This is a genomic window from Photobacterium sp. AWH4_225 (assembly GCF_056158405.1).
The window spans coordinates 748,288-978,973 of the sequence record NZ_JBSWTF010000001.1 but is presented as its reverse complement, the minus strand read 5'-3'; the positions used below and the strand labels follow the sequence as shown (position 1 = coordinate 978,973).

General features: G+C 49.5%; 205 protein-coding genes, 8 tRNA genes and 1 other RNA gene (1 of these 214 cut by a window edge). 97 read left to right on the top strand and 117 right to left on the bottom strand.

Annotated features, from left to right (window positions below; genetic code table 11):
* Positions 1 to 208: 208 nt before the first annotated feature.
* Together ACXAD4_RS04965 and ACXAD4_RS04960 are read right to left on the bottom strand one after the other, a co-directional pair.
* Positions 209 to 1,177 carry a lytic murein transglycosylase gene (locus tag ACXAD4_RS04965; RefSeq protein WP_475239195.1) on the bottom strand — a complete coding sequence of 323 codons (969 nt, stop codon included), beginning with the start codon at positions 1,175 to 1,177 and terminating at the stop codon, positions 209 to 211.
* Between the two features lie 3 nt (positions 1,178 to 1,180).
* Positions 1,181 to 1,465 (bottom strand): YcgL domain-containing protein, encoded by a 285-nt coding sequence (locus tag ACXAD4_RS04960; RefSeq protein WP_475239193.1) that lies wholly within the window; start codon positions 1,463 to 1,465, stop codon positions 1,181 to 1,183.
* A 222-nt stretch (positions 1,466 to 1,687) separates the two neighbouring features.
* Here ACXAD4_RS04960 and minC point away from each other — a divergent pair, with 222 nt between their 5' ends.
* The 3 genes from minC to minE are packed head-to-tail and all read left to right on the top strand — an operon-like array spanning position 1,688 to position 3,455.
* Positions 1,688 to 2,350, top strand: coding sequence for a septum site-determining protein MinC (gene minC, locus ACXAD4_RS04955; protein WP_317523420.1), 663 nt, complete (start codon positions 1,688 to 1,690; stop codon positions 2,348 to 2,350).
* Positions 2,351 to 2,372: 22 nt separating this feature from the next.
* Positions 2,373 to 3,185 carry a septum site-determining protein MinD gene (gene minD / locus ACXAD4_RS04950; protein ID WP_107298537.1) on the top strand — a complete coding sequence of 271 codons (813 nt, stop codon included), beginning with the start codon at positions 2,373 to 2,375 and terminating at the stop codon, positions 3,183 to 3,185.
* 6 nt (positions 3,186 to 3,191) lie between these two features.
* Positions 3,192 to 3,455 carry a cell division topological specificity factor MinE gene (gene minE / locus ACXAD4_RS04945; RefSeq protein WP_039463265.1) on the top strand — a complete coding sequence of 88 codons (264 nt, stop codon included), beginning with the start codon at positions 3,192 to 3,194 and terminating at the stop codon, positions 3,453 to 3,455.
* Positions 3,456 to 3,524: 69 nt separating this feature from the next.
* Here minE and rnd read toward each other — a convergent pair whose 3' ends face one another.
* The 7 genes from rnd to ACXAD4_RS04910 all read right to left on the bottom strand — a co-directional run bounded on the left by rnd (position 3,525) and on the right by ACXAD4_RS04910 (position 11,122).
* A complete protein-coding gene (gene rnd / locus ACXAD4_RS04940) occupies positions 3,525 to 4,649 on the bottom strand; it encodes a ribonuclease D (RefSeq protein ID WP_475239191.1) in 1,125 nt (374 codons plus the stop codon).
* 116 nt (positions 4,650 to 4,765) lie between these two features.
* Entirely contained in the window at positions 4,766 to 6,451 is a 1,686-nt protein-coding gene (fadD, locus tag ACXAD4_RS04935) for a long-chain-fatty-acid--CoA ligase FadD (RefSeq protein ID WP_317523422.1), read from the bottom strand.
* 110 nt (positions 6,452 to 6,561) lie between these two features.
* A complete protein-coding gene (locus tag ACXAD4_RS04930; protein WP_475239189.1) occupies positions 6,562 to 7,476 on the bottom strand; it encodes an alpha/beta fold hydrolase in 915 nt (304 codons plus the stop codon).
* A 6-nt stretch (positions 7,477 to 7,482) separates the two neighbouring features.
* On the bottom strand, positions 7,483 to 8,037 hold the full coding sequence (locus tag ACXAD4_RS04925; RefSeq protein WP_475239187.1) for a Slp family lipoprotein: 555 nt from the start codon (positions 8,035 to 8,037) through the stop codon (positions 7,483 to 7,485).
* 65 nt (positions 8,038 to 8,102) lie between these two features.
* Positions 8,103 to 8,384 carry a hypothetical protein gene (locus ACXAD4_RS04920; protein WP_475239185.1) on the bottom strand — a complete coding sequence of 94 codons (282 nt, stop codon included), beginning with the start codon at positions 8,382 to 8,384 and terminating at the stop codon, positions 8,103 to 8,105.
* 77 nt (positions 8,385 to 8,461) lie between these two features.
* Complete coding sequence (gene tsaB / locus ACXAD4_RS04915) at positions 8,462 to 9,163, bottom strand: tRNA (adenosine(37)-N6)-threonylcarbamoyltransferase complex dimerization subunit type 1 TsaB (protein ID WP_475239183.1); 702 nt, start codon at positions 9,161 to 9,163, stop codon at positions 8,462 to 8,464.
* Entirely contained in the window at positions 9,164 to 11,122 is a 1,959-nt protein-coding gene (locus tag ACXAD4_RS04910) for an ATP-dependent DNA helicase (protein WP_475239181.1), read from the bottom strand.
* A gap of 249 nt (positions 11,123 to 11,371) precedes the next feature.
* Here ACXAD4_RS04910 and purU point away from each other — a divergent pair, with 249 nt between their 5' ends.
* Complete coding sequence (gene purU / locus ACXAD4_RS04905) at positions 11,372 to 12,205, top strand: formyltetrahydrofolate deformylase (RefSeq protein ID WP_475239178.1); 834 nt, start codon at positions 11,372 to 11,374, stop codon at positions 12,203 to 12,205.
* Between the two features lie 152 nt (positions 12,206 to 12,357).
* Here purU and ACXAD4_RS04900 read toward each other — a convergent pair whose 3' ends face one another.
* Positions 12,358 to 12,948 (bottom strand): VOC family protein, encoded by a 591-nt coding sequence (locus tag ACXAD4_RS04900; protein ID WP_475239176.1) that lies wholly within the window; start codon positions 12,946 to 12,948, stop codon positions 12,358 to 12,360.
* A 422-nt stretch (positions 12,949 to 13,370) separates the two neighbouring features.
* Between ACXAD4_RS04900 and argS the strand changes: the two genes are divergently transcribed.
* Both argS and ACXAD4_RS04890 read left to right on the top strand, forming a co-directional pair.
* Positions 13,371 to 15,101 carry an arginine--tRNA ligase gene (gene argS / locus ACXAD4_RS04895; RefSeq protein WP_475239174.1) on the top strand — a complete coding sequence of 577 codons (1,731 nt, stop codon included), beginning with the start codon at positions 13,371 to 13,373 and terminating at the stop codon, positions 15,099 to 15,101.
* Positions 15,102 to 15,263: 162 nt separating this feature from the next.
* Entirely contained in the window at positions 15,264 to 16,283 is a 1,020-nt protein-coding gene (locus ACXAD4_RS04890) for a GGDEF domain-containing protein (RefSeq protein ID WP_475239173.1), read from the top strand.
* A 42-nt stretch (positions 16,284 to 16,325) separates the two neighbouring features.
* On the opposite strand, the gene ACXAD4_RS04885 is transcribed toward ACXAD4_RS04890, so the two are convergent.
* Positions 16,326 to 16,931: a DUF924 family protein gene (locus tag ACXAD4_RS04885; RefSeq protein WP_475239172.1), complete on the bottom strand. Its 606-nt coding sequence runs from the start codon at positions 16,929 to 16,931 to the stop codon at positions 16,326 to 16,328.
* Positions 16,932 to 17,201: 270 nt separating this feature from the next.
* Between ACXAD4_RS04885 and ACXAD4_RS04880 the strand changes: the two genes are divergently transcribed.
* Positions 17,202 to 17,633, top strand: a complete 432-nt coding sequence (locus ACXAD4_RS04880) for an HIT domain-containing protein (protein WP_475239171.1) — start codon at positions 17,202 to 17,204, stop codon at positions 17,631 to 17,633.
* A 49-nt stretch (positions 17,634 to 17,682) separates the two neighbouring features.
* On the opposite strand, the gene ACXAD4_RS04875 is transcribed toward ACXAD4_RS04880, so the two are convergent.
* The 5 genes from ACXAD4_RS04875 to ACXAD4_RS04855 all read right to left on the bottom strand — a co-directional run bounded on the left by ACXAD4_RS04875 (position 17,683) and on the right by ACXAD4_RS04855 (position 25,803).
* Positions 17,683 to 17,928: a FeoC-like transcriptional regulator gene (locus ACXAD4_RS04875; RefSeq protein ID WP_222548789.1), complete on the bottom strand. Its 246-nt coding sequence runs from the start codon at positions 17,926 to 17,928 to the stop codon at positions 17,683 to 17,685.
* Positions 17,925 to 20,204, bottom strand: a complete 2,280-nt coding sequence (gene feoB, locus ACXAD4_RS04870; protein ID WP_475239169.1) for a Fe(2+) transporter permease subunit FeoB — start codon at positions 20,202 to 20,204, stop codon at positions 17,925 to 17,927. The genes ACXAD4_RS04875 and feoB overlap by 4 nt, the downstream gene beginning before the upstream one ends.
* Positions 20,204 to 20,431 (bottom strand): FeoA family protein, encoded by a 228-nt coding sequence (locus tag ACXAD4_RS04865; protein WP_475239168.1) that lies wholly within the window; start codon positions 20,429 to 20,431, stop codon positions 20,204 to 20,206. Before ACXAD4_RS04865 ends, feoB begins: the two co-directional genes overlap by 1 nt.
* Before the next feature lie 338 nt (positions 20,432 to 20,769).
* Positions 20,770 to 24,453 carry an ATP-binding protein gene (locus ACXAD4_RS04860; RefSeq protein ID WP_475239166.1) on the bottom strand — a complete coding sequence of 1,228 codons (3,684 nt, stop codon included), beginning with the start codon at positions 24,451 to 24,453 and terminating at the stop codon, positions 20,770 to 20,772.
* 291 nt (positions 24,454 to 24,744) lie between these two features.
* A complete protein-coding gene (locus tag ACXAD4_RS04855) occupies positions 24,745 to 25,803 on the bottom strand; it encodes a zinc ABC transporter substrate-binding protein (protein WP_475239164.1) in 1,059 nt (352 codons plus the stop codon).
* 93 nt (positions 25,804 to 25,896) lie between these two features.
* Between ACXAD4_RS04855 and znuC the strand changes: the two genes are divergently transcribed.
* On the top strand, positions 25,897 to 26,682 hold the full coding sequence (gene znuC, locus ACXAD4_RS04850; RefSeq protein ID WP_475239161.1) for a zinc ABC transporter ATP-binding protein ZnuC: 786 nt from the start codon (positions 25,897 to 25,899) through the stop codon (positions 26,680 to 26,682).
* Positions 26,675 to 27,460, top strand: a complete 786-nt coding sequence (znuB, locus tag ACXAD4_RS04845) for a zinc ABC transporter permease subunit ZnuB (RefSeq protein ID WP_475239160.1) — start codon at positions 26,675 to 26,677, stop codon at positions 27,458 to 27,460. The genes znuC and znuB overlap by 8 nt, the downstream gene beginning before the upstream one ends.
* Before the next feature lie 150 nt (positions 27,461 to 27,610).
* Here the strand turns inward: znuB and ACXAD4_RS04840 are convergent, their stop codons facing one another.
* The 9 genes from ACXAD4_RS04840 to sdhC all read right to left on the bottom strand — a co-directional run bounded on the left by ACXAD4_RS04840 (position 27,611) and on the right by sdhC (position 37,604).
* Positions 27,611 to 27,913 carry a VF_A0006 family four-cysteine protein gene (locus tag ACXAD4_RS04840; protein ID WP_475239158.1) on the bottom strand — a complete coding sequence of 101 codons (303 nt, stop codon included), beginning with the start codon at positions 27,911 to 27,913 and terminating at the stop codon, positions 27,611 to 27,613.
* Positions 27,914 to 28,050: 137 nt separating this feature from the next.
* The gene (gene sucD / locus ACXAD4_RS04835; protein ID WP_475239157.1) at positions 28,051 to 28,923 is read right to left on the bottom strand and encodes a succinate--CoA ligase subunit alpha; all 873 of its coding nucleotides are present in this window, start codon (positions 28,921 to 28,923) and stop codon (positions 28,051 to 28,053) included.
* Positions 28,923 to 30,089, bottom strand: a complete 1,167-nt coding sequence (gene sucC, locus ACXAD4_RS04830; RefSeq protein WP_187461775.1) for an ADP-forming succinate--CoA ligase subunit beta — start codon at positions 30,087 to 30,089, stop codon at positions 28,923 to 28,925. The genes sucD and sucC overlap by 1 nt, the downstream gene beginning before the upstream one ends.
* Before the next feature lie 129 nt (positions 30,090 to 30,218).
* Positions 30,219 to 31,436, bottom strand: a complete 1,218-nt coding sequence (odhB, locus tag ACXAD4_RS04825; protein ID WP_222548782.1) for a 2-oxoglutarate dehydrogenase complex dihydrolipoyllysine-residue succinyltransferase — start codon at positions 31,434 to 31,436, stop codon at positions 30,219 to 30,221.
* Between the two features lie 31 nt (positions 31,437 to 31,467).
* Positions 31,468 to 34,278 carry a 2-oxoglutarate dehydrogenase E1 component gene (sucA, locus tag ACXAD4_RS04820; RefSeq protein WP_475239154.1) on the bottom strand — a complete coding sequence of 937 codons (2,811 nt, stop codon included), beginning with the start codon at positions 34,276 to 34,278 and terminating at the stop codon, positions 31,468 to 31,470.
* A gap of 108 nt (positions 34,279 to 34,386) precedes the next feature.
* Positions 34,387 to 35,100: a succinate dehydrogenase iron-sulfur subunit gene (locus tag ACXAD4_RS04815; protein ID WP_475239152.1), complete on the bottom strand. Its 714-nt coding sequence runs from the start codon at positions 35,098 to 35,100 to the stop codon at positions 34,387 to 34,389.
* A gap of 15 nt (positions 35,101 to 35,115) precedes the next feature.
* A complete protein-coding gene (gene sdhA, locus ACXAD4_RS04810; protein ID WP_317523445.1) occupies positions 35,116 to 36,882 on the bottom strand; it encodes a succinate dehydrogenase flavoprotein subunit in 1,767 nt (588 codons plus the stop codon).
* A complete protein-coding gene (gene sdhD / locus ACXAD4_RS04805) occupies positions 36,883 to 37,230 on the bottom strand; it encodes a succinate dehydrogenase, hydrophobic membrane anchor protein (protein WP_317523446.1) in 348 nt (115 codons plus the stop codon).
* Positions 37,224 to 37,604, bottom strand: a complete 381-nt coding sequence (sdhC, locus tag ACXAD4_RS04800; RefSeq protein ID WP_475239150.1) for a succinate dehydrogenase cytochrome b556 subunit — start codon at positions 37,602 to 37,604, stop codon at positions 37,224 to 37,226. Before sdhC ends, sdhD begins: the two co-directional genes overlap by 7 nt.
* A 408-nt stretch (positions 37,605 to 38,012) precedes the next feature.
* Between sdhC and ACXAD4_RS04795 the strand changes: the two genes are divergently transcribed.
* Positions 38,013 to 39,302: a citrate synthase gene (locus ACXAD4_RS04795; protein WP_107298507.1), complete on the top strand. Its 1,290-nt coding sequence runs from the start codon at positions 38,013 to 38,015 to the stop codon at positions 39,300 to 39,302.
* 40 nt (positions 39,303 to 39,342) lie between these two features.
* Positions 39,343 to 39,519, top strand: a complete 177-nt coding sequence (locus ACXAD4_RS04790) for a hypothetical protein (protein ID WP_475239148.1) — start codon at positions 39,343 to 39,345, stop codon at positions 39,517 to 39,519.
* A gap of 196 nt (positions 39,520 to 39,715) precedes the next feature.
* Here ACXAD4_RS04790 and ACXAD4_RS04785 read toward each other — a convergent pair whose 3' ends face one another.
* From ACXAD4_RS04785 to ACXAD4_RS04775, 3 genes are all read right to left on the bottom strand, one after another.
* A complete protein-coding gene (locus ACXAD4_RS04785; RefSeq protein WP_475239147.1) occupies positions 39,716 to 42,469 on the bottom strand; it encodes a cation-translocating P-type ATPase in 2,754 nt (917 codons plus the stop codon).
* A 449-nt stretch (positions 42,470 to 42,918) separates the two neighbouring features.
* Complete coding sequence (locus tag ACXAD4_RS04780) at positions 42,919 to 43,677, bottom strand: Nif3-like dinuclear metal center hexameric protein (protein WP_475239146.1); 759 nt, start codon at positions 43,675 to 43,677, stop codon at positions 42,919 to 42,921.
* A gap of 157 nt (positions 43,678 to 43,834) precedes the next feature.
* Complete coding sequence (locus ACXAD4_RS04775) at positions 43,835 to 44,041, bottom strand: DUF2517 family protein (RefSeq protein ID WP_317523450.1); 207 nt, start codon at positions 44,039 to 44,041, stop codon at positions 43,835 to 43,837.
* A gap of 133 nt (positions 44,042 to 44,174) precedes the next feature.
* Here ACXAD4_RS04775 and ACXAD4_RS04770 point away from each other — a divergent pair, with 133 nt between their 5' ends.
* A complete protein-coding gene (locus ACXAD4_RS04770) occupies positions 44,175 to 44,978 on the top strand; it encodes a DUF1853 family protein (protein ID WP_475239144.1) in 804 nt (267 codons plus the stop codon).
* 75 nt (positions 44,979 to 45,053) lie between these two features.
* Here ACXAD4_RS04770 and pgm read toward each other — a convergent pair whose 3' ends face one another.
* Together pgm and seqA are read right to left on the bottom strand one after the other, a co-directional pair.
* Positions 45,054 to 46,700 (bottom strand): phosphoglucomutase (alpha-D-glucose-1,6-bisphosphate-dependent), encoded by a 1,647-nt coding sequence (gene pgm / locus ACXAD4_RS04765; protein WP_475239142.1) that lies wholly within the window; start codon positions 46,698 to 46,700, stop codon positions 45,054 to 45,056.
* Between the two features lie 39 nt (positions 46,701 to 46,739).
* Positions 46,740 to 47,291 carry a replication initiation negative regulator SeqA gene (seqA, locus tag ACXAD4_RS04760; protein ID WP_317523475.1) on the bottom strand — a complete coding sequence of 184 codons (552 nt, stop codon included), beginning with the start codon at positions 47,289 to 47,291 and terminating at the stop codon, positions 46,740 to 46,742.
* A 102-nt stretch (positions 47,292 to 47,393) separates the two neighbouring features.
* On the opposite strand from seqA, the gene ACXAD4_RS04755 reads away from it, so the two are divergent.
* The 3 genes from ACXAD4_RS04755 to fldA all read left to right on the top strand — a co-directional run bounded on the left by ACXAD4_RS04755 (position 47,394) and on the right by fldA (position 49,141).
* A complete protein-coding gene (locus tag ACXAD4_RS04755; RefSeq protein ID WP_475239140.1) occupies positions 47,394 to 48,161 on the top strand; it encodes an alpha/beta fold hydrolase in 768 nt (255 codons plus the stop codon).
* A 77-nt stretch (positions 48,162 to 48,238) separates the two neighbouring features.
* Positions 48,239 to 48,460 carry a DUF2788 domain-containing protein gene (locus ACXAD4_RS04750; protein WP_107298499.1) on the top strand — a complete coding sequence of 74 codons (222 nt, stop codon included), beginning with the start codon at positions 48,239 to 48,241 and terminating at the stop codon, positions 48,458 to 48,460.
* Between the two features lie 153 nt (positions 48,461 to 48,613).
* Positions 48,614 to 49,141, top strand: coding sequence for a flavodoxin FldA (gene fldA / locus ACXAD4_RS04745; RefSeq protein ID WP_107298498.1), 528 nt, complete (start codon positions 48,614 to 48,616; stop codon positions 49,139 to 49,141).
* Between the two features lie 62 nt (positions 49,142 to 49,203).
* On the opposite strand, the gene ACXAD4_RS04740 is transcribed toward fldA, so the two are convergent.
* Positions 49,204 to 49,722 (bottom strand): DUF4442 domain-containing protein, encoded by a 519-nt coding sequence (locus tag ACXAD4_RS04740; RefSeq protein WP_475239137.1) that lies wholly within the window; start codon positions 49,720 to 49,722, stop codon positions 49,204 to 49,206.
* A gap of 208 nt (positions 49,723 to 49,930) precedes the next feature.
* Here ACXAD4_RS04740 and fur point away from each other — a divergent pair, with 208 nt between their 5' ends.
* On the top strand, positions 49,931 to 50,377 hold the full coding sequence (fur, locus tag ACXAD4_RS04735; protein WP_107298496.1) for a ferric iron uptake transcriptional regulator: 447 nt from the start codon (positions 49,931 to 49,933) through the stop codon (positions 50,375 to 50,377).
* 139 nt (positions 50,378 to 50,516) lie between these two features.
* Here fur and glnS read toward each other — a convergent pair whose 3' ends face one another.
* The 3 genes from glnS to nagE all read right to left on the bottom strand — a co-directional run bounded on the left by glnS (position 50,517) and on the right by nagE (position 56,785).
* Positions 50,517 to 52,181, bottom strand: a complete 1,665-nt coding sequence (glnS, locus tag ACXAD4_RS04730) for a glutamine--tRNA ligase (protein WP_475239136.1) — start codon at positions 52,179 to 52,181, stop codon at positions 50,517 to 50,519.
* Between the two features lie 189 nt (positions 52,182 to 52,370).
* Entirely contained in the window at positions 52,371 to 55,010 is a 2,640-nt protein-coding gene (locus ACXAD4_RS04725; protein ID WP_475242709.1) for a beta-N-acetylhexosaminidase, read from the bottom strand.
* A gap of 284 nt (positions 55,011 to 55,294) precedes the next feature.
* Entirely contained in the window at positions 55,295 to 56,785 is a 1,491-nt protein-coding gene (gene nagE / locus ACXAD4_RS04720) for an N-acetylglucosamine-specific PTS transporter subunit IIBC (protein WP_475239133.1), read from the bottom strand.
* Positions 56,786 to 57,041: 256 nt separating this feature from the next.
* On the opposite strand from nagE, the gene nagB reads away from it, so the two are divergent.
* From nagB to asnB, 5 genes are all read left to right on the top strand, one after another.
* Positions 57,042 to 57,842 carry a glucosamine-6-phosphate deaminase gene (gene nagB, locus ACXAD4_RS04715; RefSeq protein WP_475239132.1) on the top strand — a complete coding sequence of 267 codons (801 nt, stop codon included), beginning with the start codon at positions 57,042 to 57,044 and terminating at the stop codon, positions 57,840 to 57,842.
* Positions 57,843 to 57,856: 14 nt separating this feature from the next.
* Positions 57,857 to 58,993 carry an N-acetylglucosamine-6-phosphate deacetylase gene (nagA, locus tag ACXAD4_RS04710; protein ID WP_475239130.1) on the top strand — a complete coding sequence of 379 codons (1,137 nt, stop codon included), beginning with the start codon at positions 57,857 to 57,859 and terminating at the stop codon, positions 58,991 to 58,993.
* Between the two features lie 2 nt (positions 58,994 to 58,995).
* On the top strand, positions 58,996 to 60,210 hold the full coding sequence (gene nagC / locus ACXAD4_RS04705) for a DNA-binding transcriptional regulator NagC (protein WP_475239129.1): 1,215 nt from the start codon (positions 58,996 to 58,998) through the stop codon (positions 60,208 to 60,210).
* Between the two features lie 229 nt (positions 60,211 to 60,439).
* Positions 60,440 to 62,026, top strand: coding sequence for a cation:proton antiporter domain-containing protein (locus ACXAD4_RS04700; protein ID WP_475239127.1), 1,587 nt, complete (start codon positions 60,440 to 60,442; stop codon positions 62,024 to 62,026).
* 348 nt (positions 62,027 to 62,374) lie between these two features.
* The gene (asnB, locus tag ACXAD4_RS04695; protein WP_475239125.1) at positions 62,375 to 64,057 is read left to right on the top strand and encodes an asparagine synthase B; all 1,683 of its coding nucleotides are present in this window, start codon (positions 62,375 to 62,377) and stop codon (positions 64,055 to 64,057) included.
* Positions 64,058 to 64,153: 96 nt separating this feature from the next.
* Here asnB and ACXAD4_RS04690 read toward each other — a convergent pair whose 3' ends face one another.
* The 4 genes from ACXAD4_RS04690 to htpG form a co-directional block, all read right to left on the bottom strand.
* Positions 64,154 to 65,458, bottom strand: a complete 1,305-nt coding sequence (locus ACXAD4_RS04690; protein ID WP_475239122.1) for an inosine/guanosine kinase — start codon at positions 65,456 to 65,458, stop codon at positions 64,154 to 64,156.
* A gap of 162 nt (positions 65,459 to 65,620) precedes the next feature.
* Complete coding sequence (gene hemH / locus ACXAD4_RS04685) at positions 65,621 to 66,616, bottom strand: ferrochelatase (protein WP_475239120.1); 996 nt, start codon at positions 66,614 to 66,616, stop codon at positions 65,621 to 65,623.
* 184 nt (positions 66,617 to 66,800) lie between these two features.
* A complete protein-coding gene (adk, locus tag ACXAD4_RS04680; RefSeq protein WP_107298486.1) occupies positions 66,801 to 67,445 on the bottom strand; it encodes an adenylate kinase in 645 nt (214 codons plus the stop codon).
* A 183-nt stretch (positions 67,446 to 67,628) separates the two neighbouring features.
* Positions 67,629 to 69,527: a molecular chaperone HtpG gene (htpG, locus tag ACXAD4_RS04675; protein WP_475239117.1), complete on the bottom strand. Its 1,899-nt coding sequence runs from the start codon at positions 69,525 to 69,527 to the stop codon at positions 67,629 to 67,631.
* A 225-nt stretch (positions 69,528 to 69,752) separates the two neighbouring features.
* Here htpG and ACXAD4_RS04670 point away from each other — a divergent pair, with 225 nt between their 5' ends.
* Positions 69,753 to 70,619 (top strand): winged helix-turn-helix domain-containing protein, encoded by an 867-nt coding sequence (locus tag ACXAD4_RS04670; RefSeq protein ID WP_475239116.1) that lies wholly within the window; start codon positions 69,753 to 69,755, stop codon positions 70,617 to 70,619.
* A complete protein-coding gene (locus ACXAD4_RS04665) occupies positions 70,610 to 71,158 on the top strand; it encodes a regulatory protein ToxS (protein ID WP_475239114.1) in 549 nt (182 codons plus the stop codon). Before ACXAD4_RS04670 ends, ACXAD4_RS04665 begins: the two co-directional genes overlap by 10 nt.
* Positions 71,159 to 71,191: 33 nt before the next feature.
* Here ACXAD4_RS04665 and ACXAD4_RS04660 read toward each other — a convergent pair whose 3' ends face one another.
* From ACXAD4_RS04660 to ACXAD4_RS04630, 7 genes are all read right to left on the bottom strand, one after another.
* Entirely contained in the window at positions 71,192 to 71,347 is a 156-nt protein-coding gene (locus tag ACXAD4_RS04660) for a hypothetical protein (protein WP_475239112.1), read from the bottom strand.
* A gap of 967 nt (positions 71,348 to 72,314) precedes the next feature.
* Positions 72,315 to 73,313: a porin gene (locus ACXAD4_RS04655; RefSeq protein WP_475239109.1), complete on the bottom strand. Its 999-nt coding sequence runs from the start codon at positions 73,311 to 73,313 to the stop codon at positions 72,315 to 72,317.
* A gap of 366 nt (positions 73,314 to 73,679) precedes the next feature.
* On the bottom strand, positions 73,680 to 74,282 hold the full coding sequence (gene recR, locus ACXAD4_RS04650) for a recombination mediator RecR (RefSeq protein WP_107300774.1): 603 nt from the start codon (positions 74,280 to 74,282) through the stop codon (positions 73,680 to 73,682).
* Between the two features lie 3 nt (positions 74,283 to 74,285).
* On the bottom strand, positions 74,286 to 74,615 hold the full coding sequence (locus tag ACXAD4_RS04645; protein WP_107300773.1) for a YbaB/EbfC family nucleoid-associated protein: 330 nt from the start codon (positions 74,613 to 74,615) through the stop codon (positions 74,286 to 74,288).
* 27 nt (positions 74,616 to 74,642) lie between these two features.
* Complete coding sequence (gene dnaX, locus ACXAD4_RS04640) at positions 74,643 to 76,964, bottom strand: DNA polymerase III subunit gamma/tau (protein WP_475239106.1); 2,322 nt, start codon at positions 76,962 to 76,964, stop codon at positions 74,643 to 74,645.
* Between the two features lie 153 nt (positions 76,965 to 77,117).
* Complete coding sequence (gene apt / locus ACXAD4_RS04635) at positions 77,118 to 77,663, bottom strand: adenine phosphoribosyltransferase (protein WP_475239104.1); 546 nt, start codon at positions 77,661 to 77,663, stop codon at positions 77,118 to 77,120.
* 148 nt (positions 77,664 to 77,811) lie between these two features.
* On the bottom strand, positions 77,812 to 78,201 hold the full coding sequence (locus ACXAD4_RS04630; protein WP_475239102.1) for a YbaN family protein: 390 nt from the start codon (positions 78,199 to 78,201) through the stop codon (positions 77,812 to 77,814).
* Between the two features lie 495 nt (positions 78,202 to 78,696).
* Here ACXAD4_RS04630 and ACXAD4_RS04625 point away from each other — a divergent pair, with 495 nt between their 5' ends.
* Positions 78,697 to 79,062 (top strand): conjugal transfer protein TraR, encoded by a 366-nt coding sequence (locus ACXAD4_RS04625; protein ID WP_475239100.1) that lies wholly within the window; start codon positions 78,697 to 78,699, stop codon positions 79,060 to 79,062.
* Between the two features lie 61 nt (positions 79,063 to 79,123).
* Here the strand turns inward: ACXAD4_RS04625 and ACXAD4_RS04620 are convergent, their stop codons facing one another.
* Together ACXAD4_RS04620 and ACXAD4_RS04615 are read right to left on the bottom strand one after the other, a co-directional pair.
* The gene (locus tag ACXAD4_RS04620; protein ID WP_475239098.1) at positions 79,124 to 79,765 is read right to left on the bottom strand and encodes a YccT family protein; all 642 of its coding nucleotides are present in this window, start codon (positions 79,763 to 79,765) and stop codon (positions 79,124 to 79,126) included.
* A gap of 108 nt (positions 79,766 to 79,873) precedes the next feature.
* Positions 79,874 to 80,833: a porin gene (locus ACXAD4_RS04615; RefSeq protein ID WP_475239096.1), complete on the bottom strand. Its 960-nt coding sequence runs from the start codon at positions 80,831 to 80,833 to the stop codon at positions 79,874 to 79,876.
* Positions 80,834 to 81,371: 538 nt separating this feature from the next.
* Here ACXAD4_RS04615 and dinG point away from each other — a divergent pair.
* From dinG to lpxM, 15 genes are all read left to right on the top strand, one after another.
* The gene (gene dinG / locus ACXAD4_RS04610) at positions 81,372 to 83,450 is read left to right on the top strand and encodes an ATP-dependent DNA helicase DinG (RefSeq protein ID WP_475239093.1); all 2,079 of its coding nucleotides are present in this window, start codon (positions 81,372 to 81,374) and stop codon (positions 83,448 to 83,450) included.
* A 16-nt stretch (positions 83,451 to 83,466) separates the two neighbouring features.
* The gene (locus ACXAD4_RS04605) at positions 83,467 to 84,240 is read left to right on the top strand and encodes a sulfite exporter TauE/SafE family protein (RefSeq protein ID WP_475239090.1); all 774 of its coding nucleotides are present in this window, start codon (positions 83,467 to 83,469) and stop codon (positions 84,238 to 84,240) included.
* 26 nt (positions 84,241 to 84,266) lie between these two features.
* Positions 84,267 to 84,818, top strand: a complete 552-nt coding sequence (priC, locus tag ACXAD4_RS04600) for a primosomal replication protein PriC (protein ID WP_475239088.1) — start codon at positions 84,267 to 84,269, stop codon at positions 84,816 to 84,818.
* Complete coding sequence (locus ACXAD4_RS04595) at positions 84,818 to 85,741, top strand: histone deacetylase family protein (RefSeq protein WP_475239086.1); 924 nt, start codon at positions 84,818 to 84,820, stop codon at positions 85,739 to 85,741. Before priC ends, ACXAD4_RS04595 begins: the two co-directional genes overlap by 1 nt.
* A gap of 28 nt (positions 85,742 to 85,769) precedes the next feature.
* Positions 85,770 to 85,943 carry a pleiotropic regulatory protein RsmS gene (rsmS, locus tag ACXAD4_RS04590; protein ID WP_317523487.1) on the top strand — a complete coding sequence of 58 codons (174 nt, stop codon included), beginning with the start codon at positions 85,770 to 85,772 and terminating at the stop codon, positions 85,941 to 85,943.
* Positions 85,944 to 86,330: 387 nt separating this feature from the next.
* Positions 86,331 to 87,554, top strand: coding sequence for a hypothetical protein (locus ACXAD4_RS04585; RefSeq protein WP_475239083.1), 1,224 nt, complete (start codon positions 86,331 to 86,333; stop codon positions 87,552 to 87,554).
* 118 nt (positions 87,555 to 87,672) lie between these two features.
* Complete coding sequence (locus tag ACXAD4_RS04580; protein ID WP_475239082.1) at positions 87,673 to 88,152, top strand: hypothetical protein; 480 nt, start codon at positions 87,673 to 87,675, stop codon at positions 88,150 to 88,152.
* A 103-nt stretch (positions 88,153 to 88,255) separates the two neighbouring features.
* Positions 88,256 to 89,572 carry a TolC family protein gene (locus ACXAD4_RS04575; RefSeq protein WP_475239080.1) on the top strand — a complete coding sequence of 439 codons (1,317 nt, stop codon included), beginning with the start codon at positions 88,256 to 88,258 and terminating at the stop codon, positions 89,570 to 89,572.
* An 8-nt stretch (positions 89,573 to 89,580) separates the two neighbouring features.
* Complete coding sequence (locus ACXAD4_RS04570; protein ID WP_475239077.1) at positions 89,581 to 91,167, top strand: efflux RND transporter periplasmic adaptor subunit; 1,587 nt, start codon at positions 89,581 to 89,583, stop codon at positions 91,165 to 91,167.
* A complete protein-coding gene (locus ACXAD4_RS04565) occupies positions 91,164 to 94,292 on the top strand; it encodes an efflux RND transporter permease subunit (RefSeq protein ID WP_475239074.1) in 3,129 nt (1,042 codons plus the stop codon). The genes ACXAD4_RS04570 and ACXAD4_RS04565 overlap by 4 nt, the downstream gene beginning before the upstream one ends.
* Positions 94,293 to 94,337: 45 nt before the next feature.
* Positions 94,338 to 94,865 carry a cupredoxin domain-containing protein gene (locus tag ACXAD4_RS04560; RefSeq protein ID WP_475239071.1) on the top strand — a complete coding sequence of 176 codons (528 nt, stop codon included), beginning with the start codon at positions 94,338 to 94,340 and terminating at the stop codon, positions 94,863 to 94,865.
* 16 nt (positions 94,866 to 94,881) lie between these two features.
* Positions 94,882 to 95,406 (top strand): CueP family metal-binding protein, encoded by a 525-nt coding sequence (locus tag ACXAD4_RS04555; RefSeq protein ID WP_475239069.1) that lies wholly within the window; start codon positions 94,882 to 94,884, stop codon positions 95,404 to 95,406.
* A gap of 165 nt (positions 95,407 to 95,571) precedes the next feature.
* Positions 95,572 to 96,543, top strand: a complete 972-nt coding sequence (gene dmeF / locus ACXAD4_RS04550; protein ID WP_475239068.1) for a CDF family Co(II)/Ni(II) efflux transporter DmeF — start codon at positions 95,572 to 95,574, stop codon at positions 96,541 to 96,543.
* A 13-nt stretch (positions 96,544 to 96,556) separates the two neighbouring features.
* Positions 96,557 to 96,973, top strand: coding sequence for a MarR family winged helix-turn-helix transcriptional regulator (locus ACXAD4_RS04545; protein ID WP_475239065.1), 417 nt, complete (start codon positions 96,557 to 96,559; stop codon positions 96,971 to 96,973).
* A gap of 317 nt (positions 96,974 to 97,290) precedes the next feature.
* Positions 97,291 to 98,229: a lauroyl-Kdo(2)-lipid IV(A) myristoyltransferase gene (lpxM, locus tag ACXAD4_RS04540; protein ID WP_475239063.1), complete on the top strand. Its 939-nt coding sequence runs from the start codon at positions 97,291 to 97,293 to the stop codon at positions 98,227 to 98,229.
* A gap of 120 nt (positions 98,230 to 98,349) precedes the next feature.
* Here the strand turns inward: lpxM and ACXAD4_RS04535 are convergent, their stop codons facing one another.
* The 7 genes from ACXAD4_RS04535 to ACXAD4_RS04505 form a co-directional block, all read right to left on the bottom strand.
* Complete coding sequence (locus tag ACXAD4_RS04535; protein ID WP_475239061.1) at positions 98,350 to 98,859, bottom strand: glycine cleavage system transcriptional repressor; 510 nt, start codon at positions 98,857 to 98,859, stop codon at positions 98,350 to 98,352.
* Between the two features lie 199 nt (positions 98,860 to 99,058).
* Complete coding sequence (locus tag ACXAD4_RS04530; protein WP_475239058.1) at positions 99,059 to 100,495, bottom strand: methyl-accepting chemotaxis protein; 1,437 nt, start codon at positions 100,493 to 100,495, stop codon at positions 99,059 to 99,061.
* Between the two features lie 243 nt (positions 100,496 to 100,738).
* Entirely contained in the window at positions 100,739 to 101,227 is a 489-nt protein-coding gene (locus tag ACXAD4_RS04525) for a hypothetical protein (protein WP_317523502.1), read from the bottom strand.
* Positions 101,228 to 101,616: 389 nt separating this feature from the next.
* Positions 101,617 to 102,054 (bottom strand): excinuclease, encoded by a 438-nt coding sequence (locus ACXAD4_RS04520; protein WP_475239055.1) that lies wholly within the window; start codon positions 102,052 to 102,054, stop codon positions 101,617 to 101,619.
* A 227-nt stretch (positions 102,055 to 102,281) separates the two neighbouring features.
* On the bottom strand, positions 102,282 to 102,734 hold the full coding sequence (locus tag ACXAD4_RS04515; protein WP_475239052.1) for a GNAT family N-acetyltransferase: 453 nt from the start codon (positions 102,732 to 102,734) through the stop codon (positions 102,282 to 102,284).
* Between the two features lie 433 nt (positions 102,735 to 103,167).
* Positions 103,168 to 103,264, bottom strand: an RNA gene (ffs, locus tag ACXAD4_RS04510) — signal recognition particle sRNA small type.
* Positions 103,265 to 103,410: 146 nt separating this feature from the next.
* The gene (locus ACXAD4_RS04505; protein WP_475239050.1) at positions 103,411 to 104,145 is read right to left on the bottom strand and encodes a VP0952 family biofilm-associated protein; all 735 of its coding nucleotides are present in this window, start codon (positions 104,143 to 104,145) and stop codon (positions 103,411 to 103,413) included.
* Positions 104,146 to 104,222: 77 nt separating this feature from the next.
* On the opposite strand from ACXAD4_RS04505, the gene ACXAD4_RS04500 reads away from it, so the two are divergent.
* Complete coding sequence (locus ACXAD4_RS04500; protein WP_475239048.1) at positions 104,223 to 104,528, top strand: MGMT family protein; 306 nt, start codon at positions 104,223 to 104,225, stop codon at positions 104,526 to 104,528.
* A 66-nt stretch (positions 104,529 to 104,594) separates the two neighbouring features.
* On the opposite strand, the gene ACXAD4_RS04495 is transcribed toward ACXAD4_RS04500, so the two are convergent.
* Positions 104,595 to 105,014: a YbaY family lipoprotein gene (locus ACXAD4_RS04495; protein ID WP_475239045.1), complete on the bottom strand. Its 420-nt coding sequence runs from the start codon at positions 105,012 to 105,014 to the stop codon at positions 104,595 to 104,597.
* A gap of 140 nt (positions 105,015 to 105,154) precedes the next feature.
* On the opposite strand from ACXAD4_RS04495, the gene tesB reads away from it, so the two are divergent.
* Complete coding sequence (tesB, locus tag ACXAD4_RS04490) at positions 105,155 to 106,021, top strand: acyl-CoA thioesterase II (protein ID WP_475239043.1); 867 nt, start codon at positions 105,155 to 105,157, stop codon at positions 106,019 to 106,021.
* 44 nt (positions 106,022 to 106,065) lie between these two features.
* Here the strand turns inward: tesB and ACXAD4_RS04485 are convergent, their stop codons facing one another.
* The 3 genes from ACXAD4_RS04485 to ACXAD4_RS04475 all read right to left on the bottom strand — a co-directional run bounded on the left by ACXAD4_RS04485 (position 106,066) and on the right by ACXAD4_RS04475 (position 110,306).
* Entirely contained in the window at positions 106,066 to 107,922 is a 1,857-nt protein-coding gene (locus tag ACXAD4_RS04485) for an ABC transporter transmembrane domain-containing protein (RefSeq protein ID WP_475239040.1), read from the bottom strand.
* A complete protein-coding gene (locus ACXAD4_RS04480; RefSeq protein WP_475239038.1) occupies positions 107,922 to 109,661 on the bottom strand; it encodes an ABC transporter transmembrane domain-containing protein in 1,740 nt (579 codons plus the stop codon). Before ACXAD4_RS04480 ends, ACXAD4_RS04485 begins: the two co-directional genes overlap by 1 nt.
* Positions 109,662 to 109,844: 183 nt before the next feature.
* Positions 109,845 to 110,306, bottom strand: coding sequence for an Lrp/AsnC family transcriptional regulator (locus tag ACXAD4_RS04475; RefSeq protein ID WP_475239035.1), 462 nt, complete (start codon positions 110,304 to 110,306; stop codon positions 109,845 to 109,847).
* Positions 110,307 to 110,458: 152 nt separating this feature from the next.
* On the opposite strand from ACXAD4_RS04475, the gene ACXAD4_RS04470 reads away from it, so the two are divergent.
* Positions 110,459 to 111,526, top strand: coding sequence for a PLP-dependent cysteine synthase family protein (locus tag ACXAD4_RS04470; protein ID WP_475239033.1), 1,068 nt, complete (start codon positions 110,459 to 110,461; stop codon positions 111,524 to 111,526).
* Positions 111,527 to 111,782: 256 nt separating this feature from the next.
* Positions 111,783 to 112,481, top strand: coding sequence for a 7-cyano-7-deazaguanine synthase QueC (queC, locus tag ACXAD4_RS04465; protein WP_475239032.1), 699 nt, complete (start codon positions 111,783 to 111,785; stop codon positions 112,479 to 112,481).
* Positions 112,482 to 112,552: 71 nt separating this feature from the next.
* On the opposite strand, the gene prmB is transcribed toward queC, so the two are convergent.
* Entirely contained in the window at positions 112,553 to 113,485 is a 933-nt protein-coding gene (gene prmB, locus ACXAD4_RS04460) for a 50S ribosomal protein L3 N(5)-glutamine methyltransferase (RefSeq protein WP_475239030.1), read from the bottom strand.
* Positions 113,486 to 113,538: 53 nt separating this feature from the next.
* Between prmB and smrB the strand changes: the two genes are divergently transcribed.
* Positions 113,539 to 114,069 (top strand): endonuclease SmrB, encoded by a 531-nt coding sequence (smrB, locus tag ACXAD4_RS04455; protein ID WP_475239028.1) that lies wholly within the window; start codon positions 113,539 to 113,541, stop codon positions 114,067 to 114,069.
* 55 nt (positions 114,070 to 114,124) lie between these two features.
* Here the strand turns inward: smrB and ACXAD4_RS04450 are convergent, their stop codons facing one another.
* Both ACXAD4_RS04450 and sixA read right to left on the bottom strand, forming a co-directional pair.
* On the bottom strand, positions 114,125 to 114,484 hold the full coding sequence (locus ACXAD4_RS04450; protein WP_475239026.1) for a hypothetical protein: 360 nt from the start codon (positions 114,482 to 114,484) through the stop codon (positions 114,125 to 114,127).
* Between the two features lie 147 nt (positions 114,485 to 114,631).
* The gene (gene sixA, locus ACXAD4_RS04445) at positions 114,632 to 115,105 is read right to left on the bottom strand and encodes a phosphohistidine phosphatase SixA (protein ID WP_475239023.1); all 474 of its coding nucleotides are present in this window, start codon (positions 115,103 to 115,105) and stop codon (positions 114,632 to 114,634) included.
* 317 nt (positions 115,106 to 115,422) lie between these two features.
* Between sixA and ACXAD4_RS04440 the strand changes: the two genes are divergently transcribed.
* Complete coding sequence (locus tag ACXAD4_RS04440; RefSeq protein ID WP_475239021.1) at positions 115,423 to 118,188, top strand: insulinase family protein; 2,766 nt, start codon at positions 115,423 to 115,425, stop codon at positions 118,186 to 118,188.
* 284 nt (positions 118,189 to 118,472) lie between these two features.
* Positions 118,473 to 118,766 (top strand): hypothetical protein, encoded by a 294-nt coding sequence (locus tag ACXAD4_RS04435; RefSeq protein ID WP_475239020.1) that lies wholly within the window; start codon positions 118,473 to 118,475, stop codon positions 118,764 to 118,766.
* 116 nt (positions 118,767 to 118,882) lie between these two features.
* On the opposite strand, the gene fadJ is transcribed toward ACXAD4_RS04435, so the two are convergent.
* Complete coding sequence (gene fadJ, locus ACXAD4_RS04430) at positions 118,883 to 120,997, bottom strand: fatty acid oxidation complex subunit alpha FadJ (RefSeq protein WP_475239018.1); 2,115 nt, start codon at positions 120,995 to 120,997, stop codon at positions 118,883 to 118,885.
* Positions 120,997 to 122,307, bottom strand: a complete 1,311-nt coding sequence (fadI, locus tag ACXAD4_RS04425; protein WP_475239016.1) for an acetyl-CoA C-acyltransferase FadI — start codon at positions 122,305 to 122,307, stop codon at positions 120,997 to 120,999. Before fadI ends, fadJ begins: the two co-directional genes overlap by 1 nt.
* A 620-nt stretch (positions 122,308 to 122,927) precedes the next feature.
* Here fadI and ACXAD4_RS04420 point away from each other — a divergent pair.
* The 4 genes from ACXAD4_RS04420 to ACXAD4_RS04405 all read left to right on the top strand — a co-directional run bounded on the left by ACXAD4_RS04420 (position 122,928) and on the right by ACXAD4_RS04405 (position 127,438).
* Positions 122,928 to 123,494 carry a sigma-70 family RNA polymerase sigma factor gene (locus ACXAD4_RS04420; RefSeq protein ID WP_107300734.1) on the top strand — a complete coding sequence of 189 codons (567 nt, stop codon included), beginning with the start codon at positions 122,928 to 122,930 and terminating at the stop codon, positions 123,492 to 123,494.
* Positions 123,487 to 124,200, top strand: coding sequence for a DUF3379 domain-containing protein (locus tag ACXAD4_RS04415; protein ID WP_475239014.1), 714 nt, complete (start codon positions 123,487 to 123,489; stop codon positions 124,198 to 124,200). Before ACXAD4_RS04420 ends, ACXAD4_RS04415 begins: the two co-directional genes overlap by 8 nt.
* A 307-nt stretch (positions 124,201 to 124,507) precedes the next feature.
* Positions 124,508 to 125,764, top strand: a complete 1,257-nt coding sequence (locus ACXAD4_RS04410) for an outer membrane protein transport protein (protein WP_475239013.1) — start codon at positions 124,508 to 124,510, stop codon at positions 125,762 to 125,764.
* A 354-nt stretch (positions 125,765 to 126,118) separates the two neighbouring features.
* Entirely contained in the window at positions 126,119 to 127,438 is a 1,320-nt protein-coding gene (locus ACXAD4_RS04405) for an outer membrane protein transport protein (protein WP_475239010.1), read from the top strand.
* A 50-nt stretch (positions 127,439 to 127,488) separates the two neighbouring features.
* On the opposite strand, the gene ACXAD4_RS04400 is transcribed toward ACXAD4_RS04405, so the two are convergent.
* The gene (locus ACXAD4_RS04400) at positions 127,489 to 127,644 is read right to left on the bottom strand and encodes a hypothetical protein (protein WP_475239008.1); all 156 of its coding nucleotides are present in this window, start codon (positions 127,642 to 127,644) and stop codon (positions 127,489 to 127,491) included.
* A gap of 76 nt (positions 127,645 to 127,720) precedes the next feature.
* On the opposite strand from ACXAD4_RS04400, the gene ACXAD4_RS04395 reads away from it, so the two are divergent.
* A complete protein-coding gene (locus ACXAD4_RS04395; RefSeq protein WP_475239006.1) occupies positions 127,721 to 128,368 on the top strand; it encodes a trimeric intracellular cation channel family protein in 648 nt (215 codons plus the stop codon).
* Between the two features lie 81 nt (positions 128,369 to 128,449).
* Here ACXAD4_RS04395 and aroC read toward each other — a convergent pair whose 3' ends face one another.
* From aroC to ACXAD4_RS04350, 9 genes are all read right to left on the bottom strand, one after another.
* The gene (aroC, locus tag ACXAD4_RS04390) at positions 128,450 to 129,535 is read right to left on the bottom strand and encodes a chorismate synthase (RefSeq protein WP_475239004.1); all 1,086 of its coding nucleotides are present in this window, start codon (positions 129,533 to 129,535) and stop codon (positions 128,450 to 128,452) included.
* A 350-nt stretch (positions 129,536 to 129,885) separates the two neighbouring features.
* The gene (rluF, locus tag ACXAD4_RS04385) at positions 129,886 to 131,034 is read right to left on the bottom strand and encodes a 23S rRNA pseudouridine(2604) synthase RluF (RefSeq protein ID WP_475239001.1); all 1,149 of its coding nucleotides are present in this window, start codon (positions 131,032 to 131,034) and stop codon (positions 129,886 to 129,888) included.
* A gap of 159 nt (positions 131,035 to 131,193) precedes the next feature.
* Positions 131,194 to 132,525, bottom strand: a complete 1,332-nt coding sequence (locus ACXAD4_RS04380) for a transglycosylase SLT domain-containing protein (RefSeq protein WP_475238998.1) — start codon at positions 132,523 to 132,525, stop codon at positions 131,194 to 131,196.
* Between the two features lie 73 nt (positions 132,526 to 132,598).
* Positions 132,599 to 133,189: an LPP20 family lipoprotein gene (locus ACXAD4_RS04375; RefSeq protein ID WP_475238995.1), complete on the bottom strand. Its 591-nt coding sequence runs from the start codon at positions 133,187 to 133,189 to the stop codon at positions 132,599 to 132,601.
* A gap of 6 nt (positions 133,190 to 133,195) precedes the next feature.
* Positions 133,196 to 134,242 (bottom strand): hypothetical protein, encoded by a 1,047-nt coding sequence (locus ACXAD4_RS04370; RefSeq protein ID WP_475238993.1) that lies wholly within the window; start codon positions 134,240 to 134,242, stop codon positions 133,196 to 133,198.
* Between the two features lie 32 nt (positions 134,243 to 134,274).
* A complete protein-coding gene (locus ACXAD4_RS04365) occupies positions 134,275 to 135,270 on the bottom strand; it encodes a hypothetical protein (RefSeq protein WP_475238992.1) in 996 nt (331 codons plus the stop codon).
* Entirely contained in the window at positions 135,270 to 136,019 is a 750-nt protein-coding gene (locus tag ACXAD4_RS04360; protein ID WP_475238989.1) for an ETEC_3214 domain-containing protein, read from the bottom strand. The genes ACXAD4_RS04365 and ACXAD4_RS04360 overlap by 1 nt, the downstream gene beginning before the upstream one ends.
* Before the next feature lie 459 nt (positions 136,020 to 136,478).
* Positions 136,479 to 139,616 (bottom strand): multidrug efflux RND transporter permease subunit, encoded by a 3,138-nt coding sequence (locus tag ACXAD4_RS04355; protein WP_475238987.1) that lies wholly within the window; start codon positions 139,614 to 139,616, stop codon positions 136,479 to 136,481.
* The gene (locus ACXAD4_RS04350) at positions 139,616 to 140,719 is read right to left on the bottom strand and encodes an efflux RND transporter periplasmic adaptor subunit (RefSeq protein ID WP_475238985.1); all 1,104 of its coding nucleotides are present in this window, start codon (positions 140,717 to 140,719) and stop codon (positions 139,616 to 139,618) included. Before ACXAD4_RS04350 ends, ACXAD4_RS04355 begins: the two co-directional genes overlap by 1 nt.
* A 236-nt stretch (positions 140,720 to 140,955) precedes the next feature.
* Here ACXAD4_RS04350 and ACXAD4_RS04345 point away from each other — a divergent pair.
* The 9 genes from ACXAD4_RS04345 to ACXAD4_RS04305 all read left to right on the top strand — a co-directional run bounded on the left by ACXAD4_RS04345 (position 140,956) and on the right by ACXAD4_RS04305 (position 144,011).
* Positions 140,956 to 141,040, top strand: a tRNA-Tyr gene (locus ACXAD4_RS04345).
* Positions 141,041 to 141,121: 81 nt separating this feature from the next.
* Positions 141,122 to 141,206 (top strand) — tRNA-Tyr (locus ACXAD4_RS04340).
* Positions 141,207 to 141,272: 66 nt separating this feature from the next.
* A tRNA-Tyr gene (locus ACXAD4_RS04335) sits at positions 141,273 to 141,357 on the top strand.
* A gap of 66 nt (positions 141,358 to 141,423) precedes the next feature.
* Positions 141,424 to 141,508: transfer RNA gene (locus tag ACXAD4_RS04330), tRNA-Tyr, on the top strand.
* A 66-nt stretch (positions 141,509 to 141,574) separates the two neighbouring features.
* Positions 141,575 to 141,659, top strand: a tRNA-Tyr gene (locus ACXAD4_RS04325).
* 66 nt (positions 141,660 to 141,725) lie between these two features.
* A tRNA-Tyr gene (locus tag ACXAD4_RS04320) sits at positions 141,726 to 141,810 on the top strand.
* A 66-nt stretch (positions 141,811 to 141,876) separates the two neighbouring features.
* Positions 141,877 to 141,961 (top strand) — tRNA-Tyr (locus ACXAD4_RS04315).
* 66 nt (positions 141,962 to 142,027) lie between these two features.
* Positions 142,028 to 142,112 (top strand) — tRNA-Tyr (locus ACXAD4_RS04310).
* A gap of 186 nt (positions 142,113 to 142,298) precedes the next feature.
* Positions 142,299 to 144,011 (top strand): response regulator, encoded by a 1,713-nt coding sequence (locus ACXAD4_RS04305; RefSeq protein WP_475238983.1) that lies wholly within the window; start codon positions 142,299 to 142,301, stop codon positions 144,009 to 144,011.
* A 31-nt stretch (positions 144,012 to 144,042) separates the two neighbouring features.
* Here the strand turns inward: ACXAD4_RS04305 and ACXAD4_RS04300 are convergent, their stop codons facing one another.
* Both ACXAD4_RS04300 and ACXAD4_RS04295 read right to left on the bottom strand, forming a co-directional pair.
* Positions 144,043 to 145,008: a glutathione S-transferase family protein gene (locus tag ACXAD4_RS04300; protein WP_475238981.1), complete on the bottom strand. Its 966-nt coding sequence runs from the start codon at positions 145,006 to 145,008 to the stop codon at positions 144,043 to 144,045.
* Between the two features lie 148 nt (positions 145,009 to 145,156).
* On the bottom strand, positions 145,157 to 145,408 hold the full coding sequence (locus ACXAD4_RS04295; protein ID WP_317523557.1) for a GlsB/YeaQ/YmgE family stress response membrane protein: 252 nt from the start codon (positions 145,406 to 145,408) through the stop codon (positions 145,157 to 145,159).
* 183 nt (positions 145,409 to 145,591) lie between these two features.
* On the opposite strand from ACXAD4_RS04295, the gene ACXAD4_RS04290 reads away from it, so the two are divergent.
* The 3 genes from ACXAD4_RS04290 (at position 145,592) to grxB (ending at position 147,596) form a co-directional block, all read left to right on the top strand.
* The gene (locus ACXAD4_RS04290) at positions 145,592 to 145,837 is read left to right on the top strand and encodes a hypothetical protein (protein ID WP_475238979.1); all 246 of its coding nucleotides are present in this window, start codon (positions 145,592 to 145,594) and stop codon (positions 145,835 to 145,837) included.
* A gap of 214 nt (positions 145,838 to 146,051) precedes the next feature.
* Positions 146,052 to 146,858 carry an exodeoxyribonuclease III gene (gene xthA / locus ACXAD4_RS04285; protein ID WP_475238977.1) on the top strand — a complete coding sequence of 269 codons (807 nt, stop codon included), beginning with the start codon at positions 146,052 to 146,054 and terminating at the stop codon, positions 146,856 to 146,858.
* A gap of 87 nt (positions 146,859 to 146,945) precedes the next feature.
* The gene (grxB, locus tag ACXAD4_RS04280) at positions 146,946 to 147,596 is read left to right on the top strand and encodes a glutaredoxin 2 (protein ID WP_475238975.1); all 651 of its coding nucleotides are present in this window, start codon (positions 146,946 to 146,948) and stop codon (positions 147,594 to 147,596) included.
* A gap of 99 nt (positions 147,597 to 147,695) precedes the next feature.
* On the opposite strand, the gene ACXAD4_RS04275 is transcribed toward grxB, so the two are convergent.
* The 4 genes from ACXAD4_RS04275 to ACXAD4_RS04260 form a co-directional block, all read right to left on the bottom strand.
* Positions 147,696 to 148,373 (bottom strand): ABC transporter permease, encoded by a 678-nt coding sequence (locus tag ACXAD4_RS04275; RefSeq protein ID WP_317523562.1) that lies wholly within the window; start codon positions 148,371 to 148,373, stop codon positions 147,696 to 147,698.
* A gap of 2 nt (positions 148,374 to 148,375) precedes the next feature.
* Positions 148,376 to 149,116 (bottom strand): ABC transporter permease, encoded by a 741-nt coding sequence (locus tag ACXAD4_RS04270; RefSeq protein ID WP_475238972.1) that lies wholly within the window; start codon positions 149,114 to 149,116, stop codon positions 148,376 to 148,378.
* 78 nt (positions 149,117 to 149,194) lie between these two features.
* On the bottom strand, positions 149,195 to 149,971 hold the full coding sequence (locus tag ACXAD4_RS04265) for an ABC transporter substrate-binding protein (protein ID WP_475238969.1): 777 nt from the start codon (positions 149,969 to 149,971) through the stop codon (positions 149,195 to 149,197).
* Between the two features lie 117 nt (positions 149,972 to 150,088).
* A complete protein-coding gene (locus tag ACXAD4_RS04260; protein ID WP_107301326.1) occupies positions 150,089 to 150,859 on the bottom strand; it encodes an ABC transporter ATP-binding protein in 771 nt (256 codons plus the stop codon).
* Positions 150,860 to 151,346: 487 nt separating this feature from the next.
* Between ACXAD4_RS04260 and ACXAD4_RS04255 the strand changes: the two genes are divergently transcribed.
* Complete coding sequence (locus ACXAD4_RS04255) at positions 151,347 to 152,876, top strand: ABC transporter substrate-binding protein (protein ID WP_475238967.1); 1,530 nt, start codon at positions 151,347 to 151,349, stop codon at positions 152,874 to 152,876.
* Positions 152,877 to 152,974: 98 nt separating this feature from the next.
* On the opposite strand, the gene ACXAD4_RS04250 is transcribed toward ACXAD4_RS04255, so the two are convergent.
* Both ACXAD4_RS04250 and ACXAD4_RS04245 read right to left on the bottom strand, forming a co-directional pair.
* Positions 152,975 to 154,456, bottom strand: coding sequence for a YfcC family protein (locus ACXAD4_RS04250; protein ID WP_475238965.1), 1,482 nt, complete (start codon positions 154,454 to 154,456; stop codon positions 152,975 to 152,977).
* Positions 154,453 to 155,808 (bottom strand): M20 family metallopeptidase, encoded by a 1,356-nt coding sequence (locus ACXAD4_RS04245; protein WP_475238964.1) that lies wholly within the window; start codon positions 155,806 to 155,808, stop codon positions 154,453 to 154,455. The genes ACXAD4_RS04250 and ACXAD4_RS04245 overlap by 4 nt, the downstream gene beginning before the upstream one ends.
* A gap of 314 nt (positions 155,809 to 156,122) precedes the next feature.
* Between ACXAD4_RS04245 and ycaO the strand changes: the two genes are divergently transcribed.
* The 5 genes from ycaO (at position 156,123) to pflA (ending at position 164,748) form a co-directional block, all read left to right on the top strand.
* Complete coding sequence (gene ycaO, locus ACXAD4_RS04240) at positions 156,123 to 157,886, top strand: 30S ribosomal protein S12 methylthiotransferase accessory factor YcaO (protein ID WP_475238962.1); 1,764 nt, start codon at positions 156,123 to 156,125, stop codon at positions 157,884 to 157,886.
* Between the two features lie 522 nt (positions 157,887 to 158,408).
* Positions 158,409 to 159,923, top strand: a complete 1,515-nt coding sequence (locus ACXAD4_RS04235; RefSeq protein ID WP_187463145.1) for a DUF3360 family protein — start codon at positions 158,409 to 158,411, stop codon at positions 159,921 to 159,923.
* A 201-nt stretch (positions 159,924 to 160,124) separates the two neighbouring features.
* Positions 160,125 to 162,401 (top strand): formate C-acetyltransferase, encoded by a 2,277-nt coding sequence (pflB, locus tag ACXAD4_RS04230; protein ID WP_475238960.1) that lies wholly within the window; start codon positions 160,125 to 160,127, stop codon positions 162,399 to 162,401.
* Positions 162,402 to 162,706: 305 nt separating this feature from the next.
* Positions 162,707 to 163,897: an EAL domain-containing response regulator gene (locus tag ACXAD4_RS04225; protein WP_475238957.1), complete on the top strand. Its 1,191-nt coding sequence runs from the start codon at positions 162,707 to 162,709 to the stop codon at positions 163,895 to 163,897.
* A 107-nt stretch (positions 163,898 to 164,004) separates the two neighbouring features.
* A complete protein-coding gene (gene pflA, locus ACXAD4_RS04220) occupies positions 164,005 to 164,748 on the top strand; it encodes a pyruvate formate lyase 1-activating protein (protein WP_475238954.1) in 744 nt (247 codons plus the stop codon).
* Positions 164,749 to 165,158: 410 nt separating this feature from the next.
* On the opposite strand, the gene ACXAD4_RS04215 is transcribed toward pflA, so the two are convergent.
* Positions 165,159 to 166,067: a LysR substrate-binding domain-containing protein gene (locus ACXAD4_RS04215; RefSeq protein WP_475238953.1), complete on the bottom strand. Its 909-nt coding sequence runs from the start codon at positions 166,065 to 166,067 to the stop codon at positions 165,159 to 165,161.
* Positions 166,068 to 166,685: 618 nt separating this feature from the next.
* On the opposite strand from ACXAD4_RS04215, the gene ACXAD4_RS04210 reads away from it, so the two are divergent.
* A complete protein-coding gene (locus ACXAD4_RS04210) occupies positions 166,686 to 167,231 on the top strand; it encodes a CBS domain-containing protein (RefSeq protein ID WP_475238951.1) in 546 nt (181 codons plus the stop codon).
* 114 nt (positions 167,232 to 167,345) lie between these two features.
* Positions 167,346 to 168,878, top strand: coding sequence for a hypothetical protein (locus tag ACXAD4_RS04205; protein WP_475238949.1), 1,533 nt, complete (start codon positions 167,346 to 167,348; stop codon positions 168,876 to 168,878).
* A gap of 197 nt (positions 168,879 to 169,075) precedes the next feature.
* Here the strand turns inward: ACXAD4_RS04205 and ACXAD4_RS04200 are convergent, their stop codons facing one another.
* The 9 genes from ACXAD4_RS04200 to lafA form a co-directional block, all read right to left on the bottom strand.
* Positions 169,076 to 170,047 carry a flagellar motor protein MotB gene (locus ACXAD4_RS04200; protein ID WP_475238947.1) on the bottom strand — a complete coding sequence of 324 codons (972 nt, stop codon included), beginning with the start codon at positions 170,045 to 170,047 and terminating at the stop codon, positions 169,076 to 169,078.
* On the bottom strand, positions 170,044 to 170,901 hold the full coding sequence (gene motA, locus ACXAD4_RS04195; protein WP_475238945.1) for a flagellar motor stator protein MotA: 858 nt from the start codon (positions 170,899 to 170,901) through the stop codon (positions 170,044 to 170,046). The genes ACXAD4_RS04200 and motA overlap by 4 nt, the downstream gene beginning before the upstream one ends.
* Before the next feature lie 9 nt (positions 170,902 to 170,910).
* On the bottom strand, positions 170,911 to 171,645 hold the full coding sequence (gene fliA / locus ACXAD4_RS04190; RefSeq protein WP_317523576.1) for a FliA/WhiG family RNA polymerase sigma factor: 735 nt from the start codon (positions 171,643 to 171,645) through the stop codon (positions 170,911 to 170,913).
* Positions 171,646 to 171,657: 12 nt separating this feature from the next.
* Entirely contained in the window at positions 171,658 to 172,125 is a 468-nt protein-coding gene (locus ACXAD4_RS04185; RefSeq protein ID WP_475238942.1) for a flagellar basal body-associated FliL family protein, read from the bottom strand.
* Positions 172,126 to 172,137: 12 nt separating this feature from the next.
* Positions 172,138 to 173,229: a flagellar hook-length control protein FliK gene (locus ACXAD4_RS04180; RefSeq protein ID WP_475238940.1), complete on the bottom strand. Its 1,092-nt coding sequence runs from the start codon at positions 173,227 to 173,229 to the stop codon at positions 172,138 to 172,140.
* Positions 173,226 to 173,540, bottom strand: a complete 315-nt coding sequence (locus ACXAD4_RS04175) for a hypothetical protein (RefSeq protein ID WP_475238938.1) — start codon at positions 173,538 to 173,540, stop codon at positions 173,226 to 173,228. Before ACXAD4_RS04175 ends, ACXAD4_RS04180 begins: the two co-directional genes overlap by 4 nt.
* Positions 173,527 to 173,928: a flagellar export chaperone FliS gene (gene fliS, locus ACXAD4_RS04170; protein ID WP_475238935.1), complete on the bottom strand. Its 402-nt coding sequence runs from the start codon at positions 173,926 to 173,928 to the stop codon at positions 173,527 to 173,529. The genes ACXAD4_RS04175 and fliS overlap by 14 nt, the downstream gene beginning before the upstream one ends.
* Before the next feature lie 8 nt (positions 173,929 to 173,936).
* A complete protein-coding gene (fliD, locus tag ACXAD4_RS04165) occupies positions 173,937 to 175,313 on the bottom strand; it encodes a flagellar filament capping protein FliD (protein WP_475238932.1) in 1,377 nt (458 codons plus the stop codon).
* A gap of 419 nt (positions 175,314 to 175,732) precedes the next feature.
* Positions 175,733 to 176,584: a lateral flagellin LafA gene (gene lafA / locus ACXAD4_RS04160; protein ID WP_475238929.1), complete on the bottom strand. Its 852-nt coding sequence runs from the start codon at positions 176,582 to 176,584 to the stop codon at positions 175,733 to 175,735.
* A 154-nt stretch (positions 176,585 to 176,738) separates the two neighbouring features.
* Here lafA and ACXAD4_RS04155 point away from each other — a divergent pair, with 154 nt between their 5' ends.
* A complete protein-coding gene (locus ACXAD4_RS04155; RefSeq protein ID WP_475238927.1) occupies positions 176,739 to 176,921 on the top strand; it encodes a hypothetical protein in 183 nt (60 codons plus the stop codon).
* A 130-nt stretch (positions 176,922 to 177,051) separates the two neighbouring features.
* Here the strand turns inward: ACXAD4_RS04155 and ACXAD4_RS04150 are convergent, their stop codons facing one another.
* From ACXAD4_RS04150 to flgB, 13 genes are read right to left on the bottom strand one after another with little or no spacing between them, the layout of a single operon-like run.
* Positions 177,052 to 177,651, bottom strand: a complete 600-nt coding sequence (locus ACXAD4_RS04150; RefSeq protein WP_475238925.1) for a hypothetical protein — start codon at positions 177,649 to 177,651, stop codon at positions 177,052 to 177,054.
* 57 nt (positions 177,652 to 177,708) lie between these two features.
* Complete coding sequence (locus ACXAD4_RS04145) at positions 177,709 to 178,764, bottom strand: hypothetical protein (RefSeq protein ID WP_475238924.1); 1,056 nt, start codon at positions 178,762 to 178,764, stop codon at positions 177,709 to 177,711.
* Positions 178,765 to 178,817: 53 nt separating this feature from the next.
* The gene (gene flgL, locus ACXAD4_RS04140; RefSeq protein WP_475238922.1) at positions 178,818 to 179,723 is read right to left on the bottom strand and encodes a flagellar hook-associated protein FlgL; all 906 of its coding nucleotides are present in this window, start codon (positions 179,721 to 179,723) and stop codon (positions 178,818 to 178,820) included.
* 10 nt (positions 179,724 to 179,733) lie between these two features.
* Entirely contained in the window at positions 179,734 to 181,110 is a 1,377-nt protein-coding gene (flgK, locus tag ACXAD4_RS04135; protein WP_475238919.1) for a flagellar hook-associated protein FlgK, read from the bottom strand.
* The gene (locus ACXAD4_RS04130) at positions 181,107 to 181,604 is read right to left on the bottom strand and encodes a rod-binding protein (protein ID WP_317523586.1); all 498 of its coding nucleotides are present in this window, start codon (positions 181,602 to 181,604) and stop codon (positions 181,107 to 181,109) included. The genes flgK and ACXAD4_RS04130 overlap by 4 nt, the downstream gene beginning before the upstream one ends.
* A 9-nt stretch (positions 181,605 to 181,613) precedes the next feature.
* Positions 181,614 to 182,735 (bottom strand): flagellar basal body P-ring protein FlgI, encoded by a 1,122-nt coding sequence (locus ACXAD4_RS04125; RefSeq protein WP_475238916.1) that lies wholly within the window; start codon positions 182,733 to 182,735, stop codon positions 181,614 to 181,616.
* 8 nt (positions 182,736 to 182,743) lie between these two features.
* Complete coding sequence (gene flgH, locus ACXAD4_RS04120; protein ID WP_475238913.1) at positions 182,744 to 183,442, bottom strand: flagellar basal body L-ring protein FlgH; 699 nt, start codon at positions 183,440 to 183,442, stop codon at positions 182,744 to 182,746.
* A 3-nt stretch (positions 183,443 to 183,445) separates the two neighbouring features.
* The gene (flgG, locus tag ACXAD4_RS04115; protein WP_475238911.1) at positions 183,446 to 184,231 is read right to left on the bottom strand and encodes a flagellar basal-body rod protein FlgG; all 786 of its coding nucleotides are present in this window, start codon (positions 184,229 to 184,231) and stop codon (positions 183,446 to 183,448) included.
* Positions 184,232 to 184,241: 10 nt separating this feature from the next.
* Positions 184,242 to 184,973 carry a flagellar basal body rod protein FlgF gene (locus tag ACXAD4_RS04110; protein ID WP_475238908.1) on the bottom strand — a complete coding sequence of 244 codons (732 nt, stop codon included), beginning with the start codon at positions 184,971 to 184,973 and terminating at the stop codon, positions 184,242 to 184,244.
* Between the two features lie 10 nt (positions 184,974 to 184,983).
* Complete coding sequence (gene flgE / locus ACXAD4_RS04105) at positions 184,984 to 186,186, bottom strand: flagellar hook protein FlgE (protein ID WP_475238907.1); 1,203 nt, start codon at positions 186,184 to 186,186, stop codon at positions 184,984 to 184,986.
* A 36-nt stretch (positions 186,187 to 186,222) separates the two neighbouring features.
* Positions 186,223 to 186,939: a flagellar hook capping FlgD N-terminal domain-containing protein gene (locus ACXAD4_RS04100; RefSeq protein WP_475238905.1), complete on the bottom strand. Its 717-nt coding sequence runs from the start codon at positions 186,937 to 186,939 to the stop codon at positions 186,223 to 186,225.
* A gap of 9 nt (positions 186,940 to 186,948) precedes the next feature.
* A complete protein-coding gene (flgC, locus tag ACXAD4_RS04095) occupies positions 186,949 to 187,383 on the bottom strand; it encodes a flagellar basal body rod protein FlgC (protein ID WP_475238903.1) in 435 nt (144 codons plus the stop codon).
* Between the two features lie 6 nt (positions 187,384 to 187,389).
* Positions 187,390 to 187,755, bottom strand: coding sequence for a flagellar basal body rod protein FlgB (gene flgB / locus ACXAD4_RS04090; RefSeq protein ID WP_475238901.1), 366 nt, complete (start codon positions 187,753 to 187,755; stop codon positions 187,390 to 187,392).
* Positions 187,756 to 187,939: 184 nt separating this feature from the next.
* Between flgB and flgA the strand changes: the two genes are divergently transcribed.
* The 3 genes from flgA to flgN all read left to right on the top strand — a co-directional run bounded on the left by flgA (position 187,940) and on the right by flgN (position 189,604).
* Complete coding sequence (flgA, locus tag ACXAD4_RS04085) at positions 187,940 to 188,746, top strand: flagellar basal body P-ring formation chaperone FlgA (protein ID WP_475238899.1); 807 nt, start codon at positions 187,940 to 187,942, stop codon at positions 188,744 to 188,746.
* Positions 188,747 to 188,814: 68 nt separating this feature from the next.
* The gene (gene flgM / locus ACXAD4_RS04080) at positions 188,815 to 189,132 is read left to right on the top strand and encodes a flagellar biosynthesis anti-sigma factor FlgM (protein WP_475238897.1); all 318 of its coding nucleotides are present in this window, start codon (positions 188,815 to 188,817) and stop codon (positions 189,130 to 189,132) included.
* 37 nt (positions 189,133 to 189,169) lie between these two features.
* A complete protein-coding gene (flgN, locus tag ACXAD4_RS04075) occupies positions 189,170 to 189,604 on the top strand; it encodes a flagellar export chaperone FlgN (protein WP_475238895.1) in 435 nt (144 codons plus the stop codon).
* A gap of 93 nt (positions 189,605 to 189,697) precedes the next feature.
* On the opposite strand, the gene fliJ is transcribed toward flgN, so the two are convergent.
* Genes fliJ through ACXAD4_RS04035 form a run of 8 tightly spaced genes read right to left on the bottom strand, consistent with a single transcriptional unit; the run spans position 189,698 to position 197,859 of the window.
* Complete coding sequence (gene fliJ / locus ACXAD4_RS04070; RefSeq protein ID WP_475238893.1) at positions 189,698 to 190,126, bottom strand: flagellar export protein FliJ; 429 nt, start codon at positions 190,124 to 190,126, stop codon at positions 189,698 to 189,700.
* Positions 190,119 to 191,459, bottom strand: coding sequence for a flagellar protein export ATPase FliI (gene fliI / locus ACXAD4_RS04065; RefSeq protein ID WP_475238891.1), 1,341 nt, complete (start codon positions 191,457 to 191,459; stop codon positions 190,119 to 190,121). The genes fliJ and fliI overlap by 8 nt, the downstream gene beginning before the upstream one ends.
* The gene (gene fliH, locus ACXAD4_RS04060; protein WP_475238890.1) at positions 191,456 to 192,499 is read right to left on the bottom strand and encodes a flagellar assembly protein FliH; all 1,044 of its coding nucleotides are present in this window, start codon (positions 192,497 to 192,499) and stop codon (positions 191,456 to 191,458) included. Before fliH ends, fliI begins: the two co-directional genes overlap by 4 nt.
* Positions 192,500 to 192,501: 2 nt before the next feature.
* Positions 192,502 to 193,533, bottom strand: coding sequence for a FliG C-terminal domain-containing protein (locus ACXAD4_RS04055; RefSeq protein ID WP_475238888.1), 1,032 nt, complete (start codon positions 193,531 to 193,533; stop codon positions 192,502 to 192,504).
* The gene (gene fliF / locus ACXAD4_RS04050) at positions 193,520 to 195,271 is read right to left on the bottom strand and encodes a flagellar basal-body MS-ring/collar protein FliF (RefSeq protein WP_475238885.1); all 1,752 of its coding nucleotides are present in this window, start codon (positions 195,269 to 195,271) and stop codon (positions 193,520 to 193,522) included. Before fliF ends, ACXAD4_RS04055 begins: the two co-directional genes overlap by 14 nt.
* 10 nt (positions 195,272 to 195,281) lie before the next feature.
* Positions 195,282 to 195,614: a flagellar hook-basal body complex protein FliE gene (fliE, locus tag ACXAD4_RS04045; protein WP_475238883.1), complete on the bottom strand. Its 333-nt coding sequence runs from the start codon at positions 195,612 to 195,614 to the stop codon at positions 195,282 to 195,284.
* 14 nt (positions 195,615 to 195,628) lie between these two features.
* Positions 195,629 to 196,996: a sigma-54-dependent transcriptional regulator gene (locus ACXAD4_RS04040; RefSeq protein WP_475238881.1), complete on the bottom strand. Its 1,368-nt coding sequence runs from the start codon at positions 196,994 to 196,996 to the stop codon at positions 195,629 to 195,631.
* A complete protein-coding gene (locus tag ACXAD4_RS04035) occupies positions 196,993 to 197,859 on the bottom strand; it encodes an OmpA family protein (RefSeq protein ID WP_475238878.1) in 867 nt (288 codons plus the stop codon). The genes ACXAD4_RS04040 and ACXAD4_RS04035 overlap by 4 nt, the downstream gene beginning before the upstream one ends.
* A 760-nt stretch (positions 197,860 to 198,619) precedes the next feature.
* On the opposite strand from ACXAD4_RS04035, the gene ACXAD4_RS04030 reads away from it, so the two are divergent.
* The 8 genes from ACXAD4_RS04030 to ACXAD4_RS03995 all read left to right on the top strand — a co-directional run bounded on the left by ACXAD4_RS04030 (position 198,620) and on the right by ACXAD4_RS03995 (position 207,014).
* Entirely contained in the window at positions 198,620 to 199,402 is a 783-nt protein-coding gene (locus tag ACXAD4_RS04030; protein ID WP_475238875.1) for a FliM/FliN family flagellar motor switch protein, read from the top strand.
* A gap of 2 nt (positions 199,403 to 199,404) precedes the next feature.
* A complete protein-coding gene (fliN, locus tag ACXAD4_RS04025) occupies positions 199,405 to 199,788 on the top strand; it encodes a flagellar motor switch protein FliN (protein ID WP_475238872.1) in 384 nt (127 codons plus the stop codon).
* Positions 199,772 to 200,545: a flagellar type III secretion system pore protein FliP gene (gene fliP / locus ACXAD4_RS04020; RefSeq protein ID WP_475238870.1), complete on the top strand. Its 774-nt coding sequence runs from the start codon at positions 199,772 to 199,774 to the stop codon at positions 200,543 to 200,545. The genes fliN and fliP overlap by 17 nt, the downstream gene beginning before the upstream one ends.
* Positions 200,545 to 200,814: a flagellar biosynthesis protein FliQ gene (gene fliQ, locus ACXAD4_RS04015; protein ID WP_317523611.1), complete on the top strand. Its 270-nt coding sequence runs from the start codon at positions 200,545 to 200,547 to the stop codon at positions 200,812 to 200,814. Before fliP ends, fliQ begins: the two co-directional genes overlap by 1 nt.
* Positions 200,801 to 201,592: a flagellar biosynthetic protein FliR gene (fliR, locus tag ACXAD4_RS04010; RefSeq protein ID WP_475238867.1), complete on the top strand. Its 792-nt coding sequence runs from the start codon at positions 200,801 to 200,803 to the stop codon at positions 201,590 to 201,592. The genes fliQ and fliR overlap by 14 nt, the downstream gene beginning before the upstream one ends.
* A gap of 1 nt (position 201,593) precedes the next feature.
* A complete protein-coding gene (gene flhB, locus ACXAD4_RS04005) occupies positions 201,594 to 202,733 on the top strand; it encodes a flagellar biosynthesis protein FlhB (protein ID WP_475238864.1) in 1,140 nt (379 codons plus the stop codon).
* Positions 202,734 to 202,782: 49 nt separating this feature from the next.
* Complete coding sequence (flhA, locus tag ACXAD4_RS04000; protein WP_475238862.1) at positions 202,783 to 204,879, top strand: flagellar biosynthesis protein FlhA; 2,097 nt, start codon at positions 202,783 to 202,785, stop codon at positions 204,877 to 204,879.
* Between the two features lie 380 nt (positions 204,880 to 205,259).
* The gene (locus ACXAD4_RS03995; protein ID WP_475238860.1) at positions 205,260 to 207,014 is read left to right on the top strand and encodes a formate--tetrahydrofolate ligase; all 1,755 of its coding nucleotides are present in this window, start codon (positions 205,260 to 205,262) and stop codon (positions 207,012 to 207,014) included.
* A gap of 116 nt (positions 207,015 to 207,130) precedes the next feature.
* Here the strand turns inward: ACXAD4_RS03995 and ACXAD4_RS03990 are convergent, their stop codons facing one another.
* Both ACXAD4_RS03990 and ACXAD4_RS03985 read right to left on the bottom strand, forming a co-directional pair.
* A complete protein-coding gene (locus ACXAD4_RS03990; protein WP_475238858.1) occupies positions 207,131 to 208,381 on the bottom strand; it encodes a NupC/NupG family nucleoside CNT transporter in 1,251 nt (416 codons plus the stop codon).
* Positions 208,382 to 208,770: 389 nt separating this feature from the next.
* Positions 208,771 to 209,424, bottom strand: a complete 654-nt coding sequence (locus ACXAD4_RS03985) for an energy-coupling factor ABC transporter permease (RefSeq protein WP_475238857.1) — start codon at positions 209,422 to 209,424, stop codon at positions 208,771 to 208,773.
* Between the two features lie 283 nt (positions 209,425 to 209,707).
* Here ACXAD4_RS03985 and ACXAD4_RS03980 point away from each other — a divergent pair, with 283 nt between their 5' ends.
* The 4 genes from ACXAD4_RS03980 (at position 209,708) to ACXAD4_RS03965 (ending at position 215,354) form a co-directional block, all read left to right on the top strand.
* Positions 209,708 to 210,208 (top strand): YfbU family protein, encoded by a 501-nt coding sequence (locus ACXAD4_RS03980; protein WP_475238855.1) that lies wholly within the window; start codon positions 209,708 to 209,710, stop codon positions 210,206 to 210,208.
* A 259-nt stretch (positions 210,209 to 210,467) separates the two neighbouring features.
* Positions 210,468 to 211,733, top strand: a complete 1,266-nt coding sequence (locus tag ACXAD4_RS03975) for an ABC transporter substrate-binding protein (protein ID WP_475238852.1) — start codon at positions 210,468 to 210,470, stop codon at positions 211,731 to 211,733.
* A complete protein-coding gene (locus tag ACXAD4_RS03970; protein ID WP_475238849.1) occupies positions 211,733 to 214,096 on the top strand; it encodes an ATP-binding protein in 2,364 nt (787 codons plus the stop codon). The genes ACXAD4_RS03975 and ACXAD4_RS03970 overlap by 1 nt, the downstream gene beginning before the upstream one ends.
* Positions 214,083 to 215,354, top strand: coding sequence for a sigma-54-dependent transcriptional regulator (locus tag ACXAD4_RS03965; protein WP_475238846.1), 1,272 nt, complete (start codon positions 214,083 to 214,085; stop codon positions 215,352 to 215,354). The genes ACXAD4_RS03970 and ACXAD4_RS03965 overlap by 14 nt, the downstream gene beginning before the upstream one ends.
* Before the next feature lie 63 nt (positions 215,355 to 215,417).
* On the opposite strand, the gene ACXAD4_RS03960 is transcribed toward ACXAD4_RS03965, so the two are convergent.
* Together ACXAD4_RS03960 and ACXAD4_RS03955 are read right to left on the bottom strand one after the other, a co-directional pair.
* Positions 215,418 to 216,446 (bottom strand): porin, encoded by a 1,029-nt coding sequence (locus tag ACXAD4_RS03960; RefSeq protein ID WP_475238844.1) that lies wholly within the window; start codon positions 216,444 to 216,446, stop codon positions 215,418 to 215,420.
* Between the two features lie 268 nt (positions 216,447 to 216,714).
* Positions 216,715 to 217,374: an oligogalacturonate-specific porin KdgM family protein gene (locus tag ACXAD4_RS03955; RefSeq protein ID WP_475238842.1), complete on the bottom strand. Its 660-nt coding sequence runs from the start codon at positions 217,372 to 217,374 to the stop codon at positions 216,715 to 216,717.
* Positions 217,375 to 217,788: 414 nt separating this feature from the next.
* On the opposite strand from ACXAD4_RS03955, the gene rlmA reads away from it, so the two are divergent.
* The 9 genes from rlmA (at position 217,789) to ACXAD4_RS03910 (ending at position 228,787) form a co-directional block, all read left to right on the top strand.
* A complete protein-coding gene (rlmA, locus tag ACXAD4_RS03950) occupies positions 217,789 to 218,607 on the top strand; it encodes a 23S rRNA (guanine(745)-N(1))-methyltransferase (protein ID WP_475238840.1) in 819 nt (272 codons plus the stop codon).
* 156 nt (positions 218,608 to 218,763) lie between these two features.
* Positions 218,764 to 219,729, top strand: a complete 966-nt coding sequence (locus ACXAD4_RS03945; RefSeq protein ID WP_475238838.1) for a ChaN family lipoprotein — start codon at positions 218,764 to 218,766, stop codon at positions 219,727 to 219,729.
* A gap of 528 nt (positions 219,730 to 220,257) precedes the next feature.
* Entirely contained in the window at positions 220,258 to 221,184 is a 927-nt protein-coding gene (locus ACXAD4_RS03940) for an ABC transporter substrate-binding protein (protein ID WP_475242707.1), read from the top strand.
* A gap of 113 nt (positions 221,185 to 221,297) precedes the next feature.
* Complete coding sequence (locus tag ACXAD4_RS03935; protein ID WP_475238835.1) at positions 221,298 to 222,236, top strand: ABC transporter permease; 939 nt, start codon at positions 221,298 to 221,300, stop codon at positions 222,234 to 222,236.
* 7 nt (positions 222,237 to 222,243) lie between these two features.
* Positions 222,244 to 223,038 carry an ABC transporter ATP-binding protein gene (locus ACXAD4_RS03930; protein WP_475238833.1) on the top strand — a complete coding sequence of 265 codons (795 nt, stop codon included), beginning with the start codon at positions 222,244 to 222,246 and terminating at the stop codon, positions 223,036 to 223,038.
* A gap of 94 nt (positions 223,039 to 223,132) precedes the next feature.
* Positions 223,133 to 223,435: a DUF6172 family protein gene (locus tag ACXAD4_RS03925; RefSeq protein WP_475238830.1), complete on the top strand. Its 303-nt coding sequence runs from the start codon at positions 223,133 to 223,135 to the stop codon at positions 223,433 to 223,435.
* 242 nt (positions 223,436 to 223,677) lie between these two features.
* A complete protein-coding gene (locus tag ACXAD4_RS03920) occupies positions 223,678 to 224,982 on the top strand; it encodes an efflux RND transporter periplasmic adaptor subunit (RefSeq protein ID WP_475238828.1) in 1,305 nt (434 codons plus the stop codon).
* Entirely contained in the window at positions 224,979 to 228,134 is a 3,156-nt protein-coding gene (locus ACXAD4_RS03915; protein WP_475238827.1) for an efflux RND transporter permease subunit, read from the top strand. The genes ACXAD4_RS03920 and ACXAD4_RS03915 overlap by 4 nt, the downstream gene beginning before the upstream one ends.
* Positions 228,135 to 228,181: 47 nt before the next feature.
* On the top strand, positions 228,182 to 228,787 hold the full coding sequence (locus ACXAD4_RS03910) for a TetR family transcriptional regulator (RefSeq protein ID WP_475238825.1): 606 nt from the start codon (positions 228,182 to 228,184) through the stop codon (positions 228,785 to 228,787).
* 60 nt (positions 228,788 to 228,847) lie between these two features.
* Here ACXAD4_RS03910 and yfbV read toward each other — a convergent pair whose 3' ends face one another.
* Positions 228,848 to 229,300 carry a terminus macrodomain insulation protein YfbV gene (gene yfbV / locus ACXAD4_RS03905; RefSeq protein WP_475238823.1) on the bottom strand — a complete coding sequence of 151 codons (453 nt, stop codon included), beginning with the start codon at positions 229,298 to 229,300 and terminating at the stop codon, positions 228,848 to 228,850.
* A gap of 333 nt (positions 229,301 to 229,633) precedes the next feature.
* Between yfbV and ACXAD4_RS03900 the strand changes: the two genes are divergently transcribed.
* A protein-coding gene (locus tag ACXAD4_RS03900; protein ID WP_222552137.1) for an acetate kinase crosses the window boundary here: on the top strand, positions 229,634 to 230,686 show its 5' portion. 144 nt of this gene lie beyond the right edge of the window; only the first 1,053 of its 1,197 coding nucleotides appear in the window; its start codon is at positions 229,634 to 229,636; its stop codon lies beyond the right edge, outside the window.

Sequence of the window (230,686 nt, the reverse complement as noted above, 5' to 3'; positions counted from 1 at the left end):
CAAGCAAAAACCCAAGCAATTGATTTTAAGGAAAAAAATAATTTAACCTTACTGAAAAGCTCCTCCCGTAGAGTATATTTCCTCTCCGCCTACTCTAAGTAGGTATAAACGGCGTGTGGGGTAAATCAACTTATGCCGTGTATGGTTATTTTCTAAAGAGCATAAAAAACCAGACCCTGAGGTCTGGCTTCTTTGTCATATTTTATCTTTAGCGAATCTGATCTGCCAAGTGGCTTACGGCCAAGGCGAAATAATGTGAACGGTTCCAGTTCAACAAGGATTGATAATTGCCGTAGATAAGGTAGGCACGGCCATGTTTATCATCAGGTTGAATAAGCCAAGCATTAATATCAACACTCGGTAGTGCCTGGCCATTGAAACGTCGAACGCCTAACTTCTGCCACTCTGCTAAAGAGCGAGCCTTGTTCTTTTCTACGCCCATCAACGACGCATCGATAGAAGCGGGCAAGGAAACTTGGCGACCCCATGTATATTGATCATCCCAGCCAGCCTTCTTTAAATAATTTGCAGCAGAGGCAAAAACATCCGCCTCGGTCTGCCAGATATCGATCTTACCGTCATTATTGCCATCAACTGCATAAGATAAAAATGACGTAGGCATGAACTGAGGTTGCCCCATCGCGCCGGCCCAAGAACCCTTCATATCTTCAGGGCTAATATGACCCGCATCCAATATTTCCAATGCTGCCATTACCTGGCTGCGGAAAAATGCTTCACGCCGACCTTCATAAGCAAGCGTTGATAACGCCTCAACAACGTTATAATTCCCCATTAAGCGACCGAAATTACTTTCAACACCCCATAGAGCAACAATAAATCGAGGCTGAACACCGTACTGCTGACCAATTTTATCCAACGTCGTTTTATGCTTACGATATAGCTCGTTAGCCTGTTTTACTTTCCAGGCAGGAACTGCACGGGGAATATACTCATCCAGGGTTAATTTGCGCTCTGGTTGATTTTTATCCGCTTTTACTGCACGTTCTACAAAAGTAATGCCATCAAAAGCAGAGTTGATAATCGACTCTGAAATTCCTTTTTCTCGGGCTTCTACTTTTAGTCCATCGACATAATTATCAAACCCCTCATCAGCATAAACTGCCGATGATAATCCTAACCCTAAGGCCACAAAGGCCGATATCAATCGCTTATGCATAGTTTATCCTTGGCTGCTGGCGGCTTTGTCCGCTTTGTATTTCTCCAGTAAGTTTGGCACGGGAGGCGGTACTTGCAGGTAATACCCTTTATCTTTGAGTTCCGCTTTGACTTTTTCGATATCTGCCTGTGCCAACTTATGACGTTCTTCTAACTTAAGTACCATGACAAATTGTGGCGTACCAAATGTTTTCAACAAAGTTTCAGGTACTGGCGAGAAATCATCTTTGTTGTTGATATAAAGATAGGTATTGTCTTTTTTAGGGCTTTTGTAAATTGCACACAACATATTGTCGGTAACCTGTTCGTTAATTTCGCTATTTTGTCAGACAACAATTCGACTGAATCATTCCCTTGAAAGAGGGGGATCGCCTACTTGATGAGACGGTTGTCTGAAATTCCAACGCAAAAGCAAGGATAGCTTGCTGATATACGGTTTGGAATATAACATGCAAGTTACCCAAGAGATAACGTTCCCGGACGACTAATTTAGCGACAGTCATCAATACACATGACAAAATCTGCAGAACTCAAGGGAGGCTCATTTACCCTCTCTGCCCTCCACCTCGTGGATGGCGACATACAGCAAGCAGTCAACTTTCTGAAAGAGAAGGTTGAACAGGCGCCTAATTTCTTTTCAGCCGCTCCCATCGTTATTGATGTCAGCCAAGTCGACAGTAAATTGGACTTCGCTTTGCTAAAAAGCCAAGTCCATGAAGCAGGAATGATCCCTGTTGGGATCAGCGGCTGCAAGCAACCGGAGTTACAAGCACAAGCCAAGCAGGCTGGTTTTGCCATTATGAATGCGGCAAAACAGGCCAAAGCAGCTGAACCTGTGATGACACCGACAAAAATCATTAAAAATCCGGTTCGGTCAGGCCAACAAATTTATGCTAAGAATAGTGATTTGATAGTGCTTGGACATGTGAGTGCGGCTGCGGAGATCATTGCTGATGGCTGTATCCATGTCTACGGGACCCTAAGAGGCCGTGCTATCGCTGGGGCCAGCGGTCAAAAAGAGGCAAAGATTTTCTGCCATAACTTACAGCCGGAACTCATCTCAATCGCAGGGAACTACTGGTTGAGCGACAAAATACAACAAGAGTTCTGGGGACAAAATGTCGTTATCTCGCTTGCTGAAAACAATTTGAACATAGAGCAGATGGCTCTATAACGTTTAATAAGGAATTTATAAGATGGCTCGTATTATCGTTGTTACCTCAGGTAAAGGTGGCGTTGGTAAAACTACCTCGAGTGCAGCTATTGCATCGGGTCTTGCGCTTAGCGGCAAGAAAACAGCGGTGATCGATTTCGATATCGGCCTGCGTAACCTTGATCTCATCATGGGCTGCGAGCGCCGTGTAGTCTACGACTTCGTCAACGTCATCAATGGTGAAGCCAACCTTAACCAAGCGCTTATCAAAGACAAGCGTGTCGACAACCTGTATGTCCTACCCGCTTCACAGACCCGCGACAAAGATGCACTAAGCCGCGAAGGTGTCGAGCGTGTCTTCAACGACATGGCTGAGATGGGCTTTGAGTTCATCATCTGTGATTCACCAGCAGGTATCGAGACTGGTGCACTAATGGCTCTGTACTTTGCCGACGAAGCCATTGTTACCACCAACCCTGAAGTCTCATCTGTACGTGACTCCGACCGTATTCTAGGCATTCTTGATTCAAAGTCACGCCGCGCCGAGCAAGCCGAAGAACCAGTGAAGACTCACCTGCTGCTGACTCGCTACAACCCGGCTCGCGTCACTTTAGGTGAAATGCTTAGCGTCGGTGATGTCGAGGAAATCCTTCATATCCCACTACTGGGCGTGATCCCGGAAAGCCAGGCCGTATTGAATGCCTCTAACAAAGGTGAGCCGGTTATTTTCGACAAAGAATCAGACGCCGGTATCGCCTACGAAGACACGGTTGCCCGCCTGCTTGGCGAAGAACGCCCATTCCGCTTCCTTGAAGAAGAGAAGAAAGGCTTCCTAAAACGTCTATTCGGAGGGTAATACACGATGGCATTGTTAGAATTCTTCCGCCCCAAGAAACCAACGACTGCCAGTGTAGCCAAAGAGCGGCTGCAAATTATCGTTGCTGAACGCCGCTCTGCCGATCAGGGTGCACCTAGCTACTTACCGCAGTTGAAGCAAGACATTCTGGATGTGATCCGCAAATACGTCGAGATCAGCCCAGAACAGGTTACCGTTAACCTCGACCAGAAAGAAGAAGATCTTTCTGTGCTGGAGCTCAACGTCACCCTACCAGACGAAGAGAAATAATCTGGGTCAGTTGCAAAAAAGCCCCGCCCAATAATATTGGGCGGGGCTTTTCTTTTTTTGTTGCTATGCCTATTTCGATTTCAGCAAAGGCAATACTTTGGCTTCAAATAGCGGCTTGCGCCAAGTTTTGAGCATATCCGGCATATGATCCGCTGAACGGTCTTTTTTCCACGCCCATGAAATCAGCTGGTTGATTTGCTTCTTCGACGCCAAGAATTCCGCCATCAGCCCAGTCTCTTGCTCTACCCGCGTTACCACATCTTTAATATGCTTCACTTTTTGCTTGTAGCCAGGCAAATCAACAAGGCGGGTAATTTTCTCAGGATACTGTTCTTCCGGCATGTCATCGACATCATGAACCATTTTCAGCAACCGGTTGGCGTGGCGCTGAATTTCCATGTTATCGAAACCTTCTTTGGCCATCACAGCCTTGGACTTGATGCCGTAACGGGCCAACTTCCATAGATGCAGCTCTTTGACGATAAAGTTCAGGGCCAAGTCGCGCTTACGCGCTTCCAGTACCCGCCATTTGGCCGCTTTTTGCAAAATCGCCAGCTGTTTCGGGTTGAGCTGCCAGGCATTTTTGATATCCAGGTAGGCTTTTTCCGGATCCAAGGTTTTAACTCGCTTGAGCATCAACCCTGCACACTCCTGCGCCAGAGCCTCCTGCCAGCCTTTGGCTTCAACCAACGGCATCAGTTTCTGGTATAGCGGCAACAGGTAGTACACATCAGCGGCAGCATAATCAAGCTGACGATCGGTGAGTGGACGAGCCAGCCAATTGGTTCGCGCTTCACCTTTATCAAGCTCGATACCCAAGAAATCTTTCACCAGCGTACCAAAACCTGCTGACACCCCATAGCCAAGGAACGAGGCCATCACCTGGGTATCAATCATCGGCACCGGCAAGCAACCGGCATAATATTGGAAAACTTCCAAATCTTCGCCGCAAGCATGGAGAACCTTGATCACCGACTGATCGCGCAGTAGCTCCCATAAAGGCTCTAGATCGTCGATAGCCAGCGGGTCGATCAATGCCAACGACTCGCCATCGAACAACTGGATCAAACCCAGCTTAGGATAAAGGGTTCGGGTTCTGACAAACTCGGTATCCAGCATGACTGCCGACTGGCGACGCGCCTGAAGACAGATTGTTTCCAACCGCGTGCGGCTGGTGATCATTTCAAAATTCACTATATCTTCACCACAAATACCAAACTGGGCTCAAGGCTAATAAAGCAGAATATTGCCCAACATGGAATAAAATGCCGGCTAATCGCCGGCATTTTGAGTTCTAATTGAGGATACGGTTACGCATCCTGAGTTTGCTGGTTGGACTCTTCACGCAAAGCACGGCGGAGGATCTTACCGACATTGGTCTTTGGCAGTTCATCACGGAACTCAACAATTTTAGGGATCTTATAGCCGGTTAGGTGCTCACGACAGTGCTCAAGCAACTCTTCACGAGTCAGGCTGGCATCGCGTTTAACCACACAAACTTTAACGACCTCACCAGATACTTCATGCGGCTCACCAATGGCTGCCACCTCAAGTACCTTGCTGTTCAGAGCAACCACATCTTCGATTTCATTCGGGTAAACATTGAAGCCCGATACCAAAATCATATCTTTCTTGCGATCAACAATGTGCAGGAAGCCTTCTTCATCGAAGCGAACGATATCACCGGTCGATAACCAACCGTCTTCGGTCAGCACTTCTTTACTCGCTTCCGGGCGCTGCCAGTAACCCTGCATTACCTGCGGGCCACGCACCTGCAGTTCACCTGTCTGATCGTTGCCCAGTACCTGACCTTCGTCATCAACAATACGCACGTCTGTCGATGGCACCGGCAAACCGATAGAACCATTATAGTCGGTTAGATCATACGGGTAAGCGGCCACCAGCGGTGAACACTCCGTCAGGCCATAGCCTTCCAGCAGGTAGTTGCCGGTAATTTGTTTCCACTTGTCAGCCACAGCACGCTGGACAGCCATACCTCCGCCTACCGATAGGCGTAGCTGGCTGAAGTCGATTTCATGGAAATCTTCATTGTTGACCAAGGCATTGAACAAGGTATTCACACCTGTGATTGCTGTGAATGGGTAACGCTGCAACTCTTTGACAAAAGTCGGGATATCACGCGGGTTGGTGATCAGCAGGTTACGGCCACCCATTTCAATGAACAGCAAGCAGTTCACAGTCAGGGCAAAGACATGGTAAAGCGGCAATGCGGTCACAATAAGCTCACGGCCTTCGGTCAGTACCGGGCCATAGGCGCCTTTTGCCTGCATCACATTTGCCAGCATATTGCGGTGACTAAGAATCGCCCCCTTGGCAACACCAGTTGTACCGCCAGTGTACTGAAGGAAAGCAGTATCTTCACCAGACATAAATGGTTTCACATATTGCATGCGGCGGCCTTTACGCAGCGCCATACGCATTGATGTGGCGTGGGGAAGATGATACTTAGGCACCATCTTCTTGATGTACTTCACCACAAAGTTAACCAAGGTGCCTTTCGGGCGTGATAGCTGATCACCCAGACTGGTCAGTACTACATGCTGAACACTGGTATTTTTAACGATGCTTTCAAGGGTGTGGGCGAAGTTAGAAACAATGACGATGGCCTTGGCACCAGAATCGTTCAACTGGTGTTCTAGCTCTCGCGGAGTATAAAGTGGGTTAACATTCACCACCACACAACCGGCACGTAAAATACCAAATAGGGCAATCGGGTACTGAAGCAAGTTCGGCATCATCACAGCAACGCGATCACCCTTCTTTAGCTTCAGCTCATTTTGCAGGTAAGCAGCAAAAGCACGGCTTCGCTCTTCCAGTTTACGGAAGGTCATCACCTGACCCATGTTGATAAACGCGGTCTGATCAGCGTACTTCTGTACAGATTGCTCAAACATTTCAACCAACGACGGATACTGATCCGGGTTGATTTCAGCCGGTACATCTTCCGGATAGCGGTTAAGCCAAACCTTATCCACTTTGCACTCTCCTTCTTGAATTTGGCATGGTGCCTATATGTGCTAACGGGTATTTAAAACATGTGTTTACACCACAATTACAGCACAATTAACATACAAGTAACACTGGCCTATTCAGCCAATGCATTAAATTTTGAACTAAACAACAATATCTCTTCAGCTACCCTTTCCGGGCACTGAAGGTGGCAGTGGTGACCACCAGCCACTTCAACTTGCTTAAGCTGTTTCCAGCCTTGGGCCTCTGGCTGTTTCAGCTTCAGTCGCCGATAACCCGTTTGCCCAATAATCGATAACACCGGACAGGTTAAGGCGGAAATCAGGGCATCAACATGCTCTGGCGACATCCGGTACAGGGAATCACAGCGCAGGCGGTTGTCGTGGCGCCAATACCAGCGTCCATCTCGTTGCACCACAGCCCGCTCAACCACTGGTTGAATGTGTTCAGGCAGCACATCATTCACCGAGCAGCGTAGATCGAGCGCTTGTTGAAATGTCGCCATTGAGCGACTTTGACGCTGCTGTGCCCTGGCACGATAGCGCTGACGGCTTTGGATACCCTGCCGCAGCCTATCCGGAGTATTGAATGTCTCTTCGGATAATGGTGCCAACCCTTCTATTAAGCTTAGCGAGGCAACTTTGTCGCTAAAGGCGGCCGCGTAACAAACTGAGACCAAAGCCCCCATCGAATGGCCTACAAGCGTCACCTGCGGCTGATCCAATAATTCGACCAGCTGAGCCAGATCATCAACATAATCGACAAAATGGTAGAAATTATCTGCCGCCCTGGGCGCCGATAGTCCATGACCGGGCCAATCAATCGCAATAACATGGAAATGTTCAGCAAGTGGACCAAACATAGGGGCAAAGCTGGCCGCGTTATCTTGCCAGCCATGCAGCATCACCATCACCGGTTTTGGCGCTAAGACACCGCTTAACTGGGACTTGTCGCTGATAGGTTGCTCGGTTGGAAACGAGGCAAGCCCCGCTAACGGCTGTTCAGCCAGCTGAAATTCAATCTGAAACATGGTTATCTATTTGGTCACCCGTTCCCTGACTTCGGCGCGGGAAAACCCTTTATTGATAAGGCTTGGTGAACAATGCAGACCAATACAACTTCTGTAGCGGTCAAAGTCATCAATCCAGACCTCCTGCCTCACTTGCCAGAGCTGGGTTCCCGAAGCGGCAACGACAGGAAACCGGTAGTTGAACTCACCGACTTTGCCATCTTCCTCGCCATCGACATGACCAGCAACAGAAATCAACCGACCAGGATGATATTCCATCGGCTCGAGAAAGCCATCGACATATGCAACAAAACGTTTCTGGGTGCTATTCCCCAATTTAGGCTTACCATCACTGCCTATCGGCATGGCAACGATCTCCAATCGGGTTTTCTGCTCACCATTATCAATAGCTGCAATCACACCGCCAAGGCGAATAGCCTGCCCAAGATCCTGGCCGGAAGGGTCACTCAGTGCCATCACATCGGTGATCGGATTTTCGCTGTCGGTCATCAGGCTATCAGGCACCGCGGCGCAGCCTATCATAGTCGCAGCAAGCAACCCAACGATTAGCTTCCTAAACATAGGTAACTCCATTGTAAATGATGAATATCCGCGCAATTCCCCGAGGTTCAGGCAACTAATCGCGCTTAAACATATACATCGACCCCAACCAACATCGAGAGTTCATCGCGCTTTTGCTGGTGCATCACACCCAAATAACTCTCCAATGCCTGGCGGTTTTTACCCTCAGGTTGGTCGTACTGAATATGAGAGTGGGCTGCGTTTAGCACTTCAGGATCACGAACAGACTGGGCGACGGCTTTGGCGACGGGTGTAGGCTCACTAGCATCCTGAACGGAGGCACGAGTGATTTTCGTCTTCGACGGGGTTTGGGGGATGGTGACAGGGAGGCGCTGAATAGAAACCATAGGAAACGTCCAGTATCCAAAGAATTGCCGAGCATGCTAATACAATAGTATGCATACACGGCAATGAGGCAAGTGTATTATTCGCGGCCTGGCAGTTTTTTCCAGGTAACGGTATCGCGAAGGTACACAGGGCTTGCTTCTTCGGCTGCTACAGCCTCGCCACGTGCAAATGCATATTTGGCCAAATGCACCATATCAGCTGAATCAGGATACAGAACCGAACCTGAAACGGTTTCGACAGGTAATTGTGCCAATGCCTCAGCATAACTTTCCCAACCTGTACCAGCCGTTAACCACGAACCTTCACTCTCCGGTAGTTGCGTGATCAGCATCTCAGGCTTGATAACCAACTCGCTACCCTGCACCGCCCAATCGCCATCGGCCTGACGGCGGTACTGACCCCAGTAGATTTCATTCATACGGGCATCAATGGCTGCCATCACCTGTTCAGCCTGATGCTGACGGTATGTTCCCTGTGCCATCGCCGCCAGCGTTGAAACACCCACCATTGGCAGATCAGCACCGAATGCCAACCCCTGGGCGATACCAATACCGATGCGCACCCCGGTAAAGCTACCCGGACCGCGGCCGAATGCCAGCGCATCTAGCTGGTTTAGCTTCAGGCCAGCCTGTGCCAGTACGCTGTCAACCATAGGCAAAACTTTGGTGGTGTGCTCACGCGGTGCGTATTCACAGTGAGAAATCACTTCATCGCCCACCAGCAGGGCAACGGAACAGTTTTCGGTGGCAGTATCTACTGCAAGGATTTTGTTGCTCATTCAAGCCTCTGAATGCTGTTCTTCGGTATCGGCAGACGCTTGCTGACCATTTACCGAAGATAAAAATTGCCCGACACCAATCACATCCCGGGTACGCGGGATAGGCGGCAGGCTGTTAAGAAATACGGCACCGTAAGGGCGCGTGACTAACCGGTTGTCACAGATCACCAGAACACCTTTGTCCTGCTTGTCGCGGATCAGTCGGCCGACCCCCTGCTTGAGGGTGATCACCGCATCCGGGATCTGTACTTGCGCAAAAGGATCGCCACCGCGTAAGCGGCAATCCTCAATACGCGCTTTCAGCAGCGGATCGTCCGGCGCTGTAAAAGGTAATTTGTCAATGATAACACAGCTTAGGGCCTGTCCTCTAACATCCACCCCTTCCCAAAAAGCGCCAGTGGCTATCAGTAGGGCATTACCCCGCTCAAGATATTCGGCCAGCAACTTCTGCTTGGTGGTTTCCCCTTGCACCAATACGGGCAAATCGAGTTTGGCACGGAACCCTTCAGCCAAATCACGGACCATCTGGTGCGAAGTGCACAGGAAGAAACACCGCCCATTATTGTCTTCAATAACCGGAGCCAGCATCTCCACCAACCGGTCGGCGATACCGAAGCTATTGGGTTCAGGCAAGAAGCGGGGCACACAAAGCAAAGCCTGCTGCTGGTAATCAAACGGGCTTTCGAGCGAAAACTGTTGTTTGGGCTTGAGCCCTAACCGCTCACTGAAATGGCTGAAGTCCTCATTCACCGCCAAGGTGGCCGAGGTAAAAATCCACGCCCCGCCCTGTTGCTCTACCTGCTCGCTGAACTTATCAGCGACCGACAACGGCGTAATATGCAAGCTAAAGTGGCGCGGGGTACATTCATACCAATAGGAATAACCCGTAATGCTGGTATCGCAAACCCGCTCCAAGCGCGCCTTGATCAACGTCGCCCGCTCGAAGGCGGCATCCAACAGCTGGCTCCGGCCCAGCGCCAGTTTCAGCACTTCATGGGTCAAGTCCAACGCATCACTCAAGCGGGTAATTTCGCGCTGTATCGTCGGGCTGGCATTGGCTTCTCGCCAGTTACCGCGAAATCCAGGCTCACCCAGCACAATCCGCATATCAGACGCAGCCTGGTGCAGCCTATCGGCAGTCTTTTGCAGCTGGCGCATGTCTTTAGCTTCAGTGCGATAGCCAATCTCGACATCTTTGGCCAGCTCTTGAATTTGGCGACTAGACAGACTTTGGCCAAAGTACTGGCTGGCAATATCCGGCATCTGGTGCGCTTCGTCAAAGATGAACACTTCCGCTTCGGGGATCAGCTCACCAAAACCGGTTTCCTTGATAGCCTGATCTGCCAAGAACAGATGGTGGTTGACCACCACGACATCGGCTTCCATCGCTCTGCGACGGGCCTTGACCACAAAGCAATCTTCATAGGACGGACACTCTCGACCAAGACAGTTGTCATTGGTCGAGGTGATCATCGGGATCACCGGGCTATCTTCGGCAATGTCTTCACAATCACCCAAGTCGCCGCTTTTGGTCGACGATGACCAGCTTCTAACCTGAACCAATTGACTGAGTAATTTTGGATCGGTATGGACACCATGGCTTTCGGTGATCTGGCGGCTTAGGCGGTCAAGACATAGGTAGTTTGAGCGTCCCTTGAGCAAAGACACCCGGCCGGTAAAACCGAGGGCATCAGCCATTAACGGCAAATCGCGGTGGAACAACTGTTCCTGAAGGTTCTTGGAGCCGGTCGAGATAATGGTTTTCTTGCCGCTGACAAGGGCTGGTACCAAATAGGCAAACGTCTTACCGGTACCGGTTCCCGCCTCGACCACAAGCTGGCTCTCGGTTTTAATGGCGTCGGCCACGGCTTGCGCCATATCGATTTGCGGCTGGCGGGCCTGGAACCCCGGAATGGCTTTGTCTAGCGCACCACCGGAGGCAAAAAACTTGGCTATCATAGACGTTTGAGTCTCTAGGCTTTTAACTATTGGGGTTTAGAAAAACGGACTTTGTGCATTGCCGTTGATTGACCGGCCATTATGCCAATATTCCCAGCTAGCAGCCATGATTTATTCCCGTTCAAGATTTAGCCTTTGACCCCGAAAGCGATACAGGGTAAATACTATTAGGCCGGATTACACAAATGCCTGATTTTCTCGCAAGAGGTAAACCGATTTGTAAAAAATAGTAGTTCAAGGAAGAGCACCATGGAAAAGAAAACCCTGCTGACCGACTGCCCGGATGCAATGGGCCTGATCAGCAAAATTACCAACATCTGCTACAAGCACCAACTCAATATTGTCCACAACAATGAGTTTGTCGATCACTCCCACAGCCAATTCTTCATGCGCACCGAGCTTGAAGGTTACTTCAATGATGAAACGTTCCTTTACGACTTGGACCGTGCGCTACCTGAAGGCAGCCACCGCCGCTTGATCAGCTCAGACCGCAAGCGGGTGGTGATTATGGTCACCAAGGAAGCCCATTGCTTGGGGGATATCTTGGTCAAGACCTTCGACGGCACCTTGGATATTGAGATTGCCGCCATTGTCGGTAACTACGACCACCTAGCGGATTTGGCCACCAAATTTGATATTCCCTTCCATCATGTCAGCCACGAAGGGCTTAGCCGCGACGAGCACGAAGCCCTATTGCTAGAGGCCGTTCAACAGTACAACCCGGATTATGTGGTGCTGGCCAAATACATGCGAATCCTAACACCAAACTTCGTGGCTCAGTTCCCCCATAAAATCATCAATATCCACCACAGCTTCCTGCCTGCGTTTATTGGTGCCAAGCCTTACCAGCAAGCGTTTGAGCGCGGGGTGAAAATTATTGGTGCCACAGCCCACTTTGTGACCAACGATCTTGATGAGGGCCCGATCATTACTCAGAACGTTATTCCGGTAGACCATAACTTCAGTGCCGAGGATATGGCACGGGCGGGAAGAGATGTTGAAAAGTCAGTGCTGAGCAAAGCGCTAGGCTTGGTGATTGATGACCGGGTATTTGTCTACGGCAACCGTACTGTGATCTTGTAATCAGCAAATCATTAACTGTTTCAGCTGATTGTATTTAGCAAGGGTGAGATTTCAAAACCTACCCGCCAAGGACGGCGGGTCGGAGCGACAGGGATGTCTTCATGCGTTTTTGAAATTTTACCCTGCTAAATACATAACTCTATAAATGCTGCTTACTCAGCTTCACTCTCGATAACATCCTTCAACGAGTGCGGATGCAGCTTGATACATACACCGTCATGTTTGAATGCATACGTTGGGTTAGACAGGCGCTCTTTCTCGCCTGACGGGCTGCTGGCTTTGACCTTGATGCCCTTCCCTGCTAAATCCCCCCATTGCTCAGCCAGTTGTGGAAAAGCTTGATCCAACGTGATTTTCAGCGCTTCTGTATCAGCAGCATTTGATGGAATTACAAACTCGACATGTTCCCAGCCTTCTTGTGGGTAGGCTTTGTCGCCCGGGTATGGCAATTCCAGCGCTTCAATCTGCCATGGGCCGCAGCTTAGCGGCTTGTCAAAACCAATCACCACAATCGGCCGGCCGTTGATTTCGTTGGTCGACCATTCCTTGCCGTAAGCCAGCCAGGTTTGGTGTAATTGTTCGGCGGTTTCCCAATCATTGACCCTCAAGGCAATATGGTCAGCCTGGTAATCGGCAAGCGATAGGCCCAACTGCTCCGCAAGGCGCTCAATTTTCGCCATAAAAGCTGGCAACGCGGCCAACATTTGCTCGGGTAACAGGCCCTTTTGTTCTAGCTTGTACATCTCTTTTCTCCGATTATTCACGCTGAGCGATTGAACGCATAATTATCCATAGTTTTCGGCTTGACAACAGCCCTTTCAGCATCGGCAAAGCCCTTGTGCTTGCTAGACTCCTGCATAATTTTCACCCCGCTATGGTTATTTAAAAAAAATCGCAATCTATTGCCTTTACGGCTTGCCAAAGCACCTAAATTTGTGGGTATTATTAGGGCAATGCAACCAGCGTATTCAAGATGTTTCCCCTCTTCCACTTCTGAGGCGGCCCCGTCAAAAATACTCACGTTATTAAATTATCACTTGGTGCTATCTTTATAGGCCAATGGTCGTGATTATTTTTGACGGTCATATCCCTTGAATACGGTGCCGTTTTTGCCTCGCCAATATGCATTTCATTTGGCGTTACAAACGATTTAAAGGATAAGCGTGTGAACATTCAAGCACTCATTAATGACAAAGTCTCTCAGGCGCTAGAAGCCGCAGGCGCACCTGCTGGCAGCCCTGCTGCAGTTCGCCAGTCTGCGAAAGCGCAATTTGGTGATTACCAAGCCAACGGTGTTATGGGCGTAGCCAAAAAACTGGGTACTAACCCTCGCGAGTTCGCACAGAAAGTTATCGAGCAGCTAGACCTTGACGGTATCGCTGAAAAAGTTGAGATTGCCGGCCCTGGCTTTATCAACATCTTCCTAAGCAAGACTTGGCTTGCCGAGCAAGCTGAGAGCGCACTGAAAGATGCACGTCTGGGTGTGGCGCAAGAAGAGCAGAAAACCATCGTGGTTGACTACTCGGCTCCAAACGTAGCAAAAGAAATGCACGTTGGTCACCTGCGTTCAACCATCATCGGTGATGCCGTTGTTCGTACTCTTGAGCACCTAGGTCACAAAGTGATCCGTGCGAACCACATCGGTGACTGGGGTACCCAGTTCGGTATGCTTATCGCTAACCTTGAGCGTGTACAGAAAGAGTCTGGCGAAGTATCAATGGAACTTTCTGATCTGGAAGCTTTCTACCGCGAATCTAAAAAGCTTTACGACGAAGATGCGGATTTTGCCGAGCGCGCACGTAACTACGTTGTTAAGCTGCAGGGCGGTGACGAGTACTGCGCTGAAATGTGGAAGAAGCTGGTTGACGTTACGATGATCCAAAACCAGCGTAACTACGATCGCCTGAACGTTTCACTAAGCCGTGATGATGTAATGGGTGAGTCAATGTACAACGACATGCTGCCAGGCATCGTGGCAGACCTGAAAGAAAAAGGTCTTGCAGTTGAAGATGACGGCGCTCAGGTTGTGTTCCTTGACGAGTACAAGAACAAAGACGGCGAGCCTATGGGTGTTATCATCCAGAAGCGCGACGGCGGCTTCCTGTACACCACCACTGACATCGCTTGTGCCAAATACCGTTACGAGCATCTTGGTGCTGACCGCGTACTTTACTTTATCGACTCTCGCCAGCACCAGCACCTGATGCAGGCTTGGACTATCGTCCGTAAAGCGGGTTACGTGCCAGAGGAAGTAAGCCTAGAGCACCACGCTTTCGGTATGATGCTGGGTAAAGACGGTCGTCCGTTCAAGACCCGCGCCGGTGGTACTGTTCGTCTAGCCGATCTGCTTGATGAAGCCGAAGAGCGCGCAGCGAAACTTATCGAAGAGAAGAACCCGGATCTAGACGCTGAAGAGAAAGCAAACATTGCCAACACAGTTGCAATGGCTGCGGTTAAGTATGCGGATCTGTCTAAGCACCGTACTACTGATTACATCTTCGACTGGGACAACATGCTAGCGTTCGAAGGTAACACTGCACCTTACATGCAATACGCTTACACCCGTGTTGCTTCAATCTTCAAGCGTGCTGATGTTGAGCTGGCTGATCTGACTCACCCAGTAGTGATCAATGAAGAGAAAGAGCAAGCGCTACTTTCTAAACTGCTTCAGTTCGAAGAAGCGGTACAGACGGTTGCCCGTGAAGGCCACCCTCACGTGATGTGTTCTTACCTGTTTGAGCTAGCAGGCAACTTCTCTAGCTTCTACGAAGCGTGTCCAATTCTTAACGCTGAAGAAGAAGTGAAGCAGAGCCGTCTGAAACTGGCGCTACTGACAGCGAAGACCATCAAGCAAGGTCTGGACCTTCTTGGTATCGAAACGCTTGAACGCATGTAAGAAAACGCTGACATAATTCGATAAATCTCTAATAATTCATAGCCTTCTAAGGTATCCTTAGAAGGCTTTTTTTATTTTCTGAAGCAATAAACCAACGTCAAACCAAAACGAACAACAATAATAGTCGTTGGTGTAGATGACCCGTAAGAATGGATGTTAGGTATGAATAACGACAGCTTTGCGAAATCAACGGAGATCCTGAAACAAGCCGTTCCTCTCATGATTAAGCATAAGGTACCCACGACCCCTACTAACTATGCCCTGTGGTATACCTATAGCTCTCAACAAAATCCCCAGCTCAATATGGCTCTCGACAGAGGTATTGAGTCAATCGGTAACTGCACCCCGACCCTTTGTGAAAGCATCTATCAAGATCACCTTGCTAGCCAAACCGATAGCGATGTCAAGCAGCTCAAGCTAAGCCTCACAGCGATGATGCAGGAACTGTCTCATAGCATGGCGGATACCCTGTCAGATACCAATAACTTCCACAATGCACTGGAAAGTACGTTTGGTCGCCTGGAGCAAGTTGGCAAGGAAGGGATCTCACTGGAAGAAACTATTGGCCTGGTCCGAGAGCTGATCCGAGAATCTCAGCAGATGCGGCAGTCTACCGGCTTGTTCAAGGGCCAGTTAGATTCTGCCCAGCAGGAAATCCAAACCTTGAGGGCTGCCCTGAATAAAAGCCAGCAACAAGCCAACGAGGATGCCCTGACCAAACTCTACAATCGCCGGGCATTTGACCAGGACATCCAGAGCTACCTTGATAATCAGATCCCAACCAGCCTGATCCTATTGGATATCGATCACTTCAAGAGCTTCAATGACGAGTTCGGTCATCTGATGGGAGATCAGGTATTGAAAATGGTTGCGAAAAGACTCACCGAGTGCTGCCGCGATTATGCCAAGGCCTACCGCTTTGGCGGGGAAGAATTTGCCGTGCTATTACCACATAAATCACTGCCATCGGCCCGTCAGCAAGCAGAAACCATGCGCAAAGCCATCGAGAAGATCTCAGTGCTCGACAAGAAATCAGGCCAACGGATCAATTCAGTCACAGCGTCATTTGGTATTAGCGCCTCTGAGCAAGATGAACACAGCGAGAAGCTGATAGAGCGAGCCGATCATTTTCTCAGCCAAGCCAAGCAACTCGGTCGTAACCGCGTGTTACCTATTACCTAGCCACAGAAGCCTAGTCACAGAAGCATTCACTGTGTGGTTTCCTCACTGGCCAAAACGCTGACCACCGCCATGAAGCCATTCCAGCTCTTCCTGAGTTGATAGCCTACCGAAAGCGGCGTTGCGGTGAGGAAAGCGACCAAAGCGTTTCACGACATCATGATGACTGACTGCATATTGGTAGAAGCCCTCAAACGTATCGATATGCGTCGGCGTCACGACCTGACGTAAGCGATCGAAACGGAAGACTGCCTCTTCCTGATCTTCAATCGCTTCTGAATGTTCCAGAGGTAAATAGAAAAAGACCCGCTCGATAGGTGTGAGCTGCAAGTCTTGGTTCTTCGCTAACCCTCGCTTACATAATGCCAAAGCCAGTGAGTCGTAGCGGAATGCGGCACTAAGTCCTCGGTAAATATTGCGGGTAAATTGATCCAGTAAAATAATCAGGGCCAAAGTACCTTTCGGCTCTTTTGTCCAATGGCTCAGCTCCCCTGCCCCGGCTTGGCTCACTAAGTGGCGGAAGCGCTCAGCAATCAGTTGATCGGTTTCTTCTCCGCCTCGGAACCATAATTTATTACGATCAGTGACCGTTACCTCTTCACCTATCTCGCCGAACCAAAAGTCCAGCACTTCTTGATATTGAGCCACCATGTATCACTCCCACATCGATCTTCGTCACGTTACCGCCAAATCTACATAGCGGCCAATCCAATACCACTGCCTGATCACAACCCAATCAACTATACACTGCTGAAAAATACTGACTGCCAAGGCAGAAAGCATTGCCACTGCTTTATATTCACACTATCTTACTGTCATCAGTGCAGCTCCTGATGTCTTTATCCTACCCTAAAGCCAAATTTTGGCTGGAGGTAAATATCCCAACGTGTGAGCAACACAATACAAATAAGGAATAACCCCATGTCGTTTACACTCCATCCGAGACTAGCCGCAGATACTACAATTATCGGCAATCTTCCCCTGTGTCAGGTATTGCTTTCTAAGGAAGCGCTCGGTCCTTGGCTGATACTGGTACCAAGAAAAGCCGATCTGCGCGAAATCCACCATCTGCCTGAAACCGAGCAACTTCAGTTGATCAAAGAGTCGAGCGCTGTCGCCGCCGTACTGGAAAAAGACTACCAAGCCGACAAAATCAACGTCGGTGCGCTGGGTAACCTCGTGCCGCAACTGCATGTGCACCATATTGCCCGTTTCAAAGATGATGTTGCTTGGCCGGGCCCGGTTTGGGGCAATACAGACGGTACCCAACGTGACGATGCCCTGCAGCAAGCATTAACCGAAGAACTCAGGGCTGAGCTAAGCCATATCGACGGTTTCAGCGCTGCTGAATAAAGCATAAAAAAGGCAACCCTAAGGTTGCCTTTCTTCTAGATACTGCCTGCTATCCACGCATTACCGTGATAGAAAGCTCATCGGATTTTAGCGGTCGGTACCAAATCTCTTTGGCCCCCTGGCAACATCCATCACTGTCGCAGCCGACCAGCTCCTTGCCCAACTTGCCTTTGCGGATCCACACCTCCAGCATGGCCTCGACACCGTCTTCCGACATACCGAACCGCATTGCCAATGCCTTGCGACTGGCGCGCCCGTGTTGCTCAATATACTGTTTCAGCTGCTGCAGGATCATTGTGTTACCAACTCCTTCGCTTGCATCTGCTGGCCTTTACGCTTGAAGGTAATAAACAAGCCAGCATTGATAGCGGTGAAGACACCAATCCACAGCATGCTCGTTGCCGGGTGGTCAGCAAAGTGAGCGATCTGGTAGTAGTACGTCGCGAAAGTATAAGCTAATAGCATGGTGTAGCCCGCAATGAACAGCGAGTACTTCTGGCCGAACTCACGTACGTAGGCACCCATAGCGGCTGCACATGGCGTGTAAAGCAGAATGAAGATCAAGTATGCCATTGCTGCTGCAGAGCTAACAAAGTGGGCTTGGATATTGCCGAAGATTGAAGCATCTACTTCCTGCTCTTCAGCAGCCGCAGCTTTATCTTCCAGTTCACCAACAGTGATACCCAAAGGATCAGAGTAGCTAAGATCAGCAAGGTTGGCACCGATACTGCCTACCGCTTCCTGAAGGCTGCCCATCAGGTCGTATTCGGCTTCTTCTTCACCCGAGGCTGGTGCGTACAGGTTATTCAGAGTACCGACTACCGCTTCTTTTGCAAAGATACCGGTTAGGATACCCACAGTAGCAGGCCAGTTATCTTCTTTCACACCAATCGGAGAAAGGACTGGGGTAACAATCTGGGCGGTTTTCGCCAGAACTGAGTTAGGGGTATCTTCGTTCCCGAACGACCCATCGGTACCCAATGAGTTGAAGAAGCTCAGAATCGCCACAACAACGACGATTGTTTTACCGGCACCCAGTACGAACTTCTTCAGTTTCTGCCAAGTCTTGATACCCACGTTACGCAGTGTCGGCATTTCATAATCCGGCATCTCCATAATGAAGCTATCGCTGCTACCCGGATATATGGTGTGACGTAATACCAAACCCGTCAGTACCGCTGCAACAATACCCAAAATATAAAGACCAAATACGACATTCTGACCATTTTCAGGGAAGAAGGCTGCGGCAAAGAGTGCGTATACAGGTAGACGCGCACCACAAGACATAAATGGTGCCATAGCAGCAGCGAGCTTGCGCTCACGCTCTTGCTCCAGCGTACGAGTTGCCATGATAGCTGGTACGTTACAACCAAAGCCCAACACCAACGGGACAAATGCTTTGCCAGGTAGGCCGACTTTCTGCATCACTTTATCAAGTACAAATGCTGCACGTGCCATATAGCCTGAACTTTCAAGCATCGCCAAAAATAGATACAGACAGGCAATAACAGGAATAAAGGTTGCTACAGTCTGAATACCACCACCGATGCCATCGGCAATAACAGTGACCAGCCATACTGGAAGGTGATCATCAAGCAGGTAATGGCCGCCATCGACAAGAAGAGCGCCAGCACTGATATCGAAAAAGTCGATAAATGCACTACCGATGTTGATGGAGAACATAAACATCAGGTACATCACCACAAAGAAAAATGGGATACCAAAAGCACGGTTGAGCAATACAGCATCAATCTTGTCGCTTAAGCTACGGCTCAGCTTACCTTCTTGGCGGCGAACCTTGCTGCATAGCTGATGCAAGAAACTATAACGTACGTCAGCCACCTGGATATCAGGGTCAACATCCACCATCAGGGTATTTCGGACATTGCACACCTGATTCTTTTGCTCTTCTGACAACTGGTTGATCACCAAGGTATCATTTTCCAAAGCACGAATTGCCTGGGCACGGCTATCTAGTTGGGCGTCGGTAAAGAAGGTTTCAGTTTCGGCAATAGCTTGCTCAAATTGGGTACCGTAATCCAGTGTCAGTTCATTAACTGCAATACCCTGCGCCAGCATTTTGTGCAGCTGGGTTTTGAATTCTGCGACTTGCTTGAGGTTGTTCGCCGACAAGCTCATCACCGGACAACCCAGGGCTTTTTCCAACCCTTTGATGTCTAGCTTCTGGCGCTGACGCTCGAGCACATCCATCTTGTTCAGCACCACCACCATTGGGCGGCCCAGCTCGCGAAGCTGCAATGTCATGTACAGGCTACGCTCAAGACACGATGCATCCACAACATTGATAATCACGTCTGCAGGCATGGTCAAGATAGCTCGGGAAGCAATCGCTTCATCCAAACTGTTCACGTCATTTGCGCTGTCAAGGTTATAGATACCAGGAAGGTCAGTCAGTGCAAAGCTGTCGCCTGCGCAGTCATAACGGCCTGTTTTCTTCTCAACCGTAACACCGGCCCAGTTACCCACCTGCTGCTTGGCGCCTGTTAGGCCATTGAACAGCGTGGTCTTACCGCTGTTCGGGTTACCGACTGTCAGAATACTGTATTGCATCAGTTCACCTCCACATCAATACTTTCAGCAAGTTGTTTACGCAGAGCAATATCCACGCCGCGTACTCGCACCTGAAGCGGATCCCCAAGCGGTGCCACACGAATCACACTCACTGGTGTGTTCGGTAACATCCCCATGACCATAAGCTTTTTGCGGGTAGCTGCTGGTAAGCCAGCTAAACTGGTTACCCTTCCTTCAGCCCCGCATGACATTTCTGACAGTTTCATTCTAAACCGCTACCCTAAATAAGAATAATTAGCATTAATACTTTCAATGTTACAGATTGAAACACATTAAGTGTTGTTTTAAATCAATAAATGACTCTCATTTTTGCATTCATTGATTGCATTATTGACATGCGGCACATTTCCAGCCAAACCGGCTAAAAATCAGCACCCAAAAAGAGGAAGGAAGCAACAAAGTCGTTTTAAAACAGTAATTTAAGCATACCATTCACAACTAAAATGATATTAAGCACTGGCATAATTTCGGGAATGGGAAAAGTCGTAGTCTGAAACGACACGTAACTGACCGTGATATAGCCAGGTAGCCATATCACGGTTATTTATTCTACGGCAGCGCAACTGGCGAAGTCAGAAGGGGTGTGCCCGCTATACGCCTTAAAGCTGGCACTGAAATAAGAAAGATCCTTGAAGCCGCATGACAAGGCGACATCAGACACTTTATCCCCTTGTTTGAGCATCACTGCCGCCTGCTCAAAGCGGAACAAAGTCACATAGTCTTTAAACGACGAACCAAACTCTTGTTTGAAGCGCCGCTGGAAAGTCCGTTCTGACATAGTCAACGCTTTAGCCGCTGCAGAAGTACCGAAGTCAGGGTAATGGAAATGTTCGGCAACCAATTTCTGTACTGCATTTTGCCATGCCTCATCCCCTTCAGGCTGTTGCGAACTAGCCTCAAAATCAGGTTGAGGTAAACTGCAGTTACTAAACAAGCGGCCCACCTCATAAAGGGCAGTCTGGGCATCTATCGGTTTATACAACATCCGCTGCGCCAAGCCACTCTGTAAGCGAGCCTGACAAGTCATATCACTGTGCTCACCCAGCAGGACGATAATTGGGCCTTGTTTTCCAGCGAGCTTGGTGGCGAGGTGCTGCAACAAATTCTCTTCCGTTTTATCCAGCAGGCTATTATCAACCATCAGCATATCCGGGAGGTTATCCCCCATCATGATGCTCGCCTCATAACTGTCTGCCGTATGAGTAACATAGAAATGCTTGGCTAATAATTTACTCCAACTGGAGCTGGCTTCACTGCCATCACCGGCGATCAGTATCCAGGGTAAGTGCTCTCCATCCTCTCCCTCTTTTACCGATCGGTTCAATCCGGAGCAATGCAGGGGAAGACGAATAATGAACTCACTGCCCACCCCCTGGTAACTAATCACAGAAATGGCACCTTGGTACTGCTCCACCAACTGCTTGACCGTGCTCAATCCCAAGCCGAACCCTGCTTCGGGGTTGAACTGTGGATCTTCCTGGTAATAGCTATCAAACAGATGGGCTTTGGTCTGCTCGGACATGCCACGGCCAGTATCGCTGACCGAAATAACCAGTTGGTGCTCACGCTCTTTAACATTGACCGTGATCCCCCCTCTGCTGTCTGTGTATTTCATGGCATTCGACAGCAAATTACCCAACATAATTTCAAGGTGGTATGGTGCCAAGCAAATTGAAGTATCGGCTGATATATTTTCCTCGAGGCAAAGCGCAATCTGTTTCTTTTCAGCTTCAACCTGCCAACTCATACAACAAGCCTGAATAATAGGGCTGACCAACTGCTCACAGGCTTTGTCTGGCTCAACCTGGGCAAACACATCACGAGACAGCAGCTGATCTGCTACATGTAATGCATGGCCAAGGTTCTTCTCAGCTATATCGACCTTACTGGGCGCCTGGCAATAAGGGCGAAGATCTGACAACAGCCCAAGCGACAGCTGCAAAGGCGTACGCAATTCGTGTGAGAGCTGCGCCATAATGTGCTGCCTGACATCCAAAATCCGTTGCAGATGGACATTGCTGGCACTGAGTTGCTTCTTTTGCAGCTCAATTTTGGCTGTTTTTTGGAAAACGGCCTGTTTCAGTTGTTGGGCCTGATCTTTAAACACCTTACTTCGCCAGTAAAACAGCACCAATACCAGTAGTAAGGCAGATAGCACTAAAAGACCTATCAGTGCTTGATAAATCCGCCAGGCAGGTTGAACCCTGAAGACATAGCTTAACTCCAGTGAAGTGTTATCGCCAGGCTTCACCCGACGCACTTCCAGTGTGTATCGCCCAGCAGACAATACGCCGACAGGGAGTAAGGGCTGAGTCGCTATCTGCCACTCGCCGGCCTGTTCATTTTCGTCTACCAGACGATATTGATATAACGTCGAACGAGATGGCGTTGTCTCTAGCTTAAAGGCAATAGTCGAACCATAGGGTAACCGTCTAAACTGACTCCATGAGTCCCCCAGCGGCCAGATATCGTTATCCACCCAAACAGCACTCAGAGCCAATTTCGGTTCGGCAGGAAATTCATCAAAAAGGGCATCATGGGATATACTCAACAGCCCCTGACGGTAACCTAGCACCAGCGCATTCACATCATCTTGCAAGCAGGCCAGAGAGCCGACATCCTCCGGCAACAAGCCACTATTGAAACTCAAGTGCTGTTTTAACTCGCCATAATAACTGATGAATGACAGCCCACTGCTAGAAGAAAGCCAGACACCGTTGTTCCCCCCAACAATGCAATGGGGCTGGGCAAAATCGGACGACAGCTGAACATCCTGCAGCTTCAAAGGCTTTAGCGTCGGTGAGACCTGCAACGCATAGTTTGTCGCAATCCAAAGTTGGCCCATTCGATCTTCATAGATATCGACAACACCGCCACGATTTTCACTCCCCGGTAAAAAGTGCAGCATACCTGCATCAAATTTATACATACCGAAGGTTGTACCTACCCAAACCTGATATTCACTGTCTTCCAAAATATTGGTGATCTGTTCGCCACCAACGGGATCACGCAACCAATGGCTACCAAATGGCATCCACTCTCTGAATTCGGGCCAATAGCGATAAAGACCACTTTCGTAACCCACCCAAAGAGAATCAAAGTGGTCCACCATAATTCGGCTCACCGATGCCGCTTGGATATCCGTTGGTAAATCAACATTTTGTATCCTTGACTGACTGATAGTATAAGTCGCGATACCGTCTTCTTTTAGAATCCACAATTGATCGCCGGACAAAGCCAGCTGCTTGATATTACCTAAGCTTGCAATATGCCTTACCACCTCAAAAAGCGGTGATACTTCAAATAGCCCATTGTCCGTCGCCAACCAGTAATGTCCGTTGCTACCATAAGCAATATCGGCAATGAATGAAGCATCTATCAGCCCTTCTCCTTTACCCAACCTTATGCGGTTGAGCAGATCAGAACCTGCTGGTAGCTGGCTTATTCCCTCTGGTGTTGATATCCAGAGTGCACCTTGTTGATCTTGGTGGAGGCCCAATACCCGGCGACCTGGCAAAGCGTATTTGTCATGGTCAGACGGCATGAAGTGTGCCTTTGTCTCCAAGTCCGCCCCCATAAGGTACAGCCCCATGGTACTTCCGACCCACATGCCTTGCGTCGTAGCTTGAAGACTCAGTACCGCAGGCCTCCCCTGTTTCTGCAATGGATGTATAACACCCTCTCTGCCTTTGATTACCCCTTGCCGGGTACCAAACCACAGTTCTCCCTGCATGTCTTGCTCAACTGCCGTGACATTGTGATCTGGAAGTAATTTTGTTGGCGGTATCGAAAACGAAAGATATTCGTAAACACCTTGCTGTGCGGCCACATACAAGTGATTTCCAGCGACATATAATCCCGCTAGCTTGATCGGATGGGGAAAAGGAAGGAACTTCGCGTCAGGCTCTAAGTCCGATAATTGATATAGTCCACGCCGGTTAGCAAACCATGCAGCGCCACCCAAACCGACAACAGATTCAATAGGAACCTGGCTGATATTGTGCCTTTCGAGGCTGGCTGTTTGCGGAGAATAAGAAAAAGCATGGTTGTCTTTCACCAGCCATAACGTGTTATTAACCAGAGCAACATCGGTCACACCAGTTACCGGCTTACCCGTTCTTTCAACAGCAGGTTTGAGGTTGGTGCCATCATAGAACAATAACTGGCCACGGATATCCACCAGCCAAAAGCCCTTATTGGTATCATCGACGATTTTACGTACGGACAAAGTACTTGGTCCGCTGAGATCCGGCATCGAACGAAATAGATAACTCGACGCAGATGCAGGTATCGAGTTTGCAAGCCCGATAACCAATAAAGTAATTAGTAGTAAAAACCGCCCGACCATAACAACGTAAACAGCTACCTCAACCTCTTAAATTCACCGCCATTATGCAGTATTGACAGGTTGATTATAAGCTGACATTTATAAAATGAGGCAGCATGCATAAAAAAACGCACCTTAGTGCGTTTTTTTATCATTATTAAGCCGAAGTTGCTTGGTACTAAAGCCTAATGGTTATTTCAAACACTGGCTAAAACTTTGACCTAACTGGTTCAAAAACTCTACATAGCTACCATCGCCATAGGCAATGTCAGTCCCCATTGGGTCCAGGGTGCCAATATTGACGCCAGTACCACGTACTACACTATCAACCACGGCTGGCGAGAACTGTGGCTCACTGAAAACACATTTGGCGTGCTTATCTTTCAATGAGTTGCGAATCGAAATCAGCGTTTTAGCTCCTGGGCGGCGGTCCGGCTCAACCGTAAAGTGGCCAAGGTTGTTGAGGCCAAACTGATCTTCGAAATACCCGTAACCATCATGGAAAACAAAATAGCCTCGATCAGAGACAGGGGACAGAGTCTGCTCGATGGATGCAACAGCAGCACGAACCTCCGCCGTGAAATTCGCTAGGTTTTGCTCAAATTTATCCTTATGGGACGGATCCAAACTAACCAGTTTTTCTGTAATAACCTCTGCAGCCTGAATCGCTTGATCTGGACCTAACCATAGATGCGGATCAATACCATCATGGCTATGGCCATGGTGATCATCATGACCTTCATGGTCGTCATGATCATGTTTGTCATGATCGTGACCTTCGTGGTCATCATGAGCATGTTTGTCATGGTCGTGACCTTCGTGGTCATCATGGGCATGTTTATCATGATCGTGGCCTTCGTGGTCTTCATGAGCATGCTTGTCATGATCGTGGCCTTCATGGTCATCATGAGCATCACCGTAATGACGGAAATTGATACTGTCTTGAGCTGTCAGTGTCAGTACATTTTCCTTTCCATCAAGCATTTTGATCAAAAAACGCTCCAGTTCAGGGCCTACCCAAATCACCAGATCAGCTTCATTGAGCTTGCGGGCATCAGAAGGACGCAGCGCATAATCATGTGGCGACGCACCTGCAGGCAATAATGTCTCTGTCGATGTTACTCCCTGTGTCAGTTCCTGGACAATCATAGTAACGGGCTTGACTGTCGAAACGACTTTGAGTTCTTCAGCATGCAATGAAGGTGCAGCTAAAAGCCCTAAAGTGCTGCAAGTGAGGAGTAAACGGCGCATAATAGGTTCCCTGAATAATTCTTGATTACAACAATTGCCAGAGATGTTATATTATAACATCTCACTTTGGCAAATATCTAAGCAAATAAATTTATGAATTCCTTAGTTGAATTACAGTCGGTCACCGTGACGTTTGCCGAACGGCACGTACTGGATCAAGTCTCGCTAAAATTAGAACGTGGACAGATCACGACCCTGATAGGCCCAAACGGAGCCGGAAAATCGACCTTAGTCAAAGTCATTACGGGGTTGAACAAGCCAACAGTAGGGAAAATTATTCGCCAAAAAGGACTTCGTATTGGCTACGTGCCACAAAAGCTGGCACTTAACAGTACACTTCCGCTGACCGTTGATCGTTTTATGCGCCTTGCTGGCCGCTATAACGAAACCCAGCGTATCGAGGCCCTCGAGCTTGTTAACGGCAAGCACCTTCACCATAGTAATATGCACTCCCTCTCTGGTGGTGAGATGCAGCGAGTATTGCTAGCACGGGCGTTATTACAAAAACCTGATTTGCTGGTTCTCGATGAACCCGTACAAGGCGTTGACGTTAATGGCCAGCTAGAGCTCTACAGCCTGATCCAATCGCTACGAGACAAACTCAATTGCGCAATTTTGATGGTATCACACGACCTGCACCTGGTGATGGCAAAAACAGACCATGTTATCTGCCTGCACCACCATATCTGTTGTTCTGGTGAACCCGAAGTGATCACCAATCACCCATCATACGTGGCACTGTTCGGCCGTCATCAATGCGAACAGTTGGCGCTTTATCAGCACCATCACAACCACGAGCATGATTTATCTGGCAATCCAGTCGGCCCTTGCCAGCACGAGCACCAACATAACGAACAACAAGAGACCAACAATGCTTGATTTACTGCTTCCCGCACTGATTGCGGGTATTGGCATCGCCCTGCTTGCAGGCCCGCTCGGCTCATTCGTGGTATGGCGTAAGATGGCCTACTTCGGCGATACCCTATCGCATGCCTCGCTACTAGGCATTGCGCTTGGTTTTCTTTTCAATATCAACCTTAACCTCGCGCTGCTTATTTGCTGTCTGGCACTTGCGGTGATCCTGGTTAGCTTGCAGAAACAAAAGTATGTGGCAACCGATACTCTACTAGGTATCCTGGCTCACAGCGCCCTTTCGTTGGGTTTGGTGGCGGTCAGCTTCCTCGATCATGTCCGTATCGATCTGATGTCTTACTTGTTTGGTGATCTGCTGGCAGTAACACCAGCGGATTTGCTTTGGATCTACGGCGGCGGCGCTATCGTGATGACCATGTTGATTGTCTTGTGGCGCCCATTGCTGTCCATGACGATTAATGAAGAGCTTGCCCAAGTTGAAGGTGTCAACGTCGACCTGATGCGCCTGCTACTGATGTTAATGGTCGGTATGGTGATTGCTGTTGCAATGAAGTTTGTCGGCGCCCTGATCATTACCTCTTTGCTGATCATTCCTGCCGCGACAGCCCGTAAGTTCTCGCGTAGCCCGGAAATGATGGCCGCGCTAGCCTCTGGGTTGGGTATTATTGCCGTTATGTGCGGCCTGGCCATGTCTTGGCACTATGACACCCCGGCAGGTCCTTCTGTCGTCGTTGCTGCCGCTTCCTTGTTCCTGCTCAGCCAATTCAAGCGTAGTGAAGCCTAATAAGCTCGATTATCCAGCAGTCCTGCTCAGGGCTGCTGGAGACCCATCTATCCATCAGCTTCAATTGGTTGCCCCGCCTCATACCCCTTAAGTCAGCCTTGGTATTGAGCTAGCCTATTCGTTTAACAAAAACTCTAGCTAAGCAAACGTCTAGTTAAACAAGCTTCGATGCCGGCTGTTACAAGTGCTCTTCACTTGCATTGCTGTTCGTAGATGCTTGGTTTCTGGTAAGTAGTCAAGCAGGCATTGGAAATACGCCTCATCCTTGTCTGACAGCATGAAGTTATCGATATAGAGCCGATGACAGGCGTTGGTCATCAAGTTGGCCGATGTGCCATTTTCGGCTAATGACACATGTTCGAGGATGCAGGTTTCATAGCCTTCCTTGTCTTCTTTGGCCAAGCTTATTGCAGAGCTTAAAACGGCGATCAGCAGCAAGGTCACTTTTTTCACTGTTAGGCCTATTGGTCACTTATCTCCATTAAGCATATACCCTTACCAATCAGGCAGCCTCACGTCAGGCCCAGACAAAAGCGGGCAATAAAAAACCCGCCATTAGGCGGGTTTCATTTAAATGCGATAGGTTTGGCTTACCAGCCAGTCACTTCACGCAGCGCCTTACCGATGTCAGCAAGGCTCTTCACGGTTTTAACTCCTGCCGCTTCCAGTGCCTGGAACTTATCTTCAGCAGTACCTTTACCGCCAGAGATAATCGCACCAGCATGGCCCATACGCTTACCAGGAGGTGCGGTAACACCTGCGATGTAAGACACAACAGGCTTAGTGACATTTTCTTTGATGTAAGCAGCCGCTTCTTCTTCCGCGGTACCGCCGATTTCACCAATCATCACGATTGCTTCAGTAGCAGGATCGTTTTCGAACAGCTCCAGCACATCAATGAAGTTTGAACCCGGGATAGGGTCACCACCGATACCGACACAGGTAGATTGGCCAAAGCCTTCGTCTGTTGTCTGCTTAACTGCTTCGTAAGTCAATGTCCCCGAACGAGAAACAATACCTACTTTACCTGCTTTGTGAATGTGGCCCGGCATGATACCGATCTTACACTCGTCCGGCGTGATCACACCCGGGCAGTTTGGACCAATCATACGTACGCCTGCTTCATCAAGACGTACTTTCACATCCAGCATATCCAGAGTTGGGATACCTTCTGTGATAGTCACGATCAGCTCGATACCCGCATCAATCGCTTCCAGGATCGCATCTTTACAGAATGGTGCCGGTACGTAGATGACTGTTGCTGTTGCGCCAGTGGTTTCAACGGCTTCACGTACAGTATTGAACACCGGAAGACCAAGGTGCTTAGTACCGCCTTTACCCGGTGAAACACCACCGACCATCTGCGTTCCGTACTCAATCGCTTGTTCTGAGTGGAATGTACCCTGACCGCCAGTAAAGCCCTGACAGATCACCTTGGTATCTTTATTAATTAGAACAGACATTATTTACCCTCCGCTGCAGCAACAACTTTTTCCGCTGCTTCAGTTAGGGAAGTCGCAGCAATGATGTTCAAACCACTCTTCGCCAGGGTTTCCGCCCCTAGCACCGCATTGTTACCTTCAAGACGAACGACTACCGGTACTTCAACACCGACCTCTTCGACCGCACCGATAATCCCTTCGGCAATCAAGTCACAACGGACGATACCACCGAAAATGTTAACCAATACCGCTTTCACATTGGTATCAGAAAGGATGATCTTGAATGCTTCGGTAACACGCTCTTTAGTTGCACCGCCGCCCACGTCAAGGAAGTTGGCAGGTTGACCACCGTGCAAGTTAACGATATCCATGGTACCCATAGCCAAGCCAGCGCCGTTGACCATACAGCCGATGTTGCCATCCAGTGCTACATAGTTCAGCTCCCACTGTGCCGCATGTGCTTCACGCTCGTCTTCCTGCGAAGGATCATGCATTTCACGAAGTTTCGGCTGGCGGTATAGGGCATTGGAGTCAATGTTGATCTTACCGTCAAGACAAAGCAGGTTGTCATCACCAGTGATAACCAATGGGTTGATTTCTAGTAGGGCAAGGTCGTAGTCAGCAAACATGTTGCCAAGACCCAGGAAGATCTTGGTAAACTGCTTGATCTGATCGCCTTTCAGGCCCAGTTTGAATGCCAACTCACGGCCTTGGTAAGGCTGAGGGCCAACAAGAGGGTCAATGGCTGCTTTGTGGATCAGCTCAGGAGTTTCCTCAGCCACTTTTTCAATTTCCACACCGCCTTCAGTCGATGCCATGAACACGATGCGACGTGTACCACGGTCAACCACTGCACCTAGGTACAGTTCGTTGGCGATGTTAGAGGCTTCTTCAACCAGGATTTTCGTTACCGGTTGGCCATTTGCATCAGTCTGGTAGGTTACCAGATTCTTACCCAGCCACTTCTGGGCAAAACCCTTGATACCTTCTTTGGTGTCGTGCAGTTCCACGCCGCCCGCTTTACCACGGCCACCGGCATGTACCTGACATTTCACGACCCATTTGTCGCCACTGATTTTACCTGCAGCTTCTGCTGCTTCTTGTGGCGTGTCGCAAGCGTAACCTTCTGGAACTGGCAGACCGTACTCGGCGAACAGCTGTTTCGCCTGATATTCATGCAAATTCATGATGTTCTATCCGTTTTCATATCCCTTGGGGAATCGTTATATCCATGTGAAATACTCTTTGGTACTTCTTCGATTGTAGCTGCAAAAGTGGCAGACCAACTGTCGAGCCTGACTGGCCTGCCTGCAGGGTTACACGTCTAGAAGCAGACGTGTTGGATCTTCAAGTAACTCTTTGATAGTAACCAGGTAGCCCACTGACTCACGACCATCAACCAAACGGTGGTCATAAGACAGTGCCAGGTACATCATCGGCAGGATTTCAACCTTGCCATCCACTGCCATCGGGCGATCTTGGATTTTATGCATACCCAAAATAGCCGACTGCGGCGGGTTGATAATTGGTGTCGACATCAATGAACCGAATACGCCACCGTTAGTAATTGTGAAATTACCACCGGTCAGCTCATCGACAGTCAGTTTGCCGTCACGGCCCTTGATAGCGAGCTCACGGATACCTTTCTCAATCTCGGCCAGGCTCAGCTTGTCACAGTCACGAAGAACTGGGGTCACCAAACCACGCGGCGTTGATACCGCAATGCTGACATCAAAGAAGTTGTGGTAAACAATATCGTCACCGTCGATAGACGCATTCACTTCTGGGAAGCGTTTCAGAGCCTCAACAACGGCTTTCACGTAGAAAGACATAAAGCCCAAACGGATGCCGTGGCGCTCTTCGAAGATATCTTTGTACTGCTTACGCAGATCCATGATTGGCTTCATGTTCACTTCGTTGAACGTCGTCAGCATGGCTGTGCTGTTCTTCGCTTCAAGCAGGCGCTCAGCTACACGTTTACGCAGGCGGGTCATTGGGACACGCTTCTCGCTACGGTGGCCAATCGGTGCTTCAACTTTCGCTTCAGCAGCAGGTGCCGCAGGCGCTGGAGCCGGCTTACCTTCTTTCACGAACGCTTCAACATCTTCACGCGTGATACGACCACCGACACCAGTGCCTTTCACATCGGCTGCACTGATATTGTGTTCAGCCAGCAGGCGGCGAACCGCAGGGCTCAATGCTTCGTTGGTCTCATCACCCAGCGCCGCAGTATTACGCTTGTTAGGCGACGACTCTGCTTCGGCTGGTACATCTTTGGTTGGCTCACCGGCTACTGCGCCCGCTTTGATCTTACCGATCAACTGCTTGGTCAGTACGGTAGTACCTTCGTCTTCCAGAATTGCTTCAAGAATACCATCTTCCGGTGCTGGTACTTCCAACACCACTTTGTCTGTTTCGATATCAACCAGAACTTCATCACGGGTGACAGCATCGCCTGGCTGCTTGTGCCAAGTTGCTACTGTTGCGTCTGCAACTGATTCAGGTAAATCGGGAACCAGAATTTCGATCGTCATATCGGCTTTGTCCTTTTTGTTCCAGTTCTTATTAATCTATTGTTAGTGCGTCTTCAATCAACGCTTTTTGCTGTTTCAGGTGAACCGACATGTAACCTACAGCCGGTGATGCTGATGCCGGGCGGCCTGCATATTCAAGCTGGGCGCCGGCCGGAAGGGCAGAACGGAAGTTGTGCTGGCTGGAGTACCACGCACCTTGGTTCTGAGGCTCTTCCTGACACCAAATAAAATCAGTAACGTGCTGATAGTCTGCCAAGGCAGCTTCAACGTCTTCTTTAGGGAATGGGTAAAGTTGCTCGATACGAACAATGGCCACATCCGTCTGCTCGTTCTTGCGGCGCTGCTCCAGCAGGTCGAAATACACCTTGCCCGAACAAAAGACCACGCGTTTGACCTGTTTCGGATCAAGATCGTCAATCTCACCGATCGCTGGCTGGAACGTACCGTTTGCCAGTTCATCCAAGCTGGATGTACATAGCGGGTGGCGCAGCAAAGACTTAGGAGACATTACCACCAGCGGGCGACGCATCGGACGAACGACCTGGCGACGCAGCATGTGGTAGACCTGAGCCGGCGTCGATGGGATCACCACCTGCATGTTCTGCTCAGCACATAGTTGTAGGTAACGCTCAAGACGAGCCGATGAGTGTTCAGGCCCCTGCCCTTCGTAACCATGCGGCAATAGCATTGTCAGGCCACACATACGGCCCCACTTCTGCTCACCAGAACTGATGAACTGGTCAATCACCACCTGGGCACCGTTGGCGAAATCACCGAACTGGGCTTCCCAAAGGGTCAGACCGCTTGGCTCTGCCGTTGCATAGCCATATTCAAACGCGAGCACGGCCTCTTCGGATAATACCGAGTCAAAGACCTGGAACGGACCTTGTTTGTCATGGATATTGGCAAGCGGGATATACGTACTGGCATCGCCCTGGTTATGAAGTACCGAATGGCGGTGGAAGAAGGTACCACGACCTGAATCCTGACCGGTAATACGGATACGCTTACCTTCATCAACCAAGGTGGCATAGGCCAACGTTTCTGCCATCCCCCAGTCAACCGCCTTTTCACCTTCAGCCATCGCCATACGGTCGTTGTATAGCTTCTGCACACGGCTTTGCAGCTTGTGGCTCTCTGGGAACTGGCAAATTCGATGAGCAAGCTCTTGCAGGCGACCATAGTCAACCTGATTGTCCCAATCGACAGTCCAGTCATGGCCGATATACGGCTCCCAATCCACTGAGTGAAGTTTCATTGGGCGCCACTCTTTAACCACGCATTCACCGCGGTCAAGGGCATCACGGTATTCGTTGATCAATGATGTAGCCGTTTCCAGATCAACCGTACCCGCATCAGTCAAGGCATCGGCATAGATCTTACGCGGTGTCGGGTGCTTCTTGATTTTCTGGTACATCAACGGCTGAGTCGCATTCGGCTCATCCGCTTCATTGTGACCATGGCGGCGGTAACACACCAAATCAATCACCACGTCGCGCTTGAAGGTATTACGGAAATCAAGGGCAATACGGGTAACAAAAGCAACGGCTTCTGGATCGTCGGCGTTAACATGGAAAATCGGTGCCTGTACCATTTTGGCGATATCGGTACAGTACTGAGTCGAACGGGTATCATTCGGGTTGGATGTAGTAAAGCCAATCTGGTTGTTCACCACAATACGGACTGTACCACCTACACGGTAGCCGCGTGACTGGGACATATTGAATGTCTCTGCCACAACCCCCTGGCCGGCAATGGCCGAGTCACCATGAATGGTAATTGGCAGTACCTGAGAGCCATCTTTGTCACCCAAGCGGTCTTGTCGTGCTCGAACCGAGCCAACAACCACAGGGTTGACAATTTCCAGGTGCGACGGGTTGAATGCCAACACAAGATGCACGTCACCGCCTGGGGTAGCGAAGTCAGCCGAGAAACCCTGGTGGTATTTCACATCACCGGTGCCCCAAGTGTCATCATGCTTACCGGCAAACTCGTCAAACAAGTCCTGCGGTTTTTTACCCAGTACGTTGACCAGCATGTTCAGTCGGCCACGGTGAGCCATACCGACCACTACCTCACGGGCACCATTGGTACCTGCATAGCGGATCAGCTCTTTGACCATAGGGATCAGGGCATCGCCCCCTTCCAGCGAGAATCGCTTCGCGCCAGGGAATTTTGCGCCCAAGTAGCGCTCCAACCCCTCTGCAGCGGTCAACTCATCCAAGAAAGTCATTTTTTCTTCCTTAGAGAATGAGCCGCGCCCAACAACCGACTCAAGACGCTGCTGAAGCCAGCGTTTTTCATCAGTGTTAGTAATGTGCATGTATTCCGCACCAATCGAACCACAGTAGGTTTTCTTCAGCGCGTCATAAAGTTCTGATAACTTCATGGTCTCCTGCCCGATGGCAAAAGAACCGACATTGAATGTCTCATTGAAGTCATCAACTGTCAGGTTATGGAATTCAGGATCGAGGTCGGATACTCGCTCCTGCTGCCATAGCCCCAACGGATCTAAGTTTGCGTGCTGGTGCCCGCGGAAACGGTATGCGTTGATTAACTGCAATACCTTAACCTGCTTAGCATCAACATCTGGATCGCTGACGGTAGCACTTAGATGGGTTGTTTCCTTCGCTAGACGCCGGAAATAGTCACGAACGCGCGAGTGAGGCTGTTCAACAACCGTCTCATTCACGACAGGCAAATCACTGAATACGTGACGCCATTCTTCATCTACTAATTCTGGGTCGCTAAGATACAACTCGTAGAGTTCCTCTACATAAGTTGCATTGGCGCCAGCCAGGTGTGAAGACTCAAGCCAAGCCTTCATAACGCCGTTCTGCATTGTTTTCCCTTAACCACTAGTTATCGCCATTTTCCCGGCTCGGTGACCGGAATTGAGGCTGGCTCCTGAGAGCGAATCATGAAGCCAGCATATCGATAATACTTATATTTAAACCGCGCGCTTGAGCAACATCGACTTGATGTGACCAATCGCTTTCGTCGGATTTAACCCTTTAGGACAAACATTTACACAGTTCATGATGCCATGGCAACGAAAAACGCTAAAAGCGTCGTCCAGATCGGATAAACGTTCATCAGTTGCCGTATCACGACTATCAATTAGCCAGCGGTAAGCGGCTAACAAGCCAGCTGGTCCGATGAATTTATCCGGATTCCACCAGAAAGATGGACATGACGTTGAACAACACGCACACATAATGCACTCATACAAACCATCAAGATGGGCACGCTCTTCCGGCATCTGCAGGTTTTCACGTGCAGGCGGCTGGGCACCCTCATCAATCAGGAAAGGCTTCACTTTGGCGTAGTTGGTATAGAACTGCTCCATATCAATGATCAAGTCACGGATAACTGGCAAGCCCGGCAACGGACGGATCACAATGGTACTCTGGTCGGTCAATGCCGACAGCGGAGTGATGCACGCCAATCCATTCTTACCGTTCATGTTGATACCGTCGGAGCCGCAGACCCCTTCACGGCAGGAGCGGCGGAACGACAACGTTGGATCTTGTTCTTTTAACAAAATAAGCGCATCGAGCACCATCATGTCGGAGCCTTCCGGCACCTCTAGGGTGTAGCCCTTCATGTGCGGCGCGTTGTCTACATCAGGGTTGTAGCGGTAAATCGAGAAATTCAGTTTCATAATTCTATCCTCCCCTTAGTATGTACGCGCTTTAGGCGGAAATGCCTCACGATGAATTGGTGTCATGTTGACATCACGCTTGGACATCTCTTCTGTCTCAGGGTTGTAAATAGAGTGACATAGCCATTGTTCATCATCGCGCTCAGGGAAGTCGAAACGGGCATGGGCACCACGGCTCTCGGTACGGTAGTTAGCCGCTACCGCCGTTGCGTAGGCCGTTTCCATCAAGTTCTCTAGTTCCAGACACTCAATACGCTGGGTATTGAATTCTGTCGAAGTGTCGTCAAGGCGCGCTTCTTTCAGGCGCTCACGGATCACTTTGAGCTCTTCCAAGCCAGTAGCCATTGCTTCGCCTTCACGGAATACCGAGAAATTATTCTGCATACAAGTTTGCAGATCTTTGCGGATCTCAACCGGATCTTCACCTTTCTGGGTGCTGTTCCAGCGATTAACACGGGCTAGGGAAGCTTCGATATCCGAGTCGGTTGCCGGGCGCGCTTCGGCTTGTGCCAATAGGGTCTCGCCCAAATGCAGACCGGTCGCACGGCCAAAGACCACCAAGTCAAGCAATGAGTTACCGCCCAAACGGTTAGCACCGTGAACAGAAACAGAGGCGATTTCACCACAGGCGAATAGGCCCTGTACTTCAACATCACTGCCCGAGGCTGTCTGCTTGATTGCCTGACCCGATACCTGCGTCGGTACACCACCCATCATGTAGTGACAAGTCGGGATAACAGGGATAGGCTCTTTGACCGGATCAACGTGAGCAAAGGTACGGGATAGCTCACAAATGCCTGGTAGGCGCGACTCAAGCACATCTTTACCGAGGTGGTCCATCTTTAGTTTAATGTGTGGACCCCATGGGCCATCGCAACCACGGCCTTCACGGATCTCCACCATCATTGAACGGGCAACAACGTCACGGCCAGCCAAGTCTTTAGCATTCGGCGCATAGCGCTCCATGAAGCGCTCACCGTCTTTGTTAAGTAGGTAACCACCTTCACCACGACAACCTTCGGTCACCAGAACACCGGCGCCGGCAATGCCTGTCGGGTGGAACTGCCACATTTCCATGTCCTGCATCGGTACACCGGCACGCAGCGCCATACCAACACCATCACCGGTATTGATGTGGGCATTGGTTGTTGAAGCGTAGATTCGGCCTGCACCGCCTGTCGCAAGAATGGTTGCCTTCGATTTGAAGTAGCAGATCTCGCCGGTTTCCATGCATAGCGCGGTACAACCTAAGATGGCGCCGTCTTGGTTCTTCACCAAGTCCAGTGCGTACCACTCAGAGAAAATCGTGGTTTTGTGCTTCACGTTTTGCTGGTACAGGGTATGAAGCAAAGCATGACCAGTACGGTCAGCTGCCGCCGCAGTACGCGCAGCCTGCTCACCACCGAACTCTTTCGACTGGCCGCCGAAAGGACGCTGGTAGATAGTACCGTTATCGAAACGAGAAAACGGCAGGCCCATCTTTTCCAGTTCTATCACTGACTTCGGGCCATTCTTACACATGTACTCGATCGCATCCTGGTCACCGATGTAATCAGAGCCCTTGACGGTATCGTACATATGCCACTGCCAGTTATCCGGGTGGGAGTTACCCAGCGCAACGGTGATCCCACCCTGCGCAGAAACGGTGTGGGAACGTGTAGGGAAAACTTTGGAAAGCAGCGCACACTTTAGGCCCTGCTCAGAAATTTGTAGTGCCGCGCGCATACCTGCGCCACCTGCACCAATAACTACCGCATCAAATTCACGAACTGCAATGCTCACTTACGCACCCCACACAATAAAGAAACCTGAGAACAGGTAAACAAAAAGAACAGCAACAACACCAAATTGGATACCCGCTCGAAGGGCGGCAGGCTTGATGTAGTCTGTCAGCACTTGCCACAAACCAATCCACGCATGGATTAAGATCGACAGCAATGCCAACATAGTGAAGACCTTAGTACTCAACTTGCCGAAGAAAGCGGTCCATGTGTCGAAGGTCAATTCCGGGCCAAAGGCGAAGAAACCCACCATATAAAGGGTGTAAAGCGTAAGAATGATGGCGGTAGCACGGATCAGGATAAAGTCATGAATTCCATTGCGGCCAATTGTTGAGACGTTGTTTACCATACCAGGCCTCCTGCAAACAAAGACAGAACACCGACAATGACAAAGCTCACTTTGGCACTTTTGATCCCGGTTTCCATTTCTTCAAAATATCCCATGTCCATCATCAAGTGACGGATACCCACCACGATGTGATAGAACAGTGCCGTTAGAATGCCCCACAGCACCAGTTTCACGAAAAAGCTGTCTACAATAGCAGCAGCGCTCGCGAAACCTTCAGGGGATGACAAGGAGAGCCCTAGCAGCCATAGCAGGATAGCCACGGCAACAAAGGTGATCACGCCGGAGACGCGATGCAAGATAGACGCTATCGCTGTAAGGGGAAAGCGAATCGTCTGTAGGTCGAGGTTGACAGGTCTTGGCTTATTTACTTTCACGGTGATTGCCCACTCAGCTCCATTGAAGCAATGTTATTGTTATCACTCCCTGCTTCTACTGACGCCGAACAAGTGCGTTAACATAACTGTAACTCGAGGTTGCAATTATGTTCTACATGCAAATGTAAAACAGTGCCTTCCCTAACTTACTCTAATTATTGATAACTTTGGCAGTTGCGTCTGGCGGCGGCAGAACCAGAGACCTGCCGCGAGTATACGCCTCGCAACAATCAAATACAAACCCCGTTACATGACCTCTAACACGCTTTTAGAAATTTGCACTATTTTGTGCAAACTTATTAACAAGCACACACAAGCAAGCACAAAAATTGACATTTGGACCGCTAATCGGTACAACAAATGTACATCCGCCTTGGATTAGGATTATAAAAAACAAAGGAGATTGTTATGGCAGACAAGAAAGCTACTCTTCACATTGAAGGGAAAGCACCCGTCGAACTGCCGATTATCGGGGGCACTGAAGGGCCTGAAGTAATTGATGTACGTAAGCTTGGAGCTAACGGTTATTTTACATTCGACCCTGGTTTTCTAGCCACTGCATCATGTGAATCTCAAATTACTTACATTGATGGTGATAAAGGTATTCTGCTTCACCGCGGATACCCGATTGACCAATTGGCCAATAACGCCGACTACCTGGAAGTGTGTTACATCCTTCTTTACGGAGAGGTGCCGACCCGCGAGCAGTACGAAACATTCCGTACCACAGTAACGCGTCACACCATGGTTCACGAGCAAATCTCAAGCTTCTTCCATGGCTTCCGCCGTGATGCTCACCCTATGGCTGTTATGTGTGGTGTGGTGGGTGCACTTGCTGCGTTCTACCATGATTCGCTGGATATCAATAACGATACCCACCGTGAAATCACTGCGTTCCGCCTATTGTCGAAAATGCCGACACTAGCAGCAATGTGTTACAAGTACTCTATCGGTCAACCATTTATCTTCCCACGCAATGATCTGGACTATGCAGAAAACTTCCTGCACATGATGTTCGCAACGCCGTGTGAAGAGTACGAAGTCAGCCCAGTGGTGGCTCGTGCAATGGACAAGATCTTTACCCTACACGCCGACCACGAGCAGAATGCATCGACATCAACAGTTCGTCTGGCTGGTTCATCTGGTGCTAACCCGTTTGCCTGTATTGCCGCAGGTATCGCGTCGCTTTGGGGCCCTGCACACGGTGGTGCTAACGAAGCCTGCTTGAAGATGTTGGAAGAGATCGGCAGCGTCGATAAGATCCCAGAGTTCGTTGAACGCGCGAAAGACAAGGATGACCCATTCCGCCTAATGGGCTTCGGTCACCGTGTTTACAAGAACTACGACCCGCGTGCAACGGTAATGCGTGAAGCATGTCACGATGTACTTCAAGAGCTAAACATTCAGGATCCGCTACTTGACGTAGCCATGGAGCTTGAGCGTATTGCCCTGTCTGATGAGTACTTTATCGAGAAGAAACTGTACCCGAATGTCGATTTCTACTCAGGTATCATCCTGAAAGCGATCGGTATCCCAGTTTCCATGTTCACGGTTATCTTCGCCATGTCTCGTACCATCGGCTGGATTGCCCACTGGAACGAGATGCACAACGATCCGGGTAACCGTATCGGCCGTCCTCGTCAGTTGTACACTGGTTACAACCAGCGTGAGTTCAGTCCGCTGCATGAACGTGAGTAATGTCAGTATTCGCTGATTGAAAGGGCCTTCGGGCCCTTTTTTGTTTTTCAAAAACGGTTCAGTGGTTCAGTGGTTCAGTGGTTCAGTGGTTCAGTGGTTCAGTGGTTCAGTGGTTCAGTGGTTCAGTGGTTCAGTGGTTCAGTGGTTCAGTGGTTCAGTGGTTCAGTGGTTCAGTGGTTCAGTGGTTCAGTGGTTCAGTGGTTCAGTGGTTCAGTAAGGATGCTCCCCGAGCAAAACCTTACTATCAAACTATTGATTTAATTTAAATATACTTACCAGAGCCTACTACTAAACAGCGTTGTTGATATCTTTCCATAGCTCCGCTCTTACCCCATAGAACCTTCGTGCCGCTCTTAAAACAACAAAAGGGCCCGAAGGCCCTTTTCATTTAACGAATTATCAGCTGTTTGTGATTAAACAAACTTAATCTTAGTCACTTCTTTCAAGCCAGATAGAACCAGCGTTGGAAGTGATGCCGCTAGGAACACAGTGATTAGGTGGCTACCAGATAGACCTTCAGTGCTGAAGATGAACTGACCAACGCCTGTGTAAATCACACCCAGAGACAGTGTTGCAGACAGCGCTACCGCACCCAACAGTGATTTGTTGGTGAATGGGTTCTTGCGGAACAGCGTGCTGAACGTACGTGAATCGAAGATGTGCCATAGCTGACAGAACACTAGCATTGCAAAGGCCATTGTCTGTGCGTAGTTAGCGCTTAGGCCAGCGTTCATTGCCCAGTTGAATGCCAGGAAGCTCATACCACCCTGTGCTAGACCACGGATAACGATACGGGTACCCAGGTGGTCGCTGAAGAAGCTCTCGTTACGCTTACGCGGTTTACGCTCCATCAGGTCTTTCTCTTCAGGGTCAACACCCAGTGCCAGTGCAGGCAGACCGTCAGATACCAGGTTGATCCATAGAATCATTAGCGGCGTAAGTGGCAGGGCAACTTCTGGACCCATGAACAAGAATGCAAACAGGATTACCGATACTTCACCTACGTTCGCAGTCAGTGCCTGACGGATGAACTTGCGCAGGTTATCGAAGATCTGACGACCCTGACGTACCGCCTTAACGATAGTGCTGAAGTTGTCATCCAACAGGATCAGGTCACCTGAATCTTTAGCAACAGAGGTACCAGTGATACCCATGGCAACACCGATGTCGGCGCGGCGAAGAGCAGGTGCATCGTTCACACCGTCACCTGTCATTGCAGCAACTTCATTGTTGTACTGCTGAGCCTGTACGATACGTAGCTTGTGCTCTGGTGTTACACGAGCAAATACTGCAACGTTCGGACAGATGCGACGTAGTTCTTCATCGTCCATGTCGTCTAGCTGGCTACCGGTAACCACTAGGTCTTCTTCACTACGGATAATACCGATATCACGTGCGATAGCAGCAGCTGTCAGCGCGTGGTCACCAGTGATCATTACGGTACGAACACCCGCATCGTAACAGCTGTCTACCGCTGCGCGTACTTCTGGGCGCGGTGGATCCATGATGCCGTATAGGCCAAGGATAGTGACATCCTGCTCTAGTTCAGTGTGGTCACGCTTCAAGTCATCTTCAGACAACTCACGGAAACCTACCGCTAGAGTACGTAGCGCCTGCTCGGCAAAGTCCTGAATAGCCGCTTCGTAGTTTGCAACCATCTCTTCTGCTGGATTAGCCGCAACCGCTAAGTTACCTTCAGTCGTTGCTGGCTGGTAAGCCACAACATCACCGTTAACCATAAAGCCTGACGCATTGCGTAGTACTACATCTGGCGCACCCTTGATAGCTAGGAAGTGCTTACCTTGTGGGTCTTTAACGATAACCGAAGCCATCTTACGCGCAGAGTCGAACGGGAATTTCTCAACAATCGAGTAGCCGCCAGTTGATAGCATTTCTGCTTGCTGTAGGCCTGCTTTAGCAGCAGCAACAATCAGTGCACCTTCTGTTGGATTACCGCGTACAGAAGACTTGTCGCCGTCTTGAATGTATTCAGAATCATTACACAGAGTTGCAACAACCAGGCCTTTCATCATCTCAGGGCTGTCTTTTACATCTGTACCGTGGGCAAGCGGCTTGAACTCACCTTCAGGAGAGAAACCTTTACCGCTTACTTCCCAGTTACGGCCTGATGCATCGTAGGCTTTCATTACCTGCATCTGGTTCTGGGTTAGTGTACCTGTCTTGTCGGAACAAATAACGGTGGTTGAACCTAGGGTCTCGATAGCCGCAAGCTGCTTAGCCAGTGCGTTGCTCTTAACCATACGGGTTGAACCCATGGTCAGTACGATAGTTACCACTGTTGGTAGACCTTCAGGGATAGCAGCAACTGACAGTGAAATACCTGTGTTCAGAATTTCAAGCCAAGGCATACCGTGGTATAGACCGATCACACACACAACGGCTACAACACCCAGCGCAACAACCATTAGCGACTTGGCAATCAGGTCCATACGCTCTTGCATCGGTGTCTTGGTTTCTTCGGTATTCGCCATCATGTCGGCGATATGGCCAACTTCAGTTTGCATACCGGTACCCACAACGATACCAAGGCCAGTACCTGAAGTAACCATAGTGGTCATAAAGCCCATGTTTTTCTGATCGCCAAGACCAATGTTGCCGTCTTCCAGCGCATCTGAAGTCTTGTCTACAGGCTCTGACTCACCGGTCAGTGCTGCTTCATCGATAGACAGACGGTTCGCTTCAATAATACGTACATCAGCAGCCAGAATGTCACCGGTGCTGATCTTCAATACATCGCCCGGAACAATTTCACGGGCTGGGATATCTACCCATTCACCGTTACGACGGACCTGCGCCATAGGGGCAGCCATGTCGCGTAGTGCTTCCATACCTTTCTGGGCTTTGAACTCCTGCCAGAAAGCAATCAGCACGTTGATGACAATGATTACGCCGATAGCGACGGCATCAATCAAGTGACCAGTGAAGAAGGAAACAATTGCACCGATCCCAAGGATGAAGATCAGTGGGTTCTTGAATTGATGCGCTAGCAGTTCCAGTACCGTTTTGCCGGCCTGCTCCTGCAGTTCGTTTGAGCCGAACTGCTCCTGGCGCTGTTTCACTTCCTCAGAAGATAAACCATTCTCGGTTGACGTACCCAAATTGGACACAGTACTGGCAACCGTTTCGGTAAACCATTTTTTAGTCATGGGGGGAATCTCCAATTAAATACATTCAGTCGACATCAGTACAATTTCAAACTGATAAAAAGCATTCGCTGAATAGGTCAAAGTAATTTAAAACTCGTTATTAAAGGCATCGTGCCAATTAATTTTTTTCACATCCCTGAATACTTTCTGAATAAAGCATTCGAGTTCATTTAAACGAGTAAATTTAAATTAACCGAAAAAATGGTGGGTTGTAATTATATTTCGTAGGGCCATACGATAGTTCAGGATGGATCTTTGACAATTATCAAGATTTCGACCGAATACGGCATAAAGTTAGTCATGAAGTTGAAACAAAGTATGAATTAGACCCAGATCTAACAGAATTAATACCTCCGAAATTTCGAATTATGAAATTTTACAACACAAAATAAAAGGCTTAATGCGCTCGCATTAAGCCTTTTTGTGCATTTGTTTTGGTTAAAAAACCGTTAAACCGGATTATCTACATCGATAAACATGACGTCTAAATTATGTTTATCGGCTAAATACTCACCTAATGATTTTATTCCATAACGCTCAGTCGCATGATGGCCAGCACTAAAATAATGAATACCTAATTCTCGGGAAATATGAACTGTTCTTTCGGAAATTTCTCCAGAAATAAAAGCATCCAAACCTTTATTTGCTGCTAATTCTATAAAGTCCTGACCGCCACCAGTACACCATCCTAAGGTTTTAATTTCCTTTGGCGCATTATCGCCAATATGCAAAGGTTCACGGTGCAAGGTAATTGATAGCCTTGCCGCCAGTTCTTCTCCACTCAAAGGCTGGGAAAGTTGACCATAAATGGCGACTGAGTTCGGATTACCCTCTTCCAAACCACCTAACACTTCAATATCCAGCAGTTCAGCCAGCTTTGCGTTGTTACCCAATGTTGGGTGGACATCCAGCGGCAGGTGGTAAGCATACAAGTTGATGCCATTCTCGATAAGCGCTTTGATGCGACGATATTTCATGCCGCGAATTTCTGCAGGCTCACCCTTCCAGAAGTAACCATGATGGACCAGCAGTGCATCGGCTTGCTCTTCGATCGCGCGGTCAATCAACTCTTGGCAGGCGGTTACTCCTGTAATGATCTTCTTGACCTCAGACTTACCCTCAACCTGCAGGCCGTTCGGGCAGTAATCTTTGATTTGATGGGGACTCAGTAGCTCGTTAAGTACTGACTCAAGTTGGATATTGTTCATCGTCTATTTCCTTCTCCTCAATAGCGATATTCTATACCCAAACCCCGATAGCTGTTGATCTTTTCCTATACCCTGTCTCTAGGGTTAGTTAACGCAACAAAAAAGCTGCCGGTCGGCAGCTTTATCAAGTAAGGTCATATATATGAGGCGCAGGTACTTAGTAAAGGTGCTGGGCCGCCAGCTCGGTCTGGGTCAGCCAAACGGGTTTGGTACTGGTTTTCAGCCATACCCGATGAAGGTAGCTATATAGCTTTGAGCGTGTTTCCACTGGGGTGAACATCATGACGGGAAAGGTCACTACACCGACAGTGACTACAAACGCACGGCGAACAAAAATACGCAACGGTGAATAGCGAGTATACATAACGCCTCCTTGGCCAAGCAGAACAACATACTGGTCTTATAGTTCTAATCTATTGAAATAACCTAGAGTCAACACTCTAAAACAGGCTATTTCATAGTCAATATCATTATAAAAAGAAGGGCTTTATAGCGAAATGTCTACTTTTTACAATAAACACACAGCTATCGAACACGCTGATAACAGCTTCAACGCTATACTTACCCTCCCGCCGCTATTAGACGGCCACCCATTCATTGCTGACCAGCGCTGGCTGGATGAATTTTCCAGTAATGCCATTATCCCACAAGGTATCGAGTACCAAGGTGGACGTCGTTTGGGCTTTTTCTACCAATGGCTATGGCAGCAACTAATCACGCACCACCCATGCTATGAACTAATGGCAGAGGAAATCCAACTCAGTGTCGACAAACGTACTCTCGGCGCGGTCGATTTCCTGGTTAAAAACTTGGGCACAGGTGAAGTTGAACACTGGGAAGTCGCCATCAAGTTTTACCTCGCGTTTGAGGACAGGTGGCCCGGCCCTAATGCCCGTGATGATTTGGATAAAAAAGCCAACAAAATGCTCAATCACCAACTCATGCTGTCTGATCACCCGGCCTTTATTGAGCAGTACCCAGCACAATTTGGCCAAATAAGTCAGCGCCGGCTTATTATGCAGGGGCGATTATTTTATCCAGCCTTTACCGATTACTTAGGCTCAGGGATCCAGCTTGCACAGGAGGTTGCCCAAGGGCTCTGGTGCTATTCGGAGCAAGCCGCTGATCTCAACTTGCGGCCTATCGCCAAGCCCGAGTGGATCGCCCCACCCTGTTATAGCCAAATTGCCGAAGAGCCCGCGCTAACCACAGTCAGTAACCCGACAATGGCCATCGCCCCCGATGACAAGGTGTGGTTTGTGATGCCCGAACACTGGCCGCATTCTTCAATGAAAAAATAGCCAATAGCCAAAGCTACAGGCATAAAAAAACGCCTGCTCTAATGAGCAGGCGTTTTCACAATCAATCCCGAGAGATTACAGGCCAGCGTCGGCAAATACCTTGCTGACAATTTCCTGTGCTTCTTTCTCAATCAAAGCCAAGTGCTCTTTGCCCTTGAAGCTCTCGCAGTAGATCTTGTAGATATCTTCCGTGCCCGATGGACGCGCAGCAAACCAACCATTTTCAGTGGTCACTTTAAGGCCACCGATAGCCGCACCATTGCCAGGCGCGTGGGTCAGACGTGCAGTGATCGCATCACCAGCTAGCGTTTCAGCCGCCACCATCTCAGGAGATAGCTTGCTAAGTACTGCTTTCTGCTCACCGTTAGCCACTGCTTGTAGGCGGTTGTACTCTGAAGCGCCATGCTTAGCAGCCAGCTCTTCGTAGTACTGCTGCGGGTTTTTACCCGTTACTGCTGTGACTTCAGCAGCCACTAGGCAAAGCAGGATACCGTCTTTGTCAGTTGACCAAGGCGTACCGTCCATGCGTAGGAAAGAAGCGCCTGCACTTTCTTCACCGCCGAAGCCAAGCTCACCGCTGTAAAGACCATCAACAAACCACTTGAAGCCAACAGGTACTTCACACAGTTCACGGCCAAGATCAGCAACCACACGGTCGATCAAAGCACTTGATACCAAGGTCTTACCTACCGCAACCTGCTGTGCCCAATCCGGACGGTGACGGTATAGGTAATCAATACATACCGCTAGGAAGTGGTTCGGGTTCATCAAACCAGCTGGAGTGACGATACCGTGACGGTCGTAATCTGGGTCGTTACCGAAAGCCAAGTCGTACTTGTCTTTGTGCGCCAGCAGGCCAGCCATCGCGTAAGGCGATGAACAGTCCATGCGAACCACACCGTCTTTGTCTAGCGACATAAAACGGAAAGACGGGTCGATAGACTCATCCACCAGCGTTAGATCCAGGCCGTAATGTGCCGCGATCTGACGCCAGTACTCGATACCAGAGCCACCTAGTGGATCAACACCGATTTTCAGGTTGGCTTTCTGGATAGCTGCCATATCGATGACATTAACCAGATCGTCAACATAAGGTGCAACCAATTCACGCTCTTCAACCAAGTCGCTCGCAAAAGCCTCTTCAATTGAAACGCGCTTAATGCCAGCCATACCCGCAGCAATGATTTCATTGGCGCGAGTTTCAATAGCAGTCGTCAAGGCACCTTCCGCCGGGCCACCGTGGACAGGGTTGTATTTGATCCCGCCATCCTGTGGTGGGTTGTGCGATGGTGTGATAACAATACCGTCGGCTTTATCCGCGTGCACCTTGTTATGGCACAAGATAGCATGAGATACACCCGGAGTTGGGGTATAGCCACGGCCCTGCTGGATAACCACCTGTACGCCATTCGCCACCAGCACTTCAAGTGTCGAAGTAAAAGCAGGCTCTGACAGAGCGTGGGTATCTTTACCTAGGAATAGTGGACCTGTTACGCCATTGGCCGCTCGAACTTCAGCTACCGCCTGAGCAATAGCCCAGATGTGGTGCTGGTTAAAAGTTCCTTTGTCGGCAGTACCGCGGTGACCAGAAGTGCCGAATGCGACCTTCTGCTGCGGATTTTGAGCACTAGGCTCAATCAGGAAATAATTTGCCACCAACGCGGGAATATTGTGCATATCTTCTTGCTGGGCGCGTTGCCCCGCACGAGGATGAATAGCCATTAACGTATCCTTGTAAAAATTAAATTGGCATATTGCCGGTTAAATTTCACCGCAAACTTTTTCAATGATATCGCCACCGAAGCTCATCTTGACCATCAGTTGTTCAACCATCTGACGTTTACGATCAGTATTCGTGTTCGTGATCACCCAGAAAGGCGTATTCGGAATTTGCTTAGGCTTGGTTGTTTTACCACTAGCAAGCAGTTTCTCTTCAGTATCGGCGAAGTAAATACGGGTACGCCCTTTAATAGCAGCCGCTTCAGAGAAACCTTGAGGATCAATACGATAAAGCGAGGTCAATACCAGCATAAATCGGCCAATCGCTTTTTCCTGCACAGCAAATTCGTCAGAAATCAGCAAAGAACGCATCTCTTTAACGCGATCAGTATTTGGTACCACGTTGCCCGCATCTTTGCTCACCACTACGCCTTTCGGACGTACCGGCATAACCACCTCATGCTGCAAGGTCGCTACAGATTGTTCAGGCATCATCAGCAAGCGGCGCAGGATATCCGAAGCACTTTCACCAATGTGCTGGGTCTGGCTTGCGATATAACGATATAGCTCTTCGTCTACCTCAATAGTCTTCATCGTAGTGTTCATTATCGTTCCGTTTAAAAATCACCGAGGGATTATAACGTGATCCGAGGTTATACTCTACGGTAAAGCGTTAACTACAAGAGAAAATAGTCAGTGAATCTTCATTACCAAGTCGATGGCCAGGGCGATGCGATCGTCTTGATCCACGGCCTATTCGGCAGTGCCGACAACCTCGGCCTTATGGCCAGATCATTGAAAGATAAATATAAAGTGATCAGTGTTGATCTACGCAACCATGGCCGCTCACCACACAGTGATCAATTTACCTACCGCGAAATGGCACAGGATGTCCTTAACGTTATCGACCAGCTCGACATCGAGCGCTTCTCTCTGATTGGTCATTCTATGGGCGGCAAGGTGGCAATGGCAGCAACCGAGATCGCAGCTCCCCGGATCAACCATCTGTTAGTGTTGGATATGGCCCCAGTTCACTACCATGTCCACCGCCATGAAAACGTGTTCAACGGCCTGCGTGAAGTCTCACGCCACACCGTCAGCAAACGCAGTGAAGCCGAGCCTCTGTTGGCCAAACATGTTGTCGAACCTGGCGTTCGCCAGTTCCTGCTGAAATCCTTCGCCAAGCAAGAAAGTGGCCTATTCGACTGGCGCTTCAATGTCGAAGGGCTCATCGCCAACTATTCCACTATCATGGGCTGGCAAGAGATCTCGCCGTTTACCGGCAAGACCTTGTTCATCAAAGGGCAGAATTCGGAATATATCCTGCCTGAGCACCGAGCGGCTATCGGCACCCAGTTTCCCAATGCTAAAGCGCATTTAGTCGCCAATACTGGCCATTGGTTGCATGCCGAAAAACCGGAAACGGTTAATCGCATCATTTTGAACTTCTTGCAAGCTGCTTAGCGTTAACAGGCGGGGCTTGTCTATGATATAGTTCGCGTCTGGCTCAAAAGTGACGATAATGTGGAAAGGAGACACAAATGTTGTATGAGCACATGGATTTGCTTGAATCTATTGGGCTGGATTTGCTCTTTGCCGCGATATTTTTCTTTATCGGCATGGCCATTAAAGATGTGCTAAAACAAGGCAATGTTCCGCCTTTTGGCCGAAAAATCGTCTGGCTGGTCCTTTTCCTTGGATGTGCCGGATTTATTACCAAAGGCCTTATCCAAATCAGCTGGGAAGGCGCAGGCATCGGCTAAAACTGAACGAATACTTTCATTGGTTGCCAAAAGCAGCAACGCGCTGACTTTAGATACCGCAACCACTGACCGTCAGGGTATACTCCTGACAAGGCTATTTCTATCGTTGGCAAGTAAGCTAACGGTCAACATTAATTACGGGTAAATTCTACTATGGCAAGTGTAGGACTCTTCTTTGGTAGCGACACTGGTAACACAGAAGCGGTCGCTAAAATGATCCAGAAACAACTGGGCAAAAAGCTAGTTGAAGTTAAAGATATCGCAAAATGCAGCAAAGAAGATATCGACAACTTTGACCTACTGTTGCTAGGTATCCCTACTTGGTACTACGGTGAAGCACAGTGTGACTGGGATGATTTCTTCCCAGAGCTAGAGCAAATTGATTTCTCAACCAAGCTTGTAGCAATCTTTGGCTGTGGCGATCAGGAAGACTACGCTGAGTACTTCTGTGATGCGATGGGTACAGTACGTGAGATCGTAGAAGGCCGCGGTGCAACTATCGTAGGTCACTTCTCTACCGAAGGTTTTGAGTTCGAAGCTTCTAAAGCCCTAGTTGACGACAACCACTTTGTCGGCCTATGTGTTGACGAAGACCGCCAGCCAGAGCTGACTGAACAACGTGTTCAGAGCTGGGTTAACCAGATTTACGATGAGATGTGTCTGGCAGAGCTTGCTGACTAATTAAGTCGCTGATTCGAAAAACCGGGCCTAGCCCGGTTTTTTATTGTCTGGTGCTTCTAGGGTTAAGATAACGCCTGCCCTTCATCCAGCGCTTCTTCGCCATCTGGGTCTTGCACCTCTCGGTACTGTGGTTTTTTGCGGATATACAACACGCGCTTCACCTCCGAGACCACATCCCCACGGGTATTTTTTACCTGCACCACAAATTCAGGAAAGAACTTGTCCCCATTAGCTGTTGCCTTGAAGATTTGACTCAGAAGATCTTCGCTGATCAAAAAGTCGGCATATAAATCCGTATTGCCAGGCTTGATGAAATGGATCTCAGCCTGTTTATCCCAGACGTAATACTCCTTGCCCAAGATCCCAATTAGCATCAATGCATAGACAGGATCGGTCAGCGAAAAAATGCTACCACCGTATTGAGTACGATTAGCATTTTTATTCCACCATCTTAACTTTAACTTGATCTGCACTTCGCGAAAATCCTCAGAAATGCGAACAATACGTATTCCCGCTCCCCAGAAAGGAGGCCAGAGATTCAGGGCAAACTTGACGATTGCCGGGCGATAAAATCGATACACGGCGGTATTCCCTTATAGCTGGTACGATGAGTTCATTCTAACGCGCGATCGTACATTTTAACAACATTTAGATAACAAAAAGAAAAGTTAGATATCAGTAAGATTGACCCGTTTTAAGGTTTATTGTTACCTTGAGGTCACTTATAATGAGAGAAGAAGAGAAAGACTACCGTACCATGAGGGTACGGGTAGCCAATAGGAAACTCCAATGTCAGATAACAATCACGCACTAAAGCAAGCTGGCCTGAAAGTAACCCTTCCACGCCTAAAGATTCTGGAAGTGCTACAACAACCGGATTGCCAGCATATCAGTGCTGAAGACTTGTACAAGAAACTAATCGATATCGGTGAAGAAATTGGCTTGGCGACGGTATACCGCGTATTGAACCAATTTGATGATGCCGGCATCGTTACACGCCACCACTTCGAAGGCGGAAAATCTGTATTCGAGCTGGCGACACAGCATCACCATGATCACCTCGTCTGCCTAGACTGCGGCAAAGTTATCGAATTCTCTGACGAGATCATCGAAGAACGCCAAAAAGAAATCGCTGCTAGCTTCAATGTTCGCCTTACCAACCACAGCCTATACCTATATGGTCACTGTGCCGAGGGCAACTGCCAGGAAGACAGCACACTACACGACAAAAAATAATTAAGCTCAAGTAAAAAACAATAAGGCCGGGAGCTCAACACTTGGCCACTCATCCAGCTTAGCGTTTGTTGTTGTATACCAATAAAAAAACCAGCCTTTCGGCTGGTTTTTTCATATCAGTCTTGGGGAAGCTCAGCGCTTAGTCGCCAATTTTCGCCCAAGTATCACGCAGACCAACAGTGCGGTTGAAGACCAACTTCTCTTTAGAAGAGTCTTTGCTATCAGCACAGAAGTAGCCCGTACGCTCGAACTGGAACGCTTTCTCCGCTTCGGCTTCTACCAATGATGGCTCTACAACGCCGTTCATCACAGTTAGTGACTCAGGATTGATCACAGAAACGAAATCATCCGCAGCACCAGGGTTTGGTACCGTGAATAGGCGATCGTATAGACGAATTTCAGCCGGGATACCCTGCTCTGCAGATACCCAGTGGATCACGCCTTTCACCTTGCGGCCGTCAGCAGGGTTCTTACCTAGAGTCTCGTTGTCGTAAGTACAGAAGATAGTCGTGATGTTACCCTCTTCGTCTTTCTCGATACGCTCAGCCTTGATCACATAGGCACCACGTAGACGAACTTCTTTGCCTAGTACCAGACGCTTATACTTCTTGTTCGCTTCTTCGCGGAAGTCTTCACGCTCAATGAACAGCTCGCGAGTAAATGGTACTGAACGGCTACCCATCTCTGGCTTGTTAGGGTGGTTAGCCACTTCCAGCATTTCTGCATCGCCTTCGAAGTTCTCGATCACCACTTTCACCGGATCCAGAACAGCCATCGCACGTGGTGCGTTCTCGTTCAGATCGTCACGGATACAAGACTCCAGCGAGCTCATCTCGATGGTGTTATCTTGCTTGGTGACACCGATACGCTTACAGAACTCACGGATTGACGCTGACGTAAAGCCACGGCGACGCAGGCCTGAGATAGTTGGCATACGTGGATCATCCCAACCGTTAACCAAGTTCTCAGTCACTAGCTGGTTAAGCTTACGCTTGGACATTACCGTGTATTCCAGGTTCAGGCGGCTGAACTCGTACTGACGCGGCTGGCAATCGATAGTGATGTTATCCAGCACCCAGTCGTATAGGCGGCGGTTGTCCATGAATTCCAATGTACAGATAGAGTGCGTAATGCCTTCTAGCGCATCAGAAATACAATGGGTGAAGTCATACATCGGGTAGATGCACCACTTGTCACCGGTCTGGTGGTGAGTTGCGAAGCGTACGCGGTAGATCACCGGATCACGCAACACCATGAACGGTGAAGCCATGTCGATTTTCGCGCGAAGGCTCATCTTGCCTTCTTCGATTTCGCCGTTCTTCATTTTTTCGAACAGCTCAAGGTTTTCTTCTACGCTGCGATCACGGTATGGGCTGTGCTTACCGGCTTCAGTAAGTGTGCCACGGTATTCGCGCATTTGCTCTGGACTTAGCTCATCAACGTACGCTAAGCCTTTATTAATCAATTCAATAGCAAACCCGTACAGCTTATCGAAGTAGTTCGATGAGTAACAAATCTCACCACTCCACTCAAAGCCCAACCAGTTAACATCGTTCTTAATAGACTCAACGTATTCGATGTCTTCTTTCTCAGGGTTAGTATCATCAAAACGAAGATTACATTGGCCCTGATAGTCCTGAGCAATACCGAAGTTCAAACAAATAGATTTCGCATGGCCGATGTGCAGGTAGCCATTTGGCTCCGGCGGGAATCGGGTATGTACGCTTGTATGTTTGCCACTTGCTAAATCCGCATCAATGATCTGGCGGATAAAGTTAGTTGGACGAGCTTCAGATTCACTCATCAATTACACCTCGTGTGCTTACAGGATTTTTAAGTCCCCTATGATCCATAAATATAGGGGCCGACTCAACAAATAGTGTACATTGTTTGTCGATATGAATAAAAAAACCCCGCAATAGTGCGGGGTAACAAATAGAATCGACCAAAACTGGCGGGGTTTACCCGCCAATCATGATTTTTAGCGCATAATTTATAGCGCAACAGAACGGCTGTAACGCTTGCCATCGGCACTCACTGCCCGCACTGTTACATCGCCCGACACTGCTGGTTTGCTGTTAGCATCATAGGTCTGCCACGTTGCACCTGCATCCGTTGAATATTGCAGTGCCAGGCCCGGCATGCTGATATTCATATGCAGCTTGCCTGCCTCAACCTTGGCACCCGGAACCGGTACGCGGTATTGGATCCCTGCCGCGTCCAGCTTGGCAAGCTCTCGCTGGCCAAGCTGGTTGGCAAACCGCGCCCAATCACCGTGCAGTGCAGCCTTGTCGACATACTGAGTCGACTGGCTGTATTCCACTCCCGGCTGGTAATCACGCTCCCACCCGGCCTGGTGCCAAGCACGCTCAGCCGCTGCCAGCACACGCGGGAAGACCATGTACTCATACTGCTCGTCGGTGCGGACCGTTTCACTCCATAGCTGGGCAGACAAGCCGTGGAAACCATCAAACTCGGCAGTCCCCTTGCTGGCAAAACCGTTACCGTCGCGGTCAACCGACGTTTCGGCATTCTGCGGTAGGTTTTCCGGCGCAAAACCAAACATCTTGCGGGTATCGGTAGCACGGGTCGCCCAGTAGTAACCGCGCTCTTGCGGATCCACTTCGTATGGCATATCCATGTAGACATAATCCGGATTCGAGACAATCAGATCGTAGCCTTTGGCCGCCCAGTCGTAAGCGGATGCACCACCGCCCCAGTAAAGTACATCCCAGAAGTTAACGCGGACATTTTCGGTGGCAAAGGCATTGGCGTCCTCAGAGTACTTGAGGCCATCCTGCCATGCCTGGAAATTAGCAATACCCTTCTCTGTCACTACCTTGCTGACTTTCTCGGCGAAGTAGCTTGGCAGGTGAGCGTAATCCGACACCACACCATCGGCAATGGCCTGCTGACACATTGGTGATTTAGCAAATGGCTTGTCTTGCAGCGACAAATCCAGATCGCCTTTCCACTCCACCTTATCGGCCGTATTAATATCCTGGAAGCCGGCACCGAGTTTGATGTTCTTGGCTTCATCACCGCCGAAGTGCCAGGTATTGAGCGGCATGCCTGCTTGCTGGTGCATCGCCGCCACTTCCGTGATCACCTTATCAACGAAGTTCAGCGAAGAGTCCATACATGGGTTGATGAAACTACGCTTGTCGTAAAACTGCACCGTAGTGACATTGGATGTGTCTTGCGGATCCATCAGGCGGTACTGGTTCGCCGCCGCCAAGTCCCCTTCAGCGGCCAAACGCTGATAGCGCGCTTCCATTGCTACAACCGCTGCGCGGGAGTGGGCCGGCATGTCGATTTCCGGGATCACTTCAATACCACGAGCCTTGGCGTATTCCAGGATATCGAGATAATCCTGCTTACTGTAGAAGCCAGAACCAAAGTTATTATTTTCCGGACCAGATCCCAGCTGCGGCAACAAACAGGATGTTTCCGACAAGTCATGGCAACGCTGACCGCCGATATCCGTTAGCTCAGGCAAGCCCGGGATCTCAATACGCCAACCTTCATCGTCTGTCAGGTGGAAGTGGAACTTGTTCATCTTATACGCTGCCATCTGGTCAAGCGTACGCAAAATCGCGTCTTTCGAGTGGAAGTTACGGCCAACATCGACCATCACCCCACGGTAGTCAAAGCGAGGAGCATCCGTAACCTTCAAGGTTGGGATTGTCTGCTCGGTGCCGGTTCCCATCAGCGACATCAGTGACTGCAAGCCATAGAAAGCTCCTTGGTAGTCATAACCTGTGATCACTGTGCTGCCTTTACTGACTTCGAGCTGGTAGGCACCAGAAACCTTATGAGCCTTATCAAAGCGCAGGGGATCCAGCACTAGCTTAACCGGATACTGGCCCTGGGTATCCACCCCTAAGGTTGCCATGCGCTCAGTGGCCGCTGCCAGCATTGGGGTTGGGATTGCCTGGTTATCAATACGGATCCCGTTGGCAAGTGACACTTCGCCGCCGGTCAAGCGCGTTTCCAGCGGTGTCGGGATGATGCTTCCCGCCAGCTCTTCCTTGGCTAGCAGTTCGACATCGCTGTTTTTCTCAAAGCGCGACTGGGCCGTCGCCAGAACATTATTATCTGCAGGGGTACGCTTCCAGTTCTCGCCATCAATGGCTGACAGGTACGCCGACGGGTCTTCGCTGTCCATGCTCTGCAGTGTCTTCGGCTCGGAGTCACCAGCCACGACGTAGGCTCGTGGCATGTAGTCATTTTCAAACAGCGTCCAGTATTCGCCGATATACGGGATCACCACACTTTCTCCGGCCGCGAAGCCCTGGAACTTATCCGTCGGCTCCAAGGTATGCAGATCACCGGTAATATGGGTCACTTTGAACTGGTCGTTCTGAACATCCAGGATCATACGGATACTGTGAAAATAGATTTTCCAGTCAGTATCGTTCAGAGCCGGACCATTGTTGGTCAACGTCAGGTTGATCAAATCACACGACGCCCACTCGGCAGCCAGTTCACGACATTTCAGTCCCTCGTTTGCTCCATGATTGGTGACAACTTGGTAATTCACCCCCAAATTTGCCGCCAATGCATCAGCAATTTGCTGATCAGTCTGCGTATTTGAGCGGGTTGAATCTGAAGCACAACCTGTTGCTGTCATTGCAACCACAGTGGCCAGTAGGCTTAATTTGAATGTTCTCACGAGTAACTCCTTATCCCGAAACCCCGAGGCAGTACCAACCGTTGGTACCCTCTCGGGCAAACAAACATAACAATGATCTGAAACCGCAGGCACCGAGAATCGCCCTTGAAATCGCGGCATCGCCGACAAGGGAGGTAATCGCTTAAATGGTGTGAGGTAACAGGTGATTGTTGAGTCTGAATCAATATCGGCCTCCGAATGGAGGCCGATAGGGTCGTTATCTATGACTTAGGACTAAGTCATTAAGGAAGTTTTACCGCTGATAGATCTTCGTTTGGCGATACTTTTTTCATTTCGCCAGCAACGATTTCAGCTAGTGGGCCAAGGATAACCTGTAGGTTGTTTGAACCTAGCTTAACCACACCCATTGCACCTAGTGCTTTCAGCGTCTTCTCGTCAGCAAGGCTGCTGTCTTTCAGTGTTAGACGTAGACGAGTGATACATGCGTCGATGTTTTCTAGGTTAGACACGCCACCTAGCGCAACGATGTACTGCTTAGCTAGCTCGCCAGTTTCCTGAGAACCAGCTACTTCAGAAGAAGCTTCTTCATCGTCTTCACGACCAGGAGTCTTTAGGTTGAACTTAACGATAACCGTACGGAAGATTGCGTAGTATAGGCCGAAGAATACTAGGCCCTGTACAATCAGCATGTACCAGTTAGTTGCTAGCGGGTTACGCGTTGACAGAATCATATCCACAAGACCTGCAGAGAAGCCGAAGCCAGCAATCCACTGCATTGACGCCGCGATGTATACAGAGATACCCGCTAGGAAGGCGTGAAGTACGTATAGGCCTGGTGCTAGGAACATGAATGAGAATTCTAGCGGCTCAGTAACACCGGTGAAGAATGATGCGAAACCTGCAGCAATCATGATTGAAGCAACTTTCTCTTTGTTCTTCGCTTTAGCCGTGTGGTAGATAGCTAGTGCAGCACCTGGTAGACCAAACATCATGATTGGGAAGAAACCAGCCTGGTACATACCAGTTACACCCGGAGTCGCTACGCCTTCAGCAATTGACTTCGCGCCACCTAGGAAGTTCGGGATATCGTTGATACCAGCAACATCAAACCAGAATACAGAGTTCAGTGCGTGGTGTAGACCCACTGGGATTAGTAGACGGTTGAAGAATGCGTAGATACCTGCACCTAGCTCGCCCATACCTTGGATGCCTTCACCGAAGTTAACTAGACCACCGTAAACAGTTGGCCATACGTACATCAGAATAAACGCAATGAAGATACCAGCAAAAGAAGTCAAGATAGGTACAAGACGCTTACCAGAGAAGAAGGCTAGCGCTTTGTGCAGCTCAACATGTGAGAAGCGGTTGTAGATTTCAGCCGATACGATACCTACTAGGATACCAACGAACTGGTTGTTAATCTTACCGAAGGCCGCAGGTACTGCGCTTGCGTCAATACCTTGAATCTGAGCAACAGCGCCAGGAGAAAGTAGCGTAGTAACAACTAGGAAACCAACGAAACCAGATAGTGCTGCCGCACCGTCTTTATCTTTAGACATACCGTAAGCAACACCCACTGCAAACAGTACTGACATGTTATCGATGATTGCCGCACCAGCTTTGATCAAGAAGGCAGCAAGTGCACTGTTCGCACCCCAGCCGTTTGGATCAATCCAGTAACCAATACCCATTAGAATTGCTGCTGCAGGTAGCGTGGCGACTGGCACCATCAGCGCTTTACCTACTTTTTGAAAATATCCAAGAATGTTCACCCTTAGTTCCCCCTATGGTTTTCTTAGATTCGATGTTGGATAACTTATTTTAGCTACCCGATTAAGTTACTTGCAGTTTAAGAATTTTATTTCGCCCCGCAAATTAAAAGGTCATCATTTGTGATCTCAGTCACCAGTAAGGGTAATTAACAGGCGATTTTGCTAGCTCGATCATAAAACTTATTTTATCATGCAAAACAAATGCGATAACACGCTATGATTTAATTGTAATTTACATATGGAATGAGGTGTCACTGTGAGACTAATCCCACTGAATGAAGCTAAAGATGTAGGTTTGTGGTCTGCTCGCTATATTGCTGATCGTATTAACAAATTTAAGCCAACAGCGGAACGTCCTTTTGTCCTGGGCCTACCGACAGGTGGCACCCCGCTAGCAACTTACAAGCGCCTTATTGAGCTTTATCAAGCAGGTGAAGTAAGTTTCAAGCATGTTGTTACCTTCAACATGGACGAATACATTGGCATTCCGGCTGACCACCCAGAGTCATACCGCAGCTTTATGTACAACAACTTCTTCAATCACGTTGATATTCAAGAAGAAAACATCAATCTGCTGAATGGTAATGCAGAAGATGTTGATGCTGAGTGCCAGCGTTACGAAGACAAAATTAAGTCATACGGCAAAATTAACCTTTTTATGGGTGGCGTGGGCAACGACGGCCACATCGCATTCAACGAGCCTGCTTCTTCACTAGCCTCTCGTACCCGTATCAAGACCTTGACGGAAGACACCCGCATCGCGAACTCTCGTTTCTTCGATGGTGATATCAACCAGGTACCTAAGTACGCACTGACTATCGGTGTAGGTACGCTGCTAGATTCAGCAGAAATCATGATCTTGGTAACAGGCCACAACAAAGCGCTAGCCCTGCAAGCCGCGGTTGAAGGTTCTGTGAACCACCTATGGACAGTATCAGCGCTACAGCTTCATCCTAAATCACTGATTGTGTGTGATGAGCCATCTACGCAAGAGCTGAAGGTGAAGACGGTTAAGTACTTCCAAGAGCTAGAAGCTAAAAACATCAAACACCTGTAATTAAGGAGTTATTCATGTACGCGCTAACCAATTGCCGTATTTACACCGGTAGCGATGTGCTGAATAACCACGCCGTCATTATTGACGGCGTGAACATTCACGCTGTCTGCCCTGTTTCAGAACTGCCTGCGGATATCAAAATCCGTGATCTTGATGGTGCCAACCTTACGCCCGGCTTCATCGACCTCCAGCTGAATGGCTGTGGTGGCGTCATGCTCAATGACGAAATCAACGCTGATACCATCCACACCATGCACCGTGCCAACCTGAAATCAGGCTGCACCAGCTTCCTGCCGACGCTTATCACCTCTTCAGATGAAGACATGAAAGCAGCCATTGCTGCAGAGCGTGACTACCAGAGCCAGTACAACAATCACTCGCTAGGTTTGCATCTTGAAGGTCCATACCTCAATGTGATGAAAAAAGGCATCCACTCTGTTGACCATATCCGTCGCTCAGACAACGAGATGATCAACACCATCTGCGAAAACGCCGATGTAGTGACCAAGGTAACTTTAGCGCCGGAACAAAACGACCATAGCCATATCGAGCAACTGGTTGAAGCCGGTATCGTGGTATCAGCTGGCCACACCAACGCCACCTATGTTGAAGCCCGTAAAGGCTTTGCCTCAGGAATTACTTTCGCTACTCACCTATTCAATGCGATGACGCCAATTGCTGGCCGCGAGCCGGGAATGGTAGGGGCCATTTACGACACACCTGAAGTGTATACCGGCGTGATTGCCGATGGTTTCCATGTCGATTATGCCAACATTCGCATGGCCCACCGCATGAAAGGCGACAAACTTGTTTTGGTCACCGATGCAACTGCACCTGCAGGAGCAGACATTGATCACTTTATTTTTGTCGGCAAGAAAGTATATTACCGAGATGGTAAGTGTGTTGATGAGAATGGCACACTTGGTGGTTCGGCACTGACAATGATCGAAGCGGTTCAGAATAGTGTCGAACATGCAGGTATCGCCCTGGACGAAGCGATTCGTATGGCAACCCTCTACCCTGCTCGCGCTATCGGCGTTGATCAGAAATTGGGCGCCATCAAAAAAGGCATGGTAGCAAACCTGGCTATTTTTGATCGTGACTACAAGGTTCGGGCGACTGTTGTTAACGGTGAATACGAGCAGAATTAACTATGACAGGCGGACAAATTGGTAATGTTGATCTGGTAAAGCAGCTAAATAGTGCAGCTGTTTACCGGCTCATCGACTTGCAAGGCCCTATATCGCGAATTCAGGTAGCTGATGTCAGTCAGCTTGCACCTGCAAGTGTTACTAAAATCACCCGCCAACTGCTGGAGCGCGGCCTGATCAAAGAGGTCGCGCAGCAGGCTTCCACCGGAGGCCGGCGTGCAATATCGCTGACGACTGAGTCAGCGCCTTTCCACTCGATCGCAATTCGCCTCGGGCGAAATTACATCGAGCAAACTATTTATGATCTCAGCGGCAAGCATATTGTCGGTACGGCGCACCCATTCCACTATACCAACCAGCAAGAACTCATCGATGGCTTGCTAGAGCATATCCGCAAGTTCATTGCTGACAACCAGAACGTGCTGCGTGAGTTGGTTGCCTTTGGTATTACCCTTCCGGGCCTGATTGACCCAGAAAGCGGTGTGGTTGAGTACATGCCGCATATCGATGTCGACAACCTGCCACTGTCAGAAATTATTACCGAAAAGTATGGCGTTGCCTGCTTTGTTGGCAATGATATCCGCGGCTTGGCGCTGGCCGAACATTACTTCGGTTCGAGCAAAGACTGCAAAGACTCTATCCTTGTCAGCGTCCACCACGGTACAGGTGCCGGGATCATCGTCAACGGCCAGGTATTCCTGGGCTATAACCGCAATGTCGGCGAGATTGGTCACATCCAGATCGACCCATTGGGCGACAAATGTCAGTGCGGCAACTTCGGTTGTCTTGAAACCGTCGCAGCTGATCCGGCGATTATCCGCCATGTTCAGGCGCTGCTGGACCAAGGCTACCCAAGCTCATTGCAAGAGCTGGAAGATGTCACCATGCCTGCCATCTGTGAAGCAGCCAACAAGGGTGATGAGCTTGCCAGCCAAGCCTTGATCAAGGTGGGCAACCAGCTAGGCAAAGCCTTGGCGATGACAATTAACTTGTTCAATCCGCAGAAGATCATTGTGGCGGGTAACATTACCCACGCTAAAGATGTGATTTTCCCGGCTATCCGCCGCTGTGTGGAAACCCAGTCGCTGTCGACCTTCAACAAGGATCTACCGATTGTTGAATCAGAGCTCTACACCCAACCGACCATTGGTGCTTTCTCCATGATCAAGCGTGCAATGCTCAACGGTGTCTTGCTACAGCGCTTGCTTGAAGAGTAAGTCAAACTATTTGAAGAGTGTTACGTAGCATTGAATAGCTTTCTAAGTTATTCATCCTGTTACAAAATATTAAGGGCAGTCTCCAGACAGGAGACTGCCCTTTGTGTTATATTTCGCCCATCAATAAAGTACCCTCATTGATAGAGGTACCTATCCAACAGCCAGTCCTCACATCTCATAAATCCACTTTTGGGCCTGGCGAAGAACCATAAAGGAACGTCAGCCTAGCATGGAACTTATCTATATCATCGCCGCCTTTCTGGCTGGCTTTATCGCACTGCGGTGCAAATTGCCGCCCCTGGTGGGCTTTCTGGTTGCAGGTTTCGCCCTCAATACTGCTGGTTATGAATCAACTCCGGTTTTATCGACGCTGGCTGATCTGGGTGTCACCTTGCTGCTGTTTACCATCGGCCTCAAGCTTGATGTCAAAACCCTTCTCGCCAAGGAGATATGGGGCGGAGCGACCCTGCATAACCTGCTAACAACCGGGATATTCACCCTTGCCCTGCTGATCCTAAAGCAATTAGGCATAGGTATGATGGCCGACCTTGATGTTACCCAACTAGCGCTAATGGCCTTTGCCCTATCGTTCTCCAGTACAGTATTTGCCATCAAGGCACTTCAGGAAAAAGGCGAACTCAATGCCACCTACGGTACCCTTGCTATCGGTATTCTGGTTATGCAGGATATTTTTGCGGTGATCTTCCTGACCGTCTCTACCGGTAAGATCCCAGAAATTACTGCACTGGCTCTGTTTGCCTTGCCATTGCTACGCCCGTCCCTGTTTAAAATTCTCGACCGCGCCGGACACGGTGAGATGCTGGTACTTTACGGCGTTTTCCTTGCGCTAGTCGCCGGAGCCGGCCTGTTTGAATTCGTGGGCATGAAGGGTGATCTCGGGGCACTGATCATGGGAATGATGCTTGCTGCCCACCCCAAGTCATCGGAAATGTCCAAATCGCTGTTCAATTTCAAAGAGCTACTGCTAGTTTGCTTCTTTCTCAATATTGGTTTGGCAGAGCAACCGACACTCGACGGCTTGCTGATGGCGTTATTGCTGATGGTAATGTTGCCGCTCAAGGGGATCCTTTACTACGTCATCTTCAACCTGTTCCGCTACCGCGTCCGCACTTCCCTACTGGGTACCCTGACCCTATTCAATTACAGCGAATTCGGCCTGATTGTCGGCGGTCTAGCCTATAAGATGGGCATGCTACCGGGCAGTTTCCTAGTGGCTATTGCGATTGCAGTATCCCTCTCCTTCTTGGTGGCAGCGCCACTCAACAGTCTTGGCCATAAGCTATACAAAGACGCTTCCAAGTGGCTCAAAGAATTCGAGCCAGAGAAACTCAATGCCAGCGATCGCTTGATTGACTTGGGTGAGAAACAAGTCCTGATCCTTGGTATGGGCCGCATCGGCAGCGGGGCCTATGACGAGCTGGTAGAGACCTATGGCAACAATGTCATTGGTGTCGAAGCCCGAGAAGACTCTGTCGAGCTACACCAAGAGCAAGGCCGCCACGTTATCCACGGCGATGCTACCGACCCGGATTTCTGGGCCCGGGTGATTTCCAAACAGAACATCAAGCTGATCCTTTTGGCAATGCCACACAGCCAGGCCAACAGCTTCGCTCTCGAGCAGATCCGCGAGCGCAATTACCAGGGCCAAATTGCCGCCATCGCCAAGTACGGTGATGAAGAGGAAGAATTGAAAGCTCTTGGGGTCGATGCCGCCTTCAATATCTACCATGAAGCCGGTAGTGGTTTCGCCCGCCATGTGTGTGAACATTTGACGCCACAAATTAAGTCCAACTAATTTTCTCCACTCCTAGATCAAACGGCAGCTTCGGCTGCCGTTTGTTTTTATGCGCAAAATATCGCCCACCTTTAACTTTTATTCGTTTATTTTTATTTATTTTAAATAATATTCAGTCAAAGCTCTTTTTGTTTATTGATTTGAAATTGATGGTTGCAATTTATTATCGAATACGCAATTTTAACAATTAACGAAAGGACAGCGATGACGTGGCCAAGATCTGCCTAGCACATAACAAAGTGCTAACGCATAGAAGAAACAAACCCACACAACAGGTTATCTTCACCGCCACGCTGGTTCCGACATTTTTCATGGATAGCAACATTAGTTAATTTTGGGGTAGGAAGTATGTGTTCAGTATTTGGGATCCTAGACATCAAGAGTGATGCAGCAGCATTGCGTCACACCGCATTGGAAATGTCTAAAAAAATGCGCCACCGCGGCCCTGACTGGTCTGGTATTTATTCATCAGAGAAAGCCATTCTGGTTCACGAGCGTCTGGCTATCGTCGACCTGAACAGCGGTGAGCAGCCTCTGTACAATGCTGACAAAACACATGCCCTTGCTGTCAATGGTGAGATCTACAACCACAAAGAGCTGCGTGCTGAATTTGCACCTGACTACCCATTCCAGACCGAGTCTGACTGTGAAATTATTCTGGCGCTTTACAAAGAGAAAGGCCCAGAGCTGCTTGATTACCTGAACGGTATTTTCGGCTTCATTCTTTACGATGAACAGGAAGATGCTTACCTGATTGGCCGTGACCATATCGGTATCATCCCGCTGTACCATGGCTACGATGAGCACGGTAACTACTATGTCGCTTCAGAAATGAAGTCACTGGTTCCTGTTTGTAAAACAATCAGCGAATTCCCTCCTGGTTCCTTCCTATGGAGCAAAAACGGCGAGCCGACACGCTATTACAAGCGTGATTGGATGGAATTCGATTCAGTGGCGGATGCCAAAACGGATAAAGTGGCGCTAACTGAAGCCCTTGAAGGAGCTGTTAAGCGCCAGCTAATGACTGATGTTCCTTATGGTGTATTGCTGTCCGGTGGTTTGGACTCATCCGTTATTTCTGCAATCACCAAGAAATTCGCAGCAAAGCGTATTGAGGATGATGAACAGTCGCAAGCATGGTGGCCAACCCTGCACTCCTTTGCCATTGGCCTAGAAGGTGCACCTGATCTAAAAGCGGCGAAAGTTGTTGCCGACAGTATTGGCACCGTTCACCACGAGCTGACCTATACGGTTCAGGAAGGGCTGGATGCTATTCGCGATGTGATTTACCACATCGAGACTTATGATGTAACGACTATCCGCGCATCTACACCTATGTACCTAATGTCGCGTAAAATCCGCGCTATGGGCATCAAGATGGTGTTGTCGGGTGAAGGTGCCGATGAAGTGTTCGGTGGCTACCTGTACTTCCACAAGGCGCCAAACGCCAAAGAATTCCACGAAGAAACAGTTCGTAAGCTACTGGCACTTAACATGTTTGACTGTGCCCGTGCCAACAAGTCGATGGCCGCCTGGGGTATCGAAGCACGCGTTCCGTTCCTCGACAAAGAGTTCCTGGAAGTGGCAATGCGCCTAAACCCTGAAGACAAGATGTGCGGCAACGGCAAGATGGAAAAACACATTGTCCGTGAATGCTTCGGCCATTACCTGCCAGAATCGGTAGCATGGCGCCAAAAAGAGCAGTTCTCAGACGGCGTAGGCTACAGCTGGATTGATACCCTCAAAGAAGTGGCTGAGGCGAAAGTGTCAGATCAGCAACTCGAGACGGCGAAGTTCCGCTTCCCATACAACACGCCAACCACCAAAGAAGCTTACGCTTATCGTGAGATCTTCGAAGAGTTGTTCCCATTGGAAGATGCGGCGAAATGTGTACCGGGTGGTCCATCTATCGCATGTTCAAGTGCCAAGGCGATTGAGTGGGATGAGAGCTTCAAGAACAGCGCTGACCCATCAGGCCGTGCGGTAGCAGCCGTACACAACGAAGCCTACGAGGCAAAAACACAAGCTTGATAAGCTGATAGCTGCAGAGCGAATAACAAAAAACCGCCGATATCGGCGGTTTTTTTATGACTTTCTACCAAAGCTTGATATACAAACAACGGCGAATTAACGCTCCCAGTATGCTTCTTCCAAGCTATCTTCACGCTCAGGCAGGCCGCGAGACAAACGTGGTGAGTGCTGGGCCAGCACTTCGTAACTCACACGGTTCGAGTACAGACAGATCTGAGAGAACGACGAGTAAGTCAGGAAGTCAAACTGGTGCTTGCTTGATTTCGGCACGTTCTCTTTGTGGTAGCGGTTAGCCGACATATCGTGCAACAACGCAGATAGTGCACCATCACCGGCACCATTGGTGTTCTTGATACGCTCAGGGCCACCCATGTAAGGGGCGATGTGCGAGTATACTTTGATTGGGTTTTGACACTCGCTCTTCAGCATCGGGCGGCTGAACTCGTAGCGGTTGAATTCAGGAATTTCACCCGGTAGAAGCGGTAGGCTGGTTTCACGCTTGGCTTCATCTTCCGTGTAGCCAGCCGTGTAAAGACCGACAGGGCCTGCAGTGCACAGTACCAAATCAACCCACTCAAGGGTTTTCTCAGAAGCGATCAATGGATCAGACTCGCCGGTCAGCGCTTCTGCTTCATCTTCGTTCATCGCAACCACGGTTACGTGATCGCGCAGGAAGTCACGCCACCACTGCGGATCGTCTTCGATCACAAACTTGGTGCCCAGTGTCAGTACCACAGGCACATCATGCTTTTTCGCGTATTCAATTGCCTGCATGGTTGCTTCAGGCATTGGGTCGCCGTCTTTACAACGTACCAGGTAAGCGGTCAGTACCAGGGCAGAGGCGCGCTTGAACACATCTTCAGGAATACTGCTTGGCTCAAGCTGGTTCATACGACCTTCGTTGATGGCGAAAGTACGCTCACCCTCTTTGGAGATCAGGGCAAAACAGCGGCCGATTGGACCATTTACCGGTTGTAGGTGGTTCATGTCCATGCGGCTAGAGGTGTTGCAAAGATAGCGGTAAGCATAGCTGCCGATTTCGATATCTTTGCTCATCACACCCAGCAGCACTGATTTATCATCAGCTAGCACAGAGTAGTTATGAAGGGTGTTACCGATAGTACCACCAGCGAACTCGTGGCTGATCAGTTCTTTGTCTTTTAGCTCACGGTAAAGGGCTTCTGCTTTCTCATCGGAGATAACCAGTGAGTGGCCTTTACTTAGCTCATAGCGTTCCAGGAATTCATCTTCGACACATGCTTCAATATCAACCAGAGTCTGATCAATACCGACAATATGCGTGCGCGTTAGTCGCTTGTCTTGCTTAGCTTGGCTAAGAAGGGGATCACGAGCATGGACCGGAAAATAATGCTTAGATTTGCGTTGGCCTGGAAATTTCATGTCAATGAGCTGTCTGTTGAGAAATTTTTGCGAATTCTATCACAGAATATAGAACAAAAAAGAAAAAGCTCTCACAGAATGTGAGAGCTCCATCGCCAGCTAGGCAAGATTCCCATACAGGGTGTTCATCATTGTCGACACCCTACCGCCAAAGGGCTAAACCTACCACCCTTGGCTATGCTGCTGTACCAGCGAAGCCATCAAATCGATATGGGCAGGGTTATCGTTCAAGCAAGGGATCAGGTTGAAACTCTCGCCCCCCGCTTCAAGGAAAACCTCTTTACAGCCTTCGGCGATTTCTTCCAAGGTCTCTAGGCAATCCACCGAAAATGCTGGGCAAATAACATCCAGACGCTTAACCCCTTTCTGGGCCAACTCACGAATAGTACCTTCAGTATATGGCTTGAGCCACTCCTCCCGACCGAAAATAGACTGATAGCTCATGCTCATTTTCTCGCGCGGCATATCAAGTTGTTCAGCCAGCAAAGCCGTGGTGCCGTTGCAGTGGTCAGGATACGGATCGCCATTGTCAGCATAACGTTTCGGAATACCGTGGTAGGAGCAAAGCAAATAATCGGCCTTGCCATTTTGCTGCCAAAAATCATTCACCGACTCGGCCAGCGCTGAAATATAGCCAGGGTGATCATAATAGTGATTCACAAAACGTAACTCAGGAATATCGGCCCTCGCCTTTAGCACTTTTGCTACCTTGTCGAATACCGCAGCCGTCGTGGTGCGTGAATACTGTGGGTACAAAGGTAATACCAATACACGCTCGCAGCCTTGCTGCTTCAGTGCATCAAGGCCATCGAGCATACTTGGGCTACCGTAGGTCATCCCCAGCTCAACCGGCACACCCAACTTTTCAGACAACGCCTGCTGCTGGCGCTTCGAATACACCATCAATGGCGAGCCGTCATCCATCCACACCGATTGGTACAACTTCGCCACCTTCGGCGAGCGGACTGGTAAAATGACACCGTGCAGAATCGGGCACCACAACCAGCGGTTCATATCGACCACCCGGTGATCATGGAGGAATTCAGACAGGAAACGCTTCACCCCTGCCGGCGTGGCTTCATCAGGCGTCCCCAGGTTAACCAGCAGCACCCCATATGGGCGGGTTTGATTATTGTTATTCGTGCTTTGCTCGCTCATATCATCCTTCACGCTTACGGTGGTATTGATCAATCAACTCAATAATAGGTTGGTATAACTGTATCAGTTTTCTTTTCAGTCGGTTATACCTTATATGGCATTATTTGGATCATTTTTCTGCCGCATAAAAAAACGGGCTGGCCCTATGACCAACCCGTTTCTGAACTTGCTTAGCAGCTTGCAATTAAGCCAGTGCTTTTTCCAGCTCTGCACTTACAGCGGCTACAGGCTGAGTACCGTCGAACTTCAGGTACTTAGTGTTGCCCGCGTCAGCTTCTTTGTTGTAGTAAGCAATCAAAGGTGCAGTCTGCTCGTGGTATACACCTAGGCGAGCACGTACTGTTTCTTCTTTGTCGTCATCACGAACAACAAGATCTTCACCAGTCACGTCGTCTTTACCTTCAACCTTAGGCGGGTTGTAAACTGTGTGGTAAGTACGGCCAGAAGCTAGGTGGGCACGACGGCCAGCCATACGCTCAACGATAACATCGTCAGCTACGTCGAACTCGATCACGTAGTCAACGTCTACGCCGATTTCTTTCAGACCGTCAGCCTGAGGGATCGTACGTGGGAAGCCGTCAAGCAGGAAGCCTTTTGCACAGTCGTCTTCAGCAATACGCTCTTTAACCAGACCAAGGATGATGTCGTCTGACACAAGCTGGCCAGCATCAATGACGGATTTCGCTTGTTTACCTAGCTCAGTACCTGCCTTGATTGCTGCACGTAGCATGTCACCAGTAGAGATTTGTGGAATACCAAATTTCTCCATGATGAATTGTGCCTGAGTACCTTTACCTGCACCTGGAGCGCCCAGAAGAATGATGCGCATCTTGTTCCCCTTTAGATTTGAATGGAGTTTTCAAAGAAGTGAAAAATACACTGATTACGCCGTAGTCGCAAGCCCAGTCCCCGACAGGGCAGCGATTACATGCTGTATCAGAATACAATTTGACACCGGTAGCAGGCGATTAGACCTTAGTCCTAGCCTGCTCCGGTTCAGCCTGGTTAACCGTTATGCCAACAGTTTGTTGACGGCCGCAAGAAACTGGGACGGATCGTCCATGCTTCCCTTTTCGGCCAGCATTGCTTGGCCCAGCAGCATTTCCACCCAGCGGCCAAAGGTTTCTTCGTCCGCTTCATCGGCCATCTTGCTGACCAGTGGGTGCTCTGGGTTCAGCTCGAAAATGTACTGCACTTCAGGTGCGTCATGGCCAGCAGCTGCCAGCAACTTCGCCATCTGGGTGCCCATTTCATTCTCGTCAGTCACTACCACTGCAGGCGTGTCTTTAAGCTTGAACGTGGTCCGTACATCTTTCACACGCTCGCCTAGGTAGGTTTTGGTGCGCTCAACCACAGACTGGAAGGCTTCTTCTGTTTCCTTGCGCTTCTCTTTCTCTTCTTCTTGCTCAAACGCAGAAAGATCAAGATCCGCCTTGGTGATCGCTTGGAATTGCTTGCCGTCAAACTCTGGCAGGTGACCCATCAACCACTCATCGATACGATCGTGCATTAGCAGCACTTCTAGCCCCTTGGCACGGAATTGCTCTAGGTGTGGGCTGTTCTTCGCCGCGCTGAAGCTGTCGGCAGTCAGGAAGTAGATCTTATCCTGGCCTTCTTTCATGCGCTCGATGTAATCAGTTAGCGATACTGTCTGCTCAACCGTCTCGGCATGAGTCGAGCTGAAACGCAGCAACTTGGCGATTTTCTCACGATTTGCAAAGTCTTCAACCGGACCTTCTTTTAGTACCTGACCGAACTCGTTCCACAATGTCTGGTATTTCTCAGTATCGTTGTTTGCCAAGCGATCCATCATTGTAAGTGCACGCTTGGTGCAGGCTTTGCGCAGCGACTGGGTAACTTTATTGTCCTGTAGAATTTCACGCGATACGTTCAGTGGCAGATCGTTGGAATCAATCAGGCCACGCATAAAGCGCAGGTAAGACGGCATGAACTGTTCGGCATCGTCCATAATAAAGACGCGCTGAACGTAAAGTTTCAGGCCATGCTTGCTATCACGGTTGTGCATATCCCATGGCGCCTTAGACGGGATGTAGAGCAAGCTAGTGTAGTCCTGCTTACCTTCAACACGGTTGTGGCTCCAAGTCAGCGGCTCAGCAAAGTCATGGGATACATGCTTATAGAATTCTTTGTATTCTTCTTCTGAAATATCCGACTTGTTGCGAGTCCATAGCGCTTGCGCCTTGTTAATTTGTTCCCACTTACGGCCGGTCTCTTTGCCTTCCTCGTCACGCTCCACAGTTTGGATGTGAACTGGGATACCAATATGGTCAGAGTATTTCCCGATAATGTCACGCAGGCGGTGCTCGCTCAGGAACTCTTTCTCTTCTTCACGCAGGTGAAGAACGATGTCAGTACCACGGCTTTCTTTCTCGATATCTTCTACCGTGTAATCGCCTTCGCCACCTGACTGCCATGAAACGGCTTGATCTGCCGCAACACCCGCGGCACGGGTATTAACAGTCACAGAGTCCGCCACGATAAAGGCTGAATAGAAACCAACACCAAATTGGCCGATCAATTGTGAATCTTTAGATTCATCTTCGCTTAGCTTGGCAAAGAAGTCTTTGGTGCCTGACTTGGCAATGGTACCCAGATGCTCAATCACATCATCACGGGTCATACCAATACCGTTGTCGCTGATGGTCAACGTGCCAGCCTGCTCGTTGAAAGACAGCTTCACACCGAGCTCGGCATCATTTTCATACAAGTCTGGCTGAGACAATGCACGGAAGCGCAACTTGTCGGCGGCATCGGACGCATTAGAAATCAACTCGCGCAAGAAGATCTCTTTGTTGGAATACAAAGAATGGATCATCAGTTGCAGCAGTTGTTTCACCTCAGACTGAAAACCACGGGTTTCCTTATTCTTGTGGATAGTTTGTTCGCTCATTTCAACTCCGAAACTTGTATCAATAAACATTCGGGGATCTAAAACAGCCGCCTCTTGCAGCTACCCTTTACATTTCCCTATATACATGTGGTCAAACGTAGCGATTTCAACCTAAAATACACGTTTGATGTTTTTTCAGAGCCATTTTTTATAATTTTTATATTCAGAAGAGATTCAGGGTTGTTGCGTATTATATGCGCACATAGTGTACCCTTGGTGCTAAAAATGAATAAATTAGAAAGTAAATTCCTAATTGGTCAACGTTTTTTGTTTGACCCATACGACAACAGCTTAATTGACCAACACGAAAATGATGAGCTTACCCGACTAGGTAGCAACGAAAGTCGAGCGCTAAGCCTGCTCATTGAAGACCCAGGCGCAATCATTACCCGCACCCGCTTGCATGATTATGTATGGCGTGAGCAAGGTTTTGAGGTCGATGATTCGAGCCTGACCCAGGCTATCTCCACCCTGCGTAAAGCACTTAAAGATTCCACCAAATCGCCCGAATTCATCAAAACCGTACCCAAACGCGGTTACCAGATGATCGCAATGGTAGAATCTTTATCAGAAATAGCCTCAACGGCCAGTGCTGAGCAAGCAGAAACGCTTGCAGAGAAATTAGATGAACCATCAGAGGTAGAGCGCGAGCTGTTCGAGCACAGCCAGCAAGCAGCACCAGCCAAAACTTACACTGCCGTCCCCCATTCTCAGCCCCAAAAACGCCCGCTACCAATGGCAGCCATTTCCGGGGTACTGGTGCTGATTGCGCTGTTACTGCCTGTGATTGTTAATTTGAGCATGCCACCCAAATCGGCAGCTTTCGATCAATTCACCGTCGTTAATGATGTACCGGTATTGACTCCAACCAACCACCCATCTCTTGCTCAATGGGAAAGCATGATCACCCAGTGTGTTGAAAGCTATCTGGATTATCACTCGGATAAGAAGCGTCCAATGGAAATCATCGTATCTGGTGGTCAAAACGCCCAGCTTTGGGTCAACTACGTCCACTCACACGATAACCCAGCCGAGAATGTTACCCTTCGTTTGTTGACTAGCCACAAGGACAATATCGCGATATGTCAGTAAATACCCACAAGCAGTCAATCAAACATTTCATTGTTAAATACTGGGCGTTTATCGTGCTTGGCCTGTCGGTCGTGTTCAGTGCTTGGCTATATTTCTCCAGCGACTACAAGCAAGAGCAGTTGCTGATCTCCCGTGAGTGGCAATCAAAAACCGTCAGCCGCATTGAGGAAACAGAGCTGGAACAACTTGGCATGCTGCGTCGTGTCGAGCAGACTAGTCATGTTGTTTACCTGCCGAACAAGACGTATTCGCGTATCACCCTGATGAGATTGTTCAGCGCCAATGAGCAGCCGCTAACGATTCATATTTCGGAGTCTGGCAACTGGGATGTCAGCGGTAAGTACCTACTCACTGAGCCGAAAGAGTTTAAAGATATCACCTCAGGTACCAATGAGGACTTCAAGCCTGAGCACCTGAAGATCATCAACCAGATCTACCGTATGGATGCCCAGCAGAGCCGCCGCATGGATATCATCGACGAGAAAACAATTCTGCTCACCAGCTTATCTTACGGCTCGCATATCCTCTACTCGCTGTAAGCTAACATTCGCAGCTTAAAATTATCAAACCGCTCAGAGATGGGCGGTTTTGTTTTTGGGGGAGAGAGGTGCTGTGGTGCTGTGGTGCTGTGGTGCTGTGGTGCTGTGGTGCTGTGGTGCTGTGGTGCTGTGGTGCTGTGGTGCTGTGGTGCTGTGGTGCTGCAGAATGTTGAAAAGACTAGAGAACATCAAGTTCTTTCTTTGCTCTTGCTCTGCCCAGGAACGAGGACCCGTTCTTCCCAGAGCCAGTGCGAAAGACAATAAGACAAGTGATAAAGATAAAGCGCTTAAATGGGGCTATCGGGAGTGTTTTTGCTGACGCAAAAAAGAACGGGCGCAACTTTCGTTGCGCCCTTAGGTCTTACTTGCAGCAGTCCCGCTACTATGGTGCTCCCTGCATCATTCCGTTGAATTGCTGTAATCCGTCAGCAGATTCCTTTTATTCTTCATCCTGAAGTTGTCCCTTGGCCATCCTGACCCGTCAGCATATCCTGTACTGACTCTCAACATCCTTCCTGGAGGGGTCCCTTACTTCGTCCTGAAGTGGTCCTTGTGTCATCCTGACTGGTAAACATCCTGCTTACCTTCTGCCGTTCCGCGGCTATCCCTTCACAGTCCTTGTTCGATATACCATCCTAGTACACCGGCCTCATCCTGAGACTTCCCTAATCCTTGGGTATTTCCTGTTCCGTTCCGTCAGCTCCTTCCGACACTTATAAATATACGCCGATCAGCCGAATTAAGTAGCCGTTCAGGAATAACATCTCATATGCAGTACAGTTGAAAAATACCCAATACACCAAAAAAATACTATAAAAACAGCACCTTAATATAAAACACAGCGAATAAACCCTATGCTTATCACCTCGATATCCCACGCGCTTGTAAGAGATCTCTCACAAGGTAGATAGAATATTAGTACTGAGACGCAAGGGGGCTCTGGATACTAGATCCTAGATCCTGGGTTGGGTTGGGTTGGGTTGGGTTGGGTGCTGCAGGATATTAAAATGCGATTGAACGTCCAATTCTTTCTTTGCTTTTGATCTACCTAGGACCTCGGATCCGCTCTTCCTAGGAACTCGACGCCTCGGGCATAAAAAAGGGGGGAAGCCAAGCTTCCCCCAAACACAATGAACAGTCTAGCAATTATCTAAAATTAGAAGTACAGACGCATACCGATAGTGAATGCGTTGTCGTCTTGTAGCTCGTTTTGTGAATCTTGCTTGTCAAAACTCATATCAGCGTATTCCATGTAAGAAACCACTTGGCTAGTTAGCCAGTAGTCCGCACCGATGGTGTACTGATCAAGCTTGTTATTTAGCGTGTCGTAATCTACGTAGTCGTATACACCGTACACACCGAAGCCCATTGGGAAGTCGTAACGAGCCATTGCACCGATACCAGTACGCTCATCACCTAGTAGATCATAGTCAGAGTACATTGCCGCTAGAGATAGGGCCTGCCACTCGTAAGTTGCGTTCAATGTCCAAGACGTATCTTTGTCTTCGCCATTTATTTTTTGAGTACGTTCAGACTGAGTGAAAGTACCTGATAGACCAAGACCAAAATCGGAGTTCCATGCTGCACCCACAGCAAATGCCTGATCGATATCTACGCCATCGCTTTCTGTACCCGTGTGGTACTGTGCCATTACAGTGAAGTCGTTGATATCAATCTTGTATTGGATACCGTTGGTCAAACGATCAGTGGCTGTATCGTCTGATTTGATGTTCGCCGTACCGCCGTATTCCCAGGTGATATCGTACTGGCCAGCCAATGTATCTTGTACCGCTGACATACGACCCATACGGAACTCACCAAAGTCACCACCGATAGCTACCGAGCCGAACTTCAAGAATTCGTCGTCATCTGTACCATCACCGCTTTCTGGAATGATGTTGAATTCGGAGAGTACATCACCATTGATGTACATGTTGTTATCCAAAAAGTAGTTAATGCTTAGACCAAGCTCAGTGCCTTCACCGGTGAAAGTACTGTCTGCGCCCATCAGAGCATTATCTGTGGTCTCGTAACGAGCACGAAGGTTACCGTACACGCTTACAGATAGATCATCTGACTTATAAACCTCTGCCGCCATTGCTGACGCGCTAGCCACTACCGAGCCAATTACGGCTGCAACTACTGTCTTTTTCATGTTCACTCCTAATCGTTCCCTGACCTTAAAACAGTCGAAAACTTGGTATTAATTTTTTATGTGATACGCCAATCGTGACTGTTCATTTACAACCATCAACAATCACTTCTCAGCAAGTAACGACAATATTTAATACATGAAAACAATCAGTTAGGAACTGAAATTCTATTAAACAATATTTTGATAGAAATTCTTAGAAAACAACTTTTGCTAAAAACTAAATTTTTCTTTGATGCTCTAAAACAGCTAAATTTGGCTTTTTAAGTCGTTGATAAGACAAGAAAGTGAAAAAATGACAAAAAAATACCAACAGCAGCTGTTGGTATTTTGATGAAATAAGTTTATATAAAACCAGTTTTATATCTATCAGTAAAGCTTTTGCCTTCCCGCAAGGGAATGGGACAAGGTTGTGCCGTCGACAAGCTCTAGTTCGCCACCGACTGGCACCCCATGGGCAATCCGCGAAGCTGGGATCGAGTACTCGCTGCAAAGCTCGGCAATGTAATGAGCCGTCGCCTCCCCTTCTACGGTTGGGTTGGTAGCCAGGATTAGCTCGCTGATCTGCTCGTTCTGCAAACGAAACTCCAAGGTATCCAGACCAATATCAGAAGGTCCGATCCCATCGAGTGGCGATAGATGCCCCATCAGCACGAAGTAACGGCCTGAAAACTGCCCGGTAGCTTCTACGGCGACAATATCTGCCGGTGTTTCCACCACACAAATCTCACCGCTTTCCTGACGACGTGGGTTAGAGCAAATTGCGCATACTTCTTCCTCGGTAAAAGTACGGCAATCGCGGCAGTGACCGATCTCGGTCATCGCCTTACTCAGGGCATCAGCCAACTGCAGGCCCCCCTGTCGATTTCTCTGTAACAAACTGAAGGCCATACGCTGCGCTGACTTGGGACCGACCCCAGGCAGGCACCGTAAGGCCTCCATCAGTTGTTCCAGTAAGTGACTGGTACGCATTAATTAGAATGGCATCTTGAAGCCGGCAGGTAGGTTCATACCGCCAGTTACGCCTGCCATTTTTTCTTTCTGCGCTTCTTCGATACGACGAGCTGCGTCGTTGAACGCTGCCGCAATCAGATCTTCAAGCATGTCTTTGTCGTCTTCCATCAAGCTTTCGTCAAGCTCTACACGACGTACACTGTGGCTACCAGTTAGAGTCACTTTTACCAGGCCAGCACCAGACTCGCCGGTCACTTCCATATTTGCGATCTCTTCCTGCATTTGCTGCATGCGCTCTTGCATCTGCTGCGCCTGCTTCATCATGTTAGCCATACCGCCTTTACCAAACATATCATCTCTCTCTGTGGTCTGGTTAATCTATAAGGGTCTTACGCTATCTTCATCAAGTACAGCAGAAAACCGCTGACAAATGAAATTCACGTTCGGATCAGACAACAAACTCTGCTTGGCCTGATCCAGTTTCTGCTGATAAATCGCCTCTCGCCATTCAAGCGGTGAGCGGCCTTTATCACTCAATTCAACTTCTACCGACACATTTTCGGCAAACAGTTCGCTCATCGCTACCGTTAGTTGCTCGCGTGCCTTGGGCGTATTCAGGTGCTGTTGAGAAGGGCGAAGACTTAATTTCACCTGATTAGCTTCTCTTTCAAACGCTGAATTAAGTGCCAGCTGCTGGACCATACGTCCAACATTGAGCTTGGTCACCCAGTCCGACCAACTATCCTGATTTGCAGCTTCCTTGACAAGCAATTTCACCATTTCCGGTGTTTTTTCATGCTCTAACGCTTGTTTCAAAAGCTTAGGTGCAACAACTTGCTGGGTCTCTTCAGACGGCTCGGGGAGCATTGTCGGACGCCATTGATATTCTGCTGATTCACTAGCATGTCCTAGTGCATCAGCCTGCACTGTCGCTGTTGTCGGTGCACCCGGTACCGGCATCGCATTTCCAGCTGACTTTACCTGACCGTTTTGCTTGCTGGCAATCCGATCAAGTACGCTGGTGGTTGCAACCTTTTTAGCCCGTACCGGCTCACCCTTTTTTCCGCTGTCCGGCGCATTACCATCTCGTTTGGCTTTGCTGCGCAGCTGGTTTCTTGCCGCCAGCAAGCCCGAAGCTGCCGAGCCAGACACCGACTGACCTTGATTTGGTACTGGAGTCTGACCTTGTGGCGCAGCCTGTGGTGCTGGCTGAGCCTGATAACCAGGCTGTTGGTTTGGAGCAGGTGCTGCGCCATAACCCTCAGAAGCTTGAGGGGCTTGATGCGTCTGAACCTGATGTGCCTGATCCGCAGCATAGTTTACTGGTTCAGACATTGGTTGTTCATACCCGGCCGGTGGTTGGCCTTGATAAGGCTGTCCCTGGGGTGGCATTGATGAAGGCGGCATAGCTGGCACATTGGCATGCTGTTGCTGCGGTGCCTGCTGCGGGTGTGACTGTTGCTGCGGCTGCATGTTGGCAGCCTGCCCACCATTCATCTGTGCCTTAAGCGCCTGTACACGCTGGATACCTTGTCCCTGAGCTGGATTCGGCTGTGCAGGTGCTGCAGGTTGTGTAGCAGGAATAGCTATCGGCTGCGGAGTAACAGCATTGACCGATACCGGCCTAAATGCCAGCATGCGCAGTAATACCATCTCCAGGCCAGTGCGACCATCGGGAGCAAAAGCCAAATCCTGACGCCCCTGCAGCGCAATCTGATAACACAATTGCACTTCCTGCGGCGAGACCTTCTGGCTCAGCGCAGCAATTCGCGCAGCATCCGGCGCGCTATCATCAAGTGAGGCAGGCAATGCCTGATGCATAGCAACGCGGTGAAGCTGAGTAGCCATTTCACGGAGCAAGCTGTCCCACTCGACACCGACTGAGGCCAACTCTTCAAGGCAAGCCATCGCAGGTTGGGCTTCGCCACCCGCCACGGCCTCTAATAAATAAAGGGCCTGCTCGGTATTCAGTGTACCCAGCATTTCCGATACCGCATCGGCCTGCACCTGGCCATTACCCAAGGCGATAGCCTGATCCGTCAAGCTAAGCGCATCTCGCATACTGCCTTCGGCAGCACGAGCCAACAGGCTAAGTGCCCGAGGATCAAACTCAATATCTTCTTCGCCCAGTACCTTTTCCAACTGCTGCTGGATCTGGCTATTGTCCAAATGCTTGAGGTGGAACTGCAAACAACGGGAAAGAATGGTTACCGGCAGCTTCTGCGGATCAGTGGTCGCCAAAATAAACTTCACGTATTCTGGCGGCTCTTCAAGGGTTTTCAATAAGGCGTTAAAACTATGACGCGAGAGCATATGCACTTCGTCAATCAGGTAAACCTTGTAGCGTCCACGCGCAGGTTTGTACTGGACGTTATCCAGTAACTCTCGGGTATCTTCAACCTTGGTGCGTGATGCCGCATCGATTTCAAGCAAGTCGACAAAGCGGCCTTCATCGATTTCACGACAGGTTTCACACTGACCACATGGCGAAGCCGTTACGCCCTGCTCACAGTTCAAGCCTTTGGCGAAAATACGGGCGATCGTGGTTTTACCGACCCCACGCGTTCCACTGAACAAATACGCATGGTGAAGACGGTTATGGGCAAGCGCATTGGCCAGTGCCGTCAAGACATGGGACTGACCGACCACATCATCAAACTGGTGCGGGCGCCATTTACGAGCCAGAACCTGATAACTCATGTTAACTAACCTTACAGAATCAAGAACTCAATGCTAGCACAGGGAGGATTTTGGGGCGAGAGGACGCTTCTTCGAGCGCCCAATGATTAGCCAAGTTCCCCTGAGAAAGTATGACTCAGAGGAACACAACATGGCCAAATCAACTAAAGAGAATTAGTGACCGTCAAAGTCACAGATGCTGAACACATTCAGGCCAATGCCTTTCAGGCGCTCTTCACCACCGATATCCGGTAGATTGATAACAAAAGCAGCATCTTCAACAATACCACCCAAGCGGCGTACGAGCTTAGTCGTCGCTTCAATGGTACCGCCTGTTGCCAGCAGATCATCAACCAGCAATACCTTGTCGCCTTCTGTGATCGCATCAACGTGGATTTCCAGCGTATCCTGGCCGTATTCAAGCTCATAGCTTTCGCCGATCACTTCACGAGGCAGTTTACCCGGCTTGCGAACCGGCACAAAACCCACACCCAACTCAAGCGCAAGTGGTGCGCCGAACAAAAAACCGCGAGCTTCAGTGCCGATCACTTTGGTGATCCCTTTATCCTTGTAGCGATCGATCAGGATCTGCATTGTCGCGCGGTATGCCTCTGGATCTTCCATCAGGCTGGTCACATCGCGGAACAGGATCCCTGGCTTTGGATAATCAGGAATGGACTTGATGCTATTTTTGATCAACGCGAGCTTTTCTTGAGTCATAATCTTTTTCCATTAAACAATACGGCGGCATGAAAACAGGCCACCGAAAAACTGGTTCAAATAGTAGTTTTTTTCCCCTAGCGGGGCAAGGATTGTGACGTGCTCATCATCGATAGGATGATCCAGCTAGCATCAATAGAAGGCGTAGTTAGAGAGACTCACCCTGCGGCGCAGGATTATCCCGCTCGGGTAGACGGTTAAACCAAACCAGCAAAACCACCAGCATAGTCACCAACATCGCTTTGTGCCAAAGCAAAGGGACAAGGTATATAGATAAGGCAAAACTGGCCACAATCATAATATTTGCCCGCCGTTTGACATGTTTTGAAACGGCCCTATGGTTGTGCCAATTATGCAGGATAGGACCAAACTTAGGATGGTTAAGCAACCAATGATTCAGCCTTGGTGAACCACGCATAAAGCAGGCACTGGCGAGCAGTAAAAAAGGGGTTGTCGGTAACAGTGGCAAAAAGGCGCCAAGTAAACCCAAGGCCACACAAATCCAACCACATAACAACAGAAGTGTTTTTCTAACCATACTGCAAAACCATTCGTTCTAACTGCTTTAGCCTTAATACGAGTTTATACCTAATACCAGCGCAAACAAAAATACCAACAACTCATATCTTGCTGATGAATTGTTGGTATTTGTTTCAGGCTAGAGCTGATGGGCCAAATTTATCAAGACTGTTACCGGCAAATGCCTTATGACGAAAGCATGCCCACCCAGGTCAGAATAGCAGGCAGTGTCGGCAATGCCAGCACGGCAATAAACCCGAAGAAATATTTAACGTTGTATGGATCTTGAAATCCCTGCTCCATGGTACACTTCCTTTATTGACTGATTACACTTTAATGGCTCATTGACCATCTTTTATTAATGCAGCCAATATAGCGGAATCGCCCTCCGACAAAAACCGAGAGAATTTAGGGTTATTGTCATACAACCCCATAATTGTTTGATTCAAATCACAATCGTTCTCAGGAATCGTCTTAGACTGAAATAATCACTAATAACAACAATGAAAGGCTTATGACAACGTCAGATAAAGTTTACGAGCAGCTGCAACAGCGCCTAGAGCAAGAGCACGGGATGTTGTCACGCGAGCTCAAGCACGAGATGCTGCTCAATACCCTGGTGCCGTCGGCAACGGCCATTGAAAACGCAGAGCTCAGCGAATTAATCGTGATGGCCAAATCATCCTTTATTCCCAACCTGTTCGATTTGGCAAGCCGGATGGAGCGAGTTGACGCCGCAGTATGCTCAGTCAAACTCGGTATGTACGGGCTTTGCGTTGATTGCGAAGAAGAGATTGCAATAGATGATCTTGAGAAAGACCCTGCCCAGCCGCGTTGCAGTAGCTGCCGCGAGCACAGCCGCTACCACCACGACAGTTAAAATGACAATAAGCGGGTTATCCCGCCTATTGTTTTCTGCCGCCTCACGTATCTAAATGGGCTTATTGAGCTGACTGCTGTTTTACCCACTGCTCAAACGCGGCTCTTTCTTCGGCATTGGCCTTGCTGTACCAAAGCTTTAGCTGGACAAATGCATCACCAGTGATGCTGACTTCCCCTTTATCACTCACTTCTACCGCTGCCTGCTCAAGATCAACCGCATAGCCTTCCTCGAAGGTAATACCGTGCTCTCGGTTATAATCAGCGACCAAGCCTTCCATATCACTGTAGGCAGCAAAGCCTTTGCCTTGCAGCTCGACATGCTCAAGAGTTTGGGTGGTACCATCAGCTAACTCAAGCTGCCACTCTGGGCCGCGCTGGAAATAGGCTTTGGCCTGGCTCATGCTCGACAATCGTGGCAACACAATAGTGGCATCTTGCTGGGGGACATCCATCTCGAACAGGTACGGACGTGTGGTGTACATCTTGCTCTTCGAACCATCTTTCAGCTCACCGTCGAAGCGCACCACTACCTGGTGGCGGCCTTCGGTCAGCTCGATGCTGTCGGTTTCAGACCAGAAAGACGATTCAACCTTTTTACCATCGACCACCAAAAGCTTAATGTTGCTGCCGGTGCTAAGCGTGGCTGCCTGCAAACCCATCGGCAATGCCAATAGCCCAAGAGTCACTAACCAATTTTTCATCGTTAATCCCTTACTTACTGTCATCACATATTTTTGTCATCACTAAGATAACAAAAAGCCGCCCAGGGGAGGCGGCTTTTTAGGAGAGTTTTTAACCGAAAAAGACGATTAGAATACTACTTCCATACCTACTAGGTAACCTACATCTAGGTCAGCGTTGTCAGAATCAGCCCAACCTAGCTCAGCGTATGCTTTAACGTTGCTGTGTAGCTGGTGAGTGATGTTACCGTATACGTTGTCGATAGTATCGCTGTCGCTGTCAGCACGGTTGTAACCTAGAGCAAAAGTGTTTTTGCCCATAGTGTAAGAACCAGCTAGTTCGATTAGATCAACGTCATCTTTCGCGCCAGAAGCTACGTCTTTGTACTCAAGGTTACCGTAAGACGCTGCGAATGCGAATGCACCCATTACGTATTCTGCTTCTAGGTTAAAGCCATCAACATCAGTTGGTGCACCAGCATCAACAAAAATATCTGATTCTAGGTCAGAAGCTGTGTAGTAGTATGCACGTACGTCAAAGTCTGCAAAACGAGCACCGATACGAGCGTCAGTTACAGAACCGTCGTTACCCTGGAAGTCATCACCTTCAGCGTCTAGGTCGTGAGAAAGACCGAAGTAGAACTGACCGTTGTCGAATACGTACTTGATCGCTTCGTCGCCTTCAGTTTTAACGAAGTCGATTTGCTCGAAGCCAAGCTCGTAGTCTTTACCGATGCCTGCATCATCAATGATGTATAGCTGACGACCGAAAGTTAGCGTGCCGAAATCGCCGCCAAGACCAACCCATAGTTCATCGTTAGTTACGTCACGAGATTCGAACGCAAAACCGATACCTGCAACAGCATTTAGCTGGTCAGTTACCGCGATGGTAGTGTTTAGCTGTAGGTCACCATCGTCAAGACGAAGACCTGAATCGTTGTCGTTGTCTTTGTCTTGAATTTTCTGAATGTACTGAACTTCAGCTGCACCAGAAAGGTCTACAACTACGCCGTTTGCGTCGTATAGGTTGATGCCAGCTTGCGCTGAACCTGCTGCTAGTACTGATAGTGCTAGAAGAGTCTTTTTCATGATATCCACTGCCTTTTCTTATTTAGACTGGAATTCCTGTTTCCAGAATTCCTTTTCTTTTTTTATCCCCAGTTTTCCATGCCTTATAAACATATAACGCAACAAGAAAACTAAAGAGTCGAAATTTATGGAACTCATCCTGACAGAAGATTCCTCTTCATGTCAAATCTTCTAAACGCAAACTAAAAAAACATCAACACCCATCAAATTCAATAACTTACGGAACACCTGAATGCTAATTGAGCATTGTTTTTATATAAAATATGTCTATTCATAAAAAAGTAACCTATGAATTATCAACACAAAAAACTACAAATTTAGCAAAATAAAGCCAATAGAAGCACAAAACACCATGACTAGCAGATATTTGTGGTGAATTACTGTTGAAAACGTGTTGCAGAGATCCGCTTCTAACTAGTTCAATCTTATTTCGTGAACTGGTTCTCATTTTTAAAAGGCAAATAACAAAAACCTGCGAGCGGTCACATTCAGATGTTCGTGCTATAATGCGCGCCCCTGTCCCGATGAAGTTTCAGATATGCTACACAACCAGATAAAGAGTGATATCAAGCAGTGCTATGAGAACCTGAGCAACCAGCTCGATAACTTTATACCTAGAAGGGCTCAAAACTATCTGGTGGCTGAAATAGCCAAGACACTGGGCGGGGAATATCATGCCAAACATCGCATGCTGGTAGGTGAGGCTGGGACCGGGATCGGTAAGTCGCTCTCCTACCTATTGGGCGCCATTCCCTTTGCGGTGTTCAACAACAAAAAGGTGTTGATTTCAACTGCAACGGTCGCCTTGCAGGAGCAGCTTATCAACAAAGATTTGCCGCTTTTCAACCGCATTTATCCTAAAGAGTTCAGCTTTATCCTCGCCAAGGGTCGTCAGCGCTATTGTTGTAGCCATAAATTGGAAGCCAGCTGCAACAGTGATGAAAATCAGCAAGTTAGCCTATGGGAAGAAAAACCTAAAAAGTCTGATTTAGATCTTTTGAAGCGGATGTTGATAGCTAGTGAGAGCGGGAAATGGGACGGTGACCGCGATAGCTGGCCAACCACCATTCCTGATCGTGTATGGCAGCAGATAGTGGCCGATAAGCACAGCTGTCACTCAGGCCTACCCAAACACAGGGATTGCCCGTTTGCCAAGGCACGCGAACACTTGGAAAAAGCCGATGTCATTATTGCCAACCATGCCCTGCTCATGGCAGATATTGAGCTGGGTGGCGGTATCATTTTACCTGAGCCAGAAAAGACCATCTATGTGATTGACGAGGCCCACCACCTGCCTCAGGTTGCCCGTGACTTTTCTTCTGCAGCAGCAAGCCTGAAAGGTGCCGCAAGCTGGCTGGAAAAGCTCAATCAATCTGTCGGCAAGTTGGCCGAGTTGGCCGATTACAAAAAATCAGGCAGATTCCAGACGACGTTGAGCGAAAATATCGCCTTGCTGATCCCGTCACTGCGTCAAATCGCCAACAATATCGACGAGTCGCAGTTCAATAAAGACGGCGTTTACCGGTTTGAGCATGGCGAACTGCCAACTTGGCTGCAAGAAGAAGCCAAGGGTTGCAAAGACGCCAGCAAAAAAGCCTTGCAGTCGCTGGGAAAAATACACGATTTGATTTCCGAGCGCAGCAAAGACAATGAAATTTTGCCAAGAGTGGGTGAGCAAGCACTTACCGAGTCCGGCTTTTATCTACAACGCCTTGAAAACCTTGAAAAGGTCTGGACCTTAATGGCCCAGCCTAACAAGGACAAAGGCGCACCATTAGCACGCTGGATAGAAAAAAGCCCCGATCGTGAAAATGATTACATTATTGAAGTCTCGCCGCTCGAAGTCGGCCATCGCCTCGACCAGCTGCTGTGGAGTCGTGCTGTGGGGTCAATACTGGTTTCAGCAACCCTCCGCGCGCTGAACCAGTTCGATTATTTTTGCCGTCAGGCAGGCATCTTCGAAAAAGAAGCCACCCGCTTTCTCGCTTTGGCTTCACCGTTTGACTATAAGAACAACGCACGCTTGGTGATCCCGGCCTTGCCGCTTGAGCCTCAGGCAGAAAAATTTACCGACCTGCTCATCGACACATTACCGGAATACCTCGAAGGCGAGACCGCCAGCCTGGTGTTGTTCTCTTCCTATTGGCAGATGAACCAAGTCGCAGACAAACTGCGGCCGTTGGCGAAGAAAAACCGCTGGGAGCTGCTCATTCAAGGTGAAGAATCACGCCACATCATTCTAAAAAAACATAAAGAAAACTGTGAAAAAGGTAAAACCAGCATCTTGTTTGGCACCGGCAGCTTCTCTGAAGGACTTGATTTACCAGGGGATTTGCTCAAAAACCTGATCATCACAAAAATTCCGTTCGCCGTTCCTACCTCACCTGTGGAAGAAGCCCATGCCGAATATATCGAGAGCCGTGGCGGCAACCCGTTTTTACAAATTTCAGTACCGGAAGCAAGCAAAAAACTGATCCAGTCCGTCGGCCGACTGCTTCGAAAAGAAGAAGACACTGGACGGGTCGTACTGCTCGACCGTCGGGTGATCACCCGGCGTTATGGCAAAGCCTTGCTCGATTCACTGCCCCCTTTCGAGCGTGTTATCGAGCACGTCTGATTATAGATAGATACCTATGATAGAAATGATTGAGCCTAGCATGTGGCTTTTGCTTGGATTGGTTGCCTTGCTAGCCGGATTTATTGATGCGGTAGCCGGCGGGGGTGGCATGCTGACGGTCCCTGCCCTGCTCTCTATTGGTCTACCACCGCATATTGCATTGGGTACCAATAAGCTAGCGGCCACTTTTGCCTCTTCAACGGCGGCTTGGACCTATTATAAAAAACAATTGTTTTCACCGTCATTTTGGCACCAGTCCTTCATTGCCACTCTCATTGGTGCGATAGGCGGTACCCTGGTGGTAGACATGCTCTCAACGGAGTGGCTGGAAAAAGCCTTGCCGCTTATCATCTTAGCGACAGCGGTATACACGGTTTGGCACCCGCATCCCAAAGGGGACAAGCACAGCTTGCCTGAAAAATCAGCCAAACTGACCAAAAAGCAATGGCTGCAAGGAACCACCCTGGGGTTCTATGACGGTGTTGCCGGTCCCGGCACTGGCGCGTTCTGGACCGTTTCCAACATGGCCCTGTATCGGTTGGACATTTTGATGGCATCCGGCCTTGCCAAGGCCATGAACTTTACCAGTAACCTGACCTCACTGGTGACTTTTGCTATCTTAGGGCATATCAACATTGTATTGGGCCTGACAATGGGTGTTTGCCTGATGCTCGGCGCTTATATCGGCGCTCATTCAGCCATTCGCTTCGGTGCACGTTTCATCCGCCCTGTTTTTGTTACCGTTGTTATTATTCTGGCTATCAAACTGGCCTTGCAGGCTTGGTTTTAATCCGCCGCTGAATTTGGAGTCATACCGTGCTCGATTTCCAACGACTGGAAAATATTACAGCCCAACTGGCTGAGCAAGTCGCTGCCATCGATAGCCAGCGGGGCGAAGCACAACGCCCGTTATTTGATGAGCAGCTCTTTCACTGCCGCAGTAAACTGCTGACACCGTGTGTTGAAGAAATCCAAGAAGAGATCGTCGCGCTGCACCGTGAACATATCCAAGGCACTCTGGCACCCAGCCGCACCCAACATATTTGTGAACGTATTATTGCTCAGATCCAAGCAGTACAACGGGAGATCGCCACTCAGCATATCCGCAAAAGCGAGCCCCAGCGCATCAGACATTGGCAAAAGCCAATTTATGAACTCAAGCAAGATCTCGCCCAACATCAAGAATGGGCAAGACGCCTCGCGTCCATGCAACGAAACAAAGAAAGAGCGCTAAGCCAATGCCGCTCGGCCGATGAGCAACAGGCGTTACAAGACGAAGCCGCCACACTGGCAGAACGCCTGCACCGCTGTCGATTAGCACTGGCAAAAATAGAAAAACAGATCAGCTCGAGGGAGCGCAAAGGCTAATGGCACTTCATCTGGTTTACCACCCAATATATTCACAGCTGGCGCTTCCGCCGGAGCACCGCTACCCTATCAATAAGTACCGGATGCTCTATCAGCATCTGGATAATGAATTTGATTTTCAGTCACACCCTGAACTGAAAGTGCACCGCCCTCACCCCGTTGGCATTGATGAGATCAAACAACTCCACCACCCGGATTATATCGATGCGTTATTTGGAAACACGTTACCTGCAGCCCAAATGCGTCGGATTGGCTTTCCGTGGAGCCCGCAACTGATAGAGCGCACCTTAACCTCTTCGGGGGGGACTAAGTTAACGGTAGATTTAGCCTACCACCACGGTATGGGTATTCATTTGAGCGGCGGGTATCACCACGCCCATCACGACTTTGGCAGTGGCTTTTGTTTAGTCAACGATCTGGCACTGGCGGCTCGCCATGCCCTGACTCTCGAAGGTATCGACAAAGTGATGATTATTGACTGCGACGTCCATCATGGTGATGGCACAGCAACCTTGCTGGCTGATGATCCCGATATCATCACCTTTTCCGTTCACTGCGACAAAAACTTCCCGGCCCGCAAGCCCGATTCTGATATTGATCTCGCCTTGCCGAGAGAAACGACAACCAAAGAGTACTTGGATGCCTTTGGTGGGATCTTGCATTTAGCAATTGCCCAGCACCAACCGGATATGGTGATTTACGATGCCGGTGTTGATATCCACCAGCAAGACGAGTTGGGCTATTTCAATGTCTGTACTGACGGTATTTACCAACGCGATCATCTGGTACTTAGCCAATGTTATCAAGCCGGGATCCCTGTCGCTGCTGTTGTCGGGGGAGGATACCGAAGCGAACACCAACATCTGGTCAACCTGCATGCCCAGCTTATATACTCAGCATTAGACATACTGTCCAAGCACTAACCCTTTTACTCATTTTTAAACGAGCACTATGACTGAATCTACCTCATCGCCACTCGATAATGCACCTGAAGACATCAAGCTCGCGGTCGATCTCATTTACCTTCTCGAAAGTAACGAGATTGACCCGGAAACGGCACTCTCAGCCCTTGAGATAGTCAAAAGCGACCTAGAAGCAAAAGTGAAAGCCAAGCAAGGCAGTTAAGTTAACACCATTTCAATCCAAGCCACACCACATTGCTAAGAGCAGCAACGAAAAGTGGCTTGGGCATACCCCGTCAAAGAAATTACTCTCGACTCTCTTCGGGCTATCACATCCCCCTTAAACCGCAATCGCTGATATTCCGTCATCCGTGTGTTTCTGCCGACTCAAGGAGATTAGGTAAAAACACAAGGTATGTCAAAATAATGACGGAACAAAATAATCACAATGCTCGCGCTATATATTTATATTCAATTAAGTCTACGTAAAAGATAATATCTGACTTAGGTATTTATCTTATTTTTATATCGTTCTACAATCTTTGACTTAAAGAATTCTAATAATATTTCTGGAAACAAATTAAACTCATATATACCAACTGGAGCCGTAATGAAAAAGGGACTAACATTAACAGCCATTGCTGTTACTGTATTGCTATCGGGCTGTGCATCAGATTCAGATGCGACAAAAGCACTTCCACTGGAAAGTAATCAATCGGAAGTATCTACTCAAATCCATTCCGTTGGCCAACAAATCAACCAAGCAGAAGAAAAGCATAGCAAGGCAAAGGCTGATGAACTTCAATGGTTTGCAACCAAGTACTATCAAGAAGCATACAAAGCATTGAAAGAAGCCAAAGAGTACTACGCGGTGTTTGAAACAGAGCCAAGTAAAGCTCATAGCAGTACCGGTTTCTTTAGCTCAAGAACCAATATCCAAGCCTCAGAAGAAGCGCTGAGCCTTTTCAACCTTAATATTGCCAAAGCGGAAATTATCCGCGAAAAAGCATTATCTACTCTAGATGAAGCTTTCTCTTACCGAACACAATTACATTCTTTGGACGTCGAAAAATATTACCCAAAATCGAATGCACGATTAGAGTCTCAGCTAAAAACATTAGTGAATTATATTGCCGATGAGCGAATTGAACGTGCAACCTCAGGTCAGCCCGATCTTGTCAGCAAGCAGCGGGCACTTGAAGTAAAAACGGTGACTCGCATTTATCTTTCAGATGCCCAAAAAGAACTGGCACGCCTGAAAAATAGCAATATCGCTTTGCATGCTCCAGATACCTTGGCAGTGGCCTCTACCCGTGTAACCGCTGCCGAAGCTTATATCGGAGCAGAGCCACGCGCCTATAGCAACATTGAAGAAAAAGCGGCTGAAGCCATGTTTGCCCTCAAACATGCCGAGCATATTGCTGATGTTGTACAGAAACTAAAAGCCCTTCCTGAAAAAGATTATGAGCGCCATGTACTGACCTTCGAGAAATTGCTGGTCAATATTTCCAAAGCATTAGGCAGCGATGATCTGCGTGATAACCCAATCAATCAACAGGGCAAGCTACTTGTTGCTTTGATTGAAGATCAAAAAGCCCAGTCGAGTGAAGGGGAGCAAAATCTGCAGAATATCCTTGCCCAGCTATCAGAAGAGCAAGGTAAAGTGAGCGAGCTGGAAGCCTCTCTTTCCGACGAGAAGCAAGCGAACATTCAATCCGGCGATAAAGTAAAACAGCTTGAAGCCAAGATTGCCGAGCTCAATGCTTCTCTTGTTGCCGCTTACACCAAAGCGAATGAGCAAGCTGATGACATTAAATCAGACCCGGCTAGCTAACCTTTAATAGTGTATCAGAAACAAGAAGTGGCTAATTTGCCACTTCTTTTTTATTGACCTTTCCCTAGGGGTAAGGTTTACACTTGATGACAATATTATAATTTTTTGTGTACTGTTGATGACCTTACGCCGACCACACAATATGCTGGCACTACTTATGGTGTTGATGATAAGCCTAATCATCAACCCGGTGTTCGCTATGCCTGGTCACCAGCTAATGTTTAACCAGCAGTCCTCAACAAATCATCACACAGCTTCTGACATATCTTCTTCCCAAGAGATATCTTCAACCCAAGAAGTACCCTCTGCCCAAAATACATCTATGGCCCACGCCAGTTCTCATCACCAAGTTAAGCAGCAGGACATGCTCCACTGTAATGACTGTAGTGACGGGGCAATGATGGATTCAGACCATTGCGGCAGTGATGCAGATAATAAGCACTGTAATAGCTGTAACAGCAGTCACTGTCAGTATTCTGCTCTGCCGGTATTTCATCTCGCACAGTCAAATTTATCCAGTCAAGACGCCCCTCTACGCTTGCTGGTAAGTGCCCCTATTTCACGTCAAGAGACCAGCCTCCGCCCTCCTATTCACTAATTCGCACTTTGCCATCACTGGGCATAGCTATAGCTGCGGTTATCCATATGGCTGCTATTTGTCTATGCCCAGCCGTTATCAATGCCGAATAAGTGAAAAAAACATGCATAACTATAAGATATACCGTGCGCTAGGCATGGTGTCTTTGATTGGTTTTGCGGCCAGCTCTTGGGCCAGCAGTGAACCAGTCAACACGCTGCAATCAACCAGTACTCTAGCAGCACCAGCGACGTTACATGGGCTCATTGACTGGGCCGTTGAGCACGATGTTGCCCAGCAGCAAATTCAGTATCAGGCGGATGCGATCAGTGAAATGGGCATCGCTAATAGCCAATTGATGGATCCGAAAATGAAAGTCGGCATCGGTGGTTTGCCCGTCGATAGCTTTGCTTTCGATGAAGATCCCATGACCAATATTTCCGTGGGCCTGATGCAGCAATTCGGCCGCGGCAATAGCTTGTCTTTGCAGCAAAAACAAAGCCAGCAGCAAGCGGGAAGCGTTCGCAAGCAAGCGGAAGTACGCAAGCTGGATGTCACCAAAGCCATCACCACATCATGGATCGAGTTGGCATACCTCGAACAAAGTCATCAGCTGATTAAGCAAAACCAAGACTTGTTCCGCGAGCTTACCCGCTACCTGAGTACTAACTACGGTGTCGGAGCCAGCCAGGCCCAGGATTTGATCCAGGCTGAGCTGCAAGTTAACAAAATTGATGAGCAACTACAGTCAAACCAACAGATGCAGCAACGCCTTCGTGCCCAGCTATCCGAGTGGTTGGGCGAGCAAGCATGGCAGGTAAAACCCCATGCCTATCCGCAATGGCAGGCATTGAGTACTTACTTTGCGGCATCACCACAGGACCATTATCCAGCCCTTGCTAGCCACCCTAGCATTCAGGTGGCCGATGAGATGATCAAAAGCAACGAGACAGGTGTTGAGCTCGCCAATGAATCCTACCAGCCGCAGTTCGGTGTCGAGGTGATGTATGCCCATCGCCAGGCGGACCGAATGGACGGCTCACCTGCACCGGATCTCGTGAGTGCTTTTGTCACTGTGGATCTCCCATTGTTCACCGAAAAACGCCAGGACAAAAAACTCTCTGCCGCCCAGTATCAGGTTGGTGCCGCCAAAACCCAGCGAGATCTGATGTTGCGCCAGATGAATGCGCAAATCCGTGCTGCAGCTATCGACCGTGACAATACTCAGCAACGTCTGGAGCGATACCGCTCGACGTTACTCAAGCAAGCCAAAGAAAAAACCCAGGCAGTCGAGCGGGGCTATCAAAACAACACCAGCCAATTGGATGAGTATATACGTGCCGCCAGTGAAGAGCTGACTATCGAGCTGGAGCAGGCACGCCTTGCCGCCGACCTACAACAAGCAAATAACAATTTGGCTTACCTGCTGAACAAATATTAAGGGATACCATGAAACAGTCATTTTCTGTTGCCTTCATCGCTCTCGCCATCGGTGGCGCGTTGGGTTTCTATGCAAACACTTACTTTGCAAGCGGTGATTTTTCCGACGGGCAAAATGGGAAAGCAAGCAATGAGCCGCTGTACTGGGTTGCTCCGATGGATCCGAACTACAAACGAGACAAACCCGGAAAATCACCGATGGGAATGGATTTAATTCCTGTCTACGAAGAAGATCTTGCCGGCGGTAATGATGACCCAGCGGGCACTGTCACCATCAGTCCTGCTGTCGAAAATAATCTTGGCGTCAAAACCACCCAGGTCAAACGCCAGCAACTTGCGCCGAAAATTGATAGCGTCGGCTATGTCAGCTTCGACGAAAGCCAGCTATGGCAAATCAACAGCCGTGTCAGCGGCTGGATCAAAAACCTCAGCGTCAATGCTATCGGTGAGCGGGTACTGGCCGGCCAGGTGTTGTTCGAGATCTACTCACCTGATTTAGTCAGAGCACAAGAAGAGCTGATTAATGCCAAGCGTATGGGCAAGGCCGTACTGGTCAATGGTGCTAAGGATCGCTTACGTTCATTAGGGGTGGATAACGGCCAAATCAACGATATCCTCCGCCGCGGCAAAACCCGCCAATACATTGCGATCAAAGCGCCTGCTGACGGGGTTATCGCAACCCTAAACATCCGCAACGGTGCTTACTTATCGCCACAGCAAACGGTTATCAGCGGTGGCTCGTTATCTGATGTCTGGGTCGATGCCGAAGTCTTTGAACGTCAGGCCCACTGGATCACTCCGGGAACCAGTGCGGATATGTGGGTCGATGCCCTGCCGGGTAAAAGCTGGCAAGGCAAGGTCGACTATATCTACCCGATCCTCGATCCGGCAACCCGTACTTTGCGGGTGCGATTAAAATTCAGCAACAGTGAGGCCAACCTCAAGCCCAATATGTTTGCCAACCTCAACCTGATCCCACAAACCAAGGAATCGGTTTTGGTCGTACCGGAGCAAGCCGTGATCCGCTCCGGCAGCATGGCACGGGTTGTCCTTGCGCTCGGCGAAGGGAAGTACCGCTCTGTGCGCATTGAAACCGGCCGAACAGCAGCAGGCATGGTAGAAGTCATTGATGGCCTGACAGCCAATGACACTGTGGTCACTTCAGCCCACTTCATGCTGGATTCTGAATCAAGCCAAAGTGCCGACCTCAGCCGGATCAATACGCCTACTCCAGCCGAACCCGTCAACCAAGTCCACACCACCGGCGTGATCCGAAATATCATGTTGGGCCATAAAATGCTGACCCTGGATCACCCGCCTATTCCCGAGTGGGGCTGGCCGGCAATGACCATGGATTTCACCGTCAGTGATGACAGCGACCTTAGCCAGTTGGTCAGCGGCCAGTCGATCCGGTTTCTAATGACCAAGCAGGATGACGGCCAATATACCGTGTCAGAAGTCAAAGTTGATGATGGGCAAAGTGGCGCCGTCGATCACAGTAATATGGATCACAGTAGCATGGACCATAGCACCATGGACCACAGCACCATGGACCACAGCCTTGAGGCTCCAGTGAACAAGGGGACTGAGCAATGATCAGTGCCGTGATCCGATGGTCAATACAAAACCGTTTTCTGGTTTTGGTTGCCACCGCCTTTTTGGTTGCCTCTGGCATCTACAGCGTCAAGCAAACCCCCATTGATGCCATCCCGGACTTGTCTGACGTACAGGTCATTATCAAAACCAGCTACCCAGGCCAAGCGCCGCAGGTGGTCGAGGATCAGGTCACCTACCCGCTGACTACCGCCATGCTGGCAGTCCCGGGGGCAGAAACAGTTCGGGGGTATTCGTTCTTTGGTGATTCCTACGTCTATATCATCTTCAATGATGATACCGACATGTACTGGGCACGTTCGCGGGTGCTGGAGTACCTGAGCCAGGTTGCGCCTAACTTGCCGGATAGTGCCAAGCCGACACTCGGCCCTGATGCGACCGGTGTAGGCTGGATTTACAGCTATGTATTGGTGGATAAAACTGGCCAGCACGACCTGAGTGAGCTCAGAAGCCTGCAAGACTGGTTCCTGAAATACGAGTTGCAAACGGTTGAAGGCGTATCGGAAATCGCCACTGTCGGCGGTATGGTCAAACAGTACCAAGTGCAGATTGACCCGAATAAGCTGCGTGCCTACAACCTGACACTGCAACAGGTAAACATGGCAATCCAAGCTGGTAACCAAGAGGCGGGAGCTTCTGTTGTCGAACTTGCCGAGGCGGAGCATATGGTTCGCGCAACGGGTTATGTCTCCAATATTGACGATCTCAAGAACCTGCCGCTGAAAGTCACCGAAAAAGGCACACCACTGCTACTGGGTGATATTGCCGATATCAACCTCGGGCCGCAAATGCGCCGCGGGATCTCAGAGCTAAATGGCGAAGGCGAAGCGGTTGGCGGTGTTGTCGTCATGCGCTTTGGCGAAAATGCCCAAGAGGTGATCAGCAAAGTCAAAGATAAGCTGGCGGATCTCGAACGCAGCCTGCCTGACGGGGTGGAGATCGTCACCACCTACGACCGATCAGGCTTGATCGACGATGCGGTTAATAACCTATACGAGAAACTCATCGAAGAGTTTATTGTCGTTGCCATCGTCTGTGCCCTGTTCCTGTTCCACTTCCGTTCATCGTTGGTGGTCATGATCAGCTTGCCGATCGGTATCCTGTCGGCCTTCATTATCATGCACTGGCAGGGGATCAACGCCAACATCATGTCGCTGGGGGGCATCGCCATTGCCATTGGCGCCATGGTTGATGGTGCCATCGTGATGATAGAGAACGTCCACAAGCACATAGAACGAACCCCGCTGACGGATGAAAACCGCTGGCAGGTGATCAGCCGCGCCGCAGAAGAAGTCGGTGCGCCATTGTTCTTCTCGTTGATCATCATCACCTTGAGCTTTGTACCGGTATTTGCTCTGGAAGGCCAGGAAGGCAAGATGTTCTCGCCGCTGGCGTTCACCAAGACCTACGCCATGGCCGCCGCTGCCGGTTTGGCGATCACCTTGGTCCCGGTGCTAATGGGCTATCTGATCCGTGGCAAGGTGATGCCTGAGCACAAGAACCCGATCAACCGCTTGGTCATTGCGCTTTATCGTCCCCTGCTCAATTTCAGCTTGGCTTTCCCTAAAACAGTCATTGTTATTGCCCTGGCTTTGATGGCCTCTGCCTATTACCCAATGCAGAAAATGGGTAGCGAGTTCATCCCGCCACTGGATGAAGGCGACTTGATGTATATGCCGACGACTTATCCGGGCATTTCCATCGGCAAGGCCCGCGAGCTGCTGCAGCAAACCGACAAACTGATCAAAACCATCCCGGAAGTGAAAACCGTGTGGGGCAAAATCGGCCGGGCAGAAACTGCCACCGACCCTGCGCCATTGACGATGATTGAAACCATTATCCAGCTCAAGCCCAAAGAGGAGTGGCGTGAAGGCGTTACCACCGAAAGCCTGCGCCGCGAATTGGATAACCTAGTGCAATTTCCGGGCTTGACCAACGCCTGGGTGATGCCAATCAAAACCCGTATCGACATGTTGGCAACCGGTATCAAAACACCTATCGGGATCAAGATTGCCGGGCCGGATCTCAAACAGATTGAACAGATAGGTGCTGATCTTGAAACCTTGCTGCAAAACGTTGAAGGCACGGCTTCGGTCTATGCTGAGCGGGTCGCTGGAGGCCGATACATCACCATGGACATCAAGCGCCGTGAAGCCGCCCGTTATGGCTTGAACATTCGTGATATCCAACAGGTGATCAGTACCGCTGTTGGCGGGATGAAGGTCGGCGAGTCGGTCGAAGGACTGGAGCGCTATCCAATCAATGTCCGCTACCCGCAGAGCTACCGAAACTCCTTGGATAAATTGCGTAACCTGCCGCTTGTTACCCCCAACGGTGCCCGCATTGCCTTGGCTGATGTTGCCGACATCCGCTTTGAGGACGGCCCTCCGATGATCAAGACAGAAAACGCCCGTCCTAACGGCTGGGTATTCATCGACATCGATGGCCGTGATCTGGGCTCTTATGTCCAAGACGCCCAGCAAGTGGTTGCCGATCAACTTGAGTTACCAGCTGGTTATTCGCTGGTATGGTCCGGCCAATACGAATATATGGAGCGGGCCAAGGCACGACTCACCGTTGTCGTACCCGCCACGATTGCCATCATCATGATGCTGCTCTATCTCAGCTTCCGCCGTGTCGGCGAGGTGATGATCATCATGGGTACCCTACCGTTGGCAATGGTCGGCGGGGTATGGCTGATGGAATGGCTCGGCTACAACTTCTCGATTGCTGTTGGTGTTGGCTTTATAGCCCTCGCCGGGGTCGCAGTTGAAATTGGCGTCATCATGCTGGTTTACCTCAACCAGGCATGGAAATACCAACTGGAAGAGGCCGAACACTCCAACCAGCCACTGACGCTGGCATCACTCAACAAAGCAATTCAGGAAGGAGCTGGTTTGCGGGTGCGTCCAATCATGATGACTGTTTCTACCGTCATCATCGGCCTCATTCCCATCATGTATGGTTCTGGCACTGGCTCTGAAGTTATGCAGCGCATCGCTGCGCCGATGATCGGTGGCATGTCATCGGCACTGCTACTCACACTGGTGGTACTGCCTGCCGCTTTCCAACTGTGGAAGCGCATGAGTTACAAATTAACGAACTAACGGCTAACAATGACCCCGGTGCTCGGCACCGGGTAAGGATTTATAATGAAAGTAAACGCTGCGCTAACCCTCGCTCTTCTGCTTACAACACCGATGACTTACGCTGCTGGCGATCACGCCCATGCTCATAATGGAGACCACGAAGGCCATAGCACTATGCAAGGCCACCACGATATGTCAGGACATGGCGCAATGGCTTCTGCAGTCGGAATGCCGGCACCCGCAAAGCAAGCAACTCAAACCTACAACGTCACTCTGACCGATGACATGAAAATGCAATTCGAGCCAAGCTTAGCCATCAAACAAGGCGATGTAGTGCGATTTGTGGTAACCAATAAAGGCCAAATCCCCCACGAATTTTCGATTGGCAGCATCGATGAGCAGGCCAAGCACCGCGAAATGATGCGCGCGATGCCAGATATGGAACACCACGACGGCACGACACTCACCCTGGCTGGGGGTGAAACAGCAGAAATGGGCTGGCACTTCATGGGACAGAGCTTTGTTGAGTTCTCTTGCAACATTCCAGGCCACTCTGAAGCTGGCATGAAGCGTAATACGATTTTGAAATAACAGGATGGAACACACGATGAAATACTTACTACCTACCATTTTCCTCGCTCTAAGTAGCGGTCACGCCCTAGCCAGCGTTGATGCCCTAGGCAAAGCACAAGCTTTCGCTGAACTGACACCGCAAAAAGCCCTCGAGCAATCTCACCAGTGGCATCACACAGGAGAAGCGACGGTACGCGTCATGCCAGATGCTATCCATGCCGAGTTTGCCGACGGCTCCAAAGCTGAAGTGCCGACTGAAGATGATTTTCTGCTTTCTATCGCCCCCTACGAGCAAGTTACCCATGGTTGTACTTACCATGTCCCAACCGGCTGTCAGGGGGAAATGGTCAATAAGGCCATGATGGTAAAGATCACCGACACCCAAACCAATAAAGTGATCCAGTCCGGTATGGTCAAAACCCAAAAAGACGGATTCATTGATTTCTGGATGCCTAAAAACGGCAACTACCAATTCACCTACAACGGCAAAACCGCCTCAGAAGTCTTGAGTACCGAAGGCAACAGCCGTACCTGCATCACTACCATGCAGTTGCTCTAGATAACAGCTTTCCCTCCTGTAGGCATAAAACTGCAGGAGGGAGTCCACCTTTCATTCGCCTCTCGCCTATAATATATTTTGACAATCAAACTATATGATCACAGAATACCTTGATTATCAAAATATATAATTTTCAAACAAAATAGCTCAATGTAGGGAACACGCATGCATAGCGAGAATTTACAGCAATGGCAGCACAGCCATAATTTTGTCTCTATTAATCAACAAGGTGAACGTCGGACGTTATGGGTTCTCGGGTTAACTCTCGTCACCATGGTGGCGGAAATCACCGCAGGCACACTGTATGGATCGATGGCCTTGCTGGCCGATGGCTGGCATATGGGTACCCATGCAGCGGCATTTCTCATCACCCTGTTTGCCTACCGCTATGCCCGCAAGCATGCCAACAACCCGGCATTTTCTTTTGGTACCGGTAAAGTCAGTGTTTTAGGTGGATTTACCAGTGCTATCGCTCTTGGCTTAGTGGCGCTGCTGATGCTGGTCGAGTCTGTCCATCGCTTGTTCAACCCACAGGCAATACAGTTCAATGAAGCGATTATGGTTGCGGTGATTGGCTTGGTGGTTAACGTAATCAGCGTGTTCTTGCTGCATGATCATCATCATGACCACGATCACCACAATCATCATGGCCATGAACACAACCACGGCCATAGCCACGGTCACGGTCACGGTCACGGTCACGGTCACGATCATAACCTTCGCGCAGCTTATTTTCACGTCTTGGCGGATGCATTGACCTCACTGCTGGCCATTGTTGCCCTGCTGTTCGGTAAATATCTGGGCTATGACTGGCTCGATGCCATCATGGGTATGGTCGGTGCGGTTATTATCACCCGCTGGGCGTGGGGGTTGATGAAACAAACCAGCCCTATCCTGCTTGACGGCAATATCGACCATGAGTACCAGCAACAAATTGTCGATACCCTTGAGCAAGACGCCGACAACAAAGTCAGCGATATCCATATCTGGAAAGTCAGTGCCGACCATTATGCCGCAATGATTTCACTGGTGACCCATCAGCCAAAGGCAGCTAATGAATACAAGCAATTACTGTCAGAGTTCGATAAACTTAGCCATCTCACCATAGAGGTCAACAGGTGCCAAGAGGTACACTGACAGCGAGAAAGAAATGAAAGACATTGAACAGCTGAACCACACCATTATTGAATTCTACGAAAAGCTCTCTTCCTGGGAGCAGTCTGTTGTCCGTGGCAAGGGGTTCTCCCTACCGCAGGTCCATGTCGTAGAAATTCTTGGTGCCCACGGTGCAATGAGGATGAAGGAGCTGGCCGATAAAATTGGCGTCACAACCGGCACCCTCACTGTTCAAGTCGATAAGATGGTCAAGCTAGGCTTGCTAGTTCGACGTCCCCATGAGTCTGATCGCCGCTCCATTCTGGTTGAGCTAACAGCTGAAGGTGAAGAGTTGTATCAAGAGCATGATCAACTTCACCTCAGCCTAACTCAGGACATTACCGCCAAACTCAGCGCCGAAGAGTGCCAGCAGCTGCTTGCCAGTCTGACCAAAATGAACCAAGAGTTCTGAGCTATACAATCACGCCATCTCATCGAAACTTGGCATACAGATACTCTCAGGTATCTGTATGCCACCTCGAAATATGCGCTAGCATTAATGCGCACCCACACTCTTATTTTCTGGCTGAATAGACGTCACATAATTTGTCTTTTATCAAGAAATAGTTGGTAACCTGTCATCTCCCGACTAAAATCCTGAACCTTTCCTGAATAACAGTTGTCTGCTTCTAGACACAACATTCAACATACGGCTGTTTGCAGCCTTGGCCTTTCAGCAGGCATGACTGACAGAGACATGACCATCCTGGGCCTGACACGGATACGGATATGAGCGATACCACCTACGGCCAGTACAACCCGGCCTTTCAGTTTTCTTTTTTACACCCTCGCCATTGGCTTTTATGGGCAGCGATGCCATTTATTTTGTTTCTGGCCCTACTACCGCATAACGCTCGCAAAGGTATTGCCCGCTTTGCAGCAAAACTGATCCTAAAGAAGAAAAAAGGGGCTAAGCGACGGGCGCTGAAGAACATTGAGCTTTGCTTTCCCGATTACAACGAAAAACAACGTTTAGCTTTATTGGAAGATACTTTCACTGTCGCAGGCTGTATTTTACTCGGCTTCGCCCAACCGTTTATCAAGGGCCGCCGCTACGTACTCAACAGCCACGATGTGCACGGGATCGAACACTTGGAGGCCTTGCAGGGCCAAGACAAAAATATCATTATGCTGGTTCCCCACAATTGGGCCATCGACTTCTCGGCACTCTATTTTGCCGCCAATGACATGCCAATGGTGGCAATGATCAAACCGCAAACCAACCCCATCATCAACTGGTTGATGAATATTCAGCGCAAGCAATTCGGTGGCCGTATTTACCAGCGCAGCCAAGGGATCAAGCCTTATCTACGCTCCATCAAAGAAGGCTATCTGGCCTATTACCTGCCAGACGAAGAGCACCAGCTCCAGCAAAGTGTCTTCGCACCATTCTTCGGCCACGAAAAATCGACAGTCAAGGGAGTTGGCAAACTGGCGAAACTCTCAAACGCTGCGGTGTTACCCGTATTTCCGGCCTACGATTTAAAGACAGGAAAATTTACCATTACCATCCAGCCTACTTTGACTGACTTTCCCTCTGGCAATGAATACCAAGATGCAACGCGGATGAACCAAGAGCTGGAACATATGATCCGCCAGCAACCTGAACAATACATGTGGATCCTTAAGATCTTACGCACCCATCCTGATGGCAGCCGGCGCTATTAACTATTCAGCTCAGCTTGCTGGTACGTAGAATGAAAAAGGGCTGGATACAAAAAACATCCGGCCCTGGCTTCATTTTATTATTGATATATTGCTTCTACGTGTCGTTTCTTTCTAAAAACACTAGGCGGTTTCTAGCACTTTCACTCTCAAGCCATCATCGATTTGCTGCAAGGCTTCGAGCAGCTGCTCGGTATCCACTTCTGTTGGCACATCAACCTGCAGCTCGGCGAAGAACAATGCCTGTCCAAGATCGGGCACACCAATACGGTGGTTTTCAATTTTAACAATGCCGATCCCGATATTATCCAGGATACGTGTAATGTCATTGACAATGCCGGGGCGATCACTCGACTCGACTTTCAAGGTAAGATGATCGGTTTTGATCTCACCTGCTTCTTGAGCTTCAATGACCCGAATATCCAGTTCCTGCTGGGACTGGAAAAGTTCTCTCAACTGACTGACAGACTGCGCAGGAATATCAATTTTCAAGATCCCGACAACCTGATTATCCAGCCTGTTGATTTTACTAATCAGCCACTTCCCCCCAAGCTCGTGGGTTTTGGCCGCTAATTTATTGATAAGCTGAGGATGATCTTGTCCCGCTAGTGTGACGGTTAATTGTGTATTCATACGCGCTCCCCCTCTACAATCGAGCCAGAAACACCCTGGCTATATAGTCAGACTAGCAAGCAAGATGAAACCGTGCCGTGATAAGACTCGATTCTGATTACGAAAAACCCCTATAACCCTGTATTTAATTCACAAATTCGCATAAAAAAGCCAGTTACTTGCGTAACTGGCTCATCACTAATGTGCTAGCTTACTGGCTTCAGCTGTTGGTACGATATTTCTGCAGTATCTCACCCAACTGGCGGGAAGTGTCAGTCAAGCTAGTGCTGTTTTCAACCGACTGTTCACTCATGGTACGGATAACTTCCGACTGGGAGCGGATATCATGCAGCTCCGAGGCAATATCATTGGCTACCGTTGTCTGCTGGTGGGCAGCTGTCGCAATCTGAGTACTCATATCCATCACCTGGCGCGCCGACTCAGCAATACTATTCACGTCATGGCCAATCTCGGTGATCATCTCCCGGCTTTGGTGGGATTGCTCCAAGGTCACCGCAGTAATATTGGAAATACTGGTAGTTTCCAGCTGCAGCTTGTCAATCATGCTCTGGATCTCGACCGTTGCCTGCTGGGTACGTCCAGCTAAGGTTCTCACTTCATCAGCCACCACAGCGAAGCCACGACCTTGCTCACCGGCACGGGCCGCTTCGATAGCCGCGTTCAGGGCCAGCAAGTTAGTTTGCTCGGATATCGCATTGATAGTGGTGATCACCGCATTGATTTCCTCGGCCTTCTCATTAAGGCTACCTACTGCGCGGGAAGCTTCATCGGTTTGCTCTGACAGTTCGGTCACTTTGATGATCGCCTGCTGAACATTGCGGTTCCCCTGCTCGATACTTTGCATGTCGGAATCAGACTGCTCCGAGGTTTGCTGCGCGAGACCGGCAATGTCTTTCGCCGAGGCCGTCATCTCTTCCATTGCGGTTGCCACGGAATCAAGCGAGGTATATTGCTGGTTCACCTGTTGGCCTGCGCCTTGTGCATCATTGCTGAAGTTACCGGCCGCAACCTGCAGGTTCTGTGCGCTTTGCTTAACGGTATTCACCAGTTCACTCAAAGTATCCATAGTGCGGTCCAATTCAAAGCCGATGATCCCGAACTCATCCCGGCCTACATGGAAGCCCAGGCGGGAGGTCAAGTCACCATCTGCAATACGCTTGGTCGCCTGGTGCATTACCCATAGTGCACCGCCAAGGAAGGTCGCCATCCAGTAACACAACAGACCAATAGGCAAAAGGGTGATAAGAGTATAGAAAAAGCGCTGCAAGGCCTGATCTTTCCCAGCGTCGAGTGTTGCAGAGCTCCCCTGCGGCAAGCTTGCGGTTCCCAACGGCGTCACAGCGACAGCATCCTTGCCTGCACCACGGGAAGTGAAGCTAACCCCCTGCTGCTGTAAAACATTGCGCTGGGCATCTGCATCCAACCCAGATGCCTGCACGGTGTCAACCATCACCGTTAGCCTGGCTTCTGCTAGGGCAAGCTGCTGTTGTTCCAATTGGTTAACGGTTTGGCGGTATTGCAGGCCTGCAATCGTCGTTACCAAGATCGCTATCAGCGCAAACAGCACCCAAAACTTGTCATTGACCGACATTTTGACAAACAGCCGGTCAATAGTACGGAATTCAACCTCTCTCATCGTCGTTCCCTGTAATCATTATGGTTTGCGGCATATGGTATCAGCTCGCCAATCACAGTTGTGATACAGGGTTTATTTTTCAGACAACAGAGTCTATCTATTTCACCAAAAGTCGATCTTAATCACGATTAAGAGCACCCTTCTACCTCCACCAGAATGACAGACATAAAAAAACCGGCTGAAACCAACCCAAACAGGGTAGCTTCAACCGGTCTTTACTTCAGTCAGCGAAAGCGGGAGGATTTAAATCCCTGCGCGCTTGAACAGGCCTGCCATCAGTGGCGAGTTTGCCTTCACTTGCTTCGACTTGTTTTTAAATTCACGAGCCAGCGTTGTGTCGTTGATTGAGTTGGCAATGTAAATCATTGATTGGTACATATCGCCTGCAGTTTTGATGCGGGCTGTATCATTCATCGGGCTGATAATGTTCACCACATCAGTTCCCTTCATGCCGTTTTTGGTCGCATGATTCTCAACAGAATCCAGCAACTTATCTAAATCCATCACGAAGTCAGAATTTTCTACACCTAACTTCTTAATCTCTTTCAGGTTACGCTTGCGAACCCGATTAATAATAAATGCAGGCTTGTTGATAAACTTAAAGCCAGCAAAACCAGCAACAATCAGCAAGGCAACACCACCAGCTACATAACCCCAAATCGAACCCGAAGATTCAGCAACCGGCTGGATCACTTCGGCGGCGGTTGTAACAGACACTGGTACATCAGACATATTGGTAACCTTTCATTTCTCTGGAACAGAACAACAGTGACATTATGCACTCCGACCACAAAGAACTATGCGTTTTATCAATATTTGTTGCAAATAGGGTGATCGAGTTCAAGCTTTGGTAAATATACCAGCGAAAAAGTCGTGCCACAATGCATAACTCATCACATATGACGCTTAATGCTTAACCATCAGTAAAGCTGCAGCCAGCACCAAAGGGGAGAGGAATCGTACTCGGGAGATGTTCCTGAGCCTCAGGCGTTATTGAAAATGCATGCAGCATAGAGCGAATCCGGATACCAGTAATGGCAAATAAAAAGTGCCGGCAAACTCGACTGCCGGCACCTTTTAGACATCTTAAATCGCTGCTCTGGGAATAAATTTTCCCTGGATTACTTCAGCTTGACCACTTTCCCAGTCAGCGCAACGCCAGAGATAAATGTACCAGCACCACATTGAAATGTAGTATTACTCGTTGTGAGGTTGTTTTTGTAATTTGATTTAATATCAACTACCGCATTAGCGCCTTCTTGTACTGCTCGGTCTTTCAATGAAATCATGGCTGACAGAAAGACCCACTGGCATGCTTCCAGATCTGTTTTATTGAATGCATTAGTCTTTTTGTTCGTTTTGAATTCACCAAAGTTCTTTATGACTTTTCCATGAGACTGCTCACCAAAATAAAATTTAATGTCATCACCTAATTTTATCTTTGCCTGCTCAGTACTTAATGCATCTTTTATGGAGTAATCACCTATATCATCTTTCGCATAGGTCAATGAGGAGAATGAAATAATTCCAGCAATCAATAATGAAATATAAACTTTCACAGTATATCCTTCTACTTTAAATATAAAATTAAGTGTCAATAACACAGCGCATGCACTAACAAACGCCAAGAACATTCCTCGAGCACATAAATCGTAATAACAAACAACTAATTTTACACGAGGGATTTTAATATCCGTATTTCAGTCGTCACAAAAATGACACCAGCATCATATTACTGCTTCCACTCACTCGAAAGAAGGAAAATATCGAGTGAAATAGACATTTATTACACCATCAGCTGATACCTAAAAGCGATAGCAGTGCCATAGCGCACTTCATCTATTTTCTTAAATCCGCAATAATGATAAAAAGATTGCGCTTCCTGACTAAAATCAGGCGTTTCCAATTCTATAGCAGTCAAGTTATCAGCCTTTCGTATAAGATAGCAAATAATTGCCTGCCCAATACCTTGACCTTGCCTTTCTGTACTAACAAATAAACGATAGAGCTGTAACGTATCACCGACAATACCATAATAAAAACCAGCAACAGCAACCCCACTTTGTTTCACTACATAATAATGATATTTTTCCAGCAACAAGCGTTGTGACTCGCAGCAATCAAACCCAGGAGGACCAGAACCACAAACTTCAACATCGTGCCTAAATGCAGATATTTGAATCTTTACAAGTTGATCTATGTCATCAACTTGTGCTTTTTCGAAATGATACTTAGCCATTTCAGCATCCTGTAATTCAATTAATATGTGCCTCATGATTACTCGAGAGGCCAGTGATAATAAATAAGGATATTTTCACCAGCAAAATATTTATATGTAATTATCCAATTTTAGAGCTATTGAAGAAAAACGAAATAAAATAGGCTCACGGAAAATCCAACTATGAACATCAATATACTTACTTTAATATAGAGCCATAGAATCTTTAACATCTTCGCCTCCATAACTACCATAAAAGCTACTAATGAAGATTTTCATCGGTAAGGAAACCATAGCTGCGATTTCTACTCGAAATTGTCTCAATGTAGTAATTGAAAAGGCAAATATTGAAAATGATAAAACTAAGAAGCTGAGACTTGTTTAAGATTCAAGAAACGAAATGAAGGTAGTGATGACTATTGGTTTGATTTACCAAACGCCAGATGGGTGGAAGCCCCACCAGCCACATCTCGGCACACACGTCGCTCGCTGCGGCTGCTCCCTTCCGGGCCTGACCGGGTTCACGAGTTAGTGTTGCGAGAGGACCAGCAGGGCCTCCATAGATTCTTTGTCTCTTTACGAGAACGGGATGGATTATCCGCTATGGCTGGGGCGATTGCAATAGCCCAACCGCACATTCCCGACCGACTGCCGATTTATTACCCAAACCTTCCCAACTTCACACAGTTAGTAGCGCTTAAAGCTCTTCTTCTGGGTCTTCCAGTAGGTACTCCCCGAGTAAAGCCCCGCCTAGCACCAATAGCCAAGCAACCAATATCGGATTGGGTACCTCAAACCAAGGTACGAGTACCAGCGTAGCAAAACCGACTGCAGGCAATATCCACATCATTCGTGGCACCCACTCATTGAGTTTACTATTTGCCATGCCTTGCAAGGAGGCAATCAGGCCAGTCACACACAGGGCTACCAATGCCGCATGGGCTAAGCCCCCAACCCACAAGGGGATCACCAAAAACAGCGGCCACCAGGTATTACCTTGAACCGGACGCCAACTTCGGGCTGCAATCCAGATCACCCCAACCGCCAAGATTTGGATAATAGTATACGCGGGTGCCCCATCAAGCTTGCCTTCTGTTTGCAGCGCCATGAGGCCGACATCCATCGCCAGCACAATGGAGATCAACAGCGCCGCCAGTTGCCATGAGCTTTTGGGCGAAAAGCTGACAGCAAACACCGGCAGCATCATAAAGACACTGACTGAGAGTGCGATAGGTTGTTCGGGTAGAACAAAACCGAAAGTGCCTAGGCCAATCAACAATAGCCAGGCAGATACGCCACCTTGTGGTAGCAACCACAAAGCAGGAATGGCAAGGGCCAGTGCAGGCAGCTCTCCTTGGCTTTGCCCCAATGCACTAACTCCGACAACGGTCAACGCGATGCTGACCATAACAAGTAACGCGGCATACAACATGGCAGCACCTCCTTGCGTTCTCTGATAACCGTAATACCATGATCGGCAATCAGGTTTTGTTTGGTACAGGTATAAATATGGATGATTTTGCGGCGCAAATCTACACCCAAGTTCACCAAATTCCACTTGGAAAAGTGGCAACTTATGGTGATATTGCTAAATTTGCAGGTTTTCCCGGCTATGCACGCCAAGTGGGGCGATTAATGGCGACCTTACCAGAAGGTTCGACTATCCCCTGGCACCGGGTGGTGAATGCAAAAGGGGAGATTTCCCTAACGGGGCACGATTTGCAGCGCCAACGCCGTAAATTGATCGAAGAAGGGGTGGAAGTCAGTGAGAGCGGAAGGATGAAACTCAGGCTATACCGCTGGGATGGCTTTTGATGGCACCTAGAGTAAGCAACTGCCGCTTGCTCTAGGTGATAATCTACTAAAAGTAAGTATTTGAGGCTATTTGACCTTCACCAACACCAAATCCTTGCGAATAGACTCGTCCTGATCAGTCAAAACATGGTTAGCCGTATCGGTGATGAACAGCAACTGACCATCAACCTCGATACGTGCGCTGACAGCATAAGTATGGTTCGAAACGATTTCCTGACGAGAAAAATTCAACTGATACTCAAACGGCACTTGCTTACCATCGGCAAGGAACGCCTGACTACTGATCACCTCTGCAGCCACATCCATTTTCGACACATCAGCCAGCGTAACCGTAATTCGGGCATTGTCTGGCAATGCAATACGCTCTTTGTAGGTCAAGGTTCCCGTCACCGTTTCCAAATCAGCATCCTGTTGTACCAAGCTAGTACATGCCGACACAATCAGCGCCACAGCCAAGGCCGAAATCAGTGCCAAAACCCTTTTCATTGTCTCTCCTAAAGCAAAACTGTCATTTTCATGTGTGACAAGCACTTGAACTAACGATTAAACTGAATGATCATCCATTCATTAGGAATGTTTGTTCCACTCCCACAGCACGTAATAATAACATTAATTCTGGAGATCCGATGAGCAAAGAACTGAATGAACTTCTCACTCTGCTACATTTAGAGCAGCTTGAACAAGGATTATTCCGTGGACAAAGTGAGCATTTGGGTTTACCACAGGTTTATGGCGGCCAAGTGCTAGGACAAGCCCTGTCAGCGGCGAAGGAAACCGTCGATGAAGACCGTCAGGTCCACTCCTTTCACAGCTATTTCTTGCGACCAGGGGATCCCCACAAACCAATCATCTACGATGTCGAAAATCTACGTGACGGCAACAGTTTCAGCACCCGCCGGGTAAAGGCCATTCAGTATGGCCGACCTATTTTCTACATTACCGCTTCTTACCAGGGAGAGGAAAGCGGCTTCGAGCACCAATCGCCAATGCCGAATGCACCTTCCTACGAAGGCTTGATGTCTGAGCAACAACTTATTTTATCCATGGCTGACAAACTGCCAAAGAGCGCAGTGAAACACTTTGGCCGCGAACGCCCTATTGAAGTTCGCCCTGTCAATGTGGTCAACCCGCTAGCGCCAAAACCGACCGAAGCCAAACAATATCTGTGGATTAAAGCCAACGGCGAGATGCCAGACGACCCGCGTATACACCAGTACGTACTGGCCTATGCATCGGACTGGGGGTTCTTAGTCACCGCACTGCAACCGCATGGCGTAAGCTTGTTCGACCCACAAATGAAAGTGGCAACCATCGACCATTCTATGTGGTTCCACCGCCCGTTCCGTATGGATGAGTGGTTGCTATACGCCATCGACAGCCCATCGGCGAGCAATGCCCGAGGCTTGGTACGAGGTGAAATATACAACCAGAAAGGCGAACTGGTTGCATCTGCGGTGCAGGAAGGATTGATGCGTCATACAGGAGAGAAATAGAGCGGAAGATACCGCTCTATTTTAAGGTCTTGATGAGAGGCGGATTATCCCGCCTCTTGCTGCTCGGGCTGCGATTGAGAACTCAACGGTACTTCCGCACTGACCTCACTTTCCAACTGCTGGAGATGTTCTCCCACTTGCTGCAGCTGGTACATCTGCCGGTAGTGGCCCTCTTGCTGCAACAGCGCATGGTGTCTGCCCCGCTCAACTACTTCCCCGCGATGTAGAACCAATATTTCATCGGCTTCAATTACCGTCGATAAACGGTGCGCAATCACCACCACACTCATATCCTGACGCAAGTTATTCAATGCCTGCTGGATATGCTGTTCGGTGCCGGAATCAATATTGGCTGTTGCCTCATCGAGGATCAGTATTTTCGGTTTGCTGTACCAGACCCTAGCCAATGCCAACAACTGCTTCTGGCCCGCGGAGAGATTGACCGCTCCACTTCCCAGTTCAGTATCCAATCCATTGTCATAGCGACGGATTTGCTCGGCCAAACCAACAGCTTCCAGCGCTTGCCAGATATTTTTATCTATCTCTTGCGGTGCATCCAACGCATTCGATTGACCATGGGATGATCGGCCCAACGTAATATTGTCCCGTACCGTAGCACTGAGGATATGCGGGTCTTGCTGAACCAACGCTACACCCGATCGCAGCACCTCATGGGACAGGCTATGAAGCGGCCTGCCATCAAGTGAAATCTGCCCTTTCGATGCGGGATAAAAGCCCATCATCAGCGACGCCAGGGTACTCTTGCCACTTCCGGTATGCCCGACCAAAGCCAAGAACCCACGGTGGGGCATCATCAGGTTGATCCTCTGAAGGATTGGCTGCTTACCGTCGTAGCTAAAATCAACTTGATGACATTCGAGCTGGCCTGAAGCTAACGGCAAACCGTCATCACCATATTGCTGTTGCTCTGCATCAATAAAGCCAAAAATACGCTCACTGGCGACCAGTGCCTGCTGCAATAACGACAGTTGCTGGGTCATTTCGATCAGGGGTTCGGTAACCCGCCCCAAATAGCTGATGAATGCATATAGCACCCCGACCCCGATAAGCTCAACACCACTCACGCCAAACAGAGCAACCAAAGACAGCAACGCGACCCCAGACAAGAAATCAATCAACGGTCGCAGCATAAAACCATTTAATTTAATCACACTGCCCTGGGCCGCCAAATGGCTCGCAGTCAGCTCGGAGAACTGGTTGTAAAACGCTTTTTCCTGTCGCATCAGTTGGATCAAGCTCATACCCTGAATGGATTCACTCATCGAGGCATTGATGTCAGCCAGCAAATCTCGCATTTTCCGGTAGGCGTCCGAACTGTATCGCTGGTAAAGCACCATGATTGCCACCACAATCGGCAGCAAGACCAGCGCAACTAACGTCAGACGCCAACTCAGCAGCGACATTGCCACCAGCATCACCAGAATGAACACCACATTCTTGAGCACCGTCCCAATCACATGGACGTAAAAGTCCCTCAGCGATTCAGTATCATTGGTGATCCTCGAAATCAGTTTCCCCGATGGCATATAGTCAAATGCCGACAGCGGTTGGTTGATGATCCGCTCAAAGAGCTGTTTACGCACCGTTTGCACAACATCGATAGCGAGCTCATAAAACCGAATCGCCATTAGGTAACGAAACCATGCCGTTGCTATCGTCAAACCGATATAGGCCGCCGCCAGTGTGGCCAATTCAGCGGTCGGAAAACTATCCTTGGCAATATTGTTATCAATAAAATAATGAATCAGCCAAGGACCAGAAACATCCGCAATGGATGCCAAAAACAATAACCCCAGCGCCACTGATAACTGCTTCTTGTCTGACAGTGCGTACTTCAACAGCCGGGTAAAAACAGACAGCTTAATGGTCTCCTTTTCCATTATGCGTCCTCCATCGCTTGTTCTAATTTCTGGTAACGATACATCTCCGCATACCAATTATCCTGTGCCAGCAAGCTGGCGTGATCGCCCTGCTCACTGATCCTGCCTTGGTGGAAAACCAACGTCATATCGGCCTCTTCCAGCGCTGTTAAGCGGTGGGCTATCACAATCACCGTGCGGTTTTTCTGACGACGTAGGTTCTGCAAAATATGATGCTCGGTCTTACCATCAACAGCCGACAGGGCGTCGTCCAGTACCAAGATTTCAGCATCCAACAACAAGGCCCGCGCTATGGCAATACGCTGCTTCTGCCCTCCCGATAAGGTAATGCCCTTCTCCCCCACCAAGGTCTGATACCCTTCGGGAAACTGCATGATATCGTCATCGATACAAGCAGCTTTGGCGGCCGAGCGGATCTCGTCCATGCTGGCGTTGGGCTTGCCCAAGGCTATGTTGTCGGCAATAGATCGAGAGAATAAGAATGGCGACTGGCTGACAACCGCAAACCGGCTGCGCCACTGCGATAGCACAGCCTGCTTGAGTTCAATATCACCATAATGGATATGACCGTGTTCAAGCTCTTGCTGTCGCAGCAAGAGTGCCAGTAACGTCGACTTGCCACTCCCAATGGGTCCGGCAATCCCCAGCATGCTACCGCTGTTCAGCGTAAAGTGAACATCAGCTAATGCCGGCTGCCCTTGGCCAGTCCAAGCAAAGGTATCTATCGCCACCTTGACTGGTTGGTAGGTGTTGTCCAGCGGCACTTCACCACTGACGATATCTGGTTTCTCGTCAAAGATATGCGCCAAGCGATTCCATGCAGCAGAGCCTCGTTCGAGAATATTAAACAGCCACGCCATCGCTAACATCGGCCAAATCATCAGGCCCTGGTACAGCACGAAGGCTGTCAGATCGCCGAGTGATAACCGTTGTTCACTGATCAAATACGCGCCGCCAGCAACGCTGAGGAAAAAAGACATGCCGATAGCAATTTGGATCACTGGGTCAAACTTGGCATCGACTCGGGCAACCGCCAAGTTTTTATCGCCTACATCATCGACCACACCGGAGAAATCTTTCTGCTGACGACTTTCCAGCCCAAAGGCCCGGATCATCCGCACACCATTGAGACTTTCCTGGGTTCTGTCCGTCAATGTCGAAAACGCAGCTTGGGACAACGAAAAACGGCTGTGCAATTGGCGGCCAAGAAAGAACACCACGATAGCCATCAAAGGCATCGGCAACAATGCCAATATTGTCAGCTCCCAACTAATAAACGTGGTCATGACAAACAGTACTGCGATCCCGGTAATGAGCGAGTCCGCCGCGGTCAGCACCCCTTCACCGGCCGTCATGACCACAGCATTGACATCGTTGGTCGAGCGCGCCATCAAATCACCGGTTTTATAGCGCTCGAAAAAGGAAGGTGAATGAGAAGAAAAATGGCGATACAAGCGATTTCGCAGTACGGTCCCCAGCTCTACCGCCGCACCGAACAACCAACAGCGCCAGATAATTCGCAGGAAATAAACAATCAGCCAAATCGCAGCCAAGCCCAGAAGCCAGCCCAGCATGGCTTCGGCTGACATCGTCCCGCTTACCACACCGTCAACAACCCAACCAATTGCCTTGGGAGGAACCAACTCAAACAGCGAGACCAAGACCAGAATGCCAATGGCACCGCCGTAACGGCGCCATTCCTGGCGAAAATACCATTTGAGTTGCCAGAACACCTGCATAATCATCTCCTCCCTGCCATGTTAAGCCTTTGTTGCAAGTGATATTATGCTGATAGTTAAGCTTTTATTTCAATAGCTTATATGCACCGGGTTGTGATTTGATATTTCATCCTGATTTTCATTCAATTGCATATCAAACCACTGAAATCGTGGCAGTTAGTCGCAATTTTCGGGCGCAAAATATTACACCGGCAAGGCCGTGGTGTACTTCAGTGGCTCCATCGCAAACGTCGACGTCACATTGGTCAGCCCCTCGATGCTGTTAACCAGTTTTTTATAGAACTGATCAAACGCCGCCATATCGGCAACCTGCACCTTCATCATGTAGTCATACTCACCGGCCATGCGGTAGAACTCCATCACTTCCGGGAAATCGGATACTGTCCCAACAAACTCGTGGTACCACTCCTTGGAATGGTTACTGGTTTTGATTTGGACAAAGGCAGTAAAAGACAACCCGAGTTTTACCGGATCGAGCAAGGCAACCCGCTGGCGTAAGATACCGCTTTCTTCAAGGCGCTTGAGGCGCTTCCAGCAAGGTGTTGTCGTAAGGTTCACCGCTTCTGCCAGCTCAGCCAAGGCCAGTGTGCCGTCTTGTTGTAGTAATCGTAGTAGCGTTCTATCTGTTTTATCGAGATCAGCCAATTTGTTTCACCTAAAATATAGCTTTTAGAATAATTTTCTCTATTTTAAGCGATAAAGAGTAAATTTGATAAAGATTTTTCCTGCTCTTAGTCATACATTACTTACATAATATGTATAGCTAGTAATGCAGCCACACAGCAAAAGGAACGACCATGAGCCACGACCCACAATGGATCCACACAGCGATCCGCAAAATTGAAGCCGACTTTCAACGCTCAGCCGATACCCACCTGATCAAGCTGGATATTCCGTCGCTGGACGGCATTGATATCTACCTAAAAGATGAAAGCACCCATCCAACAGGTAGTCTCAAGCACCGCTTAGCCCGCTCACTGTTCCTATTTGCCCTGTGTAATGGCTGGATTGGTAAAGATACCCCGATCATCGAATCTTCATCCGGCAGTACTGCGGTCTCCGAAGCCTACTTCGCCCGCCTGCTAGGCTTGCCTTTCATTGCTGTTGTCCCACGAAAAACCGCCCGCAAGAAAATCGAACAGATCGAGTTCTACGGTGGTCGTGCGCATTTGGTCGACAGCCCAAGTGAGATCTACGAGGAATCACGCCGTTTGGCCAAAGAGCTCAATGGCCATTACATGGATCAGTTTACCTACGCCGAGCGTGCAACCGACTGGCGTGGAAACAACAATATCGCCAACAGCATTTTTGATCAGATGAAGCTCGAAGAGCACCCCATCCCAAGCTGGGTTGTCATGAGTCCGGGTACCGGCGGCACATCAGCGACCATCGGCCGCTATATTCGCTATCAGATGCACAACACCCAATTATGTGTGGTCGATCCGGAAAACTCGGTCTTTCATGAGTACTATAAAACCCGTGATTCATCCCTGACTGGCGAATGCGGTAGTCGTATCGAAGGCATCGGCCGCCCACGTGTCGAGCCTAGCTTTATTCCGGATGTTATCGATGAAATGCGCACCATCCCAGATGCTGCCAGTATTGCGACCGTTCACTGGCTGGAGAAACTGCTTGGCCGCAAGGCCGGGGCATCGACAGGGACCAACCTCTACGGTGTCCTGCAGCTTGCCAGCGAGATGAAGGCCCGAGGAGAGAGCGGCTCTATCGTCACCCTGCTGTGCGACAGTGGCGAGCGCTACCTAGACACCTACTTCAACCAAGAGTGGATTGCGGACAACATTGGCGATATCAGTGGCTACCTTGCCCAGCTCGAACAGCTAGAGAAAACAGGCCAACTAAGCTAACCGCGCGGCATCTTATAGCCGACACCTCTCATTTATCCAGCCACAACTTTCAGCCGCCTTCATCAAGGCGGCTTTTGTTTGCATCAATAGCCGATTATTTTGTCTGTGTGCTTTCATCTCGAGGCTTTTCTCTTTGCTATTGCTGCGGTAGCATGAGCCTGCCAATAGAGAACCTGCTGTTGGCCTACCCTTATTACATCAAGGGGTAGTCCCTACCGACTGTTTTTCGGTACGACAACAACATAGGAAATTTTTCATGCGCAAAGCCGTAGTTGTTTTTAGTGGCGGCCAAGACTCCACCACCTGCCTGATCCAGGCCATGGCCCATTATGATGAAGTGCACTGTATTACGTTCGATTATGGCCAGCGCCATAAGCTGGAAATCGAAGTCGCTGAGTCTGTCTGCAAAGAGCTGGGTGTCGCAGCACACAAGGTAATGGACGTGGGCTTGCTCAACGAACTCGCGATCAGCTCCCTGACCCGCGACAATATCCCGGTCTCTCATGAATTGCAGGAAAATGGCCTACCGAATTCGTTTGTTCCTGGCCGCAACATTCTATTTCTGACCCTTGCGGGTATCTATGCTTACCAGATTGGTGCCGAAGCGGTGATCACAGGTGTGTGTGAAACTGACTTTTCCGGTTACCCGGACTGCCGTGACGAGTTCGTTAAATCCCTCAACCAATCTCTGGTACTGGGGATGGACCGAGCCCTGAAGATTGAAACCCCGCTGATGTGGCTCAATAAGGCAGAAACCTGGGCGCTGGCCGACCAGTACGGTAAGCTCAATTTCGTCCGAGAGAAGACTCTGACTTGCTACAACGGCATTATCGGTGATGGCTGTGGCGACTGCCCTTCTTGCGATCTGCGCAAAGCAGGACTTGATGATTACCTTGCCAACCAAGATGCGATCATGGCCGAACTAAAAGCCAAACAACAGGCTGGTAACGCTTAACGGTTTTTAAGATTCGCACATAAAAAAACCGAAGCTAGTGCTTCGGTTTTTTATTTGATTCAAATAGCAAATCAGTCGCGGTACAGCGCAAACTCATCAGCACACTCAAGCAACTGCTCACGGGTTAGCATGAACACACCGTGGCCGCCATTTTCGAACTCGATCCAGGTAAATGGAATCTGCGGGTACTGCTCTTCCATGTGGATCATCGAGTTGCCAACTTCGCAGATCAATACGCCATCTTCTTTCAGGTAATCCGGCGCATTAGCTAGGATTCGGCGAACCAGCTTCAGGCCATCGGTACCTGCAGCAAGACCAAGCTCTGGCTCGTGGCGGAACTCATCCGGCAGGCTGTCCATATCTTCCTGATCCACATACGGTGGGTTAGTCACGATCAGGTCGTATTTGTCTTTTGGTACATCACGTAGCAAATCAGAGCGTAGCGGGATCACCTGCTGCTCAAGGCCGTGATCCTGGATATTCTGCTCGGCAACCGCAAGGGCATCAGTTGAGATATCAACAATATCCACCTCGGCTTCCGGGAAAGCATGGGCACAGGCAATACCGATACAGCCAGAGCCCGTACACAGATCCATGATGCGGGTCGGACGCTCTTGCAGGAACGGTTCGAAGAAGTTTTCGATCAGCTCACCGATTGGCGAACGTGGCACAAGTACGCGTTCATCGACAAAGAATTCCATACCACAGAAGTAAGCCTTGTTAGTCAGGTAAGCAACTGGGGTACGCTCGTTGATACGACGGATCACGCGCTCAACAATACGGTGACGCTCACTGCTGGTCAGGCGAGAGTGACGTACTTCTGATGGTACATCAAGGGGTAAGTACAGAGTTGGTAGCACAAGCTGAACCGCTTCGTCCCACGCATTGTCTGTACCGTGACCATAAAATAGACCGGCAGCATTGAAACGGCTAACCGTCCAACGTAGCATGTCTTGCAATGTATGAAGTTCGTTGACGGCTTCGTCGACAAAAATCTTATCCAAAATAGCCTCCGAATGGCGCTACAATACCGCTATAAAGTTGTTGGAATTTCACTATGAGCAAAAAAGATACTAACCTGGACGACGATCTGATGCTCTTCCAGGAAGCGGTTAAGGGCGTAAAAAAGATCACCAATGATACCATAATCACGCCCCGCCGACAGGGTCCAAAGACTGATAAACCAAAAGTCTCGGCAAAAGAAACACAAAATCACGAGTTTTACTTCTCTGACGAGTTCGAGCCTCACCTCAACGAAAACGGCCCAACCCATTATGCCCGTACCGGTGTGTCGAAATATGAAGTGAAAAAACTACGCCGTGGTGTCTATGTGCCAGATATGTATCTGGACATGCACGGAATGACCCAAAAAGAGGCCAAGCGGGAATTGGCTGCGATGATCGCGGCGTGTATTAAGGAAAAAGTTGCCTGTTGCTGTGTGATGCACGGTATCGGCAAGCACATCCTCAAGCAGAAAGCGCCAATGTGGTTGGCACAACACCCTGATGTGATGGCTTTCCACCAAGCGCCGCTGGAGTTCGGCGGTGACGGTGCCCTATTGGTGCTGCTAGATATTCCGGAAAGATAAATCGGGCGATGGGCTACTTCACTACATCTATTAGCCCAAAGCCATTTTCTACCATTTAGTAGACAAACCGTGCTAGCGAGCCCACGTTGATAACCTGGCCTTCCACAAGGAGGGTCACTTCCCCACTATCACAAATATTCATCCGTGTTTTCACCGCCTGTTCACTGTAATAGTGCTCACAGGCTCCGTTTCGAGCACTGTCGATACGAGAGAAGATAGTGATGCCACCCGGATTGAACAGGCTTTGCGGCGAAGCAAATGTCAGGGTGCTCCCCGACGCCGAAATGTGCATATCTTCAGTGATACCATTGGCCCACTTAATGGCGCCATTGGCATTAATACTAGGGGCTGGCGGCATTTGTACGCATCCAGCAAGCAGTGCGACACCCATCGCTAGTGATAACTTTGCTTTCATCAAACGTCTATGAATTCAAGAGGGTTAGAGAAACGAAACTATCTCTTGTATCGGCGCTCCCCGGAAAAACCTTAGGATTTTTACTCAACATTTTCCGGGGGTCCATACCCAAGCATCTAATTGCTCGAAATGCTCGGGGCTTTGAGACTAGCCTTCAGGGTTGGCATGCCACAGCAGATCACCGCTGTCGCTGTCTGGTTGGTAATCTATCGCGGCAATCGAGGAAGTGATAAACATCGGAGGCTGCAAGCCCGGCACCATTTCAGCGGTAAGGTAACCGACCAGTGGCAGGTGCGATACCACCAACAGATTTTCCGGCTGCTCGATATTGATCACCGCTTTAAGGTAAGCAGCTACATCTTCGGCATCGCCGTAAGGGGTGATGTCATCAACGGTCATCAGGCGCTTAGGCTCAGGTAGATGAGATGCCATCGATTGCCACGTCTGCTGTGCTCGCAGATAAGGGCTCACCCAGACCATATCCAGATCGTTGTCGAACTGGCCGGCAAGTTGCAATGCCATTTGCTCAGAAAGGGAAGCCCCTCTGTCGGTCAGTGGGCGTTCTGCATCACTGGCTGCAAAGTGTTGGGCTTCACCATGACGCATAATATAAATTCGCATATTTTATCCATTTTCACAGTCTGATACCCGATCACACACTTATTTATAATTACTGTCAGTGGGTAGTGATCGATCAAACTCAGGCTTACTTATCCGACTTCTCACTATCAGACAAGACGTACTTCAAAGCTATGCTAGCAAGTAAACCCAGTAGAAAACAGAGATCCCGCTCACCCTGTTAGAGGTTCCGTGACCGCCGTTGGAAATCGCTGCGCTAACCTTTTGTTTCTTGGCAAATAAAGATGGGTTAAATTTGCCACCCTTTCTAATGAGCGTCATAATTAGTCTACTTTCCTTTGAAAAAATAGGCTCTTCCTGTGCATACAAGTCCGAATGACCCTAAGCAGTACCGTTACCTCACCCTGCCCAATGGATTGAAGGTACTGCTGGTACATGATGCTGAAGCCCCCCGTTCAGCGGCTGCACTATCGGTAAAGGTTGGCCACTTTGACGATCCTATTGACCGTCAGGGCATGGCACATTTTCTCGAGCACATGCTGTTTCTCGGCACCGAAAAATACCCGCGCGTTGGTGAGTTCCAAACTTTTATCAACCAAAGTGGCGGCAGCAACAATGCCTGGACTGGGACCGAAAACACTACCTATTTCTTTGAAGTTAGCCCCCACGCTTTCGGTGAAGGTCTCGATCGCTTCGGCCAGTTTTTTACCGCACCTTTATTCAATGAAGAAGCCGTCGACAAAGAACGCAACGCGGTTGACTCGGAATACAAACTCAAGCTGAAAGACGATGTACGCCGCCTGTACCAAGTTCATAAGGAAACCATCAACCCCGAGCACCCTTTTTCCAAGTTCTCGGTCGGTGATCTCACCACACTGGAAGACCGCAACGACAACTCGGTTCGCGACGAGCTGATTGCCTTTTATCAGACCCATTACTGCGCCAGCCTAATGGGACTTGTTCTGCTTGGCCCTCAATCGCTGGAAGAGCTGGATGCCTACGCCCAAACCTTCTTCCGTGATATCCCCAATACCGGGAACCAAACAGCGGAAATTGCCGTCCCTTTGGTATCGGACAACGAGAAAGCCAAGTTCATTACTATCGACCCGATCAAGGAAGTGCGTAAGCTCACACTCTCGTTCACCTTGCCAGCGGTTGATCAGTACTATCGCGAAAAGCCCCTCTCATACATTGCCCACCTACTGGGTAACGAGGGCAGTGGTAGCCTGATGTCATTGTTGAAATCACGAGGCTTAATCAATACCTTGGCGGCAGGAGGTGGTGTCAGCGGCAGCAATTTCCGGGAATTTACCGTCGGTCTGAACCTAACCCCTAAAGGGCTGGATAACGTTGATGAGATAGTCAAAACCGTTTTCCAATATATTGATCTGATCCGCCAACAAGGACTGGATGAGTGGCGCTTTAGCGAGAAAAAATCCGTACTGGATATGGCGTTCCGCTACCAGGAGAAAAACCGCCCGCTCGATACGGTCAGCTACCTGGTGATGAATCTGTTGCACTATTCGCCTGACGATATCATCTATGGCGATTACATGATGGCAAACTACGACGAGACGCTAATTGCCTCCTTCCTTGATAAGCTGACACCGCAAAATATGCGCTTGGTGCTGGTTGCTCAAGGTCAGGAGAACAATAAGATCGCTAAGTGGTACCACACACCTTATGGCGTCAAACCGTTTACCGAACAGCAATTGGCTATCTGGCAGGCTCCGGGGACAGAGCCGGAACTCACTCTTCCAGAGCAGAACCCTTACCTGTGTGAAAGGCCCGATCCGCTACCGCTCGCCGATGACGCCGAGCAGCCGCCCCGACTGTTACAGGACCTGCCGGGCTTCCGCCTGTGGTACAAGCAAGAGCATGAATTTCGTGTACCAAAAGGGATTGTCTATGTGGCTATCGACAGCCCGCATGCCGTCAACTCGCCACGCAATATCGTCAAGACACGCTTGTGTGTTGAAATGCTGCTCGATGCCATCAACGAAACAGCCTACCCGGCTGAAATTGCCGGTATGTCGTATAACCTTTATGCCCACCAAGGCGGCGTCACATTGCAGCTATCCGGTTTCAGTGAAAAGCAGCCCCTGCTGCTCAAGCTGCTACTTGATCGCTTTGCCAACCGCGAGTTTAGCCCTGATCGCTTCAAAAACATCAAAGCCCAGATGCTTCGCAACTGGCGCAATGCTGCACAGGACAAGCCGATCTCTCAGCTGTTCAATGCCCTAACCGGCGTTCTGCAGCCGAACAACCCGCCGTACCCCGTCCTGCTCGAGGCGTTGGAAAGTATCGAAGTCGATGAGTTACCGGCTTTCGTAGAGGCGATGTTTGCCGAGCTTCATATCGATACATTCGTTTATGGAAACTGGCTCGAAAAGGATGCCATTGCTCTGGCCGAAACCCTCAAAGATGCCTTCCGGGTCACCGACCAGCTCTACGGTGAATCACAAAGGCCGTTAGTCAGGTTGGGCAATTCCGGCACCCTCAGCAAGGAAATCAACTGCAACCATGCTGACTCGGCGCTGCTGATGTACTACCAATCACGGGAAACAACGCCGCGGAAAATTGCCATTTACACCCTGGCCAATCACTTGATGTCGACGACGTTTTTCCATGAACTTCGCACCCGACAGCAGCTGGGTTACATGGTCGGTACCGCCAACTTGCCACTCAACCGCCACCCGGGCCTGATCTTATATATCCAGTCACCGGTAGCCGCTCCAACCCAGTTACTTGAAGCCATCGATGAATTTACCAATGCCTTCGCACTGGTGTTACTAGAGCTCAACGAAGCACAGTGGCAGGCCAGCAAACAAGGCTTGATCGCGCAAATTTCCGAGCCGGACACCAACCTGCGAGCCCGCGCCCAGCGCTTCTGGGTCAGCATCGGTAACAAGGACAATGAGTTCAACCAGCGGCAGAAGGTCATTGAAGCCTTAGAAGCTATTTCCCGTGCCGATATGGTGAAATTTATTGTCGATGTCGTAAAGCCCCGCACCTCCAACCGCATTGTGATGCACTGCCAGGGGCAAGCCCATAGCAATTTAGAGCCACTCCATATCGGCACGCCGATAGGCTCTATCGAAGAGTTTCAAAAAGGGGCTTACTAAATTGGTTGCTACAACCTAAACAAACTCAAAAAACCCGGCTTGGCCGGGTTTTCTTTACTTACAATGAGTTAAAGCTAATAAATTTGCAGATTTTATATTTTTTACAGTTTTTTACTACCCGGGACATATCTAGCAACCATTTCTCAGAACTAATCAGTGGCAGAATGCTGAACCAATCCACAATATCGGTCGTCTTATAAATACGTGTTACAGATATAGGCATCAATTTGCTTACAGTAACAATCCGCCCATTTTGTAAGAGATACTTGAGGAGACGCTTTATCATGAGCCAGCACTGCCCACATTGCCAACAGACAATTGCCAGTCCTTCGCTAAGCAGCTACGAAGACTTTTTTGCCTGTCCGCACTGCCATAATGCCCTTGCTCATCATGAAGCCGATATCATGCTCTATGCCTTGGCGTTCATTGTCACCATGACAACTCCGCTTGTGACCTTGGCTGGAATGAACATCCTTATCGCAATGGCCATCACCATGCTGGCTTATCATTTCCTCCGCCCTATCTTTTTCGAGCCGCGTTTCCGACTACGCGTTGTCAAATTCTTCCCAGAGCAATAGCGCAAACACATAAAGAAAAGCGCAGCCAAAGAAAAAGCCAGTTGCACGAACAACTGGCTTTGATATCAAGAATAACGCTCCGTTATACGGCCCGGTTATTCTGGGAAATAAATCAACTATTCTGGGTAATAACTCTCCCCTGCTTCAGCCATATCTATCAAAGCCTGACACGGTTTGAAACGCTCACCGTATTTATCAGCATGCTCGGTCAATAGCTCAACCACACGCTTGATACCCAGCTGATCCATATAGCGGAACGGGCCACCTAGGAACGGTGGGAAACCAATACCAAAAATTGCTCCGATATCACCATCACGAGCCGAACGCACCACTCCTTCATCCAGACAGCGGGCTGCCTCATTGAGCATCATCAGCGTACAGCGAATGGCAATCGCGTCGGCATCGGCTTTCTTCTCAGGATCGAGTCCCAATAGCTTGTAGACACTCTTGTCGACCGCTTTCTTCTTGCTGTTGTACAGGTAGAAGCCTTTACCCGTTTTACGACCTTTACGGCCATCGTTCAGCAGCTTGTCGAATACATCCGGCCCTTGGAAGCGCTCACCCAACTCACCAACCAATACCGGCATGATCTTGGCGCCGATATCAACACCAACTTCATCGAGCAAGGTGATCGGCCCCACAGGGAAACCGAAATCAAGCAATGCGGTATCAAGATGCTCTATCGGCTCACCGGCCAACAGCACCTGGGCCGCTTCGTTCATGTAAGGTGCCAAGATACGGTTAACATAGAAACCGGCTTTGTCACCCACCACAATTGGCGTTTTGCCTTGTTTCTTCGCCAGCGCGACCACTGTCGCCACGGTTTCCTCGGACGTCCCGTCATGCGGGATCACCTCTACCAACGGCATCTTCTCTACCGGGCTGAAGTAGTGCAGGCCAACTACGTTTTCAGGTCGCTCTGCTGCTTCAGCGATTTGGTGGATCGGCAGTGATGAAGTATTGGTTGCAAAGATTGTCTCTGGCTTGGCATTGGTTTCTATTTCCTTGACCATCTGATGCTTCAGGCCCAAGTCCTCGAATACCGCTTCAATGACCACATCCATGCGTTCAAACGCGGTATAGTCGATACCACCAGCAATGCTCTGCATCTGCTTTTGTAATTCCGCCTTGCTGATGATGCGGCGCTTACGCTTTTTATCCAGCAACTTGTAGTTGTATGACATCGCATTGAGGATGCCATCGTTATTGATGTCCTTGATACGGACCGGGTAGCCAGCCTTACTCGCGGTAACATGGCTGATCCCACCGCCCATCAGGCCACCGCCTAGCACACCGACATGCCCGACTTTACGAGGCTCAGCCTCTGAGCCGGATTCCTTCTTCATTGCCGTAGTCGCAAAGAAGATGCTGCGCAGCGCTGCTGATTCTGACGACATCACCAGATCACCGAACAATTTGGCTTCACGGGCCAAGCCTTTGGTCATGCCGTTTTGCAGGCCATATTTGATCACATCCAAAATGGCATCAGCTGCCGGGTAATTACCTCGGGTTTTTTCATGGGTCTTCTTGGCGGCCTGATCGAACACCAATGAACGCCCCAGTGAGTTCCCACCCATTGCACGGTCTTGCAATGAAAGTTGGCGTTTTGGCTTAGGTTTCAGGGCTTGCTTCTCGGCAATGTCCAATAAGATACTCAGCGGTACGGCTTCATCGACCACACCCAGCTTCTTGGCTTTTTTGGCACGCAATTGCTTACCGGTCAGGATCATATCTAATGCGCCCGCAACACCAATCAAGCGAGGCAGACGCTGAGTACCACCAGAGCCCGGCAACAAACCGAGCTGGACTTCCGGCAAACCGAGGCGGGTCTTGTCATCGTCAGAACAAACACGGCTATGACAGGCCAAAGCAAGCTCCAAGCCACCGCCCAAACACGGGCCATGGATGGCTGCAACAGTATGGAAAGGCAGGTTTTCCAGCTCGGCAAACAGCTTCTGCCCTTGCTCGGCGAGCGAGGCGGCTTCCTCGGCCGTGGTACAGGCTGCCAGCATACGGATATCAGCACCGGCGACAAAGTTATCCGGCTTGCCCGAATAAACCACCATCCCTTTTATATCAGTCTTACCCTTGAGCTCTTCAAGCACCTTACTGACTTGCTCGCCGAACTGCGCCTGAAGCGTGTTCATTTTCTCGTTGGGCACATCGATTTTGAGCCAGGCAACGCCGTTATCGGCATAGGACAAAGTGAATGCAGATTGTTGTTCAGTCATTATTCGGCCTCCAAAATCATTGCGGCACCAAGGCCACCAGCAGCACAGGCAGTATTCAAAGCTAAACCACCACCACGGCGCTGTAGCTCCCTCAAGGTCTGGGTGATCATCCGCGCACCCGTTGCGGCAAACGGGTGGCCGTAGGCAATCGAGCCACCAAGGACATTGAACTTATCCATATCGATTTCGCCAATGGCTTCGCTGCGACCGAGCTTTTCCTTGGCAAACTGCGCCGAGCCGAACATCTTCACATTCGACAACGCCTGCGCCGCAAAGGCTTCGTGCATGTCGATAAGGGTAAGGTCACGCAAGGTCACGCCAGCGCGATCCAGTGCCATCGGGGTAGCATAGGATGGGCCCATCAACATATCTTGCTCGACACCGATTGCAGAAAACGCGTAAGAGCGGATATAACCCAAAGGTTTGAGGCCAAGCTCTTTCGCCCTGCCCTCACGCATTAACAAAATTGCAGCAGCCCCATCTGTAAGCGGGGTTGAGTTAGCCGCCGTTACCGAGCCGAACTTACGATCAAAGGCCGGACGCAATTTGGCGTAGGACTCAAGGGTGGAGTCTTCACGAATGTTGTTATCTTTATCGATCCACTGGCGGTAAGGTTCCGGGAAAGCGGTGATCACTTCATCTTGGATCAAGCCATCACGCCATGCCTGCGCAGCTAGGGTGTGCGAGCGATGTGCCAGCGCATCTTGCTCTTGGCGGGTAATGCCGTGGCTCTTTGCCATTTGCTCAGCCGTTTGGCCCATACTCAAGCCTGTCGAGTATTCGGCCACCGCTGGCGGTACCGGCATCAGATCTTTCACACTGAGCTTACTGAGCAGTTTTAAACGCTTGCTCATGGTTTTGGCCTTGCTCAGTGCCAATAATGTTGCAGCAAGATGCTTGGATACACCAATAGGTAGTACCGACGATGAATCCGCGCCGCCAGCAATACCAATATCAATAGTGCCCGATATAATACTTTCCGCCACATTGGCGGCAGCCTGGAAGCTGGTTGCACAGGCACGGGTGACGCTGTAGGCATCGGTGCCAATATCCATACCAGTACCCAGCACAATTTCACGGGCAATATTCGGCGCTTCCGGCATCTGTACCACCTGGCCAAATACCACTTGGTCTATCAGCTTTGGATCGATATCCACCTGCTGGAGCATTTCACTGACAACCATTTTCCCCATGTCCAATGCCGGTACACCGTCAAAGGCGGTTGACTGGCGGGCAAAGGGGGTACGTAATCCACTTACAACGGCGATGCGCTCACCCTGAGATGTCGTGAGCTTTTGGAGACGTGTCATCGCTACTCCTTATTAATATGTCGGGTACGGGGAACCTTGCCCCAGAATCTACTTTAGAGGTCTGACCACAACAATTGTAATGCAGTTGTTACCAGAATCAAACAAATGTTTAAAAAGTGGGATCTCTATGGCAACAGATGCAGTATAGGAATTTTCCGTCGGAGAAAATTAGCGCTATGAGGAAAAATTTGACGGCAAGTGAAAAACTTAGCTATCAATAAAGACAGGCGTGAGATGGATGCGGTTCAGTTTGCTAAGATAAAAAAAAACCATACCGAAACGGTATGGTTGTAATTTACACGGAAAGCAATCCATGTAAGGTATAAGTCAATTAACATAAAGCCAATTGCAAATCAGGCAAGCCTGATAGGAGAAAGTAAAGTCAGCCTTCAAAAGGAAGTTGTCATCTTGCTCAACAGATATTGAACCCTGTTATCGTACAAAATCCACTGTACGAATCGCAAAGCTCAGTATCAGATGACGTTGACTACTATAACTTGCTCACCAAGACACAATTTGAACCAGATCAATTTTAATGCGGATTATTGGATGAATCAGCGGAACATTGTCGTTTTTCTCGCAAATTTAGCGGCAAGGTTCGGCATGAAACGGACACTTTTATGATTAAGTCATTTTTTCGAAAGAAAAAGCCTGATGCCTCGGTCTCTGTGGATATGAATAAGCAAAGACGATACGAAGCCCTTGTAAGGGCCTGGCATCGGGATCTCTATCGCTACGCATATTGGTTATGCCACGACCCCCACATCGCGGAGGACTTGGTTCAGGAAACCTGTTTGCGAGCATGGCGCTCCCTCGATAGCCTTCAAGATGATAAAGCCGCCAAATCATGGTTGATTACGATCCTTCGCCGGGAGAATGCCCGACGCTTCGAGCGTAAGCAGCTCGATTTGGTTGATATCGATGACTATGCCATTGCCGATACCCAGCAAAATGGCAACGAAAGCGACTTGGAGCAACAAATGCTACGCAAGCAGATAATGAAACTGGCTCCGGAATACAGGGAACCGTTAGTATTGCAGGTGATGGCAGGATTCAGTGGGGATGAAATTGCCGATATCCTTGGCCTCAACCGCAATACCGTAATGACGCGCTTGTTCCGCGCCAGAAACCAACTCAAAGAGCAGCTCGAAAAACACACCGACCGGAGGGGGCAGCAAAATGGATGATCTAGAATTCCGTCGCCGACTCTTGGCTGATCCTTTTGACAATAGCCAAGACATGGCTGAAGCACGCAATGCGTCTATTACCAACCGTAAGCTATCCGACGAACTACAGCTACTCGACAGCAAGCTTGAGCAGGCAATGAAAGTGGATGTCCCGGACGATCTGGCCGACCGTATCCTATTCCATCAATCGGGCCAACCGAGCTCGAAGAGCTGGAAGCCGCGGGCACTGATCGCCATGGCAGCATCGGTTGCCTTTGTCTTCGGTATCTTTGTCGGGCAGTTCAACCAAGGGATTAATATCAGTAATCCGCAATTGGAAATTGCCCAGATCGCAATGGATCATGTGCGTCATGAAGCACCTTTCATTGAGGGTATCGATGAATCTGTCACCCTCAACCAGGTTAATGCCAAGTTAACACCTTTTGGTCCTTCTTTTAGCAATATGCCTGGGCACGTTTACTACGTAAACCATTGTGGGTTTGGTGAGAAAGTGGCCCTTCACATGGTGATGGATAGCCCGCAGGGTAAAGTCACAGTCTTTGTGGTACCTGAGCAGTCACCAGACATGACCCAGTTTAACGACCAAAGCATGCAAGGTGTTGTCATGCCAGTACAAAACGCCAGCCTGATTGTTGTAGGCGAGAAAGGCCAAGATGTCGCTCCTATCGCCAAGAACCTTCGTGATGAGTTAAACTGGGAAATCTAACACTTTCTTACACTTTACAATCCAAAGCCACAAAAGCATAAATCAACCTAATGCTTTTGCGGCTTTTTATTTGGTACAAGCATACCAATTGGAAAATGTTAGCTCCGTTGCATATTTTAACTTTTTTGCTCCCTCCTCCTACCAGTTTTACCATACACTCGTTAGCTGATTGTTAACCAAGCAATAACAATCAAGAGGTTGCCAACTGGTCTGATTTGATCAAATCCCAACCAACCATACAATCTTGCGCAATCTGCACAAAGAGGCAGATAAAAAAGTTATATAAGAATTAGGAATAACTATAAATATGAACAAGAAGCGTCTGTTTACAAAGTCACTGGTTGCGGTTGCGATCACGATGGCTTCTCAACAAGCAATGGCGGCTGGCTTCCAGCTAAATGCTCAATCAGCTACAGGCCTTGGCCGTGCATTCGCCGGTGATGCAGTTATCGCCGATAACGCATCTGCAATGGCACGTAACGCCGCTGCAATGTCACTGTTTGATGCGCCAGCACTTTCTCTTGGTATTAACGCCATTGATACGGATATCGAAGTTAAAAACACAACATACCGTAATGCATTTGGTCAAACCAGCGACCTTGCAAATGAATCAATTGGTGATGTTTCGTACGTACCAAATATTTACTACATCCACCCAATCAATGACCAGTGGACATTAGGTGCCGGTATCTACTCTAACTTCGGTACCAAAACTGAATTCAGTGATGACTTTGCTGCTAACGAGTACGGTGGCCTAACCGATGTTAAGAGCATCAACTTTGCACTCTCTGCCTCTTACCGCATCAACGAACAGTGGAGTGTTGGTGGTGGCCTAGATATCATCTACGGTGAAGGTAAACTTCAGCGTTCCAACCAAACTCTTGAGGCAATTATTGGTAGCCAAACTGGCCGCCAGGGACCTCTACTTGATGTCGATGCTGACGGCGTTGGTTTTGGCTGGAACATCGGTACTGTTTACGAACTAAATGAAAATAACCGCTTCGGTCTTTCATACCGCTACAGCCCTGAGCTAGAAGTTGACGGTGACATGCACTTCATCACTTCACAAACTGGCAGTGCAAACATCAGCGGCGATAAGCTAAAGATTGCCCTACCTGATATGGCCGAATTCTCTGGTTACCACCGCCTGAACCAGCAATTTGCGGTTCACTATAGTGTGCAGTGGATTGGTTGGAGCGCATTCGAAGAACTAAAAACTACTGGCGGCGATGTACTAAATACATACGAGTGGCAAGATGGTTGGCACTACGCAATCGGTGGTACTTACTACCTGAACAACGACTGGACACTTCGTGCCGGCTACATGCATGACACCAGTGCACAAGACAAGCGTACATCGATTTCTGTACCTGACTCAGACCGTAACTGGTTCTCAGGCGGTTTCACCTACCATATCGACAGCAAGTCTAACATTGATGTGGGTGTGACTTACCTAGTCGGTGAAGATGTTAAAGTTGAAGAAAACAATGGCTTTACTCAAGTCAATGCAACTACACGCGCTAACGCATGGCTATACGGTATCCAGTACAGCCGTTCGTTCTAATTCAGCGAACATAAGTGTTACCATTTAACAAAAGGAGCCTGATGGCTCCTTTTTTGTACTCTTTCTAACTGTCTGTTCTTAATATACCTGCCACCTTTTTTCTCAATAAAGAATATTATCTCGCTAAACTGAGTGAACACCCCGTCGCTGAAATGCTTGTATTTAGATACATATGTACGCTGAAAACTCGTCCGACCAGAATGGTTTGAGCAATAACTACCAGATCAAACACCACTAAAAGAGATAAAGTCGATACTTTCAACCTATTGGTTTGTTCAAAACAAGAAAAACTTAAAGCTTTTACTCTAAGGCGTATGATTCGCTCCATTGAATTTCAGCGAACATATTAGACTGATGAACAAAAACAAAATTACTCTTTCGCTAGCAGCAGCGTTAACACTTGGTATCAGCACCAGCACGATGGCAGCAGGCTTCCAGCTTGCAGAATACTCAGCAACTGGCCTTGGCCGTGCGTTTGCCGGTGAAGCGGCGATGGCAGATAACGCTAGTGCCCAGTTCCGCAACCCAGCAATGATGACCTACCTTGAGGGTACTCAGGTTTCTGTTGGTGCTATATATGTTGATCCAAACATCGATGTTGAAGGTGATGTCAGCCTGCTTGGCCAGAAAGTGGCAACAACTAAAGCCAGTGACATTGCCCATTCTGCAGTGATCCCGAACTTCTACATTTCGCACCGCGTCAATGAGCAGTGGGCGGTTGGCCTTGCGCTAGCCACCAACTACGGTATGGAAACGGAGCTTGGCGGCGATTTCCTTGGTACTATCTTTGGTAACCAAGCTAATATCATGTCGGTAGAAATCAACCCTAACATTGCCTACAAGGTTAACGACCAATTCAGCATTGGTGCGGGTGTACGCTACGTAATGGGCGAAGGCCACTTTGGTGCTTCAATTCCTAAAAACCTTCCGCAAACAGGCATAGATCAGGTTGATGACCTTATTGGCAAAGCCCAAGGCGCAGATCTTAAATACATGGAAGGTGATGACGCAGCATGGGGCTGGCAGCTTGGTGCCGCTTGGCAAATCAACGATAACAACCGCATTGGTGTAAACTACCGCTCTGCAGTTGATCTTAAGCTAAAAGGCGAAGCCTCTGGTGCTTACTACGATATCGCGACCGGCTCTGCTTTTGGCAGCAAATACGCAGGCAGCATGGCACTGACCCTGCCAGCAACAGCTGAAATTGCCAGCTTCCACCAGCTAACTGACAAGCTAGCCATGCACGCCAGCTTCAACTGGACAGACTGGAGCAGCTTCGACAAGCTTGAAGCTAACATCCCATCTATCAGCTCGACGCCGGATCTGATCAAAGAAGAAAATTGGGAAGACAACTACCGTATTGCTCTGGGTGCTACGTACCAGTACACCAACAAATTGGCAGTTCGTACCGGTGTGGCTTACGACACCTCGGCAGTGAGCAGCGAACACCGTACCCAAACAATCCCAGAAACTGACCGTCTATGGCTGAGCCTAGGTGCGGGTTACCAGTGGTCTGACGCATTGAGCTTCGACGCCGGCTTTACCTACATCTTCGCTAAAGATGCTTCTATGAATGAAAGCCTGGATGTTAATGGTATGCCAATCGCGAGCTTCTCTGGCGAAACTACCGGCAACGTATGGCTAGTAGGTGTTCAGGCGAACTACAAGTTCTGAGGCTAAAGGCTAAAGGCTAAAGGCTAAAGGCTAAAGGCTAAAAAAGCGTATCAAAGAGTGCCCAAACGGCGCTCTTTTTTTGTTTCACCCATCCTCCCCTGCTCTTGCTCTTGCTCTTGCTCTTGCTCTTCCAAGAGCCTAGGGCCTTCTTTTCCCAGAGCCGCCCTTCTGATACATGAACTAAATTCATGCATCAAAAAATTCATTTCATTCGACGCCAGTAAAAACGCGGCCTACAATCGCAGCCTCTTTCAGGTATTCTCATTTACATCTATTAAAATCATGCTATTAACAACTCTCTACATCATCGGGATCACTGCAGAAGCTATGACTGGGGCTTTAGCTGCAGGTAAACGCCATATGGACTGGTTTGGCGTCATGCTTGTTGCCAGTGCCACAGCGATCGGTGGCGGTACGGTGCGTGATGTATTGCTGGGCCACTACCCGCTGGGTTGGGTAGCGAATCCACAATACCTTGCGATCACCTGCCTTGCAGGGTTGTTTACCACCATGGTGGCACCTCAGGTAGTTCGCTTCCATAAAGTGTTTGTCTTGCTTGACTCACTGGGGTTGATTGTCTTCAGCATTATCGGCTGCCGCGTGGCGATGGATATGGGGCTGTCCCCACTCATCTGCCTGGTAGCTGCGGTTGTGACGGGTGTTTTTGGCGGATTGCTGAGAGATATGATCTGCCGCCGCCCGCCACTGGTGCTACAAAAAGAGTTTTACGCATCAGTTGCCTTCATTGCGGGTGGCATGTACTACGGCTTGCTCTACTTGGGCGTGGAAGAAACCATTGTCACTATCGCAACGCTAGTGGTGGGTTTCGCTATTCGAATTGCCGCCGTACAGTTTGGTTGGAGCTTACCAGTCTTTCGATTCGAGGAACTAGAGACCGTTAAGGAGAAGCTAGACGCACCAAAGAGTTAATATACATAACGGAACGAACGGAACACAAAAAAGCGAGGACACGTCCTCGCTTTTTTGCATCTTGATAAAACTGAAAACAGTTTAAATCTTTGGTGTTTCCGTCATCACATCGGCATTCTGGCCGCGGTGACGCAACAAGTGATCCATCAAGGTAATTGCCAGCATCGCCTCAGCAATCGGCACCGCGCGGATGCCCACACATGGGTCATGACGACCTTTGGTGATCACCTCAGCGGTCTCACCCTGTCTTGTGATCGTCTCGCCCGGCACGGTAATACTGGATGTTGGCTTAAGGGCAATGTGCGCCACGATATCCTGACCAGACGAAATACCACCCAAAATACCACCGGCGTGATTAGACTTGAAGCCTTCCGGTGTCATCGCATCACGGTGCTCGCTACCGCGCTGCTCAACCACATCAAAGCCATCACCGATTTCCACCCCTTTCACGGCATTGATGCTCATTAACGAGTGGGCAATGTCGGCGTCAAGACGGTCAAATACCGGCTCACCCAAACCAACAGGAACATTGTTGGCAACCACAGTCAGCTTGGCACCGATAGAATCGCCTTCTTTCTTCAGCTTACGGATCAGCTCATCGAACGCTTCCACCTTATCGGCATCCGGGCAGAAGAAGGCATTCTGCTCAACCTGCTCCCAGTCAACCTTGTCGATTTTCACATCGCCCATCTGCGAGAGGTAAGCACGCACTTCGATACCGTAAGCCTGCTTAAGGTACTTCTTTGCTACAGCACCGGCAGCAACGCGCATGGCTGTTTCACGGGCCGAAGAACGACCGCCGCCACGGTAATCACGGATACCGTATTTCTGATGGTAGGTGTAATCAGCATGGCCTGGACGGAATAGGTCTTTAATACTTGAATAATCTTTTGAGCGCTGGTCGGTATTTTCTATCAGCAGGCCGATAGAGGTACCAGTTGTTTGGCCTTCGAATACGCCAGAGAGGATTTTGACTTCATCCGGTTCGCGGCGCTGAGTCGTATATTTCGACGTACCCGGACGACGGCGGTCCAAGTCATGTTGCATATCCGCTTCAGTCAGTTCCAGTCCTGGTGGGCAACCGTCAATAATGCAGCCCAGCGCCAGACCATGACTTTCACCAAATGTGGTGACGCGAAATTGTTGTCCAATAGTATTGCCTGCCATTACTTCCTCTGTGAATTCTTACCGCTTGATCGCCGCGAGGGGCGTATAACCAACATTGTCGGCAAGGCCGGCCAAGTGATATCTCGGTGATTAGGTGTTTTCGTCAATGAGTACAATAGTGCAAATTCGCTGGCGGGATTGCAAGAGTGAATGTGACAGAAATTTTGCCATCAGGCAGATACAAAAAAGCGGGCTAATTAAGCCCGCTCTTTAACTTCATACTGGATAATGATTTGGATGGGGGTTAAATTTCAAAACCTACCCAACATGGACGTTGGGTTGGAGCGACATGGATTTCTATATGCGTTTTTGAAATTTCATCTCCAATTCAAATATTAGAATGTACTGAATTATTCAGACTTTGGTGATTTCCACTTCTGGATTCGGCTTGAACCACCACTGCTGTTACGAGAGCGAGGCGCTTCATCATCACGCTGATTGCGGCGGTGACCCGGCTGCACGCCACGGCCAGGACGCGGGCTTCTGCGCTCGTCCTGACGATCTTGACTACGGCCTTGGCCCTGCCCGCGACCACGACCTTGGCCGCTTCCTTGAGTGCGGCGGTCATCACGGTCACTGCGCTCGCCACCACGGCGGCGGTTCGGCTCGCCCTTGCCTTGGTAAGTCTTGTACTTAATTTTGCCTTCGCCGTCTTGCTTAGCCTGCTGGCGGCTATCAAACAGCTTGGCATCCGTCGCTTTCTTGATGTTCTGCCCCTGGCCGTCGACTTTAGAAGCTTCTTCGGTTTTGCTCGAATCTGCAATAAGGCTGTGGATCTCAGTAATTTCCGCATCGGTCAGGTAACGCCATTTACCGTTTGGCAGGCCGTCGATACTGATGTTCATGATACGCACTCGGCGAAGTTTGAATACATCGTAGCCCAGTGCTTCACACATACGGCGGATCTGGCGGTTAAGGCCCTGAGTCAGTACGATTCGGAACGAGTAGTTAGTTTCCTTGGTAACCTTGCACGGCAGGGTTACGGTATCGAGGATCTCAACACCCGATGCCATCTTGTCGATAAACTCCTGAGTGATCGGCTTATCGACACGTACAACATACTCTTTCTCGTGCGAGTTACCGGCACGCAGGATCTTGTTGACGATATCACCATCGTTGGTCAGGAAAATCAGACCGTCAGAAGGCTTGTCCAAACGGCCAATCGGGAAAATACGCTTACGGTGACCGATGAAATCAACGATGTTGTCTTTGATATGGCGCTCGGTGGTACAAGTAATACCGGCCGGCTTATTCAGCGCAATGTAGATCGGCTGCTCTTTGGCACGAAGTGGCTTGTCATCCACCAATACTTCATCACCCGGCATGACTTTGACGCCCATTTCAGGCTGCTGACCGTTGATGGTCACCCTTCCTTGATCAATAAGCTTGTCCGCCTCACGGCGTGAGCAATAGCCTGTATCACTGATAAATTTGTTAAGTCGAACTGCTTTGGCCTGCTCGCCATTAGCAGCACTCTTGTTAGGCTGATTTTGAGACATAGTTTTCTTCTATACTGCGCGTTTCACAACGCGATCAAGGTTAGTCACGAACATAAATATGTTTTAGCCGGATATTTTAGCAATAGCCCAGCACCATGGGAAAGAAAAATAAAAAATGCCACCCAGCGGCGGCATTGTCAGGTATCAAAATATTAGTCGTTAAGAGGCATGTTGCTCGTACAGCGCGATACGACTTGTCACCTTCTTCAGGTAGTTTTTCGTTTCGTCATAAGGCAAGTCTTGCAGCAGCTTCTGATACACCTCATCAGGGCTGAGGGTGTTAATCACTTTGGCTGCCTTGCGGATATTCCGAGAGCCATCCGTATTGAAGGCTTTAGCCACATTGCCTGCACCGGTATTGTACGCGGCAATCGTACAGTACAAACGGCTCTGCGGATCCGTAATGGATTTCAGGTAGCTCTTATCCAGAATATTCAGATAGGCCGTCCCTGTTTCGACATTTACGTCAGCAACATACAACTCGTCTGGCTGCATCGGTGCATTGATATTGCGGAAACGGGCGTTAACATCATGACCCGCAGTTGTCGGGACAATCTGCATCAGGCCGTATGCCGGGATCGGTGATTTCGCCTTAGGATTGAAACTCGACTCCGAATGCATTATCGCCATGACCAATGCCGCAGGGATCTGGAAGCGCTCACTCTCTTTTTCAGCAAAATCAACAAACTTCTCCGCACGCTTACCAATTCCGTTGGCAGGTAACTGGATTCGGTATTCCACCACCTTCTTCTTGGTGAGTACCGATGCCTTAGTCCTTGCCTCATCATACGTTTTTTCTAGAGACTCCAAACGCTCCTTGGTCTGGACGATCAACTGCTCTTTTTTCTTGATCGTGATACTTTCGACCAGATCAGCACTGATCTCCTGACTCTTGTTAAGCAACGCTTCCGACTCTTTGTCGATCTCTTGCAACTGCGCCCGAGACTGCTCGACAATCACCTTCTTGGCGGCCACTTCGACATCTTTGGCAAAACTCACCGATGCCTCAACCACTTCACCAACTGGCAGCTCTTTCGCAGCGCCAACGGCCTCGGTCAGTAAGCTTTCACCTTGCGCCAGTGCTTTGGACGCTGCCTGCTCCAGCTGCTGCTTCACTTGCTCTGGGCTTGTGTCGCTATCAACCAACAGCGCTACCGTTGCTTCATTTTTTTCAAAATCCACAATCGTTCGCGCTTCTTTGTCTTCGCTGTATTCAACATTGACGTGGCTCTGTGACACGATACCGTCACCCCACTTAGCGATCACCTGGGCACGATATTCATCGAACTCTTTAAGGTACTCACTGCGCCAAGCTTGGTACTCCGCCAAGTACTCAACCACAAAAGCTTCATATTCAGCCTCCAGCTCAGACTGTGGCTTGTTGGCTTCTGCCACTGCAGCATCCAGTTCGGCAAACGGGTCGTTCGTTGCGTGAGCCAGTGGGACTGATAGCAATAATGCGCAATAGCATGCTAGTCGGGTTAACTTCATTTCCGTTCCTTTTTATCCTGTAAAGCCATAAAAAAAGGCTACCTAGGTAGCCTTTTAGCCGTCATAGCGCCGCTTACTGAATCATTGAATCCAGTGCTTGCTGCAGGCTTTCTTCTGCTTTCTTGTTGTTGAATTTATTCCACAAGCCAGATTCTTTATTGCTTGCGGCTTCAACAACCTGCGCAACATTGCTGTCGTAAGTTGCCTGGTCCATACCCACTAGAGTGTACAGGCCACCGGCTGGGCTACGCTGAGTTACAATGACACGGCTGTTCGACAACGTACGAGAGGTCATGGTCTTGGTCACAGACTCAAACTGCTCGTTCACTTCTTCAGACACGGCTTCGCCAGTAGACTGAACTGTGGTTGCCATTGCTTGCTTGAACATAGTGTTTACGTTCGACTCGAACTGCTCTGCCAGACCACGACGGGCATCATTCACAGCGATGGTGCGCATCACGCTCATGCCCGCAGCACTTTTCTTGGCATAGCCCACGCTGCCGATCGCAATGCTGTCTGGCATTACATCACACACCCACTGTGGTGCTTCATCCTGTACAGAATCAGGGAAGTAGCAAGTCAGGTCCTGAATATTATTGCCGCCCGTTGACTGGCAACCCGCCAAGCCGAAAACCAAGGCGCTAGATAGGAGGAGTTTTTTCATATTCAATTACCCCTGAAATGATTCATAAACGTCCCAACAAGGCCCTTGAAGCATTTTTGGTAGGTCGTTACAACCGCTGTCATAACGAGCCTCTACAAAATCACCTCGCTGAATTTTCAAAGCATTTTCTGGATCAATACCAACCCATGAATAACGTGCTTTCAAACCTTGACGGTTCTCTTTTTCAGAAACTTTACCTTGACCTAGTGAGTAAAATTCAACTTCTTCATTACCATCAGGGGATGTCACCTGCTCGACGGAGGAAATTTCAACTACTTGCTCAGGGCGGATTCCCAGAGTAGTCCCCATATTGACACGAACCATGGTACCGTACTCATCACATTGGCGTAGTTCTTCAACCACTCCACTTGGCGCTAGCTGGTTTTTCAAATCATCACTACGATTCACTGCATTCTTTGCAGCTTCCTGCATAATTCGCGTGTACTGACCATTAGATATAGGACAATCAGAATCAGGGCGATCTTGCTCAAAAATACTCACTTCATATGAACTAAGCTCAATGCGTTTCACCACTTCCATGCTCGGCAGCTCAACCACCTTTACAATACCTTCGACTTCACCGGTAAAGGTACACTCTGCTGGGTAGTATTTCGTATCACCGTCATCGTCCGTTTTGTACTCTTCATCATCAAAAGAGTACTTAAGACTTGCTGAAGTCACTTCAGCCAATACAGCGTAGTCGGCAATCGCCACACCAGAGGTGTTGAAGCGACCGCTTTCTTCCGCCAGCTTGATTTCTTGCTTTAATTTGCCAGCCAGAGAACGGTCAACTAATTTCGCACCAGAGTGATCCACTTGGCTTTCCAAACGGTGCTGGAATGCTGTAGACATGATTGATGGGTTATCAACACCACGTGCAACATCTACAGGTAGGACAATCGCTTTTTTACCCTGGGAGGTTTGTACCTTCACCTCACTTTGCGGAATATTGATCGCCGTGCTCGAGTGACATACGCCTTCCGGCGCTGGCGTGCTCATACAACCCGTTAGAACGGTAGTAATACTCGCTGCTAATTGTAGTTTCTTAGACATGAACCTTATATCCATTTATTGTAGTAATAGAGTTAAATTAAACCTAAAAAGTGCCATATTCCCTGGTCACTCATTTGGGCAGAAAAGTGGCGGGAAGCACTCTCTTTAGAACGGGCAAAGTTCGAAATAGAGTTCCCGGTAGCAATCACTTCGCGACTGGCAATGGTTTTACCATTTTTATTTTTAAGCGCGAGATTAGTGATAACTGTCGTGATGTAAGCATCACCAACTTTGCTCTGGCGCCAGTTTGTTGCCAGAGTGATTTGATGAGTTGCACCATTGTTCTTGTTCGAGCTAGTTGTCACCGCAACATGCTTTTCAGATAAATGATGTTTAATAAACTCACTCATCATTGAATCACTTTTAGTCGCTTTTACACTGAACAATAATTGGCTTTTTGTTTTGTTAGCCTGGCGTTCCAGCTTAATAACATTATCCATCGATACGCCATTCTCATTACCATTACTTGCAGCAAGTAACATGGCTTTACGAGTCAGCATATTTTTCTTTATCGACTGCGTATCACGGTTTTCCAACCACCACATTAATGGATCACTATGCTTTAACTTTAGTAACTCGGTATTGGCATCTTCATCAATCGATTTCAATTCTTGATTGAGTTGATGAATAATATTTGTGCGTGAAATACTTGCTTCCACATAATAAATACCATCACTTTGCTCTGTTCGATTATATTGAACACCCGTCAGTACCAGTGGTGCTGTTTTCACATTTACATTGGTATCACTTTGAGTCAGATAATCTTCGCTACCATTTACATCACGTACAACCTGACGTAATGAACCGGATGATTCAACCTGAGTCCAAAGCTTTTGGTTAATATTATCCATGGCCAAGTTTTTGGCGTTACGCACTGTGCCACCATGACCAACAGCGTAAAATGACATGTTGGTATCGGGTGTTTGGTTCAATACCCAGTCAGGTGTTTGGGTTGACTGACAGCCGGCAAGCAGCAAGCCACCTGCTAATGCCAAGAGGCTTTTCATCTTCATTGATTCAATGCTCATTAGTTAAAAAATGCTGTAAATTCAAAACGTGTGAGCATTGCTTCCACCATCACATCGGCAGGCAGCTCGGATATCGCATAGAAGTTAGGAGTTGAAGCACGCAAGACATCGAGCTCATCAAAGGCGACTTCAGCCCCACTGTTTAGCCGATGGTTAATCACCTGCAGCTGCTGAGAAGCATCTGCTGCCATCAAGCCATAATCAACGATGCCAATAGCCAAGTTGTAAAACATCGCGTTGCGACCTAACGAATAAGACTCGGCGTAATAGTCGAGGTTACCGTTGTCAGTAAAATAGTTTTCAAGCTCATTGTTCAGTACCGAAACTGGCGTTTCAAGCAAGGTTAATTCGGTAAAAGGCACAGTCATTGAAAAGTGATCTTTTAGCGCAGTAACACTGTATCCAGCTACCCTTTTCTGCTTAATCGCTATGGTAAGTAAGTACTTTTCTTCACCATAATAATAAAAAGTCACATCAGGGTTTAACTTTGATGTTTTCGATGCCTGGGCTACACCCATTAATTCATCAATATAACTTTCAGTTTGACCTACTTTAATTTTTGACAGTTGCTCATATTCGATTTCATTCGTCCAATTGGTAATGATGGACTCATAAATCATTTCGACAGCATCTTTAGTATCATTCCACTGACCTAAAGAAAGCATTACGGCAACAATAGCCAAAGCAATACTATGCATTTTTATCCAAAAGTTAGTTTTGGATGATGAAACAGAATCTTCACTGTGCATGATTTTTTATTTTTTTAATGATGATGGGTTCACTGCTGGTAAAAAACAGCAGAATTTACATTAACAAAATATACTATTTATCCAGACAATAGCATTCAATACAGCAAGCGATTAACTGCCCACAACGCAATCAAATTAGATCAAATCCGATCATTTAATGATCATTAAAATTAAATAATATTATTTTTAAAACTATCTATAAGTTAGTTTCACAGCAAAAATATTAATTTATCAAAAAAAATAAAACAGTCTTTTTTATTTTAAGTGATTCCTTTTAGGTATTATTAATTAATGAGCCACATCACATTCCCCCATCCTTTTTCGCCAAATTATTGACGATACGCATATAGTCCTCAATCAAGCACATACGAATATCTATTCATAAAAAGCAAAGAAAATAAAAAGAGCCACCTGTAAAGGCAGCTCTTTAAGTAAGTGGGGAAATGGTAAGGCTAACCGTTAGCTTGTTTCGGTTACCAACCTATTTTCATCTTCCGCAGAGGCTTGGTTATCCTGCTTGAGCGCTTTCTCAAGCTGCTCAGCCACATAGCCAGGAGACTTAGTATTAGCAGCCATCAAGCGATACATCGCCGGAATGACAATCAGGGTCACGAAGGTCGCAAACGCCATGCCGAAGAACACCACAACACCAACCGCAATTCGCCCTTCCGAACCCGCACCAGTTGAAAGAATCAACGGCACCGAGCCAAACAGGGTCGTAAACGCGGTCATCAGGATTGGGCGCAGGCGGCGCTCAGACGCATCAATAATCGCCTGCTCGAATGGGACCCCCTTATCACGTAGCTGATTGGCAAACTCGACAATCAAGATACCGTTCTTGGTTACCATACCGATAAGCATGATCATCCCGATCTGGCTAAAGATATTGAGGCTCTGATCCATAATGAGCAGGCCGGCCAAACCACCGAATATCCCCATTGGTACAGTAAGCATAACTACCATTGGGTTAATAAAGCTTTCGAACTGTGCCGCCAGTACCAAATAGGCAACCAGCAGTGCCAGACCGAACACCAACAGGATACTGCTCTGGTTTTCGCGGAAGTCTTTCGACTCGCCCGCATAGTCAATCACGATATCACTTGGCAGCATCGACAGAGCCTGCTCGTCCAAGAAGTCAAGTGCCTGACCGAGGGTATAGCCCGGCACCAAGTTGGCTTTCAAGGTGATCGACTTCTGCTTCTGGTTATGGCTCAGACGCTGTGCCGAGGCCACTTCTTCCACTTCAGCCAAAGATTCCAACGTGATCAGCTGACCGGTGCGGGTACGCACGTAGATCTGACTCAGATCCGATGCATTATTGAAGCTGTTCTCATCACCACGCAGATAGACGTCGTATTCTTCACCGCGGTCAATGAACGTAGTCTCGCTGCGGCCACCCAGCATGATTTCCAGTGTCTCGGCAATATCATTAACCGGAATGCCAAGCTCTGCCGCACGCTGTCGGTTCACCGACACCACCAGCTCAGGTGTGGTTTCCGCATAATCGAGATCAACACCTTCCATCATCGGGTTATCTTCAGCAATCTCTTTCAGCTTGCTGGCCCACTGGAACAGTTCACTGTAGTCCGCACCGTTTAGCACGAACTGGATTGGCTCAGAAGAACCACCGCGGAAGCCCGGCATAAATGGCCATACGCGAACATCTGGGATCCCCTGTAGCTTTTTACGCACCATATCCAGCGCATCAGAGGCGGACACATCGCGGTCTTCCCAGTTTTCCAGCTGCATGATCACAAAACCAGTTTGGTCGCCAGCTCGACCGCCAAAAGCAGGTGTTTGGATAGAGACAGATTTGATCACGCCCTGGCCGACCATCGGCAGCAAACGCCCTTCTACCTCTTCAATGTTGCCTACCATACGGTTGTAACTGGTCCCTTCCGCACCTTTTACAAAAGCAAAGATAACACCACGGTCTTCCTGCGGTGCCAGCTGCGACGGCACAGTTTTCATCAAGACTACGCTAAGGCCTACGAATGCCAGCACAATCAATGGCGCGCCATAGCGGTAACGAACAGAAACAGTGACCACTTTTCGGTATCCCGCTTCCAAGCGGCCGAACATACGATCAACCCACACGTTGAACTTACCCGGCTTCACATTGGCTTTAAGCAGTTTACTGCCAAGTACCGGGCTTAGCGTCAGTGCGATAATCGACGAGAAGATCACCGCCATCGCCAGCAATACTGCAAATTCGGTAAATAGCGGGCCAACCATGCCGTCCATAAATGAGATCGGCAGGAACACCATGACCAGTACCACTGTGGTTGCGACAACCGCAAAGCCAACTTCGCGGGTACCTTTATAGGCCGCCAACAATGGTGGCTCGCCCCGCTCGATATGGTGATAGATGTTTTCCACTACCACGATGGCATCATCGACCACCAGACCGATCGCCAAGATCAACGCCATCAGGGTCAGCAAGTTAATCGAGAAGCCAAGGAAGTACGCCACCATAAAGGCAGAGATCAGTGAGACCGGTACCGTTACCGCCGGGATCAGGGTGGCCCGTGCCTGGCCGATAAAGATATAGAGCACCATGACAACCAGAAGGCCAGTCACAAACAGGGTGCTGTACACTTCCTGAATCGAACGATCGATAAACACCGTAGAGTCATAATCGACATACAGCTCGGTACCTTCCGGCAAGAAGCGCTGCATCCGCTCAACTTCTTCATATACCGCCTTGGATACATTCAGCGGGTTGGCATCGGTCATGGTAACCATGCCAAGGCTCAGGTTCGAAATACCGTTGTTTTTGAAGGTGGCATTTTCGTTCTGCGCGCCAATACCAACCTCAGCAACATCTTTGAGGTAGATAGGCGAACCATCTTCCGTTGTTCGTACCACCAGATATTCAAAGTCCGACGCATCTTGGTAAAGTCGTGCCGTACGCACAGACATAGTGGTGGTGTCATTACGGACTTCACCGCCTGGTAGCTCGACGTTTTCCAACTTAAGCGCATTAACAATGTCATTGGTGGTTACGCCACGGCCGGCCATTTGATCTGGCATCAGCTTGACGTACATAACACGGTAAAGCGCACCACTAAGATCCACCGAGCTCACGCCGTTGATCAGGCTAAAGCGGTCCATCAGTACACGCTCGGCGTAATCGGTCAGCTGGGTACGGTCCATAATGCTCGATGTCAGGTTGACATATACCGCAGGCTCACCCGAACCATTGTCTTTCGACACCACAGGATCATCGGCTTCATCTGGCAGGCGGCGCTGGGCACGCGATACTGCATCGCGCACGTCACTGACCCCTTCGGTCAGGTTCCAGCCGAGTTCAAACTCGATGGTGATCCGAGACGACCCGTTACGGGTGGTGGAGGTGATACTCTCGATACCACTGATCCCCGAGAGCTGATCTTCAAGCACTGTGGTGATCCGGCTTTCCATAATGGTGGCCGAAGCCCCGGAATAGCTGGTTGATACTGTCACGACCGGGTTTTCAACATCCGGCATTTCTCGGACAGACAGCTTGGAGAAAGACACCAAGCCAAATACCACCAACAGCAAGCTGAGAACGATAGCGACAACCGGACGCTTTACCGATACATCAGATAACCACATTAAACTTCATCTCCAGTTGGGCCTTGTTGCTTAGGCGCGCCATTGACTTTCTGGGCCATGATGTCATTCACCTGCACACCATCGCGCATATTGACCAATCCCTGGACGACAATACGATCGCCAATACCGATCCCTGACTCGATCACCACTTCATTTTCTACCCGCGCCCCCAGCTGTACTTCCGTACGATGGGCTTTACCCGCCTCATCAACCAGGTAAACAAAACGCTTGGTACCTGAGTATTCCAGCGCCTGAACCGGGATCACTGCCGCATCCTGCGGGGCAAAGCCAAGATTGGCCGCCATCAGCATACCAGGCTTGAGCAACCCTTCTTTGTTATCAAATACCACACGGACACGGATATTGAGGGAGTCGGCCTGAACGCGGGAGTCAATCGCTTTGATTTCACCGCTAAATGCCTGGCCTTGCCAAGCTTGGCTGGTGGCTTCGACTGTCATGCCTTCACGCAGGAAAGAGAGGTACTGCTCGGGTACCTGAATATCCAAGCGCATTGAAGATAAATCATCGAGCGAGAACAGCTCGCTACCTACCGTCAGCATGTGGCCTTCACTAAAGTCCACCAAACCAACGGTGCCGCTAAACGGCGCACGGATAGCGTGATCATCCAAATCTGCTTTTGCTGCTTTTAGACGGGCATCGGCAATATTGACGCTGGCTAGCTGGGCATCCAGTTCGGTTTGGGTGATCGCACCTCGGCTAACCAGCTTCTGGTATTCGTTGTACTTACGCTTCTCGTCATTAAGGTAAGCTTGCGCTTCGGCATAAGACGCCTTTGGCTTGGCATCATCAAGCTGAACCAACAACTCGCCTTTTTCGACCTTGCTATTTACCCCTATCGCAATTTGCTCGACACGGGCCGCGACCTGGGTCGCCACATTAACCGAGCGCTGCGCCTCAAGCTTGCCAACTAAAGACAGCGATTGGGCTACAGGGTGGGCACTGACTTCACCGAGCGTTACCGGGATCTCACGCGCAGAGCGGCCTCCCGGCTGTTCGGCTGCCACTGACTGGCTCTGGAAGTAGAAATAACCGCTACCTGTTAATGCGGCAGTCACCAATGCCGCAACAAGGACCTTTTTCATTGTGGAATCCAATTTTTATAAACTGCATGCATGATATCTGAACAGGGGCTTGAGCGGGGTAAAGAAGTGTAAAGAAAAGCAATGTCACATTTACCTATATGGCTTTTTCATTGCAAAAAGAAGCGATAACGCCATCACAATCAACAATATGATGAAAATAGCAGCAAGCAGACACAAATAGTAAGGAAAAGGGTTTACAGAACATCTCGGTTTGCTAATATGCGCTCCGCACTTGTGGAGGGGTTCCCGAGTGGCCAAAGGGAGCAGACTGTAAATCTGCCGGCTCCGCCTTCGATGGTTCGAATCCGTCCCCCTCCACCATTATTCTTGAAAGGTGTTCCTGACTTGTGTAAGGTACGTCTTTCCGCTAGTTGAGATTACTCCTAGCAACCAAAACCCTGTGGAGGGGTTCCCGAGTGGCCAAAGGGAGCAGACTGTAAATCTGCCGGCTCCGCCTTCGATGGTTCGAATCCGTCCCCCTCCACCATCATTACTGAAAACAGCAATAGCGGTTTTCTGGCTGAAAAAGCCAAGACAAATTGCAACACCCCGTGGAGGGGTTCCCGAGTGGCCAAAGGGAGCAGACTGTAAATCTGCCGGCTCCGCCTTCGATGGTTCGAATCCGTCCCCCTCCACCATCATTACTGAAAACGGCATTAGCGGTTTTCTGGCTGATAAAGCCAATACAAATTGCAACACCCCGTGGAGGGGTTCCCGAGTGGCCAAAGGGAGCAGACTGTAAATCTGCCGGCTCCGCCTTCGATGGTTCGAATCCGTCCCCCTCCACCATCATTACTGAAAACGGCATTAGCGGTTTTCTGGCTGATAAAGCCAATACAAATTGCAACACCCCGTGGAGGGGTTCCCGAGTGGCCAAAGGGAGCAGACTGTAAATCTGCCGGCTCCGCCTTCGATGGTTCGAATCCGTCCCCCTCCACCATCATTACTGAAAACGGCATTAGCGGTTTTCTGGCTGATAAAGCCAATACAAATTGCAACACCCCGTGGAGGGGTTCCCGAGTGGCCAAAGGGAGCAGACTGTAAATCTGCCGGCTCCGCCTTCGATGGTTCGAATCCGTCCCCCTCCACCATCATTACTGAAAACGGCAATAGCGGTTTTCTGGCTGATAAAGCCAATACAAATTGCAACACCCCGTGGAGGGGTTCCCGAGTGGCCAAAGGGAGCAGACTGTAAATCTGCCGGCTCCGCCTTCGATGGTTCGAATCCGTCCCCCTCCACCATCATTACTGAAAACGGCAATAGCGGTTTTCTGGCTGATAAAGCCAATACAAATTGCAACACCCCGTGGAGGGGTTCCCGAGTGGCCAAAGGGAGCAGACTGTAAATCTGCCGGCTCCGCCTTCGATGGTTCGAATCCGTCCCCCTCCACCATCATTCCAAGCCAGTAGCGCAAGCTACTGGCTTTTTTCATGCCTTATTCCCATTTCCATTTTCTATTCTGTGTCACAACCACATTCATAATTTTGCTTTCAAATCACAAACCTGTCTGAGATATTTGGCTAAATCGTGAATACATGCCTATGATTCAATCAGTAGCATATGGTTTGGGATAGGGAAATGCCAAATAATCAGAGTCAATCAAAGATACAGTCACTGCCCTTGCACGCAGTGAAAGCCTTGATTGTAGACGATCAGCGTCTAGCTACCACCATGCTGAAATCTATTTTGATGCAAATTGGGCTTACCCATGTCGACACTGCATTAGATCACCAACAAGCCCAACAACACTGTGAACATAATGCCTTTGATTTGCTGCTGATTGATTACCATCTTGAAGGCCCACTGACAGGGACTGAATTAATCAACCTTCTGCGCCGCAAGAAACTGATTTCTCCCTACTGTGGCATCATTATGATCTCCGGCGATCATTCTGCAGAGGTAATTCTGACCAGTATGTCGGTAGAGCCTGACAGCTTCATGGCCAAGCCAATCACCGCCGAAATGGTCAAAACCAAACTGACAGCAACACTCCATGAATGTGCATTACGTACCCCGGTCTATAAAGCCTTAATAAACCAAGACAGAAAGAAAGCGATTACCCTGTGCAAAAAACAACTAATGCATGCTGGCTACCATCACAAACTCGAAGGACTACTTCTCGATTTACTGATCGAGGATGGGCAGTGGCTACAAGCTGAAAAATACGCCAATATTTTAAAGAAGCACCATCCGTCTCCGAAGCTAAGCTTGATCCTGGCTAAAATCCTCCAACACAATAACCAGCTCAAGGCAGCAATTCATATACTGGAATGTCAGCTTCAGCAATCGCCCCTACACATAGAGTTATATGACTATCTGGCTATCTTCCAAGAGCAAGATAAAGCTTATTATGACGCGCTGGAATCAGCACAAAAAGCGCTGAAACTCACCCCCAGCATTAGCCACCGGGCACTCAAAGTTGCCCAGTTAGCGGCCGATCTCGGCCGGAGTGATCAGGTCATCAAAGCGGGAAATAGCTTGGCAAATCACCTACCGATCATTGATGTCGACTGGATCATCTGTCTGGCAGAATACATGGCGATTTTCGAGCAATTGTATTTCACTCAAACCTCTCTGGCTAACCTTAAACGACTGAAAGCCGAGCTTCAGCGAATCAACAATCGAGCCCATTCAAGGGTAATGGCTGCCCAGGAGCCATTTTTGACCACCTACAGCCATATTGTGATGAGCCGCCTGCTACTGGGGAATGCCCAACCATTAAAGGCCAAACGGAGAATGTTGCTGGGACTCTCTCAGTTCTTTACTAAGATACCCAAACTGCCATCCGTAGTGATCGCCGATACTCTGCCACTGCTGGTGCACTTTGGTGAAACCCAACTCATCAATACTTGCATGCAGGCAATCGAAAAACGCAACCGTTTCGACGGACACAGCCAAAACCGTCTAAACGATATCAAGCAGCAAACTCATCTTACCGAGCGCATCAAGCAACTTGAAATCCAATTGAAAGAGGCCTTCGGGTGCTTGCAATCTTCGCCGCAACAAGCCTTTGTCCGCTACCAGAACATCGTCCATGAATACCCGCTGTGCAGCGAAGCAAATCTTGGCTACCTCCAGTGTATGTTGGAGCTGAATATAGGTAGCGAGGCGGAGATCAAGAGCAGTATGAAAGCCATTAGTTCGATGCCGTTACCAGGGGATTTGGAAAACTGGAGGAAACAAGTGCTGGAAGGCATGACCAGCAAGAAGGCGTCACCACATCAACACAAAGTGGCCCTTACCTACAAAAAACAAACCCAGCGTTTCCTTGAGGTTGAAAACACTGGGTAGATACTGATTAGATATTGTGGTTATGCTTAAACTAGCTTAGCTTTTCACGACCATGGGGCGTCAGTAAATCCAGCTCAGGCCCCTTAGGAATCACACCTGTCGGGTTGATCATATTGTGGCTGAAGTAGTAATGGCGCTTGATATGAAACATATCGACCGTCCCAGCGACTTCAGAATACTGATACAGCTCTTTGAGATAGCCCTGAATATGAGTGTAATCAGCAATGCGCTTGAGATTACATTTGAAGTGGCCAACATAGACAGCATCGAACCGCACCAAGGTCGTGAACAGACGCCAGTCTGCTTCTGTCAGTGTATTTCCCACCAAATAACGGCTAGTCGCCAAATGGCTATCCAGTTTATCCAGCGCACTGAACAAGCTATCAAAAGCCTCTTCATAGGCCTCTTGAGTCGTCGCGAAGCCGCAGCGGTATACCCCATTGTTGATGTTGGGATAAATAAACTCATTCCATTGCTCTATCTCTTGGCGAAGCGCCGTAGGGTAAAAATCTTGCTGATCGCCCGTAATGTCATTGAACGCGCTGTTGAACATCCGGATTATCTCGGATGATTCATTGCTGACAATGGTTTGGGTTTTCTTATCCCATAAAACAGGTACTGTCACCCTGCCTGTGTAATCACCCTTGGCCTTGGTATAGATTTGATGCAGGCATTCGAAACCATAAAGCGGTTCTGGCTGCGAGAACTCCCAACCTTTGCTGCGCATATCTGGGCTGACAACGGTAACATCAATGTGCGGAGCCAGGCCCTTAAGCGCCCTGAAAATAAGGGTGCGGTGAGCCCATGGGCAAGCCAGCGACACATAAAGGTGATAACGGCCTGATTCTGCCTTGAAGCCAGTTTCGCCATTGGGTCCCGCACTGCCATCTGCAGTAAGCCAGTTCCTAAAACCTGCATCCTCGCGGACAAACTCACCCTTGTTGTTTTCGGTGTCATACCAGACGTCGTGCCACACACCCTTCACTAACTTACCCATCAGCCGCTCCTCGCCTAAATCATCTGCCTATAATGAAAAACTGTTTGCTATGCCTCGATTATAGGTAGCGACTCAACAGAAGTCCGGGGGCTCAAACCGAACAAGATCATCAAGTTCCTTGAACAACTTCGCGAAGTCGCTCAAACCGCTATTTGCGTATGAACTTGTTGTAGACAAACAATAAAATCAAGGCACCAAATGTTGCCGTCACCAAACTGCCGAAATTGACCCCGGTTGCCGCGCCTAAACCAATAAACGAACCGACCCAGCCACCGACAAAAGCACCCGCGATACCCAGCCCCATTGTCGCAATCCAACCACCACCATCATCACCTGGCATAAGCCACTTCGCCAATGCCCCGGCAATCAAGCCCAATATGATCCACGAAATAAATCCCATGCTTTATCCTCGCTATCTGTCAATTGGAAAGTACCTGATTGAGCTTAGACAAGGTCGTTTGATATGGACAATGCAAGCGTTATAACTAAGTCACTTCAAGCGGCAGAACGCACCTTATTGCACTAATCTTAATAGCCACATGGCTTAATCTTCTAAAGCCTTCCCAGCGTGAGGACGATGTACATGTTGAACAAACTGACAATTGGCCTTTTTTTATTCTTGGCATCACTGCTAACCGGGTGTGGTGAACCCGCAGCACCACCCGCTTCTGCGCCTGAAGCTGAAGAGAGTGTGGAAGTCATGGATGTTACTGAAGGATCAGACGTTCCAACGGAATCTGAAAACACCGAGGGTTCTGAAAACACCGAAGATTCTGACATGGCCGGTGAACCTGAGATGCCAGAAGAAACAAATGAGGGTGGTAACTAGCTAGCGACTGAGGCTCAGCGCCTTCCCTCCCCACTCCCAAGGGCTACCCCATAACATTAGCCTTTGGGAGGCTATTCAGGCTCTCCCCCCTTTACCTGCAGCAAATCTACTTTGTCACACATACACCAGCCATTTTTCACTAAATGGTGGTAACATCGATGAATTACATCAGGTTTTGCCAAAGAAGCCTTTACCATCAAGGACACCAAAATCAATGAAAGTCATTTCCTTCAACATCAACGGCCTTCGCGCTCGCCTTCACCAATTACAAGCTTTGATCGACAAACACCAACCAGATGTCATTGGCCTTCAGGAAATCAAAGTCCACGACGAAGCTTTCCCAATCGAAGATGTCGAAGCCATGGGCTATAAGGTTTACCACCATGGTCAGAAAGCCCACTACGGTGTTGCCATGCTGTGCAAACAAGAGCCGGTTGAAGTACGTAAAGGCTTCCCGACTGATGACGAAGAGGCCCAGCGTCGTATGATCATGGCCACCTTCGAGCAGGAAGATGGCCGCAAGGTCACCGTGCTGAACGGCTATTTCCCACAGGGTGACAACATCAGCCACGAAACCAAATTCCCGGCCAAAGAGAAGTTCTATGCCGACCTGATGACCTACCTAAACGATCACCACAATAGCGAAGAAGAAGTGATTGTGATGGGTGATATCAACATCAGTCCAATCGACTTAGATATCGGTATCGGCCCAGCCAATGCCAAGCGCTGGCTGAAAACCGGTAAGTGTTCATTCCAGCCTATCGAGCGCGAATGGCTCAAGACTTTGATGGACTGGGGCTTTGTCGATACCTTCCGCCAGCTTCACCCTGAAGTTGACGACAAGTTCTCGTGGTTCGACTACCGCTCGAAAGGCTTTGTCGATAACCGCGGTCTGCGTATTGACGTGGTATTGGCAACGCCTTCACTGGCTGAGCGTTGTATCGAAGCCGGTATCGATTACGAACTACGCGGTATCGAAAAGCCGTCTGACCACGCCCCTATTTGGTCAACCTTCAAATAAGGCCAAACAGGCAAAGCTAACTAGTGGGAGGGAGTCCGCTCCCCCTCACTGGAATACATTGCACACGTTGACTCACAAGGAAAGAAGATGAAACTGTTTGTATTTGATCACTGCCCATTCTGTATCAAAGCCATGATGGTGGCCGGCCTTAAAAAGGCTGACATCGAACTGGTCTACCTGCAAAACCATGATGTGGATGCCCGTATCGACAAGGTCGGTGCCAACCTTGTGCCTATCCTGCAAAAAGAAGACGGCAGCTACATGGCCGAAAGCTTAGATATCGCCGCTTATATTGATGCGCTCGATGGCAACCCTGTCCTGGCAACCGGCAGCAACGACGACAACATCAGTGCGTGGGCCGATATTGCCCGCCCTTACAGCAGCCGCTTGCTCTACCCGCGCTGGATGAAGGTCGACTTACCGGAGTTCCAGTGCGAAGAAGCCAAGGCGTGGTTTACCAAGAACAAAACCGCAATGATCGAGCAGGACTTCGATGATGCCTTCAGCAAATCAGAAGAATACCTGGTAGAACTCAATGCCACTTTCGACAAGCTAGCCTGGTTGCAGTTACCGTCAGAACGTAACAATGTATTGAGCTACGATGATGTCAATCTGTTCCCATCACTGCGCAACCTGACTGTGGTAAAAGGCGTGAAGTTCCCAGCCCGTATCCGTCAGTACATCGACGAAGTGGCTGCACTAACATCGACATCGCTCTACGACGATATCGCTGTATAAACACAAGCTTTTACTGATAACGCATAAAACAAAGCCCAGCCAATTGGCTGGGCTTTTGCTTATCCAATAAGACGACTTTGAAGCTTTACGGCTCAATCTCTACGACAGTGGCCTCATATGCCTCATCCAGCGGCCCTCTAGCTTACGGAAGCCCCACAGGATGATGAATGTCAGTGCCATATAGAACATCCCTGCGAACAGGTATGACTCGAACGGTGCATAGTAGCGAGAATTGACAATCTTCGCTGCCCCGGTGAGATCAACAATGGTCACGATACCGGCCACTGCCGAGCCATGAAGCATGAAGATCACCTCGTTACTGTAGGCCGGCAACGCACGTCGCAGCGAGCTAGGCAGAATAATACGGCGGAATGCCTGCGCCGGGCTCATGCCATAAGCTTTGGCCGCTTCTATCTCACCTTTCGGCATACTGTTGATAGAACCACGGACAATCTCTGCGGTATAGGCGGCTGTATTGAGGACAAAGGCCACCAAGGCACAGAACCATGCTTCTTGCCAAAGCGTTCCTTGTACAACAATCACCTGGCTTAGGCCGTAATAGATCAAGTACAACTGGATCAGCAGCGGGGTGCCGCGGAAAAAGTAGATAAATGCCCACGCCGGCCCATATACCACTGGCATCTTGCTGTTACGGGCAATACCAATAGGAATGGCGATCACCAAGCCAATCACCAGCGCAGCGGCAACCAACCACACCGTGGTATAAAAGCCCTGCCAATAAATCGGCCACGAGTCGGCCAGAATACTGAAGTCCATAGCTACCTCGTGTGAATACTGAATTTACGCTCCGCCCACTTAAGACCCGAGGTCGAGAGCGAAGTGAAAAGAAGGAAAATAATCGCAACTGCCATATAGAAAGTAAATGGCATCTGGGTTGTACCAGCCGCAAGCGCGCCTTTACGCACCATATCATCAAGACCAATCACGGAAACCAGCGCGGTGGTTTTAAGCAATACCAGCCAGTTATTACCGAAGCCCGGCAATGCATGACGGATCATCTGCGGCAACAGGATTCGGCGAAAAGAAAGGAAACTACTCATTCCGTAGGCCTTGCCCGCTTCGAGCTCGCCTTTATCAACAGCGAGGATCGCACCACGGAAGGTCTCGGCCATATAGGCACCGAAGATAAACCCGATGGTTAAGATACCAGCAATAAACGGACTGATCTCTACATAGTCTGGTAAATAAGCGGTCCACTCATGGTTGGGATCGGATGAGGTGAAATACTCGTTCAGAAACTCGTTGATTCGATAGAGGCTGTCGTTGAGCAGCATCTGCCCACCGAAAAATATCAGCATCATCAATACCAGATCCGGAATACCGCGGATCACCGTGGTATAGAAGGTGGCGATAGCCCTTGCCCAACGATACGGTGATAGCTTAGCCAACGCGCCCAGCATACCTAATATCATCGCCAGCACCAGTGATAACAGAGCGACCTGCAGGGTGATCCATGCCCCTTCTACCAGTGACCACTCATAACCTTTCAAATCAATCAAAAGGAAGCTCCTTCTTACTGCTTAGGAGAGTGATCCCAAAGGTAAAGCCCTTTGGGATCACAGCAAAGTTTCTACTGATTACTCACCGTAAACATCATAAGCAAAGTACTTAGAAGCAATTTGCTGGTAGATACCTTTCTCGCGAAGTGACTTGATGGCTTCATCAAGCTGCTTGGTCAGATCTTTGTCTTGTTTGCGCACAGCGATACCGAAGCCGTCACCGAACCACTTAGGATCCGTCAGCGATGGGCCGATAAACTCGTAACCGTCACCACCAGGCTTGTTCAGCAGGCCTTCTTCCAGTGCAGAGGCATCACCCAATACAGTGGCAATACGGCCAGCTTTCAGATCAAGGTAAGCATCATCGAAAGAACCATAGCGAACAATTTCAACAGAGCCGTCAAAGTTATCGCTCAGGTATTTGTCATGGGTTGTCGCGCGCTGAACACCGACTTTGACGCCTTTCAGGCCATCTTTAGTGAAATCGATTTCGGTCCCTTTCTTGGCAACAAACTTGTTAGGAATAAGGGCGTATTTTCCTGTGAAATCAACACGCTTCTTACGCTCTTCGGTAATAGACATCGCAGCGATAATGGCATCGTACTTACGTGCAAGCAGTGACGGGATAATACCGTCCCAATCCTGAGCAACGATCTGGCACTTGGCATCCAGCTCTTTACACAGTGCATTGGCCATATCCACATCAAAACCGCGAAGCTCGCCGTTTGGCTCCGTCCAGCTAAATGGAGGGTAAGCGCCCTCAATACCAAAACGCACGGTCTTCCACTCTTTTGCCTGTACGGCTGTGGTACCCAAAGCTGTTACAACGGCTGCTGCCAAAATCCATTTTTTCATTGTTTACTCCTGCTGTACTTTTTAGTCTGTTGTTTGCATGTCATTGGCGATCCTTCCCTCGCTGACTTCCCATCCCCAAACAGGTCATCATGGATCGCTGGTTTGCTAAATAAATCGTTAATATATCGATGAGATAAATTGCTGGAGACGCTCTGACTCCGGATTAGAGAACAGCTTGGCCGGATCGCCCTGCTCTTCCACTTTCCCCTGATGCAAGAACATCACCTGATTGGACACATCACGTGCAAAGGCCATTTCATGGGTCACCACCAGCATGGTCCTGCCTTCCTGCGCCAAATCCTGCATTACCCCCAGCACTTCACCCACCAACTCAGGATCTAATGCCGAGGTCGGTTCATCGAACAGCATCACTTCAGGGTCTACCGCCAAGGCTCGGGCAATAGCGGCACGCTGCTGCTGTCCTCCGGACAGGTGACCAGGGTAATAATTGCGACGCTCATACAAGCCGACTTTTTTCAGTAATGCTTCACCACGCTCGATCGCCTCCGCTTTCGGTACACCCAATACATGGACGGGTGCCTCAATGACATTGCCGAGCACTGTCATATGCGACCACAGGTTGAAACCTTGAAAGACCATCGCTAGGCGTGAACGAATGCGCTGTACTTGTTTTTCATCAACCGGAAGAAATTCTCCCTGTCGATTATTTTTCATTTTAATCAGTTCACCGTTGACCCAGATTTCGCCCTGAGTCGGTGTTTCAAGTAGGTTGATACAACGCAGAAAAGTACTCTTCCCGGAACCGGACGAGCCAATAATTGAAATTACATCACCACGGTGGGCCGTTAACGATATGCCTTTTAAGACTTCGTTCTGACCAAAAGACTTATGCAAATCCCTTACATCAAGCGCCACTTCACCTGCCATGTGCGCCAACTCCTGTTACTCCGTGAATTACCAATATCCCTTCACCGTATATTCCAATGGTGGGATTCAACGTGCCCAAAAGAGCAAAAGATTGCCTGTTTTGCGAACACTTTTATCGACGGTATCACTAGAAATAAAATTTGGCAACATTTCATTAACCAGCACAAAGCTAGAATAACCAGTCAGGTTTTGAGAATAAAACGTCAATATAGCGACTTTTCACCTACATTGAACTATTTACCAGCTTGGGGTAATTTAAGTGGAAAAATATATAGCCGGATGAAATATGTCTGTTAAATCAATAATTACAATAAATTCAACGTTATTAAAGCAGCGTGCAACTTGCGTGTTACTGCTTGTTTTTAGCACGTTTTATCCGTTTAGCTATGCATTTGCCTCCCAGCCACAATCTGTAACAATTCTCACCGTTGTGCCCGAGTATAAAGATGCGGTAACCGCCAACTTTAATCCTTTTTCAAAAGGCAGCATGCCTACAACGCATGAGTTCATGTTTGAACCTCTGGTGATCTTCAATACGCTGCAGAATAACAAGCCGGAATACCGCCTCGCGACTCACTACCAACTCGACAAGGATTTAATGGGGATCAGTTTTTCGCTTCGGGAAGGGGTGCGCTGGTCAGATGGAAAACCATTCAGCGCCGATGACGTGATTTTCTCTTTCTCTATCGCGCTTAAATATCCAGAACTTGACTCACATGGCATTGGACAATGGGTTGAGTCGATCGAAAAACGTAACAAAAATGAGGTTTATTTCAGACTCAAGAAGCCCAACGCCCTGGTTGCCTACACCTTGGTATTGCTTCCTATTGTGCCTAAACACCAATGGCAGTCAGTCGAAGACTTCGCGCATTTCACCAACTCTGCCCCTATCGGCACCGGACCTTTTACCGAAATCAAAGAGCTGGACGAGAACGGCTACCTGCAATGTGCCAACCCGGTTTACTGGCAAGCAGATAAACGCCATATCGACTGCCTGCGCTATCCCAAAGTCACTACCAACGACGATTTTATCTCACGTATCTCCAAAGGTGAGTTCGACTGGACCGGAAGCTTTATTCCCGATATCGAGCGCCACTACGCTTCTTACTCACCCGACTTTAAATACTGGCTACCACCCGCCAGCAACGTCAGCCTGATGTTCAACTTCAAGGCCGCCGATCCGGCGATTCGAGAGGTGTTCAACAAGGTGGAGTTCCGCCGTGCCATCTCGATGACGCTTCAACGCCAACTGTTGATCGATATCGCGGCTTTCGGTCAAGGTGAACCTTCCCGATACGCGTCGGGCATGAGCGGACGCTTTCGCTCGTGGGCTGATCCGATCATCACCGAGAAATACCTCCCCTATATGACTTACAATCCGATGCTAGCGCAGGATTTGCTCGACAGTATTGGTGTTGTCGATAGCGACGGGGACGGGTGGCGCGACTTGCCCGACGGCAAACCGTTAGCACTCACTATCATCACCCCCAACGGATGGTCTGATTTCAATACCACTGCCCAGTTGATCAGTGAAATGCTGCTCAGGGTTGGTATAAAAGTCACACCAATCCAAGCACACTTCCAGCAGTTCAACGAGCAGCTTGCCCATGCGGACTATCAGTTGGCTATTACTAACTACCCGCAAGGGCCGACCCCCTTCAAATATTTTGATATGGCGTTCAATAGCACCTACCAGGCATCTCATTACCCGCGCTATGCGATGCATTACTACCAAAATCCACAGGTCGATAAGTTGTTGACGCAATTCCCGGTTGCCGAAACCAACCAGCAGCGCCAGCAGATCATCCGTGAACTCAACCAGATCATCGCCAACCAGCAGGTCACTGTTCCGCTCTATAACACGGTTGAATTCTACCAATACAACACCAGCCGCTTCGAAGGGTGGTTTAACAAGGACAACCCGGTCGCCAGCCCGCTAATTTGGCCACAGGCTCCAGAGCGTCTACTGCATGTCCTCGCCCTCCGGCCTAAAAAGCAGACCGCTGACGCAAAGTAAGGGATTACCAACCCAATAAAAAAGCGAGCCATCTGGCTCGCTTTCATCATGATAAAACAGTTTTTTCGCTTTGTTTCAAATTGCTTTCGGTTAGCCGATTAGGCCATCGCTGCACCCGCAAAAAGCAGTACCACTGTCACGACCAGCACTATCACCACAAACGGCATCACCCATTTCAGGAAGCGCTCGTAAGGGATTTTCGCCAAGGCCAAACCCGCCACCAAGTGACCTGCGGTTGGGGCAAAGATGTTGATCCAGCCACTTGCTGACTGGTAAGCAGTGATGATCAAATCACGGCCAATACCAGAGAAGTCAGCCAGCGGTGCCATCAACGGCATAGAAACCGTTGCCAAGCCTGAAGTCGATGGAATGAAGAAACTCAGCACGATATGTACGAGGTAAGTCACCACGACGAATACACCTGACGACAGGCCGGTAACCACGCCTTCAGCCCAGTTAAGGATAGTGTCGATAATCACACCGTTATCCATGACGACATAGATACCACGGGCAACCGCAACAACCAGTGCAACACCAATCAGATCTTTGGCCCCTTCAATGAAGGTCTTGATGAACTCGCCTTCATGCATACGGTTGATCACAGCAATCAAAATGGCCGACGCCAAGAACAGGGTTGATAGCTCATCAAACCACCACCACAAGGTCGGGATTGCAGTAATACCCATGTCTTCCCATGGAATGACACCGTAGATCATCACCAGGAACGCACCGAAGAATATCCCCATGGTCCATTTCTGTTTGGTGGTGAACTCGCCAGTATCTTCGCTGACATGAGAGAACTCATCATCAAACTCGATATCCGCCAGCACAGAATTAGCTTTATCCGCTTTGACTTTCGATGCGTAGCGCATCACGTACCAAGAGGCCAAGACAATCAAGATAGCCAGCTGGACAACACGCAGAACGATACCATCACCGATTGGCAGACCGGCAAAACCAGACGCAATACCGGTGGCAAACGGGTTAACGGTTGAAGCCAGCACCCCGACCCCCGAACCCAGCAGGATGATACCCGCCGCCACCATGCGGTCGTAGCCTGCAACCGCCATCACCGGCAGGATCACCGCCCAGAAGGCAACCGTTTCTTCAGCCATCCCGTAGGTAGAACCACCCAGCGCAAACAAGGTGATCAACACAGGGATCATCATCTGCTCACGGCCACGGAACTTGCGCACAATCGCCGCCACACCGGAGTCCATGGCACCCGTACGCATGGTCACGGCAAGGAAACCACCGATAACCAATACGAACAGCGCCACATCAACCGCTTTGTGGAAGCCTTTGATCGGTGCCATCAAGACATCAATCACCCCCTGAGGCGAGGACTCCAGTTCCTGATAAGTACCAGGAATAGGAAGCAACCGCTCACCGCCGTCGTAATCCAGCACTTCAGCCGCAGGGATCACCACATCGGTACCATTAACCAAGTAGTCATACTTACCCGCCGGCATGACCCAGGTCAGCAAGGCAACAAGGGCAATAATAGAAAAAAGAATGGTATAAACAGTCGGCATTTTGAAAGATCGTTTCATTTTGCCAGCCTCTGTAGTCGTGGTCATAGCTCTACTCCCTGCAGCTGATAAATCGCGTTGGCATACACATTCATTGCTTTGAGCATGTCATCAATAATCAAATATTCATTCGGCATGTGCTCAACTTTGTCGCGGCCGGGGAAAATTGCCCCATAAGCGACACAGTTCGGAATTGCACGGGCATACGTCGCCCCACCGGATGTCATCGGCTCGCTGTCCATATCCCCGCTGATTTCTTGATAGGCACTCATCAGGGTTTGGATCACCGGGCTTTCTGCAGGCATATACAAGGAAGGTAGCACATCAAATTCCTCGTAGCGTAAACCGTACTGCTCGGCGACATCCTGAATATCGTTATCAAAGTCCGCTTTCTCGAAGGTGACCGGTACTCGAATATCTATCCCGAGTTTGCTTGACTGCTCGCCAACCTCTAGTTGGGCAACGTTGAAAGTCAACCGGCCACTGACATCCTCTACCGGGCCGAAAATCTGTTTGGCGTTGGCATCTTCTCCCACTTGCTCGGCAACAAACTTGATCGCAGGATGGGTCACACCGATCCCACTCAGCGCCAGGCATAAACGGGCAATTGCATTCACCCCTTTGATATCACTGGCAGCGGAATGGGCTGCTTTACCAAATACCGTGACCTCGGCATCTTCGGCAGTGAAGTCATAGCCTAATTCATCCAGTTTGGCCGCCAACTCTTCCCATAGTGGGCCTTCGTATTTCGCCACCTCAGGCACGGCATTGAGTGCCCCGCCACAATCTAGCGCCACCAAGCCATCACCCGGCCCATGGAGCCAAGATTGGATCAGCATTTTTTCGGCGTGAATTAGCGGGAAGGCAGAGTCTGGTGTGAAGCCGCAGCTTGGAACTTCTTCTTTTTCCAAATAGCGATCAATACAGCGCCATAAAGTCTCTTCATCGGTGCCGAATATGAAACGGATGCGTTTGTTAAGCACCACACCACTATCCAGAAGTGCTTTAACTGCATATATTGCGGCTAAAGTCGGCCCTTTATCGTCTTGTGTTCCACGTCCGTATAAACGCCCATCGCGAATTTCGGGGCTAAACGGGTCCGAATGCCAAGCTGACAACTCTCCGGTTGGCACCACATCCAAATGGCCCAACACACCTATCATTTGTTCGCCATCACCGATTTCGGCATAGCCGTAATACCCTTTGTGATCCTTGTAAATGGCAAACCCCAGGTCGTGGCATAACCGCAATGTTTCATCCAGGCAGTCATCGATCGGCTTACCAAACGGCTTACCGCTGTCATCTTCCTGGTAGACACTGGGAATAGCCACCAAACGCTTCACTGCGGCAATATAGTCATCACGCAGCGCGTCGATATTTGATGCTATTGTTGCTTTCATCGTATCCCTCTTTGGCTTCATCTACTTTTATCTGCACATACGAACACACACCGACAAAAGTAGTGAATTTATAATTTAAATCAGAATTATTGGTTGGTTGAATCTCATCTGACCAATCCATTCTGCTACAAGCCGTAGGGAATAAATGTGACTACTTTCACTGCTCGTCCTCACAAGGTGGGACTGCGGTCAAAATCTCGACAAAATATTTCAGAGGTGATGGACATTATTGATATCTGTCACATTTAGGCATCTAGTTCATAATTGGTTATACTTCGCGCCATGCACCCTCCTGTCATATGACGAGATCGATAATGAAAACCTTTTTTCCCAGTAAAGACGCCGCACTGGAAGACACCATCGAGCGTTTCCAAACCCAATTAACAGCGCTTGGCTTCAACCTAGCCAACATTGACAACGCCGCTTGGCACAACCCGATCCCTAATGTCTGGTCTGTGCAAATCCAAGATGCTGATGCACTGATGAACGTCACTGTTGGTAAGGGTGTGTCGCAAAACGCTGCACTGGCGTCAGCACTGGGTAAGCTTATTGAGCGTCTGGCCACCAATGATTTCTATGCCAGCCGTTACCTAGGCGAAGACATTGCCACCGGTGAATTTGTCCATTATCCCAATGAAAAATGGTTCCCAATCGATCTTGAGGAAAACCTGCCTCCAGAAGGTATTCTGGATGAACGCCTGACACAATTTTACGACCCAACCCTTGAGCTACTGGGTACGGATCTGATCGATTTGCCATCGAGCAATATGGCGCGCGGGATCTGCACCCTGCCGTTCGAGCGCCAGAGCGATGGCGAAACGATAGATATGCCGGTCAATATCATTGGTAATCTTTACGCCTCAAACGGAACAGCAGCCGGTAACTCAAAATTTGAGGCCCGCACTCAAGCCCTGTGCGAGATCATCGAGCGCCATATCAAAAGCCGTATCTTGGCCAAGCAGATCAGCTTGCCAGCCATTCCTGAGTCGGTACTGAGCCGCTTTGCCTCGATTAAGGAGTCCATGGAGGCCCTTGAAGCGCATGGTTTTGGTGTCCAAGCTTACGACGCTTCACTTGGCGGCAAATACCCGGTGGTCTGTGTGGCTCTGAGCTATCAAGGCAGCAACATTCGTTTTGCTTCTTTCGCTGCTCACCCATGTTTTGACCTTGCCCTAGAGCGTGCTGTCACTGAGCTTGTTCAGGATCACAGTGTTGATGAGCTCAAGGCTTTGCTGGATCCCTCTTCTGCTGGTGAAGCTGTCAATGAGCACTTCACACCAGAAAATCATCTGGCTGAATCAACCTGCCTTATTGCTTCGGCCCAGCTCGATAGCGAAGCTGCACTAGAGTTCGCAGATTGGCGTTTCAACGGCAACTCAGAACAGCAATTCAATCATTTGATGGATCTGCTGCACGCCGAAGGTGCCGATGCCTATATTGCTGATTATGATCACCTTGACATAGATTGCTGCCGCATCATCGTACCGGGCTGGTCTGAAATTGCGCCGGTGGAAGAGCTCATCGAAGCCAATAACAATATCGCTTTGGAATTGCGCGAGGTGCTGCTGGCGCTTCCGGCTGTTGAGTGGGATGCGGAGCAGTTCGCCGAAATGTTCCACATTGTCGAAGAAGAGTTCGATGACGAGACCCTCCTTCACAATATGCTTGGCCTGGAAGTTCAACCGGGTGATGCGTGGCAGACCCTGCGTATCGGTGAACTGAAATGTTTGATTGCCTTGGCAGGTGGCGATCTCGAGCTGGCTCAGGACTTCGCCAAGTGGAGTGTGGCATTCAATGCGGCAAGCTTCACTGCCGAACGTATGAAATTCTTCCACTGTCTCATCGACAGCCTGGAGCTGGCACTGGGTGAAGAACGTGATCCAGCCGAGTGCAAAGCAGACTTCGAAAGTAAATTCGGCAGCGAGGCTGTCGCTGCAGCCTGGGGCGCGATTGAAGGCAGTGTTCAGTTCTATGGGCTAACTGCTGGCAATCTGACTATGAGCCAGTACCCTGCTCATCAGCAACTACTGCAGTCTTACCATAAGCTGCAAGCAGCCAAGAAGGCAAAATACTGCTAACCACACGTGTACAAACCGCCCAGGTTGCTCACCTTCAACCTGGGCATTTTTGTACTTTGATTACAAAGTCACCTTTCTATCACTCTCACTATCCATTCAAAAAAAGTTGAATGCACTAATTAAAATGCTGTTACCTGCCTGCTACTTTTTGGGTAAACTCGATGTAACCCGACAATCTTGCGCATCAAGAATAAAACCACACTAAAAACAATGATATAAAAACCCAAAAACGACCCAGATCACATTTCACAAATTTACTTTTGTTATAAAGTTTCTTTCATATTTAGCAACAATTGCACTTTGCGCTCAATTTTTTTTGGTTTTTTTCTTACAAAATTTTAGTGAGAGTGATCGAGATCAATTCCATAAAAATGGACAAGCGGTACACTGCAGCCAAAATTGGTGAAATTAAATTACACTTAACAACTGCTTGGCTTAAATTCGTATGAATTGCAGATATGTTGAGGAAGTTTCAACCAACATATAAATAAAAAATTACTTTAAATGTAGAACGAGGCACTTATGTCATCACAGGAAAGAAGTTATCAGGAGCTGCACCGCCCTGCATCTGACTTCGCTAGTCGCTCAGACTATCTTGATCATGAGCTGAAAATCATGAAGCCACGCCGCTGGAAGCTTAACCTTCCGGGCCGTGACTTCCGTTTTGAGCTTGAAGATTTGGTTCCAGCACTAGCGGGTACGATTGCCATTATCGCGATGTACTCATCAGTTGCTATGTCATGGGCTGATGGCCTGACAGCCGCTTGGGATCACGTTGAGCTGGGCAAAACCTTCGCTATCGAAGTTGCCCGTGTAGAGATGCTCATCCCAGCACTCCTTTTCTGTATTCTTGCCTCGGGCTTCTTTAACCCACGTGCCAACTTGGCGGGTAACCACGGTCCAATGATCCCGTTGATCGGTACCATTGCACTGGCAGGTGCTCACCCACTGGCACTGGCTATCCTGATTGGTGTATTCGGCCTATTGCTGAGTTACTTCAAAGGGGGCTCGAAACTGGTCAACCTCACCAGTGAGGGTGTGGCCGGTGGTCTGCTTATCTTCCTCGGCTTTACCGGGGCAATGAGCCAGATTGGCGACATCCAGTCTTGGGCTGTGGGTCTTGAAAGTGCTGACGTAGCAAAAGGTAGCTTGGGCTACATCGGCTTGGTGGTTCTGGCGGTAAACATCATTCTTTATGCTTACCTTGCCAAAGTGAACAAGCGTTGGTTGGCGATTCCTGCTTGTGCCGTAACCGGTTTATTGGTTTCCCTTGCACTTGGTGCGGGCTTTGACCTAGTATTCGAAACCGAAACAGGTTTGCCTAACCTAAATCCAGTGTACTGGTGGGGTAGCACAGAGCAAGGTTGGATGCTTGGCCTTCCAGGTATTGAGCACTTCATTGCTTCTCTACCGTTCGCGATTCTTGCAGTAGCAATGTGGTCGCCAGACTTCCTGGGTCACCGTATTTTCCAGGAGCTGAACTACCCGAAAGGGACTGACCGCGTTCTGATGGATGTTGATGACACCATGACAACGTGTTCGCTTCGCCAGATGGTAGGTACAGCGGTTGGTGGTTGTAACATCACATCGTCTTGGGGTACTTACATTATCCCAGCGGGTATTGCCAAGCGTCCGATTCCAGCGGGTGCGATCCTACTAGGTACTTTCTGTATCATCGTAGCGATCCTTGGCTTCCCAATGGACGTAGCAGTATGGCCACCAGTAATGCGTATCGCACTGCTTGTAGGTGTATTCCTACCGCTTCTTGAAGCGGGTGTGCAAATGGTGAAAGACACCAAAGATTCACAAGCTGCTGGTATCTGTGTATTCGCAGCTATCGTTGCTAACCCAGTTCTCGCTTGGGCACTGACCATGCTGCTGGATAACAACGGTCTGATCGGCAACAAAGAGCGTGCTGCAAAGCTGTCGATGATGGACAAAGTCATCATTCCAGCTGGCGCACTGATCATCTGTTTTGTTGCGATGCTGGCAGTAGGTATGCTTGAAGGCCAATACGGCATTCCAGCACTACTGTAAGGAAAATTGAGGGCAGTGCGTGCACTGCCCTATCAATGAGTGCTGTTAGCACTAATACGAATAATCAAAACATCACTATCCTGACACGTTTTTTGGTTATCCGTATTATTGTTTATATAAAGTGTACTGTTCACCATTTGGTGAGGCTGGCTCAACAGTCACCGCAGTACGTGTTTTTTCTACTAAAAAGGTAGGTATGTCATGGCAGAGCAATTTGCTAAAGCTTGGGAAGGGTTCGCTGAAGGCGAATGGCAGAACGAAGTAAACGTTCGCGACTTTATCCAGAAAAACTACACTCCATATGAGGGTGATGAGTCTTTCCTAGTTACTGAAGGTACTGAGGCAACTAACAAGCTTTGGGATCAGGTAATGGAAGGTATCAAGCAGGAAAACAGCACTCACGCTCCTGTTGATTTCGATACTTCTCTTATCTCTACCATCACTGCTCACGACGCAGGTTACATCAACAAAGATCTAGAGACTATCGTTGGTCTTCAGACTGAAGCTCCGCTTAAGCGTGCAATCATGCCTAACGGCGGCGTGCGCATGATCGAAGGTTCTTGTAAAGCTTACGGCCGTACTCTAGACCCACAGGTTTCTAAAATCTACTCTGAGTACCGTAAAACGCACAACCAAGGCGTTTTCGACGTTTACTCTCCAGACATCCTTAAGTGTCGTAAATCTGGTGTTCTAACTGGTCTTCCAGATGCATACGGCCGTGGTCGTATCATCGGTGACTACCGTCGTGTTGCACTGTACGGTATCGACTTCCTAATGAAGGAAAAAGTTGCTCAGTTCCACTCTACTCAAGAGAAGCTAGAGTCTGGCGAAGATCTTCAGATGACTATGCAGCTTCGTGAAGAGCTTCAAGAGCAGCACCGTGCACTAGGTCAGATGAAAGAAATGGCAGCTAAGTACGGCTTCGACATTTCTAACCCTGCAACTGACGCGAAAGAAGCTATCCAGTGGCTATACTTCGGCTACCTAGCAGCTGTTAAATCTCAGAACGGCGCGGCAATGTCTCTAGGCCGTACGTCTACTTTCCTAGATATCTACGTTGAGCGTGATATCGCAGCAGGTAAGATCACTGAGGTTGAAGCTCAGGAAATGATCGACCACTTCGTAATGAAACTACGTATGGTTCGTTTCCTACGTACTCCTGAGTACGATGAGCTATTCTCTGGCGACCCAATCTGGGCAACAGAATCTATGGGTGGTATGGGTGTTGACGGTCGTACGCTAGTTACGCGTACTAACTTCCGTTTCCTAAACACGCTATACACTATGGGTCCTTCTCCAGAGCCGAACATCACTGTTCTATGGTCTGAGCAGCTACCTGACGGCTTCAAGCGTTTCTGTGCGAAAGTATCTATCGATACTTCTTCTATCCAGTACGAAAACGACGACCTAATGCGTCCTGACTTCAACAACGATGACTACGCTATCGCTTGTTGTGTATCGCCAATGGTTATCGGTAAGCACATGCAGTTCTTCGGTGCTCGTGCAAACCTTGCTAAGACTCTTCTATACGTTATCAACGGCGGTGTGGACGAGAAGCTTAAGCTACAGGTTGGTCCTAAGACTGAGCCAATGATGGACGAAGTACTAGACTTCGACAAAGTTTACGCTGGCCTAGACAGCTTCATGGACTGGCTAGCTAAGCAGTACGTGACTGCACTGAACGCAATCCACTACTCTCACGACAAGTACAGCTACGAAGCAGCGCTTATGGCTCTACACGACCGTGACGTTCGCCGTACTATGGCTTGTGGTATCGCTGGTCTTTCTGTTGCTGCTGACTCACTAGCTGCTATCAAGTACGCTAAAGTTAAGCCAGTACGTGACGAAGACAACATCGCAATCGACTTCGAAATCGAAGGCGACTATCCGAAGTTCGGTAACAACGACGCTCGCGTTGATGACATCGCTTGTGAGCTTGTTACTAGCTTCATGAACAAGATCCGTAAGCTTAAGACTTACCGTGACGCGGTTCCTACTCAGTCTATCCTAACTATCACTTCAAACGTGGTATACGGTAAGAAGACTGGTAACACGCCTGACGGTCGTCAAGCAGGTGCTCCATTCGCACCAGGTGCTAACCCAATGCACGGTCGTGACGAAAAAGGTGCGGTAGCGTCTCTAACTTCAGTTGGTAAACTACCATTTGCTGATGCGAAAGACGGTATCTCTTACACCTTCTCTATCGTACCTAACGCACTAGGTAAAGAGCAGGATACTCAGCGTTCTAACCTTGCAGGCCTAATGGATGGTTACTTCCACCACGAAGCTGGCATCGAAGGTGGTCAGCACCTGAACGTGAACGTTCTTAACCGCGAAACTCTAGAAGACGCAGTTAAGCACCCAGAGAAGTACCCTCAGCTAACTATCCGTGTATCTGGTTACGCTGTACGCTTTAACTCTCTAACTGCTGAACAGCAGAAAGACGTTATCGCTCGTACTTTCACTGAGTCTCTATAATCCATAGAGCCTAGTGCATAGCCTTTAATGGCAATGATATTAAAAGCCGATCTGCAAAGATCGGCTTTTTTTGTTGCCTTTCAGAACATTATATCCACTCTAACAACCTTACATATCGTTGACCGCCAACACAGCAACGGGCCCTCTAACATAGAACATGGTTTCTTAGATAACGGTCTGTTCATCCTTGCTTAGTTATGCAAATTAATTGAAAACCAATTATTATGCACTAAGGTTAATATTGGGTTTTATAAACCATTACACGCAATGATCGAAGACTTAAAACGCTAGGTACTGTACTTTGCATGAACATACTACTCGTTGAAGATCACCCATTTCAGCAACAGGTCTTACGCAATCAGCTTGAACGTGCTGCGGTTGGCTGCTGTGTCAATGTTGCTTCAACGGGAAAGGAAGCGTTGATACAAATTCAAATCACTCTACCCGATGTACTGGTGTGCGATTTGAACATGCCGGAAATGGACGGAATTACTTTCCTTGGCCACCTAGCCAAAATGTCTTTCCATGGCGCCATCATCATTTCCAGTGCAGCCAGCCCTGAAGTTATTAAATCAGTCAGCCAGATGTGCAAAAGCTACCAGCTGAAGGTCATTGGGTGTCTGGAAAAACCGGCCCGGCATGAGCATATTCAAGCCTTACTGGGGCAAGCCAAGCAGTACTTGTCCACTCCGCAGCCGACAAAAGCGCCCAGCAGCGCACAAGCGCTCTCTGAGCAAGTGTTGATCCTGGCTTTCGAACATCAATGGCTGGTGCCTTATTACCAACCCATTGTCGATCTCCGAACCGGAGAATGGTGTGGTAACGAGGCCCTGATCCGGCTTCAGCATCCCGAAAAGGGCTTGCTCCCACCATCCCAGTTCCTTGCTGTGATTGAAAACTTGGGCAGGGAAGATGAATTGGCGATGCTGACTATTCATCACATTGTATCAAACCTACCGGCCTTTTCAGGACGCCGGGTCGCGGTCAATATCACGCCCCATACCCTGATCAGCGAAGGCTTCGTCGACCAAGTTATCGCCCTGCAGCAACGCTTTCCGACCATTAGCCAAACGCTGTCATTCGAGATCACCGAATCCGATGCCATTGAACACACAGGGCCAAGCCTAGAAGCTGCAGCCCGGCTTGGGATGTACGGCTTCAAACTCTCTATTGATGATTTCGGGACAGGGTATTCTTCGTTGAAACAGCTCGAGCAACTGCCTTTCGAGTCGCTGAAGCTGGATATGAGCTTTGTTCAGGCTCTGCCCCAAAGTAAAACCGCTGCCGCCATTCTCGAAGCCAGCCTGTTGCTGGCCAACCGCCTGTCACTCAGCACCATCGCCGAAGGAATTGAATGTAGCTATCAATGGCAGGCATTACGCCAGATGGGCTGCCACTTTGCTCAGGGGTACTATATCGGCCGCCCCATGCCGGTAGAAGCGTTGAAGCAATGGCACCTTGATTGGAATGAAAAGCAAGAGTGTGCAGCGCTGTAATATCTTGAGTAGTATCCTTACTTTTTTGGTGCTTTTTAGCTACTTTGCCTGTCCATTTTGTAATAAAATGACAGGTAAAACACGCCCCAAAGCGGAGAAGCTAAGTAATGTCAGTAAAAGGTCGAATCCACTCTTTTGAGTCCTGTGGTACAGTCGACGGTCCAGGTATTCGTTTCATCGTCTTCTTGCAAGGCTGCCTGATGCGCTGCCAGTATTGCCACAACCGAGATACTTGGGATCTTCATGATGGTAAGGAGATCACGGTCGAAGAGTTGATTAACGAAGCGAAATCATACCGCTTCTTCATGAACTCATCGGGCGGCGGTGTCACCTGTTCAGGTGGTGAAGCTATGCTGCAGCCAGAGTTTGTGCGTGATTTCTTCCGTGCAGCCAAAGATGAAGGTATCCACACTTGTCTAGATACCAACGGCTATATCCGCAAACATACTGATGTTGTTGACGAAGTCCTTGATGTTGCTGATTTGGTGATGCTGGATCTCAAACAACTAGATGACAGTATCCACCAAAACCTTGTCGGCGTGCCAAACAAACGCGTGTTGGACTTTGCCCGCTACCTGCACCAGCGCGGCCAGAAAACCTGGATCCGCTACGTTGTTGTCCCAGGCTATACCGATGACGAGCGTTCTGCTCACCTACTGGGTGATTTCATCAAGGACATGGACAACATCGAGAAAGTCGAGCTGCTACCATACCACCAGCTTGGCGAGCACAAGTGGGAAGCGATGGGTTTTGACTACCCACTAACGGGCGTTTCCCCACCATCAAAAGAAGTGATGGAAAAAGTCAAAGAAATCATCAGCAGCTACACACAAGCGAAAGTGATTTACTAACACTGATTCAAGCACTGAAAGTAAAAAGGAGAACGATGGTTCTCCTTTTTTGATCTTGGCGAAAGCAAAATAACTTCAGGTTAAATGAAACAAGGCAACTAAAAGGCTATATCAGAAAAATTGATAGGCATTTTATTGCTTATAAGTAGATATACTCCACCCCTTACCATCAAGCCTTCCTGTTAAACTGCGAACCCATCACAAATATAATCGGCTTTGTGAGTAAAAGTGTATCTTATTGATTTATTAGTTAATTGGATTTGACCTATCAATAAAAAATGAAACTCATTGAATATAAAAATACCCAAGCAGCTGGACGGTACTTGGGTATTTCTTTAAATCGGCTTACCCAATAGATTAAGTTAAGCCGACACGATTTTCTTTCTAACTAGAAAGCGAGCATCACGATATCAAACCTTGTTCAGCTTATGGTTTTTCATCATTCGATGGCCTTCGCGCTTGATGCATTCCAGCAACGGATGATCACCCATCTCTTTGCGCCAAATAAAGGAAATCGCACGATCCATTTTTAATTCAGGCACATTCAATGCGGCCAATTCACCACGCTCAATATGTGGAGCCACATCCAAGTAAGGCAAACAGGTGAGATAGTGTCCATTGGAAACCATGCTACGAATAACCGGTACGTGAGAGTATTCACGCCAAACATCCAGATCTGGGATCAGCGGCACCATAGCACTTTCGAAAATCGCACGCGTACCCGCCCCACCTTCACGCAATACCCACTGGGCTTGTTCAAGCTGTGCCAGGCTCACTCGAGAGTTCTTCGCAAAAGGGTGGTGAGCAGCACTGACGACAACAAGGTGATCCCGGCACCACTCTTCCTGATGGGTACGGTTATCGTCACAACGGCCTTCGATAATGCCGATGTCATATTTATAGTTCAGCACCCCTTCGATAATACCCTGGCTACTTTTCACTTCCAGCCCGGTGCGAACTTCTGGGAAATCGGTATCAAGAATACTGATAAGCTCCGGTACTAGGTGCTCCGCCGGGGTCTGGCTGGCACCGATAGTAATACTGCCACTGAATAGGTGCTGGTCGTAAAAGCCCGCTTCAATCTGTTCGGCATCTTGCAACAAGCGTCGCGCTTTCGGTCGTAGCCAGTTGCCCCAGTGACTCAAGCGCATATCTTTGCCCTGACGAACGAAAAGTTCGCGCCCTAGCAGCTTTTCTAATTGGCTAAGTGACATACTTGCAGCGGACTGGGTTACCCCTAGCCGCTCAGCCGCCTGGCTAACACTGCCTAATTCAGCAACCGCATCAAACACTGATAACTGTTTCAACGAATAACGCACTTTTACTCCTAGATCTACAACAGGGGAACTGAATGCCAATAGATATCACTTTAAAGACCAAGTCACTGGTATATAAACCAAATATTCCAGCTACTTTTGCCAATCAATAAACCTGATAGCTAAATTGTTTCAATCAATATTGTATCAAGTTTTAACTGCCGGGTAATGCAAACGAAGGGCACATTCACGGCTAATTCCCTTTCAACTGCTTAAAAACTGTAAGCAAATGCCTGACGATATGTCATATTTGATATATCCACATTTTAAGGATAATATCCTAATTCATTTTTACTTATCACACACTAACTCTGAAATCAGTTTTCCTTATACATTTTACAGAGAGCCCCTCCACGCAATCCATATCTAAAACTGACGATTTAACCGCCAAAATGGAAGGTTATCTTGCTCTATCATCCAAATTGATTCTCTTTTTAAGCGACATCTTCTGAAACATTTCCAAACAAAGTATCAGAAAATCTGAATTCAAACCTAAATAAAATCAATTTTACTAATAAGACGGTGCTAAGTAACATTCCCGTCAACAGCTCAATGAGCCATTTTTCAATGACTCTTGGCGAGTTGCTGAAACAGTGTTGATTTTGAATTTAGGAGATTGTTATGAGCGCTTTACTTACAGTGAGAGACATTGTAAATACGCAAGCCCCGACGTTGAGTATCGAAACAAGTTTGCCTGCGGCAATCGATATCTTGTCTAAAAACCACATTAACGGTGCGCCAGTTTGCGACGCAAACGGCCAGTTAGTCGGTTTCCTCTCTGCTCACGACATCATGGTAGAAATGTGGTGCCAAGACTACCTACCTGATGAAGATGTAACGGTAGGCAACCTGATGAAAACCGATTTGGTGACAATGGATATCGAAGATCGCCTGACAGACGCTCTGGAGTTCCTTGCCCTGGACAAAGAGCAGCTATACCCAACAACCGCTATGGGCTATGCAACGCAAATGACAACCTTGTCGCTGGAAGAGCGAGCTAAATCTATCAAGGTTAACAAGCCACAAATTTTACCGATCATGGAAAACGGTAAATATGTCGGCGTGGTATCCCGCCAAGAAGTGTTGAAAGCCCTTCGTGCCCTATTCAACGATGCAACAACGCCAACGCCAGTTGCAGAAAATGTTGCCCCACAGGTAGTTACCTAATCAGTAACGGACGTATCACTCGCCCACAGTCAGCCTGAACTTAATGTTAAAACTTCATGTGCCTAGCACATGAGGTGTGCCTGTGAGCAGTTCGAAAGAGTTTTTGGAGTTAAAATGGAACAAGTTTCCCATCTATATGCTTTTAACCATTTTGTTATCGCGATAGCCGCCCTAACAATTATGGTATTGGTTGCCCGTACCCTAGTTGCAGGAACGAAATATTCCTCACTGCTGGTTATCGTTGTATTTGGCCTGGCTTTAGGCTCACTGCTGGTTCACAGCGATATGGCGACACCAGGACTAGAACAGTTCCCTATTGTTGCGCTGATTGGCCAGACAACCGTGATTGCATTGATCGCCTCCTTCTTCGTGGGCGGACAAGAAATCCGCCGCCTATTGTCAAAGAAAGACTTTGATGAAGAGTGCGATTTCTTCTCCCCTTCAGCCCAAGAAGTCGTACACGGTACAAGCAGCACACAGCTTACGTATATTATCCGTGCCTTCCTGCTGCTTATTGGTATCCAAACGGCTGATGTGTTGATTTCAGACCGTACTACCGACTTTGCTCTGGGCGACTCTTTCCTACTGCTGTCATACATCTGTTTGGCATTGGCCTTTATCCTAATTGATCGCAAAGCCGTTATCTCAAATAAAGGCCAATACATCCGCAAGGGCTTATTTGAAGTAGTAGCGATTATCGTGGTACTGAACCTCTCTCTATGGCTGGCGAATGTTGTGTCATCAGTGATTGGCCTGCCGCAGATCTTCTTTGCGATGATCCTGTCTTCTGGCTTGGGCGCAGCATTGCCTAAGTGGAAACACGGCCCAACAATGAATGCACTACTGTTTGCAGGTATCCCGCTGGTATTGGCTGGTAGCTTCCTGGTGGGTGGTTCGCACATGGTTGAAGCCTTCGGAATTCCGGGTCTACAAAGTGTTATCGTATACGGCTTCTCGGGTCAGATTTTCTGGATGTTTGGTGGTCTGGCGCTACTGATTTTCGTCGGCAAATCAAACCATGTCCGTAACCTAGCGCCTGGTCTAGCTGGCGGTCTGTCTCATTCAGGTCTAACTGGTGCCTGTACTGCCGGTGACTTCGGTCGTACCGCGGCTTCTCGTGCACCGATTATGATCAACATTCCGTTTGCCGGCCATATCTTCGTCTTCACGATTCTGGCAGCAAGTGCCGAACGTGGCTCTCTAATGGTTAGCTGGACGCTTCCACTGCTGCTGGCCGGTGCAGCGTTTGTCTTCCTGTCTCTGAAAAACCTGCGCTCAGCCAACGGCTGTGAGAAAACGGAAGTCAAAGGTCTGATGCTGTTCTCCCTTGGCTGGCAGATCATGGCGGTGTTCGGTAGCTTCACCTTACTAAGTGTTGCCGGCATGTCCCTTGAGCACGCGTCTATGTCAGCGGCTTCTGGCCTGTCCCACTTCGGTCTATTTGCCGCAGTGCAAGAAGGTATGTTCGGTTCTGCAGCGGCAAGCCTGATCACCTTTACGTTTGCCATGACCTTCCTGGTCCACCCGTTTGTCTTCGCGATGTTCGGAAAAGCTGCTGAAAGCAACGGCCGTATGGCTGAGAAAGCCGTAACCGTTCTGGCAAGTGCGGGCCTAATCGGTGTTGTGTCTTCAACCTTGATGATTTAACCAAGACAGCCATTTTATAATGGCGGACATTATTACAGAGGGGGCAGATAGTTAATCTGCCCCCTCTTTTTGTGTAGCACAAGCCTTGATAGCAAGAATGAAAAAGCCAGCCCCTTTTGAATGAGGAGCTGGCTTGGATCGCCACCTAGCACGCTGACGTTGGAACTTGATTTAACGCTTGGCTTAACCTAATCGATTTAGCTCACTGGCTGATTGGCATAGGCAGCCTGTTTTGCCGCCTCCAAAGAAGGCCCGTCGCCATCTCGGCCGAACAGCTGCAATAGCTGCTGCTCGGTGTCGGTGGTCAGTACCAAGATTTCAATCCGGCGATTGAGGTGGCTGTATGGTGCATCGCGGTCAAGCAACATGGTATCGGACATTGCTGTTACCTGGGCTACACGCTCACTTGGCATACCGCCAAATTCCAACACCTCTCGCGCCCGCTGAGCACGCTCACCTGACAGCACCCAGTTGCTTCCTGTAGAACGCTGGCTAAACCCGCTGGCATCGGCATGGCCGGAGATCATGATATGGTTTTCGACAGTGGCAAAGGTCGGTGCAATCGCCAACAACAGATCTTCAAAAAACGGCGTCAGCTCAGCACCGCCACGTTTGAACATCGGTTTTTCATTATCATCATTCACCAATACCCTGAGCCCCTGTGGTACCACTTCCACCGACAGTTGGTTACTGGCCGAAAGAAATTCACTGACATCCTTGAGGTAATCGCCTAGCACAACCATCTGCTCATGGCTTTCATAGCGCCCCGGCACCAATGAAGGACCTTCCTCCCCCAGCCCACCGAAGTTATTGCCCTCACCGTCAACGACATTGATAGTCAGTGAATTACCCAAGTTTTGCGGGTTGCTCGGTTGCCGGCTCTGTAATCCCGGCAAGGCCTTACCACCAAAATCGACCGCAAACGGGCTGTTATCCATAAACATCTCATCGTGTGGCAGGAGCTGCTGCTGACCACTGAGACGACCGACAATGCGTTGCTTCTCATCCTCAGTCGTCACCTGCAACACCCACATCACCATGAAAAAGGCCATCATCGCCAAGGTAAAATCGGCAAAGGCAACCTTCCATGCCCCTCCTGACTGGGCGACTTTCCCCCGGTTACGGCGCTTCTTGATAATCACCGTATCTGCGGTGTTGCCCCTGATCATTGGAACACCTGCTGCGTAACCCAACCTTCCATCTCGGCAAAGGTCGGTTTCACATCAAGCAAAATCAGCTTACGGCCTGAGTCAGCCGCGACCAGTGCGGGTTTGCCGGCGGTGTAGCTGACCATCATGGCTTTTACACACTCGAATGCCGACAGCTCACGCTTGACCTGGTTGGCCATGGCAGAGCTAAGCGGATCAAACACGCAGTAACAGAAGAAGATACCCAGGAAAGTACCGACTAGTGCGTGGGCAACACTGATCCCGATCTGCGCCATGTCACCATCGATATTGGTCATGGTGATCACAATCCCCATCACTGCCGCCAAGATACCGAAGCCCGGCATCGCCTCTGCGATACGGTGCATCGAGTGAGACGGCTCCATAAGATCCGCTTCAATGGCTTCAAGCTCATGCTCGAGCATACTTTCCAGTTCATGGGCACTGATCTTGCCCATTGCCATCAGGCGGAAGTTGTCGGTAATGAAAGTCACCAGTTTCGGGTACTCCAACACTTCCGGATAACTCAGGAACAAGCTGCTCTGGTGAGGCTCTTCGATATGCTCATCAAGTACTCGCATACCATTTTGGCGCACCTGCTCAAGCAAGTGGTACATCAGCGATAGCAACTCACGATACAGCTTTCGCTCATCACGTTTAGCAACGACACCGCGGGCCTGATGCCACATTTCAACAATCACATGGTGCGGGTTGCCGATAGCCAGTGCACCGGCACCAGCCCCCAAAATGATCATCAGCTCTGCAGGCTGCCACATGGTGCCGAGGTAGCCCCCAGCCAAAACAAAACCACCGAATACACAGAGAACAATGATTAAGACACCGATTATTTTTTGCATAACTTTCTCCTACAACATGCTCTTAATCATGGTGTTCATTTGTTTGATTGCCTGCTTGTGCAGCTGGCAGATCCTCGCTTCGCTAAGGCCAACCACCATGGCGATTTCCTTCAGGCTAAGCTCTTTCTGATAGTAAAAATCCAATATTAACTGTTCACGCTTCGGCAGCTGGGAAAGCACATGCTTGAGCAAGTCATCATTGATCATATGTTGAAGGTTGCTATCTTCCTCACCGAAATCGACACTGTTGCTGTCGGACTCAAACAACTGCTCCAGGCTGTGTAGCTCCTCAGCCTGGGCGGCATACAGTAAGCGATAGCATTCTTCCAAGCTGATCTTCAGCGCGGCAGCCAGCTCATGCTCGGTCGGGTGACGCTTGAACTGCTTGGTCAGTTGCTTGCTGACCTTGTTGAGCTCATGAACTTGCTGGCGCAGCTGGCGAGGTCGCCAATCCCGGCGGCGGAGCTCATCGAGAATCGCGCCCCTAACACGGCGGGCGGCGAAAAAGCGGAAGTTTTCGTCCATCTCACCGTAGCGGCGTACCGATTCAAGCAAACCGAGCAAGCCAATCTGCTCCATATCATCCAGCCCCATACACCCCGAGGCATGATGGTGCAGCTGCTGAACAATGCGCTTCACCAACCCCAAATGCTGGCGCAGGATCTGCTCTTCATTATTTTGTGAGGACTGCGTCTGCCACTGAGCATACTCATCCTCAAAAGGTAACTGCTGTGCTTCTAACATGATTCCCTTCCTTTATTGCAGCACGAGCTTGGTAAACAGCACTTCGTCGATTTGGTAGGCGTATCCATTCAAGGCCATCGCCTGACGCAGCTTGCCAAGTACCTCGGTTTGCATACGCTCAATTTCATCCATCTGACGTAGCTCTTCAAAGGTGCTTTGGCTAAACATCTTCAACAGGACATTGCGTGCCAACGGCTTGTATTCGATAAGTTTGTCATGGGCTTTAGAAGAGCTGGTCTTAAGTGCCAGCTCCAGCATTAAATAGTGTGTTCGCTCTTCACCATCGATGGTGATCACGAACTTATCGAGGTTCATGAAGTGGGCACGTTTGCTATCTTCGCTACTGGAAAACACGCTGAATTCAGCGGACTGGTCGTTAACGATAAATGCGTAGGTTGCAATCGATGAGACAGCAATAAGCACTGCGGCGGCAAGTGCAGCCAAAATGACTTTGGTGCTCATTACATTGGTTCTAGCCATTATTATTTTTCCTTACACCATACGAGTGAGACGGTATTGGTCCGCCTTAGATAAGAGATCGGGTGATTCATGCCACTCAGCCGCTTCGACTACAGACTGAGTAGCAATCGACATATCCACTGGTTGCTCGAATGTTTGTTGCTGAGATTGATCACTGACATCGACATCCACCATGGCACCAGCAAGTTGCTTGCCCTCAAGCTCGGCTCGCAAACGTTCGGCACCTTGCTGCGCAGCTTCTCTCAGGGCAGGATCCGTAGCTGCGATATGGACATGTACCTTGTTGTGGTCAACTTTGACTGACAGCTCTAGGCTGCCAAGATGCGGGGGATCAAGGCGGATGCGGGCATGCTGCACATCTTGATTTAGATGCATCTGCACCCGCTCTTTTAATACCGACACCAACTGCTGGCCCCATTGGTGTTGGTTCTCTGCCATTTTGACCGGGGCCCATTCAGCACGAGTGGCATGAGATGGGTGTGAGGGTGAATCTGCAGCCGCTAAGGTGTTCGGCGCATCTTGCAGTGATAACGTGGTGAAGCTGTTAGCCTGAGCCAGCTGCTGCAATAACACCGGGTTAGTGGTTTCCTGTCTGACCGGTGTCATCGCATTGGCAATCACCCGCTCGATAGCCTGATCGAAAGACAATGACTCGCCCTGCGCTGTCCCACCGGTCGCCAAGTAATGCGGGATCCCTGGCTGAGCCTGCCCCATCTGCACCGATACACTTTGCAGGCCGTCTGCCCGACGCATCATACCCAGCAACTGCTCGCGAACATCCGAACTAAGGGCATTGGTAATGTTGATCAGGCGGTACTGGCCTTCAGGCGGTAATTGCTCCATAAACGGATGGGCACTACTGAACACCCAGTCCTCACCCTCAGCCAACCCTTTGAGCTGGTCATAGAGATCAAACCAATAAGGGTTCGCCTCTTCAGCCGCTGCCATGTCAGCCTCTTGCCCAGAGCCCAGCCCCAACAGCGCTGCAAAGCTATCCAACCACGAGCCGCTATCACCGTTCTGTGCCGGTGTTGAAGAAGCCAAAGTCGATGTTGCATTTGCGCGGCCTTGGGGCATGGATGGCGGGATCGAAAGTTGGCTCATCGAATAAAGCCCCCAGCCATCTCTACCTGCTGGTACTCCGAAACCCCTTCGCGCTGACTCTGGAATTTAGCTAACATCTGACCGAGGTGGGCTTTTTCCATTTCACACGCGGTCATGGCAGCCAAGTGCACCTGCTTAAGCTGGAGGATGTCTCTGCGCAATGACTCAGCAACGTCCGGTTGCTGTTTGAGATCAGCCAGCATGCTAAAGATTTCTTTGTCCAACCGACGAACAGCCTGCCACTCTTTGCGCTTGTAACTGTGATTGAGCTGCAAGGTAAGCTGTCTGACCTGGGTATTATTGACCTTCATGCGCCACCCCGAAGTTATGCCAGCCTTGCTGGATGTTACCCATGATGCTGCGAACCTCTGCGAGCTTACCGGCATCATTATGGGCACTGGCTTCAAACAAGCGCATAGCGCAGAAATCGTAAAGCTGGTTCATTTGCTGAGCTAACTCGCCACCTTGACGCATATCCAACGCACTATTGAGGCCGCCAATAATGTCGATACATTTACCGATAGACTCGCCTTTCTCTTTCAGGCGATTAGCATCCATATGACCTTCGGCGCGAGTCAGGTTATCCATGAAGCCATCAACCAACATCAATACCAACTGATAAGGGCTGGCGGCAGCGGCTTGTGCTTCAACATCTACTTGCTGGTAAGCTTCAAAGCCAGAATCATCCATTAACATCATTTGTTCCCCTAAAACATAAACATGGAGCTAGTCGACTGCATCTGCGACATGGTTTGCTGCATTGCGGTATATTCGCGCAAGTAGCGGTTGTAGGTTTTCTCCATCCGTTGATCGAGCCTTTCTATTTTGTCGTCAACCCGATCAAGGTTGCCTTGCAAAGAATCCTGACGACTCTTCAACAGGTTAGTGCCTGAATTTGCCGATCCCGTATATGGAGAAATTGCGGTTTCTAACGTGGTTAACACTCCGTCTTCACCCAAGAAGATGGCATCAATTTTTTCCGGAGTTTCCTTAAGAGCTTTTTCAAAGCGTTCGTTATCGATCTTCAGCGTTCCATCCCTGTTGGCCTCAATACCGATGCTATGCAAAGTCCCTTCATCGAACTGGCCACGGGTAACAGAATTCAGCATGTTCTTCAGGCCGCGGGCTGTAGAATCACTTGCTAGTGCCCCGGCTTCGGTGATCGTGATACTGCTGTCATCTTTGTCGTCATCGTCACCATCACTGCTCTTGTCATCATCATCTTGATCAAGCTTGTAATCGGTCATGGTGTGCTTTTGGATGGTGTTAACTAATTCGTTGTAGGCATCGACGAACTCCTGCACCGCTTCTTTTGATGCTGTTTCATCGCTGCCAACCACTAGGGTTAATGGCTTGTCGCCCGGTTCATGTGCCTTGGTCAACTCAAAGGTCACGCCGTAAATCGCATCATCGATGGTGTTGTCACTGCTACGAATTTCCAGGCCGCTTTCACCACCGAGCATGACAATCGCATCCTGGGCTTTGCTCAGCTCCTGCTGCTTGAATGCATCAGTCACGGATTGATCTGCCGTTACCTTAAATGCATTTTCCTCACCGGTTTCGGTACTGCTCAGTACCAAACTGACCTCATCACCAGAGCGCACGACAGAGGCTGACACCCCCTCATCGAACCCATTGATGTGGTCAGCCAAATCATGAAGATCTTTATCGCCATCAGCATTGAATACGGCAAAGTCGACCTCGATAGGGTCATTACCCGGCACTTCAATGGTAATAACCCCGTCAGTTGGCAATTCATCCCCTTGAAGGGTGAAAGCTTCTTGCTGGGCGGTGGCCAGCTGCTTGACAAACAGGTCATAGCTACCGGCACGGGCAAAATTACTCGCCGACGCATTGATGTAGCCTTCTTCACTGGCGGTTGCGCTATTTTTCACAAAGCTACTGTCAGCCTTGTTCATTCGCTCCAAGGCGGATGAGAAGTCACTAAACGCAGAATCAATATCTTTCCAAGCGTCTAGCTGCGCTTGGTACATTTTTTGTTGGTTCGCATATTGGATATCAAACGGCTGACGCTGAAGCATCACCATTTGCATTGCCATAGAAGCAGGATCCATCATCGACATATTTATTTCTCCTCAACTCACCATTAATCAGCAAAAAACATTCCAACTTTTAATTAAGTAATCTTTTGCTAATTCACGTCGATAAAACTTTAAATTTGCTGGTCAAACAACCAACAAGGGGAAATCATCTACTTTCGTTACTTTGAAAGCGGAAGCTTTACTTCCGGTAGCGGAAGAACGTGTTATTTCCTTCCGCTTCCTATTGAAAAACAGTTTGTATAATTGTATTAAGCGACTACTAATATTGATTTCTTAATTTGTATTTGGCTATTGGCTATTGGCTATTGGCTATTGGCTATTTATCACATTCAAATATTTTTTTAGATAATAAAAAACCGCAGCTAGGCCGCGGTTTTTATTATTATGTGGAGTGGTTTGATTGCAGTAATATTGCGTTAGCGAATTAGTCGCTTGGCAAATTAACCTACTAGGCTCATTACCATGCCAGACATGCCGTTCGCCTGAGACAGCATAGACATGCTCATCTGAGTCAGCATCTGGTTCTTCATCATGTTTGAAGACTCAACCGCGTAATCAGTATCCATGATACGGCCTTTCGCCATTTCTGTGTTTTCTGCCATGTTGCCCAGGTTTACCACAGTGTGTTCTAGACGGTTGATATTCGCACCCAGTGCAGAGCGCACTTCACCGACACCTGCATTAGTACCATCACCATTCAACAGTGCATCAATTGCATCCATCGCTGAATCTGCATCAGTTGCTAGATCTTCACCATTTAGGGCTGTAATAGAGGCACGTACGCCTTGTAGCTCAGCAGAAACATCTAGGTCTAGTTTTTCAGCAGTTGTCGCACCAATCTGGAATGAAACAGCCGAATCAAGAATACCACCAGTACCAAGCAAGTTGTTACCAGAGCCATACTGGGTGTTATCAACAATGCTGTTAAGCTCAGCTTCAAGCTCATCCCACTCAGCTTGCATTGCTGCGTGCTCATCGGCTGAGTTAGTACCGTTTGCCGCCTGAGTAGCCAGATCCTTCATACGGTGAGCAATGTTAGTCATCTCATCGAAAGCACCTTCAGCAGTCTGAAGCATAGAGATTGCATCTTGCGAGTTACGCTGAGCAACATTCAAACCATTTGTTTGAGACTGTAGACGAGTGGCAATCTGCAGGCCAGCAGCATCGTCAGATGCAGAGTTGATGCGAAGACCAGTAGAGATACGCTGCATTGCAGTATCCATAGCGCCTGATGTTTTGTTCAGGTTGTTCTGAGTTAGTAGAGACGTGTAATTAGTATGAATCGATAGCATGTTATTGCCCTCTGTTGATTATTCTGTATGAGTGTCTACACCTCTATAAAACGACACCTTGACGCGGGCCTTAAACAGGCAAATACCACTTTTTTCATTATTTTTTCGCCAACGACAAAAATAATTTTTTCTTAAATAAAAAATACATTGGCTATTGGCTATTGGCTATTGGCTATTGGCTATTGGCTATTGGCTATTGGCTATTGGCTATTGGCTATTGGCTATTGGCTATTGGCTATTGGCTATTGGCTATTGGCTATTGGCTATTGGCTATTGGCTATTGGCTATTGGCTATTGGCTATTGGCTATTGGCTATTGGCTATTGGCTATTGGCTAATATATCTCCAACAGAAAGGAGCGCAAGATATTTACCGCTTTTATTTCAACGTAAATGGAATAAATAAAATTATGGGATATGGAAAATTAAAGAGGGCGTTTTGAAAATTAAGTAGATAAGAAGATAAAATTTAAAATAACCAATAAAAAAGAGAAAAGATAACCACGGTAACAATAAACCCGGTGCGCAGCCAAACCTTGAGCGACACAGAAGTACTCGCTGATGTGCCTGCTTTTGAGCTATTTCCATATGGTGTCCACAGTAGCTGCAGGGGTTCATTGTGCATGAAGCCTTTAGCGACCAAACGCCAGCCCTGATCAACCGTCGGCAGTAATGCCAGCGACAATGCAGAAGGTAAGGTGGAGTTGAGCAACTGTGGCTCATTGTGCCCCCCACCTACTTGCCAGCGCACGGTATGCATTTGACCCTCAAGTTGGATCCGCAATTGCAATTCCCCTTCCCCGCCAGTAAGGCGAAAGCTAGGTGACTGCATACTCGGGGCACTGTAAGCCTGGGCGTGTTGATTAAGAGAAATGCCCGATGAACTTGCCAACATACGGACAATCTGCCACTGGGCTTGTGGCAGAGTTTGCGAGGCCGGTGAATGGCTATTGTTCGATGGTGCCTTGGCTGTCCCTTGTTGGGGCGGCGGGGTAAATTGCTCCGCTTTTAGCTGCTGCGGCTCGATACGCAGTAATCGGTTTATCGCCGCAGAGAGAGGTGACAGCATAGGGGGATCCTTGATTAAGGCTTGTAATGGTTAGGCCTTTTTATTCACAAAGCCTGACTATTCGCTCAGCAAAGATACCACGGTTTGACGGTGGACATTGGCCTGAACCTTCAAGTTTTGGAATGCCGAGTTGAAACTATCACCATTTGGCAGAATACGCGCTAAATCCGCCTCAACACTTTCCAGTACTTGATCGTTAAGATAATGGTTGCGTTGATTAATGGTATCAATGCGCTGCATGACATCCTGCTTATGAAGCTGGAGCTCTTGAATGCTAGCCTTGATTTGCTTCATCATCTGCTGGCTTTGTGCCAGCGTCTCGCGTAAATGCGCTTTGTCCGTCTGCCATTTTTGCGGTTCGAACCGTGCTTCCGTTGTCTCTAGCTTGACCCGGTTTGGTTGGCCTGCCGGAAATCGATCTCCCTGCCCGACGACTCGCATTTTCTGTGAAAGGTGTTGCCAATCGGCTTCATTAGCCGAGAAAACCAATTGACGCTGTTTGTTGAGCGACACCCCGATACCGTGCTCGTTCAGTGCCTGGCGAAACTGCATGGCTTGCTGCTCGGGCGTTGCATTGGCACCGAGTTTGACAGGAACCGCATTGGCTCCTCCTTTGGCGAGATTGAAAATCACCGTTTCGTCTCGTGGGCTACTACGCCGTGTATCTAGCCCTTTGATTTGAAATGAAGTACGGGGCTCACCATGAAATACCGGTTTAAGCTGGCGGCTCAATACCGGTTGGTCTTTATAACTCGCTTGCTCAAGGCGCTGCTCCATCCTGCTGGCTAACTGCTCTATATCAGCAGCAATCTTCGGCGAGGCACTGCCTGAGCGCATCGCAAACTCAACCCGCTTGCTAAGTTGTGCGAGGTTTTTACCAATATCATTAAGGCTAGCCTCGGCCACTTTCGAGGACGCAATCTTGTGCTGGGCACGCTGGATCAAGCTGTGCTGCCGGGTGTGCTCCGGGGTCAAGGTTTGCGACAAGCGCAAAGGATCCGGTTGCTTGTTATCAGGTACGGCGGCCGTTTGGGTGGCAGGTCTTGCGATTACCTGCTGCTGGCGGCTGGCTCCGGCTGCCGCCGAGCGAAGATCATTTACCTGAGAAACCATGTGTCTTCCATCAATCCAAAAATGCCCTGCCGGGGAGTCCGGCAGGGCCAATATTACATAATACTAAACAACGACAAACTAGCCGTTTTTACATACGTCGACTGGGTTGCCTGCAGTGCCAATAAGTAGTTGTTGTATTGCACCATAGCATCGGCGTAATCCAAATCTTCTAGCTGGCCAATCAAGTCATTATTGAACAGCTCCACTTCGCTGTGACCATCCTGCATGGTTGTCAATGCATTCTGGCGACTTCCCAAGCTAGTCACAGTGCTCATCACTGACGACAGCGTATCATCCAGCACATCGAGACTCGTGGAAATAATATCACTGCTTTCAAAGTCATGATCAGGGTCGCGCAACGCCCCTATCAGATCATCAAGCTGGGTGAAGATATCGGTGCCGCCGGAAAAAAACATATCCTCAGCATTCACATTCAGCTGGATGGTGACGCCATCTCCCACCACCACTTCTCGCACACCGGTATCCCCTTGATAAACCCAGTTACCATCGGCATCTTTTACCAAAGGCTGCGTATTTACCTCGTTACCCGAATATAGGTATTTGCCGTTCTCATCCTTGGCATTAACCAGGCTGACCAAGCTATCTTGCAGGTGTTCAAGTTCATCGGCTATCGCAGCACGCTCTTCTGGACCATTTGTTCCGTTGCCGGCCCACAAAAATTTGTCACGAATATCTTGCAGCACATCCACCGCGCTGCTCAGGTAGGTTTCCTGCTTCTTCAACGCGACATCGGCCTGTTCGATATTGCCCAGATACTGGCTAATCGCGGCCTGTTCACGTTTCAGGTTCATCGCCCGGGTCGAAGCCATCGGATCATCGGATGGAACCAGCAAGCGTTTGCCGGTGGCCATCTGCTGCATGATCTTATTGATGCCCATCGAGTTCTGGCTCAGGCTGCCAGACATCATATGGCTGTATTGATTGGTACTTACGCGCATCGCTGGCTCCTTAGAATAACTGCATGATCGAAGCGAAGACTTGGTTTGAAGCGTTAATCACCTGCAAGTTGGCCTGGTAAGCTTGCTGATAAGTCATCAAGCTAACGGCCTCTTCGTCAAGGTTTACGCCACTGGTCGACGATTTTTCAATCGTCGCCTGCAGGTAAATGTTGCTGGCAGCATCATGGTCCGATTGAGCCTGACGGCTTTTAACCGCAATGTCCCCCAGCAGAGAGTTAAATGCACTGCCCAAGGTTTGCGATCCCAAGTCCCCGATTTCGAACTCTTGGTCCTTGATTTCAATCAGCTTGAGTAGGTTGTCGGTATTACCCGGTGTGCCATCTCCCGACAGCGCCAAGTCCTCCGGTTTAAAATCCGGGTTAATCGACATCGTCGAAGCTGGGTTATCCGGGTCAAACACAAACAGCGGCTTACCCGGGTTACCGTTCAAGTCATAACCTTGTTCCAGTTGGGTATTGAACGCCTGGGCAAACTCAAGCGCGATATCGTCAATCGCCTCTTGAGTCGGGATAAGTACATCCTTCTCATAGGCGGCCAACGCACCGAGCTTTCCTCCCATATTGTCATCGAGCGGGAAGTTCTGGCCGTTTAGCTCCAGTGACAGAACATCGCTACGCGGATTATTAGGATCAGACTCAAGCCCGAACTGCGCCACTTGGTTACCCATCACCAGAGGCTGGCCGTTGGGCAACGCAATGTTGAGCGTACCGTCACCGGCATCGGTAATTCGGATATCGGCAATTTCCGATAACTCGGCAATCAATACATCCCGCTCGTCCTGCAGTGCAGAAACGTTAGCCCCTGTAGCCTGACCTTTACGGATCTCTTCATTGAGCTGGCCAATATTGGATAGCAAGCTATTGGCTTGAGATACCGCAGTACTCCGCTGCTGCGACAAGTCACTATACTGACCATCCAACGAGCCACTCAGCTGGTTGAAGCGGTTGCTCAGCGCCTCCGCTTCACTGATGATTTGCTGGCGGTATGCCGAGTCAAAAGGTGACACACTCGCACCATTTAGCGCAGAGAAAAAGCTGTCAAAGCCCTGACTTAAGTCCATTGAATCGCCGGATAGCAATGTCTCCAACCGCTTGAGTTGCTGGGCCGATGTCGAAGCGGCCCCCAGCATTGAGCCGGCACGGAAAATCTGGTTGGTCTGATACTGGTCCGTCACTCGGCGGATAGCACTGACCGATACCCCGTTACCCGCATCCTTCATACTCATGCTGGTAGAGCCAACCGCTGACAGATGAACCTGCTGGCGGCTGTATCCCGGGGTGTTGATGTTAGCCACATTCTGGGCTGTGACATTCATGCCCACCTGGCTTGCTTGGAGGCCAGACAGGCCGATATTCATCAAACTCATACGTTAGATCCCTCACGGTTGAAATGCAGCAAAGACTGGCTAAATGCGCTGCCCGCGGGCGGACCTTGCTCTGCCTTACTTGAAGTTAAAGCGACCTCTTGCGGTTGCTCCTTAAATGCGGAATCACCGCCCAGCTGACGGACAATCACTTCCGCCAGACCAAGCTTGCTTTTCGACATTTCGATGGCCATCTGACCATCAAAAAACTCCTGGTAGGTCTTGTGCTCCCGGCTACCGAACAAGGCATTGTCGTCACCGCTATTTAGCGCATCGCTGGCTTTGCGCATCTGTTTGAGCACCATTTGCAGAAATAGCGACTCAAACTGCTCGGCGACGGTCTTGATCGCCTGCTGAGTCTCGTCGCTGCCTTTCAGATCAACCAACTGGCGGCTATCGAATGTAGTCACCGTGCCGATGGATGAATTGGAGGCAATGCGGCTGGTCGCCATCGGCTGTAGTGCCATGGTATCGACCGGTAAAACAGTTACTGTCATTCGTGGTCCTTAAATCACAACCAATTCCGCATCCAGAGCACCTGAGGTATGCAGGGCCTGAAGAATAGCGATCAAATCATCGGGAGAAGCACCCAGGCTGTTCACCGCAGAGACAATCGTCTCTAGCTCAACGCCTTCCGGCCAAATGAACATCGGGTTTCGCTCATGGTTGATATCAATGTCACTTTCCGGGGTGACGACCGTATTGCCGCGGCCAAACGCATTCGGTTGGCTAACGTTGAACGACTCGGCAATGGTCACGGTCAAGTTGCCATGGCTGACGGCAGCCCGGCCAATCCGGACTCCATTACCGACCACTACGGTACCGGTACGGCTGTTGAAAACCACCCTCGCCCGCTGGCGGCCAATATCGACCGTCATATCTTCAAGCATCGACATGAAAATGACCCGCTGCTCGAAGTCCTTCGGTGCCAATACCTCAACGCGGGCATTACTTACCGCCATTGCGGTATCAGGGCCGAATACTTCGTCGATTTCACGGGAGATATTTCGTGCGGTGGTGAAGTTCGGGCGCAGCAAGTTCAAGGTCACTTTCGGCTGCATGGTGAAATCAGAAGGAATTTCCTCTTCGATGATAGCGCCGCCCGGGATACGCCCCGTGGTAGGCACATTGACCGTAATACTGGAGCCAGAGCGGCCTTCGGCTTTAACGCCGGCCACTACCAGACTTCCTTGGGCAACCGCATAGATCTGGCCGTCAATCGCCCGCAGCGGTGTCATCACGAGACTGCCGCCACGAAGACTTTTGGCATCACCAATAGAAGACACCGTGACATCAATCGTCTGGCCAGGGCCTGCCAACGGTGGAATAGAAGCATGAACACTCACCGCGGCAACGTTGCGCAGTTTGGGATCAATATTTTCAGGTAACTGCAAGCCAAACTGGCGCAGCATGTTAGTCACCGATTGGCTGGTAAACTTCACCTGATTACGATCACCCGTTCCATCAAGACCCACTACTAAGCCATAGCCAATTAACTGGTTGTCCCTTAGTCCTTGGATATTAACTAAATCAATCAGGTGGCGCTCGTTGTTGTCGGCATGCGCAGTATCGACAAACATGAAAGGCACAGCCAGCACAGTCAAAAAGATGATAAGTTGCTTAAACATAACGCCTCTTAGATAGGGAAAAACGGATTGACAAACAGCTTGGTCAACCAGCCTGCTTCGTTGGCATCAGCCAGCACACCGCGCTGGGAATAAGTGATACGGGCATCACCGACCCGTTGGGAAGATATCTGGTTACCGTTATCGATATCATCTACCCTCACCAAGCCATCAAGGCGAATGAACTCATCACCTTGGTTGAGGCGAATCCACTTTTCTCCTTTGATACGCAACACCCCATTGGGCAGGACTTCGTGCACCATCACAGTGATCGAACCACTCAGTGAGTTACGCTGTGAACTGGCTGAGCTACCACGAAAATCACGATTTCCCGAAAGATCCGCACTTGCACTGCCACCGCTGGTATCGGTCGCAAAACTGCCCATCAAACCACCGCTGGCATTCTTGCCGAAGTTGGTGTTGGCCTGCTTGCTCGAACGGGTGTCTTCATCCAGCGAGACAGTCAGCATATCGCCGATCCGGTAGGCTCTGCGATCCTGGAACAAGGTCCACATATAGCCATCACGATAGACCGAGCCGCTACGGGCATCCGGCAGCGAGTAGTCCAACATCGGCGGCGCGTAATCAAGACCATCCGGTGCCGGGCGCTCATCCATTAGAGAAGACGTCGATGAACAACCCGCCAGAAGCATGGCGGCTAACCATGCTCCCAAGCGCCTCAGGGATTTAACCTTTGTCAGTCTTGCCATAAGTTACAGTACCTGAGAAATGTACTGCAGCATCTCATCCGATGATGACAGTGCCTTGGCGTTCATTTCATAGCCGCGCTGGGTGGTGATCATATCCACCATCTCTTCGACGACCTGAACATTGGAGCCTTCCAGTACCCCTTGTTTCAGCTGGCCAAAGGCACCTTCACCGGCAATACCGTCAACCACCTCACCACTGGATGCCGTGGCGCGGAACATGTTGCCGCCCAGGGCTTCCAGGCCGGCCGGATTGATAAAGTTTGCCAGGGTGATCTGGCCAATTTCCTGAGGCATATCATCATTGGCAACCTTGGCGGTAACAATGCCATCGCTACCGATAGTGATGGTTTCGGCATCTTCCGGTACCTGGATCTGCTGTGCCAGTGGCAGGCCCTGAGCATTCACGAGCATGCCGTCTGAGTTAAGGTGGAACTGGCCATTACGGGTAAAGGCCTGCTCGCCATCCGGGGTTTCCAGCTCGAAAAAGCCTTGTCCGTCGATGGCGACATCCAAGCTCTGGTTGGTAGTCTGGTACATACCTTCGGTAAACACCTTCTGGGTACCCACCACACGCACGCCCGAACCGATCTGGATGCCGCTCGGCAGTTCGTTGACCTCATCGGCCATCGCCCCCGGCTGACGCTGGATTTGATAGAACAGGTCTTCAAACGCCACACGATCGCGTTTGAAACCGACAGTGTTAACGTTGGCAAGGTTATTGGAAATGGTCGCCATTTTCGTATCTTGGGCGGCCAAGCCTGTTTTACTGATCCATAATGCTGCGTTCATCTCTTATTCCTTACGCTCTGATCAGGCGGTTGCCTGCTTCTGCTATTTTTTCTGCGGTCTGCATCATCTTCAGCTGCATTTCAAAATTTCGGCTCAGCTGCATGGAAGCCACCATTTCTTCGATGGCAACCACATTACTCTGCTCAAGAAAGCCCGATACCATCATCACGGTTTCGTCATCGTTGAGCGGAATACGATCCTCGGTGACAAACAAACCATTCTCCAGCTTGGCTAGCTCCTGTACCTGTGGGTTAACCAGCTTCAGACGCCCCACTTCAACAGAAAGCGCCTCACCTTCAGGCACAATGTTGACCAAACCGTTGTCACCAAACTCAATGCTGCTGTAAAGGGGTACATTCATGACGTCTCCGCCATCAGCCAGCACCGGCAGGCCACCAATCATCAAATCACCGTTTTCGGTACGCTCTACTGCGCCAGAGCGTGTGTAGGCTTCCCCACCTTCTGGCGGACGGACGGTAAAAAAGCCATTGCCCCGAATGGCCAAATCCAAATCGCGACCTGTGGTTTGCAGCTCGGCGGCATCAAAGCGGGTGCCTGCCGATTTGGCTTCCACCATGGTGCGGGAATCAAAACCGCTGCCCTGGACAGCAAAGGCCTGGGCGCGCTCCATGTCGGCACGGAAACCATGGGTATTGATGTTGGCCAGGTTGTTAGCGTGTACCTGCTGGGCATTGAACACTCGCCCAGCTCCGCTAGCTGCGGTATAAATCAATCGATCCACACTAATGCCCTTACATGTTGAATAGGACTTGGGTCAGCTGCTGCTGAGTCGACAGCGACTGGGCATTGGCCTGGTAGTTACGCTGCGCCGTCATCAGGCCGACAAGCTCGCCGGTGAGATCAACATTCGACTCTTCGACATAGCCCGAATACAATCCGCCCAACGTACCGGTACCCGGCGCGCCAAGAATTGGCTGGCCCGATGCCTGTGTGGCTGCCCAACCGGTGTTGCCGACCTGCATCAAACCGCCAGTATTCGGGAAGTCAGCCAACACCACCTGGCCCTGCAGCATCTGCTCGCCGTTGCTGTAGTTGGCAAACACCATGCCGGTGTCATCGATGGTGATCCCCGTCAACTCGCCAGAGGTAAAGCCATTGCTTCGGTTGGTCGTTGCCGCAAATTCGCTACCAAACTGAGTGGTACCTGTCATCGAAAGGGCAATATTCATCTCGGCTGCACCGTCCGGAGAAAAAGTCAGGTCAATGTTGCCCGTTGGGTCAACCAAGTTACCGCTGTCGTCGAACTCCAGCACCTGTCCGCTTTCATCGACCATCAGTTCACCGTTCATGGCATAGTTCACTTCCCACTCGTTCTCGCCGGTTTTGACGAAGTACTGAGTCAGGGTGTGCTCGTTGCCCAATGAGTCATACACAGTCGTGGTGTAAGAAGAGTTGAAGCTATCGCTGTCTTCAGGATCAAATGGAATACGGTCGCCGTTCTCATCAACAATCTCCGACGCACCTGCATCCAGATTAGCGGCAAAATCGACACGATCCGTCGCCTTTGCCGGTACCGAACCGGTAGAAACCTGAATATCACCGACAGAGCCGCTTTGCAGGTTGCCGTTGCTGTCAGTGGTATAACCCTGCAAACGTAGGCCCGCGCTGTTTACCAGGTAGTTATCTTTGTCTTGCTGGAACATACCGGCACGGGTATAGGTGTAGGCACCGTCTTCGCCTTGCAGAACAAACATACCGCCACCGCCAATCGCCAAATCGGTCGTGCGGCCGGTCATGGTGAAGGCACCATCGTTGAACGACTGGGAAAGGCTGGCCAGTTCAACACCGCCGCCCATACCGCCATTCATCAACGCAGAAAATTCCGCTCGTGATGACTTGAAGCCCACGGTGGACACGTTGGCGATGTTGTTACTGATGGTGTTCAATTCCTGAGAGGTGGTGTTCAAACCACTCATTGCGATATTAAAGCTCATTATTATTTCTCTTCTAACCTAGATATGTGCAAACCGCTATCGGCGGCCAGCCAACTTAAATAAAGGGGTCGGTTCTGGTGGTTGAGTACCAGAGCCCTGTGTCTCGCCGTACTGGTTAACTTGGAAAAACGGCACGTAGCCGACACCGGCAATCAAAAATTCCGGCGAGCCGCCGCCCGGTGGAATACGCATTTTTTCGATGGTGCCCGCCACCATCACGTCAGGTTTGTACTCAGAGTCATTGGTCACGACGGTCAGATCGTATTGGCCATCCTTGAGCCCCATCGCTTTCGGGTCGATGACAAAGGCCACCTCGCCTTCACCGTGGGCACCCAGCTCGATGGTTTCCACCAACTCTCCGGCATCGTTGCGGATCTCAACTTTGAGATCTTCCACCGTGCTGTCGAGATCAATCACAGCATCGAGCGGGTTGCCAGCCAGATCCAGGGTATCGGTAGTCACACGGACATCCTGCCCCACCATGCCTGCCGTTGTCAGAACCTGAATGTTGTCGAGCAGTACCATCTGGTTCACGACCGTGTTGTTCATGTTCTGCATCGTTTCCACCTGGGTCATTTGCGCCAGCTGGTTCATAAACTGGGTGGTATCCAGCGGATCAAGCGGTGTCTGGTTCTGGATCTGGGCAATCATCAAGGTCAGGAAGGTATTGTCCTGCTCGCCACTGCTGGCAATCGGGTCCTGGCCGTAGGTTGTCGTTGAGCCGTTGCTGCTCGTCACATTGGGCGTACTCATCGGGAATCCTTATTGGCCAAGTTTCAGCAGGCCTTGCTGCATGCTTCGTGCACGGCCAAGAACATCAACACTGGTTTCAAAGCTGCGCGAAGCCGACATCATGTCGGCCATTTCCGACACCACATCAACATTGGGATAAAACACATATCCATCGCTATCGGCTATCGGATTTCCTGGCTCGTAACGGCGGGTCAGCTCGCCTTGCACCGGCACCACATCCATAATCTGTACCCGAGCGCCTGCTGCGGCAGATGAACCAGAATGCGCTTGGAGCTGGCTATTTTCATACACAGTGGCAAAGACAGGTTTACGGCTACGGTATGTGCCCGCCTCGGTGGTAGAGCCCGCATCGGCATTGGCCAAGTTACTGGCAATGGTATTGAGGCGAAGCGTCTGCGCAGTCATCGCAGAACCGGCAATTTGGTAAATTTCACTGAATGACATAACGATTTACTGTCCTTGAATAGCTGTCGCCAGCCCTTTAAATTTCATGTTCAAAAATGTCAGGCTGGTTTCGAAGTCCATGGCATTTTGTGCGTAATGTGCCTGCTCTACCCCTAGCTCAACGGTGTTGCCATCTAGCGTGTTGTTGTAAGGGTTACGGTATTGCAGTTCAGGTACACTCTGCATCGGGGATTGCCCACCTAGACTCTGCGCTTCAACCGAAGCAATAGCAGCCTGAAAATCAAAATCTCGTGCTTTGAACCCCGGTGTATCCACATTGGCCAAGTTGCCGGCAAGCACCTTGGCACGCTCGGTACGAAGGTTTAAAGTGTGCGGGTGGATCCCGAGGGCTTTGTCAAAATTGATCCCCATTTGGTGTCCTTGGTTTCAATAAATCAAAAATCTTGGCTCTAACAAACAATTTCCGTGCCAACTTTTAAACTCATGATTTTAAAGGGTTTAATTTAAACCCCTTTAGAATACGGAAGCGGAACTTCCGGTTCGGAAGGTGGGCGGAAATAGTCAGGCGGAAGCCATTCCGCAAAAAGAAGAGCTAATGGTGAAGAGATATAAGAACAAAGAGAAAAAGGTACAAATGGCCAAGCTAACCCGCATTTCCATCCCCTATCCCGTTATTGCCGTGTTGTTTTATTTGGCCAGTTTCTCGTCGGTTTCAGCTGCTGATCCAAACGAGCAGAAAGCCACTCATGTGCCGGCCAATAACCAGATCACAAACCAAGTGTCCGATGAGATAAAAACACAAATCCAGCAAGCGGCAAAAGTGCACCAATGGCCCGCGGCTGAGCCTGATATCTCCCTGCGCCTTCCCAGTGGTAGCCACCGCCTAACCGAATGCCGATCAGCACTTGATGTTCAACGCATAGACAGACGCCGCTATCCGGCAGGCCGGTTACGCTTCGAAGTGAGTTGTTCGGCACCTACGGCATGGCACCTCACAGTACAAGCCGATGTCAGCCTAACGGTTCCTGTTGCTATCGCCGCCCGCACCGTGACAAAAGATGATGTCCTGACTGCCGGTGATATCACCCTCAAACCTACCGATATCGCCCGTATCAACCGCGAGTTCTTTTCATCGCCGCAGGACTATGTCGGCCTGCGAGCCCTTCGCCAGATCCGTCGCGGACAGCAACTTTCACCTTCACATTTGAGCCCAGCCTATATGGTTTCGGAAGGTGACAAGGTGATCATCCAAGCCAGCAATGAACATTTCAGTGCCAACATGTCGGGGATGGCTTTGGAAGGGGGATATGCTGAGCAGCAAATCAGGGTAAAAAACACCAGCTCCGGCCAGGTGATCAAAGCCAAGATTGCCAAGCCAGGACTGGTGACAACGCTTTTCTAAAATGATTTAACCACGGCGGGGGATTGGTCGTTTAAGTTTAGTAACGGAGAAAAGCCAGGAGAATTGTCATGATCGAGCCAACCAAAGCGGGTTTGCAGCTTGCCCCAAACATTCAAAACCAGCCGCAAAAAGTAAACGATACAAACGCAGCAAACACCCCAGAAATATCAAAGTCAGGATCACCTGTATCCAATGTGACAAAGCCGAGTGCTGATGTCAGCCCTCAGGCCCAAAGCCTGGATAACCTTCAGCAGGAGCTCAAGCGTATTCCAGATGTCGATTTGGCGAAGGTAAATGAAATCCGCACCTTACTGGCCAGCGGTAACTACAACGTCGATCTTGATGGCCTGGCTGCCAGCATTCGCGGCGCCCATAGCCGCGACTGATTACTGACAGCTTGTTTAACACTACGGAAGTAAAAGCATGAGCCAAAAGTCTGCGTTAATCATCAAAGGCTTTATTCAAGATATTCAGCGCGATCTGGCGGATTACCAGAACCTTCACCAACTATTGCAGGTGCAGCATCAAAATATGCTGCACCGCAATGGTGAAAAACTCAGTGCTATGACTGAACCCCACCAGCATTTGCTACAACAGTTACAACAACGTGCAGATCAGCGAACCCGTCTACTGCTTCAACTTGGCCTGGATAACTCTCCCGAGAGTGTCAACCGTGTGATCTCGACCCTGCCAGCCAATTACCGCCACCTCGTTGACAGCAAATGGAATCAACTCAAGGCGTTAGTTCACACCTGCATGGCACAAAATGACCGCAACAGCCTCCTATTGGCAATGCAACAAGACATCTTGACCCAAGTGCTGCATCAAGACAGTGATGCCACTTACCAACCGGTATAACTCCCAGCTCTTTGCACGGCCTAAAAAAAACACCACAATCATGATTGTGGTGTTTTTCACTATACAAAGTGTTCACTGTAAAACTGGCAGCACTCAATAGTTAGCACGGATAAAACGCTGCATCGCCATTTCATCCATTAACTTCTGTTCACTTCGAGCTAGCATTGTATTGTGTTGCTGGCGGCGCTTTTCAATCACGCACTCCAAACTTTTCACCTTCACATGTTGCTGGACAACATGCTGCTTGAGGGTAGCCTGCTCAGCCTGGGATAGCGCCAGCGTTTGAGTTTGGATCTCGGTAAGGTGCTTGAGGTGATCACGCAAGGCAAACCGGTTGGACCATGCCAATCCCGATTCCCCTGCAACCACCTGGCACGAATCATAAAGCGTATCCAACTGCTCCAGCTTCTTTAGGTGGCTGGCACAGTCTTGCTGCTTTTGCTGATACTGTTGACCGAGTTTTTCCAACTCCCCCTGACGGATCTGACGAAAACGGTCCAGTGCTTTACTTTGCTCAGCCAAGGTTTAGCTCCTGTATCAATTGGTTCATCTGGTCATTCACCGTATCCCAACCAGCAAGTTCATCCATCTCTTGCTGCAGGAAAGCCACCAGCTTGGGGTGGGCCAACACCGCTTGGTCCATTTCCGGATCGTTACCCGGTTGATAACCGCCTAGCGGGATCAGCTCGCGGACCTCCTGGTAGCGGCTGTAGAGTTTTTTGAAATGCATAGCATGTCGCAGCTGCTCTTTGCTGACGACCTGAGGCATGGTCCGTGAAATAGACTGGGAGATATCAATCGCAGGGTAATGCCCTGCTTCTGCCAGCTGGCGGCTTAATACGACATGACCATCGAGAATGGCACGGGCACTGTCAGCAATGGGATCCTGCTGGTCATCCCCTTCGGCCAATACCGTATAAATCGCACTCATGCTGCCCTGCTCCGAGGCGCTGTTACCCGCCCGTTCAACCAGCTGCGGCAGCATACTGAACACCGACGGCGGATAGCCCTTGGTTGCCGGTGGCTCACCCAATGCCAGGGCAATTTCCCGCTGTGCCATGGCAAAACGTGTTAGTGAGTCCATCAGCAGCAACACATCCTTGCCCTGATCACGGTAGTATTCGGCAACACGATGGCAAAGCTGGGAAGCGCGTAGTCGCATCAGTGGTGATTCGTCAGCCGGGGCGGCGATGACCACCGCTCGCGCCAGCCCTTCAGGGCCCAAGGAATGTTCAATGAATTCCTTCACTTCCCGGCCTCGCTCACCGATAAGCCCAACCACTACCACATCGGCACTGGTCTGGCGGGTGATCATACCGAGCAACACACTTTTACCGACACCACTACCGGCAAACAAGCCAATCCGTTGACCTTTGCCTAGGGTCAATAAACTATTTATCGCGCGAATACCGACATCCAGCGCACCGTCAATCGGACGCCGAGACATCGGATTAATATTTTCACTGTCTAGGCTGATATCATCCTGACCAAGAAGTGGCCCCAAACGATCTAACGGCTCGCCAAGGCCATTGAGCACCCGGCCGAGCCACTGCGGTCCGATACGGATTTGGCTCTCGCCTTCCAGCGGCCATACCTTGGCACCGGAAAACAACCCTGAGGCGTTGCTGACCGGCATCAGGTAGGCCACATCGCGATTAAATCCGACCGTCTGAGCTTCTATCTTGATGCCGTTGCCCGTTTCCACCAAGCACCGTTGTCCGGTGAGCAACCGACACCCCACCGCTTCAAGCATCATGCCGGTCACTTTCACCAACCGTCCGGTGACTTTCGCCACCGGGACCGTATCGAGCGAAGCCAGCGCTTGTTCTAGGCGGTAATCAATAACGTTACTCATGACGCCTGCCTGACCGCCCCATCTGTTTCTTGTCGTGATTTAGCATGACCAGCTTCGTCTTGATTAGGTTCAGAGGTATCTTCTATCACCACTTGCTCATCAAGCAGGTGACCTTTGACAGCCGACATACAGGTATCAAGCCGTTGCTCGCATCCCGCATCCGCTTCGGCATTTTTGGTCATCACACGGCATTCGCCCTGGCGAAGGGTGTCATCACATACGATGTTCCACTCTTCAATTTTTTCGCTGGCGACTTTCTCCAGATGAGTAAACTCCTCTTTGGCCATTTTGACCTTAAGACCCAGCGGTTCACCTGGCAAACTTTCAAGTGTTTCATCCACTAGCGCCAAAATTTGCTGAGGTTGGAGCGCCAGTTCACAGCGGATCACTTGCTGCGCCACCTTCTGAACCAACTCACATACCTGCTCGCGCTGACGGCGTTCATGCTCGGTAAATAACTCAGCGGTCTGCTGGTGTAGATGGGCAAAGGGCGCAGTGGCTTGAATAAACTGTGCCTTGCCCTCTTCGACACCCTGCTTGAAACCTTGCTCTCGGCCTTGTGCCTGACCTTGTTCGAAACCTTGTTGCTGGCCCTGCTCAATACCTTGTTTAACCCCTTCTTCATGACCTCGGGTCATGCCTTGCTGGAAGCCTTGGTTGAACTGAGCTTGGAAATCTTCTGGCTGGCCTGATGGTGCAGAAGCAGCATCCAACAATGAGTCCCCTTCAGCACCCGCCATCAAGCGGGCATCCTCACTGATCTCATCAAGGCCAAAGTCGTCCATAGCCAAATTGTCAAAACCCAACTCACCAGCACCAAAATCATCGGTACCAAAATCACCAGGGCCGAACTCACTGGCAAAGTCATCACCAAACAGGCTGTCCTCTCCCAGCCCCGACTCTCCCGCAAGCGCATTGCCGGGTTGGGTTACCATCACAGGAGAAGCCTGAGCCAAAGATGTTGGATCAACCAATGGCGGAAAACGGTGGCTGCGAAACTGGCTTGGTTGTAAGCGCATCACTTTATTTCGTCTAAACATCTCTATTCCACCGTGGTTTCTTGATATAGCTGAAGACTGATAACCTTGGATTCATTCAAATCACGCACATAATCCATGATTTCCGAACGGGCTTCCTGCACCTGACGCATAGACACTTTGCCAAGCTGGGCAATTTCAGCTTCCATCGACTGCTGCATACGACGCGGTAAGATTGCAAGCAGTGATTTGCGCAGGGATTGATCTGCGCCTTTCAATGCCATCGCCAGCAAATCAGTCGGGACCTCTTCAAGAATACGCAAGCGCACAGCCTCTGACTGACGGCTCAACAAGGAGAACTCGTACATCTTGTTCTTCAGGCGCTCAACCAACTCACTGTCCTGCTCTTCCAGTGCCGTCATCAAGCTCAATTGATCGCCACTGTATCGGTTGATGATATCTGCCACCTGCTTTTCACCCTCGATAACCGCCCCTGAATTCTCCGCCAGGAACTCGATACAACGATCAACCAGTTCCTGCAGCTCTATCGCAACCTCACGGCTGACCTCAGTCAGAACCGCAATTCGGCGCAGCACATCGTTTTGCTCATTTTGAGACAACTCAGACAATACTGAAGAAGCGATCTCTGGCGGCAGGAAGGCAATAAATACCGCCTGCATCTGGATATGCTCATTAGTCAGAAACTTGGCAAGATGCTTGGGTTCAATCCACTGCAAGCGCTGCATGGAAGTCCGAATTTCATCACCGTAAATCGTATCTAGAAGGTTGCGTGCCAAGCGGCCACCCAATGCTTTGTCCAGGGTGCGCTGCAAGAAGGTACGCGATGCCCCGCTGATCCCCGACTGGGCACGGAACTCCTCAAAAAAACCTTGTAAAACAAACCGCGCTTCAATACTGCGAATCGCCGGTTGCTGCGCCATGGCATGGCTGACTTTGAGCAATTCGTCCCGCGACATATGACGCATCACCTGAGAGGCTGACTCTTCGCCCATACTCAGCAGCAAGATAGCCGTCTGCTCCATCGGATCCAGCAGTACCTCACCGTCTGCCAGGTGGCTAAAATTACTTAGACTCATTGCTGTTCACCCACTTCTTGATTACTTCTGCGACACGTTCCGGTTCAACTTCAGTTAGTTTCTGCAAGTGCCTAACCTGCACGTCCAGCTCGGAACCCGGTGGTGGTAAGGTCGATAAATCAAAATCAGCTTCACCGCCAGACTGTGGTGCACTTTCATCGGCAACCATGCCGCCCTGCGCGATCGAATCCAGTAGCGCATCGGCCAGATCCTGCTCGCTACCACCAGATGGTATGCTGACCGGCTTAATCTCTGTCGCCGACTCAGAGGCGGAAACGCCTTCACTTGCCGCCATTTCGAATCCTTCCGGAGTCGTCGCCAGCGCCGTTGTCGCGGGAGCCGGACGTTGCAATGCTTTCACAAGCGGCCGCAGTACAAGAACGATGAATAACAAACCGAGCAAGGCATACACACCGTACTTGGCCAGTTGCAACAACTGCTGATCGTGCCACCAAGGGGCATCAACCGGGGCCGCTTCAATGGCACGGGCAAAGTTAAATGCATGTAGGCTGAACTGATCGCCTCGTTCGGCGACATATCCGACAGAATCTTTAACCATTTGAGCTATTTGCTCCAATTGTGCAGGTTGCCAACCTTGTTCTTGAACTTCGTCGTTGAGCAACACTGAGACTGATAACATTTCAATTCCGCCCTGAGCATGGCGGGTATGGCGCACCTTGCGGCCAACATCGTACTGGCGACTGAGTTCGGCACGCTGGTTACGGGTTTCATTATTGGGCTGACCTTCTTCACCAGTCGGCTGATTGCTCAGCGCACCAGGGATCCCCAACGCTAGCTGCCCCTGGGTGTTGTCTTGCTTGGTAAATTCAGTTCGCAGTACCGGATCGCTGTCGACCGACTCATGGGTTTCCTCGATTTGATCGAAGTTCAGCGTTGCCGCCACCTGCACCCGGAAGTTACCGACACCAAGCAGCGGAGCCAGCATGTCTCCGGCTCGACGCACAATGTCACGCTCGACCCGTTGCTGCAGCTCGTGGAAACGCACATTGATTTGAGACTGCTGCCCCATGGCTAGATCGGCACTGAGTAGGTTGCCGTACTGATCAACTACCGATACTGCTTCGTCTGCCATGCCGGCAATGCTGCCACTGACCAAATTGACAATCGCTTCTACCTGGTGCTGTTCAAGCTGCATACCCGGTTCGAGTTCAAGCATCACCGCAGCCGACGGCTTCTCTTCATCAATACCGACAAACAAGGTGCGATTTGGGATAGCCAAATGAACCCGGGCATTACTCACCGAGCGAATCGCCAGGATTGTCCGCGCCAGTTCACCTTCCAGTCCTTGGCGATAACGGGCATTTTCAATAAACTGGCTGGTGCCTAGCCCCGAGCTGCGGTCGAGAATTTCCAGCCCTTCAGGCAGCTTGGCCTTCACACCACGGGCGGCCAAAGTAATGCGGGCATCTGCCAGACGGTTTGCCGGCACCATGATCTGGCCCGACTGGCTATCTAGCTGGTACTTGATTTTTTCCTGTTCCAGTACCGAGAGGATCTCACTGTTGTCGTAACGCTCCTGGGTACCATATAGCGGCTTGTAAGGGCTGGTTTGGGTCCACATCACGACGACAATAAAGAGCGTCACCATCACTGCCAGCGCAGTGATAAGTGCTACGTTTTTATATTTGCCATCCAAGCGCTGTTGGATTTTTTCTTTATATGACAGCCATTTGTTCGATGGTGTCTGTTCTGGGTTTTCAGCTACTGTTGTACTCATTTTCTTCTCACTACAGAGGCATCTTCAGTACATCGTCATAGGCAGTCAGGATCTTATTCCTTACCTGTGTCAATGCTGAAAAAGAAATACTGGCTTTCTGACTGGCCACCATGGCGCCAACCAAATCATCGGAACGACCGGCATCCACATCTGCCGTCAGTTGACTGGCAAAGTGCTGTTGGTTATCCACGTTACGAACGGCCTGCTGCATCGCGGTCTGAAAGTTTCCTGTTGGTGGATGCGAGAAGTTCACCGCAATCTGGGTGCCGGTTTGGGCTTGCTCCCTCATTACAGCCATGCGCTGTAGCATATCGTTCTGCATCGTTGAGATGTGATTAGACATATTTTCTATTGTCCTTAAGCAGCATTGCCTGATTGGTGGATGTAAGAATCAATGTTGATCCCCTGTTCACGCATCGCGGCAATCTTGTAGCGCAATGCCCGGGTCGACATCCCCAACGCTTCCGCGGTGTCATTTCGTTTGCCTTTGAAGCGGGCTAGCGTGTCGAGAATAAATTGTTGCTCCGCGTTCTTTCGGCTTTGTTTGAGGGCTTGTTTGGCATCTTCCACTACTTCGGTCAGCGCTCCCTCAACCATGGTGCTGAGCATGTCATTGAGCATCAGATCCTGTGCTGTGATCCAATGGCCATGGCGCATGACCAACGCCCGTTGGATGGTATTTTCCAGCTCCCGGATATTGCCCGGCCAGTTGTAGTGCTGCAGTGCCTGCTGTGCCTCTTCCGACAGACCGCAAGAATCGGTGCAACCGGCATTGAGCTTGCGGATAAAGTGCTCGGCCAATGGCAAGATATCTTCTTTACGATCACGCAGTGGCGGCCACTGCAATGGAAGGACATCCAAGCGATAGTAAAGATCTTGACGGAAACGGCGCTCGGTTACAGCCTGCTGCAGGTCAACATTGGTTGCGGCAATAATTCGGATATCCAGCGAAATAGACCGGTGGCTACCCAGCCGTTCCACTTGGCGCTCCTGCAGCACACGCAGCAATTTCGCCTGCAATGCAGGTGGCATTTCACCCACTTCATCCAGCAGCAAGGTGCCCCCGTTGGCTTCCTCGAACTTACCCGCCTGGCTTTGGGTCGCGCCGGTAAACGCGCCTTTGGTATGGCCGAACAACACCGCTTCCAGCATGCTCTCTGGGATCGCCGCACAGTTTATGGCGACAAACGGCCCCTCGCTGCGAGGAGAATGCTCATGGACATAACGTGCCAAAACTTCCTTGCCGGTGCCGGACTCGCCGGTGATCAACACCGTTGCATCGGTCTGAGCGGCACGGTGGGCCATTTGCAGCACTTGTAAGCTGCGACGGCTGGTAGCCACGACTTCTCGCTTTGGCGATTGAACCGTACGGTTACGCTCCAATAGCGCGATGATCTGCTCGGGTTGGTAAGGCTGCAGCAAATAATCATCGGCACCAGCCTGCATTGCATCACTTGCCAATTTGCTTTGCTGGTAATCGACAATGGCAACCACAGTTCCCGTAGCGATCATCTGCTTAGCCCGGCGGATAGTGGATAGCATGTCCATGTCGGTCAGGTTATCGGCTACAAACAGAAGGCTGTCAGGCTGCTCGCGTAATTTCGCCAACGCATCAGCAGCTGTAGAGGCATTTCGCACCGTGTAACCTTCCACACTTAACACCTTGATCGCTGAGGCCGCTTGCACCAAGCAACGGTGGGCAAAAATGACATTACAGGCTCTCATGCCCCCTCCTTGACCAAACGTAATTGAACCCGGCGATTCTGCTGATTAGCTGTCCCGCTCGTCCCCTCAACAACCGGATAGCGCTGGCCATGGGCACGCAGCTGAATAAGTTCACGCTTGACCCCCATCGCAACCAACTCATCCGCAACTGCTTGAGCTCGCTTACGAGAAAGCCATAAGTTATTCAATGAAGCACCAGTGAGATCGGTATGACCATCAATCAACAGTGCAGTGACATCGCGGTCGTAACGAATGTATCGAGCAATATCACTGAGCATCTGTCTTTGGGCACTGCTCATCTGGCTTTCACTGGTCCTAAACAAAAACGTATTGTCTTTAGCTTGTTCGTATCCCATAGGCAGCAGTTGGCCTAAACAGGATTTGAATGCCTGATAAGATGACGAGAAATTGACGGAAGGAATATCCCAACTTTTAACTTCATGGTGCTCATTGTCAGTCACCGAAATTTGACCCCACGCACCTTTTTCCATTTCATTAAGTAAATAATGAAGAGATTCATTTCCGGTGAATATCAGTCCTTCCAAGCCATTTTCTTCGCCTTGTAATAACTGTCGCAGAGGCTTATTTTGCTCCCACGGCGAATAATTGACGCTTAAACTTATCTCTCCGACAAAATAAGGTCGCTGGCTACTGGTAAAGGAAACCAAATATGGCTGAGCAGAGTTTGCAATAAACGCAACACTGCCATCGAACTTAAGATCCTTTGTTAATTTGCAAGAAAAGCGATCTCCTGAGAATTGCCAATCCACTTTATCCAATGGTGCTTGAATAGGTTTAGCGTGAGCACTATTAGATAAAAAAACTAACAAAGAAAGCACTGCGGTTGATTTGATTGCTTTCATATTAAACAAATTGCCTAACTGGTAATGATTATTGCATTCCCGCTAGAGAAAGAAACGAGAATAATAATGCTTCCTTGCCCTACTTTTGCATCTTTAACACAAGGATATGCAACAAGACACTTCTATTATTATATTTGTCAATAAAGTAAGGCAATGTGTGGGGATATTAGGCAGCATTTTATTGATTTACTAGATAGTTATTTATGTCATTTATTTTGCTTGGCTTAAGATCACACTTTCAAATTTCATTACAAACCGTGACAATTAACCTAAATTTAACACTTAGATCAAAATAAAAACCAAAAAACACCAATATCAAAACAAACTAGCTGAAAAACCATGCACCACCGCACATTTTCAAGACGCGCACTTTTTTACTTTTAATTACACAAAGAATAAAAGTGTGATCTCGCTTCATCAAATATTCAAAATTTCATTTAATAAAATGAATTTGCACAAATTTGACAATAATTTGTAAGCGTTTGAATTATTCCCTCAATACTGTTAGAAATAGCCGCCTAACTGATACGTGAAAATAAAAAACCGCGTTCAGAAGTCAATTTTAACTTTTATATCTTCGGACTTATTAATGGAAACCAGCAATAGCAGAAATAAAACCAAACCGAGGAATATACATAGTTCAAAGAATGTATTTCCTATCGACATCCGTTCATTAGGAAGACCATTAAACGCTGCACAGCAGTCTTTATCTCCCTATATTAATCAGTCCGTGAAAGTTCTTGAGCAAACGCTTAACAACATGACACGAAGGACGGATTGCCAGGTAAAACTTCTCAGTTATGGCCTGGAGGTCAGCTATCAAGAAATTAAAGATAGAGAGCCTATTTGCTTTACCCATAATAAATACAACGGCCAATGCCTAGTCAGTATTTCGCAATCACTGATCCACCTTATTGCTGAAGCTTTCTATGGGGGAACCCCGACATTTTGTCATCAGGAAGCGGCCAATAGTAATACCACCGACCTCCCTGACACGGATATTGATGCTGCTGTTAGTCATTCCGGCATTCATTCCCATTCAACGGTATTAAACCAGCCGATGAATGCCAGCGAAAAGCGTGTACAAGCGAGGCTTGCCGCCACCTTACTCAATGAAGTCAGTCACCAGTGGCAAGTTTCAGCCGAGCAACCAACGTTTAACAACGGTGTACTCCATGCCAAGTTCGCTATCCAGATTGAAGATAGCTACGGCGAGATCCACTTACACCTCGATGATGATCTGTTGCTGCAACTGACAGCCGAAGATGTCGTCACCAAGTCTGATCCGGCACTTGTTGATAGCTTGAGAGATGTGCACCTCAAGCAGGTACCTTTGCGCCTCAGTGCCGTCCTCAGCCGCCAGACCCTGACACTTGATCAAGTCGTCAACTTAAAGGTTGGCGACATTATCTCAACCGAAATCCAAGAAGTTGTCGATGTCCATGCCGGCACGCTGCCGCTGTATCAAGCCCATGTTGTAGAGCGCAACGGCCACCTCGTGCTGCAAGTTATCGATAACATTACTCCTCAGGAGCGAAACTGATCATGAACGAACAAAATATCCAACACCTTCTTGATGGCGATCTGAATATCGACGCTGATGTCGCCGATATCTTTGAATCCCCAGCCGCTTCCGACACCCTGGACGCGGTAAACACTACCGCTCAGGCACCGCGAGATCTCGGTTTTTTCCGTCAAATTCCGGTGACGGTGACGCTTGAGGTTGCCAGCACAGACATTGCCTTGGGTGAGCTGCTGACTGTCGGACCAAACTCAGTGATTGAACTGGACAAACTTAATGGTGAACCGCTTGATGTCAAAGTGAACGGCCGCCTGCTGGGTCATGCCGAAGTCGTTGTGGTTAATGACAAATATGGCCTACGTCTTACCGACATTGCCGAAGATGCTTTGCATGACGTCACTGCATAAACGCCAGATCCCGACCTGGCTAAAAGTGCTTCCCCTTGTGGCGCTGCTGCTTGGCTTTTCCGGCCAGGCATTAGCCGATCAGGGGATCACTTTCATGTCCGTGTTTGACGGCGAAAGCAACCAGGAATATTCGGTTAAAGTTCAGATACTGCTATTAATGACAGCATTGAGCTTTTTGCCGTCGATGCTGCTGATGATGACCAGCTTTACCCGCATCATTGTGGTTTTGGCAATTCTTCGTCAGGCGTTGGGCTTGCAACAAAGTCCACCTAACCGGATCCTGATCGGCATTGGCCTCACCCTGACCATGCTGCTGATGAAACCGGTTTGGGACCCTATCTATACCGAGGCCTACGTACCCTATGACAATGGCCAGATCACCCTGCAACAGGCTGTAGCCGAGGCAGAAAAACCGGTGCGGGCGTTCATGTTGGCCCAAACCTACGAAAACTCCCTGGAGCAAATGCTGCGTATTGCCGGTGATCCGCTCGATCTTGAGCCGGAAGAAATCAGCTTTGCGGTATTGATGCCTGCATTTGTGATCAGTGAACTGAGAACGGCTTTCCAGATCGGATTTATGCTGTTCATCCCATTCCTGATCATCGATATCGTCGTCGCCAGTGTGCTGATGGCTATGGGTATGATGATGCTGTCACCGCTGATCATCTCGCTACCGTTCAAGTTAATGGTGTTTGTGATGGTTGATGGCTGGACCATGACGGTAGGTAGCCTGACGGCAAGTTTTGGAGGCTTATAATGGGAGTTGATGCAACCGCAAACCTCTATGCCGATGCCATTTATATGATCATCTCCATGGTGGTTGTTTTAATTGGCCCAAGCTTGCTGGTTGGTCTGGTGGTAGCCGTCTTCCAGGCGACGACCCAAATCAATGAGCAAACCATGAGCTTCCTGCCGAGGCTGCTAAGTACGCTGTTGATGCTAATTTTTGCCGGCCCTTGGCTACTGCGCAACATCAGTGATTTTTTCACCACTCTTTTCCATACCATCGCCAATGTCGTTAGCTGACAGTCTGGTCACTTTGACCTTCGCCGAAATCACCGCAATGGCCGGCCAACTTTGGTGGCCTTTTTTCCGTATTTCGGCGGCTTTCATGACCATGCCGTTTGTCGGCAATGCGCATATCAATAATCGCACCCGGATACTGCTCGCCCTGTCGATCACCTTGTTATGTGCGCCATTGCTGCCGCCGATGCCTGCGGTTGACCCTATCTCGCTCAAGGCGCTGGTACTTGCCGGGGAGCAGCTGGCCATTGGTGCCCTACTTGGCATGTGTCTGCAATTCTTGTTCGCCGCCATGGCCATGGTTGGCCAGATTATGTCGATGCAGATGGGCCTTGGTATGGCAATGATGAACGACCCGGCCAACGGGGTTACCGTTGCCCTTTTGGGCAGCTACTTTTTGATGTTCACCACCTTGCTGTTTCTTGCCCTCGATGGTCACCTGGTGGCGATTGATATCGTGGTCCAAAGCTTTGAACGTTACCCGGTCGGCAACGGCTTCGATCTGGTCTCCTTTGCCCGGTTGATTGATCTATTCGGTTGGATGATGACCGCCGCAGTGACCATTGCCCTGCCAACCATTGCCGCCATGCTCACCGTCAACCTGACCTTCGGGGTGATGAACCGTGCCGCACCTTCGCTCAATGTCTTTGCTTTGGGCTTTCCGATGTCGATGATGCTCGGATTATGTGCCGTCTTGCTTTCAACCTCGGGCCTGCCAAGCATTTATGCCGAGCTCAGCCACCAGATCCTGAGTGAGATGCGCTTGATGGGAGGAAACTAGAATGTCACAGCAACAGAGCAGCCAAGACAAGAGTGAAAAGCCCAGCCCCCAGAAACTACGCAAAGCCAAACGCGAAGGCCAGGTAGCCCGCTCCAAGGAGTTCGTGGTCGGGGTACTATTTATCACCATCGCCTTGTTCTTGTGGGCCTATGGTCATTTTCTGGCTGAACAGGCGGAAAAGCTGTTCACCATAAACTATCAGCTCAGTGCAGCCGAGCTCAGGGAGCCCGATATCATGGCCCGCAAGCTCGGCGAGAGTGTGCTGTTGCTCGCTGGCATTTTTGTCCCAATGGCCATGGTGCTATTCATCATGACGGTGCTGGCCTCGATGATACCAGGCGGCTGGGTGATGTCGCTCAAACCTATCCAGCCAAAACTGAGCAAAATCAGCCCACTGGCGGGGTTCAAGCGATTGTTTTCCATCAAGTCGCTGGTTGAACTGGTTAAATCTATCCTCAAGATCACCCTGATTTCAGCGGTGCTGTATGTCCTGCTCGACAACAACCTCAGCACCTTGATCGCCGCCCAACGGGCGCCATTTGAAATCGGCATGGGGATCACCCTCAGCCACATTATCAAGGCCCTGATTTACTTCGGCATCGTGGTACTGCTGATTGGTTTTATCGATATGCCCTACCAGCTGTGGAACCACATCAAAGAGCTGAAGATGACCAAACAGGAAGTGAAAGACGAACACAAGAACACCGAAGGCCGGCCGGAGGTCAAACAGCGTATCCGTCAGATCCAACAGCAGATATCGCGCCGCCGGATCGATAACTCAGTGCCGACTGCCGATGTCATCCTGACCAACCCGACCCACTATGCTGTCGCCTTGAAATATGACCTCAGCCGTGCCGGGGCCCCTTTTGTGGTCGCAAAAGGTGAAGACGAGATGGCTTTTCGTATCAAGGCAATTGCCGAGCAGCACAGTATAGAAGTGATGAACCTACCGCCGCTAACCCGGGCTATCTATTTCAACACCCGGGTCGATCAGGAGATCCCTGGGCCACTGTTCGTCGCCGTGGCTCATGTGCTGACCTATGTCATGCAGCTGAAAGCCTATAAAGAAGGGAAGAACGACAAACCTCAGCCATTGCCGAGTTTTGCCATTCCCAAGCATCTGAAAACAGAACCTAAATAACAGAACCCATACCAACAACAAGCAACGTCAACTTTGAGCTAGAAGTCCTATGAAAGCGAAACTGCAACAACTGTTTCCGAGCCTGACCAGCAGCTACTTGGGGATCCCCATTTTGCTGCTGGCGATCCTGGCTATGGTCATTTTACCCCTGCCGCCATGGCTGCTCGATGCCCTGTTCATCTTCAATATCGTACTGGCAGTCATTGTGTTGCTGGTTGCGGTATCCAGTAAACGGCCGCTCGACTTTTCGGTCTTCCCGACCATCTTGCTCGTTGCCACCCTGATGCGACTGACCCTCAATGTTGCCTCGACCCGGGTGGTATTGCTCAATGGCCACCTCGGCGGAGATGCCGCCGGTAAGGTGATCCAGGCCTTCGGTGACGTAGTTGTCGGCGGTAACTATTTCGTCGGTATCGTAGTGTTTGTCATCCTGATGATCATCAACTTCGTGGTGATCACCAAAGGTGGCGAGCGTATCTCCGAAGTGTCGGCCCGCTTTACCCTCGATGCCCTACCGGGTAAACAGATGGCGATTGATGCCGACTTGAACGCTGGCCTGATTGACCAGAACCAAGCCCGCACACGCCGCGACGAAGTGGCCCGTGAAGCAGACTTCTATGGCTCGATGGACGGTGCTTCGAAGTTTGTCCGCGGCGATGCCATTGCCGGCTTGATGATTTTGGTCATCAATATTTTAGGCGGTATTACTATCGGTATGGTGCAGCACGATCTGGCTGCCAGCGAAGCCTTCCAGCGCTTTGCCCTGCTCACTATTGGTGATGGTCTTGTTGCCCAGATCCCGTCACTGCTATTGGCCACCGCTGCCGCTATTATCGTCACCCGAGTCAACGACAGTGGCGATATCTCGGTAGACGTGCATCGCCAGATGCTGGCGTCTCCAGCGACCTTGTTTACCGCCTCGGCCATCATGCTGATCATCGGTTTGGTGCCGGGTATGCCGCACCTTGCTTTCTTTGCCTTTGCGGCCGTCCTTGCCTATGCCGGTTGGAAACAAAGGAAAATAGACAGCGATCCCGAGCCACTTGCCCAGGCCGAAGCCGTTGCCGAAGCAATTGCCCAAGATAATACGCCAACCCTTGGCTGGAATGATGTGCCGGCAGTGAACCCGATAGCTCTGGAGCTGGGTTACCGCTTGGTGAACTTGGTTGACAAAAACCAAGGCGAGCCACTGGCCCAACGCATTCGCGGGGTGAGGAAAACCATCACCGAGCAGGTAGGCTTTTTGATCCCGGAAATTGCTATCCGTGACAACCTCAAACTCAAGCCAACCCAGTATTCACTGTTGCTCCACGGCGAAGTGATTGCCCAAGGGGATATCGACCCCGAACGTTTGATGGCTCTAGCCGTTGGTGAAGTCTACGGCCAACTCGATGGCGTACTTGGCAAAGATCCGGCCTATAACCTCGATGCGGTGTGGATTGAACCAGCCAACAAACCCCAGGCACTTAATCAAGGCTATTCAGTGGTTGACGGCGCAACGGTAATTGCCACCCACCTTAGCAAAATCATCAAAGAGCACTTGGCTGAGCTTTTCTGCCACGATGATGTCGAGCACTTGATGGAGCGTCTCAGCAGTTCGGCGCCCAAGCTGATGGAAGCGCTCACCGCCCAACTCAACCACCAGCAGCAAATGCGAGTTTTCCGTCAGCTACTGGTCGATCAGGTTCCAATCAAAGATATCGGTAATATCGCCTCGATTATGGTAGAAAGCAGCGAAGTCACCAAAGATCCTATTCTGATCGCCGCTGATGTCCGCTGCGGCATCAAACGCTCTCTGACCAATAGCCTGGTCGGCTCAAGCAAGGATTTCAACATCTACACCTTGAGTGACAACCTCGAGAAAATGCTGCTGACTTCGCTGAGCAAGTCCCAGCAAAGTGGCGGTCAAACGGCACTGGATAGCTTCCCCGTCGAGCCTACCCTGCTGGCCCAGTTGCAGCAGAATATGCCGGCGGTCAAAGAGCAGCTCAAGCAAAACGGTTTCAAGCCAATCCTGCTGGTTACTCCGCAATTAAGACCGCTGCTGGCGCGCTATGCCCGGACATTTGCCAAAGGTCTGGTGGTGCTTTCTTATAACGAAATCCCCGAAGACAAGAACATCAATGTGCTAGGCCACTTGGGTTAAATAGTCTTCGAACTATATTTGCCGCTTTTCTTTCCGGGCTAGTGCCTATCGGGTGTCTGGCTCGGAGAGAAAGCAAAGGGTAGAGTAAATGAAGGATAAAGAAAGAACATTTTCCCCTTCGCCAAGACCGCAAAATGAGGTTACAGAAACAAAAAAGTAACACCATATTTTCCCTTACCCATCAATAACTTCAGACATACAGCAAGTTAACTCGATAACATCCCAGTAAATATTGACCAATCTCGTGACATATCTATCCGTATTTATCGCTTTACCCGTGATAAAATTATGGTATAAATCCAACGCAAACGATTGCGCAACTCATAAAGCCTGCTTGCGCGATATATACAAAGTTACCAAATGCGAGGTTATGGTCGTCCATGAAAAGTGATATTGAAATTTGCCGTGATACATCGCTCACTCCGATTGATCTCATCGCTCAGCAGGCTGGCCTGCTTCCTGAAGATCTGACTCCGCAAGGCACATTAAAAGCCAAGGTTAAACCTTCTGTCCTAAAGCGCTTGGCTGACAAGAAAGAAGGTAAGCTGGTTGTCGTTACTGCAATCACCCCAACCCCACTGGGTGAAGGCAAAACCGTAACCACCATCGGTCTTGCCCAAGGTCTGGCCAAAATCAACCAGTCTGTGATGGCATGTATTCGCCAACCGTCGATGGGCCCGGTGTTTGGTGTTAAAGGCGGTGCTGCCGGTGGCGGTTACAGCCAGGTCGCACCAATGGAAAAACTGAACCTGCACCTGACCGGCGATATCCACGCAGTAACCGCAGCCCATAACCTTGCCGCAGCCGCTATCGACGCCCGTGTTTACCACGAAGAGCGCCACGGCTATGAAGGCTTTACCGAAAAAACCGGCATGCCTGCACTGCGCATTGATATGGACCGCATCGTCTGGCGCCGTGTAATGGACCACAATGACCGTGCCCTTCGCATGATCACAGTCGGCAAAAACCAGCCAGGCAAAACCATCAACGGCCTCGAGCGTGAAGATGGCTTTGATATCTCGGCGGCTTCTGAGCTGATGGCTATCCTTGCGCTGTCAAAAGATCTGGCTGACATGCGCCAGCGAATCGGCCGTGTCGTCTTGGCCTATGATCTGGATGGCAAGCCTGTGACAGCAGAAGATCTGCAGGTTGCCGGTGCAATGGCAGTGACCATGGTTGAAGCTATTGAGCCGACCATGATGCAAACACTGGAAGGGGTACCGACCCTGATCCACGCTGGTCCATTTGCCAATATCGCCCACGGCAACTCATCGATCATTGCCGACCGTATCGCCCTAAAGCTGGCAGACTACACCATCACCGAAGGGGGCTTTGGCTCTGATATGGGCTTCGAGAAAGCCTGTAATATCAAAGCCCAGCAAGCAGGTCGCGGTCCAGACTGTGCAGTTGTCGTTGCTACCCTGCGCGGCCTGAAAGCCAACTCTGGCCTGTATGACCTACGCCCGGGCCAGGCACTGCCACAGGCTATCTTCGAAGAAGACGAAAAAGCGCTGGTTGCCGGTTTTGAAAACCTGAAATGGCACATCAACAACGCTGCCAAGTACGGTGTGCCTGTTGTGGTGGCAATCAACCGCTTCCCGCAGGACACAGACGCTGAACTGGCCCAGCTTAAAGCTATGGTCGAAGCCGAGCAGTTCGCCACCCATGTCGATGTGGCGATCAGTGAAGCCTTCGGTAAAGGCGGTGAAGGTGCCGTTGAACTGGCCCAAGCAGTGACCCGTGCCTGTGAAACCCCAGCCAACTTCAAGCCGCTGTACGAACTGTCACAGACGCTGGAAGAAAAGCTGATGACTGTCGCTGAAGTGGGCTACGGCTGCCGCGGTGTTGAACTATCTGATCTAGCCAAAGAGCAGTTGGCCCAGTTCAAAGCTCAAGGCTATGACAACCTTGCCCTGTGCATGGCAAAAACACCACTGTCTATCAGCCATGACCCAAGCCAGAAAGGCGCACCAAGCGACTTTATTGTGCCGGTCCGCGAGCTCAAGCTGTGTGCTGGTGCCGGGTTCGTCTACGCCCTGTGCGGTAATGTGATGACCATGCCTGGCCTACCGGAAAAACCTGCTTACCTTGGCCTGGACATTGATGCCGACGGCAACATTGTCGGCCTGAGCTAAACACTCGACAGCACAGTTCTATAAGGCATAGTCCCATAAGAGCTAGCCTCATAAAAAACGCCAGCGAATGCTGGCGTTTTTTTGCAGTTATTAAGGTTTTCGTCTCTATACCTTACTTACACCAAACTGATAAACAACCCGGCAACAGTCGCATTAAGCAGGTTTGCCAGCGTCGCAGCCACCAGCGATCGTACACCCAAAGTGGCTATTTCATGATAGCGGCTTGGGGCCATTACACCGATGCTCCCCAGCATAACCGCAATCGAACCGAAATTGGCAAAACCACACAGGGCAAAAGCTATAATGGCTTCGACGCGTGGCTCCAGCACGCCACTGGCAATCATCGGCGCCAATTGCGAGAAGGCGACGAACTCATTGATGGTGGTCTTGGTACCGAAAATCACCGCCATCTGCTGGGCTGAGTCAAAGTCCCAGATCCCGGCCATGAAGGCAAACGGCAGGAACAGGTAGCCGAACACCACATCCAAACTCAGCTCAGGTATACCAAACCAGCCACCGACACCTGATAGCATGCCGTTGATCAGGGCGATCAGACCGACAAAAGCCAGCAACATAGCACCGATGTTCAAGGCAACTTGCATCCCTTGGGCTGCACCCTGGGCGGCAGCATCGATCACATTGGCAGGTTTTCGTTGCTCCTGTTGTTGCTCCTCGACACAGCCAGTCGCATCCTCGGTTTCCGGGATCATCAACTTGGCCATCATCAAGCCGGCAGGGGCGGCCATAAATGATGCCGCCAGCAGGTACTCGAGGGGAATACCCATCTGGGCATAGCCCACCAGCACCGAACCCGCAACCGAGGCCATGCCTCCGACCATCACCGCAAACAGCTGCGAACGGGTCATGGTTGATAAATAAGGACGAATCGTCAGAGGGGCTTCCGAAATACCAAGGAAAATATTGGCGGTGGCTGAAATCGACTCAGGACGGCTGGTGCCAAGCACACGTGCCAAGCCTCGGCCCAGGGTATTCACAATCAGCTGCATGATACCAAGATGGTAGAGCACCGATACCAAGGCTGAGAAAAACACCACCACCGGTAGCACCCGCAGGGCAAGGACAAAGCCATTGCCGCCAAACAGCTCGAACATCTTGTCAGAAACCAGACCACCGAACAGGAACCCGATACCATGGTTGCTGTAGTTGATCACCGTCTGCACACCGGCAGAAAAATCCGACAGCGCCTCACGCCCAAACGGGCTGTAGAGCACAATGGCGGCAAACCCCATCTGGATAGCCAAAGCACCCAGAACCGTGCGCCAATTGATACGATCACGTTGTTCAGAAAGGAAATAAGCCAAAACAATCAGCAACAGAATACCGATCACACTGGATAGAACTTGCATAGATAACTCATAGAAACAATCAGGCAGTGCCGCACCCTGAGCCGTGAAGTCCAGAGTCAGTTAGTTGTTCAAAACAACCCGATCCAAAGTGCTTGGGGCGCTACCTAGGTACACCTCTGCCCGGGACAAAATCTCAGGCACCAAATGCACTCGATTTCCCTCTGCTTTGAATCCTTGCCTCCTGGCGGCATTTTGTTCGTATGAATGAAGAAAACGGGGATTCTCGCGCAATATGCGAGTGGGCACGGAAAAACCGTGCAGAAAAACGCGCGCAGGTTAAGCAGTTTTATGACCAACTGCAAGGCATGAAGAACCAAGCGCTAAGGAAAACAGCAAGCTGAGGAAAAGACCATCAATTACATTTACCAGCCCAAGCCAACAATACAAAACTATTTGTTGAGGTAATCATTATCATGAAAGGTTCTCACCCATTGCGGCTGGTACACCACCAGCAAGGTGATCGCCATACCGTTGATCAGGGCTTCGGGGAACAGCAGCAGCGGTGTCAGCACCAAATAATTTTCGATGATGTAGTGCCAGCTGTACAAGCCGCTTAACCACATCACCCCACCATTGAGCAACTGATGGGCGGCAATCGTTAACGCGCCGTTAAGAAAAGCCGCAACGAAGATATAGACAAAAAGGTGGCGGCTCAGATAGCGATAGGTCAGACGAAACAGGCAAAAACTCAACCAGGCAGGGAAAATGACCGAGACCACAAGATAAATCCCAATATCCGCAGCGGGCAACAGGCCAAAGACGGCAAGCAGCAAGGTGGGGATAACACCGATTAAGGCCGCTATCCGCCAGCCATGACACAACGCCAATGTAGTCAAGGCCAAGAAGTGTACCTGCAGCCCATCAGCCAAACCCGCTTTGAGGCTCCAAAGCAAAAAAAGCACCACCACACTGGCAAGAACCCAGTGCTGGTAGTCCTTTTCATGCCGAAACTTAGGCCAAAATTCGCGAGGAAAACGGACTACGAGTATTATCGCCGCTAATACCCAACCGGCTAGCTGTAGGCCACTGATCACACCTGACATCCCTGCTCCATTCCTTTCAACTCCTAATGAAATTCCCTTTTCATCGCATTACACCAACGACGTGCTTCAAAACAATAATCCCCACCCTATGAGGCACTAAATCCATGTAATAATTAGGGAGATAGTGGGATTAATTCGCCCAATCACAATGGATTTGGATAGACTTTATACGATTAGTAATTTTTAACAAAAAAAAGTTAGCAAGACGTAACTAGATCAATTTTTTTTCGTTTTATCCTGTTAACCTCAATGCCAGCTCAATAAAAAATTAAGGCCTATCATTATGGAAATGACTAACGCACAACGCCTGATCCTATCTAATCAATACTACTTGATGTCTAAGCTTACGCCAGAGAACGAAGCCAAATACCGTCGTCTACAAACAATTGTAGAGCGTGGTTACGGTCTGCAGATGCGTGAACTGGACAAAGAGTTTGGTGATCTGCCTGAAGAAAACTGCCGTGAAATCATTGATTTCATGGAGATGCACCATGCGATGCAAGAATCTTACAAAATGCTGTCTGAAGATAATCAGAAGCAAGTTGATCAGCGCCGCCTTAACTTCCTTGGCTTTGATGCTGCAACAGAAGCCCAGCATGTCCACTACGTGCGCTTCCTGACTGAAGAAGAAGGCCTTTACCCACAGTTTGACAAATCAGAGCACATGTTCAACAGCCAGGTGCCAATGCTGGAAAAATACCAGCGTATGCTGCGTACATGGCGCAACTGCCCACGCCAGTACCATTTGTCTGCCTCGGAGATCCAGCAGGTTCTCAACGCCTAAGCATCTCTCATTTTATTTCTCAAGCCGGAGCCTTTGCTCCGGCTTGTTGTATATCAGTCTTGACATCCCTTCTTTCATAGCAAAAATGTGAGCCCTGCCGATAAATGCTCACATCATGTGTCAACTTTGACCCTTTGGCTTTATTAAGCATGGTAAAAGCGATAAACCACTAATAATTCAAATTATTAGCTGGTAATTCCGCTACTCTTGGCGACTTTTTCCCTGTATACAAATAAACACTCTGGTTAGCTGATCCGCAATGATGAAATTCCTTTATGCCGTCATACTCTTTTTTTCTCTCTCAAGTTGGGCCAAGCCGACCGATCAGCTGATCATTCTGACCACGTTCACGGTCGAATCACTGCAGCCTCTCCTCAAGCAGTTCAAGCAGCAATACCCAGAGGTACACTTCACGATTCTCCATCGTCGCGAAACGTCAGGCCTGCGCTTGCTTAGCCATGAAGATCACGACATCGACATTGTGATTTCTTCCTCACGCTCGCTGTTTACCCCACTGGTTGAAGAAGACCGCTTGCTGCCACTCAATGCGCTTAACTTTGATACAACCTTCCAGCAGCAGCGATTTATGCAGGACTCCATCGCCAATGTCGCCATCTTTGGCTACTCCGGCTATGGCTTGATGTGGAACAAGGATTATCTCGCCAAGCACAAACTTCCTTTACCCAATAAGTGGGAAAGCCTTGCCGACCCGCGTTACTTCCGTCACTTGGTCATGAGCAGCCCAGCCCGCTCCGGCACCACCCATATCATGGTCGAGAACATCCTCCAGCATTACGGTTGGAAAAATGGCTGGAAGTTATTGCTGCAGATCGGTGGTAATCTGTCCTCGGTTTCCGCCCGGAGCTATGGCGTCAAAGACAGTATTGCCCGAGGCTTGGCCGGAATTGGCCCTATCATCGATAGCTACGCCTACGAAAGCCAAAAGCTGTTTCCTTTTATCGACTTTACCTATCAACCGAAAAGCCCGTTGATGCCGAGCTATGTCGCCGCCGTCAAGAACATCAACCAAGCCCGGCGCAGTATCGAATTTATCGAGTTCCTGCTCTCCGAAGACATCCAGCAGAATCTATTGGCCAGCTCGCTCAATAAATATGCCCTGAACCAAACCATGGCTCAGCCTTTCAAGATCACCGCCATTGATCACCAGTTGATGGAAGAGCGTTCTATCTTGGTCAAACAACTCTTCGAGCAAACGATCAACCGCCAGCTGATCCGCTTGAATCAGGCATGGCAGCTGATCCACAAGGTAAAACAACTCAGCCACCTGACATCAGAAGAGCTCCGCCAGTACAACCTGGCTATCAGGCTTGCCTCGACACCGCCGGTCTCCGAGGCCCAGTCACGTAATCCCCAGCTACGCAACGCCATCACAATGTCGAGAACCGACATGTACACCGTACGTATGCTCAAAGAGTGGCGCACATTGATGAGCGAGCAACTCGATCAGGCCATCAGCATCTGTGAAAAGCTGCTGGAAAGTCATGAGCACAGGGGGATCAACTAATGCTGATCGGCAATACCATTGGCAACCGCCTCATCGCCTCCATTGCTTTCATGGCCTTTTTGACTATCAGCGTCAGCTTAGTCGCCATCATCAACTGGGAAAGTCTGGATGACCAAATCCAGGCCATGGTTGAAAAAAACATGCCGACCTTACGGGCTAGCTATCAGCTGGAGCGAAATACCGCAGGGTTACAGGCAGCCCTCAACCTGCTCAGCAACAATACCGACCCAGTTCTGCATGCGGATCTGAAGCAGAACATCAACAACAAGCTGGCAAAAATCAATGCGGCCATCGCCCAAACCGCCAGCCTGAAGTTCCATGCCGCCATCAAGGCCGAGCACGACACCCTGTTCAATGACATCAAGCTCTATGCGGATCTGCTGTATCAGCGCAATACCCATCTTTATGTGTTGGCACAAACGGAAAACAACATCAAATGGCTGCATCAGGATATGATCGATGAGCTGACACCAATTCGGCAGGAGGTCGAGTGGCAGCTAACCCGCATGCTACCCAATGCCCTGGTATCGAGCACCATCAATGAAGTCATGACCGAGTTTTCGCTGCTTCAGGCCATAACGGTCAAAGAGAACGAATTGCACCAGTTGGTGCAGGAAATTATCCTGCAGCGACAAGAAAGGGACATCGGCAACGCATTTTACTTCATTGGTTACAAAACCGAGGAAGTCAGCCAGATGAGCCAAAGCCTGAGCCATTACTCATCGACCGCTTCCTACCGCCAGTTACTCGATGAGTTAATCACCTTGGTCGAGCCAGGTGGGATCTTGGAAAAACAGCTGTTGCTTGATTACCAGCTCTACCAGCAAATCACCCACTACCAGGACAAAATCCAAGCCCAGCTGGCTTACCAGGAAGAGCTGATCCTGACCATGGTGGAACAGGAAGATGCCTCACTCAACGTGTTGAATGAGAAGACCCGCCAGGCCATTTCCATCAGTAACCTAATTTTATTCGGCACCATGGTGGTCACCCTGTTTTTATCAGTCATGCTGTCGATTTACTTGGTCGGCCAAGGCATCGTCAAACGCTTAAACCTATTGTCACAAGATTTATTGGCCGTAGCCAACAACCAACATGATGCTAAAATCCAAGTCACCGGTAATGACGAGATCGGCCAGCTAGGAGATAACCTACGCCATTTCTGCCGTCAAATGCAGGAAATGCAGCAGAGCAACGCCCTGAACCTGATCAACAACACCCAGGCCAGTATTATTACCTGCAACCTCGAAGGCAAGATCGAGTCGGTTAACCCCAGCGCGCTGAACCTGTTCGACAATATCGAGATGCCGCATAACAGGGCGATCTGGGAGCTGTTCAGCCCGACCATGCACGCTCGGCTGCAGTCCCTGTTCAGTGAAAATAGCCCGTTGATCAGCCTCGGCGGCTGTAACCTGACACTAAAGCAGAAGAAAATTGATCAGGAAAACCTCTACCTGCGGCTCGACTTCCGCCTGTTCCAGCAAGGACAGAAGGATAAGGTGATCATCACCATGACCGATATCACCGAGCAGGAGAAAGCGGCGCGCTGGCTGGAGAAAATGGTTCGGGAAAAAACCCACTCCCTCACCAGCCGAAACCGCCAGTTGAAATTGGAGATTGAAGATCGCAAACGGGTAGAAGCCGACTTGCGTGCCACCCAGGATGAGCTGATCCAAGCCGCGAAAATGGCCGTGGTCGGCCAGACCATGACATCCCTTGCCCATGAGTTGAACCAACCGCTGTCGGCTATCTCGACCCATATTTTTACTGCCAAGCTGGCGCTGGATAAGCAGCGGCTCGATCAGCTACCTGCCTCGCTAGACAAGGTAGAAAGCCTGGCATCCAGGATGGGGCGTATCATCGCCAGCCTGAAAAGCTTTTCCCGTAAACAATCGTCAGAAAGCCCGATGAAACAAGTTGAGCTTCGCTCATCCATCCAGCATGCCATGATGATTGTAGAAAGCCGGGCCAAGGTTCAGCAAACGGAGATCCGCAACCTGCTAACCGAGCCAATGTACTGTCATGCCGATCAGGTGCAGTTGGAGCAGGTGCTGGTAAACCTGTTGGTCAACAGTTGTGATGCTGTCGCAGGCTGCGAGCAACGCATCATTACTCTAGAAACCCTTGATAGCCAGGCAGGTCGATGTCGCCTGGCCGTCAGTGACAGCGGCAACGGATTCGCCGCCGAAATCATCGAAAAACTATTTATCCCCTTTACCACAACAAAAGAGGTGGGACTTGGCCTTGGGCTGAGTATCTGCCGTTCAATCATGAACCGCTTTGATGGCAATATTTATCTCGCCTCAAACCTACAAGGCGGTGCCATGGTCGTGTTGGAGCTAAACAATTATGATAATGAATAATGATATTGAAGTACTCATCATCGATGATGACCATGATGTTTTGGAGTCATATCAACAACTTCTCGAAATGTCAGGCTTTAAAGTCAAAGCCATTACTGACCCAACACTGGCTACATCCCTATTACATAAAAATTGGCCCGGTGTGGTTGTTACTGACATGTACATGCCGGGTCTCAGCGGGATGGATTTGCTTGAATTTATCAAGAACCTCGACCCTGAGCTGCCCGTTATTATGATCACCGGTCACGGTGATATCCCGATGGCCGTCGATGCGGTCAGACGCGGCGCACTCGATTTTCTGCAAAAACCGCTACAGCCTGCAGAGTTGCTGGCGCTGCTTGAAAAACACTTGCCGACCCGTAAATCAGTCATCGAACAGCGTGAAGCTATCGGACAATCCACCAACGAAGTACTGCTGGGTGACAGCCCGCTTATTGTCAAGATCCGTGAAAAGATCACGCAAATTGCACTGACCTCCAAGGATGTGCTGGTCGAGGGCGAAAGCGGCACCGGTCGCCACACCGTGACCAAGTTGCTGCACCAGCACAGCCAGCTGCACAAAGGGCCATTTGTTGCCACCCAAGGTAGTAATATTACCTGCACAGCCGATCTACAGCGCGCGATGATTTCAGCCCGCAGCGGCAGCATCAGCCTGAATGAACCCCAAGCTATGCCGCTGGAAACCCAGCAATGGCTATGCCGCTTCCTGTTGGAGCAAGAGCGCCAGAACAAAAAAGAAGTACGGGTGCTGGCGATTACCGGCGCTAACCCTGAAGCCCTGGTGGAGCAGGAAGTTTTGCTGCCAGAGCTGTTCTACTTCCTTAGCCAAGTGCGCTTCCAGCTTCCGCCTCTGCGCCAGCGGGTCAGTGATATCGCGCCTTTGTTCAAATACTTCCTGAAACAAAGCTGCCAGAAACTGCACAAAGCCGTGCCAGCCATCGACAAAGCCTATATCAATACCCTGAACCGCCACGAGTGGAGCGGCAATGTTTTGGAATTGAAAAATGTGGCCGAGCTTTATGCCATTGGCATCGTGAAGTTGGCGGGGCAAGACAGGACCAAACCATTAGAGCATATGAGCAGCCCGCTTGATGATCTGGTTGACAGCTATGAGAAACAGGTAATTGAAGATGCGCTGTATCTGTTTGCCGGCCGCATCAATGATGTGTCCAACTACCTGCAGATCCCACGCAAAAAGCTGTATTTACGGATGAAAAAACACAACTTGGATAAAGCAGAATACAAGGCGAAAGCCTAACTGGCCTCAGCTCCACCTCCCGAAATAAAACAAGCCAGCGTTTGCTGGCTTGTTGAGGGGTTATCAGTACTCGTAACGCAGGCCAAGGAACATATAATCATCATCCGTTTTTCCGGAGAATCCATCTGACTGATTATCTTTACCGTCCCTAAATACATAACTACCGAAAACAGACGAGCGAAGAGTCAAGCGGTATTGCGCCTCCAGGGTGGTATCACTGAGTTCGAGTTCATCACCGTCACTGTTATCTAGCCAGCGGTAGCCGCCTCGTAACACCCAGTCATCGTTGACTTCGTAGACCGCGGTAAACTCCACCACTTCGTCCTTGCTCTTGATGCCGTTGTTATAGTCCACCTCATCTTCTGAGTAGATCAAACCTAGTACCAGATCTCCAATGTAATAACTGGCACCGACACCCCAGACGTAATAATCACGATTACTATCATCACCTTCATTAGCCTGATATACCGCAACAGGAGCTAGCTTACCTGCATTCCCCATGTCGAAGGTATATCGCAGTGCGATGTTATAGCCGATATCCAAATCAGACTCGCTATTTCCGAGAATGTAAGCGATCGACACATCCAGGTAGTCATAGCTATTTTGATATTGCAGCGTACCGTCTTGACGGAACACCTGAGTTGCTGTCTTATCTACCCTATCGACCTGACGGGCAATGGCAATATCCGAACCAGCAAAAACATCGACGATATCGGTAAACATGATCAGTCCGGATGCAACACGACCACCGGTATATCTACCGTACTGAGAAGCATCAATCCCTGCCCAGACATAACGTGCAGTAAGATCACTAGAATCAGAGAGACTATTGGCAAACTCAGCAGCCCCCACCTGGTACTCCGCCCAGCCAATCACCGAGACGTCATCATTGACGGTCTGCGAGCCACCGAGGCCTAGTCGGGCATCGAACTTACCTTCAACGTCACTGGATCCTTTATCGGTAACGTTAAACGCCAAACGGCCGTAGACATCGATGGTCGAGCCATCATCACCCTGGAAAATTGTCCCCGCCTGGGCATAACCAGTGCCCAATAACGTCGATACTACCACTGCTAATGCTACTCTTTTCATGTTCAACTCCTGTTGTACATTTTTATTGTCGAGGCCATCATTTGCCCCGTTAAAAGCACTGCTATTCTTTGAACGCTTAATGCTCCTTCAATAAATCAAGCACTTATTTGCGCCTAATTAGCATAGTACAGATATGCAATTATTGAATTTTTATTGAACTTTTATGCACAAGAGAGAATGAACTATTGCCTGCTAGCATTAACAGATACAAAAAAGGGAAGCATCACGGCTTCCCTATTAACAACCCATTTCAGAGATTCAAGCGGACTTAGAAGCCGTAAGAAGCACCGAAGACAAATGCATTGTTGCTGTTGTTTGCTTGGTTACGGTACTCAAAGTATGGCTGTACACCGTTACGAGTCCATGTTGCACGAAGCTCATGATCTTTTGAATCTTTGCGAGAGTCACCATTGTTGGCATCATCATTGAAGTTATAGATAAAGTTGTACTTCAAGTTTACGTTTTCGTTTAGCTGGTAGGCGATAGATGTATCTGTACGCAGTGAATCACCCGCATCTTCAGCGTCTGTCGCATCAATGTGGTAACGAGAACGGTGGTACAGGGAGATGTTATCCATGTTGTAGCCAACTTTGACCAACGGACGGTACTGGATAGTCTCACCTTCTTGGATTAGGTGATGGTAACCCGCAGCAACCCATAGGTTGTCAGTGATGTTCATTGCCTGCTCAGCACCTAATGTCACGTAAGTGCTGTCTTGTGTATTCACTTCACCAATTTGAATACCATCAAACTCGGTCAGTAGCGTCAGGCCGCCCAATGGGTTAGTAAACGTGTGGCCAGCCTCTAATGTTGAAGTAACATCTGCCGCACTATCACTGTGGAACTGCACGTTACCCGTTACGTAAGATGACGCCATTGCGCCTTGTGCCATCAGTAATGCGACTGCGCCTAATGCAAAACGTTTCATTATGAACTCCTAAAGAAAAATGCTCGCGGCATGTGTGCCATCTTGTTTTTTTACGGCATAAATTATTATTCAAGAAATGGATGTTATCGACAATGAACATAACCCATTTCACTTATTGCACCGCAACAGAATAATATTCCAACCCATCCTTAGGGTATGCAATCAAACACCAAAAACCACTTGATAAAAAACCAAAAATAGAAACAAACCACTTCCTTTGAGATGCAAAATATCCCAGAAAGCTGAATGGAAGTTGAACGTGAGGCACGGAATTATATTTAAAATACAACTGTGATCTGGATTTAATTTCACAGCGCGAAATATGTGATCGGTATCCTTTCCTCCTAGCGCTTGCAGGCGTATATAGGCGGCGTTTACAATATTCCCTCTACTCTTTCAGCTCGGTAACACCTAATGTCATACCAATGCCCCCTTTGCCACCAGCCGCTTTCCCAACAAGACAAAACGTGGAAATGTGCCAATAACCACCAGTTTGATCAGGCCAAGGAAGGGTATGTCAACTTAATGCCTGCTCACCATAAAAGCTCTAAGAACCCAGGGGATAACAAAGAGATGATGCAGGCGCGCCGCCTGTTTCTTGATGCCGGTCACTATGCCCCAATGCGCCAGCTGGTCATTGACAAGCTTGAGCAGCACCTGCCAGAAAATGCCGTTCATCTTTTGGATATTGGATGTGGTGAGGGTTACTACACGTCAGGCTTTGCCACCGCTTTGGCGGAGCATCCAGCCTTAGAGATACATGGGTTGGATATTTCAAAAGTTGCGGTACGCTACGCAGCAAAACGCTACCCGACCTGCCACTTCTGCGTGGCCTCGAGCCACCGCTTACCATTTAGTGACAGCTCCCTTGACGGTATGGTCCGGATCTATGCGCCCTGCAAAGCAGAAGAGCTAAAGCGCACCATAAAACTTGGTGGCATTATTGTTACCGTAACGCCAGCTGCTCGCCATTTATACCAACTAAAAGAATTGATTTACGATGGTGTAAGACTGCATGACATGACCGCAGAAGAGATTGAAGGATTCGAGCTGATCGATCAAAGCCAGCTTCACTACGACATGACGCTCAATGGTGAAGAAGCAACAGCACTGATGCAAATGACCCCGTTTGCCTGGAAGACCAGCGACAGTGTTTGGCAGCAACTGGCAGCCAGCGAGCAGTTCCGCTGCGAAGCCGACTTTGCCATCCGAGTTTACCAACGCCAAGCATAGCCCTCCTTCCGTTCGGGCAATATAACAAATAATAGTAGTTATCAATTGCAATTGATAACTACTATCAACTCATCTATCATCACAGCCTCTATACTTAAAGTTCTGTTTGCCGGGTATTTTACCCGACGTCAATTAACTCACTGTGATTTGATACCCATGAAGAAATGGCTTTCTCTCGGCCTTGCTAGCCTGATGTTTGGCTGCGCCTCGCATTCTGATGTTGCCGACACCAGCTCAATCGAAGCGGCCCAACCGCTGTCGACTATGTACGATTCGACTATCCAGTCGCCACAGGGACAACCACTGACCCTAGCCCAACTGGCTACTGCGCTCAAAGACGCGGATATCGTTCTGGTCGGTGAATGGCATGGCCACCCTGGTGCCCACCTGATGCAAGCCCGTTTATTTGCTGCCCTCTACCAACAAAGCCCTGATATGGCGCTGTCGATGGAACAGTTCACCCGCGACAAACAGCATGTCGTGAACCAATACCTGGCCGGTGAAATCGGTGAGAAAACCTTGATAAAAGAAGGAAAAGCCTGGCCAAACTACAGTAGTGATTACCGTCCACTGGTTGAATTTGCCAAAGCAAATCAATTAGATGTGATTGCAGCCAACGCACCGAAGTCCATCGTTCGCTGTATTGGCCAGCAGGGTGAAGGCTATTTGGATCGACTCCCAGCTACAGAACGTAAATGGGTCGCCGAGCAACTCACACTGGGTGATGATGCCTACCACAGCAAGTTCAACGCCTCGATGCACCACGGCGACGAGGAAAAAACCAAGCGCCAGTTTGCTGCCCAAACCGCTTGGGATGACACTATGGCCGAAAGCATGGTGGACTACCTTGCCCTGCACCCGGGTAAACAGATTATCCATGTCGCCGGTCGATTCCATGTCGCCGAAGGCCTAGGGACAGCATCACGGATCACGGCTCGCAACCCAGAGTTGAAAGTCATGCTGGTAACACCGGTCACGGAAAAAGCTAATGTGGCTGAAGGTTCGCCTGACTATACCTTTGAAGTCATGCCACTACCGACTGCCTACGTTGATAAGGACAAAATGAAAGCGGCGATGAATGCCATTTACGGCAGGAATAAAGGACTAAAGTGTTATAAATAACATTGTATTCGCCTAGAAAGAACAGACCCCACCGGCGGCCAAGCTTGTGGGGTCGTTGGGAGAGATACAGCTAATATCTCGGCTATTATTATTTCGTACCCGACCTGACCCTTTCCTGAACACCTACCGTCGACAACATGATCTAAAGCACAGTTTTTCATAGCGTTATTCTGACAAAACAAAATACATCTCTCCAACGGCGACAAAAATAGCAATAAAGCGTATCTGACCATTTTTTAGCCACCACACGAACAAACTCACCCTGAGATAAACAGCAAACAAATGCCCATCACTATCTATTGCAAATATTCCAGCATGATCGACCGCGGTATTGTTACGTAAGTGTTAAAACAGATATGTCAATTGCACTCACAATGCGCTACAACAATATGCCAAGCAGTTATTTGATTCCTATAACTCGCATCGCAATAGGCTCAGCGTAAATCAAACAGGGAGTGTATGAGAATGGATTTAAAAAATAACTTTAAATACAGCAAGCTACTATCAGCTGTCTGCGTCGCCGCTTCGATGACCATGGCATCGACCTCCGCCATGGCTGCCGATGTTGCCAAAGTCGCCGTCTCACAAATTGTCGAGCACCCCGCTCTCGATGCGGCCCGCAATGGTCTGCTCGATGGCCTAAAGGAAAAAGGCTATGTCGAGGGTGAAAACCTAGAATTCAGCTACCAAACTGCTCAAGGCAACCCTGCCATTGCAGTCCAAATCGCCAAGCAGTTTGTGGGTGAACGCCCTGACGTTCTGGTAGGTATTGCAACCCCGACCGCACAGGCACTTGCCGCCTCGACCCGCTCTATCCCAGTCGTCTTCACCGCTGTCACTGATCCGGTTGGTGCCAAGCTGGTTAAGGACATGGACAAACCGGCCAGAAACGTCACCGGGTTATCCGATCTGTCACCTGTTGCTCAGCACGTCGCATTGATGCAAGAGCTGCTGCCTGAGATGAAAAGCATCGGTGTGGTCTTCAACCCGGGTGAAGCCAACGCGGTGGCCTTGGTTCAACTGCTTCGGGCTGCCGCTGAAGAGAAAGGGCTTACTGTGGTTGAAGGGACCGCTCTGAAGAGTGCCGATGTCCAATCTGCCGCCCAGATTGTTGCTGCTAAAGCTGACGTGATTTATGCCCCAACCGATAACACTGTCGCCAGTGCCATTGACGGGCTGGTCAATGCTGGTAACCAAGCCAAAACCCCTATCGTCGGCGCATCAACAACCTACATCGAGAGCGGCGCTCTCGCTGCGCTTGGTTTTGACTACTACCAAGTCGGTGTCCAGACTGCCGATTATGTCGATGCCTTGCTAAAAGGTAAAAAAGTCGCTGAGCTGCCGGTAAAAGTCGCCAAAGGCTCAGATCTAGCCCTTAACCAGAAAGCCGCTGAAAAGCTGGGGATCACCTTCCCGAACTCCGTGCTTGAGCGGGCAACGACGATAGAGAAATAACAGAAGCAGAACCTAGTTCCTACAAACTCGATCCTAGCTACCGGTTCTAGGTTCTAGGTTCTAGGTTCTAGGTTCTAGGTTCTTCACTACACATAAAGACAAGGAGAATAAGGATGTCTTTCTTTGCCTTTCTCGGGACGCTCGAAATAGGGCTGGTTTATGGACTGGTGGCCCTCGGCGTCTACCTCACCTTCCGTATTCTGGACTTCCCGGATCTATCGGTCGACGGCAGTTTCCCGATGGGCGCAGCCGTCGCTGCGACAGCCATTATTGCTGGCTTTAACCCTTGGGCGGCAACTCTGCTCGCCATTGCTGCAGGCGGGTTATGCGGTCTGGTCACCGCCTTTCTTGCCGTACGCTGTGGGATCCTTCACCTGCTGGCCAGTATCCTCACCATGATCGCGGCCTTCTCTATCAATATCCGCATCATGGGTAGCCCGAACCTTTCCCTGCTCGGTGAAGATACCCTATTTACCCCATTTGAAATGCTCGCTTTCGACTACGGACTAGATGAAAGCATCATGCGCCTAGCGGTAGTGCTGGCCTTGGTGATCGCCAGTGCGTGGTTTATTACTCGCCTGCTTGCCAGTGACTTTGGCCTTGGCTTGCGCGCAACAGGCGTCAATAGTCGTATGGTCAATGCCCAAGGCGGCAACACTGCGCTCTATACCTATTTCGGCCTAGCCCTATCCAACGGCTTTGTCGGCTTTGCCGGCGCCCTGTTTGCCCAGACCAACAGCTTTGCCGATGTGACCTCGGGGGTCGGGACCATCGTCGTCGGTCTTGCCGCGGTGATCCTCGGCCAAACCTTGCTACCCGGCCGTAAGATCTGGGTGGCTGTTATCGCCGTGATCCTCGGCTCTATCCTCTACCGCCTGGCTGTTGCCTTTGCCCTGAGCAGCGGTATGTTTGGCCTGCAAGCATCAGATCTCAACCTGATCACTGCCCTGCTGGTTGCCATCGCCCTCATCGCCCCGCGCATGAAAGGGCAGCTGAAGCGCAGCAAGAAGAAACCATCCGTCGCTACCAACAAAGCCAGTGCAAGGGGATAAGGCAAACATGATTGAACTCAACGATATCCGCGTAACCTTCAACGAAGGTACTATCCTCGAAAACCAAGCCCTCAAGGGGGTTTCTCTGACGGTACCGGAAAAACAGTTTGTCACCGTGATAGGTTCGAACGGGGCGGGAAAATCGACCTTGCTTGGTGCAGTCAGCGGCGAAACCCCGATGGTGGGGGGGCAAGTGCTGATCGATAACATTGATGTCACCCAGAAGAGCGTCCATCAGCGCGCCCAATATGCAGCCCGGGTGTTCCAGGACCCGCTGGCTGGCACTTGTGGCTCACTGACCATCGAAGAGAACATGGCACTGGCCTACAAGCGCGGCAGTAACCGCAGCTGGAAACTCGCCCTGTCAGCCAAACGCCGCAAACTGTTCCAGGAGCGCATCAGTATTCTCGGCCTCGGCCTTGAAGACCGCTTGGGCGACAGCATCGGGTTATTGTCGGGCGGCCAGCGACAGGCTGTAAGCTTGGTTATGGCAACACTGGCCGACAGTAAACTCTTGCTGCTCGATGAGCACACTGCTGCGCTGGATCCCCGAATGGCGGCCTTCGTCCTCGCGCTGACCAATAAAGTCGTGCAGGAGTTCGATCTCACCGTCATGATGGTCACCCACTCGATGAAAGATGCCCTGGCCTACGGTGAGCGCACTGTCATGCTGCATCAGGGTGAAATCGTACTTGATGTCGCTGGTGAGGAACGTAACCAGATGGGCGTCAAAGACTTGTTGGAAATGTTCAGCAAGGTTCGCGGCGAAGAACTGGCAGACGATAGCCTACTGCTGAACTAGCTCCAAAATTGCTATTCGCGACCGGCGGCAAATTAAAGTAAAATACTCATCGTGCCCAGCGTGTTCTGGGCCTTATTGATTTTTTAGGAAAACGATGAAAAAAACATTTGCTTTAACTCACCCGAAGAAAGCGGTTCCACGCGTTGTCGAAGCTGTAAAATACGAGGTAAAGAAATACCTCAAGCGTGAACGTAACAAATCCCTGCCAGCAGGCGCTGACTACTGGGATTTCGACTGTAAATATGGTCACACCGAGCAGGAAGCAAAGGTAATCCACGTTAAAGAAATCAACAAGTGCATTGACGAAGCCGAGTCACTGGCGCTGACGTCTTTCTACTTGGAAATCTTGGCTAAGCCGGCAGTCCGCACCAAGCGCCAAGTTGAAGACGAAGAGTAATCGTCACCTCAACAAAGCCACTACTACCGTGGCTTTGTTTAACTTTATTTTTCCAACTTCTATTTTTCCCCGCCTCTTTTTTGCCTCCCCGCTCTTCAAACACCCCTCACTACCTAACATCGCCCGACGTCGCAAATTTACCAACACAATGGCTTAAACCAATAAGAGCAAAATTTACCACCTTTACATACATTCATGAATGTATGTAAAATTCACTTACTGTCCTTTTCCTGAGCACCGCAATGAAAATTCGTACCCTGACTGCCAAGGCATGGCTCATCTTTCCGATCGGTTTACTGATACTGACTGGCTATCGTTTTATGCAACTAGAAGACACCAGTCAGATCCACCCCCAGCAACCTCAACCGGTTAAAGTACAAACGGAACAAGTCCTACCGGAGCTGATCACTGGGTGGTCGTTCTCTGAAGGCACGGTACAAGCCTATCGCAAGGCTTTCTTGGATTTCGAAGCGTCGGGTAAGGTAGTCACTATCGGTGAACTGGAAAATGGCACCCAACTCAGGGAAGGCGCCAGAGTCTTCGGCCCGGATGACACCATCAACCGCGGCCAGTTCTTGGCACAGATCGACAGCCGCCAGAACTCCGCCTCGGTCAAAGCACTTGAAGCTCGACTGCAGGCTGTTCGTGCCCAGAAGCAAGAAGCCGAAGCCCGCCTCCAGCAGGCCGAAAATGATCTAGCGCTCTCCAAGCAGAACTTTGCCCGAATGGAAGAAGTCTATGAACGCGGCGTCATTTCACAGGATGAGTTCGAACGCAACAAAACCGCCCTGCTCAATGCCCAATCCGCTGTTGCCATGAATATCAGTGGATTAGAAGCAATAGAATCGGACATTCTCAGTGTATCGGCCGATATCAATCGCGAAACGGTGAGCCTTGAAAAAACCAGCCTGTTTGCCCCCTTTGATGGCTACATTGCGGCCATGAATATCCGCGAGGACAACCACTACTATCCACCAACCGGTATCAACTCAAACCGTGATCGTGAAGCCAGCAGCGCGATTGTCATCGTGGATGACAGCCTGTTAGAAATACAACTGGAGCTACCGGTTGAAGATGCCCGATTGCTAAAGGAAGGCCAAACCGTTTATTTAGCCAGTGACAACACAACCCTATACCGGGCCGAAGAGAGCCAGTTTCAAGGCAGCGATGTGGTGACCGGTACCATTTGGTCTGTCAGCCCGACGATTAACCTCCAGCGCCGCTCGCAGAGTGTCAAAGTGCGAGTCCATAACGATGAACAACAGCTGATTGACGGTGAATTTGTCCGCGCCTGGATTGCTGCAACTGTTGTTGAGGACGCAATATCGCTGCCTATCCATGCTATTTCGTTCCGCAGTGGCAATGCTTTCGCGTTTATCGTCAATCACGATAACCAAGTAGAAGAGCGTCAACTGTCCCTTGGCCTGCAAGGGCTACGCCGTATCCAAGTGTTAAATGGGCTCGAGGCGGGCGATCAGGTTGTTACCCGTGGCCAGCACCTACTGGTAAACGGTAGTCAAGTTGAGGTAGTCGGGGTGACCCAATGAGGCCAATTGCACGTAAACTCTTTGTCCAAACCCTGGTTGGCCGCCTACTGCTGGGGATGATTGTCCTTGCCGGGCTGCTGTCATACAACAACATGGTGCGGGAAAACTACCCTGACCTGGAGATCCCCCAGGCCATAGTCATGACCTTCTGGCCGGGCGCCGCGCCAGAGCAAATCGAAAAAGAGATCACCAAACCCCTCGAAGATGAGATCCGCAGCCTCAAAGGGCTGAAGTCTTTTTCCAGCGGTTCGTATAACTCCTACTCCATTGTTGCCGTCGAGTTTGATGCCGATATGCCGATGAGCGAATCGATGCAGCTATTGCGTGCGGCGATCGATAAGGCCGAAGCGGAATTTCCCGCCGATAACAGCATTGAAAAGCCGGATATCGAGGAGATGTCAGTTTCCAACATGCCGGTGATCAGCTGGGTGCTCAGTGGTGATGTCGATGACATTCTGCTGTCCGATACCGCCAAGCACTTGGAATCCCAGTTCGAAAACTTACCGCTGGTAAAAAAGGTTAACCTCAACGGGATGCGTGAGAAAAGCCTTCATGTCCGCTTGAGAATGGACCGGCTACGCGACTTGGGGATCTCACCACTGCTGGTTCGCGATCGCCTGCAAAATGCCAACCACGATATGGCATGGGGTGAGTTCGAGTCTGATGAGAACACCTTCAACCTCTACTTGTCGGGCCGTTTCGTCACCGTTGAACAAGTCCGCCAGTTGCCGATCACCCGCCTGAGCGATAACCGCCCGGTACGTTTAGGAGAGCTGGCCGAAGTCAGTCACCGCCTTGACCGCGAAGTCAGCCGGACTTTCTTCAGCGTCAACAACCAGCCCTTTGAACTAGGCATCACCCTGGATGTGCTCAAATATCCCGGAGCTGATACCTTTGCCGTTATCGACGCGACCCAACAGAAAGTCGACGAACTCATCAGCCGCTCGGATTGGCCGCAAGGGCTGTCCCTGTCACGGGTCAGTGATGATGGTGAGCTGATCGAGCTGGCTTTCAACGATATTTCCAGCTCGATGAAACAGGCAGTGGTAATTGTCTTTGTGGTGTTGATGCTACTGCTGAGTTGGCGCGAAGCCCTGGTTGCAGGTATCGCCCTACCCGTCACTCTGCTGGCCACGCTAGCTGTAATGGCAAGCTTTGGCTACTCCTTCAACTCGATGATCATGATCGGCATGGTGCTGGCACTTGGCCTGATGGTCGATGTCTACATTCTGGTTATGGAAGGGATGCACGAAGGGCTGTACGTGAAAAAGCTTTCGTTTGCAGAAGCGGCCATCGAAACCGTACGTCAGTTTATCTTGCCAGCAACCGCCGGGCAGCTCACCACCATTCTGGCCATGGTGCCGATGATGATGGTCGGCGGCATCGACGGGAAGTTCATCCGTATTTTGCCCATCACCATCACTGTCACCTTGCTGATCAGCTTGTTCATTGCGTTCCTGATCTGTATCCCGCTGTCACGCTATATGCTGGAGAAAGCGGCCAACAATGACAAGGAGCTGCTGATCGATAAACTATCAAGCCGCTACCGTCATCAGTTGCGCCAATGGCTTGCCACCTATGTCCTCAAGAGCAAGCGCCGTGCCGGTGTTTGGGTCGGCGGTACCTTGGTGCTGTTTATTGCCAGTATCATGCTCGTTGGCCTGATGCCGTCAGAGATGTATCCGGAAGCCGATGACCGAAAAATCGGCGTGTCGCTGGTACTGGCACCAGACTCCACCCTGGAGCAATCACAGCGAGCTGCTGACAAGGCTGGTGAATTCTTGCGCCAGCAGCCTTGGATTGAAAAGGTCATTACCTATGTCGGGGCCAAAAGCCCAATGACAACGGCCTCGCTCAACGATGCCCTGCTGCCTTCACAGGAGTGGAACCAAGTCGGTTTCAGCCTGACCCTTTATCCTAAAGATCAACGCGATAAGTTATCCTTTGAGTACCTGGAAGAAATCCGCGAGGGTATCCAGCAGGCGCTGCATGACGAGCCGGGCATCGAAGTGTCTCTGGTTCACATCGGGGGTAACCCAGATACGTCAGCACCGATCCAAGTTGACCTGATCGGTCCGGACTACAATCAATTGATCGCCAACGCTGCCGAGGTCAAAGCCGCGCTGGCACAGGTACCGGGCAGCAGCGACATCAATGACAACCTTGGCCCCGCCCGCTATGAAGTTCGCTTTAATTTCAAGCATGAGATGCTGAGCTTCCACCAGCTGTCAGAGGCGGAAGTCTCCCAGCAGATCCGGGTCGCGATGGAGCAGGACGAGATCGGCCACTTCAAAATTGAAGGCATTGACGACGATGCCAAGATGCGCCTGAGCGTGTTGTGGCCAAGCCGTGGCGAGCAACTGGGTGGCCCCCGCCATCTGTCGGAAATGCAGCTACTGCATATCATCAGCCAGGATGGCCGCGCCGTGCCTTTGAGTGATCTGGTCGATTACCAGATTGTCGAAACACCCCGGGTGTTCGTCCACAAAGAAGGACAGCGTGCCGTAACGGTCAGCTCGCGAACCGAAGGCCGTACCGCAGGCGAAGTGATCACTGCCCTACTCCCGCACTTGGAGCAACTGCAAGCCGGTTGGCCAACTGGCTATTACTTCCAGCTAGGGGGCGAAATGGCCAAAGCCGACGAAAGCTACAGCGCAATGGGCACTGCCTTTATCCTGGCGATGTTCTCGATTTTCGTGCTGCTGACCCTGATGTTCAACTCCTTTGCCCAGCCAGCCATTATCTTGCTGATTGTCCCGCTGGCTTTGATGGGCACCTTCTTCGGCTACTTCCTGTCGGGCACCGCGATGTCATTCTCGGGGCTGATCGGGATTGTCTCGCTGGCCGGTATCGCGGTAAACAACGGTATCGTGCTGGTTGATACCATGAACCGCCACCTCAAGCGTGGGGAGTCTGTCGCCCAGGCTGCTGCCTATGGTGCCGCAGAGCGTTTGAGGCCTATTCTCAGCACCAGTCTGACAACCATTCTCAGTTTGCTGCCGTTGGCGTACAGCGATCCGCAGTGGTATCCGCTGTGTATGGCGATTATCTATGGCTTGGTGGCCTCGACCATTATTGCCATTGTAATAATCCCCGCGTTGTATATTCTTTTGACCAAACCATTACCGAGCCCTTTGGCTCAACATGCCTAATAGATGATCGGGAGTGCCGGTGCACTCCCGAATCTCGGATAAAACAAATGGCAAGAAAAAGTAAAGAAGAAGCCGAGCAGACTCGGCAGCTAATACTGGATACTGCAATGAAGGTATTCAGCGAAAAAGGCTTAGCAAAAACGACCCTGGCCGGTATTGCTACAGAAGCAGGGCTCACCCGCGGGGCGATTTACTGGCATTTCAAAGACAAGGCCGACTTATTGGACGCTCTTTGGAAAGCCCAGTCTCCGGAGCTGCAACAGGCTATCTATGCGACGCAGCAACTTGAGGGGGACAAACTAAAAGCAGGTATGCTCAATACCGCACGGGTACTGCTGGTAGAAATGCACGACAACCCCAAGATGAAGATGATCATGCAGCTCTCGTTCCAGTGCTTTGCCGATGAGAGCTTGATGAACAACTTCATTGAACAATCGCGGGAAGATCGCGCCCTGATGCTCGCTGCCATGGAGAGCCTGGATGCTTCTGGGCTGCTACACGATCACCTCACACCACAGATAGCAGCAACGATTTTCGAAAGCTTACTATCAGGAATATGCGAGCAGTGGTTAATGCACGGTATGCCAGAAAAAAATGACGCTGATATAGAAAGCTATCTCCGCTCGCTTTCTTTGGCACTTTTTGCCGGGTAGAGCCGAGACAGGAAATGCACGAGCGGTAACGCTCGTGCTTCAAATCAAATAACAGGAAAGCTAGAACCAGCGTTCCAGTGAGGATTTATCGAGCTGCTTGAAGGCACGGTTTAGCACTTGCGCCAATTCTTTATAGCGCGGACGGCTCTTCAACGGCTGCAGCGCATACCCTTCACTAACAATCTTGTCATGGATCTCACGGTACCAGGTTGCCAGCGACGGCGGCAAATCGGTCCGGCTGCGCTTGCCGAGCCACCACAACCCTTGCAAGGGCATGCTTAAGGCAAACAGGGCAATAGTGATCGCCTGAGGTAAAGCGTCATAGTTATCAAAGGCCATTTGGCTCAATACACTCATTACCGCAACGGCAGGCATTACCCGCATCGCAAAACGTGTCGCTTTGATATAGCGCTGCTCGGGAAACAGGATGGCCAACTCTTTGCGCATTGGCCACGTAGCCATGTAATCCTGGCCATGACGGAAAGCTTGCCAAATAGAATGTTGTTGACTCATAAACCACCAAACTTCAAAAAAAACAGTAAAAATTCAAAACCGGCGATAACAAACTTGATTCAAATTAATTTTTTCTAAAAATACTTTTGTTATATTGCACCACAATCGCTATCCTATGCACGCCTACATTTATTGTTGCCTGTAATCATCGTTCTGGCAACTGAAGGCGCTTCCAAGGATGGCCCAGAATCTGGGTTACACGATTCTATCTTGATACGGATGTAGCACGATTTTGACCCTGATTAGACCGGCTTATCGAAAAGTCGTCTATCCTATGGGTAATTTTTATTTCAGTTGAATATCAACTTTCAGACAGATTATAGGTAGTCACTCATGTCTAAGCTGGTTTTAGTTCTTAACTGCGGTAGTTCTTCTCTAAAGTTCGCTGTTGTTGACGCGGTATCAGGTGAAGAGCACCTGACAGGTCTTGCAGAATGTCTGCACCTTCCAGAAGCACGTATCAAGTGGAAGCTTGATGGTAAGCACGAAGCTCAACTAGGCGACGGCGCTGCTCACGAAGAAGCTCTAGCGTTCATGGTAGACACAATTCTTGCTTCTAAGCCTGAACTAGCTGAAAACCTAAAAGCTATCGGTCACCGTGTAGTACACGGCGGCGAGCAGTTCACTAAGTCTGCACTTATCTGTGAAGATGTACTTAAAGGTATCGAAGACTGTGCAACACTTGCACCTCTTCACAACCCTGCTCACATCATCGGTATCAAAGCTGCTCAGAAGTCTTTCCCAGCGCTTAAGAACGTTGCTGTATTCGACACTGCGTTCCACCAGACTATGCCTGAAGAAGCGTACCTATACGCTCTACCGTACAACCTATACAAAGAGCACGGTATCCGTCGCTACGGTATGCACGGTACTTCTCACCTATTTATCACTCGCGAAACTGCGAAGCTACTAGGTAAGAAAGAAGAAGAACTAAACATCATCAACTGTCACCTAGGTAACGGTGCTTCAGTTTGTGCAATCAAGAACGGTCAGTCTGTAGATACTTCTATGGGTCTAACTCCTCTTGAAGGTCTAGTAATGGGTACGCGTTGTGGTGACATCGACCCAGCTATCATCTTCCACATGCACGACAACCTAGGTTACTCTGTTGAGAAAATCAACAACATGCTAACTAAAGAGTCTGGCCTAATGGGTCTGACTGAAGTGACTTCTGACTGTCGTTTCGTTGAAGACAACTACGGCGAGAAAGAAGAAGCAACACGTGCAATGGACGTGTTCTGCCACCGTCTAGCTAAGTACGTTGCTGGTTACACTGCATCTCTAGAAGGTCGTCTAGACGCAATCACTTTCACTGGCGGTATCGGTGAAAACTCTGCACCTATCCGTGAGATGGTTCTAAACCGCCTTGCTATCCTAGGTGTTGAA

Bases quoted from the DNA above. Each gene is read 5' to 3' on its own strand.
- ACXAD4_RS04795 (WP_107298507.1), top strand. From the start codon at position 38,013: ATGGCAGACAAGAAAGCTACTCTTCACATTGAAGGGAAAGCACCCGTC.
- ACXAD4_RS04175 (WP_475238938.1), bottom strand. From the start codon at position 173,540: ATGAAGGTCAATAATACCCAGGTCAGACAGCTTACCTTGCAGCTCAAT.
- ACXAD4_RS04130 (WP_317523586.1), bottom strand. From the start codon at position 181,604: ATGACAGTAACTGTTTTACCGGTCGATACCATGGCACTACAGCCGATG.
- ACXAD4_RS04660 (WP_475239112.1), bottom strand. From the start codon at position 71,347: ATGTTCTCTAGTCTTTTCAACATTCTGCAGCACCACAGCACCACAGCA.
- fliF (WP_475238885.1), bottom strand. From the start codon at position 195,271: ATGAGTACAACAGTAGCTGAAAACCCAGAACAGACACCATCGAACAAA.
- flgC (WP_475238903.1), bottom strand. From the start codon at position 187,383: ATGTCATTCAGTGAAATTTACCAAATTGCCGGTTCTGCGATGACTGCG.
- ACXAD4_RS03915 (WP_475238827.1), top strand. From the start codon at position 224,979: ATGAGGCCAATTGCACGTAAACTCTTTGTCCAAACCCTGGTTGGCCGC.
- ACXAD4_RS04625 (WP_475239100.1), top strand. From the start codon at position 78,697: ATGACAACGTCAGATAAAGTTTACGAGCAGCTGCAACAGCGCCTAGAG.
- ACXAD4_RS04930 (WP_475239189.1), bottom strand. From the start codon at position 7,476: ATGTTTCAGATTGAATTTCAGCTGGCTGAACAGCCGTTAGCGGGGCTT.
- ACXAD4_RS03955 (WP_475238842.1), bottom strand. From the start codon at position 217,374: ATGAAACGTTTTGCATTAGGCGCAGTCGCATTACTGATGGCACAAGGC.
- ACXAD4_RS04395 (WP_475239006.1), top strand. From the start codon at position 127,721: ATGCTATTAACAACTCTCTACATCATCGGGATCACTGCAGAAGCTATG.
- nagC (WP_475239129.1), top strand. From the start codon at position 58,996: ATGACAGGCGGACAAATTGGTAATGTTGATCTGGTAAAGCAGCTAAAT.
- fliR (WP_475238867.1), top strand. From the start codon at position 200,801: ATGTCGTTAGCTGACAGTCTGGTCACTTTGACCTTCGCCGAAATCACC.
- ACXAD4_RS04100 (WP_475238905.1), bottom strand. From the start codon at position 186,939: ATGAGTACGCCCAATGTGACGAGCAGCAACGGCTCAACGACAACCTAC.
- ACXAD4_RS03985 (WP_475238857.1), bottom strand. From the start codon at position 209,424: ATGTCAGGTGTGATCAGTGGCCTACAGCTAGCCGGTTGGGTATTAGCG.
- sixA (WP_475239023.1), bottom strand. From the start codon at position 115,105: ATGCGAATTTATATTATGCGTCATGGTGAAGCCCAACACTTTGCAGCC.
- ACXAD4_RS03930 (WP_475238833.1), top strand. From the start codon at position 222,244: ATGATTGAACTCAACGATATCCGCGTAACCTTCAACGAAGGTACTATC.
- ACXAD4_RS04290 (WP_475238979.1), top strand. From the start codon at position 145,592: ATGTTGAACAAACTGACAATTGGCCTTTTTTTATTCTTGGCATCACTG.
- ACXAD4_RS04630 (WP_475239102.1), bottom strand. From the start codon at position 78,201: ATGGTTAGAAAAACACTTCTGTTGTTATGTGGTTGGATTTGTGTGGCC.
- yfbV (WP_475238823.1), bottom strand. From the start codon at position 229,300: ATGAGTCAACAACATTCTATTTGGCAAGCTTTCCGTCATGGCCAGGAT.
- ACXAD4_RS04910 (WP_475239181.1), bottom strand. From the start codon at position 11,122: ATGATAGCCAAGTTTTTTGCCTCCGGTGGTGCGCTAGACAAAGCCATT.
- ACXAD4_RS04500 (WP_475239048.1), top strand. From the start codon at position 104,223: ATGGATGATTTTGCGGCGCAAATCTACACCCAAGTTCACCAAATTCCA.
- ACXAD4_RS04355 (WP_475238987.1), bottom strand. From the start codon at position 139,616: ATGTGGTTATCTGATGTATCGGTAAAGCGTCCGGTTGTCGCTATCGTT.
- ACXAD4_RS03990 (WP_475238858.1), bottom strand. From the start codon at position 208,381: ATGCAAGTTCTATCCAGTGTGATCGGTATTCTGTTGCTGATTGTTTTG.
- fliP (WP_475238870.1), top strand. From the start codon at position 199,772: ATGACGTCACTGCATAAACGCCAGATCCCGACCTGGCTAAAAGTGCTT.
- ACXAD4_RS04770 (WP_475239144.1), top strand. From the start codon at position 44,175: ATGTCTACTTTTTACAATAAACACACAGCTATCGAACACGCTGATAAC.
- ACXAD4_RS04920 (WP_475239185.1), bottom strand. From the start codon at position 8,384: ATGGTTTCTATTCAGCGCCTCCCTGTCACCATCCCCCAAACCCCGTCG.
- ACXAD4_RS04585 (WP_475239083.1), top strand. From the start codon at position 86,331: ATGAAAAAGGGACTAACATTAACAGCCATTGCTGTTACTGTATTGCTA.
- fadI (WP_475239016.1), bottom strand. From the start codon at position 122,307: ATGACACGTCTCCAAAAGCTCACGACATCTCAGGGTGAGCGCATCGCC.
- ACXAD4_RS04575 (WP_475239080.1), top strand. From the start codon at position 88,256: ATGCATAACTATAAGATATACCGTGCGCTAGGCATGGTGTCTTTGATT.
- ACXAD4_RS04960 (WP_475239193.1), bottom strand. From the start codon at position 1,465: ATGTTGTGTGCAATTTACAAAAGCCCTAAAAAAGACAATACCTATCTT.
- ACXAD4_RS04400 (WP_475239008.1), bottom strand. From the start codon at position 127,644: ATGAATTTTTTGATGCATGAATTTAGTTCATGTATCAGAAGGGCGGCT.
- nagA (WP_475239130.1), top strand. From the start codon at position 57,857: ATGTACGCGCTAACCAATTGCCGTATTTACACCGGTAGCGATGTGCTG.
- ACXAD4_RS04365 (WP_475238992.1), bottom strand. From the start codon at position 135,270: ATGAGCATTGAATCAATGAAGATGAAAAGCCTCTTGGCATTAGCAGGT.
- ACXAD4_RS04185 (WP_475238942.1), bottom strand. From the start codon at position 172,125: ATGGCTAGAACCAATGTAATGAGCACCAAAGTCATTTTGGCTGCACTT.
- ACXAD4_RS04555 (WP_475239069.1), top strand. From the start codon at position 94,882: ATGAAATACTTACTACCTACCATTTTCCTCGCTCTAAGTAGCGGTCAC.
- ACXAD4_RS04245 (WP_475238964.1), bottom strand. From the start codon at position 155,808: ATGAAAGCAACAATAGCATCAAATATCGACGCGCTGCGTGATGACTAT.
- fliE (WP_475238883.1), bottom strand. From the start codon at position 195,614: ATGTCTAATCACATCTCAACGATGCAGAACGATATGCTACAGCGCATG.
- tsaB (WP_475239183.1), bottom strand. From the start codon at position 9,163: ATGAGCAACAAAATCCTTGCAGTAGATACTGCCACCGAAAACTGTTCC.
- ACXAD4_RS04815 (WP_475239152.1), bottom strand. From the start codon at position 35,100: ATGAAACTGAATTTCTCGATTTACCGCTACAACCCTGATGTAGACAAC.
- ACXAD4_RS03935 (WP_475238835.1), top strand. From the start codon at position 221,298: ATGTCTTTCTTTGCCTTTCTCGGGACGCTCGAAATAGGGCTGGTTTAT.
- ACXAD4_RS04180 (WP_475238940.1), bottom strand. From the start codon at position 173,229: ATGAGCCAACTTTCGATCCCGCCATCCATGCCCCAAGGCCGCGCAAAT.
- ACXAD4_RS04725 (WP_475242709.1), bottom strand. From the start codon at position 55,010: ATGACAGCAACAGGTTGTGCTTCAGATTCAACCCGCTCAAATACGCAG.
- ACXAD4_RS04780 (WP_475239146.1), bottom strand. From the start codon at position 43,677: ATGAACAATATCCAACTTGAGTCAGTACTTAACGAGCTACTGAGTCCC.
- ACXAD4_RS04410 (WP_475239013.1), top strand. From the start codon at position 124,508: ATGAACAAGAAGCGTCTGTTTACAAAGTCACTGGTTGCGGTTGCGATC.
- ACXAD4_RS04620 (WP_475239098.1), bottom strand. From the start codon at position 79,765: ATGAAAAATTGGTTAGTGACTCTTGGGCTATTGGCATTGCCGATGGGT.
- aroC (WP_475239004.1), bottom strand. From the start codon at position 129,535: ATGGCAGGCAATACTATTGGACAACAATTTCGCGTCACCACATTTGGT.
- ACXAD4_RS04525 (WP_317523502.1), bottom strand. From the start codon at position 101,227: ATGTCTGATGTACCAGTGTCTGTTACAACCGCCGCCGAAGTGATCCAG.
- dinG (WP_475239093.1), top strand. From the start codon at position 81,372: ATGCTACACAACCAGATAAAGAGTGATATCAAGCAGTGCTATGAGAAC.
- ACXAD4_RS04225 (WP_475238957.1), top strand. From the start codon at position 162,707: ATGAACATACTACTCGTTGAAGATCACCCATTTCAGCAACAGGTCTTA.
- ACXAD4_RS04565 (WP_475239074.1), top strand. From the start codon at position 91,164: ATGATCAGTGCCGTGATCCGATGGTCAATACAAAACCGTTTTCTGGTT.
- ACXAD4_RS04535 (WP_475239061.1), bottom strand. From the start codon at position 98,859: ATGAATACACAATTAACCGTCACACTAGCGGGACAAGATCATCCTCAG.
- purU (WP_475239178.1), top strand. From the start codon at position 11,372: ATGGAAAAGAAAACCCTGCTGACCGACTGCCCGGATGCAATGGGCCTG.
- ACXAD4_RS04350 (WP_475238985.1), bottom strand. From the start codon at position 140,719: ATGAAAAAGGTCCTTGTTGCGGCATTGGTGACTGCCGCATTAACAGGT.
- sucA (WP_475239154.1), bottom strand. From the start codon at position 34,278: ATGCAGAACGGCGTTATGAAGGCTTGGCTTGAGTCTTCACACCTGGCT.
- minC (WP_317523420.1), top strand. From the start codon at position 1,688: ATGACAAAATCTGCAGAACTCAAGGGAGGCTCATTTACCCTCTCTGCC.
- ACXAD4_RS03995 (WP_475238860.1), top strand. From the start codon at position 205,260: ATGAAAAGTGATATTGAAATTTGCCGTGATACATCGCTCACTCCGATT.
- znuC (WP_475239161.1), top strand. From the start codon at position 25,897: ATGAATTCCTTAGTTGAATTACAGTCGGTCACCGTGACGTTTGCCGAA.
- ACXAD4_RS03970 (WP_475238849.1), top strand. From the start codon at position 211,733: ATGCTGATCGGCAATACCATTGGCAACCGCCTCATCGCCTCCATTGCT.
- ACXAD4_RS04485 (WP_475239040.1), bottom strand. From the start codon at position 107,922: ATGGAAAAGGAGACCATTAAGCTGTCTGTTTTTACCCGGCTGTTGAAG.
- ACXAD4_RS04615 (WP_475239096.1), bottom strand. From the start codon at position 80,833: ATGAAAAAGACTCTTCTAGCACTATCAGTACTAGCAGCAGGTTCAGCG.
- dnaX (WP_475239106.1), bottom strand. From the start codon at position 76,964: ATGAGTTATCAGGTTCTGGCTCGTAAATGGCGCCCGCACCAGTTTGAT.
- sdhD (WP_317523446.1), bottom strand. From the start codon at position 37,230: ATGGTAAACAACGTCTCAACAATTGGCCGCAATGGAATTCATGACTTT.
- ACXAD4_RS04150 (WP_475238925.1), bottom strand. From the start codon at position 177,651: ATGCTGTCACCTCTCTCTGCGGCGATAAACCGATTACTGCGTATCGAG.
- pflA (WP_475238954.1), top strand. From the start codon at position 164,005: ATGTCAGTAAAAGGTCGAATCCACTCTTTTGAGTCCTGTGGTACAGTC.
- ACXAD4_RS04300 (WP_475238981.1), bottom strand. From the start codon at position 145,008: ATGGGTAAGTTAGTGAAGGGTGTGTGGCACGACGTCTGGTATGACACC.
- fliH (WP_475238890.1), bottom strand. From the start codon at position 192,499: ATGTTTAGACGAAATAAAGTGATGCGCTTACAACCAAGCCAGTTTCGC.
- ACXAD4_RS04375 (WP_475238995.1), bottom strand. From the start codon at position 133,189: ATGAAAAAACTCCTCCTATCTAGCGCCTTGGTTTTCGGCTTGGCGGGT.
- fliN (WP_475238872.1), top strand. From the start codon at position 199,405: ATGAACGAACAAAATATCCAACACCTTCTTGATGGCGATCTGAATATC.
- minE (WP_039463265.1), top strand. From the start codon at position 3,192: ATGGCATTGTTAGAATTCTTCCGCCCCAAGAAACCAACGACTGCCAGT.
- ACXAD4_RS04580 (WP_475239082.1), top strand. From the start codon at position 87,673: ATGACCTTACGCCGACCACACAATATGCTGGCACTACTTATGGTGTTG.
- znuB (WP_475239160.1), top strand. From the start codon at position 26,675: ATGCTTGATTTACTGCTTCCCGCACTGATTGCGGGTATTGGCATCGCC.
- ACXAD4_RS04570 (WP_475239077.1), top strand. From the start codon at position 89,581: ATGAAACAGTCATTTTCTGTTGCCTTCATCGCTCTCGCCATCGGTGGC.
- ACXAD4_RS04775 (WP_317523450.1), bottom strand. From the start codon at position 44,041: ATGTATACTCGCTATTCACCGTTGCGTATTTTTGTTCGCCGTGCGTTT.
- ACXAD4_RS04030 (WP_475238875.1), top strand. From the start codon at position 198,620: ATGACACGAAGGACGGATTGCCAGGTAAAACTTCTCAGTTATGGCCTG.
- fliA (WP_317523576.1), bottom strand. From the start codon at position 171,645: ATGTTAGAAGCACAGCAGTTACCTTTTGAGGATGAGTATGCTCAGTGG.
- sucC (WP_187461775.1), bottom strand. From the start codon at position 30,089: ATGAATTTGCATGAATATCAGGCGAAACAGCTGTTCGCCGAGTACGGT.
- lafA (WP_475238929.1), bottom strand. From the start codon at position 176,584: ATGCTATCGATTCATACTAATTACACGTCTCTACTAACTCAGAACAAC.
- ACXAD4_RS04480 (WP_475239038.1), bottom strand. From the start codon at position 109,661: ATGCAGGTGTTCTGGCAACTCAAATGGTATTTTCGCCAGGAATGGCGC.
- ACXAD4_RS03920 (WP_475238828.1), top strand. From the start codon at position 223,678: ATGAAAATTCGTACCCTGACTGCCAAGGCATGGCTCATCTTTCCGATC.
- smrB (WP_475239028.1), top strand. From the start codon at position 113,539: ATGAGCAAAAAAGATACTAACCTGGACGACGATCTGATGCTCTTCCAG.
- ACXAD4_RS04255 (WP_475238967.1), top strand. From the start codon at position 151,347: ATGCCTACAACGCATGAGTTCATGTTTGAACCTCTGGTGATCTTCAAT.
- ACXAD4_RS03965 (WP_475238846.1), top strand. From the start codon at position 214,083: ATGATAATGAATAATGATATTGAAGTACTCATCATCGATGATGACCAT.
- asnB (WP_475239125.1), top strand. From the start codon at position 62,375: ATGTGTTCAGTATTTGGGATCCTAGACATCAAGAGTGATGCAGCAGCA.
- flgG (WP_475238911.1), bottom strand. From the start codon at position 184,231: ATGAACGCAGCATTATGGATCAGTAAAACAGGCTTGGCCGCCCAAGAT.
- ACXAD4_RS03945 (WP_475238838.1), top strand. From the start codon at position 218,764: ATGAAGAAATGGCTTTCTCTCGGCCTTGCTAGCCTGATGTTTGGCTGC.
- ACXAD4_RS04645 (WP_107300773.1), bottom strand. From the start codon at position 74,615: ATGTTTGGTAAAGGCGGTATGGCTAACATGATGAAGCAGGCGCAGCAG.
- flhA (WP_475238862.1), top strand. From the start codon at position 202,783: ATGAAAGCGAAACTGCAACAACTGTTTCCGAGCCTGACCAGCAGCTAC.
- fadJ (WP_475239018.1), bottom strand. From the start codon at position 120,997: ATGACTGAACAACAATCTGCATTCACTTTGTCCTATGCCGATAACGGC.
- ACXAD4_RS04305 (WP_475238983.1), top strand. From the start codon at position 142,299: ATGCCAAATAATCAGAGTCAATCAAAGATACAGTCACTGCCCTTGCAC.
- ACXAD4_RS04530 (WP_475239058.1), bottom strand. From the start codon at position 100,495: ATGAGAGAGGTTGAATTCCGTACTATTGACCGGCTGTTTGTCAAAATG.
- lpxM (WP_475239063.1), top strand. From the start codon at position 97,291: ATGAGCGATACCACCTACGGCCAGTACAACCCGGCCTTTCAGTTTTCT.
- ACXAD4_RS04885 (WP_475239172.1), bottom strand. From the start codon at position 16,931: ATGGTGGCTCAATATCAAGAAGTGCTGGACTTTTGGTTCGGCGAGATA.
- ACXAD4_RS03960 (WP_475238844.1), bottom strand. From the start codon at position 216,446: ATGAAAAGAGTAGCATTAGCAGTGGTAGTATCGACGTTATTGGGCACT.
- ACXAD4_RS04435 (WP_475239020.1), top strand. From the start codon at position 118,473: ATGAGCCAGCACTGCCCACATTGCCAACAGACAATTGCCAGTCCTTCG.
- apt (WP_475239104.1), bottom strand. From the start codon at position 77,663: ATGACTCAAGAAAAGCTCGCGTTGATCAAAAATAGCATCAAGTCCATT.
- ACXAD4_RS04360 (WP_475238989.1), bottom strand. From the start codon at position 136,019: ATGCACAGTGAAGATTCTGTTTCATCATCCAAAACTAACTTTTGGATA.
- ACXAD4_RS04785 (WP_475239147.1), bottom strand. From the start codon at position 42,469: ATGACTAAAAAATGGTTTACCGAAACGGTTGCCAGTACTGTGTCCAAT.
- tesB (WP_475239043.1), top strand. From the start codon at position 105,155: ATGAGCAAAGAACTGAATGAACTTCTCACTCTGCTACATTTAGAGCAG.
- fliS (WP_475238935.1), bottom strand. From the start codon at position 173,928: ATGATGTTAATGGATGATTCTGGCTTTGAAGCTTACCAGCAAGTAGAT.
- pflB (WP_475238960.1), top strand. From the start codon at position 160,125: ATGGCAGAGCAATTTGCTAAAGCTTGGGAAGGGTTCGCTGAAGGCGAA.
- ACXAD4_RS03925 (WP_475238830.1), top strand. From the start codon at position 223,133: ATGAAAAAAACATTTGCTTTAACTCACCCGAAGAAAGCGGTTCCACGC.
- ACXAD4_RS04505 (WP_475239050.1), bottom strand. From the start codon at position 104,145: ATGTTGTATGCCGCGTTACTTGTTATGGTCAGCATCGCGTTGACCGTT.
- ACXAD4_RS04925 (WP_475239187.1), bottom strand. From the start codon at position 8,037: ATGTTTAGGAAGCTAATCGTTGGGTTGCTTGCTGCGACTATGATAGGC.
- queC (WP_475239032.1), top strand. From the start codon at position 111,783: ATGCGCAAAGCCGTAGTTGTTTTTAGTGGCGGCCAAGACTCCACCACC.
- ACXAD4_RS04690 (WP_475239122.1), bottom strand. From the start codon at position 65,458: ATGAAATTTCCAGGCCAACGCAAATCTAAGCATTATTTTCCGGTCCAT.
- feoB (WP_475239169.1), bottom strand. From the start codon at position 20,204: ATGCAATACAGTATTCTGACAGTCGGTAACCCGAACAGCGGTAAGACC.
- ACXAD4_RS04265 (WP_475238969.1), bottom strand. From the start codon at position 149,971: ATGAAAAAATGGATTTTGGCAGCAGCCGTTGTAACAGCTTTGGGTACC.
- ACXAD4_RS04415 (WP_475239014.1), top strand. From the start codon at position 123,487: ATGGATGATCTAGAATTCCGTCGCCGACTCTTGGCTGATCCTTTTGAC.
- ACXAD4_RS04040 (WP_475238881.1), bottom strand. From the start codon at position 196,996: ATGAGAGCCTGTAATGTCATTTTTGCCCACCGTTGCTTGGTGCAAGCG.
- ACXAD4_RS04210 (WP_475238951.1), top strand. From the start codon at position 166,686: ATGAGCGCTTTACTTACAGTGAGAGACATTGTAAATACGCAAGCCCCG.
- ACXAD4_RS04855 (WP_475239164.1), bottom strand. From the start codon at position 25,803: ATGCGCCGTTTACTCCTCACTTGCAGCACTTTAGGGCTTTTAGCTGCA.
- fldA (WP_107298498.1), top strand. From the start codon at position 48,614: ATGGCAAGTGTAGGACTCTTCTTTGGTAGCGACACTGGTAACACAGAA.
- grxB (WP_475238975.1), top strand. From the start codon at position 146,946: ATGAAACTGTTTGTATTTGATCACTGCCCATTCTGTATCAAAGCCATG.
- ACXAD4_RS04295 (WP_317523557.1), bottom strand. From the start codon at position 145,408: ATGGGATTTATTTCGTGGATCATATTGGGCTTGATTGCCGGGGCATTG.
- xthA (WP_475238977.1), top strand. From the start codon at position 146,052: ATGAAAGTCATTTCCTTCAACATCAACGGCCTTCGCGCTCGCCTTCAC.
- ACXAD4_RS04495 (WP_475239045.1), bottom strand. From the start codon at position 105,014: ATGAAAAGGGTTTTGGCACTGATTTCGGCCTTGGCTGTGGCGCTGATT.
- ACXAD4_RS04595 (WP_475239086.1), top strand. From the start codon at position 84,818: ATGGCACTTCATCTGGTTTACCACCCAATATATTCACAGCTGGCGCTT.
- ycaO (WP_475238962.1), top strand. From the start codon at position 156,123: ATGAAAACCTTTTTTCCCAGTAAAGACGCCGCACTGGAAGACACCATC.
- odhB (WP_222548782.1), bottom strand. From the start codon at position 31,436: ATGACGATCGAAATTCTGGTTCCCGATTTACCTGAATCAGTTGCAGAC.
- glnS (WP_475239136.1), bottom strand. From the start codon at position 52,181: ATGAGTGAATCTGAAGCTCGTCCAACTAACTTTATCCGCCAGATCATT.
- ACXAD4_RS04965 (WP_475239195.1), bottom strand. From the start codon at position 1,177: ATGCATAAGCGATTGATATCGGCCTTTGTGGCCTTAGGGTTAGGATTA.
- ACXAD4_RS04250 (WP_475238965.1), bottom strand. From the start codon at position 154,456: ATGACCACGACTACAGAGGCTGGCAAAATGAAACGATCTTTCAAAATG.
- htpG (WP_475239117.1), bottom strand. From the start codon at position 69,527: ATGAGCGAACAAACTATCCACAAGAATAAGGAAACCCGTGGTTTTCAG.
- ACXAD4_RS04235 (WP_187463145.1), top strand. From the start codon at position 158,409: ATGTCATCACAGGAAAGAAGTTATCAGGAGCTGCACCGCCCTGCATCT.
- ACXAD4_RS04700 (WP_475239127.1), top strand. From the start codon at position 60,440: ATGGAACTTATCTATATCATCGCCGCCTTTCTGGCTGGCTTTATCGCA.
- flgE (WP_475238907.1), bottom strand. From the start codon at position 186,186: ATGAGCTTTAATATCGCAATGAGTGGTTTGAACACCACCTCTCAGGAA.
- flgA (WP_475238899.1), top strand. From the start codon at position 187,940: ATGGTGAAGAGATATAAGAACAAAGAGAAAAAGGTACAAATGGCCAAG.
- ACXAD4_RS04260 (WP_107301326.1), bottom strand. From the start codon at position 150,859: ATGGCAGGTGAAGTGGCGCTTGATGTAAGGGATTTGCATAAGTCTTTT.
- fliQ (WP_317523611.1), top strand. From the start codon at position 200,545: ATGGGAGTTGATGCAACCGCAAACCTCTATGCCGATGCCATTTATATG.
- ACXAD4_RS04035 (WP_475238878.1), bottom strand. From the start codon at position 197,859: ATGAAAGCAATCAAATCAACCGCAGTGCTTTCTTTGTTAGTTTTTTTA.
- motA (WP_475238945.1), bottom strand. From the start codon at position 170,901: ATGCAAAAAATAATCGGTGTCTTAATCATTGTTCTCTGTGTATTCGGT.
- fur (WP_107298496.1), top strand. From the start codon at position 49,931: ATGTCAGATAACAATCACGCACTAAAGCAAGCTGGCCTGAAAGTAACC.
- ACXAD4_RS04655 (WP_475239109.1), bottom strand. From the start codon at position 73,313: ATGAAAAAGACAGTAGTTGCAGCCGTAATTGGCTCGGTAGTGGCTAGC.
- ACXAD4_RS04880 (WP_475239171.1), top strand. From the start codon at position 17,202: ATGTCGTTTACACTCCATCCGAGACTAGCCGCAGATACTACAATTATC.
- pgm (WP_475239142.1), bottom strand. From the start codon at position 46,700: ATGGCTATTCATCCTCGTGCGGGGCAACGCGCCCAGCAAGAAGATATG.
- ACXAD4_RS04420 (WP_107300734.1), top strand. From the start codon at position 122,928: ATGATTAAGTCATTTTTTCGAAAGAAAAAGCCTGATGCCTCGGTCTCT.
- ACXAD4_RS04275 (WP_317523562.1), bottom strand. From the start codon at position 148,373: ATGGACTTCAGTATTCTGGCCGACTCGTGGCCGATTTATTGGCAGGGC.
- ACXAD4_RS04450 (WP_475239026.1), bottom strand. From the start codon at position 114,484: ATGAAAGCAAAGTTATCACTAGCGATGGGTGTCGCACTGCTTGCTGGA.
- ACXAD4_RS04750 (WP_107298499.1), top strand. From the start codon at position 48,239: ATGTTGTATGAGCACATGGATTTGCTTGAATCTATTGGGCTGGATTTG.
- ACXAD4_RS04380 (WP_475238998.1), bottom strand. From the start codon at position 132,525: ATGAAGTTAACCCGACTAGCATGCTATTGCGCATTATTGCTATCAGTC.
- ACXAD4_RS04055 (WP_475238888.1), bottom strand. From the start codon at position 193,533: ATGAGTCTAAGTAATTTTAGCCACCTGGCAGACGGTGAGGTACTGCTG.
- ACXAD4_RS04670 (WP_475239116.1), top strand. From the start codon at position 69,753: ATGAATAAATTAGAAAGTAAATTCCTAATTGGTCAACGTTTTTTGTTT.
- ACXAD4_RS04545 (WP_475239065.1), top strand. From the start codon at position 96,557: ATGAAAGACATTGAACAGCTGAACCACACCATTATTGAATTCTACGAA.
- flgK (WP_475238919.1), bottom strand. From the start codon at position 181,110: ATGAGTTTGATGAATATCGGCCTGTCTGGCCTCCAAGCAAGCCAGGTG.
- ACXAD4_RS04470 (WP_475239033.1), top strand. From the start codon at position 110,459: ATGAGCCACGACCCACAATGGATCCACACAGCGATCCGCAAAATTGAA.
- ACXAD4_RS04405 (WP_475239010.1), top strand. From the start codon at position 126,119: ATGAACAAAAACAAAATTACTCTTTCGCTAGCAGCAGCGTTAACACTT.
- flgN (WP_475238895.1), top strand. From the start codon at position 189,170: ATGAGCCAAAAGTCTGCGTTAATCATCAAAGGCTTTATTCAAGATATT.
- flhB (WP_475238864.1), top strand. From the start codon at position 201,594: ATGTCACAGCAACAGAGCAGCCAAGACAAGAGTGAAAAGCCCAGCCCC.
- rlmA (WP_475238840.1), top strand. From the start codon at position 217,789: ATGTCATACCAATGCCCCCTTTGCCACCAGCCGCTTTCCCAACAAGAC.
- flgH (WP_475238913.1), bottom strand. From the start codon at position 183,442: ATGGCAAGACTGACAAAGGTTAAATCCCTGAGGCGCTTGGGAGCATGG.
- ACXAD4_RS04125 (WP_475238916.1), bottom strand. From the start codon at position 182,735: ATGTTTAAGCAACTTATCATCTTTTTGACTGTGCTGGCTGTGCCTTTC.
- ACXAD4_RS04200 (WP_475238947.1), bottom strand. From the start codon at position 170,047: ATGATCAGGGGCAACACCGCAGATACGGTGATTATCAAGAAGCGCCGT.
- recR (WP_107300774.1), bottom strand. From the start codon at position 74,282: ATGCGTACCAGTCACTTACTGGAACAACTGATGGAGGCCTTACGGTGC.
- ACXAD4_RS04865 (WP_475239168.1), bottom strand. From the start codon at position 20,431: ATGAAACTGTCAGAAATGTCATGCGGGGCTGAAGGAAGGGTAACCAGT.
- ACXAD4_RS04145 (WP_475238924.1), bottom strand. From the start codon at position 178,764: ATGGTTTCTCAGGTAAATGATCTTCGCTCGGCGGCAGCCGGAGCCAGC.
- minD (WP_107298537.1), top strand. From the start codon at position 2,373: ATGGCTCGTATTATCGTTGTTACCTCAGGTAAAGGTGGCGTTGGTAAA.
- fliD (WP_475238932.1), bottom strand. From the start codon at position 175,313: ATGTCGATGATGGATCCTGCTTCTATGGCAATGCAAATGGTGATGCTT.
- fliI (WP_475238891.1), bottom strand. From the start codon at position 191,459: ATGAGTAACGTTATTGATTACCGCCTAGAACAAGCGCTGGCTTCGCTC.
- ACXAD4_RS04370 (WP_475238993.1), bottom strand. From the start codon at position 134,242: ATGTCTAAGAAACTACAATTAGCAGCGAGTATTACTACCGTTCTAACG.
- sucD (WP_475239157.1), bottom strand. From the start codon at position 28,923: ATGTCTGTTCTAATTAATAAAGATACCAAGGTGATCTGTCAGGGCTTT.
- ACXAD4_RS04900 (WP_475239176.1), bottom strand. From the start codon at position 12,948: ATGTACAAGCTAGAACAAAAGGGCCTGTTACCCGAGCAAATGTTGGCC.
- flgM (WP_475238897.1), top strand. From the start codon at position 188,815: ATGATCGAGCCAACCAAAGCGGGTTTGCAGCTTGCCCCAAACATTCAA.
- ACXAD4_RS03910 (WP_475238825.1), top strand. From the start codon at position 228,182: ATGGCAAGAAAAAGTAAAGAAGAAGCCGAGCAGACTCGGCAGCTAATA.
- dmeF (WP_475239068.1), top strand. From the start codon at position 95,572: ATGCATAGCGAGAATTTACAGCAATGGCAGCACAGCCATAATTTTGTC.
- ACXAD4_RS04205 (WP_475238949.1), top strand. From the start codon at position 167,346: ATGGAACAAGTTTCCCATCTATATGCTTTTAACCATTTTGTTATCGCG.
- ACXAD4_RS04875 (WP_222548789.1), bottom strand. From the start codon at position 17,928: ATGATCCTGCAGCAGCTGAAACAGTATATTGAGCAACACGGGCGCGCC.
- hemH (WP_475239120.1), bottom strand. From the start codon at position 66,616: ATGAGCGAGCAAAGCACGAATAACAATAATCAAACCCGCCCATATGGG.
- ACXAD4_RS03975 (WP_475238852.1), top strand. From the start codon at position 210,468: ATGATGAAATTCCTTTATGCCGTCATACTCTTTTTTTCTCTCTCAAGT.
- flgL (WP_475238922.1), bottom strand. From the start codon at position 179,723: ATGCGCGTAAGTACCAATCAATACAGCCATATGATGTCTGGCAGCCTG.
- ACXAD4_RS03940 (WP_475242707.1), top strand. From the start codon at position 220,258: ATGACCATGGCATCGACCTCCGCCATGGCTGCCGATGTTGCCAAAGTC.
- ACXAD4_RS04560 (WP_475239071.1), top strand. From the start codon at position 94,338: ATGAAAGTAAACGCTGCGCTAACCCTCGCTCTTCTGCTTACAACACCG.
- adk (WP_107298486.1), bottom strand. From the start codon at position 67,445: ATGCGCATCATTCTTCTGGGCGCTCCAGGTGCAGGTAAAGGTACTCAG.
- ACXAD4_RS04515 (WP_475239052.1), bottom strand. From the start codon at position 102,734: ATGGCTAAGTATCATTTCGAAAAAGCACAAGTTGATGACATAGATCAA.
- rluF (WP_475239001.1), bottom strand. From the start codon at position 131,034: ATGTCTCAAAATCAGCCTAACAAGAGTGCTGCTAATGGCGAGCAGGCC.
- seqA (WP_317523475.1), bottom strand. From the start codon at position 47,291: ATGAAGACTATTGAGGTAGACGAAGAGCTATATCGTTATATCGCAAGC.
- ACXAD4_RS04890 (WP_475239173.1), top strand. From the start codon at position 15,264: ATGAATAACGACAGCTTTGCGAAATCAACGGAGATCCTGAAACAAGCC.
- ACXAD4_RS04605 (WP_475239090.1), top strand. From the start codon at position 83,467: ATGATAGAAATGATTGAGCCTAGCATGTGGCTTTTGCTTGGATTGGTT.
- flgB (WP_475238901.1), bottom strand. From the start codon at position 187,755: ATGGGGATCAATTTTGACAAAGCCCTCGGGATCCACCCGCACACTTTA.
- rsmS (WP_317523487.1), top strand. From the start codon at position 85,770: ATGACTGAATCTACCTCATCGCCACTCGATAATGCACCTGAAGACATC.
- ACXAD4_RS04665 (WP_475239114.1), top strand. From the start codon at position 70,610: ATGTCAGTAAATACCCACAAGCAGTCAATCAAACATTTCATTGTTAAA.
- ACXAD4_RS03980 (WP_475238855.1), top strand. From the start codon at position 209,708: ATGGAAATGACTAACGCACAACGCCTGATCCTATCTAATCAATACTAC.